The organism is Maribacter luteus (genome assembly GCF_009674825.1).
GTDB lineage: Bacteria > Bacteroidota > Bacteroidia > Flavobacteriales > Flavobacteriaceae > Maribacter_A > Maribacter_A luteus.
Genome location: NZ_WKJH01000030.1, coordinates 346,029 through 534,254 on the forward strand (window position 1 = coordinate 346,029; position 188,226 = coordinate 534,254).

139 protein-coding genes, 1 tRNA gene and 1 pseudogene (1 of these 141 cut by a window edge) are annotated in these 188,226 nt (G+C 38.5%); 34 read left to right on the plus strand and 107 right to left on the minus strand.

Features of this window, described 5'->3' with window-relative positions; all coding sequences use genetic code 11:
* The 3 genes from GJ691_RS18755 to GJ691_RS18765 all read right to left on the minus strand — a co-directional run.
* Window positions 1-138, minus strand: partial view of a universal stress protein gene (locus GJ691_RS18755; RefSeq protein ID WP_154369773.1) — the beginning only. Its footprint begins 702 nt before the window's first position; only the first 138 of its 840 coding nucleotides appear in the window; the start codon lies at window positions 136-138; its stop codon lies off the left edge, out of view.
* 86 nt (window positions 139-224) lie between these two features.
* Window positions 225-1,277, minus strand: a complete 1,053-nt coding sequence (locus tag GJ691_RS18760; protein ID WP_154369776.1) for a response regulator — start codon at window positions 1,275-1,277, stop codon at window positions 225-227.
* 6 nt (window positions 1,278-1,283) lie between these two features.
* The gene (locus GJ691_RS18765) at window positions 1,284-2,528 is read right to left on the minus strand and encodes a sensor histidine kinase (RefSeq protein ID WP_154369778.1); all 1,245 of its coding nucleotides are present in this window, start codon (window positions 2,526-2,528) and stop codon (window positions 1,284-1,286) included.
* A 156-nt stretch (window positions 2,529-2,684) separates the two neighbouring features.
* Here GJ691_RS18765 and GJ691_RS18770 point away from each other — a divergent pair, with 156 nt between their 5' ends.
* The 4 genes from GJ691_RS18770 to GJ691_RS18785 all read left to right on the plus strand — a co-directional run bounded on the left by GJ691_RS18770 (window position 2,685) and on the right by GJ691_RS18785 (window position 5,097).
* Window positions 2,685-3,137: a hypothetical protein gene (locus tag GJ691_RS18770; protein WP_154369780.1), complete on the plus strand. Its 453-nt coding sequence runs from the start codon at window positions 2,685-2,687 to the stop codon at window positions 3,135-3,137.
* Between the two features lie 53 nt (window positions 3,138-3,190).
* A complete protein-coding gene (locus GJ691_RS18775; protein ID WP_154369782.1) occupies window positions 3,191-4,090 on the plus strand; it encodes a DnaJ C-terminal domain-containing protein in 900 nt (299 codons plus the stop codon).
* Entirely contained in the window at window positions 4,090-4,380 is a 291-nt protein-coding gene (locus tag GJ691_RS18780) for a chaperone modulator CbpM (RefSeq protein ID WP_154369784.1), read from the plus strand. Before GJ691_RS18775 ends, GJ691_RS18780 begins: the two co-directional genes overlap by 1 nt.
* A gap of 267 nt (window positions 4,381-4,647) precedes the next feature.
* Window positions 4,648-5,097 carry a hypothetical protein gene (locus GJ691_RS18785; RefSeq protein WP_154369786.1) on the plus strand — a complete coding sequence of 150 codons (450 nt, stop codon included), beginning with the start codon at window positions 4,648-4,650 and terminating at the stop codon, window positions 5,095-5,097.
* Between the two features lie 3 nt (window positions 5,098-5,100).
* On the opposite strand, the gene GJ691_RS18790 is transcribed toward GJ691_RS18785, so the two are convergent.
* Window positions 5,101-6,051, minus strand: a complete 951-nt coding sequence (locus GJ691_RS18790) for an ROK family protein (protein ID WP_154369788.1) — start codon at window positions 6,049-6,051, stop codon at window positions 5,101-5,103.
* A gap of 130 nt (window positions 6,052-6,181) precedes the next feature.
* On the opposite strand from GJ691_RS18790, the gene GJ691_RS18795 reads away from it, so the two are divergent.
* A complete protein-coding gene (locus tag GJ691_RS18795) occupies window positions 6,182-6,577 on the plus strand; it encodes a hypothetical protein (RefSeq protein WP_154369790.1) in 396 nt (131 codons plus the stop codon).
* Window positions 6,578-6,579: 2 nt separating this feature from the next.
* Here the strand turns inward: GJ691_RS18795 and GJ691_RS18800 are convergent, their stop codons facing one another.
* The 5 genes from GJ691_RS18800 to GJ691_RS18820 form a co-directional block, all read right to left on the minus strand.
* On the minus strand, window positions 6,580-7,416 hold the full coding sequence (locus GJ691_RS18800) for a universal stress protein (protein ID WP_154369792.1): 837 nt from the start codon (window positions 7,414-7,416) through the stop codon (window positions 6,580-6,582).
* Between the two features lie 32 nt (window positions 7,417-7,448).
* Window positions 7,449-7,748, minus strand: a complete 300-nt coding sequence (hpf, locus tag GJ691_RS18805; RefSeq protein ID WP_154369795.1) for a ribosome hibernation-promoting factor, HPF/YfiA family — start codon at window positions 7,746-7,748, stop codon at window positions 7,449-7,451.
* A gap of 157 nt (window positions 7,749-7,905) precedes the next feature.
* Entirely contained in the window at window positions 7,906-8,751 is an 846-nt protein-coding gene (locus GJ691_RS18810) for a sterol desaturase family protein (RefSeq protein ID WP_154369798.1), read from the minus strand.
* A gap of 240 nt (window positions 8,752-8,991) precedes the next feature.
* Window positions 8,992-11,022 (minus strand): transketolase family protein, encoded by a 2,031-nt coding sequence (locus tag GJ691_RS18815; RefSeq protein WP_154369800.1) that lies wholly within the window; start codon window positions 11,020-11,022, stop codon window positions 8,992-8,994.
* A gap of 310 nt (window positions 11,023-11,332) precedes the next feature.
* On the minus strand, window positions 11,333-12,517 hold the full coding sequence (locus GJ691_RS18820) for an aldose epimerase family protein (RefSeq protein WP_154369802.1): 1,185 nt from the start codon (window positions 12,515-12,517) through the stop codon (window positions 11,333-11,335).
* Between the two features lie 255 nt (window positions 12,518-12,772).
* Here GJ691_RS18820 and GJ691_RS18825 point away from each other — a divergent pair, with 255 nt between their 5' ends.
* Genes GJ691_RS18825 through GJ691_RS18840 form a run of 4 tightly spaced genes read left to right on the plus strand, consistent with a single transcriptional unit; the run spans window position 12,773 to window position 17,627 of the window.
* Window positions 12,773-14,257, plus strand: coding sequence for a TolC family protein (locus GJ691_RS18825; protein WP_179955177.1), 1,485 nt, complete (start codon window positions 12,773-12,775; stop codon window positions 14,255-14,257).
* Between the two features lie 8 nt (window positions 14,258-14,265).
* Window positions 14,266-15,240 (plus strand): HlyD family secretion protein, encoded by a 975-nt coding sequence (locus GJ691_RS18830; RefSeq protein ID WP_179955178.1) that lies wholly within the window; start codon window positions 14,266-14,268, stop codon window positions 15,238-15,240.
* A gap of 6 nt (window positions 15,241-15,246) precedes the next feature.
* Window positions 15,247-16,434, plus strand: coding sequence for an ABC transporter permease (locus tag GJ691_RS18835; protein WP_154369806.1), 1,188 nt, complete (start codon window positions 15,247-15,249; stop codon window positions 16,432-16,434).
* A complete protein-coding gene (locus tag GJ691_RS18840; protein WP_154369808.1) occupies window positions 16,431-17,627 on the plus strand; it encodes an ABC transporter permease in 1,197 nt (398 codons plus the stop codon). Before GJ691_RS18835 ends, GJ691_RS18840 begins: the two co-directional genes overlap by 4 nt.
* A 49-nt stretch (window positions 17,628-17,676) precedes the next feature.
* Here the strand turns inward: GJ691_RS18840 and glgX are convergent, their stop codons facing one another.
* From glgX to GJ691_RS18855, 3 genes are read right to left on the minus strand one after another with little or no spacing between them, the layout of a single operon-like run.
* Complete coding sequence (gene glgX, locus GJ691_RS18845; RefSeq protein WP_154369810.1) at window positions 17,677-19,761, minus strand: glycogen debranching protein GlgX; 2,085 nt, start codon at window positions 19,759-19,761, stop codon at window positions 17,677-17,679.
* Window positions 19,762-19,787: 26 nt separating this feature from the next.
* Window positions 19,788-20,957 carry an alpha-amylase family glycosyl hydrolase gene (locus tag GJ691_RS18850; protein WP_154369812.1) on the minus strand — a complete coding sequence of 390 codons (1,170 nt, stop codon included), beginning with the start codon at window positions 20,955-20,957 and terminating at the stop codon, window positions 19,788-19,790.
* Window positions 20,954-22,774 (minus strand): pyruvate kinase, encoded by a 1,821-nt coding sequence (locus tag GJ691_RS18855; RefSeq protein WP_154369814.1) that lies wholly within the window; start codon window positions 22,772-22,774, stop codon window positions 20,954-20,956. The genes GJ691_RS18850 and GJ691_RS18855 overlap by 4 nt, the downstream gene beginning before the upstream one ends.
* Window positions 22,775-23,191: 417 nt before the next feature.
* Here GJ691_RS18855 and GJ691_RS18860 point away from each other — a divergent pair, with 417 nt between their 5' ends.
* From GJ691_RS18860 to GJ691_RS18870, 3 genes are all read left to right on the plus strand, one after another.
* Window positions 23,192-24,928, plus strand: a complete 1,737-nt coding sequence (locus tag GJ691_RS18860) for a M14 family metallopeptidase (RefSeq protein WP_154369816.1) — start codon at window positions 23,192-23,194, stop codon at window positions 24,926-24,928.
* A gap of 199 nt (window positions 24,929-25,127) precedes the next feature.
* Entirely contained in the window at window positions 25,128-28,364 is a 3,237-nt protein-coding gene (locus GJ691_RS18865) for a WD40/YVTN/BNR-like repeat-containing protein (RefSeq protein WP_154369818.1), read from the plus strand.
* A gap of 339 nt (window positions 28,365-28,703) precedes the next feature.
* The gene (locus GJ691_RS18870) at window positions 28,704-29,516 is read left to right on the plus strand and encodes an FRG domain-containing protein (protein ID WP_154369819.1); all 813 of its coding nucleotides are present in this window, start codon (window positions 28,704-28,706) and stop codon (window positions 29,514-29,516) included.
* A gap of 399 nt (window positions 29,517-29,915) precedes the next feature.
* On the opposite strand, the gene GJ691_RS18875 is transcribed toward GJ691_RS18870, so the two are convergent.
* The 9 genes from GJ691_RS18875 to GJ691_RS18915 all read right to left on the minus strand — a co-directional run bounded on the left by GJ691_RS18875 (window position 29,916) and on the right by GJ691_RS18915 (window position 40,913).
* On the minus strand, window positions 29,916-30,755 hold the full coding sequence (locus GJ691_RS18875; RefSeq protein WP_246200226.1) for a hypothetical protein: 840 nt from the start codon (window positions 30,753-30,755) through the stop codon (window positions 29,916-29,918).
* 134 nt (window positions 30,756-30,889) lie between these two features.
* Window positions 30,890-31,441 carry a hypothetical protein gene (locus GJ691_RS18880; RefSeq protein ID WP_154369823.1) on the minus strand — a complete coding sequence of 184 codons (552 nt, stop codon included), beginning with the start codon at window positions 31,439-31,441 and terminating at the stop codon, window positions 30,890-30,892.
* Between the two features lie 22 nt (window positions 31,442-31,463).
* Window positions 31,464-31,943: a hypothetical protein gene (locus GJ691_RS18885; protein ID WP_154369826.1), complete on the minus strand. Its 480-nt coding sequence runs from the start codon at window positions 31,941-31,943 to the stop codon at window positions 31,464-31,466.
* Between the two features lie 342 nt (window positions 31,944-32,285).
* Window positions 32,286-32,885: a hypothetical protein gene (locus GJ691_RS18890; RefSeq protein WP_154369828.1), complete on the minus strand. Its 600-nt coding sequence runs from the start codon at window positions 32,883-32,885 to the stop codon at window positions 32,286-32,288.
* A gap of 264 nt (window positions 32,886-33,149) precedes the next feature.
* Entirely contained in the window at window positions 33,150-33,521 is a 372-nt protein-coding gene (locus tag GJ691_RS18895; RefSeq protein WP_154369830.1) for a hypothetical protein, read from the minus strand.
* 252 nt (window positions 33,522-33,773) lie between these two features.
* The gene (locus GJ691_RS18900) at window positions 33,774-34,289 is read right to left on the minus strand and encodes an outer membrane protein (protein ID WP_154369832.1); all 516 of its coding nucleotides are present in this window, start codon (window positions 34,287-34,289) and stop codon (window positions 33,774-33,776) included.
* An 83-nt stretch (window positions 34,290-34,372) separates the two neighbouring features.
* The gene (locus GJ691_RS18905) at window positions 34,373-35,590 is read right to left on the minus strand and encodes a DUF11 domain-containing protein (protein WP_154369834.1); all 1,218 of its coding nucleotides are present in this window, start codon (window positions 35,588-35,590) and stop codon (window positions 34,373-34,375) included.
* A gap of 19 nt (window positions 35,591-35,609) precedes the next feature.
* On the minus strand, window positions 35,610-36,593 hold the full coding sequence (locus GJ691_RS18910; RefSeq protein WP_154369837.1) for a hypothetical protein: 984 nt from the start codon (window positions 36,591-36,593) through the stop codon (window positions 35,610-35,612).
* 381 nt (window positions 36,594-36,974) lie between these two features.
* Complete coding sequence (locus GJ691_RS18915) at window positions 36,975-40,913, minus strand: two-component regulator propeller domain-containing protein (protein WP_246200227.1); 3,939 nt, start codon at window positions 40,911-40,913, stop codon at window positions 36,975-36,977.
* 901 nt (window positions 40,914-41,814) lie between these two features.
* On the opposite strand from GJ691_RS18915, the gene GJ691_RS18920 reads away from it, so the two are divergent.
* On the plus strand, window positions 41,815-44,034 hold the full coding sequence (locus GJ691_RS18920) for a beta-glucosidase family protein (protein ID WP_154369839.1): 2,220 nt from the start codon (window positions 41,815-41,817) through the stop codon (window positions 44,032-44,034).
* A 535-nt stretch (window positions 44,035-44,569) separates the two neighbouring features.
* On the opposite strand, the gene GJ691_RS18925 is transcribed toward GJ691_RS18920, so the two are convergent.
* From GJ691_RS18925 to GJ691_RS19000, 16 genes are all read right to left on the minus strand, one after another.
* The gene (locus GJ691_RS18925; RefSeq protein ID WP_246200228.1) at window positions 44,570-45,979 is read right to left on the minus strand and encodes an endo-1,4-beta-xylanase; all 1,410 of its coding nucleotides are present in this window, start codon (window positions 45,977-45,979) and stop codon (window positions 44,570-44,572) included.
* Between the two features lie 71 nt (window positions 45,980-46,050).
* On the minus strand, window positions 46,051-47,181 hold the full coding sequence (locus GJ691_RS18930; protein WP_154369841.1) for an IPT/TIG domain-containing protein: 1,131 nt from the start codon (window positions 47,179-47,181) through the stop codon (window positions 46,051-46,053).
* Between the two features lie 9 nt (window positions 47,182-47,190).
* On the minus strand, window positions 47,191-48,708 hold the full coding sequence (locus GJ691_RS18935; RefSeq protein ID WP_154369844.1) for a RagB/SusD family nutrient uptake outer membrane protein: 1,518 nt from the start codon (window positions 48,706-48,708) through the stop codon (window positions 47,191-47,193).
* A gap of 20 nt (window positions 48,709-48,728) precedes the next feature.
* Window positions 48,729-51,881: a SusC/RagA family TonB-linked outer membrane protein gene (locus tag GJ691_RS18940; protein ID WP_154369846.1), complete on the minus strand. Its 3,153-nt coding sequence runs from the start codon at window positions 51,879-51,881 to the stop codon at window positions 48,729-48,731.
* Window positions 51,882-51,918: 37 nt separating this feature from the next.
* Entirely contained in the window at window positions 51,919-54,597 is a 2,679-nt protein-coding gene (locus GJ691_RS18945; protein WP_154369847.1) for a glycoside hydrolase family 3 protein, read from the minus strand.
* A 582-nt stretch (window positions 54,598-55,179) separates the two neighbouring features.
* On the minus strand, window positions 55,180-59,358 hold the full coding sequence (locus GJ691_RS18950; protein ID WP_154369850.1) for a hybrid sensor histidine kinase/response regulator transcription factor: 4,179 nt from the start codon (window positions 59,356-59,358) through the stop codon (window positions 55,180-55,182).
* Window positions 59,359-60,637: 1,279 nt separating this feature from the next.
* The gene (locus GJ691_RS18955) at window positions 60,638-61,621 is read right to left on the minus strand and encodes a bile acid:sodium symporter family protein (protein WP_154369852.1); all 984 of its coding nucleotides are present in this window, start codon (window positions 61,619-61,621) and stop codon (window positions 60,638-60,640) included.
* The gene (locus GJ691_RS18960; RefSeq protein ID WP_154369853.1) at window positions 61,605-64,694 is read right to left on the minus strand and encodes an efflux RND transporter permease subunit; all 3,090 of its coding nucleotides are present in this window, start codon (window positions 64,692-64,694) and stop codon (window positions 61,605-61,607) included. Before GJ691_RS18960 ends, GJ691_RS18955 begins: the two co-directional genes overlap by 17 nt.
* A gap of 22 nt (window positions 64,695-64,716) precedes the next feature.
* Window positions 64,717-65,811, minus strand: coding sequence for an efflux RND transporter periplasmic adaptor subunit (locus GJ691_RS18965; RefSeq protein WP_154369855.1), 1,095 nt, complete (start codon window positions 65,809-65,811; stop codon window positions 64,717-64,719).
* An 81-nt stretch (window positions 65,812-65,892) separates the two neighbouring features.
* Window positions 65,893-67,200 (minus strand): TolC family protein, encoded by a 1,308-nt coding sequence (locus GJ691_RS18970; protein WP_154369857.1) that lies wholly within the window; start codon window positions 67,198-67,200, stop codon window positions 65,893-65,895.
* An 84-nt stretch (window positions 67,201-67,284) separates the two neighbouring features.
* Window positions 67,285-68,646 (minus strand): ATP-binding protein, encoded by a 1,362-nt coding sequence (locus GJ691_RS19875; RefSeq protein WP_154369860.1) that lies wholly within the window; start codon window positions 68,644-68,646, stop codon window positions 67,285-67,287.
* Window positions 68,643-69,320: a response regulator transcription factor gene (locus tag GJ691_RS18980; protein WP_154369862.1), complete on the minus strand. Its 678-nt coding sequence runs from the start codon at window positions 69,318-69,320 to the stop codon at window positions 68,643-68,645. Before GJ691_RS18980 ends, GJ691_RS19875 begins: the two co-directional genes overlap by 4 nt.
* A gap of 245 nt (window positions 69,321-69,565) precedes the next feature.
* Window positions 69,566-70,588: a MobB family relaxase gene (gene mobB, locus GJ691_RS18985; protein ID WP_154369864.1), complete on the minus strand. Its 1,023-nt coding sequence runs from the start codon at window positions 70,586-70,588 to the stop codon at window positions 69,566-69,568.
* A gap of 5 nt (window positions 70,589-70,593) precedes the next feature.
* Entirely contained in the window at window positions 70,594-71,178 is a 585-nt protein-coding gene (locus GJ691_RS18990; RefSeq protein ID WP_154369866.1) for a BfmA/BtgA family mobilization protein, read from the minus strand.
* 262 nt (window positions 71,179-71,440) lie between these two features.
* Window positions 71,441-72,676, minus strand: a complete 1,236-nt coding sequence (locus GJ691_RS18995; protein WP_154369869.1) for a site-specific integrase — start codon at window positions 72,674-72,676, stop codon at window positions 71,441-71,443.
* 217 nt (window positions 72,677-72,893) lie between these two features.
* Window positions 72,894-72,967 (minus strand) — tRNA-Pro (locus tag GJ691_RS19000).
* Window positions 72,968-73,383: 416 nt separating this feature from the next.
* Between GJ691_RS19000 and GJ691_RS19005 the strand changes: the two genes are divergently transcribed.
* Window positions 73,384-74,403, plus strand: a complete 1,020-nt coding sequence (locus tag GJ691_RS19005) for a bile acid:sodium symporter family protein (RefSeq protein ID WP_154369871.1) — start codon at window positions 73,384-73,386, stop codon at window positions 74,401-74,403.
* 85 nt (window positions 74,404-74,488) lie between these two features.
* Here GJ691_RS19005 and GJ691_RS19010 read toward each other — a convergent pair whose 3' ends face one another.
* Both GJ691_RS19010 and GJ691_RS19015 read right to left on the minus strand, forming a co-directional pair.
* Window positions 74,489-75,400 carry an alpha/beta hydrolase gene (locus tag GJ691_RS19010; RefSeq protein ID WP_154369873.1) on the minus strand — a complete coding sequence of 304 codons (912 nt, stop codon included), beginning with the start codon at window positions 75,398-75,400 and terminating at the stop codon, window positions 74,489-74,491.
* 15 nt (window positions 75,401-75,415) lie between these two features.
* Window positions 75,416-76,129, minus strand: coding sequence for a M15 family metallopeptidase (locus GJ691_RS19015; RefSeq protein WP_154369875.1), 714 nt, complete (start codon window positions 76,127-76,129; stop codon window positions 75,416-75,418).
* Window positions 76,130-76,236: 107 nt separating this feature from the next.
* On the opposite strand from GJ691_RS19015, the gene GJ691_RS19020 reads away from it, so the two are divergent.
* Together GJ691_RS19020 and GJ691_RS19025 are read left to right on the plus strand one after the other, a co-directional pair.
* Window positions 76,237-77,370: a glycoside hydrolase family 130 protein gene (locus tag GJ691_RS19020; protein ID WP_154369877.1), complete on the plus strand. Its 1,134-nt coding sequence runs from the start codon at window positions 76,237-76,239 to the stop codon at window positions 77,368-77,370.
* Between the two features lie 77 nt (window positions 77,371-77,447).
* On the plus strand, window positions 77,448-79,229 hold the full coding sequence (locus GJ691_RS19025) for an arylsulfatase (RefSeq protein ID WP_154369879.1): 1,782 nt from the start codon (window positions 77,448-77,450) through the stop codon (window positions 79,227-79,229).
* Between the two features lie 331 nt (window positions 79,230-79,560).
* On the opposite strand, the gene GJ691_RS19030 is transcribed toward GJ691_RS19025, so the two are convergent.
* On the minus strand, window positions 79,561-80,283 hold the full coding sequence (locus GJ691_RS19030) for a gluconate 2-dehydrogenase subunit 3 family protein (protein WP_179955179.1): 723 nt from the start codon (window positions 80,281-80,283) through the stop codon (window positions 79,561-79,563).
* 4 nt (window positions 80,284-80,287) lie between these two features.
* The gene (locus GJ691_RS19035) at window positions 80,288-82,009 is read right to left on the minus strand and encodes a GMC family oxidoreductase (protein ID WP_154369881.1); all 1,722 of its coding nucleotides are present in this window, start codon (window positions 82,007-82,009) and stop codon (window positions 80,288-80,290) included.
* A gap of 407 nt (window positions 82,010-82,416) precedes the next feature.
* On the opposite strand from GJ691_RS19035, the gene GJ691_RS19040 reads away from it, so the two are divergent.
* From GJ691_RS19040 to GJ691_RS19055, 4 genes are read left to right on the plus strand one after another with little or no spacing between them, the layout of a single operon-like run.
* A complete protein-coding gene (locus GJ691_RS19040; protein WP_179955180.1) occupies window positions 82,417-83,463 on the plus strand; it encodes a glycoside hydrolase family 26 protein in 1,047 nt (348 codons plus the stop codon).
* Between the two features lie 34 nt (window positions 83,464-83,497).
* Window positions 83,498-84,901 (plus strand): MFS transporter, encoded by a 1,404-nt coding sequence (locus GJ691_RS19045; protein WP_154369885.1) that lies wholly within the window; start codon window positions 83,498-83,500, stop codon window positions 84,899-84,901.
* Window positions 84,902-84,903: 2 nt separating this feature from the next.
* Window positions 84,904-86,091 (plus strand): glycoside hydrolase family 130 protein, encoded by a 1,188-nt coding sequence (locus tag GJ691_RS19050; protein ID WP_154369887.1) that lies wholly within the window; start codon window positions 84,904-84,906, stop codon window positions 86,089-86,091.
* A gap of 16 nt (window positions 86,092-86,107) precedes the next feature.
* Complete coding sequence (locus GJ691_RS19055; RefSeq protein WP_154369889.1) at window positions 86,108-87,331, plus strand: AGE family epimerase/isomerase; 1,224 nt, start codon at window positions 86,108-86,110, stop codon at window positions 87,329-87,331.
* On the opposite strand, the gene GJ691_RS19060 is transcribed toward GJ691_RS19055, so the two are convergent.
* The 13 genes from GJ691_RS19060 to GJ691_RS19120 all read right to left on the minus strand — a co-directional run bounded on the left by GJ691_RS19060 (window position 87,308) and on the right by GJ691_RS19120 (window position 102,849).
* Window positions 87,308-88,186: an AraC family transcriptional regulator gene (locus GJ691_RS19060; protein ID WP_154369891.1), complete on the minus strand. Its 879-nt coding sequence runs from the start codon at window positions 88,184-88,186 to the stop codon at window positions 87,308-87,310. The two genes, GJ691_RS19055 and GJ691_RS19060, sit on opposite strands and share 24 nt — an antisense overlap.
* Before the next feature lie 459 nt (window positions 88,187-88,645).
* Window positions 88,646-88,831, minus strand: coding sequence for a YgaP family membrane protein (locus GJ691_RS19065; protein ID WP_154369893.1), 186 nt, complete (start codon window positions 88,829-88,831; stop codon window positions 88,646-88,648).
* A 22-nt stretch (window positions 88,832-88,853) separates the two neighbouring features.
* Window positions 88,854-89,159 (minus strand): hypothetical protein, encoded by a 306-nt coding sequence (locus tag GJ691_RS19070; protein WP_154369895.1) that lies wholly within the window; start codon window positions 89,157-89,159, stop codon window positions 88,854-88,856.
* A gap of 70 nt (window positions 89,160-89,229) precedes the next feature.
* Window positions 89,230-92,424, minus strand: a complete 3,195-nt coding sequence (locus tag GJ691_RS19075) for an efflux RND transporter permease subunit (RefSeq protein WP_154369897.1) — start codon at window positions 92,422-92,424, stop codon at window positions 89,230-89,232.
* A gap of 150 nt (window positions 92,425-92,574) precedes the next feature.
* Window positions 92,575-93,651, minus strand: coding sequence for an efflux RND transporter periplasmic adaptor subunit (locus GJ691_RS19080; protein WP_154369899.1), 1,077 nt, complete (start codon window positions 93,649-93,651; stop codon window positions 92,575-92,577).
* Between the two features lie 27 nt (window positions 93,652-93,678).
* A complete protein-coding gene (locus GJ691_RS19085) occupies window positions 93,679-94,983 on the minus strand; it encodes a TolC family protein (protein ID WP_154369901.1) in 1,305 nt (434 codons plus the stop codon).
* Between the two features lie 144 nt (window positions 94,984-95,127).
* Entirely contained in the window at window positions 95,128-95,781 is a 654-nt protein-coding gene (gene upp / locus GJ691_RS19090) for a uracil phosphoribosyltransferase (protein WP_154369904.1), read from the minus strand.
* A gap of 77 nt (window positions 95,782-95,858) precedes the next feature.
* Entirely contained in the window at window positions 95,859-96,314 is a 456-nt protein-coding gene (locus tag GJ691_RS19095; RefSeq protein WP_154369906.1) for a MamS/MamX family magnetosome protein, read from the minus strand.
* A 502-nt stretch (window positions 96,315-96,816) separates the two neighbouring features.
* Complete coding sequence (locus tag GJ691_RS19100; RefSeq protein WP_154369908.1) at window positions 96,817-98,274, minus strand: NAD(P)/FAD-dependent oxidoreductase; 1,458 nt, start codon at window positions 98,272-98,274, stop codon at window positions 96,817-96,819.
* 197 nt (window positions 98,275-98,471) lie between these two features.
* The gene (gene cydB, locus GJ691_RS19105; protein WP_154369910.1) at window positions 98,472-99,548 is read right to left on the minus strand and encodes a cytochrome d ubiquinol oxidase subunit II; all 1,077 of its coding nucleotides are present in this window, start codon (window positions 99,546-99,548) and stop codon (window positions 98,472-98,474) included.
* Between the two features lie 2 nt (window positions 99,549-99,550).
* Complete coding sequence (locus GJ691_RS19110; protein WP_154369912.1) at window positions 99,551-100,882, minus strand: cytochrome ubiquinol oxidase subunit I; 1,332 nt, start codon at window positions 100,880-100,882, stop codon at window positions 99,551-99,553.
* A 282-nt stretch (window positions 100,883-101,164) separates the two neighbouring features.
* Complete coding sequence (locus GJ691_RS19115) at window positions 101,165-102,139, minus strand: DUF438 domain-containing protein (protein WP_154369914.1); 975 nt, start codon at window positions 102,137-102,139, stop codon at window positions 101,165-101,167.
* Window positions 102,139-102,849 (minus strand): DUF542 domain-containing protein, encoded by a 711-nt coding sequence (locus tag GJ691_RS19120; RefSeq protein WP_154369916.1) that lies wholly within the window; start codon window positions 102,847-102,849, stop codon window positions 102,139-102,141. The genes GJ691_RS19115 and GJ691_RS19120 overlap by 1 nt, the downstream gene beginning before the upstream one ends.
* Before the next feature lie 133 nt (window positions 102,850-102,982).
* Between GJ691_RS19120 and GJ691_RS19125 the strand changes: the two genes are divergently transcribed.
* Together GJ691_RS19125 and GJ691_RS19130 are read left to right on the plus strand one after the other, a co-directional pair.
* Entirely contained in the window at window positions 102,983-103,360 is a 378-nt protein-coding gene (locus GJ691_RS19125; protein ID WP_154369918.1) for a hypothetical protein, read from the plus strand.
* 89 nt (window positions 103,361-103,449) lie between these two features.
* Window positions 103,450-105,726 (plus strand): TonB-dependent receptor domain-containing protein, encoded by a 2,277-nt coding sequence (locus GJ691_RS19130; protein ID WP_154369921.1) that lies wholly within the window; start codon window positions 103,450-103,452, stop codon window positions 105,724-105,726.
* 55 nt (window positions 105,727-105,781) lie between these two features.
* On the opposite strand, the gene GJ691_RS19135 is transcribed toward GJ691_RS19130, so the two are convergent.
* Entirely contained in the window at window positions 105,782-107,095 is a 1,314-nt protein-coding gene (locus GJ691_RS19135; RefSeq protein ID WP_154369923.1) for an OmpP1/FadL family transporter, read from the minus strand.
* Window positions 107,096-107,685: 590 nt separating this feature from the next.
* Here GJ691_RS19135 and GJ691_RS19140 point away from each other — a divergent pair.
* The 3 genes from GJ691_RS19140 (at window position 107,686) to GJ691_RS19150 (ending at window position 110,409) form a co-directional block, all read left to right on the plus strand.
* Window positions 107,686-108,906, plus strand: a complete 1,221-nt coding sequence (locus GJ691_RS19140) for a sulfite oxidase (RefSeq protein ID WP_154369924.1) — start codon at window positions 107,686-107,688, stop codon at window positions 108,904-108,906.
* A complete protein-coding gene (locus GJ691_RS19145) occupies window positions 108,907-109,392 on the plus strand; it encodes a monoheme cytochrome C (RefSeq protein ID WP_154369927.1) in 486 nt (161 codons plus the stop codon). It abuts the gene before it with no gap.
* A gap of 138 nt (window positions 109,393-109,530) precedes the next feature.
* Window positions 109,531-110,409 carry a sterol desaturase family protein gene (locus GJ691_RS19150; RefSeq protein WP_154369929.1) on the plus strand — a complete coding sequence of 293 codons (879 nt, stop codon included), beginning with the start codon at window positions 109,531-109,533 and terminating at the stop codon, window positions 110,407-110,409.
* A 33-nt stretch (window positions 110,410-110,442) separates the two neighbouring features.
* Here the strand turns inward: GJ691_RS19150 and GJ691_RS19155 are convergent, their stop codons facing one another.
* From GJ691_RS19155 to GJ691_RS19180, 6 genes are all read right to left on the minus strand, one after another.
* A complete protein-coding gene (locus GJ691_RS19155; RefSeq protein ID WP_154369931.1) occupies window positions 110,443-111,243 on the minus strand; it encodes a carbonic anhydrase in 801 nt (266 codons plus the stop codon).
* Window positions 111,244-111,349: 106 nt separating this feature from the next.
* On the minus strand, window positions 111,350-112,369 hold the full coding sequence (locus tag GJ691_RS19160) for a c-type heme family protein (RefSeq protein ID WP_154369933.1): 1,020 nt from the start codon (window positions 112,367-112,369) through the stop codon (window positions 111,350-111,352).
* Window positions 112,366-112,638 (minus strand): heavy-metal-associated domain-containing protein, encoded by a 273-nt coding sequence (locus tag GJ691_RS19165; protein ID WP_154369935.1) that lies wholly within the window; start codon window positions 112,636-112,638, stop codon window positions 112,366-112,368. Before GJ691_RS19165 ends, GJ691_RS19160 begins: the two co-directional genes overlap by 4 nt.
* 57 nt (window positions 112,639-112,695) lie before the next feature.
* A complete protein-coding gene (locus GJ691_RS19170) occupies window positions 112,696-113,037 on the minus strand; it encodes a rhodanese-like domain-containing protein (RefSeq protein ID WP_154369937.1) in 342 nt (113 codons plus the stop codon).
* Between the two features lie 316 nt (window positions 113,038-113,353).
* The gene (locus GJ691_RS19175) at window positions 113,354-113,986 is read right to left on the minus strand and encodes a Crp/Fnr family transcriptional regulator (protein WP_154369939.1); all 633 of its coding nucleotides are present in this window, start codon (window positions 113,984-113,986) and stop codon (window positions 113,354-113,356) included.
* Between the two features lie 177 nt (window positions 113,987-114,163).
* Window positions 114,164-115,666, minus strand: a complete 1,503-nt coding sequence (locus tag GJ691_RS19180) for an aminotransferase class V-fold PLP-dependent enzyme (RefSeq protein ID WP_154369941.1) — start codon at window positions 115,664-115,666, stop codon at window positions 114,164-114,166.
* Between the two features lie 276 nt (window positions 115,667-115,942).
* On the opposite strand from GJ691_RS19180, the gene GJ691_RS19185 reads away from it, so the two are divergent.
* A complete protein-coding gene (locus tag GJ691_RS19185; protein ID WP_154369943.1) occupies window positions 115,943-116,623 on the plus strand; it encodes a hypothetical protein in 681 nt (226 codons plus the stop codon).
* 94 nt (window positions 116,624-116,717) lie between these two features.
* Here GJ691_RS19185 and GJ691_RS19190 read toward each other — a convergent pair whose 3' ends face one another.
* From GJ691_RS19190 to GJ691_RS19200, 3 genes are all read right to left on the minus strand, one after another.
* Window positions 116,718-119,012 (minus strand): glycoside hydrolase family 3 protein, encoded by a 2,295-nt coding sequence (locus tag GJ691_RS19190; RefSeq protein ID WP_154369945.1) that lies wholly within the window; start codon window positions 119,010-119,012, stop codon window positions 116,718-116,720.
* Between the two features lie 26 nt (window positions 119,013-119,038).
* Window positions 119,039-119,863 carry a sugar phosphate isomerase/epimerase family protein gene (locus tag GJ691_RS19195; protein WP_246200235.1) on the minus strand — a complete coding sequence of 275 codons (825 nt, stop codon included), beginning with the start codon at window positions 119,861-119,863 and terminating at the stop codon, window positions 119,039-119,041.
* An 84-nt stretch (window positions 119,864-119,947) separates the two neighbouring features.
* Window positions 119,948-120,685 (minus strand): NUDIX hydrolase, encoded by a 738-nt coding sequence (locus GJ691_RS19200; RefSeq protein ID WP_154369949.1) that lies wholly within the window; start codon window positions 120,683-120,685, stop codon window positions 119,948-119,950.
* 211 nt (window positions 120,686-120,896) lie between these two features.
* On the opposite strand from GJ691_RS19200, the gene GJ691_RS19205 reads away from it, so the two are divergent.
* Window positions 120,897-124,694, plus strand: a complete 3,798-nt coding sequence (locus GJ691_RS19205) for a beta-galactosidase small subunit-related protein (RefSeq protein WP_154369951.1) — start codon at window positions 120,897-120,899, stop codon at window positions 124,692-124,694.
* Between the two features lie 53 nt (window positions 124,695-124,747).
* Here GJ691_RS19205 and GJ691_RS19880 read toward each other — a convergent pair whose 3' ends face one another.
* The 7 genes and pseudogenes from GJ691_RS19880 to rfbB form a co-directional block, all read right to left on the minus strand.
* The gene (locus GJ691_RS19880; protein WP_343033514.1) at window positions 124,748-125,212 is read right to left on the minus strand and encodes a DMT family transporter; all 465 of its coding nucleotides are present in this window, start codon (window positions 125,210-125,212) and stop codon (window positions 124,748-124,750) included.
* 33 nt (window positions 125,213-125,245) lie between these two features.
* Window positions 125,246-125,557, minus strand: a pseudogene (locus GJ691_RS19885) (EamA family transporter); the annotation flags it as partial.
* Window positions 125,558-126,233: 676 nt separating this feature from the next.
* On the minus strand, window positions 126,234-127,265 hold the full coding sequence (gene galE / locus GJ691_RS19215; RefSeq protein WP_154369954.1) for a UDP-glucose 4-epimerase GalE: 1,032 nt from the start codon (window positions 127,263-127,265) through the stop codon (window positions 126,234-126,236).
* 27 nt (window positions 127,266-127,292) lie between these two features.
* A complete protein-coding gene (gene rfbD / locus GJ691_RS19220; RefSeq protein WP_154369957.1) occupies window positions 127,293-128,150 on the minus strand; it encodes a dTDP-4-dehydrorhamnose reductase in 858 nt (285 codons plus the stop codon).
* A 9-nt stretch (window positions 128,151-128,159) separates the two neighbouring features.
* Window positions 128,160-128,723, minus strand: a complete 564-nt coding sequence (rfbC, locus tag GJ691_RS19225) for a dTDP-4-dehydrorhamnose 3,5-epimerase (protein WP_154369959.1) — start codon at window positions 128,721-128,723, stop codon at window positions 128,160-128,162.
* Window positions 128,724-128,728: 5 nt separating this feature from the next.
* Complete coding sequence (gene rfbA / locus GJ691_RS19230; RefSeq protein ID WP_154369961.1) at window positions 128,729-129,589, minus strand: glucose-1-phosphate thymidylyltransferase RfbA; 861 nt, start codon at window positions 129,587-129,589, stop codon at window positions 128,729-128,731.
* 36 nt (window positions 129,590-129,625) lie between these two features.
* Window positions 129,626-130,651 carry a dTDP-glucose 4,6-dehydratase gene (gene rfbB / locus GJ691_RS19235; RefSeq protein WP_154369963.1) on the minus strand — a complete coding sequence of 342 codons (1,026 nt, stop codon included), beginning with the start codon at window positions 130,649-130,651 and terminating at the stop codon, window positions 129,626-129,628.
* Between the two features lie 243 nt (window positions 130,652-130,894).
* Between rfbB and GJ691_RS19240 the strand changes: the two genes are divergently transcribed.
* Window positions 130,895-132,004 carry a hybrid sensor histidine kinase/response regulator gene (locus GJ691_RS19240; protein WP_154369965.1) on the plus strand — a complete coding sequence of 370 codons (1,110 nt, stop codon included), beginning with the start codon at window positions 130,895-130,897 and terminating at the stop codon, window positions 132,002-132,004.
* On the opposite strand, the gene GJ691_RS19245 is transcribed toward GJ691_RS19240, so the two are convergent.
* The 28 genes from GJ691_RS19245 to GJ691_RS19385 form a co-directional block, all read right to left on the minus strand.
* A complete protein-coding gene (locus GJ691_RS19245) occupies window positions 132,001-133,218 on the minus strand; it encodes a glycosyltransferase family 2 protein (RefSeq protein WP_154369967.1) in 1,218 nt (405 codons plus the stop codon). The two genes, GJ691_RS19240 and GJ691_RS19245, sit on opposite strands and share 4 nt — an antisense overlap.
* An 11-nt stretch (window positions 133,219-133,229) precedes the next feature.
* Entirely contained in the window at window positions 133,230-133,886 is a 657-nt protein-coding gene (locus tag GJ691_RS19250; protein WP_246200229.1) for an acyltransferase, read from the minus strand.
* Window positions 133,870-135,075, minus strand: a complete 1,206-nt coding sequence (locus GJ691_RS19255; protein WP_154369969.1) for a glycosyltransferase — start codon at window positions 135,073-135,075, stop codon at window positions 133,870-133,872. Before GJ691_RS19255 ends, GJ691_RS19250 begins: the two co-directional genes overlap by 17 nt.
* Before the next feature lies 1 nt (window position 135,076).
* Window positions 135,077-136,234 (minus strand): glycosyltransferase family 4 protein, encoded by a 1,158-nt coding sequence (locus GJ691_RS19260; RefSeq protein ID WP_154369971.1) that lies wholly within the window; start codon window positions 136,232-136,234, stop codon window positions 135,077-135,079.
* A gap of 12 nt (window positions 136,235-136,246) precedes the next feature.
* Window positions 136,247-137,461: a glycosyltransferase family 2 protein gene (locus tag GJ691_RS19265; protein WP_218944470.1), complete on the minus strand. Its 1,215-nt coding sequence runs from the start codon at window positions 137,459-137,461 to the stop codon at window positions 136,247-136,249.
* Window positions 137,462-137,488: 27 nt separating this feature from the next.
* A complete protein-coding gene (locus GJ691_RS19270; protein ID WP_154369973.1) occupies window positions 137,489-138,457 on the minus strand; it encodes a UDP-glucuronic acid decarboxylase family protein in 969 nt (322 codons plus the stop codon).
* Between the two features lie 238 nt (window positions 138,458-138,695).
* Window positions 138,696-139,592 carry a glycosyltransferase family 2 protein gene (locus GJ691_RS19275; RefSeq protein WP_154369975.1) on the minus strand — a complete coding sequence of 299 codons (897 nt, stop codon included), beginning with the start codon at window positions 139,590-139,592 and terminating at the stop codon, window positions 138,696-138,698.
* Window positions 139,589-141,064, minus strand: coding sequence for an O-antigen ligase family protein (locus tag GJ691_RS19280; protein WP_154369977.1), 1,476 nt, complete (start codon window positions 141,062-141,064; stop codon window positions 139,589-139,591). The genes GJ691_RS19275 and GJ691_RS19280 overlap by 4 nt, the downstream gene beginning before the upstream one ends.
* Window positions 141,061-142,461, minus strand: coding sequence for a lipopolysaccharide biosynthesis protein (locus GJ691_RS19285; RefSeq protein ID WP_154369979.1), 1,401 nt, complete (start codon window positions 142,459-142,461; stop codon window positions 141,061-141,063). The genes GJ691_RS19280 and GJ691_RS19285 overlap by 4 nt, the downstream gene beginning before the upstream one ends.
* Window positions 142,407-144,638: a GumC family protein gene (locus GJ691_RS19290; protein ID WP_154369980.1), complete on the minus strand. Its 2,232-nt coding sequence runs from the start codon at window positions 144,636-144,638 to the stop codon at window positions 142,407-142,409. The genes GJ691_RS19285 and GJ691_RS19290 overlap by 55 nt, the downstream gene beginning before the upstream one ends.
* A gap of 1 nt (window position 144,639) precedes the next feature.
* A complete protein-coding gene (locus tag GJ691_RS19295; protein ID WP_179955181.1) occupies window positions 144,640-145,380 on the minus strand; it encodes a TolC family protein in 741 nt (246 codons plus the stop codon).
* Between the two features lies 1 nt (window position 145,381).
* Complete coding sequence (locus tag GJ691_RS19300; RefSeq protein ID WP_218944471.1) at window positions 145,382-146,584, minus strand: sugar transferase; 1,203 nt, start codon at window positions 146,582-146,584, stop codon at window positions 145,382-145,384.
* 290 nt (window positions 146,585-146,874) lie between these two features.
* Window positions 146,875-147,240: a response regulator transcription factor gene (locus tag GJ691_RS19305; RefSeq protein WP_154369984.1), complete on the minus strand. Its 366-nt coding sequence runs from the start codon at window positions 147,238-147,240 to the stop codon at window positions 146,875-146,877.
* Between the two features lie 48 nt (window positions 147,241-147,288).
* Window positions 147,289-148,080, minus strand: coding sequence for a glycosyltransferase family 2 protein (locus GJ691_RS19310; RefSeq protein WP_179955182.1), 792 nt, complete (start codon window positions 148,078-148,080; stop codon window positions 147,289-147,291).
* Window positions 148,081-148,668: 588 nt separating this feature from the next.
* Window positions 148,669-149,367 carry a LytR/AlgR family response regulator transcription factor gene (locus GJ691_RS19315; RefSeq protein WP_154369989.1) on the minus strand — a complete coding sequence of 233 codons (699 nt, stop codon included), beginning with the start codon at window positions 149,365-149,367 and terminating at the stop codon, window positions 148,669-148,671.
* A gap of 2 nt (window positions 149,368-149,369) precedes the next feature.
* On the minus strand, window positions 149,370-149,690 hold the full coding sequence (locus GJ691_RS19320; protein ID WP_154369991.1) for an Hpt domain-containing protein: 321 nt from the start codon (window positions 149,688-149,690) through the stop codon (window positions 149,370-149,372).
* Window positions 149,687-150,727, minus strand: a complete 1,041-nt coding sequence (locus GJ691_RS19325; protein WP_246200230.1) for a sensor histidine kinase — start codon at window positions 150,725-150,727, stop codon at window positions 149,687-149,689. Before GJ691_RS19325 ends, GJ691_RS19320 begins: the two co-directional genes overlap by 4 nt.
* Before the next feature lie 23 nt (window positions 150,728-150,750).
* Window positions 150,751-151,884 carry an FIST signal transduction protein gene (locus GJ691_RS19330; RefSeq protein ID WP_154370104.1) on the minus strand — a complete coding sequence of 378 codons (1,134 nt, stop codon included), beginning with the start codon at window positions 151,882-151,884 and terminating at the stop codon, window positions 150,751-150,753.
* Between the two features lie 15 nt (window positions 151,885-151,899).
* Complete coding sequence (locus tag GJ691_RS19335) at window positions 151,900-154,266, minus strand: PAS domain S-box protein (RefSeq protein WP_154369995.1); 2,367 nt, start codon at window positions 154,264-154,266, stop codon at window positions 151,900-151,902.
* Window positions 154,259-154,801 carry a heme NO-binding domain-containing protein gene (locus GJ691_RS19340; RefSeq protein WP_154369997.1) on the minus strand — a complete coding sequence of 181 codons (543 nt, stop codon included), beginning with the start codon at window positions 154,799-154,801 and terminating at the stop codon, window positions 154,259-154,261. The genes GJ691_RS19335 and GJ691_RS19340 overlap by 8 nt, the downstream gene beginning before the upstream one ends.
* 72 nt (window positions 154,802-154,873) lie before the next feature.
* Window positions 154,874-155,275: a response regulator gene (locus tag GJ691_RS19345; protein WP_154370000.1), complete on the minus strand. Its 402-nt coding sequence runs from the start codon at window positions 155,273-155,275 to the stop codon at window positions 154,874-154,876.
* Window positions 155,276-155,443: 168 nt separating this feature from the next.
* Complete coding sequence (locus tag GJ691_RS19350; RefSeq protein WP_154370002.1) at window positions 155,444-156,073, minus strand: CatB-related O-acetyltransferase; 630 nt, start codon at window positions 156,071-156,073, stop codon at window positions 155,444-155,446.
* Between the two features lie 102 nt (window positions 156,074-156,175).
* Entirely contained in the window at window positions 156,176-157,057 is an 882-nt protein-coding gene (locus tag GJ691_RS19355; protein ID WP_154370004.1) for an SDR family oxidoreductase, read from the minus strand.
* A 123-nt stretch (window positions 157,058-157,180) separates the two neighbouring features.
* Complete coding sequence (locus GJ691_RS19360; protein WP_154370006.1) at window positions 157,181-158,602, minus strand: amidohydrolase family protein; 1,422 nt, start codon at window positions 158,600-158,602, stop codon at window positions 157,181-157,183.
* Window positions 158,603-158,650: 48 nt separating this feature from the next.
* Window positions 158,651-159,907, minus strand: a complete 1,257-nt coding sequence (locus tag GJ691_RS19365; protein WP_154370010.1) for a serine hydrolase domain-containing protein — start codon at window positions 159,905-159,907, stop codon at window positions 158,651-158,653.
* Between the two features lie 263 nt (window positions 159,908-160,170).
* Window positions 160,171-160,863 (minus strand): DUF4386 domain-containing protein, encoded by a 693-nt coding sequence (locus GJ691_RS19370; protein ID WP_154370012.1) that lies wholly within the window; start codon window positions 160,861-160,863, stop codon window positions 160,171-160,173.
* 20 nt (window positions 160,864-160,883) lie between these two features.
* Window positions 160,884-161,606 carry a porin family protein gene (locus GJ691_RS19375; RefSeq protein WP_154370014.1) on the minus strand — a complete coding sequence of 241 codons (723 nt, stop codon included), beginning with the start codon at window positions 161,604-161,606 and terminating at the stop codon, window positions 160,884-160,886.
* A 131-nt stretch (window positions 161,607-161,737) separates the two neighbouring features.
* Complete coding sequence (locus GJ691_RS19385) at window positions 161,738-163,528, minus strand: helix-turn-helix domain-containing protein (protein ID WP_154370017.1); 1,791 nt, start codon at window positions 163,526-163,528, stop codon at window positions 161,738-161,740.
* 174 nt (window positions 163,529-163,702) lie between these two features.
* On the opposite strand from GJ691_RS19385, the gene GJ691_RS19390 reads away from it, so the two are divergent.
* From GJ691_RS19390 to GJ691_RS19410, 5 genes are all read left to right on the plus strand, one after another.
* Window positions 163,703-164,374 carry a hypothetical protein gene (locus GJ691_RS19390; protein WP_154370020.1) on the plus strand — a complete coding sequence of 224 codons (672 nt, stop codon included), beginning with the start codon at window positions 163,703-163,705 and terminating at the stop codon, window positions 164,372-164,374.
* Window positions 164,375-164,475: 101 nt separating this feature from the next.
* On the plus strand, window positions 164,476-165,369 hold the full coding sequence (locus GJ691_RS19395) for a helix-turn-helix domain-containing protein (RefSeq protein WP_154370022.1): 894 nt from the start codon (window positions 164,476-164,478) through the stop codon (window positions 165,367-165,369).
* Between the two features lie 170 nt (window positions 165,370-165,539).
* Window positions 165,540-166,556 carry an efflux RND transporter periplasmic adaptor subunit gene (locus GJ691_RS19400; RefSeq protein ID WP_154370025.1) on the plus strand — a complete coding sequence of 339 codons (1,017 nt, stop codon included), beginning with the start codon at window positions 165,540-165,542 and terminating at the stop codon, window positions 166,554-166,556.
* Window positions 166,557-166,577: 21 nt separating this feature from the next.
* The gene (locus GJ691_RS19405; protein WP_154370027.1) at window positions 166,578-170,990 is read left to right on the plus strand and encodes an efflux RND transporter permease subunit; all 4,413 of its coding nucleotides are present in this window, start codon (window positions 166,578-166,580) and stop codon (window positions 170,988-170,990) included.
* Window positions 170,991-170,995: 5 nt separating this feature from the next.
* Window positions 170,996-171,607 (plus strand): TetR/AcrR family transcriptional regulator, encoded by a 612-nt coding sequence (locus GJ691_RS19410; RefSeq protein ID WP_154370029.1) that lies wholly within the window; start codon window positions 170,996-170,998, stop codon window positions 171,605-171,607.
* A 580-nt stretch (window positions 171,608-172,187) separates the two neighbouring features.
* Here GJ691_RS19410 and GJ691_RS19415 read toward each other — a convergent pair.
* Entirely contained in the window at window positions 172,188-173,111 is a 924-nt protein-coding gene (locus tag GJ691_RS19415) for a PorP/SprF family type IX secretion system membrane protein (protein WP_154370033.1), read from the minus strand.
* 99 nt (window positions 173,112-173,210) lie between these two features.
* Window positions 173,211-180,152 carry a BspA family leucine-rich repeat surface protein gene (locus GJ691_RS19420; RefSeq protein ID WP_154370036.1) on the minus strand — a complete coding sequence of 2,314 codons (6,942 nt, stop codon included), beginning with the start codon at window positions 180,150-180,152 and terminating at the stop codon, window positions 173,211-173,213.
* Between the two features lie 825 nt (window positions 180,153-180,977).
* Here GJ691_RS19420 and GJ691_RS19425 point away from each other — a divergent pair.
* Window positions 180,978-181,301, plus strand: coding sequence for a GIY-YIG nuclease family protein (locus GJ691_RS19425; RefSeq protein WP_154370038.1), 324 nt, complete (start codon window positions 180,978-180,980; stop codon window positions 181,299-181,301).
* Window positions 181,302-181,572: 271 nt separating this feature from the next.
* On the opposite strand, the gene GJ691_RS19430 is transcribed toward GJ691_RS19425, so the two are convergent.
* The 6 genes from GJ691_RS19430 to GJ691_RS19455 form a co-directional block, all read right to left on the minus strand.
* On the minus strand, window positions 181,573-182,718 hold the full coding sequence (locus tag GJ691_RS19430) for a helix-turn-helix domain-containing protein (RefSeq protein WP_154370041.1): 1,146 nt from the start codon (window positions 182,716-182,718) through the stop codon (window positions 181,573-181,575).
* Between the two features lie 399 nt (window positions 182,719-183,117).
* Window positions 183,118-184,047, minus strand: coding sequence for an SMP-30/gluconolactonase/LRE family protein (locus GJ691_RS19435; protein ID WP_218944472.1), 930 nt, complete (start codon window positions 184,045-184,047; stop codon window positions 183,118-183,120).
* 118 nt (window positions 184,048-184,165) lie between these two features.
* Complete coding sequence (locus GJ691_RS19440; protein ID WP_246200231.1) at window positions 184,166-184,942, minus strand: ThuA domain-containing protein; 777 nt, start codon at window positions 184,940-184,942, stop codon at window positions 184,166-184,168.
* A gap of 19 nt (window positions 184,943-184,961) precedes the next feature.
* A complete protein-coding gene (locus tag GJ691_RS19445; protein ID WP_154370044.1) occupies window positions 184,962-186,266 on the minus strand; it encodes a sugar phosphate isomerase/epimerase family protein in 1,305 nt (434 codons plus the stop codon).
* Between the two features lie 362 nt (window positions 186,267-186,628).
* Window positions 186,629-187,828 (minus strand): DUF4861 domain-containing protein, encoded by a 1,200-nt coding sequence (locus tag GJ691_RS19450; RefSeq protein WP_154370047.1) that lies wholly within the window; start codon window positions 187,826-187,828, stop codon window positions 186,629-186,631.
* Window positions 187,829-187,832: 4 nt separating this feature from the next.
* The coding region (locus tag GJ691_RS19455) for an SDR family oxidoreductase (protein WP_154370049.1) at window positions 187,833-188,226 on the minus strand (394 nt) is incomplete at its 5' end.

Here is a 188,226-nt window from a genome sequence, read left to right on the forward strand (position 1 = left end):
CGCTCCAGAATATGCGGGTATGGGGTTAATATGTAAAAGATGAAAAGTGCAATCGACGTCTTTATACAATCGAAAGCCATACTTAAGGGCGTTCCACGCATTATCGGAAAAATCGGTAGGGACTAGTATATGCATCATTTTATGACCATTTTTTTACTTTAAACACAAAAATAGGACGTTATTGCATTCCTGTAAATGATCCCTATCATGAGCAAACATGATTTTTAATATATACGGCTAAGGGTTTCTTGATCCAAGATTTTAATATTATGATCCTCCATCGCGATCAAACCCTCTTTTCTAAAACTAGACAAAGTACGTATCAAGGTTTCCGTGGCCATACCGGCCACACTGGCCAGATCACTACGCAGAATATGGATGTTACCTTGATTGTCCTGCTCCAATTTATCGGCAAATTTCAATAAGGTACTGGCGGTTTTTTTACGTACCGAGCCATATGCCATTTCCAATAATTGTTTTTTGGCTTCTGTAAGGTTCTCTGCCAAAACGTGCATCAATTCAATGGCAAGATCATGGTTTTCCTTAACCACGGTTCTGAGTTCATCCTTGCAGACCCCGACAAGTACGGTATCTTCAATAGCTACCGCATACTCCTCATAAACTTCTTGTGACGTTAAGGAAGTAAATCCGAAGAATTCATCCGCATTATAAATGGCTGTTATCAATTCCTTGCCGTTTTCATCCAATTTATAGGTCTTTACGACCCCTTTAATGATCAAATAGACCATATGTACATTACCACCTTCCCGATAGATTTCATCGCCTTGTGCGAATTCAAATTCTTGTCCGTTATCATCTAAATAATTCTTGAATTCGTGAATGTTACGAACCTCAAGTCCACTTGCATGGCCATGCTCAGATTCTGAACTTTTGATTTCCTGTAAAATAGCGGCCCTCGCCAACCTACTTTCTATAGCACTTATCAATTCTGATTCTTCAAAGGGCTTGGTGAGGTAATCATCTGCCCCAAGGTTCATTCCTTTGCGAATGTCCTTACGTTCGGTTTTAGCCGATAAGAATATAAAGGGAATATATTTCGTATCAATATCTTTCCCTAATTGCTCCAGAACCCCGTACCCGTCCAACTCGGGCATCATAATGTCACAGATGATGACATCGGGTAACTTTTCTTTGGCAACGTTAACCCCTTTCTTTCCGTTGGATGCTGTATATACCTTATAGTCCGAAAGCTCTAGAAGTTCGGCCGTGTTCTCCCTTAATACGGGATCATCCTCTATCAACAGTACTTTGTTCATTATTATTTAATTTAATCCTGAATGAATTCGATTATCAACAGGAAGCTCAACCGTAAAGGTAGTTCCTATATGCTCTTTACTTTCAAAATAAACTTTGCCGCCAAGATTCTCAATATGGTCCCTTATAATATTAAGGCCAATCCCCGTTCCTTGGTTCAATAGTGCATTTTCTGCCCTAAAATAGCGTTCAAAAATATGCTTCTGGTCTTTAGTGGGTATCCCGATACCTTGATCCTTGATCTTTAAAAACATTACCCCATCCTCGACCTTTATTGAAATATCTATCTCAGAATCCTCAGGGGAATACTTTACTGAATTATATAGCAAATTGGTCAGGATAAGTGTAACTATTTTTTCATCCTGGTAAATAATCACATCATCAATATTATGGGGATAATTTATCCGCTGTCCTATTTTCACCAACATATTGGCATTATAAATAACCTCGTTTACCACTTTGCTCAAAGAAAAGTCAGTGAAATCATATATTTCTTTTCCTTTTTCGAGCCTTTCTATCGACAAAAAATCGGTTAGGATACTGTTCAGATGACGCACCTCGCCGATTATCGTTGATAAATGTTTGTCCCTTCTTTCCTGATCCCCTGCTCCCTTATATTTTCCGACAAGGGTTGCAGAAGTAAGGATACCGCTCAAAGGCGTTTTAAATTCATGTGATACTAAAGATAAGAATTTTGTCTTCAACTCGCTTAATTCCCGTTCACGTTGAAGTGCCGATTTCATCTTCTTTTCTGCTTGCTCCCTTCTTTTGATTTCTTGTTCGAGCATCGATACGGTTTCCCTGAGTTCAAAAGTTCTGGTCTTGATTTTCTTTTCAAGATGTTCATTCAACTCCTTGATCTGATAATCCCTTTTACTGATCTCGGTCTTATCGAAAACAAGTGCCAAAACATAATCAACACCCTCAATATTAAAAGGGTTTAGACTAATTTTCACCGGAAAATCACCCTTACATTTGTGTTGGCCCAAAAGAATGCGGTCAACCATCATTCTTCCTGTTGTCTTCGCCTTGAAAAACGCTTCAACACGATCTTTATGCCCCATATTGTACGCACCTGGAACCAAGACATCTACGGGTTTGCCTACAAGTTCCCGATCGTCGTAACCGAACATTGTATCCGCCTTCTTGTTCGAAGCAACGATCAATTGCTCCCTATTCACCACCAATAGTCCTTCGGAAACCGCTTCTGAGAGTAGATTAAAAATGTAGTTGTTCTTCGCAAAAACCCTCATTATAATAGAATTGCGCCAAACTACCATAGGTCTTCAAAACAAATGGAAATGACTGTATATTAAATGAAAGGTAATTCTTTAGCAACTACGGACTTATGATAAAAATCATTTTTTTAGATTATTGATAAGGGTATTTTTAATGAAAATGATCTTATCATGGAAAAAGTAAGTGCTACTTCGGATATTTTGTACAGTGTGGATTCTTTACAAACTTATATTTTGGAATGTGAAAAATTAAAATCCGATATTGCATTGAAAACGAAAGACATACGCTTTCTACAACAACTTTTGGATCGGTATTTCGATGAAATTGTACAAAATGAAAACCTGGATGAAATACGTGAAAGTTTAATGCGTTTTCAAGATCTTTGTTATAATTGTTCGCGTTTAAAAAAACGTATAAAAGACCACCAACGCCAATTGGTCGGGATTCTAAAGGGATATGAAGGTTTTAACTCCAATGCCCTAACCAAGGAACAGACTTGGATAGAAAAACGTATTGCTTCACTTACGCATGACTTTATTTCCGTTGAAAAAGAAATTTTGGTCATCGCGGACAACGTAATACAAAAAGACAAGGAAAACAGAAACCATCTATTCATTTGTTAACGCATTACATACGGCACATTTAGAACTGAATACCAATTAATCGAATCTGCAAAATGGATTACATTGACTATTATAGTGTATTGGGAATTTCAAAAAACGCCACACCCAACGAGATTAAGAAAGCATATCGTAAACTCGCGAGGAAATATCATCCTGATGTAAACCCAAATGATGCGGAGGCCGAACGAAAATTTAAACAGATCAATGAGGCCAATGAAGTATTGGGTAATCCTGAGAACAGAAAAAAATATGATGAATACGGGAAGGATTGGCAACATGCCGATGAAATAGAAAAAGCCCGCAAAGCACAACAACAACAAGGCAGACGATACCAGTCGTCGGGCGGATTCGGGGAGCACGATTTTTCAGACTTTTTTGAATCTATGTTCGGGGGAAGAACCACTAGAGGCTATTCCAGTGGTAGGCAACCAAAATATCGGGGGAAAGATTTCAATGCCGAGCTCAAACTACAGTTAAACGAAGTTTACTCTACGCATAAGAGAACCTTAACTGTAAACGGAAAGAACATAAGAATAACCATTCCCGCAGGTATAGAAAATGGGCAGACCATAAAAATTAACGGGCATGGTGGCCCTGGGCGCAACGGCGGACCAAAAGGTGACCTTTATATTACCTTCATTATAGAGAACAACACCCCATTTAAACGCGATGGCAATAACCTATATAAAAATGTAGACCTGGATATATATACCGCTGTTTTAGGTGGTGAGATCACAGTCGGTACTTTTGATGGTAAGGTAAAACTGAACGTAAAACCAGAGACCCAAAACGGAACCAAGGTAAAGTTGAAAGGGAAAGGGTTTCCAATTTATAAAAAAGAAGGCAAATTCGGCGACCTGTTCATCACCTATACCATTAAAACACCCACCAATTTATCTGCCAAAGAAAAAGAACTCTTTAAGGAATTGGCCAAATTAAAATCACCTAAATAATGGAACAGTATAAATACATAGAAGTCAGGGATTTTTGTGTCAGTCATGGAATCAGTACCCAATTCATTGTACAATTGCATGATACTGGTTTGATTAAGGTAGTCAAAAAAGAAAACACCGAATATTTGCAATATGATGAACTACCAAAGGTGGAAAAAATAGTTCGCCTACATGATGACCTTAACATTAATCTAGAGGGTATTGATGTTATCAATAGTTTATTGGAACGGGTTGAACAAATGCAAAACGAAATCATCAACTTAAAGAACAAACTGGATTTTTACGAATAATCCCATTAAGTTTAAAAGGTACTAGGACAGCTACTACTTCTTTTGAACCTGAAGGTAGCCCCATGCTTTTTACCCCCCTATCCCCATACTACATTGTTTATTGAAAACAGTCCTTTGCAAGATGCAATTGAGTTGATAACTCCCTGTTAATAAACTTCATAACACCCAATATTTTTAGCTAAACATTATGATAATTATCATGAAAAATAGGGTGTTTTGTAGGTAACTTTAAGGAATAGCACTAAGCTTGGACTAAATACTATTCATATGGAAAATTATAGAATAAGACCGAAAGGAGATTATATTCAACTTACGGATTGGGATGAGTTGTACGTTTTGACCAAACATTGGAAATCTGATTTAACCTTCTATAAACAAGACTTGGTTTTTCTGCATAACCTATTGAATAAATATTTTATTTGGATTACCAAAGAGGACAATCTTGAGGCCGTAAAAAAAATTGCCGAGGGAATCATGAACGATAGAAAAGTCGGCAAAAAACTTCTAGAAAGAGTGGGCGAACACCTGAACCATATTGCACAGACCATTGAAGACCCCTTTAAACATGACACCCGATTGTTCCGTGAAGAACATCAAGCCCTTGAAGACGATATCGCTCGCTTTTATAAAACGGTACGTGAAAACAGAAAACAAGTCTTTGCCATAACCGAACACATTATGGACAGTGAAAGTTTGGGACATTTATTGGAGAAATAATTTTTAAGAAACATGCTTCCATGCCAATGCCGCAGGCCCCAAAATTGCGGCATTGCGTGGTGCATTCGACAAATACACCTTTACTTTGCCCTTGTAGGCGACAAAAAGGTTTTTTTCCATATTGTCCTTAACCGGTTTTAATAGAATATCACCGGCCTTACTAAGTCCACCTGCCAAAATAAAAGCCTCTGGATCTAAATGAGCAACCGTATCAGCCATTTTACGGCCTAAAATCTCTGCTGTTAAATCGAATGCCCTTAGAGCCAAGGCATCACCTTCAATTGCAGCTTTGGCAATATCCTCACCGGTTAAATCCTCAAAACTTATACTACGTAATGGTGAATCTTCACGCATTTCAGAAATTAGCTCAAATACCGTTCTTTTAATTCCCGTAACGGAGGCATAGGTTTCCAAACAGCCTTGAAGACCACAATTGCAATACCTTCCATGGGGATCTACATTCACATGTCCGATTTCCCCAGCTTGGGCATGCTCGCCCAAAAGAAGCTCCCCGTTTACGATAATACCACTTCCTAATCCGGTACCTAAGGTCAGTACAACAAAATTGCGCATTCCTTGACCCAAACCGAACTCCAACTCCCCTAAGGCCGAAGCATTGGCATCATTCGCTATATACACGGGTAAATTATAAGTTTTGGATATTTCCGCCGCGATTGGCGTTTCTTTTCCCCAATTTAAATTGGGAGGATTCTCAATATTACCGGTCAAGGAATTGGCATTGGGGGCCCCTATACCAATGGCAATAGGTTTGTTATCCGTACCTACCAAGGCAATCAATTCATTGATATTAAGAACCAATTCCTTTAGAAAATTGGCAAATGGCTTTTTTGATCTTGTACCGAACACCTTTGACCCAAGTATTTCCCCCTTCTTATCAACAACACCTATTTTTGTGAAAGTTCCGCCTATATCAATGGCCAACACAGTATTCATAATCCATTATTTTAATTACAAAGGACTTAAAAAATATTACTTTAACGACTGATGCAAATCATCCTAAAAAACGAAATTTAGAATTATACTTAACCTATTAAAAGACGACCAACATTTAATTTTCGAAAACATGGAAAATAAAACGGCCCAATTGTATTATCACATCGGGATACTTTTTTATGCCATTGCCATGGCAGACAAAAAAGTTCATGAAGAAGAATATAACAAACTGAAAATCCTTCTCAGACAAAAATGGTTGCAATATCCTGATATCGATGAAAAAACGAACAAGGACAACGCTCTGGAAATATACAACGCATTTACCAAAATGTTAGAACAAGGAACCGATAGCGAGGAATGTTTTAACCGTTATCGAACGTACTTCTTAAAGAACAAGCCAAAATTTACCGATGAACTCAAAGCGCTCATATGGGAAACTGGCCAATCGATAGCAACCAGCTTTGCTAAAAAAAACAAATCCGAACTGGTTATTCTAGCCAAGTTACGTATCCTTTTTCAGGATTGAACCTATACCTTGAAAGTAATAACGGGAAGATCGGCCCTGTTGGCGATATCTTCCCCTATACTTCCTTTGAAAAAATGTGACAATCCTTTTCTTCCTTGTGTAGGAAGTGCGATAATATCAGCATCAATTTTCTGGGCATAATTATAAATTCCCTGTTCTATACTGTAATCGTTCAAAATAGTGACTTTTTCTTTGGACGGATTTTCTCCATGATGGGCCGTTCTCATAAAAATCCCTATTTGCTCCTTGATTTCCTCCGTACTTCTAAAATATTGATTAGGACGGTTTATATACACCTTATGAACCTCTACTTTCAATTTATTGAAGAAGTTCATCGCCTTCATATAAACCCCAATATGTTCTACTCCAAAATCACTGGCGAAGACCGCTTTTTTTATATCAAAATCCTTTCTTTTCTTCTTTATCACCAAAACAGGTACTGAACAATTACGAACCACTTTTTCAGTATTTGAACCTACAAAAAGACCTGTAAGGCCCGTTACGCCATGGGAGCCCATGACAACAAGGTCTATATTCCGTTCTTTTACGACATTGTTCATTTCGTTGAAGTCTTTATAATTCTGAACGATCTCGAACACTTTTACCCCTTTGAGGTATGGTTTATCCAAAAACTCATTAAACCTCTTCTTGGCCAATTTCATGTAGTATTGAGCCTCCATGAACTCTTGGGCTTCATTTTTTGTAAAAATGGCCTCAGAGAGTCCTAGCATATGTAATAAGATCAAATCAGCGTTGAATTTACTGGCTAAATGTGCCGCGACTTCCAATGCATTCTCAGAAAATTCAGAAAAATCTACAGGTACAAGAATTTTATCCATAATACAGTAGTTTAAGGATTAGGAATTAATACTCAATGTTTGTTCATTATGGCTTTGCGCTTATTCAATTGTTTTTCGAGATCCTTTATGGTATTGGCCGCAGCCTTCTCAAAATCGTCTTCATTGGAACTGGCGAAAATCCGTGGTCCAGGGGCACTGAGTTCCATCTCACAAATTTTACCCTTACCTGATGGATCGTTTTCTTTCTTAAAATGTACTTCGGCCCTGATTACCCATTCGAATTTGTTTGCGAGTCGATTTAATTTAGAAGTTATTAATTCATTCATCGCTTCACTTGTAGGCATTTGAACATATTGAATGTTAATTGTCATATTATTTTGATTTTAGATTTACATAAAGCTATAATCTTTATAAAAAGGAAACCATGACATATGTCATTACCTTAAAATAATTCGGATTTAATAGTGCCATTACCACATCTGAAAATAAGTTATAACGGCTATTACCTCATTACAAGTACTAGTTTCATTATTCTTCCTTGATTATCTGAGTGGATATTCCCGAACTATTTTTCTTATAGGCAAAAGGCACCTTTAATTGGTATATGATATCGTTGGCTTTACCATCATCCAGAATATCTAGCCCATAAACGATATCCTTGGTGTCATGATAAACGAACGTTCCAAAAACCCTATCCCAAATAGAAAAAATATTCCCAAAATTGGTATCGGTCCATGGCATTTCATGATGATGGTGGAATTTATGTGTATTAGGCGATACAAAAACCATACTTATTGTCTTATCCAAGGCACGTGGCAATTGTATATTGGCATGTGAAAAGTAAGTGAACAGCACGGTTAATATCCGGTAAACAAGATAGTATGCCAAGGGTAAACCCGCAATTAAAATGGCCAGTAACGAAAACAGTTCCCTCATAAAATAATCTATTGGATGATGACGCGTTCCAGAGGTTACATCTACATTGGTATCACTATGGTGAACCATATGAAACCGCCACATAAAACGAACTTTATGCAACATAAAATGTACCACATATTGGGCAAGGAAATCCAATAACATCACGGCCAATATCAATTCTACCCATATGGGTAAATCCACCATATTCAATAAACCGAATCCACTTACCTCGAGCCAACTGAAAATACCTACCGTAGCAACACCGAAGAGAACATTGATCACAATAGTGGTCGACAACAATATAAAGTTGGTAAATGCATGTTGCCACTTGTCGTATTTGAATTTACGGAGCGGATAAGCCCCCTCTAGCAACCAAAAAACCACTAACAGTCCAACAATCCACACAAACTTTTGAAGACTGGTCAAATGGGCAAAAAAATCAATAAATGCATTCATGTTCAAATCAACTACTTTAGTATATCAATAAATTTTTAGCTGAATATACTTCAAATATTCAAAAAACAAATAAAATTATTGAGTCATTAACACATGACATTCTTCTTGACTACTTTAAAAATACTACGTTCACCCTATCAATCTTCATAAAAAACCATAAAAAAAGCGGCTTGGATACATTCATCCAAACCGCTTAATATGATATCTCCGCTTCTTTTAAGCGACAATTTTACATTCTTACTATTTCAAGAAATCAAGTACTTCGTTATATACTTTCTCTCCTGTGAATCCGAATTTATCATCCAACACTTTTGCAGGCGCTGAATATCCGAAATGATCCAAACCGAAAACCTTACCATTTGGCCCAACCAACGCTTCTAAGTTAACGGGCAATCCGGCTGTAAGTCCAAATACGGGAACACCTTCAGGGATAACACTGGTTTGATAATCTTTAGGTTGTAACCTAAAAACACCTTCTGAAGGAATTGAAGCGATACTGACCTTCAAATTCTTTCTTTCTTCCAATAATCCAGCAGCCTCTATCAAGGTGGATACTTCTGAACCATTGGCTACCAAAACTACGTCAGCACCCGAAGTTTCCTTAACTAGATAACCTCCTTTTTCCGCATTCAAGGCTTCAGCATATCTAGAACCTGAATTTGCAGGAACATCTTTGATTCCTTGTCTTGAAAGTATAAGACCTGTTGGGGTCTTGGTGTTTTCCATGGCCATTTTCCAAGCAACACTGGTTTCTTGGGAATCAGCTGGGCGTAATGCCACAAAGCTAGGATCGCCACTATGGTTTTTCAATTTCTCCAACAAGCGTATTTGTGCTTCTTGTTCTATGGGTTGGTGCGTTGGTCCGTCTTCCCCTACCCTAAAGGCATCGTGAGTCCAAACGAACTTTACGGGCAATTCCTGAATACAGCTTAATCTGATAGCTGGTTTCATATAGTCGGAGAAAACGAAGAAAGTCGCTACGACAGGAATAACCCCTCCATGAAGTGCTATACCGTTTGCTATGGATGCCATGGTCAATTCCGCCACCCCTGCTTGTAAAAACGCACCTGAAAAATCACCTCTTTTCAAGGCCTTCGATTTTTTAAGGAATCCGTCGGTCTTATCACTATTGGATAAATCGGCGGAAGATACGATCATATTCTCAACGTTCTCAGCTAAATAAGCCAATACGTTTGAAGAAGCGGCCCTAGTTGCCAATCCGTCTTTATGTACAACGGACTCAAAATCCAATGCTGGCAATTCACCGGAAAGGAAATGGTCTAATTTATCGGCCAATTCTTTATTTTCCTTTTTCCAAGCATCAATTTCATTCTTTTTAACTTTGGCATCGGCTTTCTTTTTTTCCAGGACATCTGCATAAAACGCCTTAACATCCGGTTTAATTTCAAAAGGATCACTTGGGTCAACCCCAAGGTTTACAAGTGTCTTTTCGTAATCAGCACCTGTATGCCCTATAGGTTGTCCGTGTAATTCACAATGCCCTTCGAACATACTGCCATCGGCGGTAACACAACCTTTGCCCATTATGGTTTTACCGATAATCAAAGTAGGTTTTTCGGTTTCGGCATTGGCTTCTACCAATGCTTTTCTTATGGCATCATGATCATGGCCATCAATGGTGATAACTTTCCATCCCCATGCTTTATATTTCATTTCGGTATCCTCTGTGGTTACCTCATCGGTCATCGTGGATAATTGTACATCATTAGAGTCATAGAACATGATGAAATTATTCAATCCCAAATGTCCTGCAATTCTACCGGCGCCTTGAGAAATCTCTTCTTGAACACCTCCGTCAGAAATGAAACCATATATTTTATGGTTCATCCAATCACCAAAACGGGCCTGTAAGAATTTTGATGCTATGGCCGCACCGATACCCATTGTATGTCCTTGTCCTAAAGGGCCGGATGTGTTTTCTATACCTCTTGCCACATCAACTTCAGGGTGTCCTGGTGTAATGGAACCCCATTGTCTAAAATTCGCTACATCATCTTTGGCGTAATTACCCAAAAGATAATACTGTGCATACATCAAAGTGGATAAGTGACCTGCATCCATGAAGAAACGGTCCCTGAACGGCCAAGTCATATCACTTGGGTCGTAGTTGAAAAACTCTGAATACAATATGTGCATAAAATCGGCACCTCCCATTGGGCCACCAGGATGGCCAGAATTGGCCTTTTCAACCATTGCTACTGCCAGAGCCCTAATATTATCAGCCGATTGCAGATTAATTTCTTTGTTCATTCGATGTTTTTTGTAAGAATTATCAGTTAGTCTTTTAAAATCAAAATTTTCTAAAAAAAATTCAGACAAATCTAACTTTTTTTATTGTTTTTTAGATTGGTATACCTCTAAAAACTATTTACAAAGATATCCACATTAAAAACCGAATTTTTATAAATAATCGATAACCCTATAGTTTATTACATGTTTGGCCGCTAGTCGCAAAACACTGATTTCATATAACGATTTCGTATTTTATTAATTATACGTATGTTCAAAATGAGCAATCGATAAAATTCTATATATTCAAAATCATTAAACTATATGACCTCTATTGTTTTGTTTTAAAGATAAATGAGGTAGTTGTTGTATATTTTTCCCCAGGGTTCAATACCACAGAAGGGAAATTAGGCTGATTCGGAGAATCGGGATAGTGTTGGGTTTCTAAACAGAGGCCACTTCTTTTGCCGTACGTGCCACCTTTAGGAATTGGAAGCGTACCGTCCAAAAAATTGCCTGTATATAATTGCACCCCGGGTTCTGTAGTTGCAACTTCCATTACCCTACCTGATACCGCTTCATAAACTTTTGCTACCGTACGCAAACCTTTATCCTGACCATTCAATACCCAGTTATGGTCATAGCCTCCCCCTTTATTGATTTGATCGTGATCCGCTTCAATATCCTTTCCGATCAATTTGTGCGACCTAAAATCAAATGGGGTTCCGGCAACATCCATTAATTCCCCTGTCGGAATCAAGTTACTGTCTACAGGAACCAGTTTATCAGCATTCAAGGTAATTTCATGATCTAATATATTTTTAGAAAAATCACCACTTAGATTAAAATAACTATGTTGTGTAAGATTAACTATCGTTGGTCTATCCGTGGTAGATTCATAGGCGACTTTCAAGGTGTTGTCCTTAGTAAGGGTGTAGGTAACGTTAGTTAAAAGGTTCCCAGGGAAACCTTCATCCATATCCTTGCTCAAATAACTAAGTTTGAGCGAAACATTTTCACCTTCAGAAGTTTCTTCCACCTTCCAAACCACCTTATCAAAACCTTTAATACCCCCATGTAAATTATTTGGACCATTATTGGCAGCCAATTGATATTCATTACCGTTCAATGAAAATTTGGCATTTGCTATCCTATTCCCATAACGACCTACCAAAGCCCCAAAAAAAGGATTTTCTTTCTCATATTGTTGAAGGGAATCGAATCCTAAGACAACATTGCTAATTTTCCCGTTTTTATCAGGGACAGATAACCTTATTATCCTACCTCCGTAAGTTATGATATCTACCTCCATACCGTTATTATTCTTTAAGGTATACATATCTACAGAAATACCTTCCGAAGTAATACCAAAAGAGTGTCTTTGAAGTGAAGCTTTATTATTTGAGGCCATAGGTTCTAAAATTTTTTCATTATTGATTGTTCCTTTGCAACTTGTAAATACAAAGATCGCCGCAATGGTTAATATAAAAAAGAAGTTCTGTTTTTTATTTTTCATATTTCTAATGTCAATACTATAGTATTTACACAAAAATAGCTGATTGCGAGGTAAGATCATTATGAGAGTCCTTATTACTTAATTACTTAGGACAGCATTTAAAGAATACCCTTAACCTAAAATTCCGATTTTATGCTTCAGCTTAAATTAGCCAGATGATAAAATCCTCGATTTTATGATGAATGTCATAAATAGTGTTATCATATCAAGGGAACTTTGTATGCTAGAATCATGGATTTACATTTTTGTTTTCAGATGGATAATTGGACTAAGAAACCTTCAAAAGTCCCGTTCAAATCACTTATGATGGCATTGTTCATCATGACCTCATTTACGTCATATTTGAGCGCTCAGGAACGGGAAATAAGTATTGCCGAGGCATTGGAGTTGAGCTACAACAACAATGAACAAATTAAGCGCTATATTGAAAGAGTTAAACAGAAAACCTATGAGGACAAGGCTGCAATGGGCAATTTCCTTCCGTCTGTCAACCTTTTGGGAGGCTACACATACTTAAGTGAGAATATAGAAGTAAACTCATCCCAGATGTCCAGTTCCTTAGATGAATTGGGGGGTAAATATAGTGCCGCTTTTGTAGAGGCTTATGGCGAACAGATCGGCCTATCTGGGGTAAGTGCGGAAAGTGCATTCAGTACCATGGTTACCGTTCTGGGCCAATTTCCGGACTATACCAATATGGTGATCGACAATCAAGAATATGTAACCGCAGCCCTTACCGCCACACAACCTTTATTTACAGGTGGAAAGATAATCGCTGGGAAAAAATATGCAAAAGCTGAATTGCAATCTGCCAATATTGAGCTAAAACAGGTTAAGGATGAAATTGCCAATGAACTGATCGAACGCTATCTGAATGTGGTCTTATTACAACAGGTTATCAAAGTTCGTCAGCAGGTTTATGAAGGCATGGTCAAACATCAGGAACAAGCCGAACGAGCCATTCAACTTGAGATTCTTCCCAAGCACGTTTTATTAAGGGCGCAGGTTGCCGTGGCAGATGCCGAAAAAGACCTGAACAATGACCTGAACAAAATACAGCTCGCAGAAATGGCCTTGCGAACTACTATGAATTTACCTGACTCTATCCCTTTTAAGGTCATGGACAGTATTGCTTATAAGGATATTTATTTGGATTTTGACACCCTTCTGAATACGGCTTATACCCAACAACCCGTTTTGGAGTTGATCGATCAAAAAGAAGTAATGGCAAAACAAGCCCATGCCATTGAAAAGTCAAAATTCATGCCCAATATAGCAGCATTCGGCAGCTATAATATGTTCCGGGAAGACCTACCTATTGTCCCCCCTAAATTCATGGTCGGGGTCCAGGCCCAAATAAATATTTTTAATGGATTCAAGGATATAAATAAATTGAAAGCCAGCAAGCATTTACAAAAAGAAGTTGAAAACGCCAAAGAATACGCTACCCAACAAATCAACCTTCTTGTTAAAAGCAACTATACGAATGCCCTTAACCAGAAAAAACAATACAATAGCCATATAACTACCGTTGACCTTGCAAAAGAAAACCTAAGAATAAACAAGCGGCGTTTTGAGGAAGGCTTGGGTAAGTCAATAGATGTGATTGATGCTTCCCTCTTGTATGAAAAATCAAAAGTAGAGCAATTAGTGGCATTGGATGGGTATTATAAGGCTATTGCAAATTTATATACAGCAATCGGGGAGCCGGAAAAAATAATTCAAATCATTAGTAAATAAGTAAGACTGTGAAAAAATCTTATATCACATTAGGCATACCAGTACTGATTATCCTTTTTTCAATTGTATTCTTGATAATACGGGCCAATACCTCCAAACCTGAGATATATTCGGGAATCTTGGAAACCACAGAGGTAAATGTTTCTTCGGAAATTGCTGGAAGGGTGCATACCATTATCATAGAAAAAGGGCAGACTGTTGAAAAAGGACAGGTGCTGGCGACTTTGGAACCTGACATCCTTGATGCGAAAAAAGGTCAGGCAGAAGGTATGGTCAAGGCAGCACGTTCTTTGGTAGACAAAGCAGAATTCGGTGCGCGAACAGAAGAAATCAATGCATTGAAAAACCAATATCAAATGGCAAAAAGCCAATTTGATTTTGCGGAAAAAACATACCAGAGATATCAGGCTTTGTATGCGGACAATATTATTTCTAAACAGGAAATGGATGAACTTCAGTTTAAATACGATGCGGCCAAAGAACAGATGAATGCCGCAAAATCCATTTGGGAAATGGCAAAAAGCGGGGCACGGAAAGAAGATATCAGAGCAGCTTACGGTAGTTATGAAAGTGCCAAAGGTGCCTATAAGGAGGTTGAGGCCTTTTATGATGAATTACAGATTACCGCCCCTACAGCAGGAATCATTAGCAACCAAATTGCGGAAGAAGGGGAAGTAATGGCAGCAGGGTATCCTATTTTGACCATTCAAAGGCCGGAAAAAATATATGCTATCTTCAATGTAAGGGAAGATAATCTGGCAGATTTCAAAATTGGTCAAACCCATAAAGCAAAAGTGCCCGGATTAGGTAATGAAACGGTTGAGTTCAAAGTAACTTACATTTCGCCTATGGCAGATTTTGCAACGTGGGTTCCGGTAAAAGCCAAGGGACAATTTGAACTTAAAACCTTTGAAGTACATCTTAAACCCCAAGAACGTATCGAGGAATTACGTCCTGGCATGTCCATACAGATTTACAAATAAGCCATTATGTTAAGGAATTGGCCTGTATATCGAGTTTTTAGGCGGGAACTATTGCGTTTGTCCCAAGAGAAATCTGTGAGGAACCTATTCATTATTATTCCGATAGTGGTGTTCTTTGTATTGGGTTCCATATATTATAAAGGGGCATTAAGGGAAGTGCCCATCGCCGTATACGACAATGACAATAGTACCTTAAGCAGAACATATATCCGGTTTTTAGAATCTTCACCCCATCTGCAAATAACCCATTACCTATCATCTACAGATGCCTTAGAAAATGCTTTTGTTGAAAAAGGGGTTCAAGGTGTATTCTACATTCCTCAGGATTTTCATAAGAACATTCTGAAGAGCGTTCCGACGCAAATCAGGATTTATACCAATTCCACCAATATAGTTTTCGGAAACCTATTGTACAAATCAGCCTTAGAGGTTACACAAACCCTTAGTGGTGCAATCGTGGCAAAAAGAATAGCTCCTCTGGGAATAGACCCGAATAAAATAATGGGTACCATACTGCCTATAGACATCAACACCAGGGTTTTAGGCAATCCCCAGTATAATTATGTATATTATTTACTCCCCGGGTTGACGACGGTATTATTACAAATGATCATTTTCCTAGCATCAGCAAGGGCCTTTAACCGCGAATGGAAGAAAAATACCTATACAGAACTTTATTCTATTTCCAAAGGGAATATAGGCTCCATGATTTTGGGTAAATACTTTGCGTTCATGATATACGCACTTAGTCTGTGCGGTTTGATTTTTGCCATGGTATTCCCGATTTTCGGAATTCCTATTTATGGTAGTTTCCTGAATATTTTCACCCTGTTATTACTTTTTCTTACTGTGAATATCTTAATGGGGTTTGGGCTTTCCTTGATTGTAAAAGATGAAATCATAGCCCTAGATGCGGCCATTTTCTATAATTCACCGGCCTTTGTTTTCAGTGGCTTTACCTTTCCCATTTGGGCTATGCCATGGCCAAACACCATTTATGCCCAAATAATACCTTATACCCATTTTTTAACCGCTTTTCTGAAACTATATCAAATAGACACTCCCTTAAACTTCATCTGGCCGGAAGTTTGGAAACTCCTGTTATTTCTTTTAATAGGATTATGCATGATAGCCATAGGGCTCTTTATTAATAGGAAGAAAATATTTCTTACTCCAAAGACAGCAACATTATGAATCTAGGCCTAATTTGGAAATTAATCAAGAAGGAAGCTGAACTGGTCCTTAACGACCATAGTATCTTGTTGGTATTATTGGCCGCCCCCATTCTCTATTTTGTCCTAATGGGATCAACCTATATAAAAAAGGATGAGGAAAAAGTAAGTGTAGGTGTTGTTGATTTAGACCTAACAAAAAGCAGCAAGTCATTTTTGAACAAGATCAATGCGACCCAAAAGGTTGATATTACTCATAGTTATACAAGTCTTTCGGAAGCTGAGGACGGAATGTCGAAATTCGAAATTCAAGGGATTGTAAGCATCCCCAAGAATTTTGAGAAAAAACTCAAGAAAAATGAAAGTTCCCCAATTGGACTTATATTGAACAATACGAAATTCTTATCCTCAAACGATATTAACAAAGCGGTAAATTTAGTAGCTCTGGAGTACGCTTTTGAATCGCGTAAAAAATTCTTTGAATCGAAAGGTTTAAACCCCTCGTTTGCCGAATTGAAGGCCAACCCCATAACTACCCAAATAAATGCGGTCTACAATTCGACCAATAATTACGGGGATTTCCTGTTACCGGCCCTTTTGATTTTGATCTTGCACCAAACCTTGCTGATAGGTCTTTCGGAGGGTATTGCTTCTGACCGTAAAAAAGGGGTAATGCAGATAAGTTTTAAAGAAAGTAATGATAACTTCCTTAATTATATAATAGGTAAGCTAGGGTTTTATCTTCTGCTTTATTCTGCCTATATGTTATTTACTTTTGCAGTGGCTTTTCCATATTTTAACCTCCCAATAAAGGGTAATTTCTTTGCATTGATCGGTGTTTCCCTCGTGTTCTTTACCGCGACAATATTGTACGGCTGGTTCATATCGTCTTTCTTTAAATCACAGGCAATAGCCATGGAAATAATGGCCTTTACATCCTATCCTGTTTTTTTAATAACGGGGATTACTTGGTCTCTTGACCAAATGCCGTTGCTTTTACAATTTGTTTCAAAACTTATTCCGTTACAGCCCTTTTTCGTTTTTATAAAGAAACATGCCATTATGGGTGTAGACCATCTCTTGTACACCAATGAAATAGTTCATTTGCTTCTTTTACTCTTGATAGGTTATGTGGCCGCCTTCCTCAGGTTTCGTCATCTACAAAAGAAAATGGTTATAAAAAAAATGGTTCCTGATAGGGCTCAACAGGTGTAATTGCCCGTAAACAAACCAAAACCTATAAACTTAATGTTATGTATAGGAATTATATTTTAGAATAAAAATCTGCAAACCAAGAACTGGAAGGCGCTATAAGAAAAACGACCGATCTGGCTTTTACCAAATAGGAATCCCCCTCAACAATTTCCGCATTTTCAAGTAATACGATATCATCCGGTGAGGGCAAGGAAGTATCGATAATACGAAACCAGTTCATTTTATTAAAATCGTGGGAATCCGGAATTTCAAAATTCATATCCTCGGTGTACGCGTTGCAGGCCAGAAACAATACAGAATCTTTTTTATTGGATCTAACGGTACCTGCCAGGCTATGTGATGTAGCGCTCCAATCGGGTTTTCCCAAATGAACACCGCTCCAATCAATCTGCCTTTTAGTTTGAAGAAATTCCATTAATGGCAATGCATCGTCAGCTTCACTTAAATTGGTGTTCAATCTAAAACCGTTCAAAAGACGCACAAATCGGTAGAGTGAAGCGTTCTTTTTAAGCAAATCCCAATCAAACCAACTTATTTCATTGTCTTGACAATAGGCATTGTTATTACCTTGTTGGGTTCTTCTAACCTCATCCCCCATCAAGATCATAGGTGTACCATAAGAAAGCAGCGTTACCGCCAAAAAATTCTTTATTTGTTGTTCCCTTATCCGTACTATGGTCGGATCGGTCGATGGACCTTCCTCCCCAAAGTTATAACTCAGATTGTGGTTAGTACCATCACGATTATCTTGCCCGTTTGCCCAATTGTGTTTTTCATTATAGCTTACCAAATCATTAAGGGTAAAGCCATCATGACAGGTAATAAAATTGATACTGGTATCCGCGGGCTGGTTTTTATGCCCATAGAGATCAGGACTAGCCAATATCCGGGATGCAAAATTCGATATTGAACCTTCATCTCCCCGAATAAAACTACGCACATCATCTCGGAACTTTCCATTCCATTCTTTCCATTTATCGCCTATGAAATTACCAACTTGATAAAGTCCGGCCGCATCCCAAGCTTCGGCTATGAGTTTGGCTCCCGCAAGGATCGGATCGGATTGGATCTCCCAAAGTATGGGTGGACTCTGCAAGGGGTTTCCATACTCATCCCGTGATAAAACGGAAGCCAGATCAAAACGGAATCCGTCAACATGCATTTCGGAAACCCAAAAACGCAGACTGTCCAAAATCATTCTTCGGGCAATGGAATGATTGGCGTTGATGGTGTTGCCGCAGCCAGAATAATCCCCATAGGTCCCATCTGTGTTAAGTAGATAATACGCCTTGTTTTCCACCCCTTTAAAACATAATGTAGGCCCATTTTGGTCGCCTTCACTGGTGTGGTTGTAAACTACATCGAGAATTACCTCTATATCGGCCTTGTGCAAGGCCTTTACCATATCGCGGAATTCGTCCAACGGGCCCAAAATATCTTTACGCGAACTATATGCCCTATGTGGGGCAAAGAAAGAAACGGGACTATATCCCCAGTAATTCTTATTGCCTGGAGGGGCATCTTGATTATCGAACTGGAATACAGGTAGTAATTCCACTGCCGTAATTCCCAAATCTTTTAAATAGGGGATTTTCTCTATCAATCCGGCATAGGTTCCCCTCTTCCCTTCCACTACCCCAGAATTGGGATGCCGTGTAAATCCTTTTACGTGGAGTTCATAGATTATGGTCTGGACAAAGGAATGACGGGGACAACGATCTTCTTCCCAATCATAGCTGCTGGTATCTACCACGACACTTTTCATAGCGCTGGCTTGATTATTACCTGGTTTCTCAGCTAACTCACGTTGATACGTTTTAGGAAGCACAACCAGTTTGCTATAGGGATCCAACAGTACTTTTTGGGAATCAAATAGATATCCCTTTTCAGGACGAAAAGGCCCATATATTCTATAGCCATAGATTTGACCGGCCTTTAACCCCGGAACGAAAACATGCCAGTACGATTCCGTTCTATTCAGTTTTTTATCAAAAACAATTGTTTCAGTGGGTTCAGTATCTTCTGGATCAGTGAACAACAACAATTCTACAGCACTGCTGTTCTTGGAATAAATACTGAAATTAACCCCATTGCCCTTGATTGATGCCCCAATCGGGTATGGCCAACCTTTCATTATTTTCCTAGAAGTTTTCAAAACAATCAATTCGCTTGTGTTCTATATTTTGTAATCAAATTTTTAAATCCCTCTAAAAATTCATGATCAATGGCGTTCCAATCCATTGGTTCCCTGACTGCTAAATCTGAATGGGGAATCGACCCATTGATAGGGGATTTGTTGTAGGTGCAATTTTCGGTACCATAATAAATAACTACGGGATGTCCTAAAGAAAGTAACAACTCAAATGCCTGTAGCATAATTTGAACATCACCCTTACAATGCAATAAAAACCGGTTCATATCATGGTTATCCAAAAAAGTAACCATATGATAATCGGAAGGTATGCGTTTAAAGTGCTTTTTGATTTTGGATTTCAGCTTTTTGCTTGATAAGAGATCAACTCCATTCTCAACTGCTTCCACTATCATTTTGTTGAGGGCAAAGTCCAATACCCCATCCAATTCTCCATGGTACTCCAACTGAATCCCTTCCTGTGATATTCCAAATTTCCTTTTCAGCGTTTTGTTCCTTAAACCTGTAGTCTTAATAAGCTTTTTCTCCAAACCTTCGCACCAAACCTCACCAATGAACACAGCATGGGGATATTTGGCCTTCATCCTTTTCCTGAATACTTTCCAAAATTTATGTGATGGCCCTATGGCGTGATCTATTCTAAAGCCATCGAGTCCTAAGGACATCCAATAGTCGGCGACATTGATCATGTAATCCCTTGCCCCTACATTATTTAAATTAAGTTTGGGCAACTCACCAAAATCCAGGAAACAACGATAAGTATCTGGCCAATGTTCAAAAATGAACCAATCATAATACTTACTATGTCTATGCTGACACGCATCTTTAAAGAAAGGGTGTTCATGGGAACAATGGTTGGGAACAAAATCGGCTATCACATAAAGTCCTCTTTTATGCGCTTCATGGATCAGTCTTTGAAGATCTTCCTTGGAACCAAAATGTGGATCTACTTTTTTAAAATCAGTTATATGGTACCCATGGTAATTCAATGATTCATAAAAAGGGGAAAGCCATATAACATTGATGCCCAAACTCTCAAAGTAATCGAGTTTCCCAATTACCCCATTGAGATTCCCACCGAGGAATTCGGGTTTGTTTTCTGTCTTTTCAAAGCCATTGAACCTATCAATGAACACTTGGTAGATCACGGCTTTCCTGAACCATTCCGTAGTACTCATAGTTTTTCCATCCTTGGGAGCATCTTTTCATTTTTTTCATGAAACTGCTCCATATGCGATAGTATTTTATTCAAAAGTAGCAATACATCATTTATGTAAGGGCCTTTGTTCAACATTACACATTCTGCCTTCAATGAGGCCGTTGCATCAGTAATTTCTGCCCTTGATGGCAACCCTTTTTTCGCAAAACTCTCTAAAACTTGAGTGGCCCAAACCACGGGAACATGTGCTGCTCCACATAAGGTCAATATTTCTTCTTGCACCTTTCCTATGGCATCCCAACCCGTTTCTACCGCAAGATCTCCCCTCGCGATCATTACCCCGATATATTTGACCTTCATGGCCGAAAGTAGTATCTCAAACAGATTATCAAAAGCGAATCGGGTTTCTATTTTCAAGATTATGCTCAAGTTGTCGATCGCATTCAATTTTTCCAATTCCGTCAATAATTCCTCAACATCCTTTTTAGAGTTGACGAAGGAAAAATTAACAACATCGGCATGCTCAACAACAAATTTAAGATCTATTTTATCTTTTTCGGTCAACCCACTTATTCCGAGATATGTGGTTGGGAAGTTCATTCCCTTTTCCGCCTTTAATTTAGATCCGTTCTCATTGGCGCGAACGATTCGTAGATCAATACGGTCCGGATATACATTTTCGGCCCTTCCTTCTATCTTACCATCATCGAATAAAATGGTTTCCCCTTTCTTTATCCGATCAAAAACCTCGGGAAGTTGACAAGATATGCTGGCCGGTTCTATAAGATTACCTTCCTCATCGAATTTTGCGGGATAACCGAATGTGTCGCCCTTGGTAATTGTAAGAATATCATTGGTCATCAATAAAATCGACTGTTCAATGGCCGGCAATTCCCCTATTACCCCATCTGGTATTTCCCTATTTCGGCATTTTAGAATGGTACCGGTACTTATATAGGATGTTTTATTACAATGTAACAATACTTGCTGCTCCCCTACTTTTACCACTTTTAATTTACGTTGCTTACCTCGGGTGTCTTTCAATGTGAATTTATCACCAAGCTCCAATTTCTGTAGCCAACCCAAACCCACGGGTAATGCATTGGGTTCAGAGGTATCTTTTAATTCAGGAACCAATACAAGTAATGCCGGATTTACCACTACTCCACTTTCATTTCGTTTAGGGGAAAATTTACGCACCTTGGGACCGGGTATTATACTTCCTGTCCTAATTTTTGGCCCTGCAAGGTCCATCGTAATCTTCACCTTTCTTTTCAATGTTTCAGAAGCGGTTTTTACATTCTGGATAATTTGTTCCCAAATGGCCGGATTATCATGGGCACAGTTGATTCGTGCACAGTTCATGCCGTTCAGAACCATATTATGTACCATTTGATAATCATAAGCGGCTTGTGTGGGTAAGGTTACCATTATCCTAACCCTTCTACCTTTGGAGCGATTTCCCAATAACTCTTTGGTATGGTTCGTTAAAAGTCTTTTACCGTTTTTTATCGATAATCCCGCTTTCAGATTTTCGGCGGGCAGTTCTCCAATAAGACTATATAAGATGAACCTGGTTTTTAATAAACTCGACATTAAATGTCCTTCTGCTTTTGCAAGTCTTGTTAAACCTAGATTCTGTAATTTTTTTTGGATATCCCTAAGGTCAAATTTCCTAAAGGCATTATAGTGGATTAAGTTCCTTGCACTTTTATGGTAGTCGGGGTGTATCTGACTTAAAAGACCTTCCGCTTCGTTTTCTTCTTGCTGTACCGCAATGATTATGGTTTCAATCTGTGCGATCAGCTCCTTTATTTTCTCAGTCTTTAATTTCATATTTCCCCTTTTTGCATACGCTGTTATTCCTTTACAAATATATTCATAGGTTTCCAGCATTTTATGACATTGGTCATAATCTTAATTTAAAGTTTTCGTCTTTCTTTGAAAACAAATGCAAAATCCAATTTAGTGACCATTTTCCTAAATATATTGATTTGGAAAAATCATCCTAGAAATACACGTGAACTACAATACCCGACTATTTTTCATCCAAGTCAGAAACGATAACCCGAGTATCAATTTCTTATATGAATTATCATAAAATAACAATCCAACAAACTATAAATCAAACCATTATAATCATCTACTTAAATCAGTATATTGCTTAATGAAGCCATTGTTCTTAAAGTTATTGAACCCAAAACAATTTCTTCTTTAAAAATTGTAGTTTTATAAAGTAATTAGCCAATTTTTATGAGAGTATTTTTTTGTTTATTGATTTGTTTGACTGCTTGTAATACTTCAAAGGATTCTTCAAATTACGATTTTGAGACTCATTTTGAAAAAACAGGAGGGTTAGAAACTGCCACCTACCAACAAGTCATAAAGTATTATAATATTCTAGCTGAAACTTATCCCGAAATTTCTTGTGATAGTATGGGCATGACCGACTCTGGTAAACCTTTGTATTTAATTACCCTTAACCCTGATTTAAAATTTGATTTTTCCGAAATAAGAAAAACAAAACGCGTTATTTTAATCAACAACGGTATACATCCTGGAGAACCAGACGGTATTGATGCTACCATGATGTTTTTAAGGGATATAGCGCAAGGTAAAATCAACAAACCTGAAAATACTGTTTTGGCTACCATTCCCATATATAATGTTGGAGGTAGCCTGAACCGAAATTCAACGTCCCGTACCAATCAAAACGGACCAAAAGAGTACGGTTTTAGGGGCAATGCCAGAAATTACGATTTAAATCGTGATTTTATCAAAAGTGACACCAAAAATGCACGGACCTTTGCCCGAATTTTTCATTTTGTGAAACCTGATGTTTTTATTGACAACCACGTTAGTAATGGTGCGGATTATCAATATACCCTTACCCATTTGTTTACACAGCACAATAAACTTGGTGGGGAATTAGGCAATTATTTACATACCGGAATGATGCCGGAATTGGAACGGAAATTAGCAGAAAAAGAATGGGATATTACACCTTACGTAAATGTCTTTAATCAAGTCCCCGAAAACGGGTTTTCACAGTTTATGGATTACCCTCGTTATTCCTCGGGTTACTCTACACTGTTCAATACACTGGGAATGATGGTGGAAACCCACATGCTCAAACCCTATAAACAGCGGGTAGAAGGCACCTATGAGCTTATGAAAAGCATGTTGGAGATTACTGAAGAAAATGGCAGTAAGATATCAGAATTAAGAAAAAACGCCTTTATTGAAGACCAACACCGTGAAAGTTACCCTTTAGATTGGGAAGTGGACACAACAATGACCTCTACTTTAGATTTTAAGGGTTTTAAAGGGGATATAATCAAAAGTGACATTACCGGATTAAACCGATTAAAGTATGACAGGACAAAGCCCTTTACCCAAAAAGTAAAATATCAAAATTACTTTAAACCAAAGATTACGGTTAACGTACCAAAAGCGTACATAATTCCACAAGGTTGGTTTAACGTCATTAACCTATTGAAAAACAATTCAGTTGAAATGACAACATTAAAAAAAGACTCCACAATCAACGTTGAGTCTTATAAAATAGAAAGTTACCAAACTAGGAAAACCCCTTATGAGGGCCACTATATGCATTATGACACCAGAGTGGAGAAAAACCATACCATGATGCAGTTCGCCAAAGGGGATTATCTTATCTATACCGATCAATATGCTTTTAGATATTTGATTGAGACTTTAGAACCCCAGGCCCCGGATTCTTTCTTTAATTGGAATTTTTTCGATACCGTTCTTCAACAGAAAGAAGGATTCTCACCCTATGTTTGGGAAGATAAAGCTCTTGAAATTCTGGCCGACAATCCCGAATTGTCATCTGCTTTCACCGCAAAAAAATCGAAGGATAAGGAATTTGCCAAAAATTGGTATGCACAACTGGACTGGATACATAAACATACCGAATATTATGAAAAAGCACATTTACAATATCCAGTATTTAGGATAATAGATTAAATCACATTGTTCATTATGGAAATCTTAAAAAAGCTAAAATCACACTACTGTATATCATTGATTTTCAAATGTTAATTATGCGTTAATATCAAACCCACTAACCTAGGAGCCATAACATTTAGTCCCATTTTTTGTAGTTTTAGAATTATTCTGTCATTTGATAAAATTCCACCGAGTAAAGAACTAAAACCAACCTTATATGAAAAATGTCATCAAGTTTGCATTGCTCTGTTCAATTACATTCTGCTTTGCTTTTAACCTAAGTGCCCAAGAGAAATCCAAAAACCCGTTAACGGGATTGGAGTTTAGAAATATTGGTCCGGCAATGGCCTCTGGCAGAATCGCCGATATTGCGATTCATCCTGAAAATGAAAACATTTGGTATGTAGCCGTTGGATCTGGTGGGGTCTGGAAAACCATGAATTCAGGAACCACATGGGTATCCCTTTTTGATGATCAACCCTCCTATTCCATAGGGTGCGTAACCATTGACTCCAATAACCCACATACCATTTGGGTAGGGACCGGTGAAAATGTTGGTGGGCGACATGCCGGCTTTGGTGATGGTATTTATGTAAGTCATGACGACGGTAAGACTTGGAAGAATATGGGATTGAAAAATTCCGAACACTTATCAAAAATCATAGTTCACCCGACCAATTCGAATATAGTTTGGGCAGCTTCCCAAGGACCTCTTTGGAGTAAAGGGGGAGACCGAGGCGTCTTTAAAACCACCGATGGTGGGGAAACATGGGAACGTACCTTAGGGGATACCGAATGGGTGGGTGCAACTGATATGCTTATCGACCCGAACAACCCGGATATACTCTATGCCGCTACATGGCAAAGACACAGAACAGTAGCGGGTTATTTAGGGGGTGGCCCTGGATCGGGACTTCATAAAAGTACCGATGGCGGGGAAACATGGGAACCCCTTAAAAATGGTATTCCAAAATCCAATCTCGGTAAAATCGGCTTGGCCATGTCTCCCTTCGATTCACAGGTTATTTATGCGGCCATCGAATTGGACCGAAAAAAGGGCGGTGTTTTTATAACATGGAACGGGGGTGCATCTTGGTCTAAACAATCAGATGCCGTTTCTGGTGGTACCGGGCCACACTATTATCAGGAATTAATAGCTTCCCCACATAAAGAAGGAACGCTTTATCTTATGAATAACAGTGCCTTGGTTTCAACAGATCATGGAAAAACCTTTACCTTCATGAGTAGATCAAACCAACATAGTGACAGTCATGCTTTGGTTTTTAAGAAATCCGACCCTAATTATTTATTGATCGGTACCGATGGTGGTCTTTATGAAAGTTTTGACAATACGGGTAGTTGGAAATATGTACGAAACTTGCCGATCACCCAATTTTTTAAAATTGCGGTCGATGATGCCGAACCTTTTTACAATGTTTATGGTGGCACACAAGATAATGGTTCACAAGGCGGTCCGTCGAGAACCATTAGTTCTGATGGTATTGCAAGTGCCGACTGGTGGAAAACACTTGGGGCTGATGGGGCCCAAACGGCTACTGAGCCTGGAAATCCCGATATTACCTATGGAGAGTTCCAACAAGGTGCCTTATGGCGTATAGATAGTAAAACAAGGGAAACCGTATTTATTCAGCCCCAAGCAAGAGAGGGTGATCCCTTTGAACGTTTTAATTGGGATGCTCCAATTCTAGTGAGTTCACATAACCCAAAAAGATTATATTTTGCTTCGCAACGGGTTTGGAAATCAGAAGACAGGGGCGATTCCTGGAAACCGATTTCAACAGACCTTACCTTGAACCAGGAAAGGATGGACTTTCCTTATTACGGTACATCCCAAAGTTGGGATAATGCTTGGGACATAGGCGCAATGTCAAATTATAATACCATTACTTCCTTAGCCGAATCACCAAAACAAGAAGGTTTGATTTACGCTGGTACCGATGATGGACTCATTCAAGTAACGGAAGACGGAGGTGCAAATTGGAGAAAATTCACTTTGAATACCATAAAAGGATTACCCACTACACCCTTTGTGAACGATGTTCGCGCCGATCTTTTTGATGCCAACGTTGTATACGCGGCCTTGGATAACCATAAGTATGGTGATTATAAACCTTACATTATCAAAAGTACTGACAAAGGAAAGTCTTGGTCTTTGATCAACGGGGATCTTCCCAATAGATTATTGATCTGGAGACTGGTACAAGATCACGTAAAGAAAGATCTATTATTTGCCGCCACCGAATTCGGAGTCTATGCTACTTTAAATGGAGGTAAAAACTGGATGGAATTAGAGGGTGGAATGCCAACCATTCCCATTCGGGATATTACCATACAAAGACGTGAAAATGATTTGGTTGCCGGTTCATTCGGTAGGGGAATATTCATTTTGGACGATATCTCTCCTTTACGGGATTTTGATGAAAGCTTGGAGTCTACTGAAGCAAAGCTCTTTCCCATAAAACCGGTTGAGTGGTACAAACAATCCAATAGGATAGGAAGTCAAGGTGATGCTGAGTGGATTGCAAAAAATCCTCCTTTCGGGGCCAATTTCACTTATTACATGGCAGATAAGATAAAATCAAAAACAGACCTCAGGAGGGAAAAAGAGAAAAAAGGAACTGCCAAATTCCCAGGATGGGATGCTCTTGAAGAGGAAAGTAGACAAGATGGGCCATCAATACTTTTGGTAATTAAAGATGCTCAAGGAAACGTAATCAATACAGTGAAGGGATCCAACAAAAAAGGATTTAACCGCGTAAATTGGAACTTAAGTTATCCGAGTAAAAGTGGAGAGCGATTAAAGCCTCCAGAAGGGCGAAGAGGTTTTCGTAGGGGTGGCGTAATGGTTACCCCCGGGGAGTATTCCGTGACTTTGACCAAACGGGTCAATGGTATCAATACCGTTTTACAAGGACCGGAGACCTTCAAAGTAGCCCCCTTGTTCGAAGGGGCCTTACCTAGAAAATCATTTGAGGAAATGGATTCGTTCCGGGAAGCTGCTTTTGCATTTCAGCAAGATTTAACGGCAACCAGCACAGCATTATCAACCAGTCAGCAAACCGTTGATGCCATGTTAAGGGCCTTGAATAAGGCAACGTCGCCTACCGATGATTTGTATAAACGATTAAATACAGTGAAAAATACCTTGTTGGATATTGATAAAGAGCTTAACGGCGACAAAATAAAGGGAGAAATCGGGGAACGATCTAATCCTACGGCTCGTGAAGGTAATTCGATTAGCTGGAGGGCTTTGGGCAATACCTACGGTCCAACGGAAGAGCATAAAGGTTTCTTGAACCGCGTACAGAATCAACTCAAGATGGTAAAAAATAAATTACTGCCTATCATTGATTCTACACTCCCAGGACTTGAAAGTGATTTGAAGAAAACGGGAGCCCCTTGGGTGGAAGGACAAGGATTAATCAAGAATTAAACCATTACCACAAGATTTTATAAAAAAGCCTGAATATAGTATTCGGGCTTTTTCTTTTTACAATTTGTATTAAATGGATTTTGCCTTTTATATTTGAAGGACTTTAAAAGTTTTTAAACCACTGGGACTACTGAAAAAAACTTAACCGTTAGGTAATACGTATCGATAAAAAAATTACCTTCAAAACCGGTTATTCGGTATGCTCCTAGAGCCCCAAAAATTGATCTTATTTATGGATAAAACACAATGTACATACAATGCATGCCAAACATTTAGTGGTTTTAGAGCTGTTAATAAGAATAGTACCCTGTTTGGGTGCACCATAAAATTATTAGTGAAATGACAGATTTTGAGCTATTTGAACCAAAAAATTGGATAGAACTACAAGAATTTTTATTCAATGAAAAGGACAATAAAATTGATAGGTTTAGATCACCTTATGCCTATAGGGGTGTTCATAATGCCGAATTTGGATTAGAGCCAAGCCTGCAAAGAATGGGAAGAAAACCCTCAAAGGTTGAAGGTACCATGATCCGAAACTTTAAGAAGTACTCTCCGATAAACACCTTGATCGATGACAATAACAATCTTTGGAACTGGTTTTCCTTAGGACAACACCACGGACTACCCACTAGACTGATCGACTGGACCCACTCCCCAAATGTTGCCTTACATTTTTTAACGGAGGACATGGACACTTATGATATGGACGGAGCCATATGGATGGTGAACTATATAGCGCTAAGGGAAGAACTGCCGGAAGAGCTTAAAACACCCATTTTCAACAAGGACATATTTTATTTTAGCTCAAAGGAATTGAAACAAACCATAGGCAATTCTTTGGAGGAACTCTATGATTTTTCGAGTAGGAATGCAAATACCATGATATTTTTTGAGCCACCATCCCTCGATGATCGCATCATAAACCAATTCGCCCTTTTTTCGTTTATGTTAGACCCGGATTCCAATCCATTGGAGTGGCTTAAAAAACATCCCAAATATTTAAAAAAGGTAATTATCCCTTCAGGATTAAAGTGGGAAATACGCGATAAGCTCGACCAAGCGAACATTACCGAAAGAATTATTTATCCCGGGTTGGAAGGTATTTCCAAATGGTTGAAAAGATGGTATAGTGACAAGAACAAAATCTAATAGGGTGTTATGAATAAGATCAGCCAAAAAATGTTGAAAGATTAATATGACATCAAAGTCTATCTTTATTTTTACGGTTTTCTTTTCACAGGAATCTAAAAACTATTTTTACCATCACATTATTATAACTATCAGTTATGTACAGGTTTAATTTTGAGTGGTTGACTAAAATCAAAACTTGTTTCAAAATGGTACATTCAGAGGTGAATTTTGCGCATCTTTTGCATATAAACCTATAGAAATTACCCAATACCAAAAAAAATTCAATTCATATAAGCCAGCCATATAACCAATACAAATTTATCCTTTCCGTTTTCGTCTTTTTTTAAATATTCAAAAAAATGCTTTACCTAGGCAAACAAACTTTGTAATCACAACATCAATAAAATTTTGTATTGATCAGTCCTTGATTTCAAAGGTCTTCAAGAGGCCTTTTTCTTTTGAATTGGGTACTTCAGAAATAAAAACATACTTCCCTGGCTCTAAATCAACTGTAAAATAACCCGTACTACCGGACGGCATATCATTTACACCTCCAAGAAATGTTACACCATTGGGAGCTGGAGTGATAAGCCCTTTGGGGTGCGACCAGTCCATCCATTTCTCCAAGGCCTCAATATCTGCATGGGAATCCAATCGTGCGATATTAATATCGTGCCAAATAAAATTCTCGTGTGCTTTTTGGTCTTTTACAAAGACCGAGAAAGTGTGTCTACCTTGGGTGATAGGTTGGTCCCAACTTATACCTTCTTCTCCTGAAAGTATGATATTAATAGTCGCTTGTGGGGGTTCTTGACCACTAGCTTCTTTTGTAACTATGAGTGGTTTGGCCATGCCCATAAGAGTGTGGAATTTACCGTTTGGCATTTTTACGTAGCACTCCATAACATAATAACCGGGGTCTAATTTTAAGGTACTCACTGCTGTATGTTTAGGTGAGATTAGGCCTGATCCACCACTAAAAACAATATCAAAATACCAAGCAGGCAGATTACCAAATGCTCCAAAGCCTTCTTCTGATTTCCCCATATTGATTAAATCCATTCCATCTTCAAAAACGGGGGCTACATCGGTAATCGTGTTTTTAATAGTTTTACCTTCAGGATATTGATCCAATAAAAAAAAATGGGTTTCATTTGACAGGTTATCATAAACAAAGGTGTTCCACCCAGAAGAAATGGTATCCACCGATTGAAATTCCATGCTACGGGTTGTAACCCTGATTGCATTTTTCGACATACTGACTGATTCAGTTACTACTGGGTCCTCTTCAACTGTACCAGATTGCTTGTTATTCTGCTTACAATTAACTATTATACATACAAGCACTGATAGGCTTATTATTTTAAGTGTTGTTTTCATTTGCTTTAATGTTATTGGGTAAATGTTGCTTTTATTTTACCGGAAATAAGAAAATTATTGTCGCGTTCGGTTATTCCACTGCCTTCTCCCTTAAAAGTCATGTCCAATTCGTTTTCAGTCAATTTATCAATTTTAATGATTCCTTTTCTGAATATGATTCGTTTATTTATACTTTTTGTATTCCTGTCGGAATTGAAAAAGTTCAGGTCTACTTTGATTTTTCCGGCATTTTCGTCCGGAATACTATATTTTGCATTTTGGGCAACCAAAATATCGGTATGGGTAAGGTTCAAATTGAGCTGAAATGGGTTTTCCTTTTCCCTGAATAATAGTAAGATGCTGTCTTTTGTAAATATGGTCTTTACGGGCAATAGGCTTTCTTGCTGAATGTGAAATACTTGGTTTTCCATTGAAACTTCTACTGCATAGTTTCCATTGAGGTTATTTACCGAAGTGTTGGCCTCTTGCTTTTGGGCATCTTTGCACAAAACAACAACCATTGATATACCTACTATGAAAATATATAGCAAGCAGCTTTTTAATTTTGAGGTTGGAATATTCATTACCAAAGTTTTTAAGATGGGGTTATCTTACTTTTAAAACAACCATTTTTTTCTTCTTATCAAACATTACAAGGAAGTGGTCTCCAGGAAGAAAATGGTCTTCAGGTAGAAAATGGTCTCCGGGAAGAAAATGATCTCCAGGAAGAAAATGATCTCCGGGAAGAAAATGGCCACCGGGCATATATGGTACATTTAAGTTTATGGACACAACCGATTCTTGCGGGAGGTTTAAATTCCCTGTCCCCTTAAGTTGACTTTTTTTGGTAATGGCCCTTTTGGATTTTGATGAACGGTACAGTTTACCTGCATAGAAAGTACTTTTGGGGTATAACTTGTTCAAGTTACGTATATTACCCTCTTCAAAAGGAACAATATGGGTTAGCTTCTTATTGGATTTGTTCACCACCACTACCACATTTTCCCCTTTGGAGGATTTTCCCTGGGCGTTTGCACATGGGTGTACGGCCCATAATAGTAGGGCCAAAACAACTACTTTTTTCATTTGTGATTTCATATGTTTTATACATTAATGGGTTTTGAAGGATTTAAGGCATTAATCTCTTTTTTTAAATGCTCTTGTTTTTTCTATTGGTGATATACATTTTTTAAAGTTTGTGTAATTGCTTTTAATCCTTGTTTGGTATCTTGACCACAAGAAGATATTGTGAACACTGTTGAAGACAATATTGTATGCATTGGAAGTTTATCAATAACAACGTCTTCGGTGTTTACAGAAACTGATTGTGCTTTATGGTTAATAGCTCCTACGGAAATACCAAAACTAAATGTTGGGTTTCCTTCTTTTATTTCAATACGACCTGATTTAGCAGGTGTTTTTAATTACTTACATAGCGTTAAGGGATTTTAAATCCAAAGTTGAAATCACATCCCAAAGCTTATCATGGTTAATTCCAAGGCTAACTATGGTTATTCCAAAGCGCATATCAACCAAAAATTTGACTTCATAATAATTATCTTTTTCAACGTAGGTTTCCAATACTTTGAGTTCCTTGTTTTCATACGTTTTTTGATAGCCAGATGATTTTTCACTACTAAATTTCATAGTCTGAGCCATATAATGAGAGTTTATTGCCAATAAACCATCCTTGCTGGCTCCATCCACAATGGTGAGTTCTAGTTTTTTGCCGTCTCCATCTGTATAGATAGCTCCTGCAGATGCAATGTCGTTTTGCGAAATGCGGGATGTGGTAAACTCTGCCCTTTTGAAATTTTCAAGATTGGTCGGTAACCAGTTTTGGAATTGTGTTTCTGTAGCAGGTTCTGTCATTTTTAAGTGTTCTCTAAAATCGTTTGTTTTAGGTGTTTCCTTAACTACTTTTACTGTTTTTTGAATAATCTGTTTGTTTTTTGATTTATCTCCGCCACAAGAAAATAAAAAGAAGGAGCTAAAAGTTATTGCAATAGTTTTTAGTGGATATTTCATTTTAAATCTAAGGTTTATCATCAATTTTTATTTTTACCAAGTTCTTTTAACCCTTTACCAGGATGTAGCTCCTTCTTTTAATTGTTCTTCTAATTTTTCCAGTTCCTTTTTTCTTTGAACTTCCCCTTTACCCGCTATTGATCTACAGGATTTCAGAAAACCACCTACATCAAAAGAGACTATAAAAAACTTGTGTGAAATATACTTCTACTATATAAGGGATATGCTTTGTGGTTTGATTACATCCTATGTTTCAAAATGCGATTAACCGCAAGGGTTACTGTCCACTTCTTCTTTTGCCTCATCTATGGCTTGGTTGATTGCGTCTTGATTTGCCGTAGGAACACAATCGACTATATTCCGTAATGCTTCCAGGTAATCATAAGCTGTCGATTCAACAAGGGTACAATTCGACTCAGTAGGGTCCTGACTATAAGCATTTATAGCATTATAATATGCGGTGAATTCGTTTTCGACCCATTCGGTCCATGTTCCGGCTTGGCAATCAAAGGATGATGCGTCGTCATCGGTGTCGTCGCTGCCACAGCTTATAGTGATTAAAAATGCTATTGCCAGACAACAGGTTCTGAATATTTGTTTACTTGTTAATTTGTCGATAAATACATGGATACTCATTCGATTGATTTTTAAGGTTGTTATTTTCATCTGTTACTTTGTTTTCTCCGAACCAATCCTATAAAAAAGAACGGAGATATACGGGTAAAAACTTTTCCATATTCAATTGTTTACGGTGATCTTTACGTGTTTAACCCCTCCTTCTTTTTCAAATGTGCTTTGAACGCTGAAATCAAACTCGGAGACATTGACTTTCTTGGGTGTTTGCTTTAAAGCCACATAGGTAAAACTCTTGTTGTGTGTTTTCGATTCTTATATCCTAAACTTTACGCCACCGGCAACTACCAATTGGCCTTCATCAATGATTACATATTTTACTTCAGCGAACGGGGTAATGCTCCCTCCTATATTAAAATTGGCACCACCGCCCAGGTTAAGTCCAAAACGCCCATCACTGGCCGAAAAGTCTCCCAAAAAACCAAGATCGTTGTCATCGTAGCTTACCTTAACGCTGGAATAATTTAGTCCTGCAATTGCGTAAACACCAATTGTTTCTTCATCCAAAAAATAATAATTGGCATTGGCATTGAATTCAAACCAGTTGATTTTCACACCGGATTCGTCTTTAGGTAGATAATAAATAAACGAAGGCGAAATGGTCAATTTGTCAATAATTGGAAATTCCGCATTGGCACCTATACCTATATTTTCAATTTCGGTGCCGTAGGCAAGAAATACACCCAATTTGTTGTCGGTTTGGGCATTTACAGTGAAAGAAAATGTAAAGTACAATAAAGCTGATGTAATAATGAGATTGATTTTTTTCATGATTTAGAATTAATGTTAAGAGTAAAAATATTTATTCGTGAAACGTGTGTTAATTTGTCATTTAAAGGATTGGATTATTCATATCAATTTTTAAAATTAAAGTTGAAGGATTGCGCTTGAGGCAAGGTTACCGAGCAGCGTTCATAAGTATAGATCATCGAGGCGCCATCTGGATTTGTGATTTCGGCCAACCTGTTTTGAGTGTCAAATAAAACAGTAGATCCTGCTCCTTCACCCTTGGTGAGGGTGAACTTTGAGCAACCTCCATCGCCCCGGCAATCTACTTTTTCTTCGGTGATATTTTCGGCTCCCCTAAAAACATCCGGGTGGTACACAAACACCCATTCTACCATTGGATAGCGATTGGGATACACGTGGAGTTCGTAACCATTGTAAATTATGGGTTCACTGGGCCATTCTACATTAAGGTCGCCGAGCATGTCCTCATTGCCCATACTAAACATTTTTACGATGTTCTTGCCCATGTTTTTCACTTCATCAAAAGGGATTTTGTAATAGTTGCCCTTTTCGCCAGAATAGATATAGCCATCTTTGTCCCAATACACAGGACCTGGGTTTTTACCTTTACTATGGTATTCCATGCGCATGGCCATGGTATCGAAATCCAGAAAGGAAATAATTTTGTCCTTTTTATGCTCCATCACCATTTTTACGTCCGTATCAAAGCTGAACTCGTTTGGAATAATTTTTTTACTTCTGTTGTTGGCACTTTCATTATTGCTAGATCTATGAAGATCACTTATTTTCACATCCTGTCCGTCTCCATCGTCTTCATCACCTTCATCATCAATTATGAGTCCATTGCCATTGGTATCTATGCCATTATTGGGAGTACTGTCCGGGTCTGTTGTGCTACATTTGATCAGTTCGGCAGTGGTCATAAGATCGGTATCGTCCAAAACAATTACCATTACAGTCATAACCGCTCGCTTCCATGCATCGAGCGTGCCGACATTCCATAATTTGGTGGTTTGGTCGTAGTTGCCATGGGTCACTGAAACATTTGTGATGCTATAACTACTGGGAAAAACTACTTTGGAAACAATGTCGTTGGATGTTGCAGGGCCTTTATTGTTGACTGCAATGATGAAAGTTACAGCACCCCCAAGTTCAGTAACCATAGGCTGGACACTATTTTGTACATGAAGGTCTGCTTCTTCATAGTTAGGCAATACCGTACTGGTAGTTTCTGTTGTTGTACAGTTTGCTTGGGCCATATTAAGGGTGCTGAGCAGCAAAAGTGTTACTATGAAGTGTTTTGTTATTATGAGAGTTTTCATTTTTTTAGTTTAATGATCATCAATTGTTCTCCATTCCTTTTTTCAATAGGTCTTGCCCAAACATTTTTTTTTCAACGGCGGCCGGTACTTGTACTTCAACATTTTCGTAGAAGTATTCGATTTTTCCCTTGCCCGATTCAAAATAGGGGTCATTTTTTATGACAATGTTTATTTCAATCAATCTGTTTTGATTGTCGAACAAGATGTAGCTGCCCTCATGGCCACTCTCAACTACACTGAATTTGGTGCAATCCATACTGCCTCTACACGCTATTTGTGATTCTTTATATCTGTCAGCAATCATTTCATCCCTAAAATGTTCAGGTCGGATTACAAATGGAAAGTCTACGTGCATGAACGGATAAACAGCAAGTCCTTGTTTTTCCATGGCCTCCATCCCTTCAAAAATGCTGCCTTCGGGTAATTTATAGGCACTGGCCATCATACTGGGCGCCATCATGCTCATACCGGGCATTGCAAATAGGGACGTTTTGGTATATCGTTGCTCCCTTGGGTTATAACTGATAAAGAAACCCTCACTATCAGTATAGGATGTAAGTGGAGCCCCCGTTACTTGATCAACATAGTCCGAGCGCATTGCAACCGCATCGGCATCAAAATAGCTTACCATATTTGATTCTTTTTGTTTATCGTATGAGGTTACCCTAACATCCGAAGTGTACCATGCCCATTTGGCATCGATATTTTTTTTCAAGGATGGATTTTCAAACTCGGTTCCAGTCGGTATTTGTTTTTCCTTTTTGTCGAGGTTTTTTTCGGTTTCCCCAATGTTCTTGGAGTTGTCTTTCTTGTCTTTCCCTCCTTTTGCAATGGAATCTATGGTATTGTTCGTGGTTTTGGACACTTCTTTATCCGTTCTATTTAAAACGGTTCGTTCAACTGCATTTTCAGCCACTTTTTTAAGCTTTTTAAAAAACTGGGCTTGTGTAGGCATCGCCAAACACAATGCCAATAGTGTGGTTATAATTATTTTTGTTTTCATAGTGTTTAACTTTTTATGGGTTATAAAATAAATTTGTGAGGTTAGTCAGTGCTTTATTATTTCAATGGATTTTATCACTTTTTCTTTTTCCAAAATATTAAGCGAATATGTTCCTTTTTTAAGATGGTCTATACTCATATAGATATTATTGTTTGTTAGAGGTTTTTGTGGTATTGTATCCATAATTGTTTTCATTATTTCATTCTAGCCAAAAATGTCCTTTTAGTTACTTTGGAGTAAAAGTAGAAGGGCTTGCACTAGATGGATACCATACATTCGCCAAAAGATGCAACAAAATGGACAACCCCAAAAAAACATAACGTTTTAAGGGGGTTCAAAGAATTACAATCAAAATTTTATAGGAAGTAAAACGAGAAAAAATTATGTTTTTATAGAAAATTCGTTGGGGGTACACCCATAAGTTTCTTTAAAACACTTAATAAAATAAGAAGGTGTATTAAAACCTACTTGGTAAGCAATTTCAGATACCGTAGCATCGGATTTTTTTAACAGATTGGATGCTAATTTTATACGTTCATTTCTAACAAATTCCGTAGGGGTCATTCCAATAATGGCTTTTAGTTTACGGTGCAGTTGTCGCTCGCTCATTTGCATTAACCTACTAAATGACTCGTTGTTAAATTCGGTATCGGTAATATGTTCGTCCATCACATTTATTAGTTGTTCCAAAAACTTAGTTTCGGTGTTGGTAATAGCCAAATCGGGATTGATGTTTAACGAACTTTTATAATGATTGGCCAAACGTTTTTGGACATCAATGAGGTTTTTTGTCCTTATTTTTAGCTTTTCAGGATTAAAAGGCTTGGTAATATAATCATCAGCCCCGGTCTTAAAACCTTGTATCTCATTTTCTTCACCAACTTTGGCTGTCAATAAAATTACCGGAATGTGGCTGGTAAGTGCATTTTGTTTTATTTCATCGCATAGCTCAAACCCATTTTTAATGGGCATCATCACATCACTAATAATTAAATCGGGAAGATGTCTTACAGCCATATCCACACCCTCTTTACCATTTTCAGCTTCTAGAATTTTATATTCACCTTCAAAATTTGAAACAATAAATGCTCGCATATCCAAAGTGTCATCAACTATTAACAATTGTGGCAGATTTATACTCCTCGTATCAATTAAAACCTCTTTTTCAACTTTATCGGCTTTAAATTGGTCTATATTCTTTTGATTTGTCTGCACATTGTCATTACCTGTAGAGCTTTCAATAAACTCTGTTTGTTTTACAGGAATAAACAATGTAAACTGTATTTTGGAATCCTCCAACGTATGGGCCGAGATAGTACCTTGAGCCAGTTCTACCAATTCCTTAACCAAGGCCAATCCAATGCCAACACCTTCCGAAGCTTCATTGTCTTGGTAAAATCGTTGAAAAAGTTTTGATAGGTTTTTGCCGTTCATTTGTCGGGTTTCATTTTCCACAATCAAAATAAAAGCACCTTCTTGTTCATTGGCATGGACCAATACATCACTATTTTCAGGGGCATATTTAATGGCGTTTGAGAGTAGATTAGAAATGGTTTTTTCCATCATATCCCTATCAAACCAACAATCTTTCAAATCGTGTATTGTGCTTTGTATGGTTATTTTTCTACCGCGTGCCTTATATTGAAAAGCTTCCACAAGCTGTGCCAATAAAGCGTTTAAATTACCACGGGATAGATTGAGCGTTCTTTGGCCAGAATCTAAAATTGAAATATCCATCATCTGGTTGATGAGTTCAACCAATCTATCTGTATGTTTTTTAACCAGACCAAGCTCTCTTCTGTCCCTTTCTGTTAGATTTTCCTTCTTTAGTTGGTTTTCAACCGGACCGGCAATGAGTGAAAGTGGCGTACGGAACTCGTGGGAAATATTGGCATATAGATTTGTCTTAAGCTCATCTAATTTTTTGAGACGCTCAGTTTCCTCATGTTCCAAGCGCAATTGGTTTTTTACATCTAAGCGCCATTTTAAATAATAAAATAAGAGATAAGCCAGCAATGCGAACAAAAGCACATAAATTGCCATGGCAAGGTTAGTCGTATACCAAGGTTTTAAAATGGTAAATGAATAGGTTGTAGGCGCCTCGTTCCAGACACCATCATAATTGCTTGATAATACCTGAAATTCATAGTTATTGGGGGGTAAATTGGTATAATGCGCTATATTATTGTTGCTAGCATCAATCCAATGTGAATCGTTGTTAACAAGACGGTATTTATATTGGTTCAGCTCTGGTTGTGAAAATTGTAGAGATGCAAATGTAAACGACACCGTATTTTGGTTGTGCTGTAACTTTAATTCACTTGTCAAAGGATGTTCTTTGTTGAAAACCTCCATTTTTGTAATGGCCGTTTTGGGGCGAGCTGGATTTTTTTTAAGTTGTTTTGAGTTAAACCAGTTGAGTCCTTTTATCCCCCCAAAATATAGAATGCCATTTGCAGCATTATGATAAGCTCCGGCATTAAATTCGTAGGATTGCAATCCAAAGTAATTGCTATAGTTTTCAATATCTGAAATAGTATCGTTTTCTATGCTGATCTTGGTGATTCCCTTGTTAGAACTCAACCATAAATTTCCACTGGAATCTGGTAAAATGCCGTAAATAATATCATTTGGCAGCCCCTCTTTTTTGGTATACGTTGTAACTGTGCCATCTTCAATGTGGTATGATTTTAACCCTTTGCCGTTTGTTCCGATCCAAAGCGTGGAATTATCATAGTACAATGAAAAAATCCTATCAGGTATAGCATCAATCTTAGAGAATTTATCTTCTTTAATATCAAGCTGGTACAACCCATCAAATTCTGTACCTACCCAAAGGGTATTTAAACTTCCTTGCTCAATCGTATTTATATCCTGCTCAATAGTACTGATATAATAATTTGAAGCTAAGCTTGAATTTTCAGAAGTGAATTGTTTGACAACACCTTTATTTCTATCAAACTGCAGTAAACCATGGTTGGTGCAAAGCCAAATATTTCCAACAGTGTCTTTAAAAATCTTTAAAACAGTGAATAGTGACGTTTCTTTAAAGGAAGTCATTTTGCCATTGGCATCCATTATTTGAAGTCCATGGTTTAGATGCCCTATCCATAAGCTTCCTTTATCAAAAAACAAACTTACAATCCTATCTCCTAAAAGGTTGGAATTTAAAGTTGTATAGGTGAAATATTCTTCCCGATATGGGTTTATTCTGGTTAACCCCTTGCCATCGGTGCCAACCCATATGGTGTTTTTACCATCTGTGGTTATTGCCCTTATAGCATCAATATTGACGCTTTGTGGCACCTGATCATTAGTCAATACGTTGAACTTTGTCAAATACGCATCATAATAGCACACACCAGCCCCTTGAGTTCCCATCCAAATGGTTCCAGTACTATCTTCATGCAAAAAAAACAATGAATCGGAAGGCAGCGCATTAGGATCCTTTTTATTGCTGGTAAAATTCTGTACGGTTTTTAAATTGAAATCCACAAGGTAAATACCGTGCCTTTCAGTTGTAATCCAGAGCCGGTCTTCTTTATCAAACAATAGATCCTTAACAATTAAATCCTGGGGCAAAGGTTGATTTGCAAAACCTCTGAATGCCTCAAAACCAGTATCATTTGGAGTTTTAAAAAAAAGTCCTTTTTCATAACTCCCAAGAAATACAGTGCCTGTTTTAGACTTCGCGAATCGACTAAATATGGTTTCAGGTGCAAGTTCTATAAACCTATAATTCTCACCCTTAATCTCAATGATACCGTCATCTGTGGTAGCAAAAATGGAATTGTTGTCTGTTTCCACAAAACTGCAAACCGCAAAATGTTTGTCTTTTGGTTTTAAAATTTGAACCGTGTCCTTGGTTTGATGGTCAATTTTGAAAAGCCCTTCACCATAAGTACCAATATAGTAGTTATGATCAGTATCCTGAGCGATAGTTATTACTTGTTCAAATTTTGAAACTTCATGGAAACTATCTGTTTTTTGTTGATAGCGATTTAATTTGCCAGAATTAGCCACCACCCATATTATACCAGATCTATCAACGAATAATTCGCCAGATATATACTTTACTTCTCGCTTTGCATGACTAGAGGGAACATTGTAATGATTAAATTCTCGACCATCGTATTTATTAAGACCATCTTCAGTATTGAACCAAATAAAACCAAGACTATCCTGGGCTATGCTCATTACACTATTCTGTGACAAGCCATCCTCAACAGTCAATTGCTTAAAAGCTACTTGTTTATTGAGCTGTGAAAAAGCTGTCTGGAAAAAAATCCATGTAAATAATAATGTTATTTCAAATTTCAAATTTATATAAGTATAAACAAATAAGATTGTACTAAAAAGACGGATATTTCCAGTTGGCTTTCCAATACTATATGGACTTGTCAATAAGAATTCATATCGAATTAAACTTATGTTTTTTGATTTAAATTACAAATTTCTTAATGCTCTCCCAAAACTTCCTTTCTTATCAGGTTTTATTTTGGAAAAGCAAATAACAATTGTAAGCCTATATTAAGTGAAAAAGCAAACTAATAATTCGTAGTATAGAAATATTGGAAAGTATTGGTTAAAATGATATTCATTATTTTATCATAATAACTAAATATGATAAAATAATGAACATCCTTTTAAAAAAATTAGAATCACTAACAATCAATGGCTTTAATCACCATGTCAGGATTTAAATAATCCTACAAAAACCCATATTGCAAGTAAAGTTTCGATTTATTTTACACAAAAAGTAATTTTCTTTCACAAATAACTTTTTGTCTGTTCGGGATGACAGAAAACTGTAGCATTTAGACATTATAATACATCAATCATTTATAAAAAAAACATTGCCAGTCGATCTTTAAGTGCAAAATGAATTGATTTATAAATGAGCTACTCTTCATTCTATTTTTGAAAATTCAAGATAACTTATCTGTACGTCGATTAAGTACTAATTTGATGAAAATACGCTAAACTTATAAAATCAAGACAACCCAACACGAGCCTTTTTTGGCAATAAAAACGGCAACTTCCATATAAGGGTTTTACTATAGCAAGGAGCAACCTTCTAATTAAATCGGAATTAAAGAATATCACATTTTAGGTATGCTTTTAAAGGGTGATTTGCAACAAATGTTCTAATTAACGCATCAAAAATACAGATATGATTTTCTTGTAGGGAGTAATTTTACGAGACTAAAAAAATAAAACCATGAATATTAAAATTGCTTATTCCAATACTTGGAAAAAAGTATTAATCATCCTTTTTGTTTTTACAAAAACAGTAGATGTTTTTGCGCAAAAAACCAATTCTACTTTAGAAAAGAGTATTGAGTCTAAAATCGATAGTATTATACCATTACTAACGCTGAAAGAAAAAGTAGATATGTGTCACGCACAATCTAAATTCAGCACTAAAGGAGTAGGGAGGCTAGGGATACCGGAATTGTGGATGTCAGATGGTCCTCACGGTGTAAGGGCCGAAATTAGTTGGGACTCATGGGACTATGCCGGATGGACAAATGACTCAATCACCGCTTTCCCTGCATTAACTTGTTTAGCCGCAACTTTTAATCCAAAACTATCGGGAGATTATGGTTATAACCTAGGGGAAGAAGCGAGATATAGAGAAAAAGACATTCTACTCGGACCTGGAGTCAATATTTACAGAACCCCACTAAACGGAAGAAATTTCGAATACATGGGTGAAGATCCATTTTTGGCTTCAAAAATGGTTGTTCCATATATTAAGGGTGTTCAGAAAAATAATGTTGCCGCTTGTGCAAAACATTTTGCATTGAACAATCAAGAACATTGGAGAAATACTGTCAATGTAGAAGTTGGTGATAGGGCACTATACGAAATTTATCTTCCCGCCTTTAAAGCAGCTGTACAAGAAGCCGGTGTTTGGGCAGTAATGGGGGCGTACAATAAATTTAGAGGGCAATACGCTACACATAACGAATTACTTACCAAAAAGATTTTGAAGGGTGACTGGGATTATGATGGAGTGGTGATCAGTGATTGGAGTTCTACGCACGATACTATGGAAGCTGCAATGAATGGATTAGACCTTGAAATGGGGACAGGAACAGATGGCTTAGGCACCAACTCATTGAATCATTATGACAATTATTATTTGGCATCACCTTTTTTAAAAGCATTAAAATCAGGAGAAATTGATGAAACTGTTCTTAACGACAAAGTAAGGCGTATTTTGAGATTAATGTTTCGAACCACTTTAAAATCCAATAGAGGTTTTGGAAAAATCAATAATAAAGAACATCACGCCGTAGCCAGAAAAGTTGCTCAAGAGGGAATCGTTTTGTTAAAAAATGAAAATAGTTTTTTCCCTATTGAGGACAAAGAAGGCATAACCATTGCCGTAATTGGTGAAAATGCAACCCGATCCATGACAGCTGGTGGAGGGTCTTCTGAATTAAAACCTCAATTTGAAATCTCCCCGTTAGAAGGCTTAAAAGCTCGTTATGAAAATGTAAATATTGTACATTCTATGGGGTATGCAACCGGGCCATCGGTCTATGATGCCGTAATCCCTTCCAAACTTAATGCGGATTCCCTTAGGATTGAGGCCGTAAAGATTGCTAAAAATGCCGATATCGTTTTATTTTTTGGCGGATTGAACAAAAGCCACCTTCAAGATTGTGAAGGTGCCGATAGAACACAGTTCAACTTACCATTTGGCCAAGACGAATTACTCAATGATATATTAGAGGTAAACAAAAATGTTGGTTACATTTTAATGTCCGGAAATGCGGTTGAAATGCCTTGGTTAAGAAATATAGATGGTCTTATACAAACATGGTACTTAGGCAGTATGGCCGGCTACGGCATTGCAGATATCATTAGCGGAGATGTAAACCCTTCTGGAAAACTACCGTTCACTTTCCCTGCCAAACTAGAGGATAATGCCGCTCACTCCTTTGGGGTATCATCGTATCCCGGGATAGATCAGGAACAAAACTATAAGGAAGGTATTTTAGTCGGTTACAGGTGGCACGACACTAAGAAAATTACACCTCTTTATGCCTTCGGTTACGGCCTTTCATATACTAGTTTTAACATCAACAATGTAAAAACGGATAAAAAAACATACCTCCCCAACGATAAAATCAAAGTAACCTGCCAAGTAACAAATAGCGGTAATCTTGATGGTGCCGAAGTTGTCCAAGTATACGTAGGCAAACCAAAATCCAAAGTAAAAAGAGCTTTAAAAGAGCTTAAAGGATTTGAAAAAATCAATTTAAAAAAAGGGACATCTAAGACTGTAGAAGTTAGTATAGACGCTTCCGATCTTGCTTTCTATGACGAATCTATTTCTGACTGGAATCTAGAAAAAGGGGATTACGTGGTTTATGTGGGTAACGCCTCCAATAACATTATTAAAACCATAAAAATAAACATAAAGTAATTACAAATAAACACTAGAAAGTACTGCTTAAAAAGCAATAAACCATTACTATACGTTGTAGTTTTAATATCCCGGGTTGATCATTAACCTGGGATTTTTTATTCTTTGACTTTAAAAGCCGTTCTTTTTTGAATCCAGGAAATAATCAGACAATTTAAAAATTATACAGTCCCACTTTTTTTAATCGCTTTTTTCTCTAAAAACAAAGAATCCCAATACTCCAATCTATTTTTCACCCTTGTAATTCAGTATTGGGCTAAAGTAAATGTTCTACACATTTTTTTCGTGAATGGGAAAACAAGGTTGATTTTTTTCTAAAAAATGATTTAAGTAATGCAAACACATTGTGTAATGGAAATAATCCCAAAAACCTACAACCCGCGTTATCATGTATAGAAAATGTAAACCAGTACAAGAACGTAGTGTTTTAGGTATAATTCATTTAAACCGACATAACTAATGCTTTAAAAAACCATGACGCATAAAAAATCGCCTGAAAATTTCTTTTCAGACGATTCTCCAAAACTAACAAAACTTATTCTAACCCCTCTAAAAATCCTGTATGAGCGCTTTTAATCTCAAATTTATCATTATATAATAACGGCCAGTCATTTCCCGGATGATTAAGATCGGTACTATAAGGTATCCAAGATTCATTATCTTTAAAACCCCACACTGTCAAAGCATATTTATTTGCCTCAGGAAGCGCGTTATATATTTTAACTATTTCTTTAAACTTTTCCTTTTGAGCCAATGCCCTTTCCGCTGTTAGGTAAGTGATATCATTATTTTGGTTCACTTGAATATCCAACTCGGAAATATGTACTTTCAAGCCTAAGGCAACAGCTCTATTAATGTCTGTCTCTATTTGTTCTTTAGTAGGACTTAAATACGTATTATGCATCTGAAAACCAACACCATCAATAAGATTACTTGTCTTTAAATCATCTACGATGTTGAACATTTTATCCTGTTTGGGTATATTGGTTGAAGTGGCATAATCATTATAGAACAATAACAAGTCAGTATCACCGGCTGCAATTGCAGCATCTCTCGCCCATTGGTAGCAATCTTTAATGTAATCAGGACCCATTTTTTGGAGAAAAATAGTATTCCTCATATTACCATTGTCATCAACGGCCTCATTTACTACATCCCAAGAACTTACTTTTCCCGCATAACGGGTAACCACGTCGGTGATGTATTTTTTTACTTCCAATGCGAACTCAGCATCCGTACCCGAAAAATTAGATAACCAATCGGGGACGGCATTATGCCACACTAAAGCATGACCATGAACATTTATTCCGTTGTCATTTCCGTAATTAACTATTTTATCGGCAGCGTCCCAATTATAAGACCCACTCCCTGTGGAAATAGGGTTCATTTTCATTTCATACTCAGCCGTAATGCTGCTAAATTCATTTTTGAGCACCACATCATAAGCACTCCCCTCCGTTAATTGATTCGATTTAACCGCTACACCAACAAAAAAAGGATTTTCCAAAGCATTTGCTTTAACCTTAAGAAAAGTAGGGTCTTCAGATTCTTCAGGGGCGACCCCTGTTGTTGTAACTGTTATAACATTTGAATTATTGGTAATTTCCGTGCCTTTTTTTGCCCGTACCCTGTAAAAATAGGTTATACCAGGTGAAAGTCCAGTAATTTCAGCTGTACTTCCACTCTTTTCCAGAGCATTATACCCCGTAATGAAAGTTGAAAAACTGTTAGATGTTGAAACATCGATCAAATAGCTTTCCGCTTCAGGTACCAAAACCCAATTTGCATCAAAAGATGTATTGCCAATATTACTTGCATTAGAGGCAAACGGGGTTGCTAAAACGACTCCCGGTTCAGGAGAAGGGTTATCTTCATCTTTACTGCAACTCAACAGTAATGCAAACGCCATAAAAATGGCGACTCCAAGTATCTTTGTGTTATTCATAATCATTTTTTATTTAAAAAAAGGTTACTATTTTTTATTTAGTAACCTTTTATTCTACTCTATAAATTGGGTTACTCTTCTACCCTGAATTTAATGTCATCAAATTTCACACTTGAAACAGTACCATTATTAGGTAAAGAGACCTTAACCTGTAATACACCGGACGGATCGATTTTTTCTGTATCCGTGGCAGCATTACCAGGGTTATAACCAGATCCAAATTGATCTAATCTAGCTGTAACTTCTTGCCATCCACTTGTTTCAAGGGTAAAATTATACGCCCAATTATCTAGAATTACATCAAAAGACGTACCTGCAACGGCATTTACCATCATTTTGAAGGTGGCTTTAGATGCGTCAGTAGCGGAACTGGGTAAAAATGCGCCAGCCTCATTATTTTGGCAACCATTATACCCATTTGCTGTTGCTCCATTATAATCATATTGGGCACAATTACCGGTTTCACCTTCAGCGGTCACAGACAAATCACCTGCATCACCATAAAATCCCCAAGTACTAGTGTACAAACCATTACCATCAAAATCTTCAAACAAGTAATCTACAAATCCAAAATTGATATCAACGAATGTAGTGTTTCCGATACCAGGACCCGGCTCCACGATTGCAGTACTTCCCGCATCGGTCGTAATAACAACATGTTGCCCTTTGGTTGCATCAGTAGGCACTATAAAGTACATTTCTTGATCCGAAACCAAATTATACTCTATGGGTTCCCCTCCGAAAGTCACTGATTGAATACCTATAAACCAACTTCCTTTTATAGTTACCTTTTCGCCAAGTTTAGGATTGGGTATACTTAAGTTCCCAAAAACAGGTGTAGGTTGTATAATGTTAATTTGAGAATCAATTTCCCCATTTGCCGTGATGAACTTTATTGGTTGAACCCCAAAATTATATGGGTTTTCAAAATCATAATTAGGTATATTGAAAAAGATCGCATTATCAGAATTTAAATTCGGATTAAAAGACACCTCCAATGTATTGTCCAGAATAATTTTTTCCAAACCAGTTAAATTTGTTCCTTCAATCTTAAGCAACTCACCAGGTGTACCTGATGCATTTGGGCTTGACTGTGAAGAAAAAGTAGCTATTGTCGGCATTTCGACCTCATCTTCTGAACATGAAAATAACGTAAGGGCAAAAACTGCCGAAACTAAATATATTTTTATCAAATTTTTCATAATTGTAGTTTAAAAATTAAAAGGAACCGGTTCAGCTGTCAAATTCTCATTGATACTTATGGCACCGGATGGTAGCGGCATAGTGAAGAAATCATCTGTTGGTGTTATTTTAATGGAAACCAACTCGGTTCTGGCATCGTCACCGTAGAAACCTCTTTCTTGGGCCGCAATTTCTGCCAATGCATCCGCTCTATTTCTACGTTGTAGATCAAAATAATATTGCCCTTCCAACAAAAATTCTATTCTTCTTTCTTTAAATAAACTCGCTTGGGTTATAGTACTTACCGAACTTAAACCGGCACGTGAACGCACCCTATTAAAAGCAGATAGCGCTTCACTGTCAGAGGTAGATGCATTGGCCCCTAATTTGGCTTCGGCCATCATCAATAGAACATCTGCATATCTTAACATATTAGTGTTTTGATCTGTTCGCATAAAACAAACATTATATCCATCATCTGCCGAACCCACAATATATTTTCTAAAGTTCAATGCTGTCTGTGAAGGAAGTTTGTTGAACGTATAACCGCCTTTTTTGCTTAATAGTTCAGGATATACATCGCCTTCTATCATTATGGATGGTTTTCTTCTCTTATCTCCATCTTCATACAATCCTGGCAAATCAATGGTAGGCATATAAGACCCCCATCCATCTCCACCTCCGGTTATACCGGAACCCGATGGTACTATAAAGGCTTGTTCGGTATTTTGAGTGCCCCATTCATTACAATTTACCGTCCATTGTAAAGAGAATAAACTCTCGATGCTATTGTTATAGTTTGGGTTGTTGAACAAATTTCCGTAATCTTCAAGCAAATCGAACTTGCCACTTTGAATGACCCCTCTACATAAATCTGCAGCCTCATCATATTTTTTTAAATTTAATTTCACTTTTGCCAACATACCCATGGCAGAGTATTTCCCAATTCTTCCCGTTTTTGGTTCGGTCGTCAATTTTTCTGCGGCATCTGCCAAATCCATCTCGATGAATTTATAAACATCGGACTCTAAATTCCTCTTGGAATTTATCCCATCGGAGTTTTCGTCAAAAATCGGAACGGGGCCCCAAATTCTGACTAAATAATAATAGGCGGTGGCCCTCATGAACTTAGACACCCCAATACCTTGGTCATAAGCATCCTCGGGGATATTATCTTTATCCCTGATTAAATCCTGCATTAAGGAATTAGATTGGTTCACTACTGAAAACAACGCTGTCCAATTACTATTAAGAACGGCATTATCATTCAATACTGATGCTTCTGCGAATGGTCTGAATTCACCATCGTTGGCCCATACATTGCCTGCATAGGTGTCTCCTTGGGTTATCATACCCTTAAAATTATAATCAAACCATCCTTTTGTATATAGGCCGTTTTGAATTCCTTCATATGGGGAAGCTCCCGGAGGTAAACAGTCTACGCATAATGAATTCTCAGATCTAAGCTCGGTAAAGTCATCTGAACATGATACCATGACAAGAATCACGGTCAATAGCATCAATGCCTTTTTTATTTGTTTTTTCATAATAATCAATTTTAACTTTATTAAAATGTTAGATTAACACCTAAGGTTATTGTTTTTGCCAATGGGTATCTACCCACGTCTAAACCTGCAAACCTTATATCCGAATTTCTGCTTCCAATTTCCGGATCTAGACCGGAATACTTGGTGAAAGTGAATAAATTCTGTCCTGAAAGGTAAAGTCTAGCTTTCGTAAAGAGGTTAGTTTTACTTAAAAACTCAGGACTTAAGTTATAACCCATAGTAATGTTTTGGATTCTAATGTAGGACCCGTCCTCTACAAAGCGATCCGAAACACGTGTGTTTGAATTACCGTTCGCTAAATCAATTCTTGGGATATCGGTGTTTTGGGCAATATTCGCAGCATCATCCAAAGTAACACCATCCGGTAAATAATTTACGACAAAATGATCTAGGGCATCAGTGGATTGATTTTCTCCCAAGAAACGCAATGCTTCTGTATAAAACCTATTTTGATTATATATTTTGTTACCATAAGATCCATTAACCACAACACTTAAGTCAAAATCCTTATAAGTAATGTTGTTGTTTACGCTAAAAGTGAATTTTGGAAGAGCCGATCCTATATACGTTCTGTCGTCAAGTGTAATTTCACCATCGTTATTTAAATCTTTGAATTTAATATCACCTACACTAGTTTTACCTGGAACTTGAACGGCGCTTTCATCAACTTCTTGTTGGGTCCTGAAAATACCATCTGTAACATAACCGTAAATTTGACCTAATGATTTTCCTTCTTCAACATAGCTATACAATAATTCGCCATCTGACTGTGGAATATTGGCTGTCAATGGTTTTGTACCATCATAGAATTTGGTCAATTCGTTGGTGTATGTTGAAAATATGAAAGTGGAATTCCATGAAAAATCATCTGTTTCGTAATTTCTTGTGTTCAATTTTATATCAATACCCCTATTGAGCATTTCACCTACATTCTCATATGGCAGAACCCTTCCTGCTGTTCTATCATCAGCTGGTCTTTGAATTAATAAATCTGAGGATTTCTTTTGATATAAGTCTAGATCCAATCTAATGGCATTATCCAACAAACCGATTTCCAAACCAATATTCGTTGATTTCAAAGTTTCCCATTTAATATCTGGGTTGCCATCTACAGTGTAAACATAGGATAGTCCACTTGATGAAGGAACTGCAGCAAATTGTGTTTGGTATAAAAAGCTAGGAATGTTCTGGTTACCTACTTCTCCATACCCAGCTCGTAATTTCAAATAATTTATGGGACCTGATGAAGATTTCATAAAATTTTCATTTGAAATGGTCCATGCTCCTGAAATTGCTGGAAAATAACCCCATTTATTATTTGGTCCAAAATTTGAAGACGCATCAGCCCTCATAGAAGCAGTTAAATAATATTTACTATCATAGTTGTAGTTGGCTCTTGCAATGTACGATTGCATGGCCCACGCGTAGCTTTGGTTATCTACCTCTGAGGTCGATTTTAAACCCAATACCAAATTATCAAATTCATTATTCCCTTCTAAATCCCTTCTAGAACCTCTTAAATACTCAAAATTACTTTTTTGCCTTTCCTGACCTAAAACTACATTTATATTATGTTTGTCCAAGGCCTGGCTGTATGTTAAAAAGTTCTTGGCCGTCCAATAATAACCTTGATCTTGCTGTTTAAGCGAGGAGTTCACTTCATTTGCAGCTGTACCTATGTTATCATATGTTGGAATAAATACCCTTCCGTCCCCAGCATTCAAATCATATCCTAATTCACTTCTAAAAGTCAAATGTTTCAAGAATGAAATCTCTGCGAATAAATTCCCGTTTATTTTGAATTTTTTATCCAGATTGTTAACATATTCCGAATAGGCTACTGGGTTTACCGCTTCATAATTGTTCGAGGCACCATTTACGCCACCCCCAGGAGCACCATAACTGCCGTCTGGGTACCTAACTGGAACTAAAGGACTTAAACGTAAAGCCGAAGAAACGATACCTCCCCTATCGTCGTTCTTCACTATACGTTGCTTAACATTACTCAAGGATATATTGTTTCCTATCTTAAACCAATCATTAACTTTTGTCTCTATATTCAAACGCATCGAAATTCTCTCAAAATCGGTATTTACAATAACACCTTCTTGCTTAAAATAGCCTAGGGACGTATAATATCGTGTTCCGTCTTTTTCACCTGAAACCGCAAGTTGATTATTTGTAACCAGAGCACTTCTAAAAATTTCCTTTTGCCAATCTGTACCTTTACCCAACAAACTGGGATCTTTAAATATAAAAGGAACATCCCTATTATCTGATTTCAATAAATCACTTGTATATTGGGCATATTGCTGCAAATCCATCATGTCATAGTATTTGGCAACACTTTGAATACCCGTATAATTATCGAAAGAAATGGTAGCTTTACCTCTTTTACCTTTTTTTGTTGTTATCAATACTACACCATTTGAACCGTTTGCCCCATAAATGGCCGTGGCCGATGCATCCTTTAAAATATCAATAGATTCAATGTCGGACATATTTAAACCGGACAAAGCTGAATTTACATTTTGGCCAGAACCACCTCCTGTAGCTGCTCCCAAATCTAAAGATGTATTATTTCTATCTGCAAAAATTGGAGTACCATCTATAACATATAAAGGCTCATTACCATAAAGTGAAGTTATACCTCTAATCTTAATTGAAACACCGCCACCTGGAGCTCCGGAGTTTTGAGAAACCGTAACACCGGCAGCTTTACCGGTTAAGGCTTGGTCAACAGAAGAAAAAGGCTGATCTTTTAACTCATCTGCGGAAACAGAGGCAATAGCCCCCGTTAAATCTTTTCTTTTAGAAGTACCGTAACCAATCAATACTACTTCATCCAATTTCGATGCATCTTCCATTAAAGTAATGTTCATTACATTCTTACCGATAAAAGGGATTTCTTGAGTTGCAAATCCTAAATAACTAAAAACAAGTACACTATTTGCTTTTACATCGTTAATGGCATATTTTCCGTCAAAATCTGTTGAGGTTCCATTTGTAGTGTTTTTTATAAGAACATTTACCCCGGGCATCGGAACACCTGCCTCATCTGTAACTAAACCAGTGACCGTTTTAACCTGTGAAAAGGCATTTTGCATACATAACATTACGAATGCAATACCTAATAGTTTTAATTTTATCATATTAAATAGTTTGAGTTATTAATTAAGTTAATTTAAATCATTGTTTCAATGATATTCTTTTTGTCAAAACACTTGTTGAATTAGTATCTGAAAGACCTTTAAAACCTGGTTGTTTTCCTCCTATGCTTATCACTAAAACACCAGCCTCCAATTTAGACTTACCATCTGCATTAATTATAGCGTACTGTGTTGGACTTATTGAGTATTTTAGTTTTTTTGTTTGGTTAGCTTTTAAATGAATTCTTTCAAAAGCCACCAAAGTCCTTATGGCTTCATTTGGCCTACCTTCATGGGAAATGTACAATTGCACTACTTCATCCCCATCAATAGCTCCAGTATTTTTAACCTCAACACTCACTTCAATATCACTACCGGTACTTACCATATCTTGAATATTTAAATTCGAATATGTGAAATTCGTATAACTTAGACCATGGCCAAAAGGAAACAATGGGTCTCCTTTAAAATATTTATAGGTTCTGTTCTCCATATTGTAATTTTTAAAATCTGGCAAATCATTCACAGACTTATAAAAAGTTACAGGCAGTCTACCTGCAGGGTTATAGTCACCAAACAAAACATCTGCAATTGCATTTCCACCGAATTCCCCAGGATACCAGGCCTCTAAAATGGCTGGAACATTGTCTGCTGCCCAATTAACGGCCAAGGCACTGCCGTTCATTAAAACCAATATAGTTGGCTTGCCTAATGCTTGGATTTTTTTCATTAACTCAATTTGAGTTCTAGGAAGTTTGATTTCTGATCGGTCACCTTTATCAAAACCTTCTAATTGAACGGGCATTTCTTCACCTTCAATATCTGGGGACAATCCCAAACAGAGCACCACGACCTCGGATTTTCTGGCAGCATCAATAGCCGGCGTTAATAAATCCTGGTCCATTTTGGCCCACACAAATTGCGCTTGGGGATCTACGTGATAGTTGTAATATTCTATTTTGATGTCATGGATCTGCCCTTCTTTTAAATCGATATCAAAATATTCGGTTTTTGGCCTATGGTCGTCACTAAATTCAAACTTCAATTCATTATCAAAATATAATTTACCGGCACTACCTGCCCTAAGGCCTATTCTATATTTTCCTGTTTCATTTGGCACCAATTGCCCTGTCCATTTAGCTGAAAAATCATCTGCATTCAAGTTTTCCAAAGGTCTTTCCAACGTCCAAATAAAATCAACTACGCTATCGTTTCTAATGAGTTCTGGAGTTCCTTCCCAATTTCTATTTTTAAAATATTCGCCTTTCAACCCTTTACTTGCACCATTTCTAAGTACTGAAGATGGTATGGTATGGAGCATGGGCCAACCAATGGCTATATCACTTCCTAATGCATAATTTATAGTAGCACTGGGTAACTTATCGGCAATTGCCTTTAATGGTGTGTTGTAATTATTTGGTGTGCCGTTATAATTGCCTAACAAAGCTGGTTTGGAATTTGCGTTGGGTCCTATTACGGCAATGGATCTTACATTTTTGTTTAACGGCAGTATATTGTTCTGGTTTTTCAACAAAACCATTGATTCTCTCGCGATTTTCTTTGACAAATCATAATGTCCTTTACTAGCAACAACACTGTACGGGATTTTTGACCATTTTACGTCTTTCTCGGGATCGAACATCCCTAATTTAAAGCGCGCCGTCATCAATCTAGTGAGTGCCAAATCTATTTTATCCTCATCTACCATTTTCTTAAGGACTGCCTCTTTCAAATTAGGGTCATAACAATCTCCACAATTCAAATCCGTTCCTCTAGAAACAGCCAAAGCACTTGCCTCTTCCGGGGTTTTTACAAGCTCGTGTTTCCCAGGCTCCCAAAAATCATTAATCGCCCAACAATCGGAAACCACATACCCATCAAAGCCCCAATCATCACGTAGAATTTTATGTAACAATAAATTACTACCACAACAAGCTTCATCCCTAAAACGATTGTAAGCACACATTACGGAATGCACATTGGCTTCTTTTACGGCAGCTTCAAACGCAGGTAAATAGGTTTCAAACAAATCTTTGTCAGAAGTTTGGAAATTATCCTCATGTCTTGATTTTTCCGGTCCGCTATGCACGGCAAAATGTTTTGCCGTTGCTACTACTTTCAAAAATTTAGAATCGTCCCCTTGTAGTCCCTTTATATAATTAACACCCATCCTACTGATCAAATATGGGTCTTCACCATAAGTTTCCTGTCCACGTCCCCATCTTGGATCCCTGAAAATATTGATATTCGGTGTCCAAAATGTCAAACCTTGATAAATACCCCTTTTACCTTCAGAAATGAATTTATAGTGTTTTGCCCTAGCTTCGTCAGAAACAGCTGTACCCATTTCAAAAAGAAGAGGTGCGTTCCAAGTAGCACCCATACCAATACCTTGGGGAAAAACCGTAGCTTCACCTGCTCTCGCAACCCCATGTAAACATTCATTCCACCAATTGTACTCAGGAATCCCCAACCTGTCAATTGCAGGAGCATCATAACGCATTTGGGAAACTTTCTCCGTAAGCGTCATTTGATGTATTAAATCCTGGACACGTTCTTCAATTTTCAATGATGGATCTTGAAACTTAAATTCGTAAGAGGGGACCTCTTTTTCATTTGTTGTGCATGAAGAAAAGAATAGCAATGCGATGACTAAAATCAAACGAAAGCTTGCCAAACAAACCACAAATTGTGTTCCTCTATTTCTGTTAAAATTCATTTTATAAGGTTCTTTAAAACTAGGGATGATTCTTTATAAGTAATCGAAAATAAGTGAAAGTAAAAACAACATAAATATTATAATCAAGACCTCTATCCAGATTCTATTTTTTGCTTTTTTTGGTGCTATCATTATTGATTACTGAAAATGTATTAACAAATGTAAATTGCGACCAAAGCTTTTACTAGGACTTATAAAGCAAGTATTAGAAGAATTGTTGCAACAGAACCTTTTAAACACCAAACGCAACATAAGAGACAAGGATCGCTACATTTGTTATAGTAAAGATGCAAAATGCATGAAGAATATATAAAACACAAACAGTTTATCGAAGACTAATGCGTAACCTTCCTTAAAAACGGGACATCTTAAAACTTTAAATTCCTAATTAGAATTTTAAGTGTACGCTAAAAAAAGTAATTTGACATAGCACCAAATCAACAACGAAAAAACAAGAGAACCAACAGGATTCTGAAATACATTACAGGCTTGATAAAGGAGGGTCGTTTTGGAACAGATAATATGTTTTATAGGTCCATGTCCGGATTGTCAAGTTATGACCGGAATCTAAACGAGAGGAGGTCATTTGGTATTAGATTCTATATCTGTTGGCAATATCCCAAAATAAGCTTTGAAACACTTAGTGAAATAGGAAGGTGAAGAAAACCCAACTTTACAACAAACCTCACCCACAGTTACACTTCCGCTTTCAAGCAACTTCTTAGCTCTTTGTAGTCTTATTTTTCTTAAAAACTCATTAACTGTTTGCCCAGTTAGGGTTTTAATTTTTCTATAAAGCTGACTTCTACTTAGATTTAGTTCTACTGCTAAAGATTCTACACTCAAATCAGTATCGTCCATGTTTTCATTAATATAGCTTAACACTTTCTCAATAAACTCTTTATCAATAGATGTTGAGTTTTCATAATCCTTGGTTCCACTTATTTCTCCAAAATACTTATCAAAAATTAATTTTCTACTTGTGATTAGTTGCGATAAACGAAGTTTTAACAACCTCATATCAAAAGGCTTTACCATGTATGCATCCGCACCATACCCAATCCCCTCAATTCGGTCTTCTATCCTCGTTTTAGCAGTAAGCATCAATAAAGGGATATGACTTGTGCGAATATCCGTTTTAATGATTCTACAAAAATCAAAACCATTCATTTCTGGCATCAAAACATCTGTCATAATCGCATCAGGAATCACCTCTCTAGCTTTTTCCAAACCTTCTTTACCGTTGTTCGCCACTAGAACTTCATAATGTTTCTTCAGTTCATTCTTTAAATAATCCCTAAGTTCAATGTTATCCTCAACTATTAAAACAGTATTGGGTTTAAGCGCTTTTTCTTCTAATGAAATATCATCTCCAGAAGGTTCAGAACCTGTAACTGAAACATACATATCTTTCAAAGGAATCGCAGTAGTAACTTCAGAAAAAATTTCATTTTCAACAAAATGATTTTTGCCGGCTGGCAACAGAACCCTAAAGGTAGACCCCTCTCCCAATTCACTCTCAACTTCAATTTTCCCTTTATGTAACCGAACGAAATTTTGAACTACCTCAAGACCTATCCCTGTTCCTCCATAGTAAGTTTTATTCAAGTTTTCTACCTGATAGAATCGCTCGAATATTTTATTGATTTGATTCTTTTCTAAGCCCGGACCTGTATCGGAAATAATAATTTCCACAACTTTAACAGGCTTCGCTTCATCGACCAATGGCAAGATACATAAATCATCTTTAGATAAAATATCGATATTTATAGCTCCGCCATCTGGTGTTACCTTCATGGCATTGGAGAGTATATTGAAAATAATCTTTTCCAACATACTTTGGTCAGCCCAAAGCGGAATAATTGGCACATCCGCATCTATAACTAAATGTATATTTCTTTTAGAGGCTTCTTCCTTAAAGTAGCTGATGATTTCTTTAGTGAAATTAACAAGGTTTAATTCTTGAGCCTTAATCGTCATTTTATTTAGCTCTAATTTTCTAAAATCCATCAATTCATTGATGAGCCTATAAAGTCTATAAGCGTTCTTGTAAATAACATTGTGTTTTTCCTTTACCCGTTCTGGCAACTTTAACTTCTCATCATAAATGATATCCTGTAAGGGGTTGATCATTAATGTTAATGGTGTTCTAAATTCATGGGAAATATTAGTAAAGAACTGGGTTTTCTTCTCATGTAATTCATCCTCTTGAATTCTTTGGATTCTTTCATTTCTTAATAATTCTTTTTCTTTGATACGCCGTTGGGCTACTAGGTTCAGTACATAAGACGCACCGAAAAACATCAGAACGTACAATAGAAGGGCCCAATTGGTCTTCCACCAAGGTGGCAAAACAATTATTTTCAGTTCTAACGGTTCATCATTCCAAACACCATCATTATTAGCTGCTTTTAACTTAAAAACATAAGTCCCCTTATCTAAATTCGTATAGGTTGCACTTCTTAACCCTCCAACATAATTCCAAGATTCTTCTAAACCTTCCAAATAATAAGCATATTGGTTTTTTTCCGGTCTGGTATAACTTATTCCTGAATACTCTATGGTAAAAACAGATTGGTTATGGTTTAGTTCTATTTCTTCGGTTTCGGCCAAAACCTCCTTAAGAGGGGAACCTTTTTTAGCTGGTAAGACTTCTTGATTAAACAACTTAAGCCCAGTAAGGTATAATTTCGGAACGATTTTATTTAAACTGATATCCTCTGGATTAAAAAAATCAACTCCTTTATAATTCCCGAAATACAAATATCCTCTCTTATCTCTATAAACGGCATTAAAGTTAAACTCATTAGACAAGAGTCCATCGTTTAATGTAAAGTTGGTTATTTCATTATTTTTTAAATTTAGCTTTGAAAGTCCTGAATTCACAGTGACCCATAAATTCCCCTCTTTATCCTCAATAATATTCGATATACTTTCCTCTGTGAACTCATACAATTCATTATACCATTGAAATTTCCTTTCCTCAGTATAACGACATAATCCCGAGCCTCTGGTACCAAACCAAATTGAACCATCTGAACTTTCATATAATGACAATATATGGTTTGCACTTTTTTTATTTCTATTACCATTTGCTTCTTTATTTGAAACAAAATCGACTTGGAATTCAGTTTTTCTGTCATTATTTATTCTAAACACCCCCTCGGTAGTACCGACCCAAACATTATTCTTGGAATCTACCAACACTTTCCTTACGGCATTTCCAATTAATTGGTTTTTTGGAAAAGGTGGCATATATTGATTTACAAACTCTTCATTTTCAGGGTCATACCTAACAACCCCACCATGAAAAGTCCCTATCCAAATGATTCCATCTGAATCTTCGTCAATACTTAAAATGCTATTGGCATCAAGATTAGGTGTATTCTCTGAATTATAATTGATAAACTTTTTAGAACCGTTTTTCAATAAAAACAAACCATTATTCCAACTGCCAGCCCAAATATTTTTCTTGCTATCAATAAAAAGGGTTTGAATATCCAAGCTGGTCAACCCTGAATAACCATTGGCGCTTGCTTTATTAATATGGTCAAATTTGTTCGTTTTGGGGTGATAAATATCTATACCACCACCGTCCATACTTATCCAATAATTCCCGTTTTCATCTTGTTCAATAGCCGTAACAGATGAGAATTGTAGGGAATTAGGGTTACCTGGTACGCTTTCCAAACTATTAAACTTATCATATAATTTGTCATAAACTGCTACCCCACTATTATAATACCCCATCCAAATTCTTTCGTTTTTATCAACGAATAAAGACCAAATTGAATTTGATTTTATGCTATCCTTATCTGTTTTATCTAATGTATATTTTTTAATTACCGAGCCATTTTGATTTAGATGTATCAACCCAGCATTTTCAGTTCCAATTAACAACGTCCCATCGGGGATTTGAATCATTGACAAAATTCGTTTATTGGTGATTTCATAATGATTTAAACTAAAGGACTCTTGGTTACCACTATTTGAAATAGACGCTCTATATAATCCATTTTCAAGTGTGCCAACCCATATATTATTTGAATTATCCAAAAATAATGACTGAATGGATTCATCTATCGAAACAATCCCTTGTTTAGAGGAATAAAAACATTTTTTTAAAGTGTTGGTTATACTATCATATTCCAAAAGTCCTATATTGGAGCCTGCATATACTTTTCCTTTATCGCTTACCTGAATACCATTGATATTAATATAACTTAATTCAGAATTGACACCATCGATAGGTATTTGTTCAATTATCTCACTGTCTACATTAAATTTATAAAGGCCATTTTCAAAAGTTCCGATGAATATATTGCCAGATTTATCCGAACCCAAGCTACTAACGGCAACAGAAACATTTTTAATCTTGTTTATCCTATTTATTGGGATTTTCTTAAATCTATCATACTGTCTATCATATAAATTAAGCCCATCTTCAGTACCAATCCATAATCTATTTTCATAATCCAAATGGGAACAATAAATAATATTACTGATTAAAGATGTTGAGTCGTTAAGTATATGTTTGTAAGAAAGATAATCAGCACCGTCAAACCTATATAATCCGGCGCCGTTGGTCCCTATCCATATAAAACCGTCTTTATCTTGGGTAATACTAGGTACGGCTACCTTGGAAATACCATCTTTTAAATTAACAAAATTGAATTCCTTAAAGCCTCCTTGCCCCCATATCTGCAAAGTAAAAAAGAAGTAAAAAATTAGATGTCTGTATATGTGACTATTAAAAATCATTCTAGAACTTAACTTTTATTGCGAGCTAAATGTAGCATTTTTTGTGGCTATTAATCAATATTATTGAAATTCTGTTATCATGTTTAAAATATAATATCTTCTCTCAAAACCCAATAAAGATACAATCTAACATTTTGTCAATGGCCGTTGACCATCTAGCATTTGTAGTTTCAATATAAAAATAGATTATCCTACTCCATTTTTCCTGAATTGCCTGTACTTCCCTTATAACATTTTGGCTTTAAATCTCATGGTAGTTAGTTTTCCTTTGACATTAATTTTCACATAATTAATGGTGTGTTTTTTTTATCCCAGTGTGCCCCACCTATACATTATATTCTGAAGATTGCTGTTCTTTATGCCTTTGGTCGTTTGTCAAAAATCGCATTATCCCCAAATACTAGTCAAACGTCTTTTAAAATCCCTCAAACCGAAAAACCAAATATTCAATTCCACCATTTAGACTAATATATTTGTAAAAATAAATCCATTCTCTGATTTGTTATCTTAACAGAATTATGAAATTCTAATCAAACTATTATAAATGTAAAAAGCCAGTATACCGAATGATCTACAGGCTTAATAATTTTAAGTAATATACCTTCGTTAGGATTACAGGATTTACAGAATCCTAAAATCCCTCCCTGAAAATATAAAAGTGGAGACAGGCGCCTTCCGCCTTTTTTTGCTTCCCATGTCGCCCAAACAGCGTTTGGCTCCATTGGAAACTAAAAAAGTGATTTGCTTTGGCAAATCACTTTTCTACTTGGTCGGGATGACTGGAAGAAAGTGATATTTTCAACTTACTAACAGTCAATACCTTATACTGTGTCCTAATACTGATTAACCGAACTCTAAACTGTCTATAAATCAGCACATTCAGAGGCAAAACTTATAGGTGTTTTGTAGAGTAAATGTAATGAAATTCATTCAAAAGATTTTAGAATCACTTCGGTTTAATGTTTTCCAGCAAACTATTGTTTAGTAAATCTGGTAAGAATCGAATTCTTTCCGTTAACCTCTAGTTTTATTGAGGTTTGCGCTTTTTAATTTCAAAATGTTGCCGATTTGTGAACTTTTACATTCAATTTGACTTTCGTCATTTCAAAGACGAACAAGCGGAATTAAATGTCTGATTTTGAAATGGAAGACTTTAAAATCATCTTACAATCTAATTGATAACAAATTGTTGAAGTTTATATTTAATCAACTTTGCACTATTTATAAACTGTTCAATTATACTCCATAGAAACAATTTATTGGAAATCAAAACACTAAACTAATTCAAGTTAGGTTGGATGGAATTCTCCCTTTTTTTGGCAATGATACTTAGAACAAAGATCTGCACAACATGAAATAACATAAGCGGAAGTAAAATTATTCCTATGGGCATAGAGGCCGGGAACAAAATTTTGGAAAAAACTGTTCCGTGTACAAGTGATTTCTTTGTACCACAAAATTGGGCCGCTATCTTATCTTCTCTATTGAACCTAAGTTTATCGGCAATGAACCCAATTACAAAATAAATTAGAAAAAACAAGCCCAACACTCCAACATAAATCAATACAAAATCTTTGATGTCTACAGAGCTGAACACTTTATCTTCAAACGAATGCACGAAGCTCTTGTAGACAATCAGCAAAATGACCGATTTGTCAAACAAAGTCAGATAAGAGCCATATCGGTCCGCATATTTGCTCAAATATCTGTTCAGGAACAACCCAAGTATAACAGGCAAAAGGATTTCTGTGAGGAGTTTTACATAAACGTTCAACAAATCAAAGTCACCTGCCCGTTGTTCCAAAAAGATTCCCATCCAAAGCGGGGTGACCATTATCCCGATAAGTCCCGAGATACTTGCATTAAAAATGGCCGCAGGAACATTTCCCTTGGCCAAAGAAACCATCACCACCGAAGAGGAAACCGTAGAGGGCAATGCTGCCATGAATAAAAAGGCCAACCAAATTTCACTGCTCCCTGCAGAAACCAAGAAGGGATAAAAGGCCAAAACAATCAAAGGAAAAAGTAAAAAGACAGAGATTTGCACCAATAGGTGCAGCCTCCAGTTCCTTAATCCAGTCCTAATTTTCTCCAGACTGAGCTTGAGTCCATAAAAAAAGAAAATAAAGGAAATGCCCACACTAACAATACTATCCAAAGGAACTTGACTGTCTCTGCTTCCCAATACAGGAAAAAAGTAGGCCAACATAACTACAACTATGATGGCCAACACAAAACGGTCCAATTTAATCTTTCTGATCATTTTTATAGGCGTAATGGAATATTTGTGGCAAAACAGTCAATGCCAAAATCATACAGATCAACAGTCCTCCTACAATCATAATAGCCAAGGGTTTTTGTATTTCAGAACCCATTCCAGTAGAAAGCGCTGCTGGCAACAATCCCATAGAACCCATCAGGGCTATCATTACAATTGGTCGAATTCTACTATGGACACCGTTTGAAATGGCATCCTTGAGTTTCGATTTTCTTAGGTTTTCCTTCATCACCGCAATTAATATGATACTGTTGATTGTGTTTACCCCAAATAGAATAATGAATCCGATACCCGCTGAAATACCAAACACTGTTCCCGTAACCCAAAGGGAAAGAAACCCACCCACAAAGGCGTAGGGAATGGTGGATGCTGCGATCAGGGTATCCTTTATGGTGCCAAAATTGAAATACAAAAGAAAAAGTATGAGTATTAAAACGGCCGGAACAATGGCCGCCAACTGACCTGATGCCCGTTCCTTACTTTCAAACTCTCCTGCCCATTCCATTTTATGTCCTTCGGAAAGTTGTACCTCACGCCCCACTTTTTCCTGGGCCTCGGCTATGGTACTACCCAAATCCCTTCCTTCAATACTGAACCCTACTGCAATATAACGGCTACTGCCTTCTCTATAAATAAAAGTTGGACCCGTTAAATATTCGATTGTGGCTATCTCATGCAACGGAACTTTTTTACCGTTCATAGCGGGAATAAGGATATCCCCAATCTTGGTCTCGTTGTCTCTGTATTCTTTAGAAAAACGGATGCGCACATCGAACATGCGCTCATCCTCATAAAATTTGGTAGCGGCTCTACCCCCTATCGCCATTTCAATTACCGCCTGAGCATCGGTCATATCGATTCCATAACGGGCCATTTTACCTTCATCCAGTTCTACGCGCAACTCTGGAAGACCAATGTTCCTATATACGTTCAAATCGGTAATACCGTCCACATATTTTAAAGAGGCGGCGACTTGATCTGCATATTTTTCCAGTTCAATTAGGTCCTCGCCAAAAATTTTCACGACCAAAGAACTTTTAACACCGGCCACATATTCTTCCACATTGTCCTGAATGGGCTGACTGAATCCGAAAACTATCCCAGGATAGGTCTCTAGGGAAGTCCTCATCTCATCTATTAGCCCATCCTTTCCAATATTTCGGTCCCATTCGTCTTCGGGGTATAGCTGAATGTGGAACTCAATGTTGAAAAAGCCAGTTGGGTCGGTACCATCATTGGGTCGGCCTACCTGGTTCAGTACAAATTTGACCTCTTTGAACTCCCTGATCTTGGACTTCATTTCCTTGGCCAAACGTGTCGATTCCTGAAGGTTGACACTATTGGGCAATGTTGCCCGCACATAAAGTGCACCTTCGTTCAATTTTGGTATAAACTCGGTACCATAGAACATAAATCCGGTGCCGCTGATCAAAATCAAACCAAGAAAGGCGGCAATCGTAGCTTTCTTGTGTCGATTACTGAACAGAAATAGTTTGAACAGGTTATCTTTAAAGAACCTGGATATCATATTTTCTCGTTCCCTAATGTTTTTTCGCAGCATTACCTTGCACATCGCGGGCACATAGGTGATGCTCAATATCAAAGATCCCACCAAAGCGTAACCCAATGTAAAGGCAAGTGGAGAGAACATTTTACCTTCCACCTTTTGAAACGAAAATATGGGGATAAGTGCCACGATAAGAATAAGCTGGGCAAATACGATATACCCTGCAACACTTCCAGCACTTTTCTTTATAAGCCCCATTTTGCCCATCACATTAAATCGGGCCATACCCAATTGATGCGCCCGCTTTTCCATGGCCACAAAAACGGTCTCCACGATCACCAAGGTTCCTTCCAGCAATAATCCAAAGTCGATGGCACCCAAAGAAATTAGGTTGGCAGGAAGTCCTTGGATCCTTAACATGATTATCGCGAACAAAAATGCCAAGGGTATTACCGAGGCAACGATTACCGTACTTCTCCAATTGAAAAGAAAAATAAACACGATCAATGACACAAAAAGGATACCTTCCACCAAGTTCTTGCTCACAGTATGCACTGTTGCGTCCACTAGCTCGGTACGGTCTATGAAAGGCTCTATTTTGATGTCCTTTGGAAGTACATTTTCGTTGAGTTCCACAATCTTGTCCTTCAACCGTGGAATCACGTCACTGGGGTTTTCCCCACGAAGCATCATTACTATCCCCTGCACCAAATCGTCCTCATCCTGAAATCCGACCTGTCCCAATCTGGGTTTGGAGGATATTTCTACACTTGCCACATGCTTAACCAAAATGGGCACCCCGTTTCTTGCTTCTATCAAAATGTTTTCGATGTCCTCTCTCTTTTCCAAAAGACCAACTCCCCTCACAACATAGGCTTGGCTTCCCCTTTCGATCACATCACCACCTACGTTCACATTACTTTTGCCAACGGCTTCAAAAACATCCAAAGGAGATAGATCGTAACTCGCCAGTTCGGTTGGATTTATGCGGATTTCATAAATCTTTTCCTCACCACCAAAACTGATGACATTGGACACGCCTGGCACGGATACCAGTTCTCTTTCGATGACCCAATCCTGAATTGCTGTTATTTCTTTGATGGGCCGGTCCCCTTTTACCACATATCTGAAAATTTCCCCTGTTGCACCCGAAGGTGGCTCAATCTCCGCGTCGGCTCCCGAGGGCAGGTCAACACCTTGCAGTCGGTTTGCAGCATATTGCTGTGCGAAAAAATCATCGGCATCGTCATCAAAAATTACCGTGACCACCGATAACCCAAAAAGTGAAATGGAACGCACATCCGTTTTTTTAGGGATGGTGTTCATTTGTTTCATTAAAGGTAGAGTAACAAATTTTTCAACTTCCTCGGCGCTTCGCCCGGGCCATTGGGTTATGATCCGTGCCCTGGTATTGGTAACATCAGGATAAGCCTCAATAGGTGTATTTATGTAACAGATAACCCCAACGATGGCCAAAAGGGCCGTCATAAAAAATACGATAATGGAGTTCTTGAGCGAGAACGCTACGGTTCCCTGTATTAATTTCTTCATGCTTGCTTCTTCTTGATCCTATTTAGAAGTTCTTAAGTTGTTCGAAGACCAAAAGCTGGTTGCCCGATATGATCTGTTCCCTTTCCTTGATACCGTTTTTTATGTACAAGGTTTCGTCATTACTTGCCAAGATTTCAACTTTGCGGATCTCGACATCACAATCGGATTGATAGACCAATACAAAGTATTCGTTGTTGGAAAAAACCACATCTTTGGTGGTAAGGGCTACTTCTGAAGCATCCAATTGCTTTTGTGCAATGATATCCACCAACATACCGGGTTTTAAGAACCCATTGGCGTTATCCAGAATGATTCTTGCTTTCATTACTTTGGTTTCCTCATCCAAGACTTTTGGAATCAAGGAGATGGTTCCATCAAAAGAAAGATCTGGATAAGACACCGAAGATATCTGCACCTTCATGCCCGTCTTGATTTCATTAATGTTGGTGGCATACACATTGGCCATGACCCATACATGGTCCACTTCGGAAATGGTAAACAGCACCCCGCTGTCGTCCGATATCTGTTCGCCCTTATTGATGGATTTTGATGTAATATGTCCACTTGCGGGAGCCTTGATCAGAAAAACGCCTTTTTGGGTGCTAGCGCTGTAAAGTTCTAGGTTGTTGCCCACCTTTTCCTTTTCGGCTTTTAGAGATTCCAACTCACTTTGAACTTCCAGCACATCCCTTTCTGAAGAGACTCCATCATTAAATAGCTCTTCAGTGGAACGCAACCTTCTTTCGAAAACCTTTATCTGGGCGTTCAAAGTGGCCAATTCTGCTTGCAAGGAACTAAGTTCCGAACTTTTGAGTTCTGCCAATACTTGGCCTTTGGTCACCTCATCACCCAATGAAAAATGGGTATTGACCACCATTCCATTCACCAGGCTTTCGAACTGGAAAACTTTATTAGGATCCGCCTCCACATTACCCGTCAGGTGTATATTTTCCAGCACTTTTTCCTTTTTTACACTTTCCAAGGTTACCTTTTCCTTGAAATTTTCCTTTAGACAGAAATTTTCCGTCCCTTTTGGTTGTGCATCTTTCTCTTTATCTGCGCAATTGGAAAAAATTCCAGCGGCCAGAATCATCAAAATATATTTGCTCTTTTTCATTTTTTATCTCAAAAACTTGAATGGTTAATGGTTTGATATGTATAGGGGTCAATCATGGTGACCCTGTTTATTTTGATTGGGTTAATCGAACACGAATAGTTCACTGCCCAAACTGAAGTTGAGCTCTTCTATTTTGTGGTTGACTTCTTTTGAAGCTCCGAAAACCGTTGCCCTGTTTTCCAGATAGGCATCCAAAAAATCCAAATATTCCATAAGACTGATGTTCCTGTTCTTGAGATTTTTGGTGTATGCCGGCAAAAGGGTCTCCAATGATAGGTCCTGATTGTTCTGGACCGCACTTTGCAATTGTAGGGCATTGCCCAGATCTTTGAGCGCTTGTTGAACTTCGCCCCCGATCTGGTTGTTTAATTGATGAGCTTTTATTTTGGATTGCTCCACTTCCAATTCGGCTTTTTTAATATTGCCTTGGTTTCGATTAAAAAAGGGTAGGTCGAGAGAAATACCGAACCCGACAAAATCGAGCATGGTACTACCGTTACGGTCATAGCCAGCGCTGAAGGTTACATCCGGTGCCCTTTGCGATTTTTCATAAGCATACATTTTATTGGAATAATCCTGCTCCAAAAGCGACAACTTTGCATCTGGTCGTTCTTCCCTTGCCTTCTTTATTAATTCATCCACAAGCAAAAGACGCGAATCATCGATTTCCCTTTCAAAACCTTTTTTGGACAAAACAAGATTTGTACCTGGGTCCAAATGCATCAATACATTTAATTCTTTCTGAATTTGATTGGCCTCCACTTGAAGCTCGTAAAGGTCCTTTTGTATTTCAATCTCTTGAAGTCTAAGGCGTGCATATTGACTCTTGGAAATGTTTCCGGCATCCAATTGACGTTCGTAAGCAGTAGTAAGCTCCGAAATAGAAGAAAGCAAATTTTCATGTGCTTCCAGTATGGCTTGGTTGTACTGCAAGTCGGTCAACAAATTTCTGAATTCCAATTTTAAATTCCTAAGGAGGTCTTCAAAATATTGCACCGACATTTCAACGGTGACCTTTTCGAGTGCCACCAGTTTTTTTCGCTTTCCAGCTGTCTGTACCAACTGCTCAACAGAAATGGCAAATTGTTGGTCCCTACCAGTAAATCCGTCCCAAAGGGGCGGTGAGGTCTCAGCTCCGCCTGTTTGTCTATAGGTTGCCCAAAAATTTACCTCGTCCAAGGTAAAATTTGGGTTCGGCCATAATTTTGCCTGTTTCACCGCGGCTTCAGCTTTTGGTATATTTAATTTTTCGGCTACAAGGGAAAGGTTCTCTTCTAGAAAAATGGTCTCGCATTCTGTACGGTCCAAATAAATTGTTTCTTGCGCATGGGTAAAGTTTAAGGCGACAAGCGTTGCCAGAATGCCACAAAATCGGAATCTCTTTGCCATTGAATAGGATTATTGAATGCGCAAATGTGTTCCAACTCACCTTAAAATTGGCTTAAAGCAAATAAAAATTACCTTAAGGTAGAATTACAGACTCACTGTAAAAACATTTTGCCCTGGCTTAGGAGATGCATATGTAATGCTTCCAGAATGAAGTTCCAAAATACGTTTGGTTAATGCCAGCCCCAATCCATATCCTCTTTTCTTTTGGCTGTTCCCACCTCTAAAAAAGTGGGTGAACAAGTGCTTTTGTTCCTCTTCGGTTATAGACTTGCCATTATTGGCAATTGTAATCTTGAGTTGTTCGGGGTCTGAACAATCCATTTTTATTTGGGCTGTTTTACCCATGGAATAGCTAACGGCATTGTTCAACAGATTACCGAATGCCTGTCTCAGTAATCTTTCATTTCCCAAAACAATCAAACGCTCTTCGTAAATCTCTTTTGGATAATATTCTACCTCAAATTCAAAATCCGGGCTTATAGTATTGATCTCGGAAATAATATCGAACAATAATTCATCGACCCGTATGGGTTGGGACTGGTTAAAATCCCCAGTTTCGTACTTTGTTATATCGAGCAGAATATTAATTGTGTCCCCAAGTGATTTTACCATAATTATCTGCTTATCCAGACTGGCACGTACCTCATTAAGGTCATCATTTTGCGTCAACCTTTCCAATTCGGACAATAAGACTGCCAATGGTGTCTTAAGTTCATGTGATATATGCTGTACGGAATGTTTTTGGAACGAAAATGCCTCTTGGGTTCTTTCCAACAATTGATTGAACTTTTCTGTTAGGTTACTGAGTTCATAGGAAGAATCGTCCTTTGCAAAATTCATGGGCATTTTATCCGTAAGACTCATATGCTTCAAGTTCTCTGCAAAGCTTGCAATAGGGCCAGAAATTTTCTTGGATAAATAAAATGAAACCAAAAGGACCACAATAGAAATGACTATAAATATGGAAAAGAGCAAATTTCTTAGGTAATTCATTTTATCATACCCAAAGGCATCATATGCTTTACTAATTGCATAATATCCAGAAGAATCATTTTCAAGATAAACCCCAATAACATCATAGTTATCCTCCTTGCCCTCCAACCAATTTTTATTCGGAGACAGCATTGAAAGTATGGAATCTATATTTTTGACAGACAAATTATCCAAACTGGAAAAAATGGGTCTTTTATCCACATCAAAGACCAAAAGCTTTTCATCATAAAAATCGTTGATATCCTGTTCATCCAACAATAAGGATACTTCCGCGCTCAATTCCTTGTATCGGTTGATAAGCTTCAACGTATACTGGATTTTCCCATACTGTTGTTGCTGGAACTGTTCTTCCCTATATTCAGAAAAAAGCAGGAAAATTATGGCCATGGCAAAGGCCACCAATACGATTACGGTAGATGAAAAATAGATGAGTATTTTGCTTCGAATCTTCACTCAGTTTCTATATAATAACCATAACCTACTTTGGTTCGAATGGATTTTTTTCCGAAAGGTTTATCAATCTTGTTCCTTAAAAAGTTCACATATACCTCTATAGTATTGGTATTCACATTTACCGATGTACCCCATATCCCCTCTATCAATTGCTCCTTGGTAACAATTTCTCCCATATTCTTGCCCAACATGCACAAAATTTGGTATTCCCTTGGGGTCAGATTGATCTCGGTATTGGAACGTTCAACACTTTTCTTCGATTGATCTATTACAATGTCGCCCATTACAATCTGCTTTGAGTCGCCTTGTTGAGGTGCAGAACGGCGTATTAAAGAATGTATCCTAAGGGTCAATTCCCTCATAAAAAAAGGTTTGGTAAGATAATCATCGGCTCCACAATCATACCCGTGTATTTTGTCTTCCAATTCATCAAAAGCAGTAAGTATGAGCACCGGTGTGCTCGAATTATATGTTCTGAAATCCTTACAGATTTCAAATCCATTCTTTCCTGGCAAGTTGATATCAAGGACGATACAATCAAATTTTTTCTGCCGCAACATTCTCACGGCCAATTGCCCATCAAAAACAAATTCGGTCTGTATGCCTTCAGCGTTTAGTGCTCCCCTAATATTTTCATTCAAGAGTGGGTCGTCCTCTATGATAAGTACCTTCATTGAAACAAAATTAGTAAATCAGATTATTGATTAACTAATCAAGTAAATTAATACTAAAAAACATTTCAATTTATCGAGACTCTTCCTGTTGCAATTAAGAAAGCGAGCGAAAACATATTTCGAGTTGCAAGCGACCCAAAATCTTACCCCCAACTTTTGCGCATGGATCCTGTCGGGTTTTTGTAGTGTTCCGGTAGATAAGCGTATAGCAAAAACCCGGTAGGGCGCAACCTACTTTTTGGATTTCAGTAGCCCATATCCTCACCTGTGCCCCTAGCCATATTGATACCCCTCCCTTGTGCCTTGATGATTTTGGCTGCCATTTGCACTTTATTGGTCGGAATACTGGGAGCTTTGACCCCCATTGTCTGAAGTAGTTTAAAGGCGATATCCTTTTCCTTGGTGGGCAGTCCCATGACCTTGGCAAAAAACTTCCCCGGTTCCTTGGCATGGGCCTTTCTACCAACATAGGATTCCACATAGTTCCTTTTAAAGCCAGTTGTCCTGTCAAAGGTCTTCTCGGCTGCTTGGTAAAAACTGTCCCGGTCAAAACCTCTTTTTACCATCTTTCCATTCAGTTCCTCTTCGGAGGCCTTGTGCTTGGCCATCGGGGAAATCGTATAGGTGTTCGTCACGTCCCTTCTACTGACGATGATATGGATATGGGACTGTGGACCCTCTTTTTTCATTCCTGCGGCCACCAATTGCCCGTTCTGTTTATGTGGTGTCAATCTTTCTTGCTCTTTGATCATTTTTTCAAGCTCCTTTACATTCCCGATGGATTCGCCCCTTTCCACTTTCCGTATCTCGTTCCTGAGCCTTGCTATCTCACCTCTGTAAGGTGCATTCTCCTGAACCTGCCTGTCAAAGCCCCGATAGGTGCGTTCATGTTCGATCTTGGCGTAATATTTTAGGTTCTCGGCCTTGACCCCTTGGTTGCGATGGAAACTCTTGGCGTAGTCCTCCATCAGTTTCCTTGTATATTCCCTTAGCAGATTTGGGTCATTGCCTATGGCCTTCAGTTCCCTTTGGTTGGGACTGACCACTATGGAATAGAACTTCGGGTCTTTCTGTCTCAGTTTGGCAGTATTGGCATCTATTTCATCGATGACCGTTTGAGGGCTTACGCTGTCATTCTCTTGGTCAAAGAATTGCTCCATTTGTTCGGGCAACCTATCCTCGTTTTCCTTTTCTAGATAGTCCACATAGTTCCCTACACTGGAGTTGTAGGTACTGCCCATTTTCTGTGCCGAGATGGTAAGATACATGGTTTCTATTTTAATTGGTACTTTAAGCTTTCAAAATCCCCGATCCCCATATTGATTTTCAGATACGGCTTTCCCATTATTGGTTCCACCTTCTCCACTTTGTTGAGGATTTCATTGCAACGCTTTTTATAACTTTCGAATTCTTTTAGCACTCTATCGTGCTCAGTTTTCGGAACGGTGTTTCTAGGCTCCAAAAAGTCCTTCCGCTCTTTCTGTATATTGACAGTTTCACGTGTGGGTTTCCTCCCATCCTTTACATAGGCCTCGTAAAGTATCAGCACCATTTCATAGGTCGGCCGAATACTGGTCTTTTCCATGTTCTTGATAATGGCGATGAGCCTATCGATTTTTTTCATCATCTGACGCTCCAACTTTTTGATACTGTCAAGGATGATCTTTGTTCCCTCCCCAAAAGGGTCAAGGTTGTTCTCCTTGAAGTAACTTATCATTCCATCCAATACCTCGCTATGTGATTTGTTGAACTTTTTGGAATAGCTACGAAAGCGCGTGGCCGTTTCTTTCTTTATGGTAATATTGGAATAACCACCGCTTCCTTTCTTTGTCTTATCTTTTGCTAATTGCTTTTCCATAGGTGTGATTTTGTTTTTTAGTGAAATTGCGTCAATTTTTCCGTCAAAAATTTCCAGTGTTTACAGGGCCTCCAAAAGAGTTTACTGTAGATTTCGGAAAAGTCTACTGTAGCCCCTGATTTTACACAGTATTCCAAATACTGTTCAATCAACTGGTTTTCAACATGTTGAAGACCCGAAAACAACCGTGATGGCGCAATTTGCGCATCACCCTCTTGCTATTCCTTCGTCCCGCAAGCGGGACCAAATGAATACAGCCTTATCATCCTTCGGCTGCTTTTTTGGTCTGCATATGTTCTATAAGGTTTTGCATGTCCTCTCCTATCTTATGTTCCAATACCCTAGCATAGATTTGGGTAGTGGACAGTTTGGTATGGCCGAGCATTTTTGAAACGGTTTCTATCGGCACTCCATTGGAAAGGGTTACTGTTGTTGCAAAAGTATGCCTGGCTGAATGAAAGGATATGGTCTTGTAAATACCACAGGCCTTGGCAATCTCTTTTAGATATTTGTTTGTCTTTTGATTGGAGAGTACAGGTAGTATTTTAGTATCGGTCTCTGGACTGTCCCAGTACTTTTCAATGATTTCTTTTGCTTTGGGCAATAGGGGAAGTTTTACACTTTCTGATGTTTTTTCCCTTTTGGTATAGATCCATTGGTTTCCATCAATACCAAGTACAAGTTGATTCTTTTCAAGTTCCCGGACATCGATATAGGATAGGCCAGTATAACAGGCGAAAAGGAACACATCCTTCACCTTCTCATATCCTGCACCGGTAAAACTTGTTTCCTCAATACGTGTTATTTCCCTTTCTGTTAGATAACTTCGTTCCGTTTTGTGAAAGTGGAGCTTGTAATTAATGAACGGGTCTTTGTCCAACCATTCCAACCTCACGGCAAGGTTTACCATTTTCCTTAGACGCTCCAAATGTTTCATGGCCCCGTTATTGGTACACTTCTTCCCCTTTTGCAGATCAGGCCCATTTATCAAATAGTTTTCAAAATCAGTGATGAACTTATAGTTCAATCGCTTTAAGTTGATGTCTTGAATTCTTCGGGTATGCTCCAAAAACCTTTTGAGATACTTTTCCGTGCCATAATAGTTTTTCATGGTACCCGGGCGAAGCTTGTTCTTTTGTGATTCGTAATGATACTTGATAAGTTCCATAAGGGTCTTGTGCGCTTCATCTTGTCCCAGATAACGGGCTTTGATGGCCTGAGCCGTGATGAGCTTGTCCTCACGCAACAATCGTTTATGGGTGTCCATAATCTCACCGTACACCTCATCCAAATAGCTGTTCAGCAAACGGGCCTTGTGGGTCAGACCATGGAGCCTTCCCTTCTTTTCGTCCCACTCATTCACAGAAACGTAGCGTTTCAAACTTATCTCGGCCCGTTTTCCATTGACGGTGATACGGGCATAAACGGTCAATTTTTCAGGATTGTTGGAAGTGTCCCTAGTGAAGATAAGAACCTTTAAAGTGTTGGAATTTCGCATAATACATAGCTTTTGGGTTTGACAAAACAGGTTTGCAAAACACCCATGAACAGCGTCAAACTGTAGCTAAATTATGCACAAGGAACGTACCGAACCATTCACCGAACTCTACACCTTTTATATGGTTTTAAATGAATTCAATTGAATGCACAAAAAACAAAAAGCACTGTCAATCAGTCAGTTGACAGTGCTTCGATACCACCTATTTAGTGGTTCGTCGGGATGACAGGATTTGAACCTGCGACCACACGGCCCCCAGCCGTGTGCGCTACCGGACTGCGCCACATCCCGAAAATAAAAAGCCATAAAAAATTATGGCTTTCTATGGGCGACAAAGATATAATTGTTCCTTAAATAATCAAAACAAAACAACATTAGAATTCTTTGTTCCAATTTACTATTCAATAGTAAGAAATACCAATTTAAAATATTCACTTTTCAATCGAACATAACCTTTGAAAATATGTTGTTTCACTTTTTCAAAATGAAATGCGGTTAAAAAAAAACTGCCTTACGAGATTCTTGACAGACACAAATAAATTCCCAATATTTTGTGATTTGGCTCCTTAGTTATTTATCTTTAGTTACTAATTCCATGTAATCAATTGTAACCCTATAGTTAATACAGTTTGGGAAAATTCAATTTTTATTCCGCTTCAATTGGTATTGCCCTTTTATTAATTGTTATCATTTGCATTTTATTATCAATGGGACTTTTAGTCGATTTAGGCCCGTTGATAACTTCATTTTTCGTGCTGTTGGCCATAGGATTTAGTGGATATGAAACATTGAAAAGTTATGTGTTCACCACAATGGTCTTTGCCGGCGTTGTCATTGCCCTCTACTATCCTTACTATTTTATTCAAATCGGAACTTTTAAATTAACATCATTGATCATACCCTTAATCCAGATCATAATGTTCGGAATGGGTACCTCTATGAGTTTGGATGATTTTGCAGAGATTTTCAAATCACCTAAAGGGGTATTTATTGGGGTTTCCGCCCAATTGGGTATTATGCCGATAATGGGGTTCCTGCTGGCCAAGCTCAGTGGTTTTCCACCGGAAATTGCTGCAGGAATTGTTTTGATAGGATGTTCTCCAAGCGGGGTGGCATCAAACGTTATGGCCTATTTGGCAAAAGCAAATTTAGCGCTTTCTATTACAATCACATCCATAGCTACGCTAATGGCGCCTTTCGTTACACCGCTACTCATGAAGTTTTTGGCAGGTGAATTCATCGAAATAGATGTTCTGAATATGATGTGGAGTATTGTGAAAATGATTATTATCCCTATTGGTGCCGGTTTACTCTTCAATAAACTTCTTGGAAAGAACATTCAATGGTTCTCGAAATTAATGCCCATTATATCCATGGTGGGAATTGGTTTGATAATCGTTATTATAACTGCTGCCGGAAGAGATAGTTTATTGGAAATCGGTGGAATTTTGATGCTTCTGGTTTTAGTTCATAATTTATTCGGTTACTTTCTCGGGTATTGGTACGCCCGATTAATGAAATTGACCGAAAAAGATGCACGAACAATTGCCATTGAGGTAGGCATGCAAAACGGAGGCTTGGCTTCGGGTATAGCAAACTCCCTCGGAAAAATCGCTACAATGGGATTGGCCCCAGCAGTTTTTGGCCCACTGATGAATATCACGGGCTCTATTTTAGCGTCATACTGGTATAAAAAGCCACCAAAAAGTGGAGATATCAAAGGTTGACCATACACCTCCTCACACAGAAGGTCACATAATTTGAAATGGAGGTAATTTTCAGGTAAAATAGACTACCCACTTAAACTTAAATCTATTCCAAACTTTCAATCCATTCGAACATCCGCTCTGTCCAGCCACGTAAATGTTTGTCCTTAAGTGCCAAAGAAAACCCATGACCCCCTTTCGGATAAATATGCATTGAAGCCGATACACCATGATTCTTCAAAGCCTGATAAAACAACAAACTGTTCTCTACAGGTACCGATCCATCATCGGTAGCATGAAACAATAAGGTTGGAGGCGTATCTTCGGTAACTTGTTTTTCATTGGAAAAATGATCGATCATTTCCTGGGTAGGATTTTCCCCCAACAAAAACATCCTAGAACCTGCGTGGGCTTTTTCACCGAAAGTAATTACAGGGTAACCCAAAACCATAAAGTCAGGTCTAGCGCTTAAATCGTCGGTATCATCGATTCTATCATAAACTTCTTCGTTAAAATGTGTACCTAAGGTCGACGCTAAATGACCTCCTGCAGAAAAACCGATAATACCGATTTTGTTCGGATCTATATGAAAATCTTCAGCTTTACTGCGTACCAACCGTATAGCGCGCTGCGCATCTATCAAGGGCACATTGTATTTCTCTTTTTGGGAGACATCTGACGGAAGGCGATATTTTACGACAATGGCCGCAATGCCTTTTCCATTTAAAAATTTCGCAATATCCGAACCTTCCCAATCATAGGCCAGAATACGATATCCCCCTCCTGGGAAAATAACCATGGCCGAACCCACTGCATTTCGCTCCGTAGGAAGATAAACCTCAATCGTTGGCATCTGGACCTTGCTGATATATAAAATATCTTTATACTCATGCACCTCCTTTTCATCAGAGGCTATGTGATTCGGGATATTGTTTTTAGGCCATAAAGGCATAATAGTATCTTGGGCGACCATGCTGTAGGAAAGTATAAGAAGAATGAGTAGTGAATAGTATTTCATAGTGTTTAAAATATTTTAATTGCAATCCCATTTAAAATCAGCCACCTTATCATTGGAACCCGCAGAAAGGTTATAGTGCCACCATTCGGTTCGTATGGACCAGAACCCATGGTTTTCCATGGTTTCTTTTAATAATTTTCGATTATCCAACACCTCTTTGGGCAAATCAAAGTTATCGTGGTAAGCACGTTTACCGAAAAAATCGAAATCCGTTCCCATATCCAACTCTTCCCCTTCAAGGGTCACCAATGTAATATCAACAGCGCCTCCCTTGTTGTGAATAGAACCTTTTACAGGATTTGCCACATATTGCGGATTAGGCACTATTTCCCACATTTTATACTGAACGGAGTTTGGCCTATAACAATCAAAGAATTTTATCTTTACCCCTTTTGCCCTAAAAGCTTCATTTGCCTTTAAAAGTGCTTTTGCCGTTTTTACCCGGGTATAACACTCTGCACATTCATATACCTTGGCCTTTAGGAAATTATTGGTGGTGGCGTAACGCATATCATATGCAAAACCATCACTGAAATCCGCCAAACGAACAAAAGTCGTATCTGCTAAACCTTCAAAAGTCCTGAATTTTTTTACAACGTCTTTTTCCTTTTTGGTTTGAATCGTATCAACCACCTCCAATGTAGTTGTGGTATCTATATTCTTTTTTGTTGGAGACTCCTTGCAACTAGATATTAGCAACAAACTAAAAAGTAGAATTAATCGGCCCATAAAACTGTTTCGTGATTTGAATCCTTTATATTTAAGTGATTGAATTAAGATAGATCAAGTTACACATAATTCTTTGTTTGATCCAAGTCCAAACACATCAAATTCACATGAAAAAAATAGTACTTAGACAATTTTTCCTGATCATTGTATTCTTTGGTTTCCTTTCGTGTAAAGATAAAAAGGTAATCCCGGAACAACAGAACGGCCCAATTACCGAAAAATGGATGCTCGGGTTCAAAAAAACAACCACAAACCCCATTATGGTGGCCGATTCCAGCTACACGTTCCTAGACCCTATATCGAAAGAACAAGTACAGTGGCAAAAAGCCGATGTCTTTAATCCAGGTGCCATAGTAAGGAACGATACCGTTTTTTTACTCTTTAGGGCAGAAGACAATCCGGATGCTATATTAGGTGGAAGAACTTCTAGAATAGGACTTGCATTCAGTACCGATGGCATTCATTTCACCAAACATCCAGAACCGGTTCTTTATCCTGATAATGATGTCTTCAATAAATGGGACCAACCTGGAGGCATTGAAGACCCTAGAATAGTGGAAAAACCGGACGGAAGCTATATTATGCTTTATACAAGTTGGAACAAAGATGTAGCACGACTTTCCAGTGCAACATCAAAAGACTTGAAAAAATGGACGAAGCAAGGTCCTGTTTTTGAAACTGCACATGACGGTAAATTCTTGGATATCTGGAGTAAATCCGGCTCAATCGTCACCGAATTGGTCACAGGAAAACTTGTGGCCAAGAAAATCAAAGGGAAATATCTAATGTACTGGGGGGAACTCTTTGTGAATCTGGCCCTTTCGGATAACGGAATCGATTGGGACCCTATATTGGACGCCAACGGGGAACTACTTCATGTATTTAAACCTTCTCCGAATGAATTCGATAGTCACCTCACCGAACCCGGACCACCGGCTATATACACTGAAAACGGAATTTTACTATTGTACAATGGCAAAAACCTAAGTGGTGAAGGGGCTACAACAAAAGTACCGGAAGGCACCTACTGCGGCGGACAGGTACTCTTTGATAAAAACGAACCAACAAAGGTTGTGGCAAGATTGGAAACCCCGTTCATCTGTCCTGATCTTCCCCATGAAATTACGGGACAGTACAAGGCCGGCACTACCTTTATCGAAGGCTTGGTTTATTTTAAGGGCAAATGGTTCCTCTATTATGGAACCGCTGACTCTATGGTTGGTCTTGCAGTCAAAGATTAAATCTAGTTAATTATTGACAATTGCAAGTTATTAAAAGTGGGGCTGAATTTGTACATTCAATCTCAAGTTTATAAAGAATGAAAATCCAATCTTTAAAAATATTTCTGCTTACAATCATTTGCTATTCCTGTCAGGATGGTCCCAAAGAAAATCCGATAGTAAAAACACAACATCCGAATATCATATTGATTATGGCCGATGATCAAGGATGGGGCGATTTAAGCCATAACGGCAATACTAACCTTTCTACCCCGAATATTGATGCACTTGGTAATAATGGTGTTTCATTTGAGCATTTTTATGTTCAGCCGGTATGTTCCCCCACCAGGGCAGAACTTTTGACCGGAAGATATGCGGCCCGTACAGGGGTCTATTCTACATCAGCCGGTGGGGAACGGTTCAATTTAGGAGAAACCACCATAGCTGAAATATTCAAACAAGCCGGCTATAAAACAGCTGCCTATGGCAAATGGCATAATGGAATGCAACCCCCGTACCATCCAAACGCTAGAGGCTTCGATGACTATTATGGTTTTGCATCAGGGCACTGGGGAAACTATTTCAACCCTATACTCGAACACAATGGAAAAATCGTAAAGGGTAAAGGTTTTTTGGCAGATGACCTTACCGATCATGGTTTGGATTTTATAGACAAGAACAAAAAAGAACCTTTCTTTCTTTACCTACCTTACAATACACCGCATAGCCCTATGCAAGTACCCAATGCATTTTGGGATAGATTCAAGAACAAAAAACTTGGTATGACCTATCATGGATCAGAAAAGGAGCCTGAAAATTTCACAAAGGCGGCTTTGGCCATGGTGGAAAATATTGATTGGAACGTAGGGCGAATCAATGATAAACTAAAAGAACTGGATTTGGAAGAAAACACCATTGTCATATACCTTTCGGACAATGGACCAAATGGATGGCGATGGAATGGCCGAATGAGAGGTAAAAAAGGTTCAACGGATGAAGGTGGGGTTCGCACTCCTTTCTTTATAAAATGGAAAAACCATATTCCAATGGGAATAAGCATAAACCACATTGCAGGAGCCATTGATATTTTACCAACCCTAGCAAGTCTGGCCAATATAAAAGTAAAAACCGAACACCCTATTGACGGGGTCGATTTAAAACCTTTACTTTTTGATGATTCCGTAAAATGGAAACCAAGGGTTTTAGTTAACCATTGGCAAGGCAAAACCAGTATCAGAACCCAAGAATTTAGATTGGATTATGAAAATAGACTATATAATATGGTCAACGACCTAGGACAGGAACATGACCTTTCGGCTAAATTGCCGAAACTCCGCGACTCATTTACCAACATAAAACATTATTGGCAATCCGAATCTGTCGAAAACACGGTTGAGAAAGGTGAAAGGCCTATTACTTTAGGGCATCCCGATTTTGTTTATACCCAGATTCCTGCAAGGGACGGCATTCCCCACGGAACAATTGAACGAAGTAATAAATGGCCCAATTGTAGCTTTTTTACGAATTGGACCAGTATTGAGGATGAAATCACATGGGATGTAGAGGTATTGGCCGATGGAAATTTTGAAGTTGAACTTTATTACACATGCCCAGAAGAGAGTTTAGGCTCTATTTTGGAATTGAGTTTTGGAAAAAGTAAGTTGACATCGAAAATATCGAAGGCCCATAACCCGCCGTTAAAAGGGATGGAGCATGACCGTGATCCTCGAATGGAGTCCTATGTAAAGGATTTCGTTCCTATGAAGTTAGGCACCATCAACCTAAAAAAAGGAAGGGCTACCTTAAAATTAAAAGCACCTGAAATTAAAGGTCTCCAGGCACCGGATGTTCGGTTACTGTTGTTTAAACGAATCTCATAAATCAATAGTTTCTTAAAACCTCTGAATCCAAATAACCTATTCGTTCTGCTTTAGCTTCGAATTCAATTCCTGAAGGCAGTGGTTCATCATATATGTGCCAAACCGAATCATTGGGTTCCTGTCCTAAAAGGCCATTTGTAAACACAGTAATATGGCGTAAAATATAATTCTACGCTCATTAACCCATTGCCTCATACTATAATATTTTTCCATTATAACCTTTTTGAGCCCCCATGGATGCTTTTTAATGTCATGTCTCTATTATTCAACCCATATTGCACCACATCATTCCCAAAAAAAGAATGTGATGAATGCCCCGATCAAAGGTAAATTAGGTCAACAAATTACCTTCATCATCCCACTCTGCAATAATACCACGCTTGCTTTGATCCACACATTTGGCGATCCACTCCGGATCATATGCTACTCCATGCTGCTCCAGAACATCTTCCGGCACGCCGTCCCAAACATTGGGCATATTGCCCTTGTATCCTAAATCGGCTATACCCACTTTAGAAGTATAGTAGCCAGTGACCGTAAGTCCTCGCATCATATGAAAGAATTGGATCTCCAAGGGCTGTTCGTTTAACGGTATTTCGGGATCGTGGAAAGCTATCGTATCGAGAATTTGTTTTTGCTGTTCCAACGTGGCGGTTTTAAACTCGACCTGGAACATGGTATTACATTTATGATCCAACCACATAAGTCCGCCAATCAAAGTATCCTGCATTTCGGGATAATCCTTTGCGATGAACTCTATAAATTCTGGTACCTCGGCCTCAACTGGGCCACCGTGTGGTTCTTTTGGGGGTAATATAATGGTACTTAAAATTGTAATGGTTTCCATCTCATGTGCATTGAACAATTTTTCTGCGTTCAATTTTTCAATCAGGGCCAATTCTTCCGGTGTTCTTCCAAAGAATTTTTCGGCCCCTTCGGAAATGTTGGTTTCCACCGTCGGTTCTCCTTCAGTATTACACCCGTTAAAAACCAAACCGGTTGATGCTGCCCCAGCTCCTAAAATTATTGCCTTTAAACTTTTCCTTCTATCCACCTATTTAAATATTATGCTGTTTCAACTGTTCAATAATATAGTCCGATGCCCTCCATGAAAGGGCGAGAATCGTCCAAGTACAATTCTTATCGGCCTGGGAAACAAATGGCCCTGCATCTACGATAAAAACATTGTCGACATCATGTAATTGTTGGTACTTATTTGTAACCGAGGTCTTAGGGTCGTTTCCCATACGGGTGGTACCTACTTCATGAATAACCTCACCAGGATTAAGAAGTCCGTAATTTTTTTCCGCTCCCGGTTTTTTACCTATAGGTTCACCTCCCATATTATGTATAAGTTCTTCAAACGTATCTTGCATATGCTTGGCCTGTTTTATTTCAAAATCTGACCATTTGTAATTGAACTTCAATACGGGGATTCCGAATTTATCCACTGTTGTAGGGTCAATTTCACAGTAATTCTCCTTTCTGGCAATGGCCTCTCCCCTACCTCCAAAACCTACAACGGAACCATAATATTTTTTGACGTCATTTCTGAGGGAATCGCCGTATCCTCCGACTTTCAATCCGAAGAATTTATTGAATTCATTGGGGTCATAACCAAAACCATAATTGGGCATGCCCATACCGCCCCAAACTTCAATGTGGTAACCTCTAGGGAAGTCTAATTTGGAATTATCACCCCACCATGGTGAATACACATGCATACCGCCTACACCATCTTCATTATAAGAGGTTTTACGGTTCATTAAACCGGGAATGAACCCTGTTCTACTTGACCCGGTAGAATCGTGTAAATACTTGCCCACATGGTTACTGCTATTACCCAGACCATTAGGGTGTTGTTTGCTTTTTGAATTCAATAATATCCTAGCCGAACTACAGGCCGATGCCGCGAGCACCACGACTTTTGCTTTAAGCTTGTACTCTTTTCTATCATCCTTACTTATATAGGACACCCCGGTTGCCTTGCCCTCTTCATTGGTCGTCACTTCACGAACTACTGAATTCACGAATATTTTTACCCTTCCACCATTTTTCTGTGCCGGGAATATTAAACAACTCCCAGAAGAGAAGTCAGCATAAACCGAACATGAGCGTGAACATTGTCCGCAATAAAAACATACACCACGGTCATTGTTTATTTTCTTCGTAAGCATTGAAAGTCGCCCCGGAATAACGGGAATCCCGGACTTTTTTGCCCCATTTATATAAAAAAGTTCGTGCAATCTTGGTTTGGGAGGAGGGAGAAAAAAACCGTCCGGATCATTGGGTCGCCCTTCCTTACTACCAAAAACGCCGATCAATTTATCCACTTTGTCATAATAAGGTTTTACATCTTCATAGCTTATAGGCCAATTATCCCCAAACCCATCAACATCCTTATGTTTAAAATCCTTAGGTCCGAATCGTAACGAAATACGTCCCCAATGATTGGTTCTGCCTCCCAGCATATGCGACCTAAACCAATCGAATTTGGTGCCTTCAGTATGGGTATAAGGTTCACCTTCAATTTCCCAACCCCCATAGGCCATATCCCACTCACCAAAATCACGGGTTTTGGGTGCGCCCCTCCTAGGTGACTCATAAGGCCACTTAAATTGGGTCATCTGTTCTGGATTCTTGGGGTCGAAAAAAGGTCCTGCCTCGACCACTGCAACGTTTAAACCGGCATCTGCCAATTGTTTGGTAGCCATACCGCCACCTGCACCTGAGCCTACGATGATGACATCATAGACTTCAGTTAATTCTTTAATCTGCATAGTAGAAAATCACTTGAAGCCACAAGTTAAAAATTATACCTCTAAAAAACTGCCTTTTCACCCAATCAAATCCACCACCTAATACTTTTGAAACAATAACATAACATTTTGACAAAATAGTTTCAACAACCTATTTTCAGTTTATCAAATTTCACCTTTGATTTATCAAGTATTCTTACAAAAACATAGATTTTTCAATGCTTCTTATAACATAAAGAATCCTCGATGTGTTATTCCTTCAAGATTATGACAAAATAGTATATAAAAATGCAATCAGTACTTTATACTTTTAATGTCAAAGAACCTTTCAATTTATCATTGACTACCATATGATTTACAATAGACTTTCAAAATACTTACTTATTATCGTTTTAGGTTCTACTTTTTTATCCTGTAAAACAAGTCTTATGAAAGAATCATCAGCACAGGTATTGGCCGATCGCAATGCGGATATGTCCACTAAACACTTAATGATGCGAATCAAGGAAATACCAAAAACAGGTTATGCGTTTGGCCACCAAGATGCAACGGCCTATGGTATGGGTTGGAAAAACAATGGTAATGATCATAGAAGTGATGTACATGATGTTACAGGGGATTTTCCCGGGGTGTACGGATTTGAATTAGGACATCTTGAATTGGGACACACACAAAATTTAGATACGGTGAATTTTAAACTAATGGGCAACCTTATTAAAAAAGCCCATAAAAATGGGGGAATCATAACTTTAAGTTGGCATCCTGACAACCCGGTCACCCTTAAATCCGCATGGGACCCCTCACCAGCCGTTTCAGAGGTTTTACAAGGCGGGGCACTGCATCCAAAATTTCGAAGTTGGTTAATAAAAGTAGCTGATTTCATGAAAAGTCTCAAAAGCGATTCAGGAAAACCCATCCCCGTGGTATTTAGACCGTACCACGAAATGAACGGTTCATGGTTTTGGTGGGGTCATGGCAATTGTACCCCCGAGGAATTTAAAAGACTGTGGATAGAGACATTCGAGTTTCTAACCATAAACAACAATGTACATAACCTATTATATTGCTATTCGACGGATGCAATAAAAGATGAAGGGGAATACTTGAAATTTTATCCCGGTGATGAATATGTAGATATTTTGGGTATAGACCTTTACCATAAGAATTCCACCGAAGAATACATTCAACTGCTCAACAACAACCTAAATATCCTTGCTAAGATCGCCAAAAAGAAAAAGAAACCCTATGCCATGACAGAAGGAGGATTGAATATGGTTACGGTCGACAATTGGTGGACAGAAGTACTCGATAAAAATATTGCTGATAAAGGCATCTCATGGGCCCTTTTTTGGAGAAACGCATGGCCCAATCACTACTATGTACCCTTTAAAGGCCAAAAAAGCAGTCCAGATTTCATAAAATTCCAGAAGTTGCCCAATGTACTTTTTTTGAAAAAATTAAAGAAAATCAACTAATCTTTTATAAAAATCCTGAGGCCAGATAAGTATTATGGAAAAACTAAAGTTAAAAGAAAAAGCAGGCTATGGTTTCGGGGATTTCGCCTCTTCGATGTTCTGGAAAATGTTCAGCGTATACCTATTGTTTTTCTATACCGATGTTTTTGGAATATCTGCAGCTGTTGTGGGCACAATGTTCTTGGTAACCCGGATCTTTGACGGTCTCAACGACCCAATTATGGGAATCCTTGCCGACCGAACGAATACCAAGTGGGGAAAGTTCAGGCCATATTTACTTTGGATGGCCATCCCGTTTGCCCTTTTTGGGGTCCTTACGTTCACTACACCCGACCTAACGACTTCTTCAAAAATAATCTACGCCTACGTAACCTATTGTCTTATGATGATCGTTTATACTGCGGTAAACGTGCCTTATGCGTCCCTTTTGGGCGTAATGACCTCAAACTTAAAGGATCGGACCTCATTGGCCTCATTCCGATTCATTTTTGCTTTTGCAGGCAGTATCTTAGTGCTTGCTACTGCAGAACCCCTTGTAGAATACCTCAGCAATGACCAAGGGATTATAAACCCCCAGAAAGGATGGCAACAAACCATGACCATCTATGGTGTTATCGCGGCTATTTTCTTCTTTGGAACCTTTTATTTGACCAGAGAACGCATTCAACCGCCTAAAGAACAAAAAACCGACCTACGGTCAGACCTAAAGGATTTGGCCAAGAACATCCCATGGTTCATTTTACTGGGTGCTGGGATATTCACGCTTATTTTCAACTCCATTCGCGATGGATCTACCATCTATTATTTCAAATACTATTTTGTATCCCAAGAAGCGTTTCAACTGCCTCTATTGAACGTCCCCTTGACTTATAGTACACTTTACTTGGTACTTGGCCAAGCCGCCAATATAATCGGTGTGGTTTTAGCCAAGCCCATCTCGGATGCGATAGGGAAAAAGAAGACATTTATGGGCGCCATGATCCTAGCAACCGTATTAAGCTGCATATTCTTCTTTTTTGGTGCCGAACAATTGTCATTGATTTTCATATTTCAATTCTTGATCAGTATTTGCGCAGGAATCGTTTTCCCCCTACTATGGTCCATGTATGCGGATATTGCGGACTACTCCGAATGGGAAACCGGCCGTAGGGCGACCGGACTTATATTCTCATCTTCCTCTATGTCACAGAAAATGGGATGGACCCTCGGAGGCGCCCTCACTGGTTGGATTTTGGCTTATTATGGATTTGAAGCCAACATGGATCAAACTGAAGAAGCAAAAACCGGTATTCGACTCATGATGAGTGTTTTACCTGCTCTAGGAGCATTGATATCATCCATTTTCATGATTTTCTATAAACTAGACGATAATTTCATGATCAAGATAAACAAGGAATTGAGCCTAAGAAGAAATAAAGAACCCAATACAGAAAAATAGCCATGTCCAAATTAAAAGAGCAGTCTAAAAACGAAATCATTCAGAAATTGTTCGATGAACACAAGGAATTCATCCAACGAAAAAATATAGCAATACCCCATCCATCAAGGTTATTCACAAAATACAAATACCCTATTGTTACAGCGGCACACACTCCTTTGCATTGGCGATTTGACCTGAATACCGATACAAACCCCAATGTATTGGAAAGAATCGGTGTCAATGCAACATTCAATGCCGGAGCTATCAAATGGAACAATAAATATATACTGGCCCTTAGGGTTGAAGGAAAGGACAGAAAATCGTTCTTCGCCCTTGCGCAAAGCCCAAATGGCATCGATAATTTCGAATTCTGGGATAAACCCATACTACTGCCCCAAACCAATGACCCCGATGTGAATGTATACGACATGCGCCTCACCTTACATGAAGACGGATTCATTTACGGCATTTTCTGTACAGAAAGAAAAGACCCAAATGCCCCGGAATCCGATACTTCATCCGCTATAGCCAATGCGGGTATCATCAGATCCAAAGACCTGATAAACTGGGAACGATTGCCAGATTTGATTTCCGACTCTAACCAACAGCGCAATGTAACCTTGCACCCCGAATTCGTGTGTGGCAAATACGCCATATACACTAGGCCCCAGGACGGCTTTATTGAAACTGGTGCCGGTGGCGGAATCGGATTAGGTTACGTAGATGACATGAAACATCCGAAGGTGATGAACGAGGTCATCATCAACCCCAAGGAATACCATACGGTCTATGAGTTAAAGAATGGCCAAGGACCATCCCCTATAAAAACAAAGGAAGGCTGGCTGCATCTGGCCCATGGCGTAAGAAATACGGCAGCCGGACTAAGGTATGTACTCTATTTGTTCATGACAGACCTAAATGATGTCTCCAAAGTAATCCATCAACCGGCAGGGTATTTCATGGCTCCAGACGATCAAGAAATAATCGGTGATGTCGGCAATGTACTCTTTGCAAATGGGTGGATAAATGATGAAAATGGCAATGTATTTATTTATTATGCATCTTCTGACACACGTATGCATGTAGCGACTTCTAAGATTGAAATCTTAATTGATTACTGCAAGAACACACCAGAAGACAAACTCACCTCAAGGGGATCGGTAGAACTCATTTACGACTTGATCGAAAAGAACAAAGGAAAATATTAAAGATAAACCCCTAGGCATGACACTGAACGACCCTATCGAAGTTTCCTTTCAATTACAAATGGAACTTAACCGTATACTCGACTATTGGAAGAACACGACCAAAGATCTTGATCATGGTGGTTTCGTAGGACGTATTGACCATAACAACAAAATCGTGGAAAAAGCCCCAAAAGGAGTCATATTGAACACACGGATCTTATGGTCGTTCTCACGAGCAAACAACTTTTTTCAGGATAATAGGTACGATGCCGAGTGCCAAATAGCCTTTGATTACCTGTACGATTATTTTAGGGATAAAAAATCAGGAGGTGTCTTTTGGGAGGTTGATCATACCGGAAAACCATCAAACAAAAGAAAACAAGTTTACGCCCAAGCTTTTTGCATCTATTCATTGGCCGAGTACCACAAATACAGTGCCAACACCAAAGCACTTAACTGGGCAAAAGAAATATATGCCTTGTTGGAAGAGCATTCGTATGATATGGAATTAGGCGGCTATATTGAGGCTTTCGATGAAAATTGGAATAGTATAGAAGACTTAAGGCTTAGCGAAAAAGAAGTTAATGCCCCAAAAACCACAAACACCCATTTACACGTTTTAGAAGCCTATACCACACTATATGAGGTAACCAATGAGGAGAAGGTGAAAAACTCATTGGAAAGGCTTTACGACCTATTTTTGAACAGGATTTTCTTAAAGAACAACCATTTGGATTTATTCTTCACCAATGATTGGAAAAGCCTTTCACCTGAAATATCCTATGGGCATGACATTGAAGCGGCCTGGTTATTGCTCGTTGGGGCACGAACAATCAACAATAAACCTTTAATAGAAAAAACGGAAACTCTACTAATAAAAGTGACCAATACCTTTATTGCCGAGGCATTGGACAAAGATTTTGGGGTATTCAATGCTCAGGATACCCTAACCAGGGAGCTTGATGCTGACAAACATTGGTGGCCACAGGCCGAAGCAATGGTAGGTCTGGTCCATGCATGGCATTTATCACATGATGATGCCTATTTCAATACGGCTTTGAAGATTTGGGGATTTACAAAAAAACATATCATTGACCATGAAAATGGCGAATGGTTTTTCAGGGTCGACTCAAACGGAAAATCCTACACCTCAGAAGATAAAGTAGGACCATGGAAATGTCCCTACCACAATAGTAGGGCCATGATTGAAGTGATTACCAAAATAAATGAAAAGAGGTTAGAGAACCCTCTTAATTCCTGAAAAATCTTCACGAAACTTGGTCGGGGTCCTTTTCTTATTCTTTTTGAACACCCTGTTGAAATTGGCAATACTGTTAAAACCACAAATAAAGGCTATTTCGGAAATCGCCAGATCGCGCTCGATCAAGAATTTCGATGCGTACCCTATGCGTACTTCGTTCAGGTAATCAACAAAAGTTTTACCTGTTCTTTTTTTAATAAATCTATTGAATGATACACTACTCATATTTACCAATTCCGCAGCCTCGGTCAAAGTAACCTTACGGGCATAATTCTGCTGCACGAATTCATATAACTTTTTTATCTTGTTGCTATGCTCAAAATTTGGGGGCTCAGGGGTTAAAGTAGAAAGCAAACGTTGGTTTCTTGATATGGCAAGATCATAAAGAATGGAAAGTATCTCCATAAAATTATCCATACCACCCATTTTTGAAACTTTCAACAACCTATTTTTAAGGGACAGTGATACTTCTTGGGAAAACAATATACCATGGGAAGCCCTTTCGAACATTTCCCTTATCGGCCTCATTACACTTCTATGTAATAATCCATCATCAAGAAGGTCATTTTGAAATTGAATGGTCACCTCCCTGATCTTCTTATTTTCACATACGTGCTTTTCCCATACGTGATATAGATTTGGCCCAACCAAAACCAGCTCTACTTCATCTATCTCTTCCATACTATCACCAACGATCCTACGAACCCCTTTTCCATTTAAAATAAAATTCAGTTCAAACTCTGGATGAAAATGTATAGGGTAATCAAAAAACTCTTTGGTACGATCCTCCACTAAAAAACTATCCTCTGAAGACAGGGTAACGATTTCCCTGTGAATTTTTTTAAGAATATCCATCACTTGCGGTTGTTTTTGAAGTAATACATTACCCAAATGACAAAATATTGGAACTAAACCCTAACTTATTTATTTAGATTTGAATAGGTAATGTATTTAATGCTATTTGGTCTAAGCAATTTAATGAATTTTTCTCTAAATATCACTTTTTAGACAAATAGAGTTGTCTTTTGATTATATTGGATCGAATAATTTTTGCTAATAATCAATGAAATAACAATAAAAACAAGGCATTCTGCACACAACTTACCACATAAATGACAAAATTGAGTAAGAATGTAATCATAATTTTTGCATTGAGTTAGTTTTTTGTTTAACCACAACACCTTTGCCCATAATGGACAAAGGTGTTGTTTTTATAATTTGCCGTTAAAAACCAAAGCCGCATAGGAGCTTGGATAACTACTCAAAGAATCAAAAAAAAGTTTATTGCCTAAAGATTTGAATTCCCACCAAAATTTATTTTTCAACCCCGAGCTTTAATAATATGGATTCTAACAAACACCATTTCGTAAATGCGGATTGAATCATATTGGCACCAATGAACACGGTAAACCACAACCAATTAATATTCACATAAACTGCCAATACAACACTTAATAGAATGAAACTACCAACAATAACCCTAAAATACTTATTCAACATGTTATACGTTTTTTAATTTAACTTAAATACTTTTTTCAACGGGAACAACAATCGCCTTAATAGGATTATTGGTTTCCAGATTTTCATTGAACTCCTTGATCAGTTCAAAAAGTACATCGATTTTGTTTGACTCGGTAAATGAAAAAAACAGACTCGACTCAACACCTCCCTTTACATTGGGAAACCATGTAGATTTCATCATAAGGGAAATAGGATTTTTATAGCCATCAATATCAGAACCGCTGAAATTCTCTATTTCGGCTTTTTTAAAAAGGTCCATTACCTTTTTCTCATACTGCTCAACCACAGTTACCATTAATAGCTTCATACCTCTAAAACTTTTTTGTCATTAATAATTGAATCAATCAAAAAACAAAGCGCTTCTTTTAATTACTCCCTTATTTGTAATTCTTGCGCTCTATCATGTAGTAAACCAATGGCACCACCAAAAGCGTAAGTACTGTCGATACAATGGTACCTCCCATGAGCGAAATGGCCAATCCTTGGAAAATGGGATCGAACAGAATCACGAATGCTCCGATAACAACGGTGCCTGCCGTTAGCAAAATCGGGGTTGTACGTACAGCTCCAGCCTCTATAACCGCTTGTTTAATGGGAATACCCTCTGCCAAACGTAGGTTTACAAAATCGATCAGCAACACGGAGTTCCTTACCATGATACCTGCTAGGGCAATCATACCAATAAAAGAAGTAGCCGTAAAGAAAGCCCCCAATAACCAGTGTCCCAACACAATACCCACTAAAGAAAGTGGAATGGCCACCATCATTACAACAGGTGCCTTAAAGTTCTGGAACCAACCAACTATCAAAATGTAAATGATAACTATAACCCCAAGGAAAGCGATACCCAAATCACGAAACACCTCCAAGGTTATTTGCCATTCACCATCCCATTTTACTGTATAATCATCTTCAAAATCGGGCTGTTTTATATAAAGTTCGTCTATTGCATAACCTTCGGGAAGGTTCAATTCTTTCAATTTATCTGTCATTCCTAAAATGGCGTATACGGGACTTTCCAATTCCCCGGCCATATCGGCTAAGACATACACTACCCTTTTCTGGTTCTTTCTATAGATACTTTTCGCCCTTGTAGACTTTTGAACTGCTACCAGGTCCCCGATAGTAACCATGTTACCTTGTTGTGACTTCACTTTTAATTGAGCTATATCACCAATAGTGGATTTCTCCTTTTCGTCCAAAGCCAAAATCAAACCAACTTGGGTCGTGGCATCCTCATCGTACAAATTGGTCACGGCCCTTTCTGACAATGCCATATTCATGGTATGCGCGATTTGTTGTGGCGCAACACCGTACAACATGGCTTTTTCCTTATCAATGATAAATTCATATTCGACATGGTCGGCTTCCACCATCCAATCCACATCTACCACATCATCGGTATTTTTCAGGATATTCTGAACCTGATTGGCAATATCTATCTGTTTATCATAATCAGGACCATAAATTTCACCCACGATGGTCGACATTACCGGAGGCCCTGGTGGCACCTCTACGATTTTGACATTCGCGTTGAATTTTTCACCTATCCGTTGGATCTCTGGTCGCAACAAACTTGCTATGTCATGACTTTGTTCACTTCGTTCCCCTTTATCTATCAAGTTAACTTGAATATCGGCCATATTACTGCCACCACGTAGATCATAATGACGCACAAGTCCATTAAAAGTGATAGGTGCCGATGTTCCCACATAGGTTTGATAATTGACCACCTCTGGCCTTGTGGCCAAATATTGGGCTATCTCCTTGGCAACCACTCCGGTTCGTTCCAAAGTCGTTCCCTCGGGCATATCAATGACCACCTGAAACTCATTCTTGTTATCAAAAGGCAACATTTTCACCGCTACCGATTTGGTAAAGAACAAGGCCACTGACCCAAGTAATAGAAAGAACGTAATCCCCAAGAACAACCATCTTTTGCTTTTATTCTCGATCAAAGGTTTTTCAAACTTTTCATACATGCGATAAATAAAAGAATCCTGCATGGGTTTCTCCTCTTTCGCTTCTTCTCCTTTTTTCTCCTTTTCCCTTAAGAAAATATAACCCAAATAAGGGGTAATCGTCAAAGCAACGAACAACGACAATAACATGGCTATCGATGCACCTATAGGCATAGGACTCATATAAGGCCCCATTAATCCTGAAACGAAAGCCATGGGCAATACCGAGGCGATTACCGTAAAAGTTGCTAAAATGGTAGGGTTACCAACTTCGTTGATTGCATACAAAGCCGCCTGTTTAAACGGCAATCTTTTCATTTTAAAATGCCGGTGCATGTTCTCCGCTATAATAATCGAATCGTCGACCACGATACCTGTTACGAAAACCAAGGCAAAAAGCGTGATTCTGTTCAGTGTATAATCGAGCATATAGTAGCTCAATAAAGTCAAAGCAAACGTAATAGGAACAGATAAGAACACGACCAAACCACCTCGCCAGCCCATTGCCAACATAACCACGAAGGTCACGGCGATTATCGCGCCGATCAAGTGCATCAATAGCTCAGACACCTTATGGGAGGCCGTTTCCCCATAGTTCCTTGTCACCTCTAAATGAACATCATCAGGAATCAAGGTCTTTTTCAAATGCTCCACTTTATCCAAGATGACATCGGAAATTTTCATGGCATCGGCCCCTTTTCGTTTCGCGACCGAAATGGTTACCGCAGGATATTCCGATTTAAAATCCCCGGCTTTTTCACTCGCCTGCCCAAATCCAAGGGACACGTAATTTTTTGGAATTTCAGGTCCGTCCTGAATGCTTGCGATCTGCTTTAGGTAAATAGGCCTATTCTGCTGAACACCAACCACTAAATTCTCCACATCTTCCGGAGTTTCAAGAAAATTCCCGGTAGTTACGGTAAACTCCGTATCGTTCTTATCAAAAGACCCACCACCCAATTGTTGGTTATTGGCCTTGATCATTTGGGCCACGGTTATAAAATCCAATCCGCTTTCGGCCATCTTTTCCTTATCAAGGACCACCCGTAATTGCCTGTTTCTACCCCCTATTTTCTGTGTGGCCGAAACATCGTTTATCTTTCCGATCTCATCAGTAAGTTCTTGGGCGATTTGCTTAATTCGGTAGTCGTCATAACTCTCACTCCACAACGTTAAACCCAACATCGGAACATCATCGATAGAACGTGTTTTTACCAATGGGAAAGTCACTCCCTCTGGCATAACGTCCATATGCTTATTGATCTCATTATAGAGTTTTACGAATGAACGTTCAATATCTTCCCCAACGTAGAATTGAACGATTACCATTCCCTGCTCTTTCATCGAAGTTGAATACACATATTCGACCCCTTTTATGTTCGAAATCAATTTTTCGAGCGGTTTGGCCACCCTTGATTCCACTTCGGTCGGACTCGCCCCAGGATACCCTACGAAGATATCGGCCATGGGCACATCAATCTGCGGTTCCTCTTCCCTCGGAATCAAAAAGGAGCTGTACACCCCGATGACCATGAATACGATCATCAGAAGTACCGTTAATTTGGATCCTATGAATAATTTGGCGATTTTGCCAGCTAATCCTTCCTTCATGTTTTATATTATTAAGTTTTTTGGCGTTCCTTTCACTCCTTTCATTTGGTTCAAAACCTTATGAAATTCGTGCAGGCCGGGCTTTTCACTTTTACTCCTCCCGCTTTTGCGGATGCGGGGTAACCGCTTCAATCCCTAACGCGGCAACAATTATTGAATATTGATTCTGGCTCCGTTATACAATTTACCTTCTGCGGAAACTATATATTGTTCTTCCGGTGACAAACCTGAGAGCACCTCTACCTGATCACCCATTGTCCTACCTAATCGCAACCATCTCAATAGGGCCGTTTTACTTTGACTTACCGTATAAATCCCTTTAAGCTCACCATTGGTCACAATGGCCGTTTGGGGAATCATTACCGAATTAACATTTTCCTTTTTTGCAACGGGAAAACGCACCGTAGCATACATACCCGACAAAATATTCTCTTCGGATTTATCCAGTACCACTTTGACCATATATTGCCCTCCCGTATTTTTTGCCGAAGTACTTACTTCCACGACTTTTCCTTTTACAGAAGTATTCAAGGATTTAAGGACTACATCTACCTCTGTATTTTCCTTTATGCGAAGAATTTCAGATTCCGGCACCATGGCCAATACCTGGAATTTACCGGGAGATTCAACCTCTAACAAAGGCATACCGGGATTTGCCATATCACCGACCTTTATAAACTTGTTAGTAACGATTCCACTAAACGGGGCCCGAATATTGGCGTATGAAAATTGTGCATTTACCTCGTTCTTCATTTGCTTGGCAGCTTCTAACCGCGCTTTTGCCATATTGTAATTGGCCGTTATATCATCCAATTCTTTTTGTGAAGCACTATTTTCCTTAAACAAAGCTGTAAAACGCTTATAATCTTTTTCAGCATTACCATATGCCGCCGTGGCCTCGGTAATACCCGCGTTCACTTGCGCCAATTTAGCCGATAGGTCCGCATCACTTATGCTGATCAATTGTTGGCCTTTTCTTACCTTATCCCCAACATTAACGTATATCCTATCTACAAAACCCATCATTCGGGTACTCAAATTGGCACTGTTCACCGCTTCAACCTTTCCGCTAGCGGTCAAGAACGAATCACCACTTTCCCCTGATACGGAACTAACTGAAACGTTTATAGCCGGGGAATTGTCCGCAGTGGCCTTCTTTTCCCCATCTCCACAACCAGCCATTAAAAATGCCAGTGAAAACAACCCTATGATTAATGTATTCTTCATTTCGATTTATGTTTTTTTTCTTTTGAGTTACTCTTTGGTTAAAAATTGAACATATGCCAAGGCATAATTATGTTGAAAAATAGTCGCGTAATACTCCAACTGCTTTTGGGCAAATTGCGTCTCTGCCATCAGCAGATCCGTAGTTTTCTCCAACCCTTGTTCAAAGCGGTTGGTTCGGATTCTAAGTGATTCCCCCGATTGTTCCAAGGCCAGAGCCGTAAGCTCCAAGTTGTTTTTCGCATCCTGAAGCATACGTGTGGCCCTATTCAACTCTACCTGACTTTCTGCTTTATATTGGTTCAGTTCCAATTTAGATTTTTCATACTCGGCCCTACTCTTCTTCGTTTTTCCAAATCGTTTTGATCCTTCAAAAATATTCCACTTCAATTCCGCCCCGAAAAGATATCCATCGGCATCACCTTGAAACACTTCGTCATCATGCAATTCATAAGTACCAAAAGCGTTCAAGCGAGGTAAAAAACCCATTTTATCGGACTTGTACATTTGCCGATACGCTTCAGAGGCCGAAGACATGGCCAATACATCCTTTCTATTCTCCGGTAAATAGTCAAAATCCACTTCTTGGGTAATTACGGCCAAGGAATCGGTAGGTTGTAAGATCCTATAACTATCATCGTTCATTAAAACCGATAATTGGTTCGATGCATTCTTGATGTTACTTTGTGCATATTGTAATTGATTATCAATTTCAGTAACCCGCACCTGTACGGCCAACACATCCGATTTTTGTAGATATCCCTGTTTAAAACTATTATCTGCCAATCTTTTGTTCTCAAGGGCGGCTTCCTTGGCTTTTTGCAACACCTCTACGGTTTTATACGACAACTGTAATTGCATATAGGCCTTATCTACCATTAACCGAATATAATCTTGCTTACGTTCTGCTTGGTATTGCGTCGCGTTCAATTTTGCTTTGGCCGCTTTTCGCTGATATAACCCGTCAAAATTCAATAAAGGCTGTTGCACCTCTATGCGAGTGGCATAATCTTCTATTTGACTAGGCTCATTAAGCAATAAAGGGTCAAAATCACCCGAAGTCAGTATCGCTTGGTTCAATTTTGAACCAAAGGCCATTAGAGGGTTCGTGGTAGCGATCGCGGTATGCGAAATACTGATATTAGGAAGTAAAATGGCGTTGGTCTGGTTATAATCACCTTTCGCGACCAAAACCTCTTGTTCAGATATCTTCAAGGCATTATTCCCCTCAAGGACCTGATCAAGAACCTCCTCTTTACTAATCAACACTGCTTCTTGTGCCAGCACACCATATGCAGCACCGAAAAATGTTAGGATCAATACTAGTTTCTTCATTATTCAATTAATTTCGGGTAAAATTAGAAGGTGGCACAAGACCTGACAGTAACATATGTTACCATGGATTGTAACATATGTTACCCCAAAAAATAGGTAGGAAGAATTAGATAATAAACATGAACCAAAAAGTTTTTGGTTTTCTTACAACTTAACTCCGAACGATAGATCACCTGCATCCCCAAGACCGGGAAGTATATACCCTTTCTTGGTCAGTTCATCGTCGATGGCCGCGATCCATAAATGCGTGCCTTCAGGAAAAACCTTTTCAACATAGTCTACACCCTGTTTAGAACCGATTACCGAAATAATATGGATCTGTTCAGGTTCACCATGGGTCTTCAGCGCCTTTAAAACATTCTCCAGGGTTCTGCCCGTTGCCAACATGGGATCGGTTAAAACCAAGGTTTTATTTTCTAGGCTAGGTGCTGCAAAATATTTAACAATGACCTCAAAATCATCTCCTCCGTTTGGGTGATGTCTATAAGCTGAAATAAAAGCGTTTTCCGCGTGATCTAAATAGTTCAACAATCCATTGTGCAATGGAATTCCGGCCCTTAATACCGAACAGAGTACAAGTTCATTTATGGGCAATGCAATGTCCTTGGTGCCTAAAGGCGTCTGTACGGTCTTGGTCTCAAAATTCAAGGTCTTACTCATTTCATAACAAAGAATCTCTCCTATACGCTCAATGTTTCTTCGAAACCGCATTGGATCTTTCTGTATTTCAATATCACGGATTTCCGCAATAAAGCTATTCAACACTGAAAATTCCGATTCAAAATCATGCAATATCATAAACCTTGGATTTTAGCATCTAAAATACATCATAATCGGTAGTTTGCCTTTACAAATAGAGATAAAAACATTCTTACCTATTGATCATTCTTTTTCCCGTGTTTTTTTTTCCTCCAACCACTCCAAATGGGAAAACCATTATTATCCCTTAGTTTTAATATATTATCGTTCTTCTCAACTTCTATTACAACAATGGCCGGTGCATTTTCAAAGGTTATCCTAGAGCCTGTTATGCGAATTTCATCGCCTTTTTGAAATTGGATATCCTGATTGTCCATATACCAAGTCGGACCTAAATGAACGGATATGGTTTCTGTTTCCGTTTTTACTGTCAAAAATAGGCCTTGCGACATTTTGGTATCCTGTACCTTTCTTTCAATCGCTGTAACCGTACCTACAATGGTTTCGACTGTTTTAGGGTTGTACATTCTACCGTAGTTCGAGTTTTGGCCCCATCCCCTACTTCCTCTTTGGGCCGATAGCATCATGGTTCCGAGAATAACCAATACCATCGACAGTATTAATTTTTTCATCTTACTTAAATTTAATTATTTGAAGGCCAAAGTTATCCCTGCTTTAAACTTGGTGCAATGACCAGAATCATATAGATAACCTAACAAACAAAAGGTTGGGTTGAACCGGAATACCCCCATAACATAAAAAGCACTCGCCACAAGGCGAATGCTTTTATCAACAACCAAACAAAATTGACCAATGGGCAGCGGTCAATTTAAGTTCAAAAAATTGAAATAATCAATTTCAACTAGCAATATGATGTTAAAAATCGAGCCCTACTGTCACATTTGTTACACAAAAAAGACCCTGACAAAAATATCAGGGTCCTTTTTCAACAACCAAACAAATCAATGAAAATCAAGGGGGTCATTGATCAACCCTACGGGTTCCCCCATGGCCACCAGCAACAATGACCAATATTTTTAAACTTAAGTAGATGAACTTAAAGAATTGAATGATCGGGTTCATCATTATAAATCGTTTTGTCTTTGAAATCCTACGAGTCATTTTATATATATTTTATTCTGGAATCAGCCACCAAAATGGCCTCATTTTAGCTTTATACAAAAAGGCGTGGTGCAAGGCCAATTTTAGCCAATGCCCTGCCAATCCTATTTCCCCAAAGGTTTTACCTAAGCGCCTACCGTAAGTATCCGGGTATTTGTTAAAATCGGGAACTATAGGGAAGGTCGTTATACTTATACCACTTCCTTTGGTTATTCCATAACCTGAAGATGCTATACAGGCAGCTCCCATATTCCCCATTGAACCTTTATGACGCAATGATGGTTTTTTATTATTTATGGTGTCTATGATATTATCCGCCACCAATTTGGCCGTAATACCCGAAGGCATTCCTGTACGGGGTGGCGCTGGTGAAATGGGCGTACCGTTTTTACTTACCCTAGGTTTGGATATAGCATGAGGCGGGGCAAATGCGATTCCCGGGGCAAAAATATTGGCATATGAAGGATTTTGATACGTTTCTGGCCAATCCTGTACAGTCCATTCCTCATAAGGCTTGGGTGTATAGTCAGCATCTACGATCATAAAACCCTTGAACAGTTTGTCCGTTATATCTTTGTTATTTTTATCATAGGCCTTGAAACCATGTCCTGAAAATGCAGGAATCAACATCGTAAAATCATAGGTTTCCGTATGGTATTCCCCGTCCAAGGTTTCATAATGGGCAATCCCATCCTCGATTTTATTGACGCCTGCCCCTATTATCCATTTGATTCCCCGATCTTCGAACACCATTTCTACCAACTCGCTCGATTTCATGATGTTGCTGCCATAACTAAGGAGCATTCCATCCATACCAAAATCACCCAATTGAGGTTCGTTGGCTATCCATGTGAGTTCGGCCATGTCCCGTACACCATGTCTGTTCAATTCTTGCTCCACATTCAAAATATATTCAAATGCAGCACCTTGGCATGTAGATTTAGCGTGACCGGTCCCAATCAATATTTTCTTCTTTTTGCCTTGTTTCATCTCTTGGATCAATTGATCCAAAGCATGCCATGCTTCTGTAGCATGGGTATACGTACAAACTGAATAAGCCTTGTTGGTTGCGGGTTTTAAACCTTCGGTCATATCAAAGGCCAGCTTTGGACCAGTGGCATTTATAAGGTAATCGTAAGTGACCTTTTCCATCGCTCCGACTGTTTCACCAGCAACGTATTCCGCAAGGATATAAGGTTTTTCAATCTCAGTATCCCCTTCCGGATGAAAAGTAACCACTTTAGCCTGTTTATATTCTATTCCTTTTTTCTTGTATAAAGGCGCCAAAGGAAAAATGATGTCTTTTGGTTGCATACGTCCTGTGCCGACCCAAATATTAGAAGGTACCCATTGATAATTACTATTGGGGGAAACTACGGTTACCGTATGCTTCTTTGATAGTTTTCTGCGTAAATGGGTCGCTGCAACGTGCCCGGAAATACCGGCACCCAAAACAACAATTCTAGACATTCTTGGTTATTTAAATTTCAATAAAATTAATCTGGATGTGAAATGAACGCAATGACCATAATCATGTACGATCTTTTGCATTACTTCTGTAAAGATTATATTTTGAGGAAACCTATACTGCCACTTTTGTTACACATCCAACAAGTTTATAACTTATTGTGTATAGAAATCATTAAAAAGTCAGTGAAGGGCTTTTTTTAATGTTCCCCGTAGCCAACATCATCCATTTTGCCCTTGAATACACGATATTGTATTACCATATAGAAAATGACCAACACCAATGCTATAAAGAACCAATTCATACCAACGGATAAACCATAGTCGTGAGCAGCAACATTATTCAAGGTCAATGAAGGGTTCAAATCATTCGTAGACGGTAATAATTTAGGAAATATGGATGCAACGGTTGAAGACAAGCCTCCCAACAAAAACAATGAGGAAAACAAAAATCCCATACCGTGCTTTTTAAAGGTCCTAACTTTGAACAAGCCGAACAAGCCCACAAAAGTTATAATCGGGAATATCCACATTAAGGGATATTTTATGAAATTATGAAAAGGATCAGGTTCTATTATATGCCAAACCAACAATGAAACAACCACTAAGGCCAGCAATACGAAATTCAGGATAAAGACTGTTTTTTTCAATTTTTCATTTATACTGGAATTCGTTTTGAATATAATCCAATTGGCCCCATGGATGGTCAAGGCCACCACACTAACAACACCCAAGAACAACGTAAACCAATCGATTATACCCAATTGTTCGGCTTGGGGGCTGAATGAAGCGTTCCATAATGGCAAAAAGAAATAATGGGCCTCTTGGGTAGAAACCCCATTTTCGACCATTCCTAAATTAACACCCCTTACCACATTACCAAGGGCTACACCAAAGAACAACGCCAACAATAAACTGGCAATACCAAAGGCCTTGTCCCAGATCAATTCCCATAAACTATTATGCACCTGCCCCCTCAACTCCAAGCCTATGGCCCTAAAAATAAGCAACCATAGAATCATGATCAATGGTAGGTAAAATCCGCTGAAAGAAGAAGCATAAAGTGTAGGGAACGCAAAAAACAATACGCCCCCGGCTGCAATCAACCAAACCTCATTTGCGTCCCAAAAAGGTCCGATAGCACTGGTAATGGCTTTTTTGTCCTTCTCTTTTTTTGCAAAAAACAAATGAACTATTCCTGCTCCGAAATCATAGCCATCGAGAACCACATAGATGGCCAACATTGTTACTAAAACGATATACCAAAATAATTCCATATTCAATGTTTTATAATGTGAGGACCTTTATTGATGATTTTACCGACCAGCATTAGGAACAAGAGGCCCAATAACAAGTAAAGCCCTATAAAACCTAACAAAGTAAATAACGTGTTTCCTGAAGAAACAGTTGGAGAAGCCCCTTCGGACGTACGCAATAGATTATAGACCAACCAAGGTTGGCGTCCCAGTTCCGAAGTATACCATCCTGTAGTATTGGCTATATATGGGAACGGCAGCATGAACAATAACGACCATAATATCCATTTGGTCTTATATAATTTTTTTCGAAATAATTGAACGGTAGCAACAAGCATCAATGCTATAAAAATAGTTCCCAAACCGACCATTATATGATACGAATAGTAAAGTCCGGGCACATTGGTAGGGTAATCCTTGGCATCAAATTCGTTTAGTCCTTTGATCTCTGCATTCCAATCCTGATAGGTTAAAAAGCTCAAGATATTGGGAACCGCTATTTTATTGTCCAATTTTTTCTCGAGCATATTGGGTTGACCGATCAGTACGATTTCCGACCCTCCTTGTTCGGTCTCGAAAATACCTTCCATGGCCGCAAAGGTCACTGGCTGGTATTTTACCACATTTTTAGCAACCATATCACCCGTTGGGAAGGCTACCAGTATGCTGGATATGAGACCAAAAACAACCCCGGTTTTCACGAACAACTTACCGAACTCACTATGCTTATTATTCAGAATATAAAAAGCCCCAATTGCCGCTACGACAAAAGATGATGTAATTACCGAAGCCAATTGATTATGTAGGTATGACGGCCATAACCAAGGATTAGAAAATAGGGCAGAAAAGTTATTGAGTACGAATTTTCCGTTCTCCAAAATCTCATAACCCACAGGAAATTGCATCCAGGAGTGGGTGGCGATAATGAGGAAGCCACTTGCCCAAGAGCCTAAAAAGACCATTAAACCGGTCACAAAATGCAATTTATGCCCTAACAGCTTTTCACCAAAAAGAAACAGGCCCAAAAAAGAGGACTCCAAAAAGAAGGAGAACATACCCTCCATTGCCAAAGTTTGCCCGATAATGCCTCCGGTCAGTTCGGAAAACTTGGCCCAGTTGGTTCCAAATTGAAACTCCATCGGAATTCCGGTAACGACCCCCATCGCAAAATTGAGGGCGAAAATCCTCATCCAGAATTTTGCCGCTTCATTGTATTTCTCCAATTTAGACCTAAGGAACTTCCATTTGAAATAGACGATCATCAAGGACAGCCCCATGGTCAATTGTGGAAAGAGATAGTGAAAGGTAATCGTGAACGCAAATTGCATCCTGTCATAAAAAAGCATGTCTTCCATACCAGAAATTCTTTAAATGAATGTATATAAAATAGAGCTTGAATCCATGTTAAGAAGCATCAAATGTCACTTATCAATAAGAGAAAAACCGTAACCTTTGTTACAATAATGTAAAATTAAAAAAAGTTGTCACGGCAAGTGCATTCAAACCTAATAATTTGAAAATAAATTGGTCATTGAAAAACTACCCGTTTCCATAAAAAAAGCCCTATGAATTAAATTCACAGGGCTTAACGTCATCAATAAAAAAATCCTATTTAAAACAAAACATGGGACAAACGATTAATCCCAATCCAACAATCTTTTTTGTCCTTCCAACTTTTGGATATCAGTTATATCCTGGGACATTTCAATGACCCCTTTATAGTTTTTGTCATTATCCCGTATAGCGAAGTATCTGATATGAATGACCCTTCCTTTAAAATTGAACCAAAATTCTGCCACATCTTTGGTGCCTGCCTTAAATTCAGCTACAATCCTCAACACCATATCAACACTCTTGGGCGGATGACAAAAACGGACTTCCCTACCAATAATACCTTTACTCCTGGCAAATACCCTATCATCTCCCCTATTATAGAAAATCACTTTATCATTTTCATCTACATAAGTAATATCGACAGGTAAAAAACGCAACAATAAATTAACCTGTTCCGGGGTCATATAACCTTCATCATAATGAAAAGTGTTCTCTAAGGAAAAGGATAAATCCCGCTTTTTAAAATCTTCGCTAGGATGTACGTACTTCTCTTCAATAAAAGGGTAAGGGGATGGTTTCCGCAACAACATCCATCCAATCTCCTCATCCCCTTGATAAAACTCCTTCCATTCTTCTTCTGTCAATAATTCCATTGCTGTAGGGAACAAACGCATATCCTCGATCCCCATTAACCTCTTGATCCCATCAATAAGGTACGGTAGGTTATCAACTATTTTTTCAATGTTTCTTTCAGCATTGTACGTATTGATCAATCGGATCTGGTCCCTTAAGTTATCGTGAAAAGACCACATTCCTTGGCTCGGGCCGTTCCAACCATGTTTTTCCAAATAAGGAAACAATTGATTTTCCTTACGTTTGAATCTCTTTTCGATAGTTGTGAGTTGATTGTAAATATTGAAATACTTTTCAAAATCCTCAACTGGATCGGCCTCGTAAAGTTCCAACAACAAATCATTGATCAAAGCACCTTCCTCGTAATATACTTTAACAGGATGCCCAACGGGCAATGTTTCAACTGTGGGTAAAAATGAATTCATTATGCTATGATTTTTAAAGCTTTAGGTTTCAAAATATGTTTTTCGAAGTGCAAGTATTTATGTACCTCATTATCTAATTGTTGTAAACTTTGGTACAAGAATCGGTATGAATTACAAGCATCTTCCGGTGCGGTGTAGTTCGATGACAGGTCTGATATCTTATTGAACAGATCAACGATGGGCCTTTTCTCCGAAGAAAGGGTTTCTATTGCTCTTTTTAGCGTTTTTATCTGTTTCATTGTAATTTCTGCCCTAGGATGGTCCAACCTCAATATATCATCGATTGCTGGAAAAAAGCTATCCAAAGTACTTGCGATTGTCCTATTTGTATACGCTCTAATTTTCTGAAGATGTTCATTTATTGCCACAACCTCAATATGACGATCACCATGCACATCGGCAACTTTAGAGGCCAATGGCATTATAAGTTCAAAACTATTATTTATGGTTCGATGGTATTCATTTTTCGCCATTTGCATAAGCGAACCAAGGTCATGATCGGTTAGGCTGCCCGTTCCATTGATTTTGTCGTTAACCGATTCAATCTCATGCTTTAAGACTTCAAATGCAATATCTTTTTCCTTACATACTGCTTCCAAGGTCATACCTCCCCCACAGCAAAAATCTATTTTATATTTACTGAAAATATGATCTGACCCCAAATTTTTGGAGACTACTTCAGCGACTGTATTTTCTTTTACTATTCCCATAGCATAGTTTTTAGTAGTATATTTATTAAAGATTAAAAGACTTGTTTGTCTTTAATACAAAGAAAACAGTCTTTATAAATCTAAATTATGATAAATATCAGTTTATGAATAAAAGTTGCCTTAACTTTGTATTGTGAACAAATATCGCAGGACCATAACGACCTTATTCTTGGTTTTAACCCTCGCCAGTAGTTTAAAAGTTGCCGGCACCCTTGGCTATTATGCACTGTTCACCGATGATTTTATTGAGCGCTATTGTGAAAATAAAGAGCGGCCCGAACTACATTGTGACGGCAAGTGTTATTTGGCGAAAATGCTCTTGCAAGAATCCAATGATGATAATCCGCCCATAAATGTTGAGCTATTAAAAAACGAAACTGTTCTCTTTTTAGAAAAAAGTCCTGTTTTTGAGTTTATAGGTGACAAAGATTCGGTTATAGCCAATTATCAGTACACGAATCACTACGAATACAACTACCAAAAAAAGCCCACCCACCCACCACGCATGTAGCATTTATTCCAATTCTTTTCTATGGTGGGCAGTACATTTTAACGTATTGTCCCTCAGCCTTGTTTTAACTATACTAAAAAGAATCAACAATGAATGCAAAACATTTAATGGTGATTACTTGTACCCTGTTAGGTCACTGGATAAGTGCCCAAAATTTTAAGGGGCAGGTCTTTAACCAAAAGAATAACGTACCCGTACAAGAAGCTCATATATTATTGAACAACAAACCCGTTGGCCATTCGGATGCCGATGGATATTTTGAGATTACCCTCCCAGTGAAAGGTGCCGATTTAACCATATCCCATATTGGATATGAATCTGTTGAAAAACGGGTTACCCCACAGAAAAAGGTGGAATCTTTCTATCTTAAAGAAGCGCCCATCAGTATTTCGGGTGTTATTGTAAGCGGAAATTCTAAAATGGATCCTGTTTTCACTTTAGAAACCAATGACTATGTAAAGAAGATCGTGCAGCCCAGAAATGTTGCCGACCTCTTTACGGATGTTAACGGTTTTGCTTTGATAAAAAGGGGCAATTATGCGATTGACCCTAGTTTTAGGGCTTCCCAATATGAACAATTGAATGTTCAGTTCGATGGTGGTACTAAGGCCATGCACGCCTGTCCCAATAGAATGGACCCCATTACCACACATGTGATCCCTGAAGAAATTGAAAAAATAGAGATTATCAAAGGTCCGTACACGGTTCGTTACGGAGCTACTTTCGGGGGCATAGTCAACCTGGTCACCACTGTACCGGATGCCAGTGATTACGGTCTGCATGGCAGTGTACATGGTGGTTATGAGAGTAACGGGGGGTCCTTGGTTTCTATGGCCCGTTTACAACAGGCCACAGAAAAATACGATATTATGGGGAATATAGGCTTCAGGGATTTCGGGAATTATGAAGATGGGGATGGTATCGAGATTCCTTCTTCTTTCCGAAGTTTGGATTATGGATTGAAAGCCGGCTATAATTTTACGCCCAACCAACGCTTGCAAGCCCACTGGAGACAGTCTTTCGGAAGGGATGTTCTGCATGCCGGATTACCTATGGATACTGATTTGGACGACAGCAGTATCCTATCTCTGGATTATAGGTTGACCGGTCTACAAGGCATGCTAAAAACCATAGATGCCAAACTATATTATAGCTATGTAGACCATATTATGAGCAATGCGAACAGACCAAGTTTTATGATGACGGATGCCGTTTCTAAAATCAATGCTACAACTGCAGGGGGAAAAATCGAATTCAAACTGAAACCTAGTGAAAAAACAATGTTTTTTACAGGATTGGATGCCATGCACATTGCCCGAGATGGGAACCGAACACGGATAATTCAAAGTTCAATGATGGAATTCACTGATAAAGTGTGGCAAGACTCTTACATAAATGACCTGGGGCTTTTTGCCGAAGGCAAATACAATTTAACCCAAAACACCATACTTACCGCAGGATTGCGCTATGATTTGGTTGTTTCGGAAATCAGAGACCCGGAAGCTGATTTTGCGGCCTTATACCCAGATTTGGATAAAAGAAACGAACATAATTTAAGTAGTACGGTCTCTCTAAAATATGTTCCCAATAATCAATTTATAATGGAATTGGCCTATGGTAGAGGTGTTAGATCAGCCAATATGATCGAACGTGTTATCAATCATTTTACTGTTGGTCAAGATTCTTATGAATATATAGGTAACCCTAATTTGGATGCAGAGGTCAACAATCAATTCGAGATTGGGTTTTCCGGTAGGCTTCCATTATCCCAAAATTCAACCGATCACTTTAACTATAGCAGTTCTTTCTATTATTCTTTTTATGACAACTATATCGTAGCGGTAATCGATGAAAGCCAAACCCGAAAGTTCATGCCAACCAGCGAACCTGTAAACCCCAAGGTTTTCAGGAACTTGAACAAGGCTTACAAAACCGGATTCGAGATTTCCGCTGGGGTCGATTTTCTAAATGATTTCAACTTTACATCTGAATTGGCTTATGTCTATGCCAAAAACAAGGATTTGAACGAATCATTACCCCTTGTGCCTCCTTTGACCACTAGTTTCAAAATAGGGTTTGAGAAAGAAAAATTTTGGGTGAATGCCACATATAGAATTACTTCTAAACAGGATAATATTTCTTTATCCTTTGGAGAAACCACTACTCCGGGCTATGAGATCATGGATCTTCGTTTGGGTGTTGTACCATACAAAAACCTGACTTTGGGGGTTGCTGCACTCAATGTCTTTGATGAGACCTATTACAACCATTTGAATTTCTCATTCAATAATCAAGCGGATTTTACCAGAACTCCAATTAACGACCCTGGTCGTAATTTAACCGCTTTTGTACAGTATAAATTTTAATACAATTGAAAACGGGGGCCAGTGCCCCCGTTTATTTTCCCCTTTATTTGTTTATTCATTTTTTAAAGGTATAGGCAACCCCGAACATGATCATATCGGTGGTCATGTCATAAGAAACCTCGCTTCCTGGTATGGCCCCATAAGGAGGATATGCCTGAACGAACATAGGATTCAATAGGGGTCCACTTGTTGCATCACCACTAGCTCCATGATGATAAACGGCATCCAACGAAAAATTATCGTTTATTTCATATGAAAAACCAACTTGATAAGCATTTTTAATTACTGCCGTTGCCGGAATATTGAAAAAGGTAACCTCATCGTTGATTGGATTACTACTGTAGGTATATCCCAAGCGAATCGGGAATCTATCAATACCCTTATACTGTATTCCCGCTGAGATGATCGAAATATTTTCCCATCCAAAACCAGCGACAGATGCAGTTTCTGTCCATCCTGTTGTAGAAAAACCATCCGTATTTTCATAGTCCACCATTCGATAATCCAAGGCCAAATCAACATTACCTAACGAGTACCCTAAACCAAGGGAGTATATCGCGGGATAATCCATATTAAAATCGTTAGTTCCGGTAGCCCCATCTAAATAGGTGTTATCGAACTCGAAATCCCCAAAAGATTGAGTGGTCTTATACGAAGCCCCTGCTTTAAATCCTTTGCCCGAATCATAAAAAACACCGAATTGTGCCCCAAAACCAAGAGCAGTTGCCTTGTCCGTTGAGGGGTAACCTGCGGTTTGACTTGGATTTGCTGTCGGATTCGGCATTAATTCCAAGGTTGCATAATTCATGGTCGGCTCAATACCTACCGAAAACCTTTCTGAAATTTCATAAGCATATGTGAACCCTATTTGCAACAAAATGTAATCGGATTCAATGGCTCCAAAACCTCCCATACTTTGCGGCATGTTAATAGGATTACTGGTACTTTCAGGAAAAGTAACACCAAAACCACTGATACCGAATGCCGATGCCCCAAAAGTATGTTTACTTCCCTCTTTGCCCCAGACCATTGCAAGGGCCGGCATAGGGGAAACACCCCTGTCATCCTCAGTTGTACCACTGAAAAAATTACCGGTAGGTTGGCCTTCCCCATCAAATTCGGGAACGGTTGAATAAAGTTGGGGAGATGAAAAGAACAGCCCCATATCGAACTTTATTATTTTATCATCAAAAGTTGAAATGGAAGCAGGGTTCCATTGTAGTGCTCCGGATATATCCAAGGGTTGGGCTGTAGCAGCTCCTCCCATAGACATATTAACAGCTCCTACACCTTGCATAATATGGCCCGACTGGGCCAAGGCAGCAGTTGCGAAAATCAAAAAAAAGGAATTCAGGAATAATCGTTTCATAAGAGTTTGATTTTAGTGGAACAACCTGTGTGGTTATACAACGATATAACTGTTGCCCAATCATCACAAGTTGTCGGTTTAGTTTTGTATTAAATAAATATATAAAACATAACTATCTGATATAATGACATTTATCATAGACCCAAATTAGAAGGGCCGAATCCTTGGCATAGCTGTATTTTACTACTATTTTAGGATACACCGAAAAACGGTTTTAGGGTATAGGCATAGATGCATCAAACATTTTTGTAACAAATGTTACAAAGAACATTGGATTGTAATTTAACCGATTAACCTGCTTTCCTAAAATTAAAAACCGGTCTTACTGCTAATCTTCATAAATTAATGATTAAAAAACGGGTGTTTATTACATGGATCTTTATTGTTTTTAAACTTAAAACGGTTTTTTCAATCCTAAATAACATCAATGAAATTCCGCTTAAAACGTACCTCAACCGGGTTTTTGTCAATGAGCCCCGTCATGGGGAAAAAACAACCATTTAACTATCTTTATGATTAAGTGTAACTTTTGTTACAGAGTTTACCCTTAAAATATACCTATCTTAAAACCTTGAATCTCAACCCATAAGATGAAAAGAAGAAATTTTGTTACTAGAACTGCTTTAGGCTCATTAAGTCTGTTGATCGGAGCAGAGGTCGTCTTTGCCGATACAATGCCCAAGGGTTATCGACCACTGGCCATACAGGATCCTGACCCCTTTAAAATGTTCAACAAGGACAAGGGCATGGAAGTTCTTAACGATAAACCATGGAATATCGAAGCAAAAGCCCATTTGCTGGATGATAAGATAACGCCGAATTCATCAATGTTCATTCGTAACAATGGCTTAATTCCAGAGAACATAGATGCGAGTACATGGACATTGACCATAGACGGGGAATCGGCAAATGAATCGAAAACCTATTCCTTGGCAGAATTGAAAACAAAGTTTCGACAATATACCTATCAATTGACTTTGGAATGTGGCGGAAATGGCAGAAGTGAATTTGACCCTCCCGCTAAAGGGAACCAATGGACGGTCGGTGCCGTATCCTGTGCCAATTGGACGGGAATTCGTCTGCGCGATGTACTTGAAGATGTCGGTATAAAAAGTGATGCCGTTTATATAGGTTACCACGCTGCCGATGTTCACCTTAGTAGAGACCCTCAAAAAGAACCTATATCAAGGGGCGCGCCTATGCCAAAAGCCATGCAGGACGAAACCCTTATCGCTTTTAAAATGAACGGAAAGGATATTCCATTGGCTCATGGCTACCCATTAAGATTGGTGGCAGGTGGTTGGCCTGCTTCAGTCTCAGGTAAATGGCTTACCAGAATCAGTGTAAGGAACATAGTACATGACGGTACCAAAATGACCGGTACGGCTTATCGGGTTCCTTGTAATCCCGTTGCTCCCGGAGAAAAGGTAAAAGACGAGGATATGTGCATCATAGAGTCAATGCCCGTTAAGTCCCTGATTACTTATCCCAAAACCGGAGCAACCATTAAAGAAGGAAAATCTTTGAATATCCGTGGACATGCTTGGGCAGGGGAATTGGAAGTATCAAAAATGGAATACTCGATAGACTTTGGATCTACTTGGAGCGATTGCGACCTTGAACAGCCCACGAATAGATTGGCCTGGCAACATTTTTCGGCAAACGTGGATTTTCCTAAAAAAGGATATTATGAAGTTTGGGCCAGGGCAATGGATTCCCAAGGAATAAGTCAACCCATGTTGTTACCGGGCTGGAATCCTAAAGGATACTTGAACAATGCTTGCCATAGAATTGCTATAAAAGTAGTATAGATGGAGGATCAAACGAAATTCAAACTACAAGTAAAGGCCATATATCGATTGCTATTAGGTATTTTCGGTTTGTTCGCCATTGCCGCTTTTACCATTCTGGTTATTCTATTGAACCCGAATATGCTTAAAAAATCAAATTCCCAGATTGAAGAAATTGCGGTGGAATATACAGCGGTACCTTCGGAAGAAGATTTTGACAAAATAGAAAACGGGATACATGTACGCACCGGTTTGGTCGATGCAGAAGGATTAATGACCGTAGTGAACAATTGTACCAATTGCCATTCAGCTAAATTGGTTACCCAAAACAAGATGAATAAAGAACGGTGGATATCGACTATACGTTGGATGCAGGAAACCCAGAATTTATGGGATTTGGGGCCTAACGAAGACATTATCATTAATTACTTGGTAACCAATTATCCACCGACAAAAAAAGGTAGAAGGGAAAATTTGAAGAATATTGAGTGGTACACCCTAAATTAGAAAATATAACCGTATCAATTCTCTCCTAGTTTCCTAAACACAAAAAACAATTATAAATAGCCACGATATGGGCCGTAATTCACAAAATAAGCAGGCCAATATGGGCAATGAAAACAGTTCAACTTAAATAAAAATGCTATGGAAAAATATGTAGACGCCTTTGTAAACTCCTTTTTAGGGAGTGTTGATTGGACCTGGAAGTCCATTATCTTTGAAGTTCCCTGGTACACGAATTATTTCTGGGGATTAACCGTTATCTCTTTGGTTGTATGGGGACTTGAAATCGCCTTTCCTTGGAGAAAGGAGCAATCGATATTTCGTCGAGATTTTTGGTTGGATGGTTTTTATATGTACTTTAACTTTTTCCTGTTCGCTATTGCCATAAGTGGTTTTTATAAATTATTGGGATTGCTATTCAATGATTTGGGAATTTCCTCTAAAAGTCTTACCATCTTAGACCTTTCATCACTTCCCATGTGGGGCCAGTTGATAATTTTCTTTATCATTCTAGATTTTGTTCAATGGTTTACCCATGTATTATTGCACAAATATCCTTTTCTATGGAAGTTTCATAAAGTGCACCATTCAGTAAAAGAAATGGGATTTGCCGCACATCTTCGTTATCACTGGATGGAAAACATTATCTATAAGCCTTTAAAAACCCTTGGGGTAATGGTCTTGGGAGGCTTTGAACCCGAACAAGCATATATTGTTCATTTTGTGGCCATTACAATAGGTCATTTCAACCATGCCAATATCAAAATAACCTGGGGACCATTAAAGTATATTATCAATAACCCAGTGATGCATTTATATCATCATGCCTATACATTGCCCAAGGGGACATATGGCATCAATTTTGGCATTAGCCTTAGCTTATGGGATTACATATTCAAAACCAATTATGTTCCAGAAGACAGTGGTAATCTAGAATTGGGATTCCCTGGGGATGACAAGTTTCCGCAGGATTTCTTTCACCAAAATATTTATGGCTTTGGTAAAAAGAAAAAAGAATGAAAGTTGAATCTAAAGCTTCTTTTCGATAAACGATTAATTGCCCGTAACATATAGTTCCCTGCCATTCTGGGGCTGTTCATTCCTATAATTGTTTATGGGCATTAATTCTTTTAGGAGGTTGACCTGCTCCAAAGAGACCGTGATAGGTTCTTTTAAGATATACCAATTAACACCTTCGGTGCAAGGGGGCGTTGTCAGGGAACCGGTATAGAAGAAGTAATCTTTATTCTCCGGTAAATTGTGGTTCATATTAAAAGGGCGATCCACCTTTTTGTTCTCCCCCGCTTTAAGTGGTAAAAAACTTTCCAGAAAATCGAAAGGTAAACTGCTGGCACCTTCCTTGGCCATAACCGAAATAACGGTATACTGTCCAGAATCGTTGATATGTACCAAATGCATTTCCAACGGATAACGGACCCCATCAATAGTATGCTCCGATGGTTCATGAAAATGCACTTGTTTTAAATCGTATTTTAAACCATTTACCATGATATAATCACCTGATTCGAAATTATATTGAATACTATGGCCGTTATTGGTAACATCATGTATTTTAGTCTCCTCCGCGTAATGTAGGTCTATACGCTTCAAACTATTGTTTTCTTTGTAATTCACCATATTAATGGGGGATTGAAACTTCCCGTTACAATCAGATTCAACCTCTATCTCTGCCCAATGTTCCGGACCTGTTTCACCTGCATAGCTCCAATGTTTATGGGCTTTACCATGTTCAGGATTTTCAATTTCGGAAGTACTTTGAGGGGTAGTTGATCTGTTTTCTTTACAGGCACCCAACACTATTAAGAGAATGAGGGTGTAAATAGAATATTTCATTAGGTAATACGTATTTAATACTAGGATAAAATTCACTTTGAATAACCCAATAATGGAAATCCGAATCGAAATTAAATCTATTATTTAAGTATTAAAAGCGTTAAGGTTACTTTTTATCAAAAACAATACTCCATACGCCCCTTACTTGGTTCTCATTATAGCCAAGGGCTTGATCTTTAGGATAGAAAGCCTTTAATGTACTTAAGGTTTCCCCTGTCACTTTTTCGTTAGGCACACCATGACACTGAAGGCACATGGTATTCGTGGTTATGGGATAATAAAAATGTACTTCATTATTTATTTCATCTATCATGGGACTGATATCCTTACCATCTGCAACCATTTGTTTAAAGGCCGTGATATACCCAAGCTCTTTGGAATTTGCCATATTATCAGGGTTTCTAGGTTTATCGGAAACCCTTTTTATTTTTGCTCCATGAACCGTTGCCATACTATCGGTTAATTTAATGGCCCTAACGTTACAGAATTCAACAGCACCCACAGTTCCTTTCTTTTCAATTGCCGTTATCAGGTTTTTACCTAATTGTGCCTTGGTCGAAAGGGCATATTTCATACCCAAGGCATTATAATCGATAGTATTCTGACCGGTACCCATACGCATTTGTCTACCCATTCCGTTACCATTGCCCATTCCCCTTCCCATACCTTGGCCCCTGCCATGGTTCTTTTGATAATGTTCCTCGAACCATTCTGGTTGGTCAATATCGTTTTCATAAAGATAATCGGCTATGAGTTTTATATCTTCTTTGGGATATGGCAAATAGGGCATTACGCCAAATCGTTGAACGGCTCCCGGCATTTTCGATTTTTCCAATGTTGGTTTATCGGCCCAATCCAAAAAATCATCTATAAATTCATTCTTGTCCGAAACACCCATTAGGTATCGCATTTTAACAGCGGCCATAGGTGGTGCCAATCGACTTTCTTCAGGAGTGGTCGCATCATGGCACGCATAACATTTGGTTTCCATGATTTTCTTTCCTGGATGGTCGGAAATCATGGTTGCTGTTTCGGGGGTGTTGTCTATTGCTGTTGTCTCATTTTTCTTCGAATCCTTGCAACCGATAAACAAGAGGATAATGGCAATATGATATAGTGTTTTCATTCTTTCGCCATTTTACCTGTAGCACAACTTACAAAAGATTTTGCCTTAGAAGCCAGGGTGTTTTTACTATCAATGGAAGGATACCCCAAGTGCTGAAGTTTATCCTCGACTTTTGAAAGATCATCCGCCGTACCATAGGTAAATGTTACGGAAGAGTCTTCGGGTACAACCGTTACTTCTGAAATATTCTCTAATTCGGACAGTTTATTGGTAATGGTTCTGGCGCATCCGCCACATTTCAAGTTCTGAACTATAATCGTTTTTTTCATTGCTGAAATTATTTAATTTGGTTGTTTAATCTTTTAACATTAGGATAAATGGGTTTATCACCATTGCATATAACCTCCTTTAAGATCATATACTTTTTCGAACCCCATATCCAAAACTTTGCGTGCCGCTTTTCTACTTCTGGCCCCTGATCTGCAATACAGATAAACAGGTTTGCCCTTATCCAATTTTTCAAAAGAAGACCTAAAGCTTTGCCTCTGGAAAAGGTCTATGTTCACGGCTTTTCCAATATGTCCAGCCCTATATTCTCCAGGTGTACGAACATCTACCAATTGAACTTTTTTATTTTTTACGGCCGATTTAAAGGCTTTTGCATCAAGTACTTTGAACTTATCCGGGTCAAGGGCTTTTCCCCCAAAGAGTGAACTTAAAAATGACATTTGTTTCTTTTTTAATGAATCGATTCCGATTCAGATTAAAACAAGGGAACGACAGTAATGAATGTGTCCCTCCCTTGCTATCAACTAACTGCTTTTATAGGCACTTCTACATGATTATAGGACCTTATAAACGAGTTCTACAACCTTACAAAAGGTCTAAAATACCAATGAGTTAAAAGTATAATCGTTTCCCCGGTTATTAAGTAACATAGGTTACAAAGTTCATTACAATATGCATCCGTTACCTTGATCTCACCCCGCTTATCCCGAGCTTATTCAAAACCGCGTTATCAAAAAAATGAAGAACTTACGTTTTTTAAATGTTAACCAGCCTAATTTGATTTCTATGAAGTTCTATCTCTCCCAAGTTTTCAAGTTTTTTCAATAATCTTGAGATTACAACCCGGGAAGTATGTAATTCATAGGCAATTTGTTGATGAGTGGTACTGATATCGTTATCATTGGTTACTCTGGCCTTATCCCTTAAATATTTTAAAAGACGATCATCCATCCGCAAGAAAGCAATGCTATCAATGGTCTCTAACATCTCATTCAATCTATTGTGGTAGCTAAGAAGAACAAAATTTCGCCAGCTGGTATACTTCGCCAACCACTCCTCCATTTTTTGTATAGGGATCATGATCAATTTGGCATTGGTTTCCGCTATCGCCCTGATCTCGCTCTTGGTGTGCCCCATGCAACAGTTGAGGGTCATGGCACAAGTATCGCCATGTTCCAAGAAATATAACAATAATTCATCGCCATCACCATCCTCACGCAGCACTTTTATGACACCGGAAATCAACAAGGGCATAGACTTTACATATTCGCCGATTTCCATGAGTTTATGACCTTCATGAACCTCTCTATATGTTCCTGTCTGGTTAATTTCATTGATTAATTCCTCTTCAAAAATATGTCCGTAATTCGCTTGCAGTTCTTTAATCATACGATTATTGCCGAGATTTAAATTGTACACTAGGAGCGTATCAAAAATAACCCTCTAATTTTAAATTCTAAACCTTTAACCCGATTACTTTTTAAAAATCCATTGATTTTTTGGTAGAATTTTATAAAAAAACTGAAAAGCTTTTAATTCTGTAGATTCAACTCTTAAAAATGTACCCTAATCCTTAAACCAGGAGTTGACCAAACTTTGCTCATTTTGGTTTCCTTTTATATGTTCAAATTCGTTCTTGGCCAGATTATGTGTATAATCCTTACTCCATTCCTTATGGTTTTGGGCTATTTGAGCAATCGCGTCGCAGATAAAATCAATTTCGTGATTGGTCATTGTAGGGTGAATGGACATTCGGATCCAACCTGGTCTTTCCATTAAACAACCTTCCAAAATCATTTTTTCGATGGCTTTTGAGGTCAATTGGTCTACATGCAATAGAAAGTGCCCATAAGTTCCCGCACATGAACACCCTCCCCTTGTTTGAATACCGAATCTGTCATTCAAAAGCCGAACGATCAAATTATAATGGGCATCATCAATATAAAACGAAAAAATACCCAGCCTATCCTTATGTTCTTCGGCAAGTATGTGCAAGTTTTTAATTTTACCCAACTGCTGAAAAATTCGGCTATTCATCTCATTTTCACGAGCATGGATATTCTCCACACCCATTTTCTCCTTTAACCGAATAGCCAATGCCGTTCTAATGGCCTGTAAAAAACCAGGGGTCCCCCCATCTTCCCGAGTTTCGATATCATCTATATAATCATGGTCTCCCCAAGGATTCGTATAAGTAACCGTGCCTCCTCCCGGGTTGTCGGGAATAAGGTTTTTATATAACTTTTTATTGAATACCAGAACCCCACTGGAGCCCGGCCCTCCTAAAAATTTATGCGGAGAAAAAAAGATGGCATCCAAATATTCTTCTTCATTTTCAGGGTGCATATCAATATTCACATAGGGTGCCGAACAGGCAAAATCGACAAAACAAAGTCCATTATTGGCATGTATCATCTTTGCGATCCTATGATAATCGGTCTGTATGCCCGTAACATTGGAACATGCTGTTATTGAAGCTATCTTTAGTGGGTGATCATAATATTTAGCCAATAAGTCTTGAAAACTGTTATAACAAATAAGTCCTTCTTCATTACAGGGTATCACTTCAACCTGGGCGATGGTTTCTAACCAAGAGGTCTGGTTAGAATGGTGTTCCATGTGGGAAACAAAGACAATAGGTCTTAATTCTTCAGGAATCTCGGTATGCTTGCGCAGGTTTTCAGATACTTTTAGACCTAAAATACGTTGAAATTTATTCACCGCACCTGTCATACCACTACCTACCGTAATCAACACGTCATCAGAATTCGCATTTACATGTTGCTTTATTTTTTTGCGTGCTTCATGGTAACCCATGGTCATCACCGAGCCCGTAAAAGAAGTTTCCGTATGGGTATTGGCTACATAAGGGCCGATCATTACCGCTAGTTTATCCTCAATAGGACCGTACAGCCTTCCACTTGCTGTCCAATCCGCGTATAGTATCTTCTGTTCTCCATAGGGGGATAAAAAAGATTGCCCTACCCCAACAATATGTGACCTAAATTGTTGAAAGTATTCTTCCAATCCCGAAGTTGTTTGCTTTGCACTGGTCGCTGTTCTTCCCATGACACATATTAATGATTGATAGGTAAATTTCCTTTATACTATTTGATAGATTAAAAAGTCAAAAATACCAATAGCATTTTAAAAATAGGTAAAACTTTTCACCTACACTTTTAATGTCTCTTTTTGATGCCTTTAAAATGCAACCAATATTATGATTTTCATATTAAAATGAAACCTAAAACACTGAAATTATGCTAATTAAATAAAAGAATGTAACAAATGTTACAAATAAAAAGGACTGTTTCCAATACATTGAAGAAATCAAAATAAAGAATTATGAAAAAAGATTTCGAAACAAAGATTATCGGATGGGCCTTTATCGTATCGGCCATATTGCTATGGGGGGGATGGTTCTTTTCGCCCCATCATTTGGGTGAATATATTGTGGCTTCTGACTTTGAAGAGATCAATAAAAACTTATGGACATGGATATGGTTATATCGTGTACATATCTTTGGATGGGTAATTATGGGCATTGCCATGTTCGCATTGACCGGAATAGCAACTAAGAAACCTTATCGTGTATTGATCTACCCTGGAACCGGAATGATAATCGTCGGTACCTTTACATTGGCGATAGCAGCCGCTTTTTATTATACGTTCGGAGCCTGGGGTGTTGGCAATACAATGGGCAAAACACCCGAAGAGACCCAACAGATTATGGATGGATTACTATTTACGAACCATTATGTAACCTGTTTTGTTCGTTTTGGACGTGTATTTTCCGGTGTAGGACTGGTTATTTTAGGGTCGGCATTTGTAAAATGGAATATCTTGAACAAAGGATTAGGTTGGTTGACCATTGTTATGGGAATTGCCGCTATGGGCATTATAATGGGCATTCCTGATAACTTTGAAATATATAAGCCCATATTCCATGTTAAGGTTATTTGGCTTGTGTTAATGGGATTAACCTTATTGACCAAAGGCATAAACCTTCCAGATGTTAAGGATTAGAACTTTTATATACCTATTAAAAAAAGTCCCGAAAACTTCTTCGGGACTTTTTTTGCAATGAAAATCTAGGTTTTAATTAAACTGGTAGTCAAAGTCATTTGTATTTATCCACTCTATCATCTTTAATTACCCCGCTCCAATTTAAGCCAAATGCAAAGTCATAAAGATTACCATCGGCATCTTCATAAGGTTCCATATCCCTTGGTACATCTTCGAATTGGGTTTCAACAGTCTTCATATCAACCGGCATTTGAAAAGGAAGTAATGCCGAAGGCTCTTTGTTACCCGAAATAATTTCTAATAAAGCCTGATCCTGAACACCCATGTGAATCAAAATGGCGCTTGCACTCTTCTCTATTTCAGAAAAGACCATAGGTTTCGAAACGTGAACTACTACGATTACCGGCTTATTTCCCATTTTTGATTTTGTATCATTGACCAAAGCCATATCCGTGGTATTATTGGTTTTTACCGATTTACCTTTGTACGAACGATTGGTAAAATCTTCAAACGGACTACCTCCTGCCAAACTTGTTTCCCTGGCATGGGTTGCCGTATAAGGACTATATTGTAAACTAATAGGTACGTACCCATTACCGCCTTTGTCCAAATCGGCCTTATCATAACCAACACCACCATCGGGACTATTAATACCCACCATGGCAAAATCAGCTTCATCGGCACTTTCTACTATTTCAAAATATTTGGCCACGACCTCATTGTTAAAAGGTGATTCGGTTTTTTCCGGTGTTACGACACCCCACCAATTGGTACTTGGTGCAATATATCTTTTTGGAATAAAAACCTTCTTTTTAGTCTTAATGGGAAGTACTTTATTTTGATTTTTAAGCATGATCACTGAACGCAATTGAGCTTCGAAACCAGCCGTCATAAATTCCGGATTGCCTACGGTTTTTTCTGTTTCCGTAATCTCTAAATAGGGATTTTCAAACAACCCTATCCTAAAAATATTCTTTAGTAAACGTACCGCAGAAGCTTCAAATCGTTGACGCATATAAGTTTCCCCATGCTCGGCAACACCCATTTTATAGGCTTCCAATATGGGTCCCATAGCATTATTCCCACCAAATTGGTCCATACCTGCCTCAATAGCTTTATAATGCCGCTCTGCTACTGAAATGGTTTCTACTCCCCAACTTTTACCTTCAAATTTATCAACCGATGAAACATCCCTAGTAATGGCCCAATCCGTACATAATACACCATCATAGCCGTAATCCCCACGTAATACATCGGTAATCAAATATTTATTGAAGCCGTTCCCAACCTTTTCACCTTCACCGGATGAAATGGTATAATACGGCATAACCGCAGCTGCCTTTTGGGTAGGCCCATCTAATTTAAATGCTCCTTCGATAAAGGTTTGCATGTGATCCTTTATGTTCTTTCTAGGATAAACGGCATAGGCCCCATAACCAAAATGGGCATCCCTACCTCCTTCTTCCGGTCCGCCGCCTGGCCAATGTTTTACCATGGCATTGACACTTTCAGTACCCCAATTTCCATCTTTACTAGACTGGAAACCGTCTACATATGCCCTTGCCATATCCGTTGCCATATCAGGGTCTTCACCCATGGTGCCATCAAAGCGGCTCCAACGGGGTTCGGTTCCCAAATCTATTTGGGGTGAAAGAGCGGTAGCAATGCCTAAGGCACGATATTCTTTAGATGCTATTTCACCAAATTTTCGCATCAACATTGGGTCAAAAGATGCCGCAATACCAAGCGTTCCCGGCCACATTGAGATAGCCCCACCTGCACCGGCATTGAATTCAGCATACGAATCACTGCCATGTCTAGGGTCCGAACTGGTATTAACTGGAATACCAAAACCAATGCCCTCAACATAAGCTTGAGCATTATTATTCCATTGAGCAGCAATTGCAGGGGTTTCCACTTTAGTAATTAGAACATGTCTCAAATGATCTTCTTTTAGGAATTTCATTTGCTCATCTGAAAGATCACTAGGCATAGCACCACTTTCAGGAAAGGGTTTGCCACCGTAGTTTGATGAACCAAAACCATGACTTGCACCAGGTATGGATTGATGGGAACTATATAACATAAGCCCGGAAATATCTTCCAAAGTCATCTTGGAAGCCAAATCCTTTGCCCGTTCGTCAGCGGATAAACGCCAATCCTCATAAGGATCCAACCCTCCATTTTTGTTCAAGTCTTTGAAAGCGTATTTATCTACTGTTAAAAGGGTAACACCGGATTCAGGGGTATACCCCAATTCTGTTGCGCCTTTGTTCTTAACACTTACATAACCGTCTTTTTGTTCTGTGGTGAAATTATTTCCACAACTGCCCAGAACAAGTAGAATTGAAGAAATTCCTATAGCGTAAATTCTTTTGTATTGACACATATATCTATTTTAAAGATTTTACCTGCCTATTTAAATCCAATCTTCTGTAACCCTTCATGGCTAACTTTTATGGCTTCAAGTGGTTCCATATTAAAGGTCTTATCTTGTTCTACCATGTAGTATTTCATACCTGATAATTTCTTGTTCGCCAAAATCCTTGCAAAATCGATATGGCCGTTACCTACAGGGGCGAACCTTCCTTGATCATCCATATCCTTAACATGCCAGATTTTAAATCTTTTAGGGTATTTGTTGAAATAAGCGACTGGATCGGCACCCGCTTTGGTGACCCAATACAGATCCATTTGAAAGTTTACATATTTAGGATCGCAATTTTCCAATAGATAATCAATGGGTATTATGCCATCGGCATCTTTTTTGTATTCAAAATCATGATTATGATAAAGCAACTTAAGTCCGGCTTTTTTAGCTTTTTTCCCAAGTGTCGTAAGTATGTTGGCCAAATTCTCTGCCCCACCGGACATTCCCATGGTTCTAGTTTCCTTATCAACCTTAAACAGGCCCATAGGAGGTACCGGTACCACAAAATACTTAAACCCAGCCGCTTTTACATCGGCCATCATGGCATCGGCATTATCCAAAGTAACCGAACCTTGGTGGGTACTGATAGGGTTAAGCCCGAGTTCTTTTACAAAAGCTTTGAATTCCAAAGGTGTCATATTATAAAACTTACCATCGGAATAGCCAGCAGCCTCAATGTTTTCATATCCTGCATCGGCCACGGCCTTTAGGGTTTCCTTGGCATCCTCTCCCATGGCATCACGTACGGTATAGAGCGCCAATCCGCCAAATTTTTCCTGGGCGTTGGTCGCAAGAACCCCAAAAAGCATACAGGCAAGCAATAATCCCTTGAATTTACTATTCAGTCTTAAATTTTTCATATTAGTAATTGTTTTAAAGTTGATTATTCTAGTTTAAATAATTTTCTCTGATTTGAAACTATATAGATATGGCGCTTTATGGGCTTTTCCCTGAAACAACTTATCGTGCCGTTCAAGGATATCCATACTTAAAATACGCCTTTGGAAAGTAGTCCTTCTCAAATTTTCACCCAAAATGGCCTCATAAACCTGTTGCAATTGTTTCATGGTAAATTTGGGAGGCAGAAGGTTCATGCCTATCAATTTCTTTTCCAAATTTTCGCGCAATACCTGCAATGCTTTTTCTACGATTTTTTTATGATCCATCATCAATGCAGGCAATTCATCGATAGAATACCAGCTTATACTATCCGATAACTTATCGGGCCTAGGTGTCACCTCATCGTAATTAATAAGTGCGTAATAGGCTACGGTAAGAAACCTATCCAACATCCACTGATTGGTCTTCAGATCCATTCCATTCTCTTCAAGTATGCGCATCATGGCTTCTGAATCGGAGCGTTCTATGTCCCCGAAGGTATGAAACTGTTCAAGGTAAATCCGATCTAAACCGGTACGGTGCCTCACTCCTCTTTTAACGGCATCATCCAAACTTTCATTTCGTCTGACAAAACCACCTGGCAAAGCAAAAAAACCGGTGTTATGATATTCTAAAATTAATATTTTCAGCTGCTTACCATTAAACCCAAAAATGACGGAATCGTAAGAAAGGTTGGGCATAAACTTCTTACTTTCAGTTATTTCCGATTCATTTTTAATTTTTTCTGCCATAACCTTATCAAATTAAAGACAAAACTTCCACAAAACAAAGTATTATTGTCACTAAATGAGACAATAAAAAATAATCTTGTTTATTTTTTGATTTTCACTGCCCTTTTTATAGAATTATCAGTCATATTAAAACCTATAATCAAATCATTATTTTAACTTTACAGGACACCAGACCCTATTAAAACTTAATCCATACCAATCCCTTTAAGAAATGAACAAAACCATATCCATTTCCATCTTTCTTTTGTTTGTTGTTCCTGCAATGGTCATTTCCCAAGAGGTACTATTTTCTCCTAATGACTGGCAAGACCCTTCTATTTTCGAGAAAGGACAAACGGCACCCCACGCATTCCATGTTTCCTTTGACACAGAATCGGCAGCTTTAAAAAATGACCCATCGGAAAGTAAAAACTATCATTTACTCAATGGCGAATGGGATTTTAAATGGGTAGCCACAGTAGATAAAGTTCCCGAAGGTTTTTGGCTTCCAAGTTTCAATACCATTGAGTGGGATAAAATAAAGGTGCCGAGTAATTGGCAAATGGAAGGTTACGGACATGCAAAATTCAGAAATATCAGTTTGTCCTTTGAGAGCGACCCTCCCCATATACCTTCTTATTATAATCCCGTTGGCTGCTATCGTAAACCTTTTGATATTCCCGAAACTTGGGAAGGCAAGAATATAAAATTACGTTTTGAAGGTGTAAAATCGGCCTCCTATATCTGGATAAACGGAAAACGTGTTGGATATAACCAGGGTGGTTTTGAACCTGCAGAGTTCGATATTTCATCATTTGTTACAACCGGTAAGAACATTTTGGCCGTACAAGTCATTCGGTTTAGTGATGGTTCTTACTTGGAAAATCAAGATATGTGGCGCTTATCGGGGATTTTCAGGGATGTTAAACTATACGCCCAACCCAAAACCATGATTCGGGACCATTATGTGGTTACCGATTTGGACGGGGCATACGAAAACGCTACCCTAAGCCTATCAACAATTACTGGGAACCTAGAAGATACCGCAAAAAAAATACAACTTGAAATCGATGTCTTTGATGACAATAACAACTCCATCCTTGGAAGAAAGGCCAAATCAGGTCTCTTGAACGTGCATCCAAACGCATCGGAAAAAATAGATATTACCGTACAGGTTCAACATCCTAAAAAGTGGTCGGCAGAAATGCCGAATCGTTATACCCTTTTAGTGAATTTAAAAGATAACGACGGCAATCTGTTAGAATCCTTTTCTGAAAAAATTGGTTTCCGAGAAGTGGAGTATACAAACAATGTCTTAACGGTAAATGGTATACCGATCAAACTCAATGGCATAAACAGTCATATGCATCATCCAGAAAAAGGTCAGGCCGTGCCGATCGCCACCCTTAGAAAAGATCTTGAAATCATGAAACGGTTCAACCTGAATTGTGTAAGAACCTGCCACTACCCTCCCACCCCGGAGTATTTAGACCTTGCCGATGAATTGGGAATCTATGTGGTAGATGAAGTTGGCGATGAGGCCCATGCCAATATTCAGCAGTCCGAAAATCCAAAATGGACAGAGATGTACAAAGACCGAAGCAGGAAATTGGTGTATAGGGACAGAAACCATCCTTCAGTGATTATATGGAGTGCCGGTAATGAATCTGGGAGCGGGGAAAATATAAAGGCCGTAATTGAAACCGGAAAAGAAATAGACCCAAGTAGACCTGCATGGATGTACGGAGGGAACACCTTCTATATCCCTTTTGAGGATATTGTCGGGCCTCGATATTATATCCCCTTAGGTTTACGCCATGTCGTAAAAGGTGATATGTTGCCCAAAGATGACGACCGCTCTTCTTTTATGGATGAATACTTGGCGCCAACAGGAAATAGCTTGGGTGGATTAGATGAATATTGGAAAGTAATACGACGTTCCCCGAAATCAATGGGCGGTGCCATTTGGGATTTTGTTAGCCCAGGTATCAACACTCCTCGCTGGACATTACCAGATAAATCACCCAAAAAGAATGACGGACAAATTATGGGAAGACCTTCTTTTGTTGAAGGAAAACATGGCAGAGGTCTACAGTTCTCAGGACATGATGATTGGGTGGAGTTTTATCGAGACCCATCTCTTGATATTACCGGTAAGGCCCTTGCCATAGGTTTCTGGGTTAAGCCTTCGAAAATTCCACAAACCAATGTGTTCTTGAGTAAAGGAATTGAGCAATATGGCATACAAATGCGAGATTCAGAAACCTTGGAATTTTATGTGAATTCAAAAAATGCAACTAATTACTTGATCAATGATAGGGTTTCGGCCAAAGTAAAGGTAGGACCTGATTTTTATGATAAATGGCACCATATAGCTGGGATATATGATGGCCAATATTTGAAATTATATGTAGATGAAAAAGTTGTATCGCAAACGCAATTTTCAAGAAACATATCCACCACAGCTTTTCCACTAGGTATAGGAAGGGAAGCAGAAAAACAGGATCAAGGGGAATATAGTGGACGCATGTCTAGCATGATCATTGATGATGTTCGGATCTTTGACCACCCAGTTTCCTTATTACAGTTACAAAATAACATACAGGATGCCGTTTTGGCATTGGATTTTGATACTGATACAAAAGGTGAGGACTTTTATGCTGTTGGATTGGGGGGAAGAAGCTATGGGGTAATTTGGCCAGATCGCACCGTACAACCTGAAATTCATCAAATAAAAAAATCTGGTCAACCTATTAGCCTCGAGCTGATTGACGCTTTAACATATAAGGTTAAAATAACCAATTACCATCATTTTAAAAACCTCAACCAATTGAATGGTTATTGGTCCCTATTGGAAGATGGTAAAGAAATTGAAAACGGAAGCCTTTCCTTAGACCTAGCTGCCCAAAAATCAAGCGAAATCAATATTCCATGTAAAACGAAATCGGGCCAAGGAGAGCTTATTTTAACCATAGGATTCACTTTGAAGGAAAATGAAAGTTGGGCGAACAACAGCCATGAAGTTGCCTGGGAACAATTCATTTTGAAAAAGGCCAATACACCGGAACCGGTAATATCGGTTTCAGAAAAAATAAAAATTAATGAAAGTAGTACGGAAATAGAGATCTACAACAAGGATTTCACTTATATATTCAATAAGGAAAATGGCAAATGGACGTCCTTTTTGTTTAAAGGCTCCGAGTATTTGGAAAATGGTCCGGATTTTAAGGTTTGGCGCGCTCCGTTGGCAAATGACGTTGATCCTTGGGGAGCTTATAAATATCCTAGCAAGAACATGACCCCTGGTTATGGTAGATCCATAGATAATCAGTTGCGTACTCTAGGGCTGCGCGATTTGCATAACCTAGTTGATTCTATTGACATTACAAAAAGTCCTAAAGAAGTTAGGGTGAAAGTGAAGATTTGGTCTGCATCATCCTTAGACCCTTATACTTCGATAAAACAAAGCAACGACGTTTCTGCTTTTGAGCGAGATGAAACCTGGACAATATACCCTGACGGAACCTTGGAACTGGATCAAGAAATAACCCCTCATGGCCCCATGCCGGATATTCTCCCAAAAGAAGGGTTACAGTTTCAATTACCAAAGAGCTTTAATCAAGTTTCTTGGTACGGAAGAGGGCCTTTTGAAACCTATCCCGATAGAAAGACCGGGGCTAAATTCGGAGTGTATGATTCAAATGCCAATGAAATGTACGTGCCATATATCTTGCCTCAGGATTATGGCAACCGTACCGATGTTAGGTGGTTGAAAGTTAGTGACGAAAAAGGAAATGGATTATTGATTTCGGGTGATCTACCACTGAATTTCAGTTTACACAAATATGACACCGATAACCTCTCTCGTGCCGTTTACACCTATCAACTAAAAGAATCATCAAATATCATATTGAATATTGACCATAAAGTTTCAGGGGTCGGTGGCACTGCTATAAGACAGTTACAAACCTATCGTGAAAAAGCGACAAGCGGTCATTATAAACTAAAAATAAAACCATTTACTAAATAGTAGATTTATTAAAGCGTTATAATTTTATGTCCGTTTATCCCAGTAAACAATGTTCAATCCTTGCTTACAAAAACATTGGCTACAAGTGCCCCAACAATCATAAGAATACCCAAGAGACTCCATATAGTATATACATCTCCAAACCATAAAACACCTACGGTTAGGGTAAAAATTACTTCAATATATTTTAATGGCGCCACTAAATTGGTTTTGGCAACTTGAAATGCCTTGGTCATAAATATCTGACCGAAAAAACCAAATATCCCTAAACTTAAAAACAACAACCAATCGTTACCTTCAGGATTTTTCCAATTGAATAAACTCAGAACACCCCCGATAACCGTTCCTACGAACATAAAATAATTCACGATTACAATTGGTTTATCGCTTTTTCCTATCCTACGAATGGCAACATAAACCAAACCACTGAAAACCGAAGCAGCCAATATTAAAACAAGTCCTGTATTATCAATAGCGCCATCAAATCCTTTCAAAACAAGAACGCCTAAAAAGGCCATGAAAAATAGGGGCCATTGTAGTGGCTTAAGTTTTTCCTTCAACAATATTAGGGCAAAAAAAGTAGCGAATATGGGAGATAAATACCGAAGGGAAACGGCCGTTCCCACTGATAGATACTTTAATGACATAAAGAAAAGACTCATGGCTGTCAATCCTATAATGGACCTTAGTAACATTAATGATCTTTTATTACCCCAAATATCAATGCCTTTCCATAATATAAAAGTAGTTCCCAGAACAAAAGACCCCAAGGATCTGAAAAAAACAATCTCAAAAGTCGGGAAGCCAGACAGATATTTTACCACCGAATTCATTAAAGTGAATGAAAAGGTGCTGATAATCATATAAAGGATAGCTTTTTTCACAGTTTAGTTTTGAACGATATAAGCCCAGTTCCTTTTATTTCAAATAGGGAAAAATAAAGGACGAGAATAGAAAATAAGCTTCAAAATTACTGCAAATTCCCCACTTGTATGATAATTACCCGAGATTTCGGAATTATAACATAATCACGTTATTACATCCACTATCCTTTAAAAAAGGCACATGATATTTGGTAAAAAGCCAATACTTTTCCTAGTTACATCTTAAAATAGCCTACTTTCAATAATCGAATGAAAATGAAAACCTCTCTTTTAACCTTCAATTACATATAATTTATCTCTTCAAATTTGATTTTAAAACAAACAGAAAGACCAGCTCCACAGGAACTGGTCTTTATCAGTAAGATTTGGGGAAACTACTTCTGATAGATTATTGCATAAGGGTACTCATGGTAATTTCATGGTGTGAAATTTCAATATCGCAAATAAGATGTATTTCATTTGTACCAATGGGTTGCACAAACCCTTTCTCTTGTATATGTATTTTATCATCAACCATAATGTTTCATTGAATATTTGATTCAAAAGTAGAACATTGGGTTGGGGAATAATCGCAAACAACTTTGAATGGATTCCTTCTTTCGGCGGATGACCAATAACTAAGGATGAATGCTTTTGAATTTTCATTTATCTTAAACTATGAGATTTTGACGGACTTACGTACTTTCTGTTCCCAATCCCACGCAGACTTCATAGCTTGGTCCAGTGTAGACTCCGCCTTCCAACCTAAAATATCATTAGCTTTTTTGGTACTCGCATAAGCGGTGATGACATCACCCGGTCTACGGTCAACGAGCTTATAATTTAATTTCTTATCCGAAATGCGTTCAAAACTATGGATAACCTCCAGAACGGAACTTCCCTTTCCTGTCCCCAAATTGAACACTTCATAATTAGCATTATTTTCTTGCTTTAGTAATCGCTTTAAGGCCACAACATGTGCCATTGCCAAGTCAACAACATGAATGTAGTCACGCACACAAGTACCATCCTCTGTAGGGTAATCATCACCGAAAACGGATAAACATTCGCGTAGTCCAACTCCTGTTTGGGTAATAAAAGGCACTAAATTCTGTGGAACGCCAATCGGTAATTCACCGATTTCCGCAGAAGGATGGGCGCCCATTGGATTGAAATACCTTAGGGCAATGGCATTGAACCCTTCTTTCACATTGCACGTATCACGTAATATTTCCTCCCCGATCTGTTTAGTATTACCATATGGCGATTCGGCCGGTTTTACGGGTGCATTTTCGGTTATTGGCATTTCATCTGCCTGGCCATAAACGGTGCAGGAAGAACTGAAAATAAAATTAGCCCGGTTTTTATCCTGCAAATGCTGTAAAAGATAAACCAAGGAGCAAATATTGTTTTCATAATAAGCCAAGGGTTTTGCCACACTTTCACCTACCGCCTTATAAGCCGCAAAATGAATTACCCCTTCAATGTCAGTATACTTTTTGAAAAAACCATTAACACTTGATTTATCCCGTAAATCGATATTTTCGAATATGGCTTCTTTTCCAGTTATCTTTTTTATTCCTTGCAGTACATCTTCCGAGGAGTTACTTAGATCATCAATGATCACTACCTCAAACCCTTCATTTTGCAAGGCAACAACGGTATGGGAACCTATGAAACCCAATCCACCTGTGACTAATATTTTCATTTTATTGTTTTATGGTTGTTTATTTGGTTATTCAAGCGTATTGCAAGCTTTTTTTAAGCTATCCCTCCAATAAGGGATTTCTATTTTTAGTAACTTTTTGATTTTGCCTTTATCCAGGACACTAAAAGACGGTCTTTTAGCCGGAAGTGGATATGCATCAGTTCGTATAGGTAATAGTTGAACGTCAACCTTATTTATGTCAAAAATGGCCTTAGCAAAATCGTACCAACTCGCCACTCCCTCATTACTGTAATGATATATACCATAAGTATCTACCCTACTCCGTAATATCGAAAATATAACTTCTGCGAGGTCAATGGCATTAGTAGGCGTGCCCACTTGGTCATATACCACGGAAAGACTATCCCTTTCCCTACCGTATTTTAGCATTGATTTCAAAAAATTGGAACCATGACCAGAATAAAGCCAAGAAGTACGAATGATAAAATACTTATCGCATACAGATTCTATAGCCTGTTCTCCTTTTAATTTTGACCTACCATATTCCCCTAGGGCATTTGTTGAATCTTTTTCTGAATAAGGTACACTTTGCATACCGTCAAAGACAAAATCAGTAGAAATATGAATCAAAACGATATTATTTTGATTACAGACTTCTGCTAAGTTTTTAGGACCTATTTGGTTGACTAGATTTGCATTTTCAATATCTTTTTCCGCTCCGTCTACATTGGTATAAGCAGCGGTATTGATACAATAGTGGTAATCTTCTTCTTGGAACGCTTCATAAACAGCATCCCTATCCGTAATATCCAACTCTTTTGAAGATCTATAAACTAAATTGATTGAATCCTTATGATTTACTGAAACCTCTTTAATACAGTTCGCTAATTGTCCATTACCGCCCGTAACCAATACTCGTAGCATATAATCGCTTTATGATTTAAGAAGAAGGCCTTCTGTGAATTCCTTATAAGTAGGTAATACTGAATCTTTTTCAGATATAATCAATTTACTCTCTGGAATTTGCCAGTCTATATTAAAAAATGGATCATTATAGAGCAATCCACCTTCGGATTCCTTGTTATAATAATTATCGCATTTGTATGAGAATATTGCTGTATCACTTAGAGTGACAAAACCATGGGCACAGCCTCGAGGTACAAAAATTTGGACATTGTTTTCATCGGATAATTCCATGGAAAACACATTGCCAAAAGTAGATGAATCCCGTCTTAAATCAACGACAACATCGAGCACTTTTCCTTGCGGAACACGTACTAATTTTGCTTGGGCGTTTTCTCCTTTTTGAAAATGGAGACCACGCAAAACGCCACGAGTGGACAGTGATTGATTATCTTGCACAAAGTTCACATCTTTCCCAGTTGCTTTAACGAACTTATCATGATTATAGCTTTCGAAAAAATACCCACGTTCATCCTTAAAAACCCTTGGGGTAATTGTGTAACAATCTATTATATTTGTTTTATTTATTTGCATTGGTTCTAATTTAAAGAATCTATCAAGGTCTTGCTATAACCACTTTTGACCAAAGGTAAGGTGAGTTTTTTATATTGTTGTTTTGTTATAAATCCCATTTTAAATGCAGCAGCCTCTATGGATCCGACTTTAAGCCCTTGTCTTTCCTCTATAACCTGAACGAATTGTGCTGCCTGCATCAAGGAATTGAATGTTCCTGTATCTAACCAAGCCGTACCTCTATCCAAAATACTTACTTGTAATTTCCCCTGTCTAAGGTATTCTTTGTTCACATCGGTGATTTCCAATTCCCCACGCGCACTTGGTTTTATGTTCTTTGCTATTTCCACAACGTTATTGTCATAAAAATATATGCCAGGTACTGCATAACTAGATTTAGGTTTTTCAGGTTTTTCCTCTATGGATATAGCTTTATTATCTTTATCAAACTCGACCACACCATATCTTTCTGGATCATTTACATGATATGCATAGATAATACCTCCATCAGGGTCATTATTCGATTGTAAAAGTTTCTCCAATCCCGTTCCATAAAATATATTGTCACCAAGTATTAAGGCAACCTTATCTTTTCCTATGAATTTCTCTCCAATGATAAAAGCTTCTGCCAAACCGTTCGGTTCGGATTGCACGGCATATTCAAATTTACATCCGTATTTGCTTCCATCTCCCAAAAGTTTTTTGAACATTGGAAGGTCATAAGGTGTAGAAATAATCAATATATCCCATATACCGGATTCAATCAATGTACTGAGTGGATAATATATCATCGGTTTGTCATAAACCGGCATCAATTGCTTGCTTACTGCCAAGGTACATGGATGCAATCTGGTTCCTGACCCCCCTGCTAGAATTATTCCTTTCATATCATTTTTTTTAGATTATATAATTGTAGGTCAGACCTATTGAATTTTTGTGGTGTACTTTTCGAGATACCACTGAATAGTTTTTTCTATACCCGATTCAAAATTTTCATCGGCTTTCCACCCAAGCTTATCTTCTATTTTAGAAGCATCGATGGCGTATCTAAAATCATGTCCTGCACGATCTTCGACATAAGTTATTAAATCAAGATAACTTTTCCCGTTTTTACGGGGTTCTTTTTTATCCAACAATTCACAAATGGTTGTTGCGATATAAAGATTGGTTCGTTCGTTCCTTCCTCCTATATTATAGGTTTCGCCTGAAATTCCTTTTTCATATGCCAGGGAGATACCCTTACAATGATCTAATACATAAAGCCAATCGCGAATATTTTGACCATCACCATAAATAGGAATTGCTTCCTCGGAAATTGCTTTTCGAATGATAGTCGGGATTAATTTCTCGTCATGCTGTTTTGGACCATAATTATTTGAACAATTGGTTGTTACAATATTCATTCCAAAGGTATGATGATAACTTCGTACAATAAAATCAGATGAAGCTTTTGAGGCACTATATGGACTATTTGGTGCATAGGGAGTAGTTTCTTTAAAAAGGCCTTCTTTACCCAATGTACCATATACTTCGTCTGTAGAAACATGATGAAAACGACAATTCCCATAATCTTCTTTATATACACCCGGCGCGGTCATCCAATGATTTTTAGCCACATCTATTAAATTAAATGTACCTAAGATATTGGTCTGCATAAACGCATCAGGACGTTTTATTGAGTTATCTACATGGGACTCCGCGGCAAAATGTATTACTCCTTTAAAATCATAATCTACGAACAATTGTTCTAACAGACTACGATTACAAATATCCCCTTCTACAAAAAAATAACGCTCATGATTTTCGATTTCCTGCAGATTAGATACATCACCAGCATAGGTAAGTGCGTCAATATTCACAATTTTCAGGTTTGGGTATTCTTCAAGAAAATATGGAATGAAATTAGACCCGATAAAACCGGCACCTCCAGTGATTAATATATGCTCCATTTATTTTTAGTTAAGTATTTTATTTTTTTGTAAATATAATCCTACATTTAAATAAATTTAAAAGATTGTTGTGAAATACGTTTTTAGTGTGGTCGAAGAACAATAAGTGACGATGAATCAATTGATAAAATTAATGATATTGCCTTTTTAATTGATTGAAAAAATAGACATTAACCTATTTTCATATTATTTTTCCTACTTTTAACACTTCTTAATGCCAACCCCTGTTCAATACTTTTTTAAATGAAAAAACCCTTAATCGCTGCAGTTGATGATGAAATAATGAACATAGAATTAATTGGGTTTATTATCAGATCCATTGATTATGATTATTTCGGTATTCAAAATAGTCGCCTAGTTATTTCTGAATTTCTTAAAAAAACCCCGGACTTAATTTTGTTAGACGTCCAAATGCCACATTTCACAGGTTTTGAAATTTGTGAACAATTAAAGTCCAATGAGCAATTAAAAGATATACCCATCATATTTCTTACCGGTATGAACAGTACGGAAAACAAAGTTACCGGTTTTGAACTTGGCGGTGTGGATTACGTAACCAAACCATTTAACAAGCAAGAATTAATTGCCCGTATTCGAACACATGTTAGCCTGGTAAAGGCCAAACAAAAAATAGAACTACAATCAAAAAAACTTGAACAGGACCTTGTTATCAAGAATCGACTTTTTTCAATTATCGGCCATGACTTACGATCTCCCTTAAGTGCCATAAAAATGCAATTGGATTTTATCTTACGTGGTATAATTGATCCTTCAGATGATAAATTCGTTGATTCAACAGTTCATAGCCTCGCCAACACAACAGATGAGGCTTTTAACCTGCTGGACAATCTGTTAAATTGGGCAAAGTCCGAAAGTGGTGTCTTAAGTATAATCGATGAAAAAATAAACCTAAAGGAAATTGTTGAACAAAATGAGCGATTGTTAAAAATGGCCTTGGATGACAAACAGATTACATTTAATATCGAAGTACCTGAAGACGCTTTTATTATGGCCGATTTGAATATGCTCAAGACCATTCTAAGAAACTTGTTATCAAATGCCCTGAAGTTCACCCCAAAAAAAGGCACGATTACAATTGCAGCAACTCCGAATAAGTCAAAATGGTCTATCTCCGTTACTGATAGTGGAACAGGAATGTCTCCTGAAGAGCTCGAAAAAGTAATGGACAAGAATGCCCATTTTTCAAAAGTAGGGACCGAACAGGAAGCCGGAACCGGACTAGGGTTGATTCTATGCCAAGATTTTATAAAAAAAAACGGAGGAGAACTAATGGTCGAAAGTACATTGGGAGAAGGCAGTAGTTTTTCATTCGAAATGCCAGCCGCCAATTAAGAATCTTGCACAGCTATTTTTTCTGTTTTGCCACGTTGCGCCCGTTCCCAATTCACTGTTTGGTTTCCTTTTAGATACCTCCCAAACCCCAAGTATACCGACAGGTTCATGATAAAAAAGTAATAAGGGATGAAAAGTGCTTTCAGCCTTATTTTACGATGTTCTAAGAACCAGCCTAACAAGGCGGCGGCATAAAAAGCAATTTGTCCCCAAAATAGAAAACTATACATTCCGAAACTCAATAATCCTTCGCTTTTTGCCAGAAGATAGTTCATGGGTAGAATCAATAATAACAATAAGGGAGTCAATGTCCATCGTAAGACCCTATGCGATATATACTGAAAAGAAAGGATCCCATATTTGAAGACATTCAATAAGGAACGTAGACGTACTACAGATTGTATTCCACCTGCGGATATACGTATTTTACGTTTCAACTCTTCCTTAACATTGGCCGAAGCCGTTTCAATAGCAAAAGCATTCGGATTATATTGAATGGTATATCCCGACATGGCCACTCTTAGCGAAATCATAAAATCGTCTAATAATGTATCTTTTTCAACTTCTTGCCACAGTTCGGTTCTAATAGCGAACAGTTCACCAGCGGCACCAACTACTGAATATAGTTCGGCATCCCATTTTTTTAATTGGGATTCATATTTCCAATACATACCCTCGCCTGCTCCAGAAGCACTATCGGCATCGCTTCCATAGATACGTTTCTCACCGGAAACACAACCTACTTTGGGGTTTCTGAATAACCTTACGATTTCTTTAATAGACTCTTTTCCAAGATCTGTATTTCCATCGGAAAAAATCACAATAGGGGTTTTTACATGCTTCATTCCCCTGTTCATTGCCGCAATCTTACCAGCCCGTTCAGGCTGATGCAAAACCTTTATATCATCATAATTCTTTAATATTTCGGGAGTACCGTCGTCGGAACCATCCGTTACCCATAATTGGGTAACCTTATCTTGCGGATATTCTAGATTTCTCGAATTTTGAATCTTTCTGTCCAAATAATCCTTTTCATTATAAGCAGCAACAAAAAGGGTTACCTCTGGTTCGTAATCGGTATTCCCAGTAAATTCTTTTGACAAACCTAGGATTCGTCTAATCTTAATAATCAAGAACAATACGATTCCATATCCCAGATATGAATAAAAAATGATGAAAAGAGAAACCCAGAACAAATATTTCAATACTTCCATATATTTATTGTTTAGACCAAGGCCGGCTTATTATTCTTTACTTTTTCCCATACCCCTGAATGGCCATTATATTGTTTAACCACTCTTGCCGGGTTTCCTACCGCTACTGAATAATCAGGTATATCTTTAGTAACTACACTACCACCTGCTATGACACAATGCCTACCAATGGTGACCCCGGCGACAACAACTGTATTTGCACCGATCCAGGTAGCTTCTCCTACTGTAATCATTTTAGTTGTAACTCCTTGGGCGTGAATAGGCTGTGAAATATCCTCGTAATTATGGTTTAAGCCAGACAAAACAACGTTCTGTGCCAATCGTACATCATCTTTAATCGTTACCGGACCAATAAGTGTATTCCCCAACCCTATACGGACTTGATTACCGATAAACACACCTCCTACCCCATTGTTTATGGTGGAAAAATCCTCGATTGTAGATTGATTTCCCAATTCGAAAGGATTCCATGGCAACACATCCATACGTGTTCTTTTTCGAATGGAAGAGCCCTTGCCTTTTTTATGGTAGAACGGATTTACGAACCAACTGACCCAACGTCTTGGCCTAGCTTGGTTTTTAGGCACCAACAACCAATGAACGAACTTTTTCAGATTGGAATTACCTTTTATTTTATCCTTAAATCCCATTTCAAGACTGTATTTCATTAATTTCCTTGAGGGCATTCGCTATAGCGATCACATTGTTTTCCCAAGTATGACTATTTGCGAAAGCAATTCGTTGTTGCTCTAATTCTTCTGAGTTCTCTTCAAGTGATTTCTTTATGAGCTGAACATACTCATCCTTGGTAGACCCTAAGTAAACATGGTCGGAAAACATCTCCATAGCCTTTGTAGCAGTCGCTATTGTGGGTTTTCCCATGGCTAAATACTCATCGATTTTCCTTGGATAATTTCCAATGGTCCAATCATTGACTATTTGGGGGTTCATGGCGACATCAAATCCTTTTACATAAGCCGGTAGATCGCATTCATCCTTGCTCCCGAAAAAATGTACGTTCTCCATTTGATGCAGTTCCGAATTCTTAAAATCCTTATCCTCCGGACCTACTAGAACAATACTCCATTCATTGTGATATTTGCCAATGTACTCCAACAACTCAATATCCAACCTCATACTGGTCAGATAACCTACATAACCTATGATGGGTTTCTTTATACCTTCGAATTCTAAAGGAATCGCTATGGTATCATCCGCATCGTTAAAAAGGGAAACATCGCACCCTTGACCGATCATAAAACTATTCGGATTATATTTTTTCCCGTATTCTTCGTACAGCGTGGAATTATTGACCACAATATCCGCCTCTTTAATGGTTTGGGGTTCTATACGTTCCCCATGTTTCGCCCAATAGGGAACTTTGACCAAATAATCACGCATGTAGTATACATATTGGGCCGGTTTTAGCAATGATTTGATGTGAAGCCCCAAGAACATTGAACTGTCATTGAAAAGTATAATATCCTTAAACCCTAATTTATCAATAGCCTCTTGAATATCTTTGGCAAATTTTACACTGTTTCTTTTATTCAGTAGTTTGAACAAAGTGTGTGATGGAATCCAGTTTATGGACTCGGTCAAGGATTTAGGATAAAGATTCCAGAAATCGGTATCGATCTCTTCCAATGCATCCTGTTCCCCATTTTTTATAGCAATTCGCTTCTGGACCTTTTCCTTGTCGGCATCGCGTTTTAACGTGGCCCTATCTAAAGGTGGATTCACATATAACACGCGATTATTTTTAGCAAACTCCAACGCAATGTTCTTACAATTGCTACCGATTTCTATATCCCAGGCCTGTATGCCGAAAACAACGATATCCCTATTCTTTATCATCTCAGCTCCTTTTTAATTCTAGGTAAACCTCTTGGTACAAGGTCAATACGTTTTCCGACATGGCTTTCCATGAAAAGTTCTTTGCCCTTAGTATGCCCTTTTCCGCTAACAATTTTGCTAATTGTTTATCATCTACCAAAGTCTCTATGGCAGCTGTGATTTCTTGTGGGTTATGGGGATCTATGATCAAAGCCGCTTCTTTGCCCGCAACTTCCGGCATAGAAGATGTATTCGATGTAATAACGGGCACTCCGCATGCCATACCCTCCAAAATGGGAATTCCGAAACTCTCCCGTAATGACGGATATAAAAATATCTCACATTGACTAATGATTGCCGGAAGTTCGGTATTGGGTACATACCCCAATAAATGAATTTGCTCCCTTATTTCGGGCATGCCTATAGATTGCAACAGTTTTTGCAGTTCCTGCTCGTCATAATCCAACATAACCAATGTATATTCCTTATTAGAACGTCTGTTGAAATGCCCGAAAGCCTCTAACACCCCTTTGGTATTTTTTTTAGGGTCGGTATTGCCAAGAAAAAAGAAGAACTTTTCAGGTAGCCCATATTTATCTTTGATCTCTTTTAATACCGATTCATCGGTTATATGCTTAAAATGTTGCCCAACCCCATTATAAATGGCTGTTAGGCGATTATCATTGAAATTGAAATATTTATTGATCCGGTCCTTTTCGTAATTGGATACCGTGATTACCTTTTTACTTTTCTTAATAACACCCGGCACGAACCATCTTCGGTACATATTACCAAGTTTCTGGTACCATGTGCCTTCCTTTTTGAAAATACTGATACTTTCCAAGTAGATTATATCATGTAATGTCGTTATAAGAGGTACTGAAGAGAACAATGGCCCGGTATTACTGGTACAATGCAATACATCACAGCCTTCTTCCTTAGCGGCTCTCGGTAAAGCAAATTGCTCCCACCCGGGATAGCCGAATTTGGATTCCAACTCAACAATTTTAAAATTAGGCGCTGAAGGTATACACGTATTGTCCTCATCTGGTTTTACGAAAATCACATATTCATTTACGGTATCTATTTTTTGGAGGTTCTTGATAAGCTCCAAAGCCACCATGTCCATTCCATGCTTTTTCTTTCGATATAGGCGTTGCCCCTCTATTCCTATTTTCATAGCATCACGTTGTTATGAATTAATGGTACCGTGTTCGGTATGAATGAATTTTTTATTCGCCCCTTTTAATTTGAAGAGGGAAAGAAACATAAGCCCGAAAGCCTTAGGCAAAGTCAATATAGCTTTAAGAGTATCTATAGAATAAAATTTCTTGGGAATGGCCATAAGGAAGGCGAAAACCACTACCAAGAATGTGAAAAACCAAAACTGATAAGGTATTCCCATGAACCCTGAAATAACTGGAAACAAAAAATGAATTCCGGCATAGAATAGAGTGATAAGTGTAACTACTCCGGCCAATAAAACCCTTGGCGGCGCAATCATTTGATAAACCTTATCAAAGAAATCGATATTGCCCCTTAAGAATAGTTCTTTGATTCCGGAACCTACAAATCTTCTGAAATAAATGAATTGAGCGGATAACCAACGTTTCCTTTGATTGGCGAAAACAGCCGCTTTTTGTACTTTTTCATCATAGACGATTGCATGGTGCAAGTATTCTATTTTTTCACCGCTGCGTAAAAGTTTAAGTTCCAATTCCTTATCAAAACCGCCAACAGCTTCCACTTGTGCCATTGTTCGCTTAAAAAAAGAATATTCAAAACCCATTCCCGAACCTATTAAGGCCGATGATAGTCTTAGTGCACGATGCCCTTTTCTGAAAATATGATTATTGACCTCCTCACTTATAGCATCTAAAATAGCAAAAGAGGTATTCGTGTTTTTCGCTACACGATGCCCTTGAACCACTTTGAATCCGTTTTCAAAAGCATGATCCATTTTTTCAATAAAACCATGCTCCATGATATTGTCCGCATCAAGGACCAGAGCCACATCATACCCATCACCTATGGTTTTCATTGCCTTGTTCAAAGCTTTGGATTTGGTACTCACCTCAAAATCTACCTCAACCAATGTTATCGGCATTTTTTCCAGTTCCGATAAGGTTTCGGGCTTAAAGGAATCTGCAATGACCACCACATCAAATAAAGATTGAGGATAACTTTGGTCCAACGCCTGCTTCGCTACATCCAGAATTACGGCATCTTCTTTATAACCCGGAATAAGAACAGCATATTTTCTTGTATACTTAAGTACTTTGACCATAGTTGTCTTCTTTCTAAAAAGACCTGCCAAGGAAAACAAAAAAATATACAAAGCTCCGATACCCAAATAAAGGGCCAAAAGCCATTCGATGGTAGAAATAAGAAGTTTTACATAATCCATTGAAAAAGTGTTGAGGCGTTTTGTTATTTAATTATTGACCTTAATTGTGGTCGCTTTTTCCTTTAATAGTTCATCAAAATAAACAATGGTATCTACCAAACCGGAACGCAAGGAAACCTTTGGTTCCCAACCTTTCAATTTTTCCTTGGCCAAGGTAATGTCGGGTTTGCGCTGTGTGGGGTCATCCGATGGCAATGGCATGTGGATAATCTTCGATTTACTATCTGTCAACTCTATGATATTCTGCGCCAATTCCAACATGGTGAACTCAACAGGATTACCGATGTTTACGGGCCCGATGAAATCATCTTCGGTATCCATCATTTTGATCATACCATCAACCAAATCGCTAACGTATTGAAAACTTCGTGTTTGCGTACCGTCGCCAAAGATGGTTATATCTTGACCCTGAAGGGCTTGTACTATAAAATTGGAAACCACACGACCATCGTCCGGCTCCATTTTAGGTCCGTATGTGTTGAATATCCTTATGATTTTCACAAGAACGTCGTTGGAATCGTGGTAATTCACAAAAAGGGATTCCGCACATCTTTTTCCTTCATCATAACAAGAACGTGTTCCTATCGGATTTACATGTCCCCAATAATGTTCTGGCTGCGGATGCATTTCCGGATCACCATAAACCTCACTTGTAGAGGCCTGCAGTATTTTGGCTCCTGTTCGTTTGGCCAATCCCAACATGTTAATGGCCCCCATGACAGAAGTTTTGATCGTTTTAATCGGGTTATGCTGATAATGTACCGGTGAAGCCGGACAGGCAAGATTGTATATCTCATCGACTTCAATGAAATAAGGCATTGTAATATCATGTCGCACCAATTCAAAATAATGGTTATCCATTAAGTGGGAAATCTTGCTTTTACGCCCTGTAAAGTAATTATCGAGGCAAATAACCTCATTGCCTTCATTTAAAAGACGTTCACACAAATGTGAGCCTACAAAGCCAGCGCCGCCTGTTACCAATATTCGTTTCATAATTTTCTTTTTATCTAAGTCGAGACAGGTTACCTCTATAACTGTTATTCCTAAAAATTCAAACTACCTTAAATGAACCTGTTCCTTGTAAAGCAATCTTCAAGTTCAAATTATTATTTCATCTAATTTTGTAAATATATTCTTACTTTTTTGTTTGGTTGAATTATTGTTGTGAAACAGGTATTTTTCGTTGTCTATTTCCTTTATATCAACCAACTAAGCAATTGGCGGGCCAATTCTAAGCGGTTTTCAAATGGGTCATATTCCATTTTATTGCATTCCAAAATGCCTTTAAGTGACTAAATTGTTTTTTAACCAAAAAGGTTAGGCTATTCTTTGGAATGGATATAAAAACTTGGAACAACATACTAATGACCAAATGGACGGTTTTAAAATTTCGTCGGGCATAAACGATTCTGTTTCTCGTGATGTAATAGGTCTTTAGTGGACTCATTTTACCAGTAGATAAAGACTCCTTGTGCAAAATATAGGAAGCTGGTTGATAGTAGGTTTTATACCCTGCCCGTTTTATCTGTTCTGCCCAATCATGCTCTTCATAATATAGAAAGTAGATTTCTGTCATCATCCCTACTTCATCAACAACCCTCTTAGGTACCATCATTGCAGCACCATGTATGGAAGCGGTTTCTTGGGCAACATCATAGGAACCATCATCTTTTTGGTGATAACCGATACTATTGTTCCTAATGGTAAAATGATTCATAGGTGTATAACCGGCAAATTGTATTAGGCTTGGATCCCAATGGAATTTGATTTTCGGACTTACCATACCGATAGTACTATCATCAATCAAAGTTTTCACTAGAGGCTCGATAAAACCAGCCGGAACTATGGTATCATTGTTTATGAACAAAAGATATTCCCCTTTGGCCACTTTCACCCCTAAATTATTACCACCTGCAAAACCCAGGTTTTCTTTACTCTTGATAAGCTGAACCTCTGGATATTGCTCTTTAATAACATCTGGATTATCATTTGGAGATGCATTATCGACTACGATGACTTCATAGTTGTTATAGGTAAGCCCCTTCAAAGACTCCAACATATCCAACGTTACCTGCGATTCATTATAATTTATGGTAATAATGGATACCAATGGATGTTCATTTTTCATGCGATTGCTGTTTTTTCTTCGTCTAAACCTTTTTCTTTCATTAATTGCTTGTCCCATTTGGGGGACAAAAACATAAATACCATACCAACGTACATTAGAATGGCCGTAGGAAACTGACCAAATATGCCATTACCATATGAGGCCAGCATAATACCCGCCATACCACATACCAAGGCCGAAATTTGTCCTTTGAGCCAATCGTCCCTTATTCTATACATAACATTATAAGCGCCCGTAATCAAACAAAAGAAAACGATAAAAAGATGAAGATAGAGCCCCACGATTCCCGTATCTGCCCAAATGGCAACATACCAGCTATCGGTGGCCGTATTTCCAAGGAAACTATTGGGGGCAAAACGTTTTCCCCAGTTTCCTGTAGATCCGATTCCTCCGCCAAAAGGGCGAGAAGCCAAATACCCTGCAAGTTTTGCCTGATTCTCCTGTCGTACTACCAAAGAGGCATCATTGGGATCAAAAGCGGTACGCATTCTTCGTATTTGATCGTTACCGTTTCCGATCATGGTATATTTAAAAAAAACGAAAACGCTAATCCCTACCAAAGCACCTAAGATTATACTGGGCAAATGCTTACGGATCAGAATGAACATTACACCTCCCATGGCCGGTACGGCAATTGCCCCTCGGGTTCCGGAAATCATCATTCCCAAGAATCCGGCCAGTGCCACAACTCCACAGAATATCTGGAATTTCCTATTCTTTGCAAATAATGCCAATACCCCGAAAACTACACCGGCATGGCCTTGGGCGGCACCGAATTGTCCCGCATCGGAATAAAATGAGAATATTCGTAATTTACCGAATAGGATATGGGTAACATCACCACCGGCATCTAACCATGCCTGTTCCCAACGATCAACCCCCAATATCAACTGCATCATCCCCTTCATGGTCGCCAAAAGGGATAGAATGCCCCAGATATACCATAATATCTTTAAGTCGGTATATTTATTGAACAATATGAAAACCAAGGGTATCAAAAGAAACTGGTATAATGCCACTCCCCTCATCGCGTAAAACCAGGCAGCAATACTAACAGCCTCAGGATTAACGATTTGAAATACAGCATAACCAAACCATATGGAAACCAATAAGGTCAATTGCGATCTCGCATTGTCCCATGGGATTTTAATGTGGAATGCCTTAAAAAACAAGGCCAGATACATGAGGACCATTAGACCATCCATCAAAAGTCCCCATGTCATAGGAACATAGCGCCCAATTCCCAGAACAATGAAATTAAAAATCAGAATGGTTATTATCCCAATTCTGGGGTTTAACAGTATAGCCCCTAAATAGACGATCACAAAAGGGAACATCATTAGGGCCAACCCTACAACCAAACCACGTGTGGCTGTTAAATATCCGATAGCAAGAGCCACACCCACCAATAAGAACATAGGTAAGGGTTGCCTTAACCTATCTGCGCCATATGTAGCCTGAAAAGGGTTCATACCGGCAAATGGGTTTTTAATTTTTTGATAAATAGAAAGCTTTCGGTTATCATGTCCTTACTATGAATTTCTATCTCTTTACGCAGTAGATAGAACCCCATAAAAATACCGATGAGCGTAAACAATACGGTTCCCACAGCGACGAGAACCAAGCTTTCGAAGACGAAAACCGCAATAATGTCGATGAGTATATTAGCCAATGTCATCACAATGACCTTATATAGATTATACTTGGGCCTGTTTAAGCTATCCAACAGAACTCCTGTAAACCTATCTAAGGGAAGCAACATTACATACACCGTGAATATTCGAAAAATAAATGTCAGTAACGGTAAAGAATCGGCATAATTATCACCTCCTAAGAATAAAACCATTTCTTCCGCCATTATAAAACTGAAAATCGCCACGGGCAGAAACAATAAGGTAATTATCCCAGTATAGGTATAGAAAATCTTTCGGGCTTCATGCATTTTTCCTTCCAAACAGCTTTTACTCATTCTTGGATAGGCCGTCATGGTAAAACTATTTAATGGAATTCCCAATAAATCGGTCAGTTTTAACGGAATCGCATACATCGCAATTCCAGCAGAACCTAAAAATGGACTTAACCCTATAATAAAAGTATCTGCACTTTTAAGTAAGCTTGAGCTCACTAGAGTCCCCATGGAATATTTACCAAAATGTATAAGTTCTTTTTCTACGGGTTTTACGGCGTTTGGTAGGTAAAGGAGTCCGTCCCATTTTCTTAATGTACACCAAAGACTGGAAACCAAATTCACAAAGAGGTTTACCCAGATGATTTCCATTAGTCCCAATCCCAACCAAAAATGGTTTAAAAGCAAGAAAACAAGAAATAGACCTACATTGAGCAGACGAACGACCATCATCCTATTAAAATTCTGTTCAGCTTGGAATAGTGCGAGGGCGTTGTTCCATCCTAAATTAGCCAAAGCCAAAATGGGATACCAAATCAAGAATAGTTCATATCCATTATTCACATCAATGACCAAGAAGTTCAATACCAAGGCCAAGACCCAACAAACGAGGATAATAATGATTAAAAGCCAAAGATTGATTCTATAGGAAGAACCTAAAATCTGTTTTTTCTCGGTAAACGTCGTACCTGATAATAGGCGAACGGAAGCATTTCTAGTAAGTCCAAAACGTAAAAGATCCACAAAGGTGGATAGTGTTATAAAAAGCACCCAATCCCCAAAGGCCTCTTTATCCAATTGTCTTGTCAAAAGCATAAAAGAAAGGAGACCTGCAAAGGCCACACTCACATTGGAGAGCAATGATGACAGGTTTTTCTCTTTCCCTAATTTTTTGAGCTTACCTACCATTACGCTACCGATTTTTTGGTGAAGAACCTGAATTGTACCAGCTGCTTTACCCATCGTCTTATGATTGACCTCTTTTTGGGCAATTCACCAATTACCGTTTCCATTTCCAGAACCTTGACACCATTCAAAATAATCGTTGGTTCAGGTCCTGTAGTCGCTTCATTGAACAAGCGCAAGGCATTTTTATCAGATTCGGTCCATGCCCTATTGGCCCTGGTGACCAAAAAAGTATAATCCATGGTCGAAGCCAATTTTACCGGGAACGGATTCTTGATAATACTTGGGATTTCCAATATCACAAAATCGAAAATATTGTAATCAGGGATCGTGTTTTCCACGTCAAATTCGCCGATAGATGATATTCTGAAAAGACGATCACTTATCGGATATGTGACTTTACTATACTTTGGATGATCAATAACCAAGTCGGTGGTGTCGTAGGTAACGTGCAAAATGGAATAGTCCAGTTCACACAGGTTGGCAATCAGGTTTTGGCAGATAAAAGTCTTGCCTTCATCTTCTTGAGTAGAAAAAAGCATGTTTACCACGGGCTTTTCATCTTCATTCTTCTTGAACTGATTTAATATGATATTCCGGGAAATAGCGGTAACCGCCTTGTTCTTTATATATTCGTAATCAATATTTTTATCATTGTTCTTGATCACCGGGAAAATAGAGGACACTTCCAATCCTATTTTTTCTTCAGCCCTTTTGGCAGTGTTCAAGTTGCCATCAAGAAATTCCAATATAAGAATGGTCAAAGTAACCACAATAAATCCGGCCAAAGCGGCAACGATAACCAGTAGTATGCGTTTACTTGGCTTCGGATTGATCGGAAAAAAAGGAGCTTCCGTCAATTTAATGTTCGATTTTAATTGAACATTCTGTTGTCTGAGTTTTGCAAGCCCCAAGCTGTGTAACAAGCTTAAATATTCGCGCTCGGCAATATCTATTTTACGTTCCAGTCTTTTCATGGTAGCCCCCAAAGGAGAAAACACCTGATACAGTTTTTCAAACTCGAGCTTTTTCTTTTCCATGACTTTTAACTGGGCCTTGGCATCCTCATATTCTATCGTTTTTTGCAACCAATCGCTCAAGATACTTGAAGAAGCAACACCTTTTGTGTCATAATCGGTGTTGTAAATCGTATCTACCTGTGCATTTAGTTGGTTTTCGATTTCCTTGATATTTTTCTCGGCTTCCAAAATTGAAATTGCGTTCTTTTTCATTGAGGTTGAATCCCTTTCCAGGTTCATTCGCAACATTGCCAAATCAAAATTCTTAGTCGAGAGTTCTTTACGCAGGTCTATTATTTTCTGGCTTGCAATACGTTTTTTATCATGGGTCTGTAATTTGGATTCTAAAACCTCAAGTACTGCTTTTGCCCCCGAAAACTCACGCTGAACCTGGAAAAATTTTATTTCGAACTCCTCCTTTTCCCCAGCTATATGCTTGGTTTGCTCATAGTAATTGATGATGTTATGCTTCTTATTGAATTGAAGTAGGTCGTCTTCAGCATCCCTCAGATGTTCGGTCGATTCACCTAATTGACCTTCAAAGTATTTAACCACCACATCAGATTGATTAACACCCATTTCAGTATTAAGTCTTACAAAAACATCGCAAAGAATCAATAATGCATTTTGGCAAATCGCAGGATCTTCGGATTCGTAGGCAATATCAATAAAATCACTGCTCGGTACTCGGTTCAAGCCTATTTTCCCTGAAATCTTTTCTATACTATAAATCGGGTGGTCCAAATTCACCAATTCATATATATAATTCTGGTTATCGGAATTCTTGAGTTCAACAAAGTTATCGTAGGTAGCCGAAGGGTTACCTTTAACGACCAGGGCCTTTACCTCGTCGGGTACCGTTTCTACCAATTCCTCATAATTCTTTACGGAAATTACCCGATTATCGGCACTATCAAGAGCCATATGTTGGGCAAAGAGTTTTAATCCGACTATTTCAAGAGTTGACCTGGACTTTATTAAATTAAGTAGGTTACCGTAGGCAATGCCAGTTCCTCTATAATCTATCTTGGTATTCTCGAGATCAATACCCGACCCTGAAGATATACCTGTATAAACACGGGCTTTTGAGCTAAATACCTTGGGTTGGTTCTGTGTTAACAGAAAAACCATAACACCCAGTAAAATAGGAACGCCCACCAATAAACCAATATGGCGAAGCAATAGGCGGATAAAAAATAGCAGGTTAAATTTCATATTAAATCTTCAAATCGACCCCAACCGTACTTTCCAAAGTCATAAATGCCTTGTAAAATTCCGATTTCTGGGCCTCTAGAGCCATTTTAGCTTGGTTTATCATTTGTAATAATCTCGTATAATCGGTTACGTTCATTATTCCGTCGGCAAATTCCCTTTCAGCTCGTACAGTCTGGGCTTTATAGGTGTCTACGATTGAGTTGTTTATAAAAAGTAATCGGTAAAACTTAATGAGTTCGTTATACTGCTCGGTTACCTGAAGCCGTAATTCATTCTCGGCTTGCTGTTGTTCATATTTAAAAGTTTCCGCCTCCAGTTTGGTGTTCTTTACCATCCTTTTTCTATTCAGTATGGCACTTAGCGGCATTTTTACAGACGCCCCGACACTGTATCTGTTCTGTTCAGAAGTAAAAAGGGTCTGGCTTGATGGGTCACCACCTATTTGCGAGTTACTCAAGTTGTCGTAAATACCATAGCCATAGCCGGCATCCAAACTTATATACTCCAACCAAGAGCGTTTTTCAAGTGCCACCTTACCTTCTCCCAGTTCTTTGGCAGAATCAAAGGATTTTAAGTATGGGTTGTTCTCCCTAGCCCAAGAAATGAGCGAGTCTAACGGAGGTAACTTTTGTGCTATATCATTTTCTTCCAGTCCTGCTTCAAGGAAATCGGTAACCGACTGCCCGTAGTTTTGGTGGGATAGAAAAAGAACTATTAAAAACAATAGGGTTCTTTTGTACATCTTAAACATTTTCTTTTTGAAAAACAGCCTTAAAAGTTCGTAAAACGATCCACATATCGATCATGAACGCTTTATTGCTATGGGAATATTCAACATACTTAATATCTAATTGTTTGCGTCCCTCTGGAGACATTTTAGAAGAACGGCCACGAGCCTCAACTTGCCAAAGACCTGTAATACCGGCAGGACCATTAAAACGTTCGGTCCATTCATCGGTCGTAAGCATTTCAGCTTCATACAAAGGCAATGGCCTGTTACCTACGATAGACATATCACCTTTTAGCACATTGATCAATTGTGGCAATTCATCAATACTCAATTTTCTGATGATCTTGCCTACTTTCGTAATCCTAGGATCATTATCAAACTTTATAAAGGTACTCTTGGCGCTTTCCTTTTTCTTCTTATTATATTGATTTTCATCTATGCGATCATCATCCCCTATCAACATGGTACCACTGGCCTCTATTGTTTCCCTTTTATCAATGGCCTCTTTTTGAAGATCTACGGTATCTTCCCCATGTACATATTGATTCAAATGCTCAAACTCTTTAAGTCGTTTATCGGCATCTGGATACATGGAACGAAGTTTCAAAAAGTTAAAGATCTTGTACCCTGTGCCTACACGTTTCGATATGTAATACACCTTACCTTTGGACTCTAATCGTATGGCTATGATGAATATCAAAAGTAAAGGAGCCGCGCATATCAACGCTGTACCAGCAACCGCGATATCGAATACCCTTTTAAGAAACTTGGTCTTGTAAGGTTTCACCTCTTCTTTTGAGGTCAGGATCCTGTTTCTTTTTAAGTTGGACTTCAACTCGTTCAGAAATATAATTCGTCCCTTTAACCGTTCTAATTGCAAAGGTCTGGCGTAAAGGTCGTCTATACCCAATGCAAGTGCTTCCTGTCTAAGTTCATCGGTTTTTTCATCTTCCAAAAGAATAAAGGATATCCCCTTTTCTTCAAATTGCTGCTTAAAAGTCTTAAAAAATGATGCTCCCGTTTGTCCAGGTAGCTTTGCTTCGCATAATACTGCAGCAATTTTCGAATCCCCCAATATCAACTTTGAAGCTGCTAGGGTGTTTTTAAAAGGAAGAACCTCTACCTTATCCTGCTCATCGGAAAAAGCAGTGACCACATCAGGATTACTTCCGATGTATACTATTTTTAGACACTCTTGGCTAACTTGCAACATCATTTACGGTTTCGTGTTTATTTATTTTCAATAAAAGTAGTCCTAGTACTACATTTTAAATAATTGTTGTTGTGTAAGACACTGTATTTGTTGTGAATACATACCCATTGCATTGTTCCTTTTACTAATAAAAGGGTACAAAGAACCTTTAGCTTTAAAAAGGAACCATACAACCAGTCTATGAGTTTTGTGGGAAAGGGTACGATAGATTTTAGTTTCGGTACTAATCGGAAGACCTTAAAATAAAATCAGTTTCAGGGTTCTGAAATTTATCTTTCTTGTAAAGAAGGGCTTTAATTACGAACCAACAACTTTTCAACCCTTATTAAAAGCTCCTCTGGATTAAAGGGTTTTACCATATAATCATCGGCCCCAAGTTTTAAGCACTTTATACGATCGGAACTATTATCCCTACAACTTAATACAATGATAGGAATGTCGGTAAAAAAACCACTCTGCTTTAGCTGTGTAATCAACTCAAAACCGTCCATTACGGGCATTTCGAGATCGGTTATGATCAAATCCGGGATATTACCCTCTTGTAACCTTTCTAGGGCATCGAATCCGTTTTTTTGGGTTTCAACCGAAAATGATTGACCTAAAAATTGGGCTACCATATCACTTAAGGATTGCTTATCATCTACGACTAATATTTTCATAATTCGTTAAGGTTTAGTGTTTAATTGAATGCTCTTTATTTATAACTTTTAGTAATTGAGTACCACATCCTTATTTGCAGCTACATCTTGTTCAAGGTATTTTTCATTGCAAAAAGGGAATGGCTTACCGGGTTCCCTTGCAGGGGGTAGTGCGGTATACGCCGTTGTCGCGATATATTTACTATTACCGGAATTGTTCAAATCAATCGCAACTATACCATCATCACAACCAGCAACGGCCTTAAGGTCGGTACGATACCCTATATTCAAAAAGGGTTCCCGTCTAAAGGCCAAACAGGCCGCACGGACGAACTTCATTCTTTTTAAAGGACCTTGTGACAATCGATACCTGAAATATTGGGTTTTTAGATAATTACGAAACCTCATCTTCGAAGAAAGCGTCATGCCATGCTCATAGCTTATGGTATTTGAATAACACAGCACCAATTTACTTTCAAGGAAAAAAGGAAGAGCCATTTTATCTATATAATGCGGTTCATATAAGGTGTCAGGGTCCATGGTACAAACAACCTCTCCCCTAGCCACTTCCAAGCCTTTTTGTCTTGCGTGGGTTATACCCTGTTTTGCCTCCTTGATCACATTGGCACCTAAATCCTCTAGAATCGAAAGGGTTTCTTTATTTGCATTATTATCAACGAAAATAATTTCATAAGGTAAAATGGTCTTTAGCTCCATTAAGGAAATGATATGGGCCAAAAGTGTTTTCTCTGCCCTGAACACGGGAATGACAAGACTGACCATCGGTTTCTCCACTGCCGCCAAAAACTTGAAATAGGATACGAGTTTAATATAATCCTGATCACCTAGTTTAGAAGGCATTAGATTATAATATTTTTGGAACTTATTAAGCTTCATGGCCATTTTGGGTTATTAGATAACACTGATAGATTTAATGGAGTTATTAATGATCACAGGTTCAAAGATTCTTTCACGTTGAAAATCTATTGAACATGTATATAAAAAGTATCCTAGTAAATCATATTTTAATAACGCCATATTCTTTATTTATTGTAAGGTTTTTCTTAATTTAATTATATTTCTCCGATAAAACGCAAATTAAATCGACCAAAAACCTATTTTTGGACTTTCCCATGTCAACCTGAAAAGCCATACTTTGGATAAATGATTAACAATTGTTGTCCCATAAGTCATTCACTAATGTCAATATTGCCTATCTACCCTTCAAAAATCGGTTAAACCTTAATTTAAAATTGACCGAGGGTGTTTAGTTGTTATTTTCTATAGATGAATGGTAGAACCCTGATGTTGAACAGAAAGGTATCTGAATAAAGACTAAACAGATTTCGCCTATAATAATCGCCTACAGGAAACAAAAAAAATAAGTTGATTTTAAACGAATATGCCGAATACTCTATGCCTATTGGAAGTCCTGGATTTAGAACAAAGCTATAGTAAATTTAACCGACGCATTAATTCAGGACGATTGGAACGGCTAATGGGAACAACATTCTTGGCAATCAATACGCTATTGTCCTCAATATCGATTATTTTGGTGAAGTTGATTATGTAGGACCGGTGAATCTGCAAAAAGAGGTTATCAGGTAATTTTTCCTTGATCTTCTTCAAGGTCGTATGAACGCGATGTTCTTCTTTCTCGGTTTTAACTTTAATGTAATCGCCTTCGGCCTCTATGACCAAAATCTCATCTAACCTTATTTTAATAAGACGCCTATCTATATTGATGTACAAATCAGATGTAGGTTCAACCATTGCGGTTGAAACAGGTTTCTGGGAAAGGGACTTCTTTACTTTTTGAATGCATTTTTCAAAACGTTCAAAAGTTATGGGTTTCACCAAATAATCAACAATGAACTCATATTCATAAGCTGCAATGGCAAATTCAGTATCTGAAGTAGTCAAGACAATTTTAGGTGGGTTCTTAAGTGTCTGAACAAAATCAATTCCCGTAAATCCAGGCATATGAATGTCTAAAAAAACGACATCAACCTCTTGTTGGTTCAAGAATTTAATAGCCTCTATGGCATTGTCAAATTCTTGCAGAATATGCAATTCCGGAACCTTTGTACATAATTGCCCTACAATCGCACGGGCTGCAGTTTCGTCGTCAATGATTATACAGTTCATGGTCAAATACTTTCAATATAGGTATCTACGACCTGCAATATAGCCTTAAATGAAGAATCCATACCAGAATTTCCCTCTAAAAGTTCTTCTTCATAGCGCACAGCGAACCCATATGCCTCTTGCATACTTAAAATATTGAACTTATGTTTCATTTTATGCACGACCATTGCGGTTTCCTTAAATCTTTGGTTTTTCAGATGATCCATATACTCTTCCCTTTCCAAAGGGAATTCAGTTTTGATAATGCCGATAAACTTTTCCCTGAAGGCGACGTCACCTTCTGCCAATTCATCAATATAATTTAGGTTGGGCTTGTCGTTCATATCGTCTTCTTTAATGTAAAATAAAAAGTTGCACCCTGGTTTTCTTCAGATTCCATCCAAAGCTTACCATTATAGAAATCCACTATTTTCTTAGAAATAGCAAGACCTATGCCTATGGTATTACCATCGTTTTCCAATTTTTTGAACATTTCGAATATTCCTTCTTGATGGCGTTTCGCAATACCTTTTCCGTTATCCGATACTTTTAACTTCCAAAATTCTGGGTCTTCAATATATTCTATCCGTACCAGACCTTGTTCTTTATCTTTCGAAGCTGCTATTGCGTTTGTAATCAAATTCTTAAATAGCTGTTCTATCCTTGACTTTTCGAATGAAATCGTTGGAAATTCGTTCACATGCACAATCTGGATATTTTCCGGAATTTCAATATTTTCTTCAATTTCATTTAAAAGATCTTCAATTGCGAACGTAATTCGCTTTTCATCTGTTTTACCTAAAGTCGCATGGTATAAAATGCCGTTGATAAGCTTGTCCATTTTTTCAAGGTTCTGGGAAATCAAAGAACAATTCTCCTTACTTTCCTCGGAAAATTTCTCTTTTTCCTCTGCCTGAATCCAATTCATCAAAGCATTTATGTTCCGTATCGGTGATTTTAGATCATGGGAAACCATATGCGCATAATTGTTCAAGGATTCGTTTTGGATTTCCAAATTTTTCAACAACCTATCCTTTTCCGCTGTCATCCCGGCCATTTGGGCCGCTAACTTACTAATGTTCTTGGCAAGATGTTCTGCATTGAAATTTTCTTTGTCGTTTAAATCGGTAGAATTGCCATCATCCAAATAAATAGTAAGACTGCCGATGGCTTTCTCCAATGATGCAAGGATATTTTTTTGGCGAACTGCCTCTTTCCGCAATTGCTGGTTAGCTTCATATAATTCATTGGAACTAATAGTGGAAGCGCGCTGCATCATGGATAGCTTATCATCATAATTATCATATGACTTTTCTATGGCCTCTAAGAATACGCCCAACCCTGGATCTTGCACATAACTTTCCGGAAGGTATTTTCTCAATTGTCTTTTAAGCAAGGAATGCATTATTCGCTGAATAAGGTTAATGTCATAGTCTGGTTATGCAATCTACAAGAATTTCTTTCAAAAAAGGGTGCCATTTCACCATAGGAATAAAACCCGCCTACTATAGCTTTGTCCCCGATAGCTTCCCTAACTTCCTCAATTTCTTCTTCTGTACGTTGATCCATAACCAATTTTCTTCCGATACAGCTTACCAATAGGGCTAATTCTGGTGCAGTCTGCCGACCTTTCATAGCCAAATTTCCTGCACGTTTGGCACCATTGGCAATATCGTCTACCGATGATAACATCAATTGCACCTTAGACCCTTCCGGCACATCACCAGCCAGAATCATGGTATTGTCAGTTTCATTTATATTGAGTACCGTTCTTACAATAGGGTATTCATCTTCCAAAGTTTGAACACTTAATGGATAAAGCAGTGCCGATTTGGGCAGTTCTTTCGCCTTCTCCCCTAAATACATTTTATAAAGATCAAGTGCCGGTTTGCCGTCTAACTCATAAAGAACATTTCCTTCAGATTTTGTAATGATCCTCTCGGGACCAAAAGTTGCCCATCCACAATAGTTGGCACTGGACACCTCTAAACTTTCACCATAGAATCCTATGGCTATTACCTCCCCTTCCTTGGGGTTTTCATTATACGATGCCAAGGTTCGCTCAAAACGATCATCATCGCCACAAAGACCACCTGAAAGACCAATGGACTTGGCTTTTGTTTTTTCCAGTCCTTTTATTAGTGCGCTTCCATTTACATTACTTCCTTCAGAAACAACGAATACATGTTTCAGGTCTTCTTGTGGAAAGGTTTCCATTAGGGCTTCCCCTAGTCGATCATCCTCATTGTTGAACTCGGTTACATTCTTCCTTTTTACCAAAAAAGTACTTTTCTCGAACCCAATGGCAGTTAACACCGCGGTTTCCTCCTGAACTTCATCTTTTACAATCTCCCCTGCGGTTGACCCAAAAACAATATGCCCTGAGGGAAATAAATCCCTTACTTCTTCATAAATGGAAGGTTCTTCCAAAATATATCGATTACCGAATACGAATACCAACGGATTCTTTAATTCTGTTGGGTCAAATTGGAGTTCGAAGGGAGTATTGGCCTGTTTTATAGCTTGTTTTATGATCATCATTCAGGTTTTTTGTCAGGTATCTAAATTCTTTTTTATGGTAAAATGGAATTGGGTGCCTTTCCCCAAGGTACTATCTACCCAAACTTTACCTTCATAACGATCTATTATTTTCTTTACAATGGATAGTCCTATTCCCGTTGATCTTTCGTTATCACCGATAGACTGGAATATATCGAAAATCTTCTTATGGTATTTTTCTGGAATTCCCACGCCATTATCCTTAATGGTGAATTTCCAGAAATCATTTTCATCAGTATATAGCACTTCTACAAGTCCTACTTCCTTTTCAATATGCACCACGGCGTTCCCAATAATATTCTGGAACAATTGATGCATTTTGGTCTTATCGGCCTTTATGGTCGGCAATACTTCGGGAACTAAAAGTTCTACATGTTCTGGAATGAAAATACTATCCTTGATCTCCGCTATAACTTCGTTGGTGTCTACATCCGTATTATCGAGTTCTGAGCTATTGGCCGTGGAATATTCCAGTATCCCATGAATAAGGCGATCCATAGATGCAATTTTTTCTTGCATTAACTCAAGGTTCTGTAGCCCACCTTCGTCGAGTTTATCCTTATAATCCTCAGTTAACCAGGTGGCCAAGGCACTTATACTTCGTAAAGGGGATTTCAGATCATGGGATACGATGTGGGCATATTCCTGAAGGTTCTGATTACTGGATTCCAATTCGCGAAGTAATTTTTCTTTTTGAAATTCCAGTAATTTTTGGTCGGTAATATCCAAATGGATACCTATTGACCCTACCACTATACCTGAATCATCGAATCTTGGAGCCCCACTGATAAGCCAATGTCGCAAACTTCCGTTCTTGTGCCTAACCGATACCTCATAAGAGTCAGTTTCGCCACGAAGTCGTTCCTTGTTCTTCTTCAAAATAAATTGCTCATCTTTGAATTGAGCCATTTCATTTACATTTTTACCCAGCAATTCTTCCTTGGAAAAACCGATCATATCGCAATAACTTTGATTGACCATAAGAATAACATCATGGTTATCTACCTCTACCAGACCTAAGTTCATATTCGCAATGATACTACTGTACTTTTCCCTTTGTGCCTCTAGGTTCTTTTTATAGTTCTTGCGAATCGTAACATCTTCATACGTCCATAAATGGCCCTTATAATTGCCGTTGGTAAATATAGGGATGTAATCACGCTCCAATATTCGACCGTCGCTCATTTCAACCTCATCGGCCATCGCGATTTCGCGATTTTCCAGAAGTTCATCAACACGTTCAACAAATTTTTCAGGATGCTTTAAGTGAATTTTGGTTTTCTTCGCCGAGGTATTGCTTTCTATACCTATCATTTGTTCCGGCGGTGTGGAAATATGGAAAAGATCGCAGAACATCTGATTCACTAAGGCTATCTTTCTATTTTCATCTTCTAAAAGTACCCCCGTATGCAAATTGGCTATTAAAGTAGCCAATCTATTCTCCGATGCTTTCAATTGCCGTTCGGCCTCCCGTTCTTTCGAAATATCTTCAATCAATGCCACCTGGTATTCCATATTACCGTGAATATCGGTAACGGCACCTATTTGGACCTTTGCCAAGAAGGTTGATTTATCTTTCTTGAAAAATTCTTTCGTAACCGCAAATTTATCCAGTTTCCCTGCATAGAACCGCTCCCATAATATGGCAGTGGCCTGCTCGTCTTCGGGTCGTGAAATTTCAGGTATCGAAACTTGTTTCAGTTCACTCTCGGAATAACCTACCATTTCACAAAACGTGCTATTGGTCTTCACAATACGTCCATCAACACTTAGGACAATTCCCAATGGGGAATTCTCCACAATAACATCCAACTGCTTTTTTTGTTCGGAAAGCATTTGTTTGATCTCCATTTCTTGGCTAATATCCCTTAAAATACCTTGGGCAGCAATGGGTTTTCTTTCTTTATTGAAAATAAGGCAACAATTGATCTGCACCCATTTTTCCTCATTATTACGTGTAATGATCTTAGCCCTATAGTTTCTTAACACGCCCACTTCCATTAAAGAGCGCATGGATTCCGTGGTGTATTCCAAATAATCCCGATGTACAAATTCTGAAAGATTGACCAACTCTTTGGTGTGATCAAAACCAAGGAATTCCTTGGCAGATAGGTTCATGTTGATCACGTTATACTTAAGATCCATCACCACGTAAGGATCAATGATATTTATAAATTCCCCATCTAGTTCTGAAGTCCGCTCGTTTAAAAGACCTTCCAACTTATTGTTGGCCGACTTTAAATGATGCATAACATCATACAGCTCCTTCGATTTTTCCTCTAAGATTTTTTCCGCCTGTTTCCTTGCTTTCTTTTGCCTCTCAAGGGCCTTTTTCAGAAGGGCAACCTCTTTATTATCCATTCTGGGAAATGTCAAATTTCACTTCGGTACCATCTTCCTTCAGTAGTTCATAAGAAATCTGGGCACTACCGTTAAAATGCTCAAAGGCCTTTTCTATAAGACCTTGGGCCAATCGATATAAACCCCTAGAAGAAGAATAGATCATTGAAATGGTCGTATCGGTTTTTTCTAAAATCTTGAATGTAGGCAATTCGGCCTCAGGATATAATTTCTGGACATGCACATGAATATGGTCTTCTATCGAATATAAAAGGCCTAATGGAGAATTGTAACTCTGAATTACCTCCGGATGTGCATCTTTTAAACTTGTGAAAAGGTATCTACCAAAAGCATAAATCAAATCTCCAGGTGGTAAATTTACCTGTTTGCTCAATTCTGTGATCAAGCTCACCATTTCATTAAAATCATAGGTGCCGACCGAAGTATAAATCCCCTCTGAGGGTAGATCGGCTTTTTCTATAATATCTTCCACTACCTCCAAGCCGAATTGGGTCTCGACCATTTCCAAAAACTCGGTAAATACAATTCCTTTCATTCCATTATTTTTTTTAAAAGTAAGAAAAGTAATACGAGTTGGTCAAAATTTGTTGTGAAATACGCTTTTTTGTTAGGCTTTCACTAGTTCATTGATGTCCCAGTAACTAAGGACCTTATGAAGTTTGGACTCGTAATCTTCATATTTCAGAGGTTTTATTACATATCCTGCAATCCCTATTCGATAACATTCAAGTAAATCTGCCCTATTCTCCGAAGTTGTAAGAACTACTGTAGGAAGGTACTTTAATGTTTCATCCGCTTTTAGGATCGAAAGAAATTCGATACCACTCATTCTTGGCATATTCAAATCGAGCAGAATAATATCTGGCAAGCATTTACCCGATCTAAGATACTCTAAGGCCGCTTCCCCATTTTTGGCCTCTTTAACTTTATGTTTCAAGTGTAATTTTGAGATTGTTCGTTGCAACTTCATAATCTCAATTGTATCATCCTCAATAAGTAATATATCCATAGCGTAAGTATTGCATCAAAAATCGAAACTCTTAAATTAAACTTATAAAAAAGGCCGACTATAGGTGAAAAGCATTTAAGTGTCGACGAATGGTAATTTACTTCTGTTAAATGATTTGCCTAAATTATGGTTCACCTCATAAAAAAAGTAATTAAAATTTTGCATCATTTAAATGTAATCCCCTAGCTCTTGTAATTTATCGCCGGTTAAAGCCTTTAGATTTTTGGTGATTTTTTCAATAGGCCAGTCCCACCAACTTAGTTTCAATAATTTTTCGATTTCGGTTTCCGAGAAACGCTTACGGATCAACCTTGCAGGATTTCCCCCAACGATTGCGTATGGTTCAACATTTTTGGTGACCGTTGCATTACTGGCTATTATTGCCCCATCACCGATTTGCACACCCGGCAAAATCGTAGCCTTATAACCAATCCAGACATCATTGCCTATTACCGTATCACCTTTAGAGGGATAGGACTTACCTTTCATGGCGTCTTTCCAATCCCCTCCAAAGATGGCAAACGGGTAAGATGAGATGGCATCTGTCAAATGATTGGCCCCGTTCATTATAAAGGTTACATCCGAAGCTATCATACAGAACTTACCGATCAACAATTTATCACCTACAAAATCAAAATGATACTTAACGTTCTTTTCAAAATTGGCAACATCCTCGAAATCATCATAATAAGTATAATCACCAACACTGATATTTGGGTTCTTTATACAGTTCTTCAAGAAGCAAAGGCGATTGTAACCTTCTAAAGGAAATGGTTTGTTTTTGTCTGGTATGCTCATAGAAAATATTTTGGTTGAATTACTTTATACTATAAGGGAAACGGCTTCTCAATTTAGTGAAATTGGAATATATCTGAACTTAGATAGAACTAAACCTTTTCTTTATTTCTTTTTTAGGGTATCCATTTCTTTTTGGAAAAAAGTGGACAAACGATGACTACCATATCTTGGTGCAATGGCATCTTCGGCCATTAGGGTAAGGAAAAACTCAATGGGACCGTAAGTCTTTGAGGAAGTGAACATTCGTAAGGCCCAAATAATCAATCGCCTTAACCAATGGGGCAAATGAATGATTTTAATGGGCTTGCCACATGCTAAAAGGGCCATTTCGGCTACCTCATTCTGGGTCAGGATATCGGGTCCGCCGATATTGATCTCGTTATTTTCGTTTTCAATAGCATCTACACAGGCTATGGCCAGATCTTTCCCGTGAATGGGATTGAACTTTTGTTCCCCATTTCCAAAGAGATACACCTTTCCTTTTTGGGCCATCTCCAAAAAATCTTTCATATCGGAAAAAAAACCGTTGGGCCTTACGATCGTATACTGCAATCCCGAGGCTACCAGTTCATCTACAAAAGATTCCTTGGCTTCCATAATTTTAAGGTTTTTATGACGGTTTCCGTTCAAAACCGATATGTAAATGAACTTTCTTACCCCTGAGGCCATAGCTTCTTTCAATAAATTCACATTGGCCCGGTAATCAACATCCCAATAGGTCAATCCGTCTTTTTGCCGAGTGATGCCGACTGTTGAGATTACAGTATCCACTCCGCTAAATAGTCCTTTCAAAGTTTCTGGCTTGGTAACTTCCGCCTGTATTATCGTAGCCGATGCAGCACTGAGTCCCTTTGCTTTTTTTGAATTTCGAACCAGTATCCTGGTTGGAATATTACGTATTTCAAGTTCTTTGGCAATATGCCTTCCGAGATACCCAGTAGCTCCTGCCAATAAGACTTTGGTTTTTATGTTATCTGCGTTCATTTTATGGTATGTATTTAATGGTATTACCATTGTCCATATTAAAATATCCTGACTCAAAACTATTCATCAAACAGCAATAGGTCGTTCCGGAATATGAAACCGAACCTCTTGGAGGGGCCATTTTTACTGTAACCAAAGTCCCTCTCCCATCCTTACCAATGTGGCCAAATAATTGTTTCTTTTATAGGCCTTCTCCTTAAACTGCAAAAGTTTGTCCGCATCGAGCAAATATCCCTTAATAAAGACTTTTTCAGGATTGGCCAAGGTTTTTAAATGAATTAGAGGATTTTCGTTTGTAAGAACCATATTTGCCATTTTCCCAACTTCCAACGTGCCCGTATTCGAAAGTGACAAATAGATTTTTGATGGGTTTACCGTTGCTGTCCTAAGTGCTTCGTAATTGGTCAATCCTGCTTCGACATAGTACCCCAATTCTTCATGGATACCAAAACCAGGTATGGCATATGATATGCCCGAATCGGTACCCGCCACCAGAATGACCCCAGCATCATTCATCTGTTTTACGATTTTCAAATGTTGTTTATGCTGGTTCATAATTCGTTCTTCAACTAAGGAATCGTAGGATTTGGTGCTTGTCCAACGATTAAAATCGTCTTGTGAACCAACCTCTAAAAATGCCGGATTTATATAACCCAAAGTAGGTTCTTTAAACAAATCGGTCTCCTTTTCCATGATTTCCGAAATCTTATGAAAAACGGTCAAAGTTGGGGTATGACCCATTTTCCCCTGAACATAGGATTCAATGGTTTTTGTCAATAATACACTATCATTTTTAAATTTTAGCGCTTGCTGTATAACATCCTCGGTATGTTCTATGGTTTTTATCGGTCGTGAAAAATGATAACTATATGGTACTTCAAAACTTGGATGAGCGGCAATAGAGATATCTTGCCTTATGGCCTCTTCCTTTATTGCATCAAAGATATCCTTGGGCAAGCCAGCATAAGTTTTAATGTAATCATAACCCTGTTCTTTGTACTTGCCCACCAACCCTCTACCTTCATTGGCATCCGCCACCTGTTTTTTATCAATGCCATGATCTTCCGGCCCCGTAATTTTGGGACTTGCCGTAAAGAAAAGGGGGGCGAAAATCTCATTATTGACTACCCTTTTTTTCATTCTTAAATGAAATGGCATGCCCCACATATTCCTCACGGTTGTCACTCCTTTAGCCAAATACAGCCCAAGCTCGTAGTCATCCCAAACATGTACATGCAAATCTGCTAGACCAGGAACCAAATATTTACCGGATCCATCTATTTGAACCATTGAATCAGTAACTAGGTTTGGGGCGATTTTAGAAATCAATCCTTTTTCCACCAAAATATCTTGCTTGTACAAAACAGTATCACGGGTCATTGGAACCACATTCACGTTTTTGATTACGTAGGAGTCAGTCGTCTTCCCGATTTTCAAATACGATGTATTCTTCTTATCTAAAATCAAGATAACCGAAATGGCCACAACCATTAATATTGTGAGACCTAATAGCAAAATCCCTACTCTTTTTAACCACTTCTTCATGCTCGTTCGATTTAATATTTTAATTTATAAAAACGGATTGAATATGGATTAGTCAGCGGTTAGAAATTGGTTTATGGCAGCATCAACTTTTGAAATAATGTTATTATAATTTTGAACATTACCTGTAAAAGCAGCATCAATATTCGAGAGAAAAAGGTAACCTGAATTTCCATTTGCGGTTATTTCCAAATGTGTTGAGATTCCGAGACTATTGCCGCTATGCATTACTTTCCCTTCATTTATATACCAAAATAACCCGTGATTTTCAGCAAAATCGTCAGGAACGATTCCACTCTCCAATTTGGCCTGAAAAAGGTTCATATAACCTGCCTCTGAAAACAAAGTTGAAGTAGCTCCTTTTACCCCTTTGGCCATATCCAAAAGGTACTTTCCCATATCCTCATTTGTGGAATATATACTTCCTTCCGGATAAGAATCATTGCCATAAACGGGCAATGGAGTTGTATCATCGATATACCTTACGGCCATCTCCGAAGTGTTCACTTCAGAAATATCATAGGTTGAATGGGTCATTTCCAAAGGCAATAAAATATTTTCCTGAACATAATCCTTGAAGGACTGTCCTGTAACGGATTCAATGATAAGTCCTGTTAATCCCGTTGCCAAGTTAGAATAGGCCCACGTTGTGCCCGGCTCGGTATTCGCAAAATTATCAGAACTGTAGAGCTCTCCATCTTCTAAAAAATACTCGGACAGGATATCAGAAAGATCATACGCTTCACGTTGTTCAATACCGATATTATCAATTAACGTTCGCGCTCCAACGGTTGAAATATCCTCTCCCGGCAAAATGTAGTAGTTATTGGCCAAATACACTTCCGGCATGTCCAAAAGTCCTGAGGTATGGGTCACCAAATGTTTGATTCTTATAATCGCATTCGGCTGTTTGGGGTTTATTACAGTAAAAGGGAGCAGTTCATTTATATCTGTTTCCATGGTAAAATATCCTTGTTCTATGGCTTTTGCCACCGCAGCACCCACAAAAGTCTTACTTATTGAAGCTATTGAATTAACGGTTTTATTAGTATAAGGTACCTGATCCGCAATATTGGCAAAACCGAAAGCTTCTTGATACACCATAGCATCATTCTTAACAATACTGATGGCAAAACCAGGAACATTTTCCTGGCTTACCACTTCTTTAAGATATGCGGTAAGCTCATCGGCTGAAGTGATTCTCGATGGTTGTTGCAAAATGTTTGTACCATTGTCATCATCGGTACAAGAGGTCAATAAAAATATCGATAAGATAGTTGTGATTATGAATTTAATCAATGTTGTCATGATTTGTCTGTTTTTGCCCCGAACCGTTCTGATTTCCTGAAACGGCCAGGGCTTTTTGATTTTTATGATTAATGATAAGCTTAATAACCGTATTTCCTGTATTGTGCCCAGCGGACACGCTTGCTATCCCTGAAATTGGAGAATATCAAATGTTTTCTTGATACGGTCGATGTTTCTTTTCTAAATAGTTTCATGATGATGTTTTTTAATTGATTATTGAATGATGCAAATATTGAATGAAATACGACGCTGGTCGTTCGGATTTATGAATCAGTACTTTTTTTAAAGGGTTTAGACCGAACTCCTTTGATCAACAAAAAGAGACAAAGTGAAAACTCCCCCAAATCTGCAGGTAGCGTTATCCATACCGATAATTCATTGCCAATATCCGGAAGTATGAAATACACGAGAAAATCCAATAGATAACCCATGCATCCCATCATTAGTAAAACTCCGATAAACCTTGGAAAAAGTCCTGATCTATAGACCAAATACCCTAATGGAAGCAACCATAACCCAAAGAACATTTGTGCAATATGATAGCCTATATTATGTAAGCCTAAATAGAACAAAACCTGACTTTGCAAATGTTCGGAACCTTCCCCCACTCCTTTAAGAAATAATAGCGGTGCATAATGGTTTTGCATATTTGAACACATTATGGCCACGGCAACGGCAACGCTCAAAACCATTATAAATGCCATCCATTTATGGGTATTCCTTAGAATACGATACAATACCAAAGGCAGAAGAAAGTACGCCAATTGCATTAATAAGTCACTTACGAACCCTAAACGGTATAAAAATTCATTTTGGGTGATGTTTTCAATGGTTTTTACCCCATTTACCATATCCACGAGGGTAGCCCTTACATACTTTTCGGCGAAAATACCACATAGAATCACTACAAGATACAATACACCGGCTACCCTTGCTTTTGTTTTGATTGATTTCATGATGAATAAACCCCTTAATTTTAGTTGTTTTCCGAAGCAAATGGTCGATTATCCACATCTTGCCATAAAGCCATATCCTTTTTCCTAGCCTTGGCCAAGGGATTGTTTTTCCACTTTTTTGCAAGAAGGATGTTCATATTAAAATATCGGTTGTAGATATCCGAACCATTGCCCATATCGACCATACCATAGTGGTAGCGTAGATCAAGAAGCAAGCGGGATTTCTTCAATTGTATCTCATACCCCAAACCAAACTGTATACCGGCATCCCACCTACTATACTGGCTTTCATCAGAACCAAAATCCATCATTACTTTACTGTCTGGTAATTCCCCATTGGCTTTTGCTTTTACATGTCCTCCCAAATTATAACTTGCGACCGGACCTGCGTTCACATAAAAATCGCACAGGTGCAAACGTGCCAAAACCGGTAGATCGATCGTGTTGAAACGAATACGGGTTTCTTGACCGGTAAGTGGATTGTTTTTTTCCAACTTTGCACCCTTCATCACAAAATACAATTCAGGAACAACGGAAAAATAGTCGGTAACCCCTAGTTGAAGGGATGCTCCAGCTTGTAGGCCCCAATACCCTTTTTTGAAATCCTTTACGGTTTTATTATTATCACCAAAGTCCATTGTAGTCGGTGTGTAGTTAATGACCACATCTAAATAGGTCTCTTGGGCGATTGCGTTAATAGCCATAAGGCCAAGGGTAAAACATAATACTAATTGCTTTCTCATCTTGTTCGATTATTTTAAGATTAATGATGGGACAAAGATGAAATTGAAGCATAGACCAAACGCCCGAACTTATGAATCGGAACTTCTTAAATGGGATTTGGAACTTTTTTGGATTCTTTGGGAAAAGATGTTTAAGAGTTGGCCTTGACCCACTGTTTCGGGGTCATGCCCGTTTCTTTTTTAAAGAAGGTATTAAAGACAGTCTTTGAATTAAAACCACTATCATAGGCCAAACCGAGTAATGTAATGTTCTTGTTTTGGGGGGCAACGGCCAATTTTTGAAATTCCTTGATTCTGTACTGATTTATAAAATCATTGAAATTCTTTCCCATATGATTGTTCAACAACCAAGAAAGTTTATTCGGGTGTAAATCTATATCCCCTGCCAATTGTTTTAAACTAAGATCAGGGTCGGTAAAAAGTTTATCCTCATTCATAGTTACTTCAATCGCCTCGGCATAACATTTAAGCTGTTCCGCGGTAAAAGGAGAAGGAGCCTCCGATTTTTTGGAACTTGAAACGAATTCGGGCAAATAGTGGGATTTAAATACGGAATACTCTATTTCCCGATATTTATTGTAATTACGTAAGGGTTCTAAAAAGGGATCATTTCTAAAATTGAACAACTGCCCCGACCTTTCGTCTATTTTACTTTCAAGTATGTTCAATGCCTTTTCATGGTTTCCCCGGCACACTTCAAGGTATAAATCCCACGCACGTAAGTTCATCTCCTGTGAGCTTTTACTCTCGGCGAGTATCTCCGCATCGGTTACCTCAAAAAATTCATCCTTAGACATTAGGTTATAAATGCCCATATACGTTTTGGGCCTTTCTAAGCGAGGGGTTTCTTGAATAAATTTCCATAATCCTTCCTTTTCCTTGTCCAATATGAAGGCTGCCGCTTTCATTTCCAAGGCCAAGGGTAACATCGGGTTTATAGATAAGGCTTTATCAAAAAATGATATGGCCTTTTTGTAATCTTTTTTAAAATACACCATATTCCCCTTGGTAAAATGGAGATTTGCCGATAAGGGGTTAATTCGCAGTGCTATTTCATTATTTGCAAGGGCATCTTCAATTCTTCCCATACCGGAATAGCAATCGGCCAAAGCATCTCGAACTTCAGAAAAATTAGGGTTCAATTCTATTGATCTTTTCAGATGGTCATAAGCATCCTTATAATTCCAATATCCCCAAAAACTTATCGTAGCCTTAACATAATGACCAATGGCCGAATCCTGATTTAATTGTAAGCCAATATCAATATGTCTATTGGCTTCCTTTAGCCCTTCTTTCCTATCCCAATACCCCCAACTTGCCAACATTCCTATACACCAACCTTTTTCCAGATGGGCATCGGCGTAAGCGGAATCCAGCGCTATACTTTGATCTAAATAGGTAATGGCATCTTTTACATCCTTCGAATTCCATCGCATTCGAAGTTCACGGGCCTTGAGTAAGAGTTTATATGCTTCAATATTCTTAGTTGGGGCATCCACTAAATGTTCCTGTACGTCAAAATGACCAAAATTCTCCCTTATCTTATCTGCGATCAATAAGCTTATTTCGTCCTGTAATTCAAAAATATCTGAAAGGTTACGATCAAAACTCTCTGACCATATATGAAAACCGGTATCTGTTCTAATCAATTGGGCCGTAATACGAACCCTGTCATTTATAATGCGGACACTCCCGTCCAAGAGCGTTTCCACACACAGTTCATTTCCGATTTGACGGGCATCCAATGGTTTATTCTTATAGTAGAATGAGGAAGTACGGGCAGTTACTTTCAACTCCGTTATTTTGGTCAACGCGTTAATGATCTCCTCAGAAATTCCGTCAGCAAAATATTCGTTTTCCTGCTTTCCTATGTTAAGAAAAGGCAGTACTGCGATGGACTTTGAATTAAAAGAGGTTTTCATAAGTCTGAATAGGGTTGCTTTCCCGGGGGAGAAAATTTGATTTAAAAATACCAAATTTCATGAAAAAACAAAGCTAGTTAAAATATAGAACCATTATATGATCTTCAGAACTTTCACCAGCTAATCCTCCACTAATTTGCAATTGAAAGCAACTTATTTAGAAAAATAAAAATCATGGAAACAACTGAAATAAGAAGAAAGATTGAAGCATATGAAATCAAAATAGAAGAAAGCCTGACTTTGAACAAGGCCATCTTAAAAACGATTCAACTTGAGAAATCGGAAAAGAAGATTAGATCAATACTCGTCTACCGAACTATCGACCTTTTTTTGTTTGCGTTCTTAACCCTTTATTTAGGCAATTATGTTGTAACACATTGGAGTGAAACACATTTGGCGATTAGTGCTATCATAGTAAGTGTATTCGTTTTAATAGCCCTAGCAGGGAGCATTGGGCAAGTGGCGTTATTACAGCAAATTGATTTTTCAAAACCTTTAGTGGATATCAGAAAAAAAATACAATTGGTAAACACCCAAAATATATTGTTCATTAAACTAATTTTACTTTCGATTCCTTTATGGTGGTCCTTTTCTCTTTTGTCCCTAGATGTTTTCCTTGGGTTTGACCTTTATACCCATTTAAACGACGTTTTCATAAGTTGGTATTTAATTTGCAATACGGCGTTGGTAATTCCTATTATATGGTTAATCAATAAGTTGACCTATAAAAACACACATATTGGGTGGGTTCGAAAAACAATCGGATTATTTTCTGGAAAAAAAACCAGAAAAGCCACGGAGTACTTGAACGAAATTGAGGATCTTGAGGGTTTAACCCATTTATAGTGGGCACGTGTATTAGGGATATTCCAATTTTTTAATTCCAAAACTGAAAATGCACCCGATTATACCAAATAGTGAATATCTTTGGGCAAACTTTCGGTATCTTGAAAGAAGAATTTATCAAAAAATTAACGACGAACGATTTTGTTCAGATTATGGGGGAAGAACCCCAATCCGAACAACTTCATGTATCCATAACTGAAGGAATTACCCAAATACCCATAAACTACCCTTTCCGAACTGCTGATTTTCATCTTATACATGTAGCAAAAGGTGTTTTTAAATTATCGATCAATCTAATTATATATACCTTAAAAAAGAATGAATCTATCGGAATCGACCCAAAATCCGTTATTCAGATTCTTGAAATCAGTAACGACCTGAAAGTATTCAATATTAATTTCACAACGCAGTTCATTTTCGATAATTTTTTCAATAAAGCCAGTGTTGATGCCTTTGGATATTTTACCCACAACAATGTACCAAAGCTACAATTCACTAAACAAGAAGGTAAGATTTTAAGAATGTTGGTCAAAATGCTAAAATTCTACAATCAACAGGAAAGTAGTGCCTTTAAAGAAGATCTTATTCGCAGTACTTTTGGTGTTATTGTCTATAACTATGCCGAGAAATTCAAAAAGGAATACCCCGATCTTAAAGCAGAGCTAACTAGGCAAGAAGAATTGGTTTTGCGTTTTTGGAATGTTCTTCAAGAAAATGTGAAAACGGATCGTAAAGTTCAATTTTATGCCGATGTACTTAATGTGACCACAGGCCATCTTTCGAAAATCTTAAAAGAGGTTACCGGCAAAACGGCCTCACAATTGATCGATGCGGCAGTAATTCTGGAAGCTCGGTTACTTTTGGTCGACCCCAAATTTTCTATTGCCCAAATTGCAGAAGAACTACAGTTTCCCGATCAATCCTTTTTTGGGAAATACTTTAAGAAACATGTTGGCCTGTCCCCTTCTGCCTATCGAAAAGAAAACAAAAAATAGACCAATATTTCATTTAAATATTACATTTTATACATCAATAGAAGTCAAAATAATCGATTTTGACCAATTTATGCTTTCTTAACACCTATTTAATTACTTCAAATAGTTTCAATTTTGTGCCTTAATTTTTCAATAAATCACAAAGCTCTAAACTAAAAAAGTAATTTAAAATGAAAGTCCATCACTTATTTTTTATAATAACGGCACTAATATTATGCAGCTGTTCTGAAAAGAAGGAAGAAGTAAAAGAACAAAAAGCTCATAAAGTTGAAGTCACAAAAATAGCTTCGAACCTCGAAAATGAGACCTTGCACTATAGTGGCACCATAGAAGCCGACAATACGGTTTCTTTAGGATTTTCAGTTGCCGGAAGGATCTCGGATATATATGTCCAGGAAGGACAGAAAGTAAAAAAAGGCCAACTACTCGCCACAATCGATGACACATCGTATAAAAATGCCTATGACATAGCCGATGCCGGACTTGAACTTGCCAATGACAATTATAAACGCTTAAATGAACTTTATACAAAAGGTAGCTTACCCGAACGGGATTATATTGCCGTAAAGGTAGGTGTGGCCCAGGCCAATGCCAATAAGAACATGGCTGCCAAAAATTTATCGGACACCAGATTATATGCCCCTTTTTCTGGAATGATTACAGCAAAACTTACCGAAATAGGTGCTACGGCCGCCCCAGGAGTACCTGCTTTTACAGTAATGAAAACCGATAAGGTGTACGCAAAGGCATCTATTAGCGAATCGGAAATCTCAAAATTGAAAGTAGGTTCGGAGGCCTTGGTCGAAATTCCTTCAATGAACAAAACCTTTAAAGGAAATGTCGCCATCGTTAACCATAGTGCCGATGCACTCACAAGGACCTTCAACGTAAAGGTTAGATTGAACAATACTGAAAACCTTCTACTTCCCGGAATGATTTCGGCCATCAAAATAAATACCGATAACCCTAAAGAAGTTATCAGCATACCCGTGCAGACGATTGTACGTGATGTAAATGATATCACCTACGCCTATATCGTTGAAAATAACAAGGCTATCAAAAAACGTGTTGATACGGGTAACTTCAAGGGAAACGAGGTAATAATCACTGAAGGTCTATCTGTAGGTGATCTATTGATTTCTAAAGGACATACCTCTGTAAAAGATGGTCAGGAAGTAACCTTCTAATTCAAGCAAAGTAAACGTACAATGAAGAATGTAAAGATAAATTTTATAGAAGCAGCAATGAAATACCGAGAGGTAACCATTGTGCTTACACTGCTTTTAATGGTTTTTGGTCTCTATTCACTGTTCACCATGCCACGTAGTGAAGACCCGGAGATCACGGTCAGAAAGGGATTGGTCATTGCCGCATACCCTGGGGCCGATGAACTTCAGGTAGAGCAACAACTCACTGAAAAAATAGAACAATACCTCTTCAGTTTTGAGGAAGTGAAAAAAGATGAAACCATTTCGGATACTAAAGCCGGACAAGTGGTCATTACCGTTGAATTGAATGAAAACGTCAAGGATACCGACAGGTTTTGGGCTACACTGCAGAATGGATTGAACACCACTTTCCGTATGAACTATACCCTGCCTAATGGAATTGTCGGGCCTATCGTAAACAGCAATTTTGGCGATGTAGTCGCACAAATGATCACCGTTTCAGCTCCCGGTAGAAGCTATGCAGAAATAGAGTCCTATTTGGACAAGTTGGAAGACGGACTGAAAACCATTGATGAAACATCAAAAATAAATCGGTATGGCGAACAGAAAGAACAGATTTATGTAACCCTGAATAATGAAAAGCTAAAACAATATGGGATAGACATCTCCAATATAGCACAGATTATCCAGACCCAGAATGCTACCGGGTATGCCGGAGAAATAAAATTACAGCATGTCAATGCCAATGTATTTGCAAAAAATCAATATAAAAACGCAACGGCCCTGGGTAATCAAATTGTTTTTAGTGACCCAATGGGTAAAATAATCCGTTTGAAGGATATAGCGACCATTGAACGCAAATACGAAGAAGAAGAAAGCTACATTCAAGTAGACAACCAACGTGTGACCATGTTGTCCGTTGAAATGCAGCCCGGAAATAATATTGTGAAATTCGGAGAAAAAGTCGAAGAAAAAATAAGCGAAATAAAACAACATTTACCCCAAGATGTTCAAATTAAAACCATTGTAAACCAGCCTGAGGTCGTAAAAGAGAGCATAAATCATTTTATGTTGGAATTTATTATCGCCATTTCCGCCGTAATCATAGTGGTAATCCTTTTATTACCATTCAGGGTTGCCGTTGTATCGGCCTTGGCTTGCCCCATTGCCATTATCATCACTTTCGGAATATTGAACATGATAGGTATAGAAATCCATCAGGTTTCCCTTGCCGCTTTGATCATTGTGCTAGGAATGGTGGTTGACAATGCTATTGTGGTAGTCGATAATTATATTGAAAAACTTGATGAGGGTATTGATAACTGGACGGCCGCTTGGCAAGCTGCTACCCAATTGATGGTCCCAATCTTCACGGCAACCTTGGCCATCATTTTCGCGTTTCTACCTTTAGCCCTTTTCTTGAATGGTTTGGCCAAGGAATTTATACAATCATTACCCATAGCGGTTGCTATCGCCTTGGTCACTTCTTTCTTAGTTGCCCTTTTATTAACGCCGTACATGTGTTATGTATCTATCAAAAAAGGATTGAAACACAAGGTAAGTGAACGACCCCCAAAATTATCATTACTTGATCGCATACAATCCCGTTTTAATAATTGGCTTGATTATAGTTTTCGCCATCCTAATATTACATTGGCCTTTGGTATAGTTTCAATTATAATGGCATTCATCATTGCCGGAAACACCGAACAGGAACTATTCCCGACAGCCGAAAGAAACCAGTTCAATATTGAAGTTTGGTTGCCCAATGGTTACCCGTTAAAAGAAACCGAAAAAGTGGTCAACCGGATCGAGAAAGAAATAAGAGATGATGAGCGCATAGTTACTGTGGCCAGTTTTGTCGGTACAAGTTCCCCGCGTTTCCATACTACCTATGCCCCGGAAGTTCCCCGCGAGAATTTTGCACAGATCTTCATTACCACGATAGGCAATGATGAAACCGATGAGTTGGCACATGAATATTTGAAAAAATTTGACGGCTATATTCCTGACGGATATATAAGGGTGCGGCAATTAGCACTTAAGGAATCCCCTGCCCCCATTGAGATTCGTATTGTCGGGGAAGATATGAACGATCAAAAGAAGGTCGCCGAACAGGTAAAAACCATTCTGGAATATGCAGAGGGAACGAACTGGATCAGAACCACGTATCAAGACGACTACTTCGGTATTAATGTAAATTTAGACGATAACAAAGCCAATCGGGTCGGGGTTACCAATGCCATGGTATCACAAACCTTAGGGGCCGGTTTAAGTGGCTATCCTGTTTCAACACTATACGAGGGCGATAAACCAATTGATATTCTACTACGTTTGGATGTTGAAAACAGAAATGACATCGATGATGTCGGTGAAGTAAGTATTCCTACCCTTTACGGGACCAAAATACCGTTAAAAGAAATTGCTTCGATTTCCCCTGAATGGCACACTGGTGTTATTGCGAGAAGAAATGGGTTAAGGACCTTAACCGTACAAACCGAGACCCAAATGGGAATAAAGGCCTCTAACATTCTAAAAAAAATAAAACCCACTATAGACAATCTTGAATTGCCCGAAGGAATAACCCTTAATTACGGGGGCGAATACGAAAGTTCGTCTGAAACAATGCCACAAATGGCAACCTCTTTGGCTGTTAGCCTAGTTCTGATATTTTTGGTCTTATTGTTCCAATTCAAAAATTTTACGCGGGTCCTTATTGTTTTGGCCACCTTCCCCTTGAGCCTACTCGGTGCTTTCCTTGGATTACAACTTACTGGAAATCCATTTGGATTTACGGCCTTTATGGGTGTTATCAGTTTAATCGGTATTGTGGTAAGGAACGGAATAATTCTGGTGGATTATGCCGACGAACTGGCCATAGACCATAACTATTCCATTAAAGGAGCTGCCAAAGCCGCTGGTAAAAGAAGAATGCGCCCAATTTTCTTGACCTCCGCAGCTGCCGCAGTAGGGGTAATTCCTATGATTGTGGGCAAGTCCCCACTTTGGGCTCCGTTGGGTAGTGTTTTGGCTGTCGGATTGATTGTCTCTATGGTCTTGACCTTGTTCGTAGTTCCGATCCTATATTACAAGTTTGCCAAAAAAGAATACCCACGAACACATGATCGCCCAAAGGTGAAGAAAATTTTATACAAACCAAGTTTCGGAATGTTGAAAATGAAATTATCAAAAATACTGCCTGCAATCCTTTTCTTGTTTGTGTTACAAATCGGTTATGGTCAAGAGCAACAGCTGAGTCTAGACGATGTAAAGGCTTTGGCGATTGAGAATAATAAAGAGATAGCTAAGGAACAGTACTCGTTAGATGCAGCCGGAGCCGCTCTAAAGGCTACAAAAACAATGGATAAACCTTCAATCGAGGCAAATGCTTATGGAATATATATTGATAACATTCCTATGGACTTATTGCCGAATACCATGTTGTATTCTTCAGTTGGGGTGTCCCAAGTGGTATATGCAGGGGGCAGGATCAATAAAGCTAAGAAATTAGCCCATACAGCCGTTGACCTACAAACTTCGAAAAAGAAATTGACACAAAGTGAGGTGCTGTTAGATGTGGAAACGACCTATTGGCAATTGGTCAATGTAAAAGGAAAGGTAGAATTGGCCCAGAAATATCAAAAGTTGTTGAAAGAATTATTGGTCGATCTCACTAACTTGTTTGAAGCCGGATTATCCTATAAAAATGACTTACTGGAAGTGCAGGTAGAAGCGAATCAGGCAGAGTTGAACCTGACCATTGCCAATGATAATCTACAAATGCTCAAATTACGGATGGCGCAATTGACCGGATTGGAAAACACCGATTTTGATGTGAACGGCACCATAAACGAAGAAGCAATTTTGATAGAAGAAGCTATAATCTCGTCTGCAGTGGAAAATCGGCCTGAAATCGCTATGATGGAAAACGCTGTTGAAATTGGAAACCTTCAAACGGATTTGTTGAAAGCGGAAAGAAAACCTACCCTAGGAGTAAGTCTATCCGAGTCCTACACGTACGGTGATAATATAGATGCCACTCAGGGCGAAGATGATTTAACCAACTTTGTGGGATTGGCAAGTTTGAACATTCCCATTTTTGATTGGGGAGGAAGAAAACAACGGGTAAAAGAACAACGTTTTAAGGTTGAGGCCCAAAAAGCCGAGCTGGAACAGACCAGAGAATTGGTCACAATTGAAATTCAAAACGCCTATTTAGAGCTGAATCAGGCTATAAAAAGAGTCGAAATTGCGAAAAAATCATTGGAACAAGCTGATGAAAACCTGAAACTTCATCAAGATAGGTTTGATGCCGGAACTGTTAATGGCAGTAAGGTCTTGGAAGCCCAAGTACTTTGGCAACAAGCCTATTCCGATTTGATTGATGCAAAGGCCAACTACAATATTCGCAAGGCAACATATTTCAAAAGTATCGGGCAATTAAATCAGTAAATGATATGGAAACGACAATCTTTGGTAAAAAAGACATCATCTTGAAGAAGGCAACCCTCTTGTTTACAAAATATGGGACCCAAAGCTTATCAATGGATGATATAGCAAATGAATGTGGCGTTTCAAAAAGGACCGTTTATAAATATTTCCAGAATAAGGCCGATCTCATTAATCAAATTATCGGAATAAAAATTACAAGGTTCCAAGAAAATTTAGAGGATATTACCATGAAGTCGAAAAATGCCGTTGTAGAACTCCATTGGTTTTTTATGTACTACAAAGAAGTAATATCCTCTTATTCACCTACTTTCTTAAGGGATTTAAAGCGCTCTGAACTAATATTCTATGTAAAATATTCGAATATCAACAATGAAATCATACTACCTTTCTTCCTTAAAAATATTGAAAGAGGTCAATTAGAAGGGCTTTATAAGCAAGATTTGGACCAGGAAGAAATGAGCCAATCCGTTTTGAACATGTTAAGCTACATTTTTAGCGAAAATTCACTCGCCCATATTGAAAATACATACGGAACGTTGGATTTTTTTGGAAAGCTATTGATGCATAGATTGGTAACCGTGGAAGGATTGGATGAGTTAAATGCACAGAACTCATAAACCATCTTGTAGAATTTATAACATACTTACCCAAAACTTTTACCTGATAAAAACCCCTTGTATTCTAATCATACAAGGGGTTTTGTTTTTTATTTTTGACCTTTTTAGGTCTCGACTGCGCTCGACCTGACAAAACCCTACTGCGCTCGACCTGACAAACCTTGACTTGGATATTTGATAAGAAGCATAACTAAAAATTATTGGTGACCCTGTCCGGTCAGTGAACATGAAAATCATACCCATGAGGTCTCGACTGCGCTCGACCTGACATACCTCGACTTGGATATTTGATAAGAAGCATAACTAAAAATTATTGGTGACCCTGTCCGGTCAGTGAACATGAAAATCATACCCATGAGGTCTCGACTGCGCTCGACTTGACATACCTCGACTATGCCTGCCTAACAATTCTTGCCTTGTTTTTTGGATTACTATTGATCTGGTTGTTATCATTGGTGTGCTAAAAGCCCCTTTTTTATACCCCTGTCCGGTCGAGCGCAGTCGAGACCTCTTTCCGACCAGCCTAAACACAGAAACCTGGACTACGTTCATAGCCCAGGAAACCTTTCCCTCTTTTGGATCACATCCTCAACTTAATGAATACCTCGTGTGTACCATTCGATTGTGACGCGATCTCGTTATCGAACGGTGCCTCATAGGCATAGCCCATATTGATCCAATTCGCCGCATTGAAGATAAACAATCCCCCAATTCCTTCTTCATACCTATACGTGGGGCCTATCTCAACCCTATCGTTAAAACTGAACGCTGCCGTAATATCCACAGAAAGCGGGGTAGCCTCTACATACCTAAACATGGTGGAGGGCTTGAACATTATTCCCTTAGAAAGCTCAAAATCATATCCCCCGGCCAAATACACATGGGCCTTACCGGCTGCATACGTTGCCAAGCCTTCCTCTTCCTCTAACCGATCATTACTTAATAGTGCCGGTACCGACAGGGAAGTAAAAAAACGTTCCCCTTTGAGCAATGCCCCGGCACCTATGTTCGGTTTAAAACTACCATCGATATTGTTTAAATTTGGATCAGATCCAATACCGAATGTCGTTAACCCTGAAAGATTGGCATCATAGGAATTGGCCCCGGCCTTTACCCCGAAATAGAGCTCGGTTACGGCCGATAATTGCAATTTATAGGATACATCCACATTTATGGATGTACTTTTCTCAATGAACGTTTGGTCATTGATGATTGATATCCCCAAGCCCAGGTTCTTGCCCATAGGGGTCCCGAAAAACACACTTTGGCTTTCCGGCGCACCTTCTACACTTACCCATTGACTCCTTATGTTCAGCCCCACTTCGGTGCCCTGGGATACCCCAACACCCTCAACACCCATTGCGGCACCCGCATAGGCGGGATTCACCAAGTTCATCGTATAACGGTAAAAAGCTCGGTTGGGGTCTTGTTGCCCCATGACACTCACCAGTGTTAAAAATCCCAGTAAGCATAGAACGGTTGTTTTGATCGTGTTTTTTCTCATATTATATTTTTTCGTTGCTTAATGAAGGCCGAGTTTTTTTGTGGGAACACATTCTGACCCGACCTTCACCCATGCAACAGTATTGGTTTTTTGTTTTTATTAGTAGTTGATAAAAATCCAGCCGTCTTGTGGTGCTGAACCATCATTTAAGTTAATGATGTAATAGTAGGATCCCGTAGGTACCTTCTCGCTTTTATTGTTATAAATAGCGCCCCAATCATTTTGGTAACCTATTGCCGAGAATACCTCATGGCCCCATCGGTTGTAAACTTTTACGATTGAGTTCGGGTAATTTTCGATTCCGTTTATGACCCAACCATCGTTGATACCATCGCCGTTCGGGGTAAAGGCCTGGGCAGAAACAACTGTTGCGGGTATTTCAACGCTATCGTCTACTTTCTGACTGTCGCTACAACCTTCCGCATCCACAGTTTCACCAGCTGGAGTGTCTGCGCACTGATCCATATCGTTCGTGACCCCGTCATTATCATCATCTTTCTGACTCGCTGCACAGCCTTCTGCATCCACTGTTTCATCTTCAGGGGAATCGGGGCATTGGTCCTCGTCATCGCTTACCCCGTCAAAATCGGAATCTTTTTGACTCTCTGAACAGCCTTCAGCGTCTACCGTTTCGCCAGCTGGGGTATCTGGACACATATCCAAGGTATCGTCGATACCATCACCATCGGTATCGGCATCTTTTTGGCTATCGGAACAACCATTTGCATCTGCAGTCTCACCGATCGGTGTGTTTGCACAGATATCGTTTTCATCTAAAACACCATCGTCATCATCATCGGTATCGGCATTATCCCCCGTACCGTCACCATCGGTATCGGTATCCTCATTTGCATCTAATGGAAAAGCATCTTCGGTATCCAGGGTGCCGTCATCGTCATCATCGGTATCGGCATTGTTTCCTGTACCATCATTATCGGTGTCGGTCTCCTCGTTTTCATCCAATGGGAAGGCATCTTCCACATCAGGGGTGCCATCACCATCACTATCTTTCTGGCCATCGGAACAACCATTGGCATCTACCGTTTCACCAGCAGGGGTATCCGCACAGTTATCCATATCATCTGATACACCATCTTCATCCGAATCAACATTACAATTTAGACCAGCATCCGTAATGGTCCAGCCGTAGGTATCAATAATACTTTGGCGAGCGGTTTCACCTTCACAATAACTGGTATAACCTCCAAAGGGGACATCGTTTTGCAAGGACAGCGCGCTCCAGCCATTCAATAGACTATCGTAGTTGGTGGCTGATAAACCTGAATATTCAAACATGCCGGTCATATCGGTCACATTTCCAATGTTCCAATTACTTAAATTTTGATCAAATTCACGTGCTCCCCTAAACATTTCTAACATGTTGGTCACATTGGAAACATTCCAATTGCTTATATCCTGATTAAAAGATTTTGCACCATAAAACATATAATCCATAATGGTTACATTGCTCACATTCCAATTACTTAGATCTTGATTAAAAGAACTCGCCCATTCGAACATACTACCCATGTCGATAGCACTACTAACATTCCAATTCGCAATATTTCCATTAAAAACTTCTGCACTAGAGAACATTCCTGACATATCAGTAACTTTGCTCACATCCCAATTGCCTATTTCCTGATTAAAAGCTTGAGCATTAGCGAACGTTCTCTCCATATTGGTAACATTGGCCACATTCCACCCCCCTATATCCTGGTTAAAAGAAGATGCATAATAGAACATTTCTGACATTTTGGTAACCTTGCTCACATCCCAATTACTTACATCTTGATTAAAAGAATCCGTGAATCCAAACATGCGACTCATGTCAATGACGCTACTAACATTCCAACCTGCAATGTTTCCATTAAAAACAGATGCATTAGAGAACATTCCTGACATATTGGTAACATTCGACACCTTCCAATTGCCTATATCCTGATTAAAAGCTTGTGCATAATAGAACATACTAGACATATTGGTTACATTACTTACGTCCCAATTGCTTAAATCCTGATTAAAAGAAGATGCTGCCGAAAACATTTCTGACATATTGGTTACATTGCTCACATCCCAATTGCCAATATCTTTGTTAAATTTATAGGCACTATTGAACATAGAGCTCATATCTGTCACCATAGAAAGGTTAGGTACATCTGTGGCATTGACCTCCAAATTATTGCAGTAGGCAAAACTACTTTCCATAGACCCCCAAACCTGACTACCCCATTGTTCTACCGAAAGTAATTTACGGCTATCACTACTATTTAAATCAAACTTTAAATGCGGAAAGTCTCCTCTAATACTAACGGTATACGTACCTGGTGTTTCGTAAGAGTGAGAAACATTGCCCGTATGTACGCTTCCATCATAAGTGTTATCTCCCCAATCTACGGTATAGGCAAAGTCGCCATCTCCCGTTTTTATATAAATTTGATTATCCAGGGAAACCCCATTATTATCCGTTTTCCACGTTGTAACAAAGGGCAAGGTACAATCTTCCCCTCCATCGGTAATTGTCCAACCATAAGTATCGATAATATTTTGGCGTGCAGTGGACCCAGCACAATAAATACTATGCCCTCCACTAAATGACACCCCATTTTGCAGGGTTAAATCGGCCCAACCATTTAATAAGCTATCATAATTTTTTGTGGAAAGTCCTGCACTATCGAACATATTTTCCATATCTGTCACATTGGATACCTCCCAATCACTAATATCTTGGTCGAAAGCAATTGCTGAAGAGAACATACTTGACATATTCACAACACTACTTACATCCCAGCCACCAATATTTTGATTAAAATCATTCGTGGAATGGAACATCCCTTGCATCGAGGTAGCATGGCCCACATTCCAATTACCAATATCCTGGTTAAAGGTCAATGCTCTATAGAACATATACCCCATATTGGTTACGTTACTTACATCCCAACTACTAATATCTTGGTTAAAATAATGGCTATCAGCGAACATATAACTCATATCAGTTACGTTACTCACATCCCAACTACCAATATCTTGGTTAAATTGAACAGCAGCGTAAAACATATAACTCATATCGGTTACCGAAGAAAGATTTGGTACGTCTGTTGCATTGAATATTATACTGGAACAAGAGTAAAAACTAGAATTCATGGACTCCCATACCTGAGTACCCCATTGTTCAACAGATAGTAATTTTTGATGATCACCTTTTGACTCTGTGAATTTTAAATGAGGGAAATCTCCACTAATACTTACGGTATACGTACCTGCTGTTGCATAGGTATGGATGGCGTCACCTGTATAGATTGTGTTGTCTGTTATGCCATCGCCCCAATCTACGGTATAGGCAAAAGTGCCTTCACCAGTGGGGATAATTATTTGATTATCATTTGACTCAACATTATAATCCGTTTTCCAGGTGGTGATGAAGGGGCAATCCTCTCCGCCATCATTAAATTCCCACCCATAGTCTTCATCTAATTCTTGCCGTGCTGTTGCCCCGGCACAATAGGTGCTATTGCCGCCGCTGAATTCAACATTTGTTGGTATTTTTGTTTCCCCGACGGAGGTATCCAAAGTACTCCACCCAATTAGGGTGTCATCGTAATTGGCCGTGGATAGTTTGACATCTTTAAACATATCGTCCATGAGTAAAACACTACCTATGTCCCAACTACCAAGATTTTGATCAAATGCTATTGCTCCTTCAAACATAGATTGCATATTGGTTACCTCACCAACATCCCAGGAACCAATATCCTGATTGAAATTTGCTGCACCCAAGAACATACTGTTCATATTGGTGACATTGCCCACATCCCAATTGCTGATATTCCCATTGAAAGCCGTAGCCCCATTGAACATAGACCACATACTAGTAACATTGCCCACATCCCAAGCATGAAGGTCTTTGTTAAATGATGTGGCACCCTCGAACATTCCCTCCATAACGATAACATTGCCCACATCCCAATTGCCAATATCCCCATTGAAAGCCGTAGCATCTTGGAACATAAAGGACATGCTTACAACACTGGAAACCTCCCAATCATTAAGGTCTTTGTTAAATGACGTGGCTTCATAGAACATTCCTCTCATATCAATAACGTTGCCCACATCCCAATTACCAATATCCCCATTGAAAGCCGTAGCCTCAGCGAACATAACGAACATGTTTTCAACACCGGATACCTCCCAATCATTAAGGTCTTTGTTAAATGATGTGGCACCAGAGAACATTCCCTCCATATTAGTAACATTAGAAACATCCCAAGCACTTATATCCCCATTAAATTTAGTTGCCTCGGCGAACATATAAGACATATTGGTAACCAAAGAAAGATCTGGCGCATCCGTGGCATTATATTCCAAATTTTTACAACCCCTAAAACTTTGATACATAGTCGTCCATTGCTGGGTTCCCCACTGTTCTATAGATACTAATTTATCCCGATTAACATCATCAGGGCTTGACCAAAAATTTGGGTGCGGAAAATCGCCGCTAATGGTTACCGTATAGGTATCCGCTGTGGCATAGGCATGTGTAGCATCGTCTGTATAGACTGTAGTATCTGTGGATCCATCTCCCCAATCTACGGTATAGGCAAAGGTGCCATAACCTGTGGTAATCTCTATATTGTCATTATCAGCTTCGGTTTTCCAAGTGGTGATAAAAGGCAAGAAGGGGCAATCCTCACCGGCATCGTTAATAGCCCACCCATAGGTGTCGATTAAATCTTGCCGTGCTGTTGCTGCTTCACAATAATTGCTGTGTCTTGCTGTAAACACAATGTCTGTTGGTATTTGTGTTTCCCCGGCAGCTGTATCCAAAGTGTTCCAGCCTATTAAGGTGCTGTCGTAATTTTCCATTGACATACTTGTATCGTCGAAGAAATACTCCATATCCGTTACATTACTTATATCCCAACTTCCTAAATTTTGGTCGAAATTCGATGCTGCTTCGAATATGCTGTACATGTTACTCACATTACCCACATCCCAATTGCTGATATCTTGATTAAAAGATGATGCCCGAAAAAACATTAGATTCATATCGGTCACACTGCTCACATCCCAACTGCTGATATCTTGATTAAACGATGTGGCAAAATAGAACATATGACCCATTTTGGTCACATTACTTACATTCCAGTTGCTTATATCGCTATTGAATGAACTAGCATAGGCAAACATCCTCCTCATATCTGTCACCATGGATAAATCTGGGGAATCTGCTGCATTTATAATTAGATTTGTACACCGGCTAAAGCTATAATACATACTCAGCCATTGCTGGGTTCCCCACTGTTCTACAGTAAGTAATTTTTCATTATCTCCGGATTCTGGAAATTTTAAATGTGGAAAATCCCCGCTGATGCTTACCGTATAGGTGCCTTCAGCTGCATAGGTATGGGTGGCATCGCCTGTATACACCGTAGTATCGGTAGTACCATCGCCCCAATCCACGGTATAGGCAAAGGTGCCATCACCGGTGGGTATGGTAATTTGATTGTCGTTTGATGACCCTTCATTATCGGTTTTCCAAGTGGTGACGAAGGCAGTTTCAGAACAATCCTTGCCCCCATCGGTAATTGTCCAACCGTAGGTGTTGATTAAATCCTGCCTTGCCGTTACACCTTCGCAATAGGTACTATTACCACCTTCGAATGTGATTCCTGTTGGTCTTTGTGTTTCTCCAGCAGCGGTATCCAAGGTGTTCCAGCCTATTAGGGTGTCGTCATAATTTGCAGTGGAAAGTCCTGCATTATTAAACATATCGTACATCCCGGTAACTTGGCCAATATCCCAAGTACTTAAATCTTGATCAAAAGCAGTTGCTCCTTGAAACATTCCTTGACCTATTCGAAACCCTGATGGCATCATAAATTCCTCTACAGACCCCATATTCGTTACGTTACTAACATCCCAACCACTTATGTCCTGGTTAAAGGCTGTTGCGTCCGCAAACATGCCACCCATACCTAAAACATTGCTTACATCCCAATTGCCAATATTTTGATTAAAAGCAGCTGCTCCTTCAAACATTCCTGAAATTGATCTCGGAAACCCCATCTCATCTAAATAAGTCCCCATAGATATTACATTGCTTACATCCCAATTACCGATATCCTGGTTGAAGGAAATAGCATCTGCGAACATACCGGACATATCCTGTACAAGACTTACATTCCAACCACCAATGTCTTGATTAAAACTGGTAGCCTCTTCAAACATACCCCCCATATCCGTTACTTTCGAGACATTCCAATTCCCGATGTTTTGATTAAAATTGGATGCATCATTAAACATATCATCCATATCCTCAACATTCGATACATTCCAACCACTAATATCTTGATTGAAAGCTGTGCTTATAAACATGTTGGCCATCGTTGTTACTTTACTTACATTCCAGTTGGAAATATTTCCATTAAAAGAATCAGCCTGTAGAAACATACCTTCCATAAGGATAACGTTGGACACATCCCAGCTATTTAAATCCTGGTTAAATGTTTCAGCGCCGACAAACATTCTAGACATTTCAGTAACATTACTAACATTCCAGTTATCTATATTTGAATCTATTAATTTTGCGTAACCGAACATACTATTCATATTGGTCACTTGCGTAAGATCGGGTGCGTCAGAAGCATTGACTATCATATTGGAGCAATAGTAAAAACTCTTTTCCATGGATTCCCATACTTGATTTCCCCATTGCTCTACAGTAAGTAGTTTTTCACTATCTGTATTATAATCATTTCTTAAATGCGGAAAATCCCCGCTGATACTTACGGTATAGGTGCCTGCAGTTGCATACGTGTGGGTGGCATCACCCGTATACACGTTAGTATCGGTACTGCCATCGCCCCAATCTACGGTATAGGCAAAAGTGCCATTACCGGTAGGAATGGTAATTTGGTTGTTGTTAGATTCTCCATCATTATCCGTTTTCCAGGTGGTGATGAAGTCATCTTGTGCCTGCAGAAAGCCGAAGCTTAGAAACGCTAGCAGGATAAGCAAGGGGTTTGTAAAATTCTTTTTCATAAATAATTTAATTGGTTGTTAATTGATTTGTACATACTTTATCGACTTTACATTCTATGTAGGAAAATGCCGATATTTATTTCTGATGGGTTTAGAACGGAGCATGAAAGAGAATGATATATAGGGAACTTGGCGAATATGGGCCTACATACGATTTGGACACCGTTAACGGCCCATAAAAAGAAAAGAAAGAAAGAAGTTTCTTACAATATAATTACTTGTAAACAAGTAATTTAAATAGCTATCAAACCACATGAAAAAAGGAACATTTTGATAAGCGCCTAGCATTAAAAAATTACCTATAAATATGTGTCCAAATACGATTTGGACACGCAAAAAGGAAAATAAGCGTCAAAAATGAGCGGGTTAACCTGTTTATTTTAAGTGGAACCGTATGATAATCCAAGGGCATTGTTTCGATTCCAGAGCAAAAATCATTGGTCTTATCTCATTTAAGATGGTAATTTTTATGATAGTTTTTAGTTGGTTATTTAGGTCTCGACTGCGCTCGACCTGACATAAATCGACTGCGCTCGACCTGACATAAATCGACTGCGATCGACCTGATAAACCTCGAATTCTTTTGGATTATATCACCATATGGTCATTGGCAAATACACTCGAAAGACCTTCTTATTCCAATAAACATTAACTTGTTAACCTGTCTGGTCGAGCGCAGTCGAGACCTTTTAACGGGTAAGCCTTAAATAACAAAACCTAAATCACCTTTCGTTTACAGTCCATAATGGCATATGATTAAAAAAACCATTAACTTGTTAACCTGTCTGGTCGAGCGCAGTCGAGACCTTTTAACGGGTCAGCCTTATGAAATCCTATTATGTATACATACTTCTTTGTTCCGACGGATTAACCTATACCGGTATCACAAATGATGTGGAAAGAAGGTTCCACGAACATCAAATGGGATTGAACAGTACCTGTTTTACATTTAAAAGGAGACCTGTAGAATTGATCTTTGAACAAGAATTCAATGATGTTGTCCAGGCCATATACTTTGAAAAAAAGATAAAAAAATGGAGTGGGAAAAAGAAATTGGCCCTAGCTAACGGCCAATTTGACCTTCTCCAAATATTAGCGGAATGCAGAAACGCCACTCATTCAGATTTTAATCCTGAGAAAGACAATTGAGGTCTCGACTGCGCTCGACCTGACATACATCGACTGCGCTCGACCTAACATAAATCGACTGCGCTATTGGATTAACAGTATTCCATAAAAAATATTGATTGGTGACCCTGTCCGCTCCGTAGAAATGAAAAACATTCCGATCAAAGGACTAATAAGGTCTCGACTGCGCTCGACCTGACAAACATCGACTGCGATCGATTTGTAAAACACAAACTAGATTGATCTGACATAAAAAGACTGTATTCATGCCAAAAAAAAGAATGTTTTTCTATCAACTATTTGAGCTGAATTCTGTCACGTTCATCGCAGTAACCTTTTTAAACGTTTTACTGAAAGAACTTCTATTGGCAAAACCACATTGCTGTGCAAGGGCCTGCATGGTATTCCTCTCTAAATAACCGAGGGTAATAAGTTTCTTTCCTTTTTCTATTCGCACATTGTTCCTATACGCCGAAAAACTGAGCCCTAATTGCTGATTTAGAAAATAGGATAAATGATGTGTGGGTATTTCCAATGCCTTGGCACAACTTGTCAAATCAAAATCCTGTTCATAGAACGCCCCACTTTCTTTTATACCATTTAACTGACTTAACAATACATCAACATCCAACCCGAACTTCAATTCTTCTTGCTTCGGTGCAGTTGACAATACTGTTCTGTTTTTTTTGCTCCTAGGATACCCATACAAAATTGAAGGAAAATAAATGGGCATTATACCTATGGCAAATAGCACCACATAAAATACAAAATTGACGGTTTGTAAAATTGGTCCCGAAGAACGTAAGAAATCGATCTTCAGCAATTTTTCAAATGCGAACATTGTCGCCAATAAGGACATTAAAACAAATAGGACATATAAAGAAATTACCCAAATAAGCAACTTACGATCTTTTTCCATCAATAAGTTTCGAATAAAATCCAACAATAAAGGCAATAGACTGATTAAGGCCAAAAACTGCCATAGAAAGCGCATTGCATAATGTTGGTTTATATTAAACAATCCATATTGCACGGCAAGTCTTTCCCCTGGTTTTGCATACGCATTTTCAATAATAACATCATATACCTCTTGTGGTTTGGCATAAACATTCACAACATCAACAAAACCGATTATAAAGGGTATAAACACTAGCAAATACCTCCAACGCCAAACAAATTCATCTTTGATCAGGGTTAAAAAATAAAAAAATATGGGTACGGCTATTAAATTATACAAAGGAAGTGGCCATACGTAGAACCATTTAAACTTCAACAGTAAACCGGATTCAATAACGTAGGTTTGAAATGTATAAATAGAGAATATCGCATAAAACGCCCCCAAAAAGAAGGTGGAATATCTATTAACGGACTTTCTGGCAAAAAAGGAAATTGCCAATACCATTCCGAAAACACCAAGAACTAAGAAAAAATTTTGCAAATTGTAGGTTATTACATATTCGTGGTAATAATCGTAAAATTAATTTTTTTTCAATGTAAACAAACTACCCCTAACATTTTATTTCCGTTTTTTTGTTTTACCGAATTCGGTTTACTAAAACCCCAATCGTATAAAAAACAATCTCCATAAATATCAAAACGCGAAAATGTATGCTGTTTCTTTCATTTGAATTTGTGAAAACGCTTAATCGACAAACCTTTTTATACCTTAAAGTAATATCCCGTTGAACTGAACAGCTTTTAGCTATCTATTATATCGAATATTGGCTTTTATATAGGTAAGCATATAATCAGCCTAATCACAGCTCTCCTAAATATCTAAAAACAAGCCAATTACAATAAATTGTGATTTAAAAGTAAAACCTTTGTTAGTGTCTTCTTACTTTTCAATATCCACCGAATAAATTAAACCAGCCTTCATATCTGGCAATAATAATCGGCCATTGGCCTCTTCCAAATAAAAATCCGCGGCAGACTGAAGACCTTCCACCAACACTTCGGCTTCTTCCGTTTCCCCATTTATTTTCCAGACCTTACCTTGTACCCAACTACTTATATAATAATTCCCCTTACTATCCTGTTCTACCGCATCACCTCCCCGAAAAATCCCTTTCAATGGTCTAAATTCGCCATCTTTATGCACCAAGAAATTACCAAGAAAAAAAGCACTGACCATAATGTTTCCATTGTTATCGACCCCTACGCCATTTGGGTTTAACATTAACGGGGAAGTATCTTGCTCAATGGTAATTTTGCCGTCTTTGGAAATATGGAAGATGCGCCCTACTTGGGGTATTTTTTTGGCCTGCTCACTTTCCAAAGGCCAAAGATCGCCATTTTCATCACGCATATAATTTGAAGCCCCCATGTCCGCAACGTAAATTCCTTTTTTATTCACATCCAACGAGACATCATTAAGATATAAGGCTTCTATGGGAAATTGGTCTTTAGATACAAAAATAGTTGCCTTGCCCTTTTCATCAACTTTCCAAATACGGTTGATATCGGAAAAGTAAAGATGACCGTCCAAATAAACGATACCTTTTGGTTCATTAAAACCTGTTGAGAATACCTTAACGCCATCCTCGGAAATTTCAACCACCTCACCATCCCCTTCTTCTTTGCCGTTCATTATGGTCACATAATAGTTACCCTTAAAACCTTTGGTTATACTTTCCGGTTTCACCCCTACTTCTATAGGGAAGGTAATTTGGGGTGTTTGGCCATAGCCAAATGTTAAACACAGCAACAATAGATAAAAATTGATTGACATTGCTCTTGTTTTAAAGCGCATTTTTAAAGTTTTCATGGTTTTATGTTTACTTACTATTAATAGACATTTTATCCTTGGGTACTCATACCGCCATAAATCAAATTAGACCATCCCGAAAAACCTTCTTTATAAAAGTAGGTAATTTGCCTATTTTTCAATATTCATTATTCGCCTTTTTGCCATTTACAACCCAATAAAGTCCGCCATAAATATGGTCTAAGAACATTTGGCTTAAAAAAACTTCTGGTTTGTGCCCTAAAGATGTGTAAAAAGAACGGCCACCATCATAATCTTGATACCAAGCCACTGGGTGTACTTTACCCATCCCCACAAGTGGTGTTTCATCATAACCCATCGCAGGGTCGTAAGAACTTTCATCAACGGTGAGCACCACACGTAATACTTGACTTTGTAAATGGCTAAAATTATACCATTCATCGCTCCAAAGAAATTGTTCGGGCAAATGTAGATTGGACGGAAACAATGGTGCCACATTTTGCACTATACCCGTTTGTAATTTTGGATGATCCTTAAACACCCCTCCAATAAGTTTATCGAACCAAGGTTTTCTTATATCCCCATTGGAACAGGCATGAATACCCACAAATCCGCCGCCGGCATTCATATAAGTTTTAAGTCCGGCCAACTGTTCCTGTGTTAATATATCGGCATTTGCATTTAAGAAGACCAATGCACCATAAGACGAAAGGTCTTGGGTAAGATCATCTGCATTTTGGGTCCATGAAAAATCGAATTGATGTTGATCCGACATCTTTCTGAAAGCTTCAATGGCTGTCGGAATGCTTTCGTAATGCCAGGCATCTTGCCTAGTATACAATAAAACTTTAAACTGATCTTGGGCCCAAGCCCCATTAATAAAAGCCATAAGGAATATAATCGAAAAAATGTTCTTTTTGTTAGGATAGTACATTGATTTAAGGATTTACAATTTACAAAATAGAGTAGTAAAGATAGCTCCAAGCGCGTTCCACACTAAAAAGTGGTGGAAAATTATAATCTTCCACCTCGGCAACTACATATTGAAGGCCAGCAATACCCGCATATTCAAAATAACGGGTAAAATCCATCTTACCGCTTTCCCCGAGTTCTTGGTAATCTTTAACGTGCCAGCTAAAAAACCTTCCTGGAAATGCCTTTAAATAATCGACAGGGTCGGCCTTACCCACATGCATCCAATAGAGGTCTGCCTGAAAGGATACCACCTCAGAATCGGTGTTTTTTAAGAGAAAGTCATACATAGTCTTTCCTTCTATTTTTAGAAATTCATCTGCATGGTTGTGATAGGCAAACTTCAATCCTTTTTCCGCACACATTTTACCAATGATGTTATAATAGTGACAGTAGGCCCTTAATTCTTCCAAAGAATCCAGATTTTTTAAATTGGTATTGGAGGTGGTCAAATATTCAACCCCGGCCTCCAAATGGTCATCAATACAATTGGCCCACCATTGCAATGCATTGTCCCAGTCTTCCCCATTTTTTGGCAAATCATAAAAAGTCATGGACCCTTTGAATTTCAAATGATTGTCGTTTACCATTTTTTTAAATTCACTCGGGGAAAACCCATAAAAACCACGGTCTTTATAAACAAATGTCTCTATAAAACTATAACCAAACCGATCTAATAACCGTAAGGTTTTGTTAGGATCCAACTGCATTTGCTTATGTACGGAAACCAATTGGATACCGATATTCTTGTCCTTGGGATTCTGTTTAACGTATCGGGTAGACCAAAGTTCTTTATGTTCTGGCGTTGTACCTGTTACCAATACATCGGTTTGATCATAGAATTTAAAGTCGACAAGCAAGATTTTGTTATCAAGCATATCGGTATCTTCCATATGCCAATTGTTCGGATTTGAAAAACTTCCTTCACCATGGAACATTTCCCCCAACCCATTTTGACCTGTTGCTATTATTGCATTAGTCTTAATATCATACCCAATGAATTCTGAAAGTATAGGATCATAGTCGCCATCTTCCCATTGCTCCACATTTACGAACATGGCACTTTTATCCATTGTCGGGATGTTGGTCATCCTAAGTAACGGATTTGCCGATATACTGTCCGTTTGGGCATCAATACTGCTATACCAAACCCCAGAATACTGTTGTAACATATCTTTTTGATGTTCCAATGGTTTTTGGGAATAAAGAGTGGCAATAAAAAAAGAAATGAAAATAATGGAAATTGAAAAACGATTGTTCAAGGGAGAAATCGATAAACTCATCATAAATTGTTTTATACATACATAATACAATCAAAAATATCGATTTATCATAATGCCTTTCTAGGAGAACGGAAGCAAAGTATAGCACTTTTGATGCATTGTACGAATGAATTATGGTTTTACCCAATAATTTATTAGTATCCCAAATCCGGAATCGAGGTGAAAGGAACCAAAACGTTTCAATAACAAACCCATGCTTAACGGAAAGGATAAGCCCTAACCTTTTTCTTGGCCGGGAGGATCAACATGGGGTTTATTGTAAAATAACAAAACTTTTAAAACCTCCTTCTCAAAAGAAGATATAAAAAAATAGCGGCCAAGAGAATCGAAATCAACTTTTGTGTCAAGGCCGCTATTTACAAATACTATAATTTACTGACTTTTAAAGGATTATTGATTTTTTGGGCAAAATCCTTTAGGTAAGCATTCCAACTTTCCTTAGTGGTAAATTGTCCACTTTTTTTCCAACCAAAACCTGCGTAATACGTTACACGGCCATCAGCAACCCCTAATTGGACAAATAAATTGCTCTGATCTGTTTTGTTGGTTATATAGTTATCATAAGCCGTCATAGTGCCCTCAGCGGCAACAATTCCCGTTCCTATTTCAGAATCGCCATGTGGTTCCCAGTAGCTTACCCAACCTTGATTCACTTGGGTGCTTATTTCCCCGTCTTTTTCATGGGAGGTTAGCCCTACTGAAACCTCATCGGTTCCGGTGACCTCAATAACGAACTTGGATAGGTTACTACCATAATCGAGTGATATGTATTTTCGTTCCGAAATAGTTTTATCACCAGCTTGCCAAGGGGCATAATCCAACCAAAAACTTGTACGTATGGGGCCGGTTTCCAACGTCTTCCACTTAGTGAAATTCTTTGAGAAACTGTAGGTAGTATCAACCTTTACCGCTATACCGCCTACCCCTCTACTGGAACCGACGTGAAAATTATCCAAGCCCTCTCCGGTATCCTCATGGTAAGTACCTTCGGTTTCCAATTCTTTTTTATACCATCGGTTGATAATGGGGTAATCTACCCTTTTCAGCCAAGCATCAATGCCACTGGATAGGGTTCCTCCCGGAACATTCTCCTCTATCATCTTTTGGGCTACGGGACCGTAGGTCCTAAAGGCTACCCGATTATTCTCCCAAGCATAATCATCGGTTCTTTCAGGTACAAATCGGGAGTAGCAGCTTGGAATCGTATCTTTATGAGACTGACCTTCCTTTAAAACAACTTCATAAGTTTTAGTCGAATTCGCTTTTATTTCTGGCTGAAACAACAAAACATCCGGGGTACCGTCCCCATCGGTATCGCTTAACTGGGAAACTTGTTCTTTCTTCGTTTCCGCATCGATAATGGTGTAGTTTTTGGAAGTATCAAGAGTTTCGCCTTCAGATTTTATATCCTTTAGTTTAATTTCCACGGTTTCGAACGAGCGATCCATATTAAGGTCATTCGTTACCATGAACTTCGGCAATGCCTCAGGTTTTTGGGTACAAGCAGCTGCAACCAAACAGGCCAAGACTAAATAAATAAAATTTTTATTACGGGTTACTTTCATTGTATTATTCGTTTGATGGTTTACCAATGGTGGCCAAAATACCCCCGTCTACATATAAAATATGCCCGTTGACAAAATCACTGGCCTTTGAGGCCAAGAAAATAGCAGCCCCAGCCAAATCATCAGGTTCCCCCCATCTAGCGGCCGGTGTTCTACTGATTATAAAATCGTTAAAAGGGTGTCCGTCTACACGAATCGGAGCCGTCTGCGAAGTCGCAAAATACCCAGGTCCAATCCCATTGGTCTGAATGTTGAACTTGGCCCATTCGGTCGCCATGTTCTTGGTCAACATCTTGAGTCCTCCTTTTGCAGCGGCATAGGCACTAACAGAGTCGCGACCCAATTCGCTCATCATGGAGCAAATATTGATGATCTTTCCCCCTCCTCTTTCGATCATT

Coding starts and splice junctions, on each gene's coding strand:
- GJ691_RS19335 (WP_154369995.1), bottom strand. CDS start 154,266: ATGGATAATAAAGAGGTTGCCCTTCTGAAAAAGGCCCTTGAGAGGCAA.
- GJ691_RS19035 (WP_154369881.1), bottom strand. CDS start 82,009: ATGCAGATTAAAGAATTAACTGAAGTCTATGATGTCATCATCGTAGGC.
- GJ691_RS19360 (WP_154370006.1), bottom strand. CDS start 158,602: ATGAAGAAGTGGTTAAAAAGAGTAGGGATTTTGCTATTAGGTCTCACA.
- GJ691_RS18840 (WP_154369808.1), top strand. CDS start 16,431: ATGAATCTAGGCCTAATTTGGAAATTAATCAAGAAGGAAGCTGAACTG.
- glgX (WP_154369810.1), bottom strand. CDS start 19,761: ATGAAAGGTTGGCCATACCCGATTGGGGCATCAATCAAGGGCAATGGG.
- GJ691_RS18850 (WP_154369812.1), bottom strand. CDS start 20,957: ATGAGTACTACGGAATGGTTCAGGAAAGCCGTGATCTACCAAGTGTTC.
- GJ691_RS18765 (WP_154369778.1), bottom strand. CDS start 2,528: ATGAGGGTTTTTGCGAAGAACAACTACATTTTTAATCTACTCTCAGAA.
- GJ691_RS19300 (WP_218944471.1), bottom strand. CDS start 146,584: ATGATGTTGCAAGTTAGCCAAGAGTGTCTAAAAATAGTATACATCGGA.
- GJ691_RS18955 (WP_154369852.1), bottom strand. CDS start 61,621: ATGATCAGAAAGATTAAATTGGACCGTTTTGTGTTGGCCATCATAGTT.
- GJ691_RS18835 (WP_154369806.1), top strand. CDS start 15,247: ATGTTAAGGAATTGGCCTGTATATCGAGTTTTTAGGCGGGAACTATTG.
- rfbD (WP_154369957.1), bottom strand. CDS start 128,150: ATGCTACGAGTATTGGTTACGGGCGGTAATGGACAATTAGCGAACTGT.
- GJ691_RS19260 (WP_154369971.1), bottom strand. CDS start 136,234: ATGAAAATAGGAATAGAGGGGCAACGCCTATATCGAAAGAAAAAGCAT.
- upp (WP_154369904.1), bottom strand. CDS start 95,781: ATGATATTGCATGATTTTGAATCGGAATTTTCAGTGTTGAATAGCTTT.
- GJ691_RS19065 (WP_154369893.1), bottom strand. CDS start 88,831: ATGTTGAATAAGTATTTTAGGGTTATTGTTGGTAGTTTCATTCTATTA.
- GJ691_RS18970 (WP_154369857.1), bottom strand. CDS start 67,200: ATGGCAAAGAGATTCCGATTTTGTGGCATTCTGGCAACGCTTGTCGCC.
- GJ691_RS19020 (WP_154369877.1), top strand. CDS start 76,237: ATGAAAAAAATAGTACTTAGACAATTTTTCCTGATCATTGTATTCTTT.
- cydB (WP_154369910.1), bottom strand. CDS start 99,548: ATGGAATTATTTTGGTATATCGTTTTAGTAACAATGTTGGCCATCTAT.
- GJ691_RS19310 (WP_179955182.1), bottom strand. CDS start 148,080: ATGCCTTCTAAACTAGGTGATCAGGATTATATTAAACTCGTATCCTAT.
- GJ691_RS19435 (WP_218944472.1), bottom strand. CDS start 184,047: ATGAAAACTTTAAAAATGCGCTTTAAAACAAGAGCAATGTCAATCAAT.
- GJ691_RS18785 (WP_154369786.1), top strand. CDS start 4,648: ATGGAAAATTATAGAATAAGACCGAAAGGAGATTATATTCAACTTACG.
- GJ691_RS19190 (WP_154369945.1), bottom strand. CDS start 119,012: ATGTGTCAATACAAAAGAATTTACGCTATAGGAATTTCTTCAATTCTA.
- GJ691_RS19880 (WP_343033514.1), bottom strand. CDS start 125,212: ATGGCCTTTTTAGGCGTTCTTGTTTTGAAAGGATTTGATGGCGCTATT.
- GJ691_RS19290 (WP_154369980.1), bottom strand. CDS start 144,638: ATGAAATTTAACCTGCTATTTTTTATCCGCCTATTGCTTCGCCATATT.
- GJ691_RS18905 (WP_154369834.1), bottom strand. CDS start 35,590: ATGAAAACTCTCATAATAACAAAACACTTCATAGTAACACTTTTGCTG.
- GJ691_RS18775 (WP_154369782.1), top strand. CDS start 3,191: ATGGATTACATTGACTATTATAGTGTATTGGGAATTTCAAAAAACGCC.
- GJ691_RS19390 (WP_154370020.1), top strand. CDS start 163,703: ATGGAAACAACTGAAATAAGAAGAAAGATTGAAGCATATGAAATCAAA.
- GJ691_RS19135 (WP_154369923.1), bottom strand. CDS start 107,095: ATGAAACGATTATTCCTGAATTCCTTTTTTTTGATTTTCGCAACTGCT.
- GJ691_RS18795 (WP_154369790.1), top strand. CDS start 6,182: ATGGAAAATAAAACGGCCCAATTGTATTATCACATCGGGATACTTTTT.
- GJ691_RS18825 (WP_179955177.1), top strand. CDS start 12,773: ATGGATAATTGGACTAAGAAACCTTCAAAAGTCCCGTTCAAATCACTT.
- GJ691_RS19420 (WP_154370036.1), bottom strand. CDS start 180,152: ATGAAAAAGAATTTTACAAACCCCTTGCTTATCCTGCTAGCGTTTCTA.
- GJ691_RS19270 (WP_154369973.1), bottom strand. CDS start 138,457: ATGAAACGAATATTGGTAACAGGCGGCGCTGGCTTTGTAGGCTCACAT.
- GJ691_RS19095 (WP_154369906.1), bottom strand. CDS start 96,314: ATGAAAAAATTAATACTGTCGATGGTATTGGTTATTCTCGGAACCATG.
- GJ691_RS19345 (WP_154370000.1), bottom strand. CDS start 155,275: ATGGATATATTACTTATTGAGGATGATACAATTGAGATTATGAAGTTG.
- GJ691_RS19015 (WP_154369875.1), bottom strand. CDS start 76,129: ATGGGCCGATTAATTCTACTTTTTAGTTTGTTGCTAATATCTAGTTGC.
- GJ691_RS19305 (WP_154369984.1), bottom strand. CDS start 147,240: ATGAAAATATTAGTCGTAGATGATAAGCAATCCTTAAGTGATATGGTA.
- GJ691_RS19070 (WP_154369895.1), bottom strand. CDS start 89,159: ATGAAGCTATTAATGGTAACTGTGGTTGAGCAGTATGAGAAAAAGGTA.
- GJ691_RS18760 (WP_154369776.1), bottom strand. CDS start 1,277: ATGAACAAAGTACTGTTGATAGAGGATGATCCCGTATTAAGGGAGAAC.
- GJ691_RS19060 (WP_154369891.1), bottom strand. CDS start 88,186: ATGGATATTCTTAAAAAAATTCACAGGGAAATCGTTACCCTGTCTTCA.
- GJ691_RS19140 (WP_154369924.1), top strand. CDS start 107,686: ATGAAAAGAAGAAATTTTGTTACTAGAACTGCTTTAGGCTCATTAAGT.
- GJ691_RS19245 (WP_154369967.1), bottom strand. CDS start 133,218: ATGGAAGTATTGAAATATTTGTTCTGGGTTTCTCTTTTCATCATTTTT.
- GJ691_RS19045 (WP_154369885.1), top strand. CDS start 83,498: ATGGAAAAACTAAAGTTAAAAGAAAAAGCAGGCTATGGTTTCGGGGAT.
- GJ691_RS19150 (WP_154369929.1), top strand. CDS start 109,531: ATGGAAAAATATGTAGACGCCTTTGTAAACTCCTTTTTAGGGAGTGTT.
- GJ691_RS19370 (WP_154370012.1), bottom strand. CDS start 160,863: ATGAAATCAATCAAAACAAAAGCAAGGGTAGCCGGTGTATTGTATCTT.
- GJ691_RS19275 (WP_154369975.1), bottom strand. CDS start 139,592: ATGAAAAATGAACATCCATTGGTATCCATTATTACCATAAATTATAAT.
- rfbC (WP_154369959.1), bottom strand. CDS start 128,723: ATGCAAATAAATAAAACAAATATAATAGATTGTTACACAATTACCCCA.
- GJ691_RS19085 (WP_154369901.1), bottom strand. CDS start 94,983: ATGAAGAAACTAGTATTGATCCTAACATTTTTCGGTGCTGCATATGGT.
- GJ691_RS19330 (WP_154370104.1), bottom strand. CDS start 151,884: ATGATCATAAAACAAGCTATAAAACAGGCCAATACTCCCTTCGAACTC.
- GJ691_RS19200 (WP_154369949.1), bottom strand. CDS start 120,685: ATGGCAGAAAAAATTAAAAATGAATCGGAAATAACTGAAAGTAAGAAG.
- GJ691_RS18860 (WP_154369816.1), top strand. CDS start 23,192: ATGAGAGTATTTTTTTGTTTATTGATTTGTTTGACTGCTTGTAATACT.
- GJ691_RS18990 (WP_154369866.1), bottom strand. CDS start 71,178: ATGGAAAAGCAATTAGCAAAAGATAAGACAAAGAAAGGAAGCGGTGGT.
- GJ691_RS19365 (WP_154370010.1), bottom strand. CDS start 159,907: ATGACAACATTGATTAAATTCATAATCACAACTATCTTATCGATATTT.
- GJ691_RS19375 (WP_154370014.1), bottom strand. CDS start 161,606: ATGAGAAAGCAATTAGTATTATGTTTTACCCTTGGCCTTATGGCTATT.
- GJ691_RS19265 (WP_218944470.1), bottom strand. CDS start 137,461: ATGGATTATGTAAAACTTCTTATTTCTACCATCGAATGGCTTTTGGCC.
- rfbB (WP_154369963.1), bottom strand. CDS start 130,651: ATGGAGCATATATTAATCACTGGAGGTGCCGGTTTTATCGGGTCTAAT.
- GJ691_RS18870 (WP_154369819.1), top strand. CDS start 28,704: ATGACAGATTTTGAGCTATTTGAACCAAAAAATTGGATAGAACTACAA.
- GJ691_RS18960 (WP_154369853.1), bottom strand. CDS start 64,694: ATGAAGAAATTAATACAGGGAACCGTAGCGTTCTCGCTCAAGAACTCC.
- GJ691_RS19155 (WP_154369931.1), bottom strand. CDS start 111,243: ATGAAATATTCTATTTACACCCTCATTCTCTTAATAGTGTTGGGTGCC.
- GJ691_RS19100 (WP_154369908.1), bottom strand. CDS start 98,274: ATGTCTAGAATTGTTGTTTTGGGTGCCGGTATTTCCGGGCACGTTGCA.
- GJ691_RS19410 (WP_154370029.1), top strand. CDS start 170,996: ATGGAAACGACAATCTTTGGTAAAAAAGACATCATCTTGAAGAAGGCA.
- GJ691_RS19025 (WP_154369879.1), top strand. CDS start 77,448: ATGAAAATCCAATCTTTAAAAATATTTCTGCTTACAATCATTTGCTAT.
- GJ691_RS19400 (WP_154370025.1), top strand. CDS start 165,540: ATGAAAGTCCATCACTTATTTTTTATAATAACGGCACTAATATTATGC.
- GJ691_RS19415 (WP_154370033.1), bottom strand. CDS start 173,111: ATGAGAAAAAACACGATCAAAACAACCGTTCTATGCTTACTGGGATTT.
- GJ691_RS19340 (WP_154369997.1), bottom strand. CDS start 154,801: ATGAAAGGAATTGTATTTACCGAGTTTTTGGAAATGGTCGAGACCCAA.
- GJ691_RS19285 (WP_154369979.1), bottom strand. CDS start 142,461: ATGGGTAAAGCAGCTGGTACAATTCAGGTTCTTCACCAAAAAATCGGT.
- GJ691_RS19240 (WP_154369965.1), top strand. CDS start 130,895: ATGAAAAAACCCTTAATCGCTGCAGTTGATGATGAAATAATGAACATA.
- GJ691_RS18780 (WP_154369784.1), top strand. CDS start 4,090: ATGGAACAGTATAAATACATAGAAGTCAGGGATTTTTGTGTCAGTCAT.
- GJ691_RS18855 (WP_154369814.1), bottom strand. CDS start 22,774: ATGAAATTAAAGACTGAGAAAATAAAGGAGCTGATCGCACAGATTGAA.
- GJ691_RS19170 (WP_154369937.1), bottom strand. CDS start 113,037: ATGTCATTTTTAAGTTCACTCTTTGGGGGAAAAGCCCTTGACCCGGAT.
- GJ691_RS18810 (WP_154369798.1), bottom strand. CDS start 8,751: ATGAATGCATTTATTGATTTTTTTGCCCATTTGACCAGTCTTCAAAAG.
- GJ691_RS19425 (WP_154370038.1), top strand. CDS start 180,978: ATGAAATCCTATTATGTATACATACTTCTTTGTTCCGACGGATTAACC.
- GJ691_RS19350 (WP_154370002.1), bottom strand. CDS start 156,073: ATGAGCATACCAGACAAAAACAAACCATTTCCTTTAGAAGGTTACAAT.
- GJ691_RS19280 (WP_154369977.1), bottom strand. CDS start 141,064: ATGAACCCTTTTCAGGCTACATATGGCGCAGATAGGTTAAGGCAACCC.
- GJ691_RS19175 (WP_154369939.1), bottom strand. CDS start 113,986: ATGATTAAAGAACTGCAAGCGAATTACGGACATATTTTTGAAGAGGAA.
- GJ691_RS18885 (WP_154369826.1), bottom strand. CDS start 31,943: ATGAAAAAAGTAGTTGTTTTGGCCCTACTATTATGGGCCGTACACCCA.
- GJ691_RS18930 (WP_154369841.1), bottom strand. CDS start 47,181: ATGAAAAATTTGATAAAAATATATTTAGTTTCGGCAGTTTTTGCCCTT.
- GJ691_RS19440 (WP_246200231.1), bottom strand. CDS start 184,942: ATGTACTATCCTAACAAAAAGAACATTTTTTCGATTATATTCCTTATG.
- GJ691_RS18820 (WP_154369802.1), bottom strand. CDS start 12,517: ATGAAAAATAAAAAACAGAACTTCTTTTTTATATTAACCATTGCGGCG.
- GJ691_RS19385 (WP_154370017.1), bottom strand. CDS start 163,528: ATGAAAACCTCTTTTAATTCAAAGTCCATCGCAGTACTGCCTTTTCTT.
- GJ691_RS18770 (WP_154369780.1), top strand. CDS start 2,685: ATGGAAAAAGTAAGTGCTACTTCGGATATTTTGTACAGTGTGGATTCT.
- GJ691_RS19165 (WP_154369935.1), bottom strand. CDS start 112,638: ATGAAAAAAACGATTATAGTTCAGAACTTGAAATGTGGCGGATGCGCC.
- GJ691_RS19295 (WP_179955181.1), bottom strand. CDS start 145,380: ATGTACAAAAGAACCCTATTGTTTTTAATAGTTCTTTTTCTATCCCAC.
- hpf (WP_154369795.1), bottom strand. CDS start 7,748: ATGACAATTAACATTCAATATGTTCAAATGCCTACAAGTGAAGCGATG.
- GJ691_RS19110 (WP_154369912.1), bottom strand. CDS start 100,882: ATGGAAGACATGCTTTTTTATGACAGGATGCAATTTGCGTTCACGATT.
- GJ691_RS18895 (WP_154369830.1), bottom strand. CDS start 33,521: ATGAGTATCCATGTATTTATCGACAAATTAACAAGTAAACAAATATTC.
- GJ691_RS18875 (WP_246200226.1), bottom strand. CDS start 30,755: ATGTCGAAAAATGCAATCAGGGTTACAACCCGTAGCATGGAATTTCAA.
- GJ691_RS19315 (WP_154369989.1), bottom strand. CDS start 149,367: ATGAACTGTATAATCATTGACGACGAAACTGCAGCCCGTGCGATTGTA.
- GJ691_RS19185 (WP_154369943.1), top strand. CDS start 115,943: ATGAAAAAAGATTTCGAAACAAAGATTATCGGATGGGCCTTTATCGTA.
- mobB (WP_154369864.1), bottom strand. CDS start 70,588: ATGTATCTTACCATCTCGGCACAGAAAATGGGCAGTACCTACAACTCC.
- GJ691_RS19250 (WP_246200229.1), bottom strand. CDS start 133,886: ATGAAATACAGTCTTGAAATGGGATTTAAGGATAAAATAAAAGGTAAT.
- GJ691_RS18945 (WP_154369847.1), bottom strand. CDS start 54,597: ATGAATTTTAACAGAAATAGAGGAACACAATTTGTGGTTTGTTTGGCA.
- GJ691_RS19405 (WP_154370027.1), top strand. CDS start 166,578: ATGAAGAATGTAAAGATAAATTTTATAGAAGCAGCAATGAAATACCGA.
- GJ691_RS19445 (WP_154370044.1), bottom strand. CDS start 186,266: ATGATGAGTTTATCGATTTCTCCCTTGAACAATCGTTTTTCAATTTCC.
- GJ691_RS19130 (WP_154369921.1), top strand. CDS start 103,450: ATGAATGCAAAACATTTAATGGTGATTACTTGTACCCTGTTAGGTCAC.
- GJ691_RS18800 (WP_154369792.1), bottom strand. CDS start 7,416: ATGGATAAAATTCTTGTACCTGTAGATTTTTCTGAATTTTCTGAGAAT.
- GJ691_RS19055 (WP_154369889.1), top strand. CDS start 86,108: ATGACACTGAACGACCCTATCGAAGTTTCCTTTCAATTACAAATGGAA.
- GJ691_RS18965 (WP_154369855.1), bottom strand. CDS start 65,811: ATGAAAAAGAGCAAATATATTTTGATGATTCTGGCCGCTGGAATTTTT.
- GJ691_RS19075 (WP_154369897.1), bottom strand. CDS start 92,424: ATGAAGGAAGGATTAGCTGGCAAAATCGCCAAATTATTCATAGGATCC.
- GJ691_RS19160 (WP_154369933.1), bottom strand. CDS start 112,369: ATGAAAACACTATATCATATTGCCATTATCCTCTTGTTTATCGGTTGC.
- GJ691_RS19005 (WP_154369871.1), top strand. CDS start 73,384: ATGGGACTTTTAGTCGATTTAGGCCCGTTGATAACTTCATTTTTCGTG.
- GJ691_RS19320 (WP_154369991.1), bottom strand. CDS start 149,690: ATGAACGACAAGCCCAACCTAAATTATATTGATGAATTGGCAGAAGGT.
- GJ691_RS18900 (WP_154369832.1), bottom strand. CDS start 34,289: ATGAAAAAAATCAATCTCATTATTACATCAGCTTTATTGTACTTTACA.
- GJ691_RS19115 (WP_154369914.1), bottom strand. CDS start 102,139: ATGAATTCATTTTTACCCACAGTTGAAACATTGCCCGTTGGGCATCCT.
- GJ691_RS19120 (WP_154369916.1), bottom strand. CDS start 102,849: ATGGGAATAGTAAAAGAAAATACAGTCGCTGAAGTAGTCTCCAAAAAT.
- GJ691_RS19355 (WP_154370004.1), bottom strand. CDS start 157,057: ATGAACGCAGATAACATAAAAACCAAAGTCTTATTGGCAGGAGCTACT.
- GJ691_RS18865 (WP_154369818.1), top strand. CDS start 25,128: ATGAAAAATGTCATCAAGTTTGCATTGCTCTGTTCAATTACATTCTGC.
- rfbA (WP_154369961.1), bottom strand. CDS start 129,589: ATGAAAGGAATAATTCTAGCAGGGGGGTCAGGAACCAGATTGCATCCA.
- GJ691_RS19010 (WP_154369873.1), bottom strand. CDS start 75,400: ATGAAATACTATTCACTACTCATTCTTCTTATACTTTCCTACAGCATG.
- GJ691_RS18920 (WP_154369839.1), top strand. CDS start 41,815: ATGAATATTAAAATTGCTTATTCCAATACTTGGAAAAAAGTATTAATC.
- GJ691_RS18880 (WP_154369823.1), bottom strand. CDS start 31,441: ATGAATATTCCAACCTCAAAATTAAAAAGCTGCTTGCTATATATTTTC.
- GJ691_RS18995 (WP_154369869.1), bottom strand. CDS start 72,676: ATGCGAAATTCCAACACTTTAAAGGTTCTTATCTTCACTAGGGACACT.
- GJ691_RS19255 (WP_154369969.1), bottom strand. CDS start 135,075: ATGATAAAGAATAGGGATATCGTTGTTTTCGGCATACAGGCCTGGGAT.
- GJ691_RS19050 (WP_154369887.1), top strand. CDS start 84,904: ATGTCCAAATTAAAAGAGCAGTCTAAAAACGAAATCATTCAGAAATTG.
- GJ691_RS18925 (WP_246200228.1), bottom strand. CDS start 45,979: ATGAATAACACAAAGATACTTGGAGTCGCCATTTTTATGGCGTTTGCA.
- galE (WP_154369954.1), bottom strand. CDS start 127,265: ATGAAAATATTAGTCACAGGTGGATTGGGTTTCATAGGTTCCCATACC.
- GJ691_RS18935 (WP_154369844.1), bottom strand. CDS start 48,708: ATGAAAAAACAAATAAAAAAGGCATTGATGCTATTGACCGTGATTCTT.
- GJ691_RS18910 (WP_154369837.1), bottom strand. CDS start 36,593: ATGAAAACAAAAATAATTATAACCACACTATTGGCATTGTGTTTGGCG.
- GJ691_RS19145 (WP_154369927.1), top strand. CDS start 108,907: ATGGAGGATCAAACGAAATTCAAACTACAAGTAAAGGCCATATATCGA.
- GJ691_RS18940 (WP_154369846.1), bottom strand. CDS start 51,881: ATGATAAAATTAAAACTATTAGGTATTGCATTCGTAATGTTATGTATG.
- GJ691_RS18980 (WP_154369862.1), bottom strand. CDS start 69,320: ATGAAGGTACTTATCATAGAGGACGACCCACTCTTGAATGAAAATATT.
- GJ691_RS19195 (WP_246200235.1), bottom strand. CDS start 119,863: ATGCTTTTTGGGGTTCTTGCGACCAACGCCCAGGAAAAATTTGGCGGA.
- GJ691_RS18790 (WP_154369788.1), bottom strand. CDS start 6,051: ATGAATACTGTGTTGGCCATTGATATAGGCGGAACTTTCACAAAAATA.
- GJ691_RS19080 (WP_154369899.1), bottom strand. CDS start 93,651: ATGAAGAATACATTAATCATAGGGTTGTTTTCACTGGCATTTTTAATG.
- GJ691_RS19180 (WP_154369941.1), bottom strand. CDS start 115,666: ATGGGAAGAACAGCGACCAGTGCAAAGCAAACAACTTCGGGATTGGAA.
- GJ691_RS18950 (WP_154369850.1), bottom strand. CDS start 59,358: ATGATTTTTAATAGTCACATATACAGACATCTAATTTTTTACTTCTTT.
- GJ691_RS19040 (WP_179955180.1), top strand. CDS start 82,417: ATGAAAGAATCATCAGCACAGGTATTGGCCGATCGCAATGCGGATATG.
- GJ691_RS18815 (WP_154369800.1), bottom strand. CDS start 11,022: ATGAACAAAGAAATTAATCTGCAATCGGCTGATAATATTAGGGCTCTG.
- GJ691_RS19205 (WP_154369951.1), top strand. CDS start 120,897: ATGAACAAAACCATATCCATTTCCATCTTTCTTTTGTTTGTTGTTCCT.
- GJ691_RS19450 (WP_154370047.1), bottom strand. CDS start 187,828: ATGAAAGTAACCCGTAATAAAAATTTTATTTATTTAGTCTTGGCCTGT.
- GJ691_RS18890 (WP_154369828.1), bottom strand. CDS start 32,885: ATGAAATATCCACTAAAAACTATTGCAATAACTTTTAGCTCCTTCTTT.